133 protein-coding genes and 3 pseudogenes are annotated in these 164,186 nt (G+C 72.5%); 77 read left to right on the top strand and 59 right to left on the bottom strand.

The annotated features are described in order from the left end of the window. Positions 1–368 precede the first annotated feature (368 nt). The gene (locus AB0472_RS24425) at positions 369–866 is read left to right on the top strand and encodes a hypothetical protein (RefSeq protein WP_365340795.1); all 498 of its coding nucleotides are present in this window, start codon (positions 369–371) and stop codon (positions 864–866) included. A 6-nt stretch (positions 867–872) separates the two neighbouring features. Here the strand turns inward: AB0472_RS24425 and AB0472_RS24420 are convergent, their stop codons facing one another. Both AB0472_RS24420 and AB0472_RS24415 read right to left on the bottom strand, forming a co-directional pair. After that, positions 873–2,897: a peptidoglycan recognition family protein gene (locus AB0472_RS24420; RefSeq protein ID WP_366358915.1), complete on the bottom strand. Its 2,025-nt coding sequence runs from the start codon at positions 2,895–2,897 to the stop codon at positions 873–875. A gap of 277 nt (positions 2,898–3,174) precedes the next feature. Next, entirely contained in the window at positions 3,175–4,314 is a 1,140-nt protein-coding gene (locus AB0472_RS24415) for an aminoglycoside phosphotransferase family protein (RefSeq protein ID WP_366358913.1), read from the bottom strand. 266 nt (positions 4,315–4,580) lie between these two features. On the opposite strand from AB0472_RS24415, the gene AB0472_RS24410 reads away from it, so the two are divergent. Further along, positions 4,581–6,077, top strand: a complete 1,497-nt coding sequence (locus AB0472_RS24410) for a hypothetical protein (protein WP_366358911.1) — start codon at positions 4,581–4,583, stop codon at positions 6,075–6,077. A 78-nt stretch (positions 6,078–6,155) separates the two neighbouring features. Here the strand turns inward: AB0472_RS24410 and AB0472_RS24405 are convergent, their stop codons facing one another. Then, the gene (locus AB0472_RS24405) at positions 6,156–7,577 is read right to left on the bottom strand and encodes a SpoIIE family protein phosphatase (protein ID WP_366358909.1); all 1,422 of its coding nucleotides are present in this window, start codon (positions 7,575–7,577) and stop codon (positions 6,156–6,158) included. Between the two features lie 349 nt (positions 7,578–7,926). Here AB0472_RS24405 and AB0472_RS24400 point away from each other — a divergent pair, with 349 nt between their 5' ends. Together AB0472_RS24400 and AB0472_RS24395 are read left to right on the top strand one after the other, a co-directional pair. Next, on the top strand, positions 7,927–8,340 hold the full coding sequence (locus AB0472_RS24400; protein WP_366358907.1) for an SsgA family sporulation/cell division regulator: 414 nt from the start codon (positions 7,927–7,929) through the stop codon (positions 8,338–8,340). Between the two features lie 140 nt (positions 8,341–8,480). Then, entirely contained in the window at positions 8,481–10,514 is a 2,034-nt protein-coding gene (locus AB0472_RS24395; protein WP_366358905.1) for a phosphocholine-specific phospholipase C, read from the top strand. On the opposite strand, the gene AB0472_RS24390 is transcribed toward AB0472_RS24395, so the two are convergent. Together AB0472_RS24390 and AB0472_RS24385 are read right to left on the bottom strand one after the other, a co-directional pair. Beyond that, positions 10,504–11,529 (bottom strand): Gfo/Idh/MocA family oxidoreductase, encoded by a 1,026-nt coding sequence (locus AB0472_RS24390; RefSeq protein ID WP_366358903.1) that lies wholly within the window; start codon positions 11,527–11,529, stop codon positions 10,504–10,506. The two genes, AB0472_RS24395 and AB0472_RS24390, sit on opposite strands and share 11 nt — an antisense overlap. A 66-nt stretch (positions 11,530–11,595) precedes the next feature. After that, entirely contained in the window at positions 11,596–12,690 is a 1,095-nt protein-coding gene (locus AB0472_RS24385) for a chemotaxis protein (RefSeq protein ID WP_366358901.1), read from the bottom strand. Positions 12,691–12,859: 169 nt separating this feature from the next. On the opposite strand from AB0472_RS24385, the gene AB0472_RS24380 reads away from it, so the two are divergent. Beyond that, positions 12,860–13,639: an alpha/beta fold hydrolase gene (locus AB0472_RS24380; RefSeq protein WP_366358899.1), complete on the top strand. Its 780-nt coding sequence runs from the start codon at positions 12,860–12,862 to the stop codon at positions 13,637–13,639. A gap of 322 nt (positions 13,640–13,961) precedes the next feature. After that, on the top strand, positions 13,962–15,800 hold the full coding sequence (asnB, locus tag AB0472_RS24375) for an asparagine synthase (glutamine-hydrolyzing) (protein ID WP_366358897.1): 1,839 nt from the start codon (positions 13,962–13,964) through the stop codon (positions 15,798–15,800). Positions 15,801–15,860: 60 nt separating this feature from the next. Here the strand turns inward: asnB and AB0472_RS24370 are convergent, their stop codons facing one another. After that, positions 15,861–17,480 (bottom strand): alpha/beta hydrolase, encoded by a 1,620-nt coding sequence (locus AB0472_RS24370; RefSeq protein ID WP_366358895.1) that lies wholly within the window; start codon positions 17,478–17,480, stop codon positions 15,861–15,863. A 307-nt stretch (positions 17,481–17,787) separates the two neighbouring features. On the opposite strand from AB0472_RS24370, the gene AB0472_RS24365 reads away from it, so the two are divergent. The 3 genes from AB0472_RS24365 (at position 17,788) to AB0472_RS24355 (ending at position 20,391) form a co-directional block, all read left to right on the top strand. Beyond that, positions 17,788–18,465 (top strand): chaplin, encoded by a 678-nt coding sequence (locus AB0472_RS24365; protein ID WP_366358893.1) that lies wholly within the window; start codon positions 17,788–17,790, stop codon positions 18,463–18,465. Positions 18,466–18,680: 215 nt separating this feature from the next. Next, entirely contained in the window at positions 18,681–19,541 is an 861-nt protein-coding gene (locus AB0472_RS24360) for a GNAT family N-acetyltransferase (RefSeq protein ID WP_366358891.1), read from the top strand. A 73-nt stretch (positions 19,542–19,614) separates the two neighbouring features. Further along, entirely contained in the window at positions 19,615–20,391 is a 777-nt protein-coding gene (locus tag AB0472_RS24355) for a GNAT family N-acetyltransferase (RefSeq protein ID WP_366358889.1), read from the top strand. Positions 20,392–20,496: 105 nt separating this feature from the next. On the opposite strand, the gene AB0472_RS24350 is transcribed toward AB0472_RS24355, so the two are convergent. Further along, a complete protein-coding gene (locus AB0472_RS24350) occupies positions 20,497–20,760 on the bottom strand; it encodes a GlsB/YeaQ/YmgE family stress response membrane protein (protein ID WP_351502889.1) in 264 nt (87 codons plus the stop codon). A gap of 217 nt (positions 20,761–20,977) precedes the next feature. On the opposite strand from AB0472_RS24350, the gene AB0472_RS24345 reads away from it, so the two are divergent. Next, positions 20,978–22,411: a hydrolase gene (locus tag AB0472_RS24345; protein ID WP_366358887.1), complete on the top strand. Its 1,434-nt coding sequence runs from the start codon at positions 20,978–20,980 to the stop codon at positions 22,409–22,411. On the opposite strand, the gene AB0472_RS24340 is transcribed toward AB0472_RS24345, so the two are convergent. After that, positions 22,398–25,145 carry an exo-beta-D-glucosaminidase gene (locus tag AB0472_RS24340; RefSeq protein ID WP_366358885.1) on the bottom strand — a complete coding sequence of 916 codons (2,748 nt, stop codon included), beginning with the start codon at positions 25,143–25,145 and terminating at the stop codon, positions 22,398–22,400. The genes AB0472_RS24345 and AB0472_RS24340 overlap by 14 nt on opposite strands. Before the next feature lie 112 nt (positions 25,146–25,257). Beyond that, positions 25,258–26,445, bottom strand: a complete 1,188-nt coding sequence (locus AB0472_RS24335) for an ROK family transcriptional regulator (protein ID WP_366358883.1) — start codon at positions 26,443–26,445, stop codon at positions 25,258–25,260. Positions 26,446–26,584: 139 nt separating this feature from the next. Between AB0472_RS24335 and AB0472_RS24330 the strand changes: the two genes are divergently transcribed. Further along, a complete protein-coding gene (locus AB0472_RS24330) occupies positions 26,585–28,054 on the top strand; it encodes an APC family permease (RefSeq protein ID WP_366358881.1) in 1,470 nt (489 codons plus the stop codon). A 270-nt stretch (positions 28,055–28,324) separates the two neighbouring features. Next, positions 28,325–29,119 (top strand): metalloregulator ArsR/SmtB family transcription factor, encoded by a 795-nt coding sequence (locus AB0472_RS24325; RefSeq protein WP_366358879.1) that lies wholly within the window; start codon positions 28,325–28,327, stop codon positions 29,117–29,119. A gap of 77 nt (positions 29,120–29,196) precedes the next feature. Here the strand turns inward: AB0472_RS24325 and AB0472_RS24320 are convergent, their stop codons facing one another. The 3 genes and pseudogenes from AB0472_RS24320 to AB0472_RS24310 all read right to left on the bottom strand — a co-directional run. Continuing rightward, positions 29,197–29,637, bottom strand: a complete 441-nt coding sequence (locus tag AB0472_RS24320) for an SPW repeat protein (RefSeq protein ID WP_366358877.1) — start codon at positions 29,635–29,637, stop codon at positions 29,197–29,199. Between the two features lie 88 nt (positions 29,638–29,725). Then, positions 29,726–30,064, bottom strand: coding sequence for an FAD-binding domain-containing protein (locus AB0472_RS24315; protein ID WP_366358875.1), 339 nt, complete (start codon positions 30,062–30,064; stop codon positions 29,726–29,728). Positions 30,065–30,179: 115 nt separating this feature from the next. Then, positions 30,180–30,993 (bottom strand): annotated as a pseudogene (locus AB0472_RS24310) (deoxyribodipyrimidine photo-lyase); the annotation flags it as partial. 173 nt (positions 30,994–31,166) lie between these two features. Here AB0472_RS24310 and AB0472_RS24305 point away from each other — a divergent pair. Next, positions 31,167–31,367: a hypothetical protein gene (locus AB0472_RS24305; RefSeq protein WP_366358873.1), complete on the top strand. Its 201-nt coding sequence runs from the start codon at positions 31,167–31,169 to the stop codon at positions 31,365–31,367. Here the strand turns inward: AB0472_RS24305 and AB0472_RS24300 are convergent. After that, positions 31,356–33,788, bottom strand: coding sequence for a SpoIIE family protein phosphatase (locus AB0472_RS24300; RefSeq protein WP_366358872.1), 2,433 nt, complete (start codon positions 33,786–33,788; stop codon positions 31,356–31,358). The two genes, AB0472_RS24305 and AB0472_RS24300, sit on opposite strands and share 12 nt — an antisense overlap. 244 nt (positions 33,789–34,032) lie before the next feature. Between AB0472_RS24300 and AB0472_RS24295 the strand changes: the two genes are divergently transcribed. The 4 genes from AB0472_RS24295 (at position 34,033) to AB0472_RS24280 (ending at position 38,088) form a co-directional block, all read left to right on the top strand. After that, positions 34,033–35,118: an S-(hydroxymethyl)mycothiol dehydrogenase gene (locus AB0472_RS24295; protein ID WP_366358870.1), complete on the top strand. Its 1,086-nt coding sequence runs from the start codon at positions 34,033–34,035 to the stop codon at positions 35,116–35,118. A 261-nt stretch (positions 35,119–35,379) separates the two neighbouring features. Beyond that, positions 35,380–35,742 carry a bifunctional 3-phenylpropionate/cinnamic acid dioxygenase ferredoxin subunit gene (locus tag AB0472_RS24290; RefSeq protein ID WP_366358868.1) on the top strand — a complete coding sequence of 121 codons (363 nt, stop codon included), beginning with the start codon at positions 35,380–35,382 and terminating at the stop codon, positions 35,740–35,742. Beyond that, entirely contained in the window at positions 35,739–36,902 is a 1,164-nt protein-coding gene (locus AB0472_RS24285; protein ID WP_366358866.1) for an FAD-dependent oxidoreductase, read from the top strand. Before AB0472_RS24290 ends, AB0472_RS24285 begins: the two co-directional genes overlap by 4 nt. 52 nt (positions 36,903–36,954) lie before the next feature. Next, the gene (locus tag AB0472_RS24280; RefSeq protein ID WP_366358864.1) at positions 36,955–38,088 is read left to right on the top strand and encodes an aromatic ring-hydroxylating dioxygenase subunit alpha; all 1,134 of its coding nucleotides are present in this window, start codon (positions 36,955–36,957) and stop codon (positions 38,086–38,088) included. Between the two features lie 59 nt (positions 38,089–38,147). Here the strand turns inward: AB0472_RS24280 and AB0472_RS24275 are convergent, their stop codons facing one another. Then, entirely contained in the window at positions 38,148–38,945 is a 798-nt protein-coding gene (locus tag AB0472_RS24275; protein WP_366358862.1) for an IclR family transcriptional regulator, read from the bottom strand. A gap of 149 nt (positions 38,946–39,094) precedes the next feature. Between AB0472_RS24275 and betA the strand changes: the two genes are divergently transcribed. The 11 genes from betA to AB0472_RS24220 all read left to right on the top strand — a co-directional run bounded on the left by betA (position 39,095) and on the right by AB0472_RS24220 (position 56,528). Next, complete coding sequence (gene betA, locus AB0472_RS24270; protein WP_366358860.1) at positions 39,095–40,765, top strand: choline dehydrogenase; 1,671 nt, start codon at positions 39,095–39,097, stop codon at positions 40,763–40,765. 6 nt (positions 40,766–40,771) lie between these two features. Next, a complete protein-coding gene (locus AB0472_RS24265; protein WP_366358858.1) occupies positions 40,772–41,608 on the top strand; it encodes a 5,10-methylenetetrahydrofolate reductase in 837 nt (278 codons plus the stop codon). A gap of 142 nt (positions 41,609–41,750) precedes the next feature. Beyond that, entirely contained in the window at positions 41,751–43,220 is a 1,470-nt protein-coding gene (locus tag AB0472_RS24260; protein ID WP_366358856.1) for an aldehyde dehydrogenase family protein, read from the top strand. A 21-nt stretch (positions 43,221–43,241) separates the two neighbouring features. Next, the gene (locus AB0472_RS24255; protein ID WP_366358854.1) at positions 43,242–44,333 is read left to right on the top strand and encodes a glycine betaine/L-proline ABC transporter ATP-binding protein; all 1,092 of its coding nucleotides are present in this window, start codon (positions 43,242–43,244) and stop codon (positions 44,331–44,333) included. Then, a complete protein-coding gene (locus AB0472_RS24250; RefSeq protein ID WP_366358852.1) occupies positions 44,333–46,306 on the top strand; it encodes an ABC transporter permease subunit in 1,974 nt (657 codons plus the stop codon). The genes AB0472_RS24255 and AB0472_RS24250 overlap by 1 nt, the downstream gene beginning before the upstream one ends. Before the next feature lie 13 nt (positions 46,307–46,319). Next, on the top strand, positions 46,320–47,285 hold the full coding sequence (locus AB0472_RS24245) for an ABC transporter substrate-binding protein (protein WP_366358850.1): 966 nt from the start codon (positions 46,320–46,322) through the stop codon (positions 47,283–47,285). Between the two features lie 245 nt (positions 47,286–47,530). Then, complete coding sequence (locus AB0472_RS24240) at positions 47,531–49,969, top strand: FAD-dependent oxidoreductase (protein ID WP_366358848.1); 2,439 nt, start codon at positions 47,531–47,533, stop codon at positions 49,967–49,969. A 143-nt stretch (positions 49,970–50,112) separates the two neighbouring features. Next, on the top strand, positions 50,113–51,396 hold the full coding sequence (gene glyA, locus AB0472_RS24235; RefSeq protein ID WP_366358846.1) for a serine hydroxymethyltransferase: 1,284 nt from the start codon (positions 50,113–50,115) through the stop codon (positions 51,394–51,396). Next, complete coding sequence (locus tag AB0472_RS24230) at positions 51,393–52,658, top strand: sarcosine oxidase subunit beta family protein (RefSeq protein ID WP_366358844.1); 1,266 nt, start codon at positions 51,393–51,395, stop codon at positions 52,656–52,658. Before glyA ends, AB0472_RS24230 begins: the two co-directional genes overlap by 4 nt. Positions 52,659–52,669: 11 nt before the next feature. Next, positions 52,670–55,927 carry a sarcosine oxidase subunit delta family protein gene (locus AB0472_RS24225; protein WP_366358843.1) on the top strand — a complete coding sequence of 1,086 codons (3,258 nt, stop codon included), beginning with the start codon at positions 52,670–52,672 and terminating at the stop codon, positions 55,925–55,927. Next, entirely contained in the window at positions 55,920–56,528 is a 609-nt protein-coding gene (locus AB0472_RS24220) for a sarcosine oxidase subunit gamma family protein (RefSeq protein ID WP_366358841.1), read from the top strand. The genes AB0472_RS24225 and AB0472_RS24220 overlap by 8 nt, the downstream gene beginning before the upstream one ends. A 58-nt stretch (positions 56,529–56,586) precedes the next feature. Here the strand turns inward: AB0472_RS24220 and purU are convergent, their stop codons facing one another. Together purU and AB0472_RS24210 are read right to left on the bottom strand one after the other, a co-directional pair. Beyond that, positions 56,587–57,459: a formyltetrahydrofolate deformylase gene (gene purU, locus AB0472_RS24215; protein WP_366358839.1), complete on the bottom strand. Its 873-nt coding sequence runs from the start codon at positions 57,457–57,459 to the stop codon at positions 56,587–56,589. A 162-nt stretch (positions 57,460–57,621) separates the two neighbouring features. After that, on the bottom strand, positions 57,622–58,653 hold the full coding sequence (locus tag AB0472_RS24210; RefSeq protein ID WP_366358838.1) for an acyl-CoA dehydrogenase family protein: 1,032 nt from the start codon (positions 58,651–58,653) through the stop codon (positions 57,622–57,624). Positions 58,654–58,821: 168 nt separating this feature from the next. Between AB0472_RS24210 and AB0472_RS24205 the strand changes: the two genes are divergently transcribed. The 8 genes and pseudogenes from AB0472_RS24205 to AB0472_RS24170 all read left to right on the top strand — a co-directional run bounded on the left by AB0472_RS24205 (position 58,822) and on the right by AB0472_RS24170 (position 65,261). Next, positions 58,822–59,172, top strand: coding sequence for a YciI family protein (locus tag AB0472_RS24205; RefSeq protein WP_366358836.1), 351 nt, complete (start codon positions 58,822–58,824; stop codon positions 59,170–59,172). Continuing rightward, complete coding sequence (locus AB0472_RS24200; RefSeq protein ID WP_366358835.1) at positions 59,172–60,365, top strand: RNA polymerase sigma factor; 1,194 nt, start codon at positions 59,172–59,174, stop codon at positions 60,363–60,365. Before AB0472_RS24205 ends, AB0472_RS24200 begins: the two co-directional genes overlap by 1 nt. 138 nt (positions 60,366–60,503) lie before the next feature. Continuing rightward, on the top strand, positions 60,504–61,826 hold the full coding sequence (locus AB0472_RS24195) for an aldehyde dehydrogenase family protein (protein WP_366358833.1): 1,323 nt from the start codon (positions 60,504–60,506) through the stop codon (positions 61,824–61,826). Positions 61,827–61,971: 145 nt separating this feature from the next. Further along, positions 61,972–62,064 (top strand): annotated as a pseudogene (locus tag AB0472_RS24190) (chitinase); the annotation flags it as partial. A gap of 204 nt (positions 62,065–62,268) precedes the next feature. After that, positions 62,269–62,652, top strand: a complete 384-nt coding sequence (locus tag AB0472_RS24185; RefSeq protein WP_366358832.1) for a BlaI/MecI/CopY family transcriptional regulator — start codon at positions 62,269–62,271, stop codon at positions 62,650–62,652. Next, a complete protein-coding gene (locus tag AB0472_RS24180; protein WP_366358830.1) occupies positions 62,649–63,572 on the top strand; it encodes a M56 family metallopeptidase in 924 nt (307 codons plus the stop codon). Before AB0472_RS24185 ends, AB0472_RS24180 begins: the two co-directional genes overlap by 4 nt. A gap of 187 nt (positions 63,573–63,759) precedes the next feature. Continuing rightward, positions 63,760–64,152 (top strand): VOC family protein, encoded by a 393-nt coding sequence (locus tag AB0472_RS24175; protein ID WP_366358828.1) that lies wholly within the window; start codon positions 63,760–63,762, stop codon positions 64,150–64,152. Positions 64,153–64,190: 38 nt separating this feature from the next. Further along, positions 64,191–65,261: an adenosine deaminase gene (locus AB0472_RS24170; RefSeq protein WP_366358826.1), complete on the top strand. Its 1,071-nt coding sequence runs from the start codon at positions 64,191–64,193 to the stop codon at positions 65,259–65,261. Here the strand turns inward: AB0472_RS24170 and AB0472_RS24165 are convergent. The 3 genes from AB0472_RS24165 to AB0472_RS24155 all read right to left on the bottom strand — a co-directional run bounded on the left by AB0472_RS24165 (position 65,243) and on the right by AB0472_RS24155 (position 68,256). Beyond that, positions 65,243–65,758 (bottom strand): DinB family protein, encoded by a 516-nt coding sequence (locus tag AB0472_RS24165; protein WP_366358825.1) that lies wholly within the window; start codon positions 65,756–65,758, stop codon positions 65,243–65,245. The genes AB0472_RS24170 and AB0472_RS24165 overlap by 19 nt on opposite strands. A gap of 27 nt (positions 65,759–65,785) precedes the next feature. After that, positions 65,786–67,276, bottom strand: a complete 1,491-nt coding sequence (locus tag AB0472_RS24160) for a carotenoid oxygenase family protein (protein ID WP_366358823.1) — start codon at positions 67,274–67,276, stop codon at positions 65,786–65,788. Between the two features lie 65 nt (positions 67,277–67,341). Further along, positions 67,342–68,256, bottom strand: coding sequence for a LysR substrate-binding domain-containing protein (locus AB0472_RS24155; RefSeq protein WP_366358821.1), 915 nt, complete (start codon positions 68,254–68,256; stop codon positions 67,342–67,344). Positions 68,257–68,367: 111 nt separating this feature from the next. Between AB0472_RS24155 and mgrA the strand changes: the two genes are divergently transcribed. After that, positions 68,368–69,360: an L-glyceraldehyde 3-phosphate reductase gene (gene mgrA, locus AB0472_RS24150; protein ID WP_366358820.1), complete on the top strand. Its 993-nt coding sequence runs from the start codon at positions 68,368–68,370 to the stop codon at positions 69,358–69,360. Positions 69,361–69,493: 133 nt separating this feature from the next. Here the strand turns inward: mgrA and AB0472_RS24145 are convergent, their stop codons facing one another. After that, positions 69,494–69,880, bottom strand: a complete 387-nt coding sequence (locus AB0472_RS24145; protein ID WP_366358818.1) for a nuclear transport factor 2 family protein — start codon at positions 69,878–69,880, stop codon at positions 69,494–69,496. Between the two features lie 311 nt (positions 69,881–70,191). Between AB0472_RS24145 and AB0472_RS24140 the strand changes: the two genes are divergently transcribed. The 3 genes from AB0472_RS24140 (at position 70,192) to AB0472_RS24130 (ending at position 73,601) form a co-directional block, all read left to right on the top strand. Further along, positions 70,192–70,602, top strand: coding sequence for a hypothetical protein (locus AB0472_RS24140; protein ID WP_366358817.1), 411 nt, complete (start codon positions 70,192–70,194; stop codon positions 70,600–70,602). A 70-nt stretch (positions 70,603–70,672) separates the two neighbouring features. Next, positions 70,673–73,012, top strand: a complete 2,340-nt coding sequence (locus AB0472_RS24135) for an FHA domain-containing protein (RefSeq protein WP_366358815.1) — start codon at positions 70,673–70,675, stop codon at positions 73,010–73,012. Positions 73,013–73,019: 7 nt separating this feature from the next. Continuing rightward, positions 73,020–73,601, top strand: coding sequence for a hypothetical protein (locus tag AB0472_RS24130; RefSeq protein ID WP_366358813.1), 582 nt, complete (start codon positions 73,020–73,022; stop codon positions 73,599–73,601). 13 nt (positions 73,602–73,614) lie between these two features. Here the strand turns inward: AB0472_RS24130 and AB0472_RS24125 are convergent, their stop codons facing one another. Beyond that, complete coding sequence (locus AB0472_RS24125) at positions 73,615–74,904, bottom strand: streptophobe family protein (RefSeq protein ID WP_366358811.1); 1,290 nt, start codon at positions 74,902–74,904, stop codon at positions 73,615–73,617. A gap of 155 nt (positions 74,905–75,059) precedes the next feature. Here AB0472_RS24125 and AB0472_RS24120 point away from each other — a divergent pair, with 155 nt between their 5' ends. Both AB0472_RS24120 and AB0472_RS24115 read left to right on the top strand, forming a co-directional pair. Beyond that, positions 75,060–76,514 (top strand): DUF6777 domain-containing protein, encoded by a 1,455-nt coding sequence (locus tag AB0472_RS24120; protein ID WP_366358809.1) that lies wholly within the window; start codon positions 75,060–75,062, stop codon positions 76,512–76,514. Positions 76,515–76,685: 171 nt separating this feature from the next. After that, positions 76,686–77,138 carry an ATP-binding protein gene (locus AB0472_RS24115; RefSeq protein ID WP_366358807.1) on the top strand — a complete coding sequence of 151 codons (453 nt, stop codon included), beginning with the start codon at positions 76,686–76,688 and terminating at the stop codon, positions 77,136–77,138. A gap of 59 nt (positions 77,139–77,197) precedes the next feature. Here AB0472_RS24115 and AB0472_RS24110 read toward each other — a convergent pair whose 3' ends face one another. Further along, entirely contained in the window at positions 77,198–78,085 is an 888-nt protein-coding gene (locus tag AB0472_RS24110) for an RNA polymerase sigma factor SigF (protein WP_366358979.1), read from the bottom strand. 205 nt (positions 78,086–78,290) lie between these two features. Continuing rightward, the gene (locus AB0472_RS24105) at positions 78,291–79,103 is read right to left on the bottom strand and encodes a class I SAM-dependent methyltransferase (protein WP_366358805.1); all 813 of its coding nucleotides are present in this window, start codon (positions 79,101–79,103) and stop codon (positions 78,291–78,293) included. 163 nt (positions 79,104–79,266) lie between these two features. Between AB0472_RS24105 and AB0472_RS24100 the strand changes: the two genes are divergently transcribed. Continuing rightward, positions 79,267–79,749, top strand: a complete 483-nt coding sequence (locus AB0472_RS24100) for a VOC family protein (RefSeq protein ID WP_366358803.1) — start codon at positions 79,267–79,269, stop codon at positions 79,747–79,749. Positions 79,750–79,808: 59 nt separating this feature from the next. Here the strand turns inward: AB0472_RS24100 and AB0472_RS24095 are convergent, their stop codons facing one another. From AB0472_RS24095 to AB0472_RS24080, 4 genes are all read right to left on the bottom strand, one after another. After that, a complete protein-coding gene (locus AB0472_RS24095; RefSeq protein WP_366358802.1) occupies positions 79,809–80,693 on the bottom strand; it encodes a geranyl diphosphate 2-C-methyltransferase in 885 nt (294 codons plus the stop codon). 50 nt (positions 80,694–80,743) lie between these two features. Further along, positions 80,744–81,796, bottom strand: a complete 1,053-nt coding sequence (locus AB0472_RS24090; RefSeq protein ID WP_366358800.1) for a family 2 encapsulin nanocompartment cargo protein terpene cyclase — start codon at positions 81,794–81,796, stop codon at positions 80,744–80,746. 17 nt (positions 81,797–81,813) lie between these two features. Then, the gene (locus tag AB0472_RS24085) at positions 81,814–83,256 is read right to left on the bottom strand and encodes a family 2B encapsulin nanocompartment shell protein (protein WP_366358798.1); all 1,443 of its coding nucleotides are present in this window, start codon (positions 83,254–83,256) and stop codon (positions 81,814–81,816) included. A gap of 228 nt (positions 83,257–83,484) precedes the next feature. After that, positions 83,485–84,492, bottom strand: a complete 1,008-nt coding sequence (locus AB0472_RS24080) for a zinc-binding alcohol dehydrogenase family protein (RefSeq protein ID WP_366358977.1) — start codon at positions 84,490–84,492, stop codon at positions 83,485–83,487. 148 nt (positions 84,493–84,640) lie between these two features. On the opposite strand from AB0472_RS24080, the gene AB0472_RS24075 reads away from it, so the two are divergent. Continuing rightward, positions 84,641–85,435: a VOC family protein gene (locus tag AB0472_RS24075; RefSeq protein WP_366358795.1), complete on the top strand. Its 795-nt coding sequence runs from the start codon at positions 84,641–84,643 to the stop codon at positions 85,433–85,435. Between the two features lie 47 nt (positions 85,436–85,482). Then, positions 85,483–86,190, top strand: coding sequence for a ribonuclease H (locus AB0472_RS24070; protein ID WP_366358793.1), 708 nt, complete (start codon positions 85,483–85,485; stop codon positions 86,188–86,190). A gap of 13 nt (positions 86,191–86,203) precedes the next feature. Here AB0472_RS24070 and AB0472_RS24065 read toward each other — a convergent pair whose 3' ends face one another. Continuing rightward, positions 86,204–87,034 (bottom strand): tyrosinase family protein, encoded by an 831-nt coding sequence (locus AB0472_RS24065; protein WP_366358791.1) that lies wholly within the window; start codon positions 87,032–87,034, stop codon positions 86,204–86,206. Between the two features lie 36 nt (positions 87,035–87,070). Further along, positions 87,071–87,478 carry a tyrosinase cofactor gene (locus AB0472_RS24060; RefSeq protein ID WP_366358789.1) on the bottom strand — a complete coding sequence of 136 codons (408 nt, stop codon included), beginning with the start codon at positions 87,476–87,478 and terminating at the stop codon, positions 87,071–87,073. 349 nt (positions 87,479–87,827) lie between these two features. Between AB0472_RS24060 and AB0472_RS24055 the strand changes: the two genes are divergently transcribed. The 3 genes from AB0472_RS24055 (at position 87,828) to AB0472_RS24045 (ending at position 91,209) form a co-directional block, all read left to right on the top strand. Then, positions 87,828–89,012, top strand: a complete 1,185-nt coding sequence (locus AB0472_RS24055; protein WP_366358787.1) for an FAD-dependent monooxygenase — start codon at positions 87,828–87,830, stop codon at positions 89,010–89,012. Positions 89,013–89,110: 98 nt separating this feature from the next. Next, entirely contained in the window at positions 89,111–90,604 is a 1,494-nt protein-coding gene (locus tag AB0472_RS24050) for an MFS transporter (protein WP_366358785.1), read from the top strand. Continuing rightward, positions 90,601–91,209, top strand: coding sequence for a TetR family transcriptional regulator (locus AB0472_RS24045; RefSeq protein WP_366358784.1), 609 nt, complete (start codon positions 90,601–90,603; stop codon positions 91,207–91,209). Before AB0472_RS24050 ends, AB0472_RS24045 begins: the two co-directional genes overlap by 4 nt. Before the next feature lie 129 nt (positions 91,210–91,338). On the opposite strand, the gene AB0472_RS24040 is transcribed toward AB0472_RS24045, so the two are convergent. After that, entirely contained in the window at positions 91,339–92,244 is a 906-nt protein-coding gene (locus AB0472_RS24040; protein ID WP_366358783.1) for a LysR family transcriptional regulator, read from the bottom strand. A gap of 135 nt (positions 92,245–92,379) precedes the next feature. On the opposite strand from AB0472_RS24040, the gene AB0472_RS24035 reads away from it, so the two are divergent. The 3 genes from AB0472_RS24035 to AB0472_RS24025 all read left to right on the top strand — a co-directional run bounded on the left by AB0472_RS24035 (position 92,380) and on the right by AB0472_RS24025 (position 94,928). Then, positions 92,380–93,267, top strand: coding sequence for an SDR family oxidoreductase (locus AB0472_RS24035; RefSeq protein ID WP_366358782.1), 888 nt, complete (start codon positions 92,380–92,382; stop codon positions 93,265–93,267). A gap of 106 nt (positions 93,268–93,373) precedes the next feature. Beyond that, on the top strand, positions 93,374–94,357 hold the full coding sequence (locus tag AB0472_RS24030; RefSeq protein ID WP_366358781.1) for an aldo/keto reductase: 984 nt from the start codon (positions 93,374–93,376) through the stop codon (positions 94,355–94,357). 85 nt (positions 94,358–94,442) lie between these two features. Beyond that, entirely contained in the window at positions 94,443–94,928 is a 486-nt protein-coding gene (locus tag AB0472_RS24025; RefSeq protein ID WP_366358779.1) for a DUF6328 family protein, read from the top strand. Between the two features lie 41 nt (positions 94,929–94,969). Here AB0472_RS24025 and AB0472_RS24020 read toward each other — a convergent pair whose 3' ends face one another. From AB0472_RS24020 to AB0472_RS23985, 8 genes and pseudogenes are all read right to left on the bottom strand, one after another. Then, complete coding sequence (locus tag AB0472_RS24020; protein WP_366358777.1) at positions 94,970–95,395, bottom strand: SsgA family sporulation/cell division regulator; 426 nt, start codon at positions 95,393–95,395, stop codon at positions 94,970–94,972. Positions 95,396–95,458: 63 nt separating this feature from the next. After that, on the bottom strand, positions 95,459–96,544 hold the full coding sequence (locus AB0472_RS24015) for a hypothetical protein (RefSeq protein ID WP_366358776.1): 1,086 nt from the start codon (positions 96,542–96,544) through the stop codon (positions 95,459–95,461). Positions 96,545–96,665: 121 nt separating this feature from the next. Beyond that, positions 96,666–97,046, bottom strand: a pseudogene (locus AB0472_RS24010) (TIGR03557 family F420-dependent LLM class oxidoreductase); the annotation flags it as partial. Between the two features lie 37 nt (positions 97,047–97,083). Beyond that, positions 97,084–98,706, bottom strand: coding sequence for a serine/threonine-protein kinase (locus AB0472_RS24005; protein ID WP_366358774.1), 1,623 nt, complete (start codon positions 98,704–98,706; stop codon positions 97,084–97,086). Between the two features lie 200 nt (positions 98,707–98,906). Further along, positions 98,907–99,869, bottom strand: coding sequence for a threonine/serine dehydratase (locus tag AB0472_RS24000; protein ID WP_366358975.1), 963 nt, complete (start codon positions 99,867–99,869; stop codon positions 98,907–98,909). Positions 99,870–100,001: 132 nt separating this feature from the next. Next, positions 100,002–100,679, bottom strand: coding sequence for an AIM24 family protein (locus tag AB0472_RS23995; RefSeq protein WP_366358772.1), 678 nt, complete (start codon positions 100,677–100,679; stop codon positions 100,002–100,004). A 56-nt stretch (positions 100,680–100,735) separates the two neighbouring features. Next, entirely contained in the window at positions 100,736–102,079 is a 1,344-nt protein-coding gene (locus tag AB0472_RS23990; RefSeq protein WP_366358770.1) for a CAP domain-containing protein, read from the bottom strand. Between the two features lie 105 nt (positions 102,080–102,184). Continuing rightward, complete coding sequence (locus AB0472_RS23985; RefSeq protein ID WP_366358768.1) at positions 102,185–103,411, bottom strand: serine hydrolase domain-containing protein; 1,227 nt, start codon at positions 103,409–103,411, stop codon at positions 102,185–102,187. A 308-nt stretch (positions 103,412–103,719) separates the two neighbouring features. Between AB0472_RS23985 and AB0472_RS23980 the strand changes: the two genes are divergently transcribed. Further along, the gene (locus AB0472_RS23980) at positions 103,720–105,498 is read left to right on the top strand and encodes a M4 family metallopeptidase (RefSeq protein ID WP_366358766.1); all 1,779 of its coding nucleotides are present in this window, start codon (positions 103,720–103,722) and stop codon (positions 105,496–105,498) included. Positions 105,499–105,560: 62 nt separating this feature from the next. On the opposite strand, the gene AB0472_RS23975 is transcribed toward AB0472_RS23980, so the two are convergent. Continuing rightward, entirely contained in the window at positions 105,561–106,715 is a 1,155-nt protein-coding gene (locus tag AB0472_RS23975; RefSeq protein ID WP_366358764.1) for an ROK family transcriptional regulator, read from the bottom strand. Positions 106,716–107,081: 366 nt separating this feature from the next. Between AB0472_RS23975 and AB0472_RS23970 the strand changes: the two genes are divergently transcribed. The 11 genes from AB0472_RS23970 to AB0472_RS23920 all read left to right on the top strand — a co-directional run bounded on the left by AB0472_RS23970 (position 107,082) and on the right by AB0472_RS23920 (position 125,167). Continuing rightward, a complete protein-coding gene (locus AB0472_RS23970; protein WP_366358762.1) occupies positions 107,082–109,142 on the top strand; it encodes a fibronectin type III domain-containing protein in 2,061 nt (686 codons plus the stop codon). A gap of 73 nt (positions 109,143–109,215) precedes the next feature. After that, positions 109,216–110,241 (top strand): sugar ABC transporter permease, encoded by a 1,026-nt coding sequence (locus AB0472_RS23965; RefSeq protein ID WP_366358760.1) that lies wholly within the window; start codon positions 109,216–109,218, stop codon positions 110,239–110,241. 11 nt (positions 110,242–110,252) lie between these two features. Then, the gene (locus tag AB0472_RS23960) at positions 110,253–111,191 is read left to right on the top strand and encodes a carbohydrate ABC transporter permease (RefSeq protein ID WP_366358758.1); all 939 of its coding nucleotides are present in this window, start codon (positions 110,253–110,255) and stop codon (positions 111,189–111,191) included. Positions 111,192–111,223: 32 nt separating this feature from the next. Continuing rightward, positions 111,224–113,641, top strand: a complete 2,418-nt coding sequence (locus AB0472_RS23955) for a glycoside hydrolase N-terminal domain-containing protein (protein WP_366358756.1) — start codon at positions 111,224–111,226, stop codon at positions 113,639–113,641. Further along, the gene (locus AB0472_RS23950) at positions 113,635–114,672 is read left to right on the top strand and encodes an acetylxylan esterase (RefSeq protein ID WP_366358754.1); all 1,038 of its coding nucleotides are present in this window, start codon (positions 113,635–113,637) and stop codon (positions 114,670–114,672) included. Before AB0472_RS23955 ends, AB0472_RS23950 begins: the two co-directional genes overlap by 7 nt. Further along, complete coding sequence (locus AB0472_RS23945; protein WP_366358752.1) at positions 114,669–116,030, top strand: sugar ABC transporter substrate-binding protein; 1,362 nt, start codon at positions 114,669–114,671, stop codon at positions 116,028–116,030. Before AB0472_RS23950 ends, AB0472_RS23945 begins: the two co-directional genes overlap by 4 nt. A gap of 92 nt (positions 116,031–116,122) precedes the next feature. Then, the gene (locus tag AB0472_RS23940; RefSeq protein WP_366358750.1) at positions 116,123–118,309 is read left to right on the top strand and encodes an alpha-galactosidase; all 2,187 of its coding nucleotides are present in this window, start codon (positions 116,123–116,125) and stop codon (positions 118,307–118,309) included. A 123-nt stretch (positions 118,310–118,432) separates the two neighbouring features. After that, on the top strand, positions 118,433–119,611 hold the full coding sequence (locus tag AB0472_RS23935; protein WP_366358748.1) for an ROK family transcriptional regulator: 1,179 nt from the start codon (positions 118,433–118,435) through the stop codon (positions 119,609–119,611). A 35-nt stretch (positions 119,612–119,646) separates the two neighbouring features. Continuing rightward, on the top strand, positions 119,647–121,443 hold the full coding sequence (locus AB0472_RS23930; RefSeq protein WP_366358746.1) for a CBM35 domain-containing protein: 1,797 nt from the start codon (positions 119,647–119,649) through the stop codon (positions 121,441–121,443). Between the two features lie 125 nt (positions 121,444–121,568). Next, a complete protein-coding gene (locus AB0472_RS23925; RefSeq protein WP_366358744.1) occupies positions 121,569–123,914 on the top strand; it encodes a glycoside hydrolase N-terminal domain-containing protein in 2,346 nt (781 codons plus the stop codon). Then, complete coding sequence (locus AB0472_RS23920) at positions 123,911–125,167, top strand: SGNH/GDSL hydrolase family protein (protein ID WP_366358743.1); 1,257 nt, start codon at positions 123,911–123,913, stop codon at positions 125,165–125,167. Before AB0472_RS23925 ends, AB0472_RS23920 begins: the two co-directional genes overlap by 4 nt. A 67-nt stretch (positions 125,168–125,234) precedes the next feature. Here the strand turns inward: AB0472_RS23920 and AB0472_RS23915 are convergent, their stop codons facing one another. The 4 genes from AB0472_RS23915 to AB0472_RS23900 all read right to left on the bottom strand — a co-directional run bounded on the left by AB0472_RS23915 (position 125,235) and on the right by AB0472_RS23900 (position 131,777). Further along, a complete protein-coding gene (locus tag AB0472_RS23915) occupies positions 125,235–128,111 on the bottom strand; it encodes an AAA family ATPase (RefSeq protein ID WP_366358741.1) in 2,877 nt (958 codons plus the stop codon). 164 nt (positions 128,112–128,275) lie between these two features. After that, positions 128,276–128,629, bottom strand: a complete 354-nt coding sequence (locus AB0472_RS23910) for a UBP-type zinc finger domain-containing protein (protein WP_366358740.1) — start codon at positions 128,627–128,629, stop codon at positions 128,276–128,278. After that, positions 128,626–130,104 (bottom strand): ATP-binding protein, encoded by a 1,479-nt coding sequence (locus tag AB0472_RS23905; protein WP_366358738.1) that lies wholly within the window; start codon positions 130,102–130,104, stop codon positions 128,626–128,628. Before AB0472_RS23905 ends, AB0472_RS23910 begins: the two co-directional genes overlap by 4 nt. Next, a complete protein-coding gene (locus AB0472_RS23900; RefSeq protein WP_366358737.1) occupies positions 130,101–131,777 on the bottom strand; it encodes an FAD-dependent oxidoreductase in 1,677 nt (558 codons plus the stop codon). The genes AB0472_RS23905 and AB0472_RS23900 overlap by 4 nt, the downstream gene beginning before the upstream one ends. 191 nt (positions 131,778–131,968) lie before the next feature. On the opposite strand from AB0472_RS23900, the gene AB0472_RS23895 reads away from it, so the two are divergent. Beyond that, on the top strand, positions 131,969–132,838 hold the full coding sequence (locus AB0472_RS23895; protein ID WP_366358736.1) for a universal stress protein: 870 nt from the start codon (positions 131,969–131,971) through the stop codon (positions 132,836–132,838). 22 nt (positions 132,839–132,860) lie between these two features. Here AB0472_RS23895 and AB0472_RS23890 read toward each other — a convergent pair whose 3' ends face one another. From AB0472_RS23890 to AB0472_RS23880, 3 genes are all read right to left on the bottom strand, one after another. Beyond that, entirely contained in the window at positions 132,861–134,096 is a 1,236-nt protein-coding gene (locus tag AB0472_RS23890; protein WP_366358735.1) for a DUF4032 domain-containing protein, read from the bottom strand. 24 nt (positions 134,097–134,120) lie between these two features. Beyond that, entirely contained in the window at positions 134,121–134,870 is a 750-nt protein-coding gene (locus AB0472_RS23885; RefSeq protein ID WP_366358733.1) for an MBL fold metallo-hydrolase, read from the bottom strand. A gap of 85 nt (positions 134,871–134,955) precedes the next feature. Next, entirely contained in the window at positions 134,956–135,582 is a 627-nt protein-coding gene (locus AB0472_RS23880) for an alpha-ketoglutarate-dependent dioxygenase AlkB (protein WP_366358732.1), read from the bottom strand. Between the two features lie 165 nt (positions 135,583–135,747). Here AB0472_RS23880 and AB0472_RS23875 point away from each other — a divergent pair, with 165 nt between their 5' ends. Next, on the top strand, positions 135,748–136,404 hold the full coding sequence (locus AB0472_RS23875; protein WP_366358730.1) for a TetR/AcrR family transcriptional regulator: 657 nt from the start codon (positions 135,748–135,750) through the stop codon (positions 136,402–136,404). Between the two features lie 36 nt (positions 136,405–136,440). Continuing rightward, a complete protein-coding gene (locus AB0472_RS23870) occupies positions 136,441–138,114 on the top strand; it encodes an FAD-binding dehydrogenase (RefSeq protein ID WP_366358729.1) in 1,674 nt (557 codons plus the stop codon). Between the two features lie 113 nt (positions 138,115–138,227). Here the strand turns inward: AB0472_RS23870 and AB0472_RS23865 are convergent, their stop codons facing one another. Then, positions 138,228–138,575 carry a DUF488 family protein gene (locus tag AB0472_RS23865; RefSeq protein WP_366358727.1) on the bottom strand — a complete coding sequence of 116 codons (348 nt, stop codon included), beginning with the start codon at positions 138,573–138,575 and terminating at the stop codon, positions 138,228–138,230. A 167-nt stretch (positions 138,576–138,742) separates the two neighbouring features. Here AB0472_RS23865 and AB0472_RS23860 point away from each other — a divergent pair, with 167 nt between their 5' ends. From AB0472_RS23860 to AB0472_RS23845, 4 genes are all read left to right on the top strand, one after another. Next, complete coding sequence (locus tag AB0472_RS23860; protein ID WP_366358726.1) at positions 138,743–140,146, top strand: M1 family metallopeptidase; 1,404 nt, start codon at positions 138,743–138,745, stop codon at positions 140,144–140,146. A 151-nt stretch (positions 140,147–140,297) separates the two neighbouring features. After that, positions 140,298–141,041 carry a hypothetical protein gene (locus AB0472_RS23855; protein WP_366358724.1) on the top strand — a complete coding sequence of 248 codons (744 nt, stop codon included), beginning with the start codon at positions 140,298–140,300 and terminating at the stop codon, positions 141,039–141,041. Positions 141,042–141,060: 19 nt separating this feature from the next. Then, the gene (locus AB0472_RS23850) at positions 141,061–141,762 is read left to right on the top strand and encodes a response regulator transcription factor (protein ID WP_366358722.1); all 702 of its coding nucleotides are present in this window, start codon (positions 141,061–141,063) and stop codon (positions 141,760–141,762) included. Beyond that, positions 141,759–143,618: a HAMP domain-containing sensor histidine kinase gene (locus tag AB0472_RS23845; RefSeq protein WP_366358720.1), complete on the top strand. Its 1,860-nt coding sequence runs from the start codon at positions 141,759–141,761 to the stop codon at positions 143,616–143,618. The genes AB0472_RS23850 and AB0472_RS23845 overlap by 4 nt, the downstream gene beginning before the upstream one ends. On the opposite strand, the gene AB0472_RS23840 is transcribed toward AB0472_RS23845, so the two are convergent. Both AB0472_RS23840 and AB0472_RS23835 read right to left on the bottom strand, forming a co-directional pair. Continuing rightward, complete coding sequence (locus tag AB0472_RS23840) at positions 143,611–143,865, bottom strand: WhiB family transcriptional regulator (RefSeq protein ID WP_366358718.1); 255 nt, start codon at positions 143,863–143,865, stop codon at positions 143,611–143,613. The two genes, AB0472_RS23845 and AB0472_RS23840, sit on opposite strands and share 8 nt — an antisense overlap. 114 nt (positions 143,866–143,979) lie before the next feature. Continuing rightward, positions 143,980–145,194, bottom strand: coding sequence for a saccharopine dehydrogenase C-terminal domain-containing protein (locus tag AB0472_RS23835; protein ID WP_366358716.1), 1,215 nt, complete (start codon positions 145,192–145,194; stop codon positions 143,980–143,982). Between the two features lie 120 nt (positions 145,195–145,314). Between AB0472_RS23835 and AB0472_RS23830 the strand changes: the two genes are divergently transcribed. Continuing rightward, positions 145,315–146,070 carry a TetR/AcrR family transcriptional regulator gene (locus AB0472_RS23830; protein ID WP_366358714.1) on the top strand — a complete coding sequence of 252 codons (756 nt, stop codon included), beginning with the start codon at positions 145,315–145,317 and terminating at the stop codon, positions 146,068–146,070. Between the two features lie 4 nt (positions 146,071–146,074). Here the strand turns inward: AB0472_RS23830 and AB0472_RS23825 are convergent, their stop codons facing one another. Continuing rightward, complete coding sequence (locus tag AB0472_RS23825; RefSeq protein WP_366358712.1) at positions 146,075–146,959, bottom strand: LysR family transcriptional regulator ArgP; 885 nt, start codon at positions 146,957–146,959, stop codon at positions 146,075–146,077. Positions 146,960–147,131: 172 nt separating this feature from the next. Between AB0472_RS23825 and AB0472_RS23820 the strand changes: the two genes are divergently transcribed. Continuing rightward, complete coding sequence (locus AB0472_RS23820; protein WP_366358710.1) at positions 147,132–147,749, top strand: LysE family transporter; 618 nt, start codon at positions 147,132–147,134, stop codon at positions 147,747–147,749. 161 nt (positions 147,750–147,910) lie between these two features. Beyond that, positions 147,911–149,182, top strand: coding sequence for an MFS transporter (locus AB0472_RS23815; protein WP_366358973.1), 1,272 nt, complete (start codon positions 147,911–147,913; stop codon positions 149,180–149,182). Positions 149,183–149,186: 4 nt separating this feature from the next. Here the strand turns inward: AB0472_RS23815 and AB0472_RS23810 are convergent, their stop codons facing one another. After that, complete coding sequence (locus tag AB0472_RS23810; protein WP_366358708.1) at positions 149,187–149,636, bottom strand: cyclic nucleotide-binding domain-containing protein; 450 nt, start codon at positions 149,634–149,636, stop codon at positions 149,187–149,189. Positions 149,637–150,034: 398 nt separating this feature from the next. Here AB0472_RS23810 and AB0472_RS23805 point away from each other — a divergent pair, with 398 nt between their 5' ends. The 3 genes from AB0472_RS23805 to AB0472_RS23795 all read left to right on the top strand — a co-directional run bounded on the left by AB0472_RS23805 (position 150,035) and on the right by AB0472_RS23795 (position 151,915). Further along, a complete protein-coding gene (locus tag AB0472_RS23805; RefSeq protein ID WP_366358706.1) occupies positions 150,035–150,454 on the top strand; it encodes an ATP-binding protein in 420 nt (139 codons plus the stop codon). 239 nt (positions 150,455–150,693) lie between these two features. Then, entirely contained in the window at positions 150,694–151,539 is an 846-nt protein-coding gene (locus AB0472_RS23800; RefSeq protein ID WP_366358704.1) for a SigB/SigF/SigG family RNA polymerase sigma factor, read from the top strand. 55 nt (positions 151,540–151,594) lie between these two features. Beyond that, the gene (locus tag AB0472_RS23795; RefSeq protein ID WP_366358971.1) at positions 151,595–151,915 is read left to right on the top strand and encodes a DUF5133 domain-containing protein; all 321 of its coding nucleotides are present in this window, start codon (positions 151,595–151,597) and stop codon (positions 151,913–151,915) included. A 7-nt stretch (positions 151,916–151,922) separates the two neighbouring features. Here the strand turns inward: AB0472_RS23795 and AB0472_RS23790 are convergent, their stop codons facing one another. Then, the gene (locus AB0472_RS23790) at positions 151,923–154,175 is read right to left on the bottom strand and encodes an FUSC family protein (RefSeq protein WP_366358702.1); all 2,253 of its coding nucleotides are present in this window, start codon (positions 154,173–154,175) and stop codon (positions 151,923–151,925) included. 16 nt (positions 154,176–154,191) lie between these two features. Further along, the gene (locus AB0472_RS23785; protein WP_366358700.1) at positions 154,192–155,568 is read right to left on the bottom strand and encodes an NAD(P)/FAD-dependent oxidoreductase; all 1,377 of its coding nucleotides are present in this window, start codon (positions 155,566–155,568) and stop codon (positions 154,192–154,194) included. Between the two features lie 257 nt (positions 155,569–155,825). Between AB0472_RS23785 and AB0472_RS23780 the strand changes: the two genes are divergently transcribed. Beyond that, positions 155,826–156,635: a methyltransferase domain-containing protein gene (locus tag AB0472_RS23780; RefSeq protein WP_366358698.1), complete on the top strand. Its 810-nt coding sequence runs from the start codon at positions 155,826–155,828 to the stop codon at positions 156,633–156,635. A gap of 41 nt (positions 156,636–156,676) precedes the next feature. On the opposite strand, the gene AB0472_RS23775 is transcribed toward AB0472_RS23780, so the two are convergent. From AB0472_RS23775 to AB0472_RS23750, 6 genes are all read right to left on the bottom strand, one after another. Beyond that, on the bottom strand, positions 156,677–157,111 hold the full coding sequence (locus AB0472_RS23775; protein ID WP_366358696.1) for an ATP-binding protein: 435 nt from the start codon (positions 157,109–157,111) through the stop codon (positions 156,677–156,679). A 97-nt stretch (positions 157,112–157,208) separates the two neighbouring features. After that, the gene (locus tag AB0472_RS23770) at positions 157,209–159,122 is read right to left on the bottom strand and encodes an AMP-dependent synthetase/ligase (RefSeq protein WP_366358695.1); all 1,914 of its coding nucleotides are present in this window, start codon (positions 159,120–159,122) and stop codon (positions 157,209–157,211) included. Positions 159,123–159,263: 141 nt separating this feature from the next. Next, on the bottom strand, positions 159,264–160,352 hold the full coding sequence (locus tag AB0472_RS23765) for a glutamate--cysteine ligase (RefSeq protein WP_366358970.1): 1,089 nt from the start codon (positions 160,350–160,352) through the stop codon (positions 159,264–159,266). A 106-nt stretch (positions 160,353–160,458) separates the two neighbouring features. Then, on the bottom strand, positions 160,459–162,663 hold the full coding sequence (glgB, locus tag AB0472_RS23760; RefSeq protein WP_366358693.1) for a 1,4-alpha-glucan branching enzyme: 2,205 nt from the start codon (positions 162,661–162,663) through the stop codon (positions 160,459–160,461). 4 nt (positions 162,664–162,667) lie between these two features. Then, positions 162,668–164,023, bottom strand: coding sequence for a maltokinase (locus AB0472_RS23755; RefSeq protein WP_366358691.1), 1,356 nt, complete (start codon positions 164,021–164,023; stop codon positions 162,668–162,670). Positions 164,024–164,054: 31 nt separating this feature from the next. Then, positions 164,055–164,186, bottom strand: a 132-nt coding sequence (locus AB0472_RS23750; RefSeq protein WP_366358968.1) for an alpha-glucosidase C-terminal domain-containing protein, incomplete at its 5' end; no start/stop codon positions are given.

Raw genomic sequence — 164,186 nt, 5'->3', positions numbered from 1 at the left:
CACGGGTCCCTGGCGTTCGGGAGTGTCGGCGGAGCGGGAGTGCGGGCGGACAGTGGCTGCTGGACCGGCGGAGGTGCCGGCGGAGTGCGGGTGCCGGGCGCGGTGAGAGGTTTCGGCGCGGCACGGGTCCCTGGCGTTCGGGAGTGTCGGCGGAGCGGGAGTGCGGGCGGACAGTGGCTGCTGGACCGGCGGAGGTGCCGGCGGAGTGCGGGTGCCCGGCGGTCAGGAGTTTCGGCGTCGTAAGGATGGCGGCCGGTCAGCGGTGGCGGTGGCGGTGGCGTCGGCGTGCCGGACCCGTGCCGGCGTCGGGCGACCCGCGCTTGGAACTGATCCCCGCCCCACAACCCGGGCCCCGTACCATGGACCGCATGTCGTTCCTCCGTCGCCGCAGCGCCACGCCCGCCGGCCCCGAATTCGACGTTCTGGCCATGGACCCGGGTGACTGGCCCGGCAACCTCGGTGCCGGGCTGCTGCCCGCGCCCGACGGCACCTGCCAGGGCGTCTTCCTGCGCTACGACCTCTTCGGCGGCCGCGGCCCCGCGATGATCATCGGCAACCTCCCCGAGGGCTCTCCGGCCCGCGACGTGGAGGAGGGCGAGATCCCCTTCGAGGTCGGCCAGCTCCTTCTCGCGCTGGAGAACGACGAGGACGTCACCGTCGTCGGCACCGAGGACATGCCGGTGCTGCAGGGCGACAACCTGCTGATCGTGCGCCGTCTCAAGCTCTCCGAGAGCCGGATCTCCTGCGTGCAGTTCGACCGCAGCGACGGCGTCCTGGTGACCATCGCGGCCTGGGACCGCCCGATCACCGACGACCTGTACGCCCTGCTGAAGCCGCTCCCGGCGGAGCTTTTCCAGCAGGGCTGAGGCCCGCTACCTCCCGTGGCCGTGGCCGTGGTGCCGCCCGCTCCTCGCGGCCGGTACCACGTCGACGTCGGCCGCGCGGACGAACTCGATCCGGTGGCCGTACTGGATCTCGTAGTACAGGTCCTTGCCGACCACGACCTTGTGCGAGTCCGTGCTGAAGGTGACGGCGTAGTAGTACTCGCCGGGCACCTCGTCACCGGCCACGTACTTCTGGCCCGCCGGGATCGTGTACGGCAGCGGTGAGATCGACTGGGCCGGTACCCCGGAGGGGTACGCGGACGCCTCCGGATAGGCCCGGCCGTACACCGGGATGTCGGCCCGGCCCGCCTTCGGCGTGATCACGACCCCGGTCGACCCGACCGCCGCCGGCGCGCTCGCCGGGTTCTCGAACCACGCCTTCTGCCCGAGGTACCAGATCGCCGTCCAGTCCCCCCAGGTGTCCGCCACCGCGTACTGCTGGCCGGTGGAGGCCCGTGACGAGAGGTCGTTCACGTCGGTCGTCGGCGTCGTGCCCATGCCGATGTCCTTGATCAGGGCCGAGTTCTCGTCGTGGTCCGAGTACAACCGGACCTCGCTGGAGCCGTGCGCGGCGCACGGCTGGCCCTTGGTGACGCAGCCGGTGTACGCCGGCTGGTTCGTGGCGTAGTCCGGCAGGATCGTGACCACACCGCCCGTCACCACCCGGTGCTTCTTGCCCGCCCTGTGCTTGAAGGGGTGGTCCAGCAGCTCGAAGTAGTGCCGCCAGTCCCAGTAGGGGCCGGGATCGGTGTGCATCCCGGGGATCGAGGACGTGGTCGGGCCCGGCACGGTGTCGTGGCCGAGGATGTGCTGCCGGTCCAGCGGGATGCCGTACTGCTCGGCGAGGTACTTCACCAGCCGGGCCGAGGAGCGGTACATCGCCTCCGTGTACCAGGCGTCCGGCGAGGCGAGGAAGCCCTCGTGCTCGATGCCGACGGACTTCGCGTTGATGTACCAGTTGCCCGCGTGCCAGGCCACGTCCTTCGCCTTGACGTGCTGGGCGATCAGGCCGTCGGTGGAGCGGATGGTGTAGTTCCAGGACACATAGGTCGGGTCCTGGACCAGGTTGATGGTGGTGTCCCAGGAGCCCTCGGTGTCGTGGATGACGATGTACTTGATGCTCTGCGAGGCCGGCCGGTCGGCGAGGTCGTGGTTGCCGTAGTCGTTGTCCCCGAACTGCGCGTAGGGCGCGGGGATCCACTCGCACGACACCGTTGTCGGGCACTCCGTCCCGTCGTCGGCGGCCTTCGTGCGCAGCCCGGTCAGCTCCAGCTGCGCGGTGTCGGCCCGCAGCTCCGGCTGGGCGGCGAGGGCGACGAGCTGTCCCGCGTCGGTGGTGCGCTCCTCGCCCGTGTGGAGGACGTCGAACACGTCGTTGGCGTACGCTCCCGCGGTCGCCGTGTCGTCGGCGCCGGAGAAGCGGGCGATCGCGCCGTACCAGTCCGCAGGATCGGCACTGAGCGGCTGGTGCAGGTCCCGCTGGGCGGCCGCGAGCAGCGCGGCACCGCCGGCCACGTTCGCCGCCGCGTCGGTGCGCAGCCGCTCCGCCGGGATCCCGGTCAGCCCGGCGGCCTTCGGCAGGGTCTTCAGGCGCGCCGGGAGCGCGGCGTTCCGCGGTACCTGCACGCTGGGGTGGAGGACGGGACGGGCACTGTCGCCGCGGGCGTCCTCGGTGCCGTCGGCGAAGTGCTCGGTGGCCGTCACCAGCGCGGTGCGCGCGTCGGTGAGGTGCATCGGGCCGTAGCCGCCGGTCACACTGGGCGCGCCGCCGTGGGTGTCCCAGCGGGACTGGAGGTAGGAGACGGCGAGCAGCACGCTCTGCGGAACGTGGTACTCGGCGGCGGCGGACGCGAACGCCTGCTGCAGCAGTGCGGCGGACGGCTCGTTGGCGTCCGGTGGGGGCGCCGCGCCCAGCAGCGGCAGCAGCAGGGCCGCGGCGGCGACGGCTCCGGCCGTCCTGCGCGTACGTCTGCCAGTGCACGGGGGCGCGGGCTCGGTGACGGATCCTCGCAATGCAGCCTCCTGGGGCGATGGGGCGCGACGGGGCGTGCGGGGCTGAGCGTGGCTCAGTGGTACCGGCTTGCCGACGATCCGTCAATCATGCCCAGAGAGGCTCGAATTCCCATGTCATGCGATGATCGTGGGAGTTTCGCGGTGGCGGCCCGCAGGCCTGCGGGGCGTCAGTGGCGTACACCAGTGGTCGGGCGTGACGCCCGCGCGGCCCCCCCCGGGACATACGAGGATCCGCGGCGCGCAGTTGCCCTGAGCGCGCCGCGGATCCTCGTCCCCGTCAGCGAGTGCCGACCGCCGCGCGCACAGCCCGGCGGGCCAGCTGGCAGTCGTCGTGCAGCCGCCGGAGCAGCAGCCGCTGTTCCTCGCCGGTCGGCGCGGCGCCCGGGTGGGCCGTACCCGGTGCCGCCGGGGTCGCGTCGTGCATCGAACGCTGCACGGCGGTCTCGTAGGTCCGGATCTCCCGGGTGAGCACCAGCATCAGGTTCACCAGGAAGGCGTCCCGGGACGCCGGGCCGCCCGACTGGGCGATCTGGCTGATCTGCCGGCGCGCCACCGGGGCGTCGCCGAGGACCGACCAGAGCGTGGCCAGGTCGTACCCCGGCAGGTACCAACCCGCGTGCTCCCAGTCCACCAGCACCGGACCGGCCGGGGACAGCAGGATGTTCGAGAGCAGGGCGTCGCCGTGGCAGAACTGGCCCATCCCCTGGCGGCCCGCCGCGACCGCGATGCCGTGCAGCAGCTTCTGCAGGTCACCCATGTCCCGGTCGGTGAGCAGGCCCAGCTCGTGGTACCGGGCGATCCGGGCCGGGTAGTCCACCGGGGCGTCGAAGGTGCCCGCCGGGGGCCGCCACGCGTTCAGCCGGCAGATCGCGCCCAGCGCGGCCCGGATGTCCGCCCGGGGCGGGGCCTCCGCCGGGTGGCGCTGGACCGCCGCCACCCGGCCGGGCATCCGCTCGATCACCAGCGTGCAGTTGTCCGGGTCCGCCGCGATCAGCCTCGGCACCCGGATCGGCGGCCGGTGCCGGACGAACGAGCGGTATGCGGCTATTTCGTGGCGGGTCCGCTCCGCCCAGGCGGGGGATTGGTCCAGCAGACACTTCGCCACGGCCGTGCTGCGGCCCGTCGTCCCGACGAGGATCACCGACCGCCCGGTGCGGCGGAGCACCTGTACCGGAGCGAACTCCGGGCAGATCCGGTGCACCGACGCGATCGCGGTGCGCAGCTGCGCACCCTGGGGGCCGGACAGGTCGAGTCTGCCGCTGAGGGGCTGGGTGCCGAGTCCAGCGGGGCGCCGTTGCCGGCCCACGACCGGTACGGCGGCCCCCGGACGCGCGGGGTCGAGGTAGGGTCCGCCGCCCGCCGGGCGGGGACGCAGCGACCGGGGCGGAGCGGACACGGAGGACGATGCTGCGTACATGGGAGATACAGATCCCTTCGTGTGCCTGCGGTGCCTGCCTGAGAAGTCCTGTGAGGGGTTCTCGCGTCCAGCCCGTCCCGGCCGCCCGGGCACACCCTGGGGAGTGTGCCCGTGGTGTGGCGACCGGGTCGGGGTGGCGCGTTCCTACCTGACACCCGTTGCCCAGTGGCACACCATCTGGCGCACCCTGGCGAACCGTGGCGAATAGTCGCCCGGCAACCGGCACCGGGCTACTGTCAACTCAGCCGAGAACCTGGGGGCTTGACGTGACCGGAGAACCCAACACCCGCCTCTCGGACCTGTTCGGCCTGGCCGGCTGGTCCAAGGGCGAACTCGCGAGGCTGGTCAACCGGCAGGCGGCGGCCATGGGCCACCCCCAGCTGGCGACCGACACCTCCCGGGTGCGGCGGTGGATCGACACGGGAGAGATCCCGCGCGATCCGGTGCCGCGGGTGCTGGCGGCTCTGTTCACCGAGCGTCTCGGCCGTGTCGTGACCATCGAGGACCTCGGTCTGGTACGGCACGGGCGTACGGGAAAACGGCCGGACGGCGGGAACGTGGAACATCCCGACGGCATGCCGTGGGCGCCCGAACGAACCGCCGCGGTCCTCACCGAATTCACGGGAATGGACCTCATGCTCAACCGACGCGGCTTGGTGGGCGCGGGTGCCGCGCTCACCGCGGGATCCGTACTCAGCAGTGCCATGTACGAATGGCTGCACACCGACCCCACACTCAAGGCCGACGCGCCCGTCCTCGACGATCCTCTGCACGCCGACCCCGCCGGGTTCGACCGCTACGAGGCCGCCCCCATCGGGTCCGAGGAGATGGAGGAACTGGAGCGCTCCGTCGAGGTGTTCCGCGCCTGGGACGCGGCCCGCGGCGGCGGCCTCCAGCGCAAGGCCGTGGTGGGACAGCTCAACGAGGTGGGCGGCATGCTCGCCTACCGCCACCCCGAGCACCTCCAGCGGCGCCTGTGGGGCGTCGCCGCCAACCTCGCCGTCCTCGCGGGCTGGATGTCGCACGACGTCGGCCTGGAGCCCACGGCCCAGAAGTACTTCGTCATCGCCGCCCACGCGGCCCGTGAGGGCGGCGACCGGCCGCGTGCCGGGGAGGCGCTCTCCCGAGCGGCTCGCCAGATGGTGCACCTCGGCCGGCCCGACGACGCACTCGACCTGATGAAGCTCGCCAAGTCCGGTTCGGGCGACGAGGTGCTGCCGCGCACCCGGGCGATGCTCTACACCATCGAGGCCTGGGCACAGGCGTCGATGGGCAAGGGCCAGGCGATGCGCCGCACCCTCGGCCAGGCGGAGGACCTCTTCGTCTCCGACCGGGGCGACGTGCCGCCGCCGAGCTGGATGCAGATGTTCAAGGAAGAGGATCTGTACGGCATGCAGGCCCTCGCGTACCGCACGCTGGCCGAGCACGACCCGGCCGCGGCCGCGCACGCCCAGCACTACGCGGAGAGGGCACTGGCCCTGCGGGTCGACGGCAGGCAGCGGTCGAAGATCTTCGACTTCCTGTCCATGGCCTCCGCCTGCTTCATCGCGGACGACCCCGAGCAGGCGGACCGCTACGCCCGGCTGGCCCTGGTGTCGATGGGGTCGAACTCCTCCCACCGCACCTGGGACCGGCTGCGCCAGATGTACCGGCTCACCGCCGAGTACTCGAGCTATCCGAGGATCCAGGAACTGCGGGAGGAGATCAAGCTGGCCCTGCCCAAGGCCCGGAGCAAGGGGAGTCACCACAGCGCACAGGCGTAGCGGGCCGGTGCGCTCGACTCGAGCCGGCTGATCGCGTCAGGGCGGCACCCGCTGCCCCTTGCTCCGCGTTCTGCCCGCCTATTCACTCACCTTGGCGACGAGCACGCAGGCCTCGTCCGTGCGCCCGCTCTCGCCGAACTCCTCGACCACGGCCCTGACACAGTCGTGGGCGGTGCGCGCCGCCCCGAACCGGGGGGCCAGGCCGAGGAGCGCGTCCAGGGAGTCCGCTCCGCTGTGCCCGGGCACCACGCCGTCGGTGTGCAACAGGAGCAGGTCGCCCGGTTCCAGGGTCACTTCGGCCTGCCCGTAACCGGCTCCCGAGGTGACACCGAGCAGCACGCCGTCCGGCGCGCTGAGCGCGCACCCCGTCCCGCCGCGGAACAGCAGCGGGGCGGGGTGTCCTGCCTGCGCCCAGGTCAGGGTGCGGGTGGCGGGCCGGTAGCGGCAGCAGACCGCACTGCCCAGCGCGGGTTGCACGGTGGCGTCGAGCAGCTGGTTCAGCAGGGACATGAGGCGGCCGGGCCCGGTACCGGCCAGCGCCATCCCGCGTACGGCGCCCAGCAGCATCGTCATGCCCGAGGCGACGGCGACGCCGTGGCCGGTGAGGTCGCCGACGCTCAGCAGGGTGTCGCCGTCGGGCAGCTCCAGCGCGTCGTACCAGTCGCCGCCCAGCAGGGTTCCGGCTCCCGTGGGCAGGTGGCGGGCGGCGACGTCGAGCGTGCCCGGTCCCCGGCCCGGCAACCGCAGGGCACCGCGTCCGGGCGGCAGCACGGCCTCCTGGAGCTCGACGGCGAGCCGCTGCTCGGTCTCGGCGCGCCGGCGGTACCGCTGCATCGTGTCGCGGGTCTCGCGCACCGTCCGCTGGCTGAGCCGCAGTTCGCTGACGTCGCGCAGCACGGCCCACATCGAGGCGGTGCCGCCGTCGGCGTCGAGCACCGGTTCGCCCATCATGTGGACGGTCCGCTCGGTCCCGTCGGGCCGCAGGACGCGGAACTCGCCGTCGATCGGCTTGGCGTCGACCAGGCAGTCGGTGACCATCGTGGTCAGCCGGGGCCGGTCCTCGTCCAGGACCAGGGCGGGCAGTTCGTCGAGGGTGAGCGCCGATGCTGCCGGGTCGCGGCCGAGGATCTGGTAGAGCTCGCCCGACCAACTCGCCTCGTCCGTCAGGAGGTTCCACTCCGCGCTGCCGACCCTGCTGAGCAGCGAGCCCGGGGCGGGCGCGGAGCCGCCGGCGGGCGCCGCCTGCGCGCCGGCCGGCGGGGGCGCCGGTCCGTCCCGCAGCTGGGCCAAGTGCTCGTCCAGGTCGCTGAGCTGATGGAGTGCCAGGTCGTACAGGGCGCGCTGCCAGCGTTCCTCGGGCTCCGACCCGGAGCTCCTGGTGTCCCGCCGGACCGCGTCCACGTCACCCCTGAGCCGCCGCGTCTGCGATATCAACGCCTCGACGGAGCCGCGCCCGGGCGGCTGCGCTGCGGGGCGGTCCGCGGAGACATGGGACGGCATGACGCACTCCGATGCGGGGACTGAACGGCCAGGGCGGGCGGTGGGGACCGGTTACGACTGTTGCACAGCCTGCGACGCCCTGTAAGGGATTTGGCAACACACGATACGGTGGTGCTTCTGGCATATGCCAGAGTCTTTATGGGCTGGTCGAGACCCATGAAAGGTGTACGCGAATGGTGGCCCAAGTCGTAGTGGGGCTACGTGATTCGGCGGACTTCGCGAGCTCTTCGTGTCGCGCTCGGTCGGTTGTTCGACGCCTCTGTGTTCCCAGTGTCGCGGTCTCGGCCAACCGCGGCAACTCTGTCCGGATTTCGCGTCATGCAAGGGGCACTCCCGGAGTCCTACAGGCATGGACATCTCTTTCGAGCAAGCCGCCCGCGCCCGGCTGATCACCGCCGAGGACGAGGAGGTCCCGGTGCCCGCCACGCTCCGGTACACCTCCGGTGACCCGCTGGCCGTCTTCGTCGACTTCCCGGCCGAGGTCACCCTCGGCGGCGAGGAGGTCACCTGGACCTTCGCCCGCTCGCTCCTCGACCAGGGACTCAGCGCCCCGGCCGGGGGCGGGGACGTCCACATCTGGCCCTGCGGCCCGGGCCGTACGGCCGTGGAGTTCCACTCGCCGCACGGCCTCGCCCTGCTCCAGTTCGACACCCAGGCGCTGTTCCGGTTCCTGCAGCGCACCCACGAGGTGGTGGCCCCGGGGCGGGAGGACGTCGAGGCCGTCGTGGAGCGCGGCCTGAGTACGCTCTTCGGGGGCGTGTGAGGCGCACGGGGCGCTACCGACCCGTACTTTGACTTCTGTTCACTCCCGCCTCGCCGATCCGGTCCGGAGCCTGCCGACCGCCCCGTGCATCCTGGCGCGCGGTGTGCCGCACGGGCGCACCGGTGACGAGGACGGGGCGAATGACACCGATCAGCCGAAGAGGCTTCGTGGGACTGGGCGCTTCCGTTGCGGCGGGCATGACGGTGGGCACCGCCGGCCCACGGACCGCGGCAGCGGCCGTGGCCCGGAGCACGGCGGCCGGCACGATCTCGGACGTCAGGCACGTGGTGATCCTCATGCAGGAGAACCGCAGCTTCGACCACTACTTCGGGCGCCTCAAGGGCGTCCGCGGCTTCGCGGACCGCAGCGGCATCACCCTGAGCGGCGGCTACCCGGTCTTCAACCAGCCGAACGGCACGGGCCGCCAGTACCCGTGGAAGCTCAGCGCCACCCCGGACGCGGGCGGCAAGGACGGCGAGACCCTCGCCCAGTGCAACGGCGACCTCCCGCACTCCTGGTCCTCCCAGCACTCCGCCTGGAACAAGGGCCGTCTCGACAACTGGGTCGCGGGCGTCGGCAACGTACGGTCCCTCGGCTACCTGGACCGCGCCGACATCCCCTTCCACTACGCGCTCGCCGACAACTACACGATCTGCGACGCCTACTTCTGCTCCACCCTCAGCGCCACCGGCCCCAACCGGACCTACCTGTGGAGCGGCAAGGTCGACCCCGCCAGCTACGACGGCGGCGACGAGTCGGGCCTGACCTGGCAGAACTACGCCGAGGCCCTGCAGAGCGCCGGAGTGACCTGGAAGGTCTACCAGAACGCCCAGGACAACTACGGCGACAACGGCTGCGCCTACTTCAAGAACTTCGCGAACGCCGCGGCGGGCAACCCGCTCCACGACCGGGGCATGTCCTCCGTCCCCGCGGTGACCGGCTCCACCCCCGACGACATCGCCGCCGCGATCAAGGCCGACGTCGTCGCCGGCACCCTCCCGCAGGTCTCCTGGGTGGTCGCCAACCAGGCCTTCTCCGAGCACCCCTACGCGCCGCCCGGCGACGGCGCCCACTTCGTCAACCTCGTCTACCAGGCCCTCGCCGCGGACGCGGACGTCTTCGACTCCACCGTCCTGTTCCTCAACTACGACGAGAACGACGGCTACTTCGACCACGTCCCGCCCCCGGCCCCGCCCGCCGGCACGGCCGGCGAGTTCCTGAACGGCGTGCCGTACGGCTTCGGCTTCCGGGTCCCGATGATCGTCATCTCGCCCTGGACCCGCGGCGGCTGGGTCTCCTCCGAGGTCTTCGAGCACACCTCGGTGCTGCGTTTCCTGGAGACCTGGACGAGCGCCCTCGGCAAACCCGCGAAGTGCCCCAACATCAGCACCTGGCGGCGCGCCGTGAGCGGCGACCTGACCGGCGTCTTCGACTTCGCCAACCCGGTGTACGGCGCCGTCTCGCTGCCGGCGACCGGCGTCATCGGCTACTCCACCTGCGGCCCGCTGCCCAACCCGGTGCCCACCACCAACGCCCTGCCCTCCCAGGAGACCGGCACCCGGCCGGCCCGCGCGCTGCCCTACCAGCCGAACGGCTACCTGGACCACCTGGAGTTCGGGACCGGCGGCACGATCCGCGCCTGGTTCACCATGGCCAACCAGGGCACCCCGGCGACCCGGCCGGCCCACTTCTCCATCCACCCGAACGCCTACCGGGACACCACCCCCTGGCAGTACACGGTGGACGCCGGCGCCACCGCCTCCGACCACTTCGACATCGGCACCGGAAACGGCGCCGGCAAGTACGACCTCACCATGGCCGGCCCCAACCGCTTCCTGCGCCGCTTCCAGGGCGACGCCACCAAGGCCGGCAAGTCGGCCGAGGTCAGCACCCGTTACGCCGTGGAGCCCGGCACCGGCAAGCTCGCCGTCTGGTTCAGGATGGCCAACACCGGTTCCACGTCCGTGAAGTTCACCATCACCTCGAACAACTACCGCACCGACGGCCCCTGGACCTACACGGTCGCCGCCGGATCCGCCACCGAGGACTACTTCAACGCCGTGGCGTACCAGGGCGGCTGGTACGACTTCACCGTCACGGTGGACTCCGACGCGACCTGGTCGCGCCGGTTCACCGGCCATCTGGAGACGGGCACCGCCTCCGTCAGCGGCTGAGGTCCGCGTACAGGTCCGGGCGCGGGGCGAGTTCCACGGTCGTACGGCCGCCGCTCTCCAGTGCCCGGACCCCAGCCTCGGCGACCACGGAGGAGGCGTAGCCGTCCCAGGCGCTCGGTCCGGTGACCCGGCCCTGCCGGGTGGCGTCCACCCAGGCCCGCACCTCGCGGTCGTAGGCGTCGGCGAACCGCACCAGGTAGTCCTGGGCCACCTCCTCGCGGGCGCCGCCGGCCGCGGTGACCAGCATGGTGTGGTCCTCGCCGATCCGGGCGCTGCCCTGCTCGCACACCGCCTCGCAGCGCACCTGGTAGCCGAATCCGCAGTTCACGAAGACCTCGACGTCGACGAGGGCGCCCCCGTCGGTCTCGAAGATCACCAGCTGCGGGTCGAGCAGCCCCTCGGGCGCGCCCGCGGAGGGCCGCGGGCGCAGCACGGTCACCGCGGTCAGCTCCTGGCCGAGCAGCCAGCGGGCGGCGTCGATCTCGTGCGACACCGAGCTGTTGATCAGCATGGCACTGGTGAAGCCGGGGGGCGAGGACACGTTGCGGTGGGTGCAGTGCAGCATCAGCGGCCGGCCCAGGCCGCCGGTGTCCAGCAGCGACTTCAGACGCCCGTACTCGGCGTCGTAGCGGCGCATGAACCCGATCTGCGCCAGCCTGCGTCCGAGCCGCGCCTCGGCCTCCGCCACCCGCAGTGCGCCGGTGGAGTCCGGCACCATGGGCTTCTCGCACAGCACCGGGAGCCCGCGCTCGAAGCAGGCGAGCAGCGGTTCCTCGTGCGCCGGGCCCGGAGAGGCGATCAGCACGGCGTCGACACCGGGTGCGGCCAGCGCGGCCGACGGATCCGCGTGCACGGTGACGCCGTCCAGACCGGCCACCGCCTCCTCGGCGCGGCCGAGGTCGGGATCGGCCACCGCGACCACCCGCGCGCCGCTGACCACCTGGTCCAGGCGTCGTATGTGGTCGGCCCCCATGTGTCCGGCACCCAGCACCGCGACGCCCAGCAACTCAGCCACGCCCACACACTCCCTCTCGGCCGACGATCACGCTCCAGAGCCTACGTCGGCCGGGTGAGGGGCCCGTCAGTAGCGCAGCACGCCGGCGATGCCGTTCTCGTCCCCCAGCGTGCCGTCCGGGACGAAGCGGACGTCGGCCCCGGTCTCCAGGCACTGCTCGACGATCTCGTCCACGATGTCGTCGCGGGCGTCGAGGTCGCCGCTCGCGGCCGGTATCAGGTGGTCGCCGTCGTCGCGGACCGTGGCGCGGTAGTTCTCCTCGACGGCGAGCAGCCGGACACGGCCCTCGCGGGCGCTCTGCCAGACCTCGTCGACGCCGGCCGCGAACGTCTTGTGACCACGCGCGGAATCGAGCTCCCGGGTCACCGACGCGGTGCTCCGGCGGGACTCCGCCTGGAGAAGCGGGGTGATCGCCTGCCACACGGCCTCCGGGCCGGCGTGGGTGAGACCGCCGTGCCGGACGGGGACGCTGTGCCGGGCGACGTTGCCCAGTTCCTCCCACAGGGAGAGGGCGGCCTGCTCGCCGGTGACGTACAGCGGCCGCGGCTCGTCGCGCAGCAGCGCGGCCATCGCGGTGTTCGCGTCCCGCAGGAAGTGCTTGGTGTCCTCGTCGCGGAAGGTGCTGGGGGTGTCGCCGATCTGCTCCTGGCGCTCGGCGTCGAAGTTCTTCTGCGGGCGGGTCATCGGGAAACCGCCGGACCGGCTCTCGGTGACCCGGTCGATGCCGCCGTTCCACAGCGTGATGCGGTCCGCCGAGATCGACAGCACCCAGAACGGGCGCTCGGCGGCGTGCGCCGAGACCAGGTTGCGGGTCAGGAAGGTGTCCGAGAGCACCACGCGCTCGGGCACGCTGCGGGCCAGCGACCACACCTGGTGCTCACCCGGCGCGGCGAAGATCACCAGGCCGTCCTCGGTGTACGTCAGGTCCACCTCGGCGAGCGCCTGTTCGAGCTGGTCGACCACGTCCGAGCGCCGGTCCCGGGTGACCGCGGGATCCGCCTCCAGCTGCTTCTTCGCCTCGGCCACGACATTGCGCAACCGGACGGGGTCCTGGGCGTTGTCGGGCTCGCGGCGGTGGGTCGGGGTCAGCACCGAGACGGCCGGATAGGGGCGCGGGCGGCGCAGCTCGGCAAGGGTCGAAGGACTGAGTGCGTGCTCCATATCAGCACCATAGGACCGATTCGCCGTTGCGGCATTTGGGGTAATCCTCCGGCCCCTCCGGATCCGCGGTGCGCCGTAACCGTGTTGAGGCCCGGCGGCCGGTGACGGCAGGCCGGACGGCCGGTTACCGTACCCGGCAGTAACCGGATCACGCCCCCAGGAGGCCCGCATGCCGCAGCTCGAAGTCGACGGAGCGGCACTGACGTACGACGACGAGGGCCCCCGCGACGGCGGCGCCGCGCCACTGGTGTTCATCCACGGCTGGACCGCGAACCGGCACCGCTGGGACCACCAGGTCGCGCACTTCGCCGGAGACCGCCGGGTGATCCGGCTCGACCTGCGCGGCCACGGCGAGAGCACCGGGGCCGGTGTGAAGACGGTCGCCGAACTGGCCCGGGACGTGGTCGCGCTCCTCGACCACCTGGAGGTGGACCGTTTCGTCCCCGTCGGCCACTCCATGGGCGGCATGATCTCCCAGACCCTCGCCCTGGCCCACCCCGAGCGGGTCGAGCGGATGGTCCTGGTCAACTCCATCGGCCGGATGACGTACAGCCGCGGCCGCGGGCTGCTGATGGCGGCCTCGACCCTCGTGCCGTTCAGGCTGTTCGTCGCCGCCAACATCCAGCGCGCCTTCGCCCCCGGCTACCCGCGCGAGCAGATCCGGGAGTACGTCCGGGCCTCCGCCGGCACCCCGCGCGAGGTCGTCATGACGCTGTACGGCGCCATGCGGTCCTTCGACGTCCTCGACCGGGCCGGCGAGATCACCGCGCCGACCCTGATGGTGCACGGCTACCACGACATCCAGCTGCCGGTGGGACAGATGCTGCGGATGGCGAAGGCCTACCCGGACGCGGAGGTCCGGATCATCGACGCGGGCCACGAGCTGCCGGTGGAGCGGCCGGCCGAGCTGACGGCGGTGCTGGACCGGTTCCTGACCCCGGCCGCGTAGCGCGCCCCTCCGACCGCACCAGGTGACCGGCGCCCGGCGAAAGCCGCGGCGCCGACCTGTTTGGGGAACTTTTTGCGCTTGGCCTGTTCGCGGCGACGGAGCCCGCTGTGAGGGGGCTTTGCGGACCTCGCGCGGGCAAAATGCGTCCGAAAGTGGGGGTGGGGTACTCCGCTCGTGTTACGTCCAGGTTGACCGGCCAGGGTCCCCGGCGCACGCTCGTCATATAGGTGCTGAATACAAGTGGTTCGCTCGGGCAATTGCCTGCGCCGCAGAACCGCAGGTGGCGCGCATGGCCCGGCTGACCGGCAGCAGGAGGTAACGCATGTGTGGCATCACCGGCTGGGTCTCCTTCGACCGTGACCTCACCACCGAGAGGCGCGCATTGGATGCAATGACGGAGACCATGGCCTGCCGCGGCCCCGACGACCGGGGCACCTGGAGCGAGGGCCACGCCGCCCTGGGTCACCGCCGGCTCGCGATCATCGACCTGCCCGGCGGCCGCCAGCCGATGAGCGTCCGCACCCCGGGCGGCACCGTCGCGATGGTCTACTCGGGCGAGGCCTACAACTTCACCGAGCTGCGCCGTGAACTGATCGCCCGCGGCCACGGGTTCACCACCGACTCGGACACCGAGGTCGTGCTCCGCGGCTATGCGGAGTGGGGTGACGCCATCGCCGAGCGGCTCAACGGCATGTACGCCTTCGCCGTCTGGGACGGGCGCCACGACAAGCTCGTGATGATCCGCGACCGCATGGGCATCAAGCCCTTCTACATGTACCCGACCCCGGACGGCGTCCTGTTCGGCTCCGAGCCCAAGGCGATCCTGGCCAACCCGCTGGTCCGGCCCCGGGTCGGCCTGGACGGCCTGCGAGAGCTGTTCACGATGGTGAAGACACCCGGGCAGGCCGTGTGGGAGGGCATGCGCGAGGTCGAACCCGGCACCGTCGTCACCGTCGACCGCAACGGCCTGCGCACCAGGGCCTACTGGCGGCTGGAGACCCGGCCGCACCCCGACGACCGCGACACCACCGTCGCCACCGTCCGTGAACTCCTCGACGACATCGTGCGCCGCCAGCTGGTCGCCGACGTACCCCGCTGCACCCTGCTCTCCGGCGGCCTCGACTCCTCCGCCATGACCGCGCTCGCGGCCCGGCAGCTCGCCGTGCACGGCGAGAAGGTCCGCAGCTTCGCCGTCGACTTCGTCGGCCGGACCGACAACTTCGTCGCCGACGAACTGCGCACCACCCCCGACACGCCCTTCGTGCACGACGTGGCCCGCCTGGCCCGCACCGACCACCAGGACATCGTCCTCGACGTGGCCAGCCTCGCCGACCCCGCGGTCCGCGAGCGGGTGATCCGGGCCCGCGACCTGCCGGCCGGGTTCGGCGACATGGACACCTCGCTCCTGCTGCTGTTCCGGGCCGTCCGCGACCAGTCCACCGTCGCGCTGTCCGGCGAGTCCGCCGACGAGGTGTTCGGCGGCTACCTGCAGTTCTTCGACGAGGGGGCGCGGACCGCCGACACCTTCCCCTGGCTCTTCCAGTTCGCCCGGCACTTCGGCGACGACGCCGGCGTCCTGCGCACGGACCTCGCCAAGACCCTCGACCTGGAGCACTACGTCGCCGACGCCTACCACTCCGCCGTCACCGGCATCCGGCGCCTGGACGGCGAGAGCGACTTCGAGTACCGGATGCGGCGCATGAGCTACCTGCACCTCACCCGCTTCGTCCGGGCGCTGCTCGACCGCAAGGACCGGATGAGCATGGCCGTCGGCCTGGAGGTCCGGGTGCCGTTCTGCGACCACCGGCTCGTCGAGTACGTCTACAACGCGCCCTGGGCCCTCAAGTCCTTCGACGGCCGCGAGAAGACCCTGCTCCGTGAGGCCACCCGGGACGTCCTCCCGCAGTCCGTGTACGACCGGGTCAAGAGCCCCTACCCGTCCACCCAGGACCCCGAGTACGGCCGCGCCCTCCAGGAGCAGGTCAAGGAGCTGCTGGCCCGGCCCGACCACCGGGTCTTCGACCTCGTCGACCGGGAGAAGGCCGTCCGGGCGGCCCACCGCACCGAGCTGAGCACCCAGGCCGACCGGCGCGGCCTGGAACGCACCCTCGACCTCGCCCGGTGGATCGACCTCTACGACCCGGAACTCACCCTCTCCTGAGCCCTGAGCCCTGAGCCCTGAGCCCTGAGCCCTGAGCCCTGAGCCCTGAGCCCGGCGGCCTCACCCCGGCGAGCCGGTGACGGAGCCGCCGTCACCGTCCGCCGGACAGGAGCTGCCGTCGGGCGGCAGCGTGCCGTACAGCAGGAAGTCGTCGATCTTGCCGTGCACGCACCTGGACGACGTGTACCCGGTGTGCCCGTCACCCCGGTTGTCCAGCACCACGGCCGACGGGCCGAGCCGCTTCGCGGTCTCGACCGTCCAGCTGTACGGCGTCGCCGGGTCGCCGCGGGTGCCCACCAGCAGCATCGGCGCGGAGGGCACGTCCCTCACCTTGTCCCGGATGAAGTCCGTGCCGCGCGGCCGGCCGTAGCACAGCAGCACCTGCGTCAGCCGGAACCTGCCGAACACCGGGGACGCCTGCTGGTACTCCTGGTCCAGCCGGGCGAGGTCCCGGGTGAGCCGCGAGGCGCTCGGCCGGTCCGGGTCGTCGGCGCAGTTGATCGCCATCAGCGCGGCCGACAGGTTGTCCCCGGGGATCTCCGCACCGGCCACGAGCCCGCCACTGCGCCCGTGCCCGCGCCCGTGCGGCAGCGCGTAGCCGCCGGACGCGAGGTTCTGCACCCCCCGGGTGTCCCCGTCCTCGGTCAGGGAGGCCAGCGCCCGCTCCAGCAACGGCCACATGTCCTTGCCGTAGAGCCCCTGCCCGATGGCGTCCACCAGGTCCTGGCCGGTGAACGGGCCGCCGAAGTCGGAGGGCACCGGGTCCGCGTCGAGGGAGCGCACCAGCTTCAGGACCGCCTCCCCGGCCTTGCGCCGGTCCTGCCCGAACGGGCACCCGCGGCCGGTCACGCACCAGTCCAGGAAGTCGTCCAGCGCCGTCTGCTGCCCGCGGGCCCCGGCCACCCCCTGCTCGGCCAGCGACTCGGTCAGCGTGTCCACGCCGTCCAGCGCCATCCGGCCCACGTTGTGGGGAAACTGGGCCGCGTACACCGCGCCGAGCCTGGTGCCGTACGAGAAACCCAGGTAGTTCAGTTTCTTGTCGCCGAGCGCCTGGCGGATGACGTCCAGGTCCCGGGAGGCGTTCACGGTTCCTATGTGGGACAGCACCGGCCCGGAGTTTTTGGCGCACTGGAGCGTGAGCTGCTTCAGCGCCTTCATCAGGGCCTGCGGACGCGCGGCGTCGGGGGGCGCGTCGGCGCTGTCGCCGTTCGAGGGGTCGTCGGTGCCGTCGCCGCAGCTGACGGGGGAGGAGCGGCCGACCCCGCGCGGGTCGAACCCGACCACGTCGTAGCCGTTGGTCAGGCTCATGAACTTCTTGCCGTCCTGCCCGAGCTGGCTGACGCCCGAGCCGCCCGGGCCACCGAAGTTCAGCAGCACCGAGCCCCGCGACCGCCCGGTCGCCCGGTAGCGGGACAGCGCCAGATCGAGGGTGCCCGCGGCCGGCCGCGCGTAGTCGAGGGGGACGGTGACCCGGGCACACTGCATGTCCTTCGGCAGCTCCGCGTCCTTGCACGCGGCCCACCGGACCTTCTGCCGGTAGAACAGGGTCAGGTCGGGCTGCTCCCCGCCGGCCTCGGCCGCCGTCGTCGCGGGCAGGCCGCCGCCGAGCAGCGCCAGCGCTACGGCACCGGCGCCGGCGCAGCGCCGCAGGGCGGGCCGGGTACGGGGCACGGCAGGCATCGAGGGCCTCCAGGGACGCTCCGTGGCGGACCGGGTACAGGGCTTTCGCTCACCATAGGCGGGCTCCGCGGGGCCTGCCTCCCGGCGAGCGGGCCGGGGCGCCCTGCTCTCCGCCGCGCGCCTGCTGCCCGGCTCCGGCTCTCCGCGGGGCCGTTCCCTTCGATGCCCTTGCATACTTTTACTGCCGGTTCGAGTCGAGTGTCACCCGATGGGGTGAAATATGAATAAGCCATAACTCGCATGGTTCATCTGCGTTTTAACCGTTGCGGGCGAGCGCCCGCATTCATGTCTGGAAGGCAGGGAACCTATGAAACGGGTTACCCGAAACGGTGTGATCGCCGTCGCTGCCGCCTCCGGGGCGATGGCGGTGGCGGTTCCGGCCTGGGCCGACGCGGGCGCGGACGCCACCGCGGCCGGTTCGCCCGGAGTGATCTCCGGCAACGGCATCCAGTTGCCGGTGGACCTCCCGGTGAACGTGTGCGGGAACACCGTGAACGTGGTGGGGCTCCTGAACCCGGCGGCCGGCAACACCTGCGCGAACGAGGGCGGCGCCGCCGCCACCGGCGGCGCGTCCGGCAGCTCGGCCACGTCCGGCGGCGCGACCGCGCAGGGCGCAGAGGAGGGCTCGCCCGGGGTGATCTCCGGCAACGGCATCCAGTTGCCGGTCGACCTCCCGGTGAACATCAGCGGCAACAGCGTGAACGTGGTCGGCGCCCTGAACCCGGCCACCGGCAACACCTCGGTGAACACCTCCGGCGACCATCCGAGCCCGCCGAAGACCGCCACCCCAAAGCCGCCCACCGTCAAGCCGCCGGCCCCGCCGAAGACCCCCACGGAGCCCAAGGCGCCCGCCGCGCCGCCGGCCCCGGCCGCTCTCGCCCACACCGGGACGGACCTCACCGGTGCCGCCGCGGCGGGCAGCGCGGCGCTGCTGCTCGCCGGGACCGCCCTGCACCGGCGCTTCCGCCCCGGCCGGACGCGCTGACCGGCCGGCGTGATACCGGGGCGGCCTGACGCACCGCGCACCGACACGCCCCACCGGACCCGACCGGTGGGGCCTGCGCCGTGTCCGGAACCGCACGCAGCACAGCGACGGCTCGATCCCGTCGTGGCGCGGCGCCCGGTGATCGGGAAGGATGCTGCCGGCGCGCGGCGCGGGTCGCCGCACGATCGGAACCCGTCACACAAGGGAGCGCATCGATGACCTCTCCGGCCCCGGCCCCGCAGGACCTCGTCGTCACCCGGGCCACGCCCGACGACTGGCCCGTGATCGTCGGCTGGGCGGCGGACGAGGGCTGGAACCCCGGGCTGTCGGACACCGCCGCCTTCTTCGCCCAGGACCCCGACGGGTTCTTCGTCGGCCGGGTCGACGGCGAACCGGTGTCGGCCATCTCCGTCGTCAACCACGGCGCCGACTACGCGTTCCTGGGCTGGTACCTGGTCCGCCCCGACCTGCGCGGCCGCGGCCACGGCCTCACCACCTGGAAGACCGCACTCGCCCACGCCGGCAACCGCACCGTGGGCCTCGACGGCGTGGTGGCCCAGCAGGACAACTACCGCCAGTCCGGCTTCGAACTCGCCTACCGCACCGCCCGGTTCGTGGGCGAGGCCCGTGCCGCCGCGACCCCGGCCGGTGTCCGGCCCGCCCGCGCCGCCGACCTGGCCGCCGTCACGGCGTACGACAGCGCCTGCTGCCCGGCCGACCGGCCGCGCTTCGTGGCCGCGTGGCTGACCACCCCCGGGCACCGGGCGCTCGTGCGCCACGACGGCGACCGCCTCACCGGTTACGGCGTGATCCGCCCCGGCCGTGACACCCTGCGCATCGGCCCCCTCTTCGCCGACACCGCCGAGGACGCCCGCGCCCTGTTCACGGCCCTCACCGCCGAGGCTGCGGGCAGGCAGGTCGCCGTCGACGTACCCGGGACCAGCACGGCGGGGGTCGCCCTCGCCGAGGAGGCCGGGTTCACGCCCTCGTTCGAGACCGCCCGCATGTACACCGGCCCGGTCCGCGAGCACGCCCGCGAGCGGGTCTTCGGGGTCACGACGCTCGAACTGGGCTGACCTGCGGCCCCGGCACCCGACGGCCCGCGGAAAAGGTGTTGCCGCCGTCGCGCCCGGATGGTGGAGTGCTCGGATGGATCATCAAGCCGTGCTCGCCCTGTACGACCGTGACATGCGCGAGGGCGCCCGGCCCGACGGGCCCGGCGCCCGGATCGAACGCGTGGGCGCGGTGGTGCGCCAGGTGGCGGACGCCGACGACTGGAGCGGCGTCCTCTGGTCGGACCTGGACGCCGAAACCGCGGACCGCGCGATCGCGGCGCAGATCGACTTCTTCGCGGCCCGCGGGCGGGAGTTCGAGTGGAAGGTCTACGGCCACGACCTGCCGTCGGATCTCGGTGACCGGCTGGCCGCGGCCGGGTTCCGGCCGGAACCGCAGGAGACGCTGATGGTCGGCGAGGTCGCCCGGCTGAGCCTCGACACCGAACTGCCGGACGGCGTACGCGTGGTGCCCGCAACCGACCGGGCGGGCATCGAACTCGTGGTGGACGTGCACGAGAAGGCCTTCGGCGCCGACGGTTCACGGCTGCGCCACCAGCTGCTGACGCGGCTCGCCGAGCAGCCGGACACCATGGTCGCGCTGGTCGCGCTCGCCGGGGACGAGCCGGTCAGCGCCGCCCGGGTCGAGCTGGTGCCCGGGGCGAGGTTCGCCGGTCTGTGGGGCGGCGGCACCGTGGCGCAGTGGCGTGGACGCGGTGTGTACCGTGCCCTCGTCGCCCACCGGGCCCGGGTCGCCGCCGCCCACGGCTGCCGCTACCTCCAGGTGGACGCGCTGCCCACGAGCCGGCCGATCCTCGAACGGCTGGGCTTCCACGCCCTGACCACGACCACGCCGTACCTCTCCCCGCTGTAGGCGGCACCGGGCGTCGGCCGCCGCCCGACCGGGTGCCGGGCACACCCGTGCGGCGGGACCGCACCACTGCCGGTGCCGCCCCGCCGCGCCCGAGGTGCGGTCAGATCACCGGCGTGCCCTGCTGCGGTCCAGCGCCGCGATGCCCAGGGCCGCCAGGGCGATCTGGATGAACCACTCGATCCAGTCCGGGCCCTTGGTGTCGGCCACGCCGAAGCCCGCCGCGAGCGCCGAACCCAGCAGCGCCGCCACGATGCCGACGACGATGGTCCACAGGATGCCGATGTGCTGGCGACCGGGGACGACCAGGCGCCCCAGCACACCGATGACGAGTCCGATGATGATGGCGCTGATGATGCCCGAGATCTCCATGTCCGCCCCTCTGTGTCTGTACCCCGCTGCTGTCCAATCTGCCCGCTGAATCCGGCGGCAGTCCCGTCCGGTTGTTACAGCGGTTTTCTGTTCACCGGCTCGACATGCCATGTACCTTTCAATGAGTTGACGCGTGTAGAAATCTCAAGCACGTTCTACGCGCGCAGAGTTGGCGCCCCCACCGCCATTACCCCACCCCCTCACGGAGGTTCGCCGGATGCTTGGATCCAGCAGATCCCGCCACAGACTCACCACCGCCCTGGCCGGGTTCGGACTGCTCGTCACGGGAGCCGCCCTCCAGGTCGGCACCGCGGCCGCCCCCGCCCACGCGGCCACCACCTACCGCGTCCTGTTCGACGACGGCCACGCGGAGGAGGCCGGCAACGCGGACTGGATCATCTCCACCAGCAAGCCCGACCCGCTCGCCCAGGACTCCTCCCCGTCCTCGGAGACCGACTGGACCGGCGCGCTCTCCTCGTGGGGCGTGGCCCTCCAGAAGACCGGCAGCTACAGCATGAAGACGGCGACCAGCGCGCTCACCTACGGCGGTTCGTCGACGACCGACCTGTCGAAGTTCGACGCGCTGGTGCTGCCCGAGCCCAACACGCTGTTCACGACCGCCGAGAAGACGGCGATCATGAACTTCGTGAAGAACGGCGGCGGGCTGTTCATGATCTCGGACCACACCGGGGCCGACCGCAACAACGACGGTGAGGACGCCGTCGAGATCCTCAACGACCTGATGACGAACAACAGCGTCGACTCGACCGACCCGTTCGGGTTCTCCATCGACTCGCTCGACATCAGCTCCGGCTACCCGGCCGCCATCAGCGACAGCGGCAACGCCGTGCTGAACGGCTCCTTCGGCACGGTCACCAAGAGCCTGATCGCCGACGGGACGACCGCCACCCTCAAGCCCGCGGACAACTCCGCGGTCAAGGGCCTGGTGTACCGCAGCGGCTACTCGGGCAACACCGGCGCCTTCTTCGCCACCAGCACCTTCGGCAGCGGCCGGGTCGCGTTCTGGGGCGACAGCTCGCCCATCGACGACGGCACCGGCCAGTCCGGCAACACGCTGTACGACGGCTGGAACGACAGCGGCGCCACCAACGCCGCCCTCGCCCTCAACGCCACCGCCTGGCTCACCGGCGCGTCCAGCGGCAGCAGCGGAGGCGGCGGCGGGGGCGGCGGGGGCACCTGCACCTCCGCCCAGCTCCTCGGCAACCCCGGCTTCGAGTCCGGCAACACCACCTGGACCGCCAGCAGCGGCGTCATCACCAACTCCAGCAGCGAGGCGGCCCGCACCGGCTCCTACAAGGCCTGGCTCGACGGCTACGGGTCGGCCCACACCGACACGCTGTCCCAGTCGGTGACCATTCCGTCCGGCTGCTCCGCGACGCTCAGCTTCTACCTGCACGTGGACACCGCGGAGACCACCACCAGCACCGCCTACGACAAGCTGACGGTGACCGCCGGATCCACCACCCTGGCCACGTACTCCAACCTCGACGCGGCCTCCGGATACGTCCTCAAGAGCTTCGACGTCTCCTCCCTGGCCGGCACCACGGCCACCGTCAAGTTCTCCGGTGTCGAGGGCTCGACCCTCCAGACGTCCTTCGTCGTCGACGACACCGCGCTCAACGTGAGCTGAGCGGGACGGACGGTTCCGGCGCTCCCGCCGGAACCGTCCGCTCCACCGCGTTCCAGCCGGCGACCCGCACCCGGGGCGACGACCCGTGCAGGTCGGCGGTCCGGTAGGTGGCCGTCAGGGTCGCCGACTCGCCCGGCCACAGGCTGACCTCGTTGTCCGACCACCGGACCGGCAGCACCGGCTTGCCGTTCGCGTCGACCAGATGGACGTCCGTCAGCAGGGACGGGGTCTTCCCGCGACCCGCGTTGCGGACGGTGACCGTGGTGGTCGACGTGCCGTCGGCGTCCGTGGTCGAGGCCGTCGCCGTGACCGGGACCTGGGCCATCGAGGAGAGCCCGGTCAGGTCGGCGTAGCCCGTCGTCGGCGTGTGCCACCAGTCGGTCTTCGCCCAGTCGAGGGTGTCGGCCTTGGTGGAGAGCCAATAGACGTTGCGGCTCACCTCCTTGCCGTCCGCGTCGGTGAGCACCAGCCGTGCCAGGTACGTGGACGCCAGCCCGGACACCGACGCCGGCAGGGTGAGCGTGGTGCTGTGCGCGCCGTCGCCCTGGACCGAGACGCCGGTGACGGCCTTGTCGTACTTCTGGGTGCCGTCGGGGTTGAAGAGGGTGGCCCGCGCGGTGAGCCCGGAGACCGGTGTGTGCCGGTTGTTCACCACGGTCACCGAGCGGTCGTCGTACGCATACTGGACGTGCAGCGGCTCGTTGGCCTTCTTCGCGCCGAAGTAGGCGCCGCCCTGGTCGAGGTAACGGTCCATCAGCTGCCAGTGCAGGGACGTCCAGCCGCTGTTGAACATCCAGTAGACGACGCCGGTGGAGGGCTTCGAGGCGTCGGTCTGGTTGCGTTCGTACGCCTCGTACTGGGCGCGGACGTTCTCGTACTGGGCGAGCTGGGCCTTCTCGACGTAGTCGGCGAGGCTCTTCGGGGCGCCGTAGCGGCCGGTGAGGGCGGCGTCGTAGACCTTCAGGGTGCCGAAGGTCGCGGACGGCGAGCGGTGGTACTGCTTGGCGTCCGGGTTCTTCCAGAGGGTGTCGAGTTCGGCCGGGGTCATCATCCGGCGCAGGGTGTCGAGCGTGGGGATGTCCGGTCCTGCGCTGGTCTCCGAGTTGAAGCCGGTGGCGCCGCCCTCGCGCTTGGCGTACCAGTAGCCCGGCGGGACCCAGTCGTAGGGGCCGGTCATCTTCATGCCCGAACTGCCCAGCTGGGGAGCCGACTTGTCAGAGGCGGCGGGCACCACCGGGACGGCCCAGTCGGCGGCGGCCAGGGCGTCCAGATAGCCCTTCTCGATCGTCGCGTCGGGGGCGGCGTCGCTGCCGATCAGGAAGGAGACCACGCTCGGGTGGTCACGCAGCCGGGCGGCCTCGGCGGCCATGGACGCCCGGGCGACCGAGTAGTCGGCGGCGCTCCACTTCTCGCCGCTCTCGCCGGGGTTGGTCTGCCCCTCCCACTTGTCGCAGCACTCCCAGCCGGGCAGGGTGAGCACGCCGAGGCGGTCGGCGAGGTCGAAGAACTCGTCGGGCTCGATGTGGCCTTCCAGACGGATGGCGTTGAGGCCCAGGTCCACGGCGTACCTGAGGCGGTCCTCGACGTAGGTGCGGTCCCAGCGCAGGAACTCGTCCGGTGACCAGCCGCCGCCCTTGATCAGCAGCCGGCGGCCGTTGATCGAGTACTGGCGGGCGCCGTCGGAGTTCAGCGGGGCCCGGACGTCCCTGATCCCGAAGGTCTCGTGGGCGGTGTCCGAAGCCGTGCCGCCGGCGGACGCGGTGAGGTCGAGGTCGTACAGCGGCTGGCCGCCCATCCCCGCGGGCCACCACACCTTCGGGGCGGTCAGGTGCAGCCCCGGGGTGTCGGCGGGGGTGAAGGTGACGGTCCGGGTCTGGTGGGCCGCGAGCTCGACCGACCTGGCGAGGGCCACCCCGGCGACGGTGCCGGAGACCTCGGCGGTGACCGGCGTGTCCGAGTCGTTGCGTGCCTGCGCCTTCACCGTCAGGTCGGCCGTCGTGAGGGACGGCACCGCGAGCTCCGTCACCACGTGCGCGTCGCGCAGCGCGACCGGGCCGCCGCGCCGGACCAGGACGTCACGGACGATGCCCATGTTCTGGTCGGGCGGGGGCTGGAGCCAGTCGAGCCAGCCCATGGTGAGGTTCTTGTTGGGGTTGTTGGGCTGGATGCGGAAGGCGACCGTGTTCGTGCCGGCCTTCACGAGCGAGGTGACGTCCAGTTCGTGGCGGGTGTAGGCGCCGGTGACGTCGGCGGTGGTGGCGACCTGACGGCCGTTCACATACACGTCGGCAGCCGAGATCACCCCGCTGAAGTCCAGGTAGGTGCGGTGCGAGGGGTCGGTCACCGTGAAGTCGCTGCGGTACCACCAGGGGACCTGGAAGGGCGACTTGGGGATCTTCTGGAGGTTGGTGGAGACGAACGGGTCGTCGTAGGCCCCGTCGGCGAGCAGCGCGGCGAGGACCGTGGAGCGGGGGCCCGCCGGATACCAGCCCTTCACCGGATAGCCGGGGGAGGAGACCGCCGCCGCGGAGTCGCCCACGTCGGCCGTCGACCGGATCGCGAAGCCCGACAGCGGGGTCGCCGATCCGGCGGCGGACGGCACACGGGTGATCCGGGCGGAGCCGTGGGCCGGGTCGCGGGCCCCGGCCCAGGCGCTGGTGTTCAGTGAGCAGAGCAGTCCCAGGGCCACGGCGGCCGTGGCGAGGCGGTGTCCGGGGGCGCGGCGAGGGAACACGATGGTCTCCAGGCTCGTAAAGTTAGGAAACTTTACTAACCCGGCTCAAGCTAGGGTGCCGCGGAGACCGTGTCAATCACCGTGGCGCCCGGGCGAGTTGGCGGCGCGGTGCTCAGGAGGCGTCCGACCTGCGGTCGAACACCAGGTCACGGGCGGTGCCCAGGGCCGTGGCCACCGCACCGAGCAGCACCGCGTCCTCGCCGAGCCGGCTCGGTACGAGCTTCGGGCGCAGCGGCGTGAGGGCGCGCAGGTGCTCGCGCACCGGACGCAGCAGCAGGTCGACGCTGTGTCCGACGCCGCCGCCGAGCACCACCAGGTCGGGGTCGAGCACGGCCGCGGCCGCGGCCACCGTGTGAGCGATCCGCTCGGCCTCGAGACGTACCGCCTCGGCGGCGGCCGGATCGCCGAGGCGGGCCGCGTCGAACACGGACTTCGCGGTGAGCTGCCCGGTCATCCCCAGCCGTCGCGCGGTCTCGACCACGGCCACCCCGGACACGGCGTCCTCCAGCCGCTCCGGCCCCCGCTGCCGTCCCGGCCAGGGCAGGAAGCCGATCTCCCCGGCGAGCCCGTGCGCCCCGGTGAACAGGCGCCCCTCGCTGACCACGCCCATCCCGAGGCCGGTGCCGATCATGATGTACGCGAACAGCCGGCTGCCGGCCCCGACGCCGTACGTGTACTCGCCGAGGGCGGCCAGATTGGCGTCGTTGTGCACCTCCAACGGGATCCCCAGTTCCTCGCGCATCCGGTCGAAGAGGCCCGCGCGCCCCCAGCCCGGCAGATGCATCGCGTACCGCACCCGGCGCTGCCGCTCGTCGTACACACCCGGCGTACCCACCACCCCGTGCACCACGGCGGCCGGATCCACCCCGGAGTTGGCGACCACCTGCCGGGCGGTGGCGACCAGCAGGTCGGCCATCGCGCCCGAGCCCCGGGCCCGGTTGCGCACGTCCGAGCGGGCGACCAGGGTGCCGTCGAGGTCGGCGACCGCCGCCCGCAGCCAGCTCCGGCCCACGTCGATGCCGAGCGCGAACCCGGCCGCCGGGTCCGGCGCGTACAGGACGGCCGTGCGGCCGCGCTCCGGCACGTGGGTGCCGACCTCGTGGACCAGGCCCGCCGACTCCAGCGCGGCGAGCGCGCTGGACACCGTGGGCTTCGACAGGCCCGTCTCCCGGGCCAGTTGGGCGCGGGAGGCGGAACCGAGCAGGCGCAGCCGGTCAAGCAGCAGCCGCTCGTTGGCGCTGCGCAGGCGCTGCCGGCTCCAGGGCTGCTCCTGCTCCTCTACGACGTCGCTGGCGGCCATCGCACCATTCTCACCGATTCCCGACGCATACTTGACGCATCTAGTAAGGCTCCTTAACTTTATCGGCCATCCCGCCGAGTCGGTCCCCGCCCGTCGTACGCGCACCGCCCACCTCCCCGTGTCTCGTTCAGGAGCCCTCATGTCTGCAGGTCCCGGTAGTCCCGTCGTCCCCGGCAGTGCGCCGCCGGCCGGCGGTTTCGTCCGCCGCGTCGGCCTGTTCCAGGCCACCGCCATCAACATGAGCCAGATGTGCGGCATCGGTCCGTTCGTGACCATCCCGCTCATGGTCGCCGCGTTCGGCGGCCCGCAGGCCGTCATCGGCTTCGTCGCGGGCGCGGTGCTCGCGCTCTGCGACGGCCTCGTCTGGGCCGAACTCGGCGCCGCGATGCCCGGCTCCGGCGGCAGTTACGTCTATCTGCGCCAGGCCTTCCAGTACCGCACCGGACGCCTGATGCCGTTCCTGTTCGTGTGGACGGCGATGCTCTTCATCCCGCTGATCATGTCCACCGGCGTGGTCGGCTTCGTCCAGTACCTGGGCTACCTCGCCCCCGGTCTCGGCCAGACCTCCGGCGACCTGGTCGGGCTCGGCGTCATCGTCCTCGTGGTGCTCCTGCTCTGGCGGGGCATCGAGAACATCGCCAGGATCACCGCCGTCATGTGGGCGGTGATGATCGCCTCGGTACTGCTGGTGATCGTCGCCGCAGCCACCGACTTCAGCCCGCACCTGGCCTTCACCTATCCGGCCCACGCCTTCGATTTGACGAGCGACCACTTCTGGCTCGGCTTCGCCGCGGGCCTGACCATCGGCATCTACGACTACCTCGGCTACAACACGACCGCGTACATGGGTGCCGAGATCAAGGAACCCGGCCGCGTCCTGCCGCGCTCCATCCTCTTCTCGATCGTCGGCATCATGGCGATCTACCTGCTGCTCCAGATCGGCACGCTCGGCGTCGTCGACTGGCACCGCATGACGAACCCCGACGACATCGCGTCGACCTCCGTGGCCTCGGCGGTGCTCGAGAAGACCTGGGGCAAGGGCGCCGCCGACACCGTGACCGTGCTCATCCTGATCACGGCCTTCGCCTCGGTCTTCACCGGCCTGCTCGGCGGCTCCCGGGTGCCCTACGACGCCGCCCGTGACCGCGTCTTCTTCCGGCCCTACGAGAAGCTGCACCCCAAGCACCGCTTCCCGATGCTCGGGCTGGCCACCATGGGCGTCATCACCGCGATCGGCTTCCTGATCGGCCGGCACACCGACCTGGCGACCCTGATCCAGCTGCTCACCACCGTGATGGTGATCGTCCAGGCACTGGCCCAGATCGTGGCGCTCACGGTGCTGCGCCGCCGGCAGCCGACCCTGAAGCGGCCGTACCGCATGTGGCTCTACCCGCTGCCGAGCATCGTCGCCTTCGTCGGCTGGTGCGTGATCTACGGCTACGCCGACCGGAACTCCCCGGGCCGCCACCCCATCGAGTGGTCCCTGGCCTGGCTCGCCCTCGGCTGTGTGGCGTTCCTGGTCTGGGCCCGGCTGGAGAAGGTGTGGCCGTTCGGGGCGAAGGAGATCAGCGAGGAGTACCTGACGCCGGAGGAGTCGGCCGTGGTGTAGCCTCCCGGCCGCACGTCAGCCCCGCCCGGCGGTCGACTCCCGCCGGGCGAGGCTTTTTTCATCACCGCGCCCACGGCGACCGACGCCCGTCCGCCCCGCCGTGGGTGCAGGGTGCCCCGTCGCCGAGCCTCGACCGGCTCGTTCCGTGACGAGCGTGACGTGGGCGACGTGGGCGACGAGCCGTCGCGCACGTGCGGCACGACTCCCCGAACCGCGCCGTACCGGTGGTCCGGATTGACATGCAGGTAATTGCCTGCATAACTTTGAGTAGTGGGAGCAGAGGGCGACGACAGCAGGACGGACCAGGTCTTCAAGGCGCTGGCCGACGACACCCGCAGGCGGCTGCTGGACCGGCTGCACGAGCAGAACGGCCAGACGCTGGGCGAGCTGTGCGAGCGCATCGCGATGGCCCGGCAGTCGGTGACCCAGCACCTGGCCGTCCTGGAGGCCGCCAACCTGATCAGCACCGTGCGGCGGGGGCGGGAGAAGCTGCACTACCTCAATCCCGTGCCGCTCCACGAGATCCAGGAGCGGTGGATCGACAAGTTCGAGCGCCCGCGCCTGCGCGCGCTCGGCGACCTGAAGCGACGAGCCGAGGAAGCCATGAGCGACCAGCCCAGCTATGTCTACGTCACCTACATCGCAAGCACCCCCGAGAAGGTCTGGGACGCCCTCACGGACGCGGACCTGACCGCCGTCTACTGGGGGCACTCCAACGTCTCCGACTGGCGGCCCGGCTCGCGCTGGCAGCACGTCCGCACCGACGGCTCCGGCATCGCCGACGTGGTCGGCACCGTCGTCGAGAGCGACCGCCCGACCCGGCTGGTCGCCACCTGGGCCGCGCCCGCGGACGAGGGTGACCCCGCCCGGCACTCCCGGGTCACCTTCGACATCCGCCCGCACGCCGACATCGTCAAGCTCACCGTCACCCACGAGGACCTCAACGACGAGGGCGAACTGCAGGGCATCTCGGCCGGCTGGCCCGCCGTGCTCTCCAACCTGAAGTCCCTCATGGAGACCGGCAGCCCGCTCCCGCAGCAGCCCTGGCTGGTCCCCGGCCGCTGACCCGGCGCGCGGCGGGGCCGGTCCGCCGTCATCGGACCGGCCCCGCGTCCTCCCTTCCCAGGGGATGTCTGGGGTGCCTAGGTCATAGGCGTCCGCCTGGCCGCCGAAGCGGCGCACACCAGCCCGAGGCAGAGGGCCAGCGCGCCGATGATGACGTTGTTGATGATGACGCCCCTGTCCGGGCTGCTGCCGACCACCCAGGGCGCGATGATCATCCAGATGCCCAGTGCGCACATGGCCCAGCTCAGGCCGTACATGCGCTCCGGTGCCCTGGTGAAGCCCAGTGCCAGCAGGCCTATCGCTATGCCCATGATCAGGTTGTGGGTCACGAGGGCTGGCTGGCTGGCCGTGTAGTGGAGGATCCACGGGGACGCCGCGCAGTACAGACCGAGCAGGAACACCGGTCCGTCCACGAGCGCCACATCACGGCCGCCGAGCATGCGGGCGTAGCGCTCCCGCATCTCGGAGACATCGGGGTGGCTGGTTATGTCACTTCTGCCGTGCGAGACGTTGGCCATGACTCGTCTCCTTCTCGACTTGCAGGCCTGACCGCGTCTGGTGCGTGCGGTATGCGCCGCTATGGAGCATTCTGCTCTTATTTCGTCTTTATGTGTAGTTCTGGGCTCGGCCGCGCTCCCGGGCCTGCCGGAACCGGGCCAGTCCGTCGGCCAGGTCGACGATCGGCTCCGGGTAGCCGAGCGCCGCCGGGTCCGGACCGCCCGGCTTCCACGGCTCGTGCACCTTCGCCCCCGGCAGCCCCGCCAACTCCGGCACCCAGCGCCGTACGTACGCGCCGTCGGGGTCGTAACGCTTCGCCTGGATCAGCGGGTTGAGGACCCGGTTGGGGCGGGTGCCGGTGCCGGTGCCCGCCACCCACTGCCAGTTGAGCCGGTTGTTCGCCACGTCCCCGTCGACCAGCAGCTCCAGGAAGTGCCGGGCGCCCACCCGCCAGTCGACGTACGGCGTCTTGGCCAGGAAACTCGCCGCCAGCAGCCGCCCCCCGGTTGTGCATCCAGCCCTCGTGGCGCAGCTGGCGCATCGCCGCGTCGACGACCGGGTAGCCGGTGCGCCCGGCCCGCCACGCCTCGGCGTCCTCGTCCGCGGCGCGCCCGGTGCGCCAACGGTCGTGCTGCGTCCGGTAGCCGGCCGTGGCCACCGCCGGCCGCGCGGCCGGCACCTGTCGGTGGAAGTCCCGCCAGGCCGGCTGCCGTATGAACGCCTCGGCGCCCGGGCCGCCCTCCTTCCGGGCCCGGTGGACCAGCTCGACGGGGGAGAGCGTCCCGAAGTGGAGGTGCGGCGAGAGCCGGGAGGTCGCGCCCCCCGCCAGGTCGTCGTGCCGGTCCTCGTCCGACCCGATGCCCGCACGCAGCCAGGAGGCCCGCCGCCTGCGGCCCGCCGCCTCGCCACCGGCGGCCAGCCCCTCCGGCACGCCGGACGGCCGGTCACGGCGCGGCAGCGGCTTCGATCCGATCCCGTCCGGGACCGCGGCGGTCACCGCGTCGTGGACGTGCAGCCGCCGGCCGTCCGCCGCCAGGGCCCGGCGCAGCCGCTCCTCCCGGCGCTGCGCGTACCCGCTGGCGTCGGCCGCCAGATGCACCGTGGCGGGGTCCGCCTCGTCCGCCGCCTTGCCCACCTCCTCGACGAGGTCACCGGACCGCAGCGCCAGGCGGCCACCGCGCTCCCGCAGCCCGGCGTCCAGATCGCGCAGGCAGTCGGCGAGGACGCCGGCCGGTTGGGCACGGCGCGGCCCGGTCCACCGCGCGGTCCCGCACGAACAGCGGCACGACCTCGTCCGAGCCGTCCAGGGCCGCCCGCAGCGGCGGATGGTCGTGCAGGCGCAGGTCGGCGGTGAACAGGACGACCGAGACGTCCATGGGGCGGCTCCGGGGCGGGGCGACGGCAGGCTGCGACGGCCCCACGCTCCCACCTCCCCGGGCCCGCGTGACGGACCGGCGCCGGTGCTCCTGCGGCGTTTCCGGCATGCCCGCGTCGATCGCGGGCAGCCGCAGGGAAAGGCGAAGACCGACTCGGGAGGTGCAGGACCACTATGAGCGCGAGGGTGCTGGAGCGATTTCCCGCCGGGGCTCCCCGGGGTTCGTGGCCGGCCGAGGAGTACGCGGCGCGGTGCCGGGCCGAGGGCCGCCGGGCGACCGTGGTGATGGACCTCGGCTCGGACGCCTTCCTGGTCGTCGTGCCCGGCCCCGACGAGGACCGGCCACTCTCCGCGGCGCGCGCGTCAGCGGGGTAGTGACTGCTCGGCCCAGATGGTCTTGCCGCGCGCGTTGTACCGCGTCCCCCAGTTCTGGGCGAGCTGGGTGATGAGGTAGAGGCCGCGCCCGCCCTCGTCCGTGTCCCGGGCGTGCCGCACGTGCGGCGAGGTGCTGCTGCCGTCGGAGACCTCGCAGATCAGGCTCCGGTCCCGGATCAGCCGCAGCGCGATCGGCGCACCGCCGTACCGCAGCGCGTTCGTCACCAGCTCGCTCACGATGAGCTCGGTGGTGAACGACTCCTCCGCCAGCCCCCACCGGGCCAGCTGACGCGCGGTCAGTTCCCGGGCCCGGCCGACCAGCCGCTCCTGCGCCTCGATCGCCCAGGTGACATGGGAGTCCGGGGCCAGACCGCTCATCCGGGCCACCAGGACCGCCACGTCGTCCTGGTGGCCCGGCGGCAGCAGCTCACCGACCAGGGTGTCGCACACCTCCTGGGGGGTGGCCGAGGCAGGCGTGCGGGAGAGCGTGGCGCGCATCCGGCGCAGCCCGGTGTCGAAGTCCTGCGCACGCGATTCCAGCAGTCCGTCCGTGTACAGGACCAGGAGGTCCCCGTCGGCGAGGGCGATCTCGCGCTCCTCGAACACGACACCGCCGAGCCCGAGGGGCGGCCCGCCGGGCAGGTCCACGAAGTCCACGGCGCCGTCCGCCGAGACGACCGCCGGGGCCGGATGGCCGGCGCGCGCCAGCTGGCACCGCCGTGACACCGGGTCGTACACCGCGTACAGGCACGTCGCCCCCGTCACCAGGGACACCTCGTCGCCGCGCTCGTCGAGGAACCGGTTCATCTGGTCATCCAGGTGGGCGAGGAGCTCCGCGGGGGACAGGTCCAGATCCGCGAGGGTGCGGACGGCACCGCGCAGCCGGCCCATGGTCACCGCCGACTGCAGCCCGTGGCCGACCACGTCGCCCACCACGAGCGCCACCCGGGCCCCGGACAGCGGGATCACGTCGAACCAGTCCCCGCCCAGCCCGGTGTGCTCGCTGGCCGGCAGATACCGCGACGCGGTCCGCACCGCGGACGGCGACGGCAGCCGCTGCGGGAGCAGACTGCGCCGCAGGGTCCGCGCCGTCGTCCGCTCCCGGTGGTAGCGGCTGGCGTTGTCGACGCACACCGCGGTGCGGGTCACGATCTGCTCGGCGAGCAGCACGTCCTCGGGCTCGAACCGGCGGTGGCTGCGCGAGCGCATGAAGAGGGCGGTACCGAGGGCGACACCCCGGGCGAGCATGGGGACGAGCAGCCACGAGTGCACGTCCGGTCCGGCGCCCGGTGCCCGGCGGGGGTCCGCGGCGGCGGGGCGCAGCTCCTCGTCCGCGAGCAGGACGGACCCGCCCTCCGCCACGGCGTCGAGGAACGGCGAGCCGGGCGCCGTCGCCACCGTGTCGAGGTCGCCCACCCGGACCCCGCCGGCAGCTGGGTCCGCGGTGGCCACCCCGTCGGACGCGGCCCGGCGCAGCAGCGGGTGACGGGGCCGCGCGTCGTCGGCCGGCTCCCGGCCGTCCGCGTCGGTCCCGTCGGAGAAGACGGTGTCCAGCAGGTCGACGTGGCAGGTGTCGGCGAACCGCGGCACCGCCACCTCGGCCAGCTCCCGGGCCGTCTGCCACAGGTCCAGGGTGGTGCCGATCCGGGTGCCGGCCGCGTTGGCCAGGACCAGCCGCTCGCGCGAACGGACCCGGTGGGTCACGTCGGAGACCACGTGGGCCAGCGCGATCACCGTCCCGGACGGATCCCTGAGCGGCAGGATCGACTCCGACCACACGTAGTCGTCGGGCGAACCGGGTACCGGGTGACCGACGACCTCGGTGTCGAGCAGCGCCTCGCCGGTCTCCAGCACCCGTCGCTGCCGCTCCTCCAGCGCGTCGAGGTCGAGCAGGCCGGGCGGGGCCATCTCGCGCATCGTGTGCCCGGAGTACTCGGCGTCCCGGAACACCCCGGCGCGCCGCTGCGCCAGGTTCTGGGCGATGAACCGCTGCCGCGTGTCGAAGAGGTCGATGTGGAAGGGGATGTCGGTGAACAGCCCCTGCAACAGGGCCCGGCCGAACTCGAACGTGCGGTACGACTGCGCGCCGGCCGCCTGGACGAGCCACCGCTGCTCGCCGTCCGCGGTGGTCAGGGAGCGCACCCAGACCTGGACCTCGACCGGTTCCCCGCCGCGCCGCCGCAGCGTCAGCGGCCCCTCGCGGGCCCCCGCGTCCCACCGCCGGGCCAGCCGCGCGGCCTCGGCGGGGTCGTGCAGCAGGTCGCCCGCGCGCCGCCCGAGCACCTCCCGCGCCGGGTGACCGAGCAGCGTCTCGGCGCCCGGGCCCCAGGCCGCCACCCGGCCCCGTGCGTCCAGCAGTGCCTCCGCCTCGCCCCCGGGCTCCGGGAGCTCGTCGCGGTCGTCGAAGGTGATGTCGTGCATCCTCACCTCGGGCACATCCGTGCGGACTCGGTATATGTGGATTTGTGCCGTTTACCGAATAAATGATACCTGCGGGCGTGATGCCGTCCCCTGTGCGCGCCGGGAAGGCCTCGGCGTGCCCCGGGGGCGGGCCGCCGACGGATCCTTGACCCCCGGTTCGCCCTCCGCGATGCTGTGTTGCGAAACACGAGATGTGTGCCGTATTGGGCAACATCTCGCCACCTCTTTCAGTCGAGGAGTGGCCATGTCCCAGCAGGTCCGTGCCGTCGTCGCGCGGAGCAAGGGCGCCCCCGTCAGTCTGGAGACCATCGTCGTGCCCGACCCCGGTCCGGGGGAGGCGCTGGTCAGGATCGAGGCCTGCGGGGTCTGCCATACCGATCTGCACTACCGCGAGGGCGGCATCAGCGACGACTTCCCCTTCCTGCTGGGGCACGAGGCGGCGGGGGTCGTCGAGGCGGTCGGCGGCGACGTCACCGACGTGGCACCCGGTGACTTCGTGATCCTCAACTGGCGTGCCGTGTGCGGGGCTTGCCGGGCCTGTCGGCGCGGGCGGCCGTGGTACTGCTTCAACACCCACAACGCCGCGCAGAAGATGACCCTGACCGACGGGACGGAACTGTCGCCCGCCCTCGGCATCGGCGCCTTCGCCGAGAAGACGCTGGTGGCAGCAGGGCAGTGCACCAAGGTCGACCGGCGCGCCTCGGCGGCGGTCGCCGGGCTGCTGGGCTGCGGCGTGATGGCGGGCCTCGGTGCCGCACTCAACACCGGCAACGTCGGCCGCGGCGACACCGTCGCCGTGATCGGCTGCGGAGGCGTCGGCGCGGCGGCCGTCCTCGGAGCGGACCTGGCCGGCGCGGCCCGCGTCATCGCCGTGGACATCGACGACCGCAAACTGGACACCGCGCGCGGGCTCGGTGCCACCCACACGGTCAACTCCAGCCAGACCGACGCCGTCGCGGCGGTGCGCGAGCTGACCGGCGGCTTCGGCGCCGACGTCGTCATCGAGGCGGTCGGCCGCCCGGAGACCTACCGGCAGGCCTTCTACGCCCGCGACCTCGCCGGCACCGTCGTCCTGGTCGGCGTGCCCACCCCCGAGATGAAGCTGGAACTGCCGCTGCTGGACGTCTTCGGCCGCGGCGGGGCGCTCAAGTCGTCCTGGTACGGGGACTGTCTGCCCTCCCGCGACTTCCCGATGCTCATCGACCTGTACCTGCAGGGCCGCCTCGACCTGGACGCCTTCGTCACCGAGACCGTCCGGCTCGACGAGGTCGAGAAGGCCTTCGAGCGCATGCACCACGGTGACGTGCTGCGCTCGGTGGTGCTCCTGTGACGTGCGCCGGCGGTCTCTGACCGGCCGCCGACGAAGCGGCCCTGCCCCGGTGACGGCACCGGGGCAGGGCCGTACCCGCACCTCGCGCGGGGGCTGTTGGCCCTGCTCAGGTGTGCTTTGGAGGGCGCTTCGGCGGGCCCGGGGAGCCGCCGTCGTGACCCGTGCGAACCGGCGCGTGAACTTCTTGACAACGCTTCGCGGCCGCCCCCAGACTGGCGTTGCGCTAACCGCAATCCGTTTCGCTATACGCACCGAGGTGTCATGATGATTCCCGCGTGCCGTCTCGCGGATCTGCCGCGAGGCGAGGCCCACCGGCTCGACATCGACCCGCCGGTCTCGGTGTTCCACACCGAGGACGGCGAGCTCTTCGCCATCGACGACACCTGCACCCACCAGGACGCCTCGCTCGCCGACGGCTGGCTGGAGGGCTGCGAGGTGGAATGCCCCCTGCACGCCTCCACGTTCGACCTGCGCACCGGCGCCGTGGACGCTCCCCCGGCCAAGCGGCCGGTCCGCACCCACGAGGTCGTCGTGCAGGACGGCACGGTCTACGTCCGGCTCTCCGCCGACGCGCCCAACCTGCCGCCGTGCGTCACCGCCCGCCTCGCCGGGGGCGCGGCGTGAGGACCGTCGCCGTGGTGGGCGCCTCGCTGGCCGGACTGTCGGCCGCGCGCTCGCTGCGGCGGCGGGGGTACGACGGCCGGCTGGTCGTCGTCGGCGACGAGCCCCACCGGCCCTACGACAGGCCTCCGTTGTCCAAGGAGTTCCTGGCCGGCACGCTCGGCGAGGCGGACCTGTCCCTGGAGCGCGCCGACGACGACCTGCGAGCGGAGTGGCTGCTCGGCTCCCGGGCCGTCGGTCTTGACCGCGCCCGGCGGGCGGTCCGTCTCGCCGACGGCCGGGAGGTCCGCGCCGACGGCATGGTCATCGCGACCGGCGCCGCCGCCCGTACCCTGCCCGGCACCGAGGGCCTCGCCGGCGTCCACACGCTGCGCACCCTCGACGACGCCCGCGCGCTGCGGGCGGACCTCGCCCGGGGCGGCTCGCTGGTGGTGATCGGCGGCGGGTTCGTCGGCGCCGAGGTCGCCTCCACCGCCTGCGCCCTCGGCCTCGACGTCACCGTGATCGAGGCGGCCCCGACCCCGCTGGCCGGGCCGCTCGGCGAGGCCATGGGCGCCGTCGTCTCCGCGCTCCACGCCGACCACGGGGTACGGCTGCTGTGCGGGGTGGGGGTCAAGGGACTGAGCGGCGAGCGCCGGGTGACGGCGGTCCTCCTGGAGGACGGCCGCAGCGTGCCCGCCGACACCGTCGTCGTCGGCGTCGGGGCGCGTCCCTGCGTCGAGTGGCTGCGGGACTCCGGCATCGCCCTCGACAACGGCGTCAGGTGCGGCGCCGACGGCCGCACCAGCGTGGCCGCAGTGGTCGCCGTCGGCGACTGCGCCAGCTGGTACGACCCGCACGCCGGCACCCACCGCAGGATCGAGCACTGGACCGGCGCGCTGGAACGGCCGGACGCCGCCGTCGCCACGCTGCTCGCGCACGGCGCGCGGGAACCGGGAGTGCCCCGGCCGCCGTACTTCTGGTCCGACCAGTACGGCGTGAAGATCCAGTTCGTCGGCCACGCCGCCGGGGCCGACAGCGTGACGGTCGAGGAGGGCTCGACCGACGACCGCAGCTTCCTCGCCGTGTACCGGCGGGCGGGCCGGCCGGTCGCCGTGCTCGGGATGAACCAGCCGCGGCTGTTCACCCGGGCCCGCAAGCAGTTCGGCACCGCCGCGTCCTGACCCGGCGCCCGCGCCACCCCACCGATCCACGACGTCCTGCGAGGAGTGCACCGTGACATCGACCAGCCTGCCGGACAGCCTGATCGCCACCCTCCCCGGCTCCGCCTACACCGATCCCGGGATCTTCGCCCAGGAGCAGGAGCGCATCTTCGAGACGATGTGGTTCTGCGTGGCCCGCGCGGCCGACCTGCCGAAGCCCGGCGCGTTCCGCACCGTCGACGTGGGCCGCGAGTCCGTCCTCGTCACCCGGGCCAGGGACCGGTCGGTCCGCGCCTACTTCAACGTCTGCCGGCACCGCGGGGCCAAGCTCTGCACCGAGGAGACCGGCGAGGTCGCGCGCGCCTTCCAGTGCCCCTACCACGCCTGGACCTACGGCCTCGACGGCAAGCTCGTCGCCGCGCCCAACCTCACCAAGATGCCCGACGTGGGCCGGACCGAGTTCGGCCTGGTGAACGTGGCCGTCCGGGAGTGGCTCGGCTATGTGTGGGTGTGCCTGGCGGAGAACCCGCCGTCCTTCGAGGAGGACGTGATCGGGGCGGCCGTCGAGCGGCTGGGCGACGTCGAGTCGATCGAACGCTACGGCGTCGAGGACCTCTCCGTCGGCAGGCGGATCGTCTACGACGTCCGGGCGAACTGGAAGCTCATCATCGAGAACTTCATGGAGTGCTACCACTGCGCCACCATCCACCCCGAACTCACCGAGGTGCTGCCCGAGTTCGCCGACGGCTACGCGGCCCAGTACTACGTCGGCCACGGCGCCGAGTTCGGCACGGACGTCCAGGGCTTCACCGTCGACGGCTCCGAGGGACTCGACCGCATACCGGGGGTCTCGGCGGACCAGGACCGGCGGTACTACGCGATCACCGTGAAACCGCAGGTGTTCATCAACCTGGTGCCGGACCACGTGATCTTCCACCGGATGTACCCGGTGGCCGTCGACCGCACGATCGTCGAGTGCGACTGGCTCTACCTCCCGCACGTCGTCGAGAGCGGCAAGGACGTCAGCAGGTCCGTGGAGCTCTTCGACCGGGTCAACCGCCAGGACTTCGAGGCCTGCGAGCGCACGCAGCCCGGCATGAGCTCACGGCTGTACGCCAAGGGCGGGGTGCTGGTGCCCAGCGAGCACCACATCGGCGCCTTCCACGACTGGGTCCAGGAGAGGCTCGGCGCCCGGCAGCCGGAGTGACGCCGTGGCCGAAGCGGAAGGGGTGGACGCGGGCCCCACGGCGGTCGGCCCGCGGGCGCTCAGCCCAGGAAACCCATGCGGTGACTGATCTCCTCCGCACCCTGCACCAGCACCGGAGCCAGCTCGTGCATGCGTTCCTCGGTGAACCGGTAGGACGGCCCGGACGCGCTGATCGAGGCGATGACCTCGCCGTCCCGGTCCCGGATCGGCGCGGCCATCGCGTGCAGCCCGATCTCCAGCTCCTCCAGCGTCCAGGCGTAACCGCGCTCCCGGGCCTCGGCGAGGTTCTTCTCCAGCTTCGCCTTCGAGGAGATGGTGTGCGGGGTCAGCTTCTTCAGACCCCCGTCCGAGATCAGCGCGGCGCGCTCCTTGGCGGGCACGTGGGCCAGCATGATCTTGCCACTGGAGGTGGCGTGCAGCGGGGTCAGCTGGCCGACCCAGTTGTGCGCGCTGACGGCGGCGGCGCCGCGCACCTGGTAGAGGTTGATCGCGTAGTGCTCCTGCATCACCGCGATGTTGACCGTCTCGCCGATCTCCTCGGCCAGCCGCTCGCACACCGCCCGGCCCTGCTGGGTGACGTCGATGCGTCCCGTCACCGCGCCTGCCAGGCGTACGATGCCGAAGCCGAGCGAGTACTTGCCCCGCTCGCCCGACTGCTCCACGAGACCGCGTGCCTCCAGGGCGCCGAGCAGCCGGAACGCGGTCGACTTGTGCACATCGATCTCGGCGGCCACCTCGCTCACCCCCGCCTCGCCGCGCTGGGCCAGGATCTCCAGGACGCTGATGGCGCGGTCGACGGACTGCACGCCGCCGGACGATGAGCCGTTCGTTTCGGTATCCGGACTGAAGTTGCTCATAGCGAAACTATACGCGCAGTAAACAACGCACTCCAAGTAACGCGATGTGAACAAAGATCTTACAAGTTGCGTTGTTCGCAACCTAGTGCGTATAGCGATACCCGTACTAGCATGCCGCGCAATCGACGGCGCGAGCGAGACGAGGCACCATGGCTCCCTTGCAGTACGACTTCGTCATCGTCGGCGGCGGCTCGGCCGGCAGCGCACTGGCGAACCGGCTCTCGGCCGACCCCGGCAACCGGGTGCTCGTCCTGGAGGCAGGCCGCCCCGACTACCCGTGGGACGTCTTCATCCACATGCCCGCGGCGCTCACCTACCCCATCGGCAGCCGCTTCTACGACTGGAAGTACGAGTCCGAACCCGAGCCCCACATGGGCGGCCGCCGCATCTACCACGCCCGCGGCAAGGTGCTCGGCGGCTCCAGCAGCATCAACGGCATGATCTTCCAGCGCGGCAACCCCATGGACTACGAGCGCTGGGCCGCCGACCCCGGCATGGAGAGCTGGGACTACGCCCACTGCCTGCCGTACTTCCGCCGGATGGAGAACTGCCTCGCGGCCGACCCGGACGACGAGTTCCGCGGCCACGACGGGCCCCTGGTCCTGGAGCGCGGGCCGGCCACCAACCCGCTCTTCTCCGCCTTCCTCAAGGCCACCGAGGAGGCCGGGTACGCGCCCACCGACGACGTCAACGGCTACCGGCAGGAGGGCTTCGCCAAGTTCGACCGCAACGTCCACCGCGGCCGCCGCCTGTCCGCGTCGAAGGCGTACCTCAAGCCCGCCCGCAAGCGCCCCAACCTCACCGTGAAGACCCGCGCCCTCGTCACCCGCGTCCTCTTCGAGGGCAAGAAGGCGGTCGGCGTCGAGTACCGGCGCGGCAGGTCCGCTCTCCAGCAGGTCCGCGCGGAGGAGGTCATCCTCTGCGGCGGCGCGATCAACTCCCCGCAGCTGCTCCAGCTCTCCGGCATCGGCAACGCGAAGGAACTCACCGCCCTCGGCATCGACGTCGTCCACGACCTGCCCGGCGTCGGTGAGAACCTCCAGGACCACCTGGAGGTGTACATCCAGTACGCCTGCAAGCAGCCCGTCTCCGTCCAGCCGTACCTGGCGAAGTGGCGGGCCCCCTTCATCGGTCTGCAGTGGCTGTTCCGCAAGGGTCCGGCCGCGACGAACCACTTCGAGGCGGGCGGCTTCTGCCGCAGCAACGACGACGTCGACTACCCCAACCTGATGTTCCACTTCCTGCCCATAGCGGTCCGCTACGACGGCTCGGTGCCGGCCGGCGGCCACGGCTACCAGGTCCACGTCGGGCCCATGTACTCCGACGCCCTCGGCTCGGTGAAGATCAGGAGCAAGGACCCGCGCGAACACCCGGCACTGCGCTTCAACTACCTCTCCACCGAGCAGGACCGGCGTGAGTGGGTCGAGGCGGTCAGGGTGGCCCGCAACCTTCTCGACCAGCCCGCACTCGCCCCCTACAACGACGGGGAGATCTCACCCGGCCCGTCCGTGGCGACCGACGAGGAGATCCTCGACTGGGTCGCCAAGGACGGCGAGACCGCCCTGCACCCGTCCTGCACCTGCAGGATGGGCACCGACGAGATGTCCGTCGTCGACCCGGGCAGCTTGCGGGTGCACGGCGTGCAGGGACTGCGCGTGGTGGACGCCTCGGTGATGCCGTACGTCACCAACGGCAACATCTACGCCCCGGTGATGATGATCGCCGAGAAGGCGGCCGACCTCATCCTCGGCAAGGAGCCGCTGCCGCCGTCCAGGGCCGTGTACTACCGGCTCCGCGACGCCCAGAAGCAGGCCGGGTAGACCGCCATGGGCGCCGAGGCGCTGCGGGCGCTGCTCGCCCGCGTCCGCTACGAAGTGCTGCCGGCGCGGGCGACCGAGGAGAAGGTCCTCGCCCACGTACCCCGCGACGTCGTGGTCACGGTCACGGCCTCGCCGGTCAAGGGCCTGGAGCCGACCCTCGGCCTCACCGAGCGGCTCGCGGCGCACGGCTACCGGGTCGTCCCGCACGTCCCCGGGCGCCTGCTGCGCGGCGACCTGCATCTCAGGGACGTCACCGAGCGGCTGCGCGCGGCGGGCGTCGACGACCTCTTCGTCCCGGCGGGCGACGCCGATCCGCCCGCCGGGCCGTACGAGGGCGCCCTGCCGGTGCTGCGCCGACTGACCGAACTGGGCAGGCCCTTCAAGCAGACCGGGATCACCGGCTACCCGGAGAGTCACCCCCTCATCCACGACGACCTCACCATCCAGGCCATGTGGGACAAGCGGGCGCACGCCACCTACATCGTCGGCAACCTCTGCTTCGACCCGCGCGTGCTCGGCGACTGGATCACCCGGATCCGGTGCCGTGACGTCACCCTGCCCGTGTACCTGGGCGTCGCCGGGCCCGTCCAGCGGGCCAAGCTGCTCTCCACGGCGACGAGGATCGGGGTGGGGGAGTCGACCCGCTTCCTCACCAGGCACCCGTTCTGGTTCCTCCGCCTCGCCGCACCCGGCGGATACACCCCCGAGCGGCTGCTCGCCCGTGGCGCGGAGGCGTTCACCGCGCCGTCGGCGGGCGTGGCGGGCCTTCACCTGTTCACCTTCAACCAGGTTGCCGAGACCGAGCGGTGGCGCCGTGCGCTGCTGGACCGGCTGGGCGGCTGACCCGCCCCCGGGGGCGCCGTTTTCGCGGCCGAATCGGGATACGCGGAGACCTTGACGGGTGTCGGCACATTCGGTCAGGGTGTTCCACCAAAAGCAATCCAATGCACAATGCGCAACGAATTCGGGCTCGAAGGGCGCGGCCGTGGCAGATCTGTATGTGGATGGGAAATGGCGCGCGGCGGTGGCCGGCGGCCACCGCGAGATCCGCTGTCCGGCGGACGGCACCCTCGTCGCGACGGTCTCCGAGGCGACCCGCCCCGACACGGAGGCCGCGATCGCCGCCGCCCGGCGGGCGTTCGACGAAGGCCCCTGGCCGCAGACCCCCGAGCGGGAGCGCGGCGCCCTGCTCCTGCGCACCGCCGACATCATCGAGCGCGACGCCAAGGAGTTCGCCCGGGCCGAGTCCCTGGACACCGGCAAACGACTGGTGGAGAGCGAGTACGACATCGCCGACGTCGTCTCCTGCCTCCGCTACTACGGCGGCATCGCCGGCACCGGCGCGGGACGGGTGATCGACACCGGCCGCGACGACGCGCTCAGCCGCGTCAGCTACGAACCCGTCGGCGTCTGCGGACTGATCACCCCCTGGAACTACCCGCTGCTGCAGGCCAGTTGGAAGGTCGCGCCCGCCCTGGTCGCGGGCAACACGTTCGTCCTGAAGCCCAGCGAGCTGACCCCCTCCACCTCGGTCCTGCTGCTGAAGGCGCTGGAGGAGGCGGGACTCCCGCCCGGTGCCGGCAACCTGGTGCTGGGCGCGGGGCCCGAGGCCGGCGCCGCGCTCGCCGAGGACCCCGCCGTCGACATGGTGTCCTTCACCGGAGGCCTGGAGACCGGCAAGCGGATCATGGCCACCGCCGCCGCCACGGTGAAGAAGGTCGCCCTCGAACTCGGTGGCAAGAACCCCAACGTGGTGTTCGCGGACGCCGACTTCGACACGGCCGTCGACTTCGCGCTCACCGCCGTCTTCCTGCACTCCGGGCAGGTCTGCTCGGCCGGTGCCCGGCTGATCGTCGAGGACCCGCTCCACGACGCCTTCGTCGACGAGGTCGTGCGCCGGGCTCGGCTCATCCGCCTGGGCGGCCCCTTCGATCCCGGGGCCGACACCGGCGCGCTGATCTCCGCGCGCCACCGCGAGAAGGTCGAGGCGTACGTCGCCGCGGGTCTCGCGGAGGGCGCCGTACTGCGCTGCGGCGGCACGCGCCCCGACGACCCGGCGCTCGCGAACGGCTTCTACTACCCGCCCACCGTTCTCGACGAGTGCCGCCAGGACATGCGCGTGGTGCACGAGGAGTCCTTCGGACCCGTGCTCACCGTGGAGCGCTTCCGGGACGAGGACGACGCCGTCCGCATCGCCAACGACACGGAGTACGGCCTCGCGGGTGCCGTCTGGACACAGGACGCGGGCAAGGCCCAGCGGGTCGCCCGCCGGCTGCGTCACGGCACCGTGTGGATCAACGACTACCACCCCTATGTGCCGCAGGCGGAGTGGGGTGGCTTCGGGCACTCGGGCGTGGGCCGCGAGCTGGGACCGACCGGCCTGGACGAGTACCGAGAGCCCAAGCACGTCTGGCAGAACATCCAACCCCGGCCGCAGCACTGGTTCCGCGGCTGACGCCGAAGAGAGGTCCCCACCATGCCCCCAGCCCAGACCGAGGCGTCGCAGCGGCGCGACACGTCCGAGGAACCCCGGGACCGCACCCCGGTCATCTCCGTGCGCCGGCTGTGGAAGGTGTTCGGGCCCAAGGCCGACGAGGTGCCCGGCTCCGAGGAGCTGTGCGGCCTCACCCGCCGCGAACTGATGGACCGTACCGGCTGCACCGCCGCCGTGCGGGACGTCAGCTTCGAGGTGTCGCCCGGCGAGGTCTTCGTCGTCATGGGCCTGTCCGGGTCCGGCAAGTCCACCCTGGTGCGATGTCTGACCCGGCTGATCGAACCCACCGCCGGCGAGATCGTCTTCGAGGGCGAGGACATCCGGGACGCCGACGCCCGGCGGCTGCGGGAGCTGCGGCGCAGCAAGTTCTCCATGGTCTTCCAGCACTTCGGCCTGCTGCCGCACCGCAAGGTCGTGGACAACGTGGCGTTCGGGCTGGAGATCCGCGGCATGAGCAGGGCCGAACGCGTGAAACGCGCGATGGAGACCGTCGAACTGGTCGGCCTCGCAGGCTACGAGAACTCCTACCCCGACCAGCTCTCCGGCGGTATGCAGCAACGCGTGGGCCTGGCCAGGGCGCTGGCCGGCGACCCCGACGTGCTCCTCTTCGACGAACCGTTCTCCGCACTCGACCCGCTGATCCGCCGCGACATGCAGAGCGAGGTCATCAGGCTGCACCACGAGGTCGGCAAGACCATGGTCTTCATCACCCACGACCTCTCCGAGGCCCTCAAGCTCGGCGACCGCATCCTGATCATGCGGGACGGCAGGACGGTCCAGTGCGGCACCGGCGACGAACTGGTGGGCGCCCCGGCGGACGACTACGTGCGGGACTTCGTCAAGGACGTGCCGCGCGGCGACGTCCTCACCCTGCGCTGGATCATGCGCCCCGCCGAGCCCGACGACGCCCTCGACGGACCGGAGCTGGGCCCGGACGTCGTGGTCCGCGAGGCGACCCGCGCGGTGCTCGCCGCCGACAAGCCGGTCAAGGTCGTCGAGAACGGCAAGCTGCTCGGCATCGTCGGCGACGAGGAGATCCTCGCCGTCGTCGCCGGGCAGGACGGCGGCGCCTGATGGCCGCCGTCGCCGACGCGACCGCGCCGGCCGCGTCCCTGCGCGAGAGGGTCAGCCGACCGATGGTGGTGGCGGCGATCCTGGTCCTCTGGCTGGCGCTCTTCGCCGCCTTCCGGGGCCGCCAGACGCTGACCCTGGCCGCCGCCGACCTCACCGGCCTGCACCGCTGGCTGAACGACGTCAACGACAGCATCGGCGCCAACCGCAACTCCAACCCGGTCTTCCTGTACTTCTTCAACGAGATCCGGCTGGCCATCGACAACCTGGTCACCTTCGTCCAGTCGCTGATCTCCCAGCCCACCGGCGGCCGCCCGGTCCCGCAGATCGGCTGGCTCGGCGTCGTCGGCATCGCCGGCTACGTCTCCTGGGCCGTGGGCAACTGGCGGGTCGCCCTGCTGGCCGTCGCCGGGTTCACGTTCTTCGGGCTGCAGGGCCTGTGGCAGGAGAGCATGGACACCTTGGCGCTGACCCTGTCGGCGGTCCTGGTGGCCCTGCTCATCGGCATCCCGCTCGGCGTGTGGGCGGGGCTCTCCGACCGGGTCAACCGGATCATGACGCCCTTCCTGGACTTCATGCAGACGATGCCGACCTTCGTCTACCTCGCCCCGCTGACCCTGATCTTCCTGATCGGCGGCGCCTCCGCCGTCATCACCACCGTCATCTACGCGGCCCCGCCCGCCATCCGCATCACCGCGCACGCCATCCGCTCCGTGCCGGAGACGACGGTCGAGGCGGCCGACTCGCTGGGCACCACCCGCATCCAGCAACTGGTGAAGGTGCTGTTGCCGATGTCCAAGCGCACGGTCGTCATGGGCGTCAACCAGACCATCATGGCCGCCCTGGCCATGGTCACCATCGCCGCCCTGATCGACGCGCCCGGCCTCGGCAAGACCGTCGTCCAGGCGCTCCAGTCGCTCGACGTCGGCACCGCCTTCAACGCGGGACTCGCCATCGTCGTCATGGCGATCGTGCTGGACCGGGTCACCACGGCGGCCGCCGCCCGCACCGAGACCCGCCGCACGGACGGGCGGTTCGCCAGGTGGCGCCGTCCGCTGCTCGCGGCCGGCGGGATCGCGGCCGCCGTCCTCGCCTACCTCTCCCACACCTACGTCTGGGCGGCCGAGTTCCCCGGCGACGGCGCCGTCGGCAGCCACGTCGCGAGCGCCGCCGACACCGCGACCACCTGGCTGCAGGACCACCTCTCCGGCCTCACCAACGCCCTCCGGGACGCCCTCACCAACGGCCTGCTCAACCCCTTCCAGACCCTGCTCACCGACTCCCCGTGGTGGCTGGTCGGCGCCGTCCTGGTCGGGCTCGGCGCGGTCCTCGGCGGCTGGCGGGCCGGGGTGACCGCGGCCGCGTGCGTCGGTCTCCTGGTCGGCACCGGACTCTGGTCGGACAGCATGACCACCCTCGCCTCGACCGCCGTGGCCACCGTCCTGGTGATGCTGGTCGGCGTCGTCTTCGGGGTGTGGATGGGCCGCAGCACGCTGGTGGACCGGCTGATCAGGCCCACCCTGGACGCGGCACAGGTCATGCCGCCGTTCGTCTACCTCGTCCCGTTCCTGGCGCTGTTCGGCGCCACCCGCTTCACCGCGATCGTCGCGGCCGTCGTCTACGCGGCGCCGGTCGCCGTCAAGATCATCGCGGACGGGGTGCGGAACGTGTCCGCGCCCACCGTGGAGGCGGCCACCTCGGCCGGGTGCAACACCTGGCAGATCATCACCAAGGTCCAGCTGCCGATGGCACGCAGCGCCCTGACCCTCGCGACCAACCAGGGCCTGATCTACGTGCTGTCGATGGTTGTGGTGGGCGGCCTGGTGGGGGCCGGCGCCCTCGGCTACGACGTCGTGGCCGGTTTCTCGCAGGGCGAGCTGTACGGCAAGGGGCTGGCGGCAGGGCTCGCCATCGTACTGCTCGGAGTCATGTTCGACCGGATCACTCAGGCTGCGGCACGACGCACCAGGGCTTAAGGAGCTCGACACCATGGCACAACACTGGCGAGCCGGCGCGGCCGGCCTGGCCGTCCTCGGCCTCACCCTCACGGCCTGCGGCGGCGCGAAGGTCGGCGAGAGCAGCTCCGCCGGCTCGACGTCCTCCGGCGGCAAGTGCGGCACCTTCAACCTGGCCGTCAACCCCTGGGTGGGCTACGAGGCGGACGCGGCGGTCGTCGCGTACGTCGCGCAGCACGACCTCGGCTGCACGGTCGACAAGAAGGACCTCAAGGAGGAGATCGCCTGGCAGGGCTTCGGGACCGGCGAGGTCGACGCCGTCCTGGAGAACTGGGGCCACGACGATCTGAAGAAGAAGTACATCACCGGGCAGAAGACGGCCGTCGAGGCCGGCTCCACCGGCAACAAGGGCATCATCGGCTGGTACGTGCCGCCGTGGCTGGCCAAGGCGCACCCGGACATCACCGACTGGAAGAACCTGAACAAGTACGCCGCCGACTTCAAGACCTCCGAGTCCGGCGGCAAGGGCCAGCTCCTCGACGGCGACCCGTCGTACGTCACCAACGACGCCGCCCTGGTCAAGAACCTCAAGCTGAACTTCAAGGTGGTGTACGCGGGCAGTGAGACCGCGCTCATCCAGGCCTTCAGAACGGCCGAGAAGAACAAGCAGTGGCTGATCGGCTACTTCTACGAACCGCAGTGGTTCCTGTCCGAGGTGCCGCTGGTCAAGGTCAACCTGCCCAAGTACACGACCGGTTGCGACGCCGATGCGGCGAAGGTCGCCTGCGACTACCCCGTCTACGACCTCGACAAGATCGTCAGCGCGAGCTTCGCCAAGTCCGGCAGCCCGGCCTACGACCTGGTGAAGAAGTTCAACTGGACCAACGACGACCAGAACACGGTGGCCAAGTACATCGCCGTCGACAAGATGTCGGACGACGCGGCGGCGAAGAAGTGGGTCGACGCCAACCCCGACAAGGTGAAGGCCTGGCTGAAGTAGCGGAGGCCGCCGGACCAGCCGTTCCGGGACGCCCGGCGGGCGGTGCGCAGCTGTGCGCGCCGCCCGCCGGGCGTTGCCGTTCCCCGGCCGGCGCCGGGACCGTTCCGGAGGCCGCCGCGCGGGCCGTTCCGCCGGGTCGCCGCCCCCTTGACACCCCTCATCGGCGGCGGGCACATTGAGTTGCGCAACCTGAATCATGTTGCGTAAAAAGCAACTGCACCGGTCTCAAGTTCGGAGGTTGGGCGATGGCGGGACCCCGAGTGGTCATCATCGGAGCGGGCGTCGTGGGGGCGGCCCTCGCGGACGAGATCTCCGCACGCGGCTGGACCGAGGTGACCGTGGTCGACCAGGGCCCCCTCCCGGCCACCGGCGGCTCCTCCTCACACGCTCCGGGCCTGGTCTTCCAGACGAACCCCTCGAAGACCATGACGCAGCTGGCCCGCTACACCGTCGAGAAGTTCTGCTCCCTCGACGTCGACGGCAGCCCCTGCTTCCTCCAGGTCGGCGGCCTCGAAGTGGCCACCACCCCGGAGCGGCTCGCCGAACTCCACCGCCGGCACGGCTGGATCACCGCCTGGGGCGTCGAGGCGCGGATCCTCACCGCCGAGGACTGCGTCGAGCTGCACCCGCTGGTCGACCCCCACCGGGTCCTCGGCGGCCTCCACGTCCCCACCGACGGCCTCGCCAAGGCCGTCCTCGCCGTCGAGGCCCAGATCCGCCGGGCCACCGAACGCGGCGTCCGCTTCCTCGCCCGCCACGAGGTCCTCGACGTCCGGCGGAGCGAGGGCCGGGTCACCGGCGTGGTGACCGACCAGGGCGAACTCCCCGCCGACATCGTCGTCTGCTGCGCCGGCATCTGGGGTCCGCGGATCGCCCGCATGGTCGGCATGAACCTGCCCCTGACGCCGCTCGCCCACCAGCTCGCCTGGACCGGCCCGGTCCCCGCCCTGGCCGGCCAGACCGAGGAGGCGGTCCGCCCGATCCTGCGCCACCAGGACGCCGACCTCTACTACCGCGACCGTTTCGACACCCTCGGCATCGGCTACTACGGCCACCGCCCCATGCCGGTCTCCGCCGACGACATCCTCTCCGTCGACGAGGCCGACCAGATGCCGTCCGTCCTGAAGTTCACCGAGGAGGACTTCGAGGACGCCTGGACCGAGACCCGCTCCCTTCTTCCCGCGACCCGCGAGGCCAAGATCGAGCAGGGCATCAACGGCCTCTTCTCGTTCACCACCGACGGCTACCCGCTGCTCGGCGAGTCCCCGGACGTCAAGGGCTTCTGGGTCGCCGAGGCCGTCTGGGTCACCCACTCCGCGGGCGTCGGCCGGGCGGTCGCCGAATGGCTGGTCGACGGCCACTGCTCGTCCTTCGACCTGCACGAGTGCGACGTCAACCGCTTCGAGCCGCACCAGCTCGCCCCCGAGTACGTCCTCGCCCGCGACTGCCAGAACTTCGTCGAGGTCTACGACATCCTCCACCCCCTCCAGCCGTCCGGGAAGCCGCGCCCCCTCCGCACCAGCCCCTTCCACGCCCGCCAGCAGGAACACGGCGCGTTCTTCCTGGAGGCGAACGGCTGGGAGCGCCCCCAGTGGTACGAGGCGAACGCGGGCCTGCTCGCGGGCCGTTCGATCCCCACCCCCAACGACTGGGCCGCCCGCTACTGGTCGCCGATCGTCGGCGCCGAGGCCCAGGTCACCCGCGAGACCGTCGCGATGTACGACATGACCGCCCTCAAGCGCCTGGAGGTGAGCGGCCCCGGTGCCGCCGCCTTCCTGGAGGGCCTGGTCACCGGCAAGGTCGCCAAGTCCGTGGGCTCGGTGACGTACACCCTGCTCCTCGACCACGACGGCGGCATCCGCAGCGACATCACCGTGGCCCGCCTCGCCCCCGGCCTCTTCCAGGTCGGCGCCAACGGCAACCTCGACCTCGACTGGTTCACCCGTCACCTCCCGGCCGACGGGACCGTCCAGGTCCGGGACATCACCCCCGGCACCTGCTGCATCGGCCTGTGGGGCCCGCTCGCCCGCGAGGTCCTCCAGCCGCTCACCGACGCGGACTTCTCCAACGAGGGCCTCAAGTACTTCCGCGCCAAACGCGCCTACATCGGCTCCGTGCCGGTCACCGCGATGCGGCTGTCGTACGTCGGTGAACTCGGCTGGGAGCTGTACACCACCGCCGACCAGGGCCTGAAACTCTGGGACACCCTCCGGCAGGCGGCCGAGCCGCTCGGCGGGATCATCGCCGGCCGGGGCGCCTTCAACAGCCTCCGCCTGGAGAAGGGCTACCGCTCCTTCGGCACCGACATGACCTACGAGCACGACCCCTACGAGGCCGGCGTCGGCTTCGCCGTCAGGCTCGACAAGGGCGACTTCGTCGGGAAGACCGCGCTGGAGCGGCGCAAGGCGGACGTGCGGCGCCGGCTGAGCTGCCTCACGATCGAGGACCCGCGGGCCGTCGTGATGGGCAAGGAGCCGGTGTACGACGGTGGGCGAGCGGTGGGTCACGTGACCAGCGCGGCGTACGGCTACACCCTCGGCAAGGGGATCGCCTACGCGTGGCTGCCGGCGGAGCTGGCGGTGCCGGGGACCGCGGTGCAGATCGGGTACTTCGACGAGCGCGTGGAGGCTGTGGTGGCCGAGGAGCCGTTGTTCGACCCGGGGATGAGCCGGCTCCGTGGGTGACGGGTCCGGGTGGCGTCGTTGTTCGGCTGCGGACTCGTTCTGGCCGGTCGCGCAGTTCCTCCCCCCGGCCTTCGGCCGGGGGTACCCCCAGCGCCCCTGACGGGGCGCCTCGCCAAGGTCGTTGAAAGGATCGCGGAATCCGCATGAACGCGCTGAACACACCCCTGGCCGAGCTCGACCCCGAGGTCCATGCCGCGCTCCGTGCGGAGCTGAACCGGCAGCAGTCCACCCTGGAGATGATCGCCTCCGAGAACTTCGCGCCCGTCGCCGTGATGGAGGCGCAGGGGTCGGTCGCGACGAACAAGTACGCCGAGGGCTACCCCGGCCGCCGCTACTACGGCGGCTGCGAACACGTCGACGTCACCGAGCGGCTGGCGATCGAGCGGGTCAAGTCCCTCTTCGGGGCCGGGTTCGCCAACGTGCAGCCGCACTCGGGTGCCCAGGCCAACACCGCCGTCTTCTTCGCCCTGCTCCAGCCCGGCGACACGATCCTCGGCCTCGACCTCGCGCACGGCGGCCACCTCACCCACGGCATGCGCATCAACTACAGCGGCCGGATGTTCGACGTCGTGCCGTACCACGTGTCCGAGACCGACAACCTCGTGGACCTGGACGAGGTGGAACGGCTCGCCAAGGAACACCGGCCGAAGATGATCATCGCGGGCTGGTCGGCGTACCCCAGGCAACTGGACTTCGCGGCCTTCCGCCGGATCGCCGACGAGGTCGGTGCCCTGCTGATGGTGGACATGGCGCACTTCGCGGGCCTGGTGGCGGCGGGGCTGCACCCGAGCCCCGTCCCGCACGCCCACGTCGTCACCACGACCACGCACAAGACCCTCGGCGGACCGCGCGGCGGAGTCGTCCTCACCAACGACGCCGGCCTCGCCAAGAAGATCAACTCGGCGGTGTTCCCCGGCATGCAGGGCGGCCCGCTGGAGCATGTCATCGCCGCGAAGGCCGTCTCCTTCAAGGTCGCGGCCACCCCCGGGTTCGCCGAGCGCCAGGCCCGCACGCTGGCGGGCGCCCGCATCCTCGCGGAGCGCCTGACACAGCCCGACGCGGCCGCGGCCGGGGTGAAGGTGCTGACCGGCGGCACGGACGTCCACCTCGTCCTGGTCGACCTGCGGGAGTCCCCGCTGGACGGCAGGCAGGCGGAGGACCTCCTCCACACCATCGGCATCACCGTCAACCGCAACGCCGTCCCCTTCGACCCGCGTCCGCCCATGGTCACCTCCGGCCTGCGCATCGGCACGCCCGCACTGGCCACAAGGGGCTTCACGGCGGAGGACTTCGCCGAGGTGGCCGACGTGATCGCGCTCGCCCTCCAGCCCGAGCCGGACGTGCCCGCCCTGCGCGCCCGCACGGAGGCACTCGCGGCCGAGCACCCGCTCTACCCGCACCTCTCGCACGACGGAGACGCCCGATGAGCCCCCGCACCCGCCCCCCGCGCCCTGCTGGCGTGGGGGGACCCCCAGGCGCCGACCTCCCCGACCACCCGGAGTTCCTCTGGCGTACGCCCGAGCCCAGGCGGTCCTACGACGTCGTCATCGTCGGCGCCGGCGGGCACGGCCTGGCCACCGCCCACTACCTGGCCAGGAACCACGGCATCACCAACGTGGCCGTCCTGGAGAAGGGCTGGCTCGCGGGCGGCAACATGGCCCGCAACACCACGATCATCCGCTCCAACTACCTCTGGGACGAGAGCGCGGGCATCTACGAACACGCGCTGAAACTCTGGGAGGGCCTGGAGGAGGAGCTCGACTACCCGATCCTCTTCTCCCAGCGCGGCGTCCTGAACCTAGCCCACAGCCTCCAGGACGTCCGCGACAGCGTCCGCCGGGTCGAGGCCAACCGCCTCAACGGCGTCGACGCCGAATGGCTCGACGCGGACGGGGTCAAAGAGGTCTGCCCGATCGTCAACACCTCACCCGACGTGCGCTACCCGGTTCTCGGCGGCACCTACCAGCCCCGCGCGGGCATCGCCAAGCACGACTACGTCGCCTGGGGCTTCGCCCGCTCCGCCGACGCGGCCGGCATCGACATCATCCAGAACTGCGAGGTCACCGGGCTGGACGTGGTGGACGGCCGGGTCGTCGGCGTGCAGACCACCCTCGGGGCGATCGCGGCCGGCCAGGTGGCCCTGTGCTCGGCCGGCCACACCTCGGTGCTGGCCGCCATGGCGGGCATCGACCTCCCCCTCCAGAGCCACCCGCTCCAGGCCCTGGTCTCCGAGCTCCTGGAGCCCGTGCACCCCACCGTCGTCATGTCCAACGCGGTGCACGTCTACGTCAGCCAGGCGCACAAGGGCGAGTTGGTGATGGGCGCGGGCATCGACGCGTACAACTCCTACACCCAGCGCGGCGCGTTCCACATCATCGAGGAGCAGATGGCCGCGGCCCTCGAACTCTTCCCGGTCTTCGCCCGCGCCCACGTGCTGCGTACCTGGGGCGGCATCGTCGACGTCAGCCCCGACGCCTCACCGATCGTCGGCCTCACCCCGGTGGCCGGCCTCTACCTCAACTGCGGCTGGGGAACCGGCGGTTTCAAGGCCACCCCGGGCGTCGGCTGGGTCTACGCCCACACCATCGCCCACGACAGCCCCCACCACCTCAACGCCCCCTTCTCGCTCGACCGTTTCACCACCGGCGCGCTCGTCGACGAGCACGGCGCGGCCGCGGTGGCCCACTAGGGAGCCCCACCATGCTGCTCATCCCCTGCCCGTGGTGCGGGCCCCGCGACGAGACCGAGTTCCACTACGGCGGCCAGGCCCACGTGCCGTACCCCGAGGACGCGGCATCCCTCACCGACGAGGAGTGGGCGCGGTACCTCTTCTTCCGGGACAACCCCAAGGGCCCGTTCGCGGAGCGCTGGAGCCACGCGGCAGGCTGCCGGAGATGGTTCAACGCGGTCCGCGACACGGCGACGAACGAGATCCTGACGGTGTACCGGGCGGGCGAGCCGCGTCCGACGGCGCCGTCTCTTCCAGCCGGTCCGGCGGGACCTTCACGGCCGACGTCTCCCCTCTCAGCCCGTCCGGCGCTTGCGGACGAGGCCGTCCAGGCCGAAGCGGGGTCCGGGGGCGCGGCCCCCGGCGGGGCCGAAGGGGCGGCGCCCCTTCAGGACGGGACGGGTAGGGGCGGCGGGGGCGACCTTGCTCTCCGCACCCCCACCGGCGGCCGCATCGACCGCACCACCCCCCTCACCTTCACCTTCGACGGCACCGAATACCAGGGCTACCGAGGCGACACCCTCGCCTCCGCGCTCCTCGCCAACGGCGTCATCCGGGCCGCCACCAGCATCAGGCTCGGCCGCCCCCGCGGCATCTTCTCCGCCGGCGTCGAGGAGCCCAACGCGGTGGTCCAGATCGAGGCCCCCTTCCCCGAGCCGATGCTCCCCGCCACCACCGTCGAACTCCACGACGACCTGGTGGCGAGCAGCCTCCCCGGCCAGGGCCGCCTCGCCACCATCCCCGACCCGGCCCGCTACGACGCCGTACACGCCCACTGCGACCTGCTGATCGTCGGCGCCGGCCCGGCCGGTCTCGCGGCGGCGGCGGCCGCGGCCACCACCGGCGCCCGCGTCATCCTCGCCGACGACCAGCCCGAACCCGGCGGCAGCCTGCTCGGCACCGGCGAGCACCTCGACTGGGTCGCGGCCACCCGCGCCCGCCTCGAAGCCGCCGCCGAGGTACGCGTCCTGTCCCGCACCACCGTCTTCGGCCACTACGACGACAACCACCTCCTCGCCGTCGAGCGCCGCACCGCCCACCTCGGCGCCGACGCCCCACCGCACGTCTCGCGCGAACGCGTCTGGCGGATCCGCGCCCGGCACGTGGTCCTCGCCACCGGCGCCCACGAGCGGTCGATCGCGTTCGGCGACAACGACCGTCCCGGGGTGATGCTGGCGAGCTCCGCCCGCACCTACCTGAACCGGTACGCCGTGCTCCCCGGCCGCCAGGCCGTCGTCTTCACGACCAACGACAGCGCCTACGCCGCCGCCCTCGACCTCGCGGCGGCCGGGGTCGGCATCGCCGCGATCGTCGACACCCGCCCCGAGCCGGGGGAGTGGACCGAGCGCGCCCGGTCCGCCGGCATCGAGGTGCTGGCCGGCCACGCGGTCATCGGCACGGAAGGCACGGACCGTCTCACCGCCGTGACCGTCGCCCCGTACCAAGGCGCCGGCGCACAGCGGGAGTTCGTCGTCGACCTGCTCCTCGTCTCCGGCGGCTGGAACCCGGTCGCGCACCTGTTCAGCCAGGCGGGCGGCAGGCTCCGCCACGACGAGGTGCTCGGCACGTTCGTGCCCGACGGCTGCCGGCAGGCGGTGGCGGTCGCGGGCGCCGCGAACGGAGCGTTCGACCTCGCCACGGCCCTCGCCCAGGGCACGGCGGCCGGCACCCGCGCGGTGGCGGCGGAGGGCTACACAGCCCAGGCCCCCGCCCTGCCCGCCGTGGCCGCACAGCCCTGCACCCCGCCCATGCAGGTCTTCACCGTCCCCGGCGAGGCCCCCCGCTTCGTCGACCTCCAACGCGACGTCACCGTGGCCGACCTGACCCGCGCGACCGGCGCGGGCCTGCGCTCGGTGGAGCACACCAAGCGCTACACCACGGCCGGCACCGCCAACGACCAGGGCAAGACCGGCGGCCTCCTGGCGAGCGGCGTCGTCGCCGAACTCCTCGGCGTGGACGTCTCGGCGCTCGGCCTGCCGACCTTCCGGCCGCCGTACACCCCGGTCTCCTTCGCCGCCCTCGCCGGGCGCAACCGGGGCGCGCTGCTCGACCCGGTCCGCACCACGGCCCTGCACGACTGGCACACCGGGCACGGCGCGCTCTTCGAGAACGTCGGGCAGTGGCAGCGGCCCTGGTACTACCCGCGGGACGGCGAGGACATGGCGGCCGCCGTGCTCCGCGAGTGCCGCGCCGCCCGCGAGGGCGTGGCCTTCATGGACGCCTCCACGCTCGGCAAGATCGACGTCCAGGGCCCGGACGCGGCGCGCTTCCTGGACCTGCTCTACACGAACATGATCAGCACGCTGAAGGTCGGCATGATCCGCTACGGCGTGATGTGCCGTCCGGACGGGATGGTGTTCGACGACGGCACGGTCATCCGGCTCGCCCCCGACCGCTTCCTGGTCACCACCACGACCGGCAACGCGGCGGCCGTCCTGGACTGGATGGAGGAGTGGCTGCAGACCGAGTGGCCCGACCTGCGGGTGCACTGCACCTCGGTCACCGAGCACTGGGCCACCGTCGCCCTGGTCGGCCCCGACTCCCGCGCGGTCCTCGGCTCGCTGGCGCCCGGACTGGCCGTGTCCAACGACGACTTCCCGTTCATGGCCTGGCGGGAGACCACCGTCGCCGGCCTCGACGCCCGCGTGTGCCGGATCAGCTTCTCCGGCGAGCTCGCCTACGAGATCAACGTGTCGCCGTGGCACGCGGTGGCGCTCTGGGAGGCGCTGTACGAGGCGGGCGCCCCGTACGGCATCACGCCCTACGGCACCGAGACCATGCACGTGCTGCGTGCCGAGAAGGGCTACCCGATCGTCGGCCAGGACACCGACGGCACGGTCACCCCGCAGGACCTCGGCATGGGCTGGGCGGTCTCGAAGAAGAAGCCGGACTTCATCGGGAAGCGCTCCTACGCCCGCGCCGACGCCGCCCGCCCCGACCGCAAGCACCTGGTCGCCCTGCTGACGGACGACCCCGGCGCCTTCCTCCCGGAGGGCACCCACCTGGTCGCCGACGGCGAACTGCCCGCCCCGCCCGTGCCGATGCTCGGCCACGTCACCTCCAGCTACCGCAGCGCCGCGCTCGGCCGGACCTTCGCGCTCGCCCTGGTCAAGGGCGGCCGGGACCGCATCGGCGAGCGCCTCTACGCACCGGTCGGCGGACAGCTCCTGCCGGTGACCGTCGCAAGCCCCGTCCTCTACGACCCCGAGGGAGCCCGCCGCGATGGCTGACACCGCCCCGACCGCATCCCGGCGCAGCCCCCTGGCCGACGCCGCTCCCCGCCTGGCCGCGGTGACGCGTTCCTCCAGGGGCGCGCTCCGCCTCGCCGAACTCCCGTTCCTGGCCCAGGTGAACGTCCGCCTCGACGCCAAGAGCCCGGCGGCGGACGCCGTCGGGCTGGCCCTGGGACTCCATCTCCCCCTGGAACCCGACACCGTGGTGCACGCGGGGGAGGTGACCGCGGTCCGGCTCGGCCCCGACGAATGGCTGGTGGTGGGCCGGCCGGGCACCGAGCAGGACCTGGAGGGCCGGATCCGCGCGGCCGCCGGGGACGCACCGGGCGCCGTCGCCGTCACGGACGTCTCCGCCCAGCGCACCACCCTCCTGGTCGGCGGCCCGCGCGCCCGCGACCTGCTCGCCCACGGCTGCGCCCTGGACCTGCACCCCCGCGCCTTCGGCCCCGGCCGCTGCGCCCAGACCATGCTGGCCCGCGCCCAGGTCGTCCTGGTCGCGCGGGACGAGACCAGGGCCGGGTTCTGGGTGCTGGTGCGCTCGTCCTTCGCCGGGTACCTGGCGGACTGGCTGCTGGACGCGGCGGTGGAACACGCCTGAGGCAGCACTGGAGCGGGCCGTCACCTTCCCGGTGGCGGCCCGCTCTTCGTGGGCGGTGTCAGCGGAAGACCACCGTGCAGTGGCCGTTGACCAGCACCCGGCTCTCGCTGTGCCAGCGCACCGCACGGGCGAGCACCTGGGCCTCCACGTCACGGCCCAGCGCGACCAGCTCGTCCGGGGCGTGCGCATGGCTCACCCGGACGACGTCCTGCTCGATGATCGGGCCCTCGTCCAGGTCGGGCGTCACGTAGTGCGCGGTGGCACCCACCAGCTTGACGCCCCGCCGGTGCGCCTGGACGTAGGGCCGGGCCCCCTTGAAGCTCGGCAGGAACGAGTGGTGGATGTTGATGGCCCGGCCGTCGAGTCGCTTGCACAGGTCGTCGGAGAGGATCTGCATGTAGCGGGCGAGCACCACCAGGTCGACGTCCAGCTCGGCCACGAGCCGCAGCAGCCGGGCCTCCGCCTCCGCCTTGGTGTCGGGCGTCACCGGGATGTGGTGGAAGGGGATGCCGTACGTCCGGGCCAGCGGCTCGAAGTCGCGGTGGTTGGAGACGATCGCCGGGATCTCGATGTTGAGCGCACCCGTGGACCTGCGGAACAGCAGGTCGTTCAGGCAGTGGCCGAACTTCGACACCATGATGAGGGTGCGGATCGGGGTCGACGCGTCGGTCAGCCGCCAGGTGATGCGGTGCTCTTCGGCGACCGGGACGAAACCGGTGCGCAGCTCCTCCAGGGACACGGCGCAGTCCGGGACGTCGAAGTGCACCCGCATGAAGAAGCGGTCCTGGAGCCGGTCGTCGAACTGCTGGCTCTCCAGGATGTTGCCGCCGTACCCGACCAGGAACCCGGTGACGGCGTGGACCAGACCGGCCCGGTCGGGACAGGACAGGGTGAGGACGAACTCGCGGCCGGGCTGCGGTCGAGGAGACATGACACCCTCCTGGTGCGCATCGCGCAACGACGTGAGTGATGCGCAACATCGTCCAGCCAAGGGAGGCGACAGGTCAAGGGGTCGCGTTCTTTCTGGCGCATCACTCTCTGCTATGCGCAACAGCTGTGCGGGCTCGTCCCGCCAACGGCGGCCTGCGCGCCGTCACTTCGCGAGTGCTTGCAGATGCGCCGTGCGCGACTCGCTCGTCTGGCCCTGGACCAGCAGGAACAGGCCCTCCCTGGCGAGCCGTTGGGCACGCCGGTCCAGCGACATCGCCCGCCCGCCGCCCGCCACCACGGCCGCTGTCGTGGCCGCCCCCATCAGCGTGAACGCCTCCGCCCGCAGCGCCAGCCGCTCCTCCGCGTACTCGTAGGGCACCGGATGGTCCGCCAGCGCGTAGGCCCGGCGGCGGATCTCCGCCAGGCGGCCGCGCAGGCCGGCCGCGTACTCCTCCGCCACCAGGGCCAGCGCCGCCTCGGCGATCCCGAAGACCGCCGGACCGGCGTTGCGGGCCCTCGGCCGGTCCGTCGCCGCCCACTGCGCGAACGGCGTCCGGAGCGCGACCACCTCGTCCGGGACCCGCAGACCCTCCAGGTCCAGGGACACCGTCCGGGACGCGGTGAGCGCGGCCAGGCGCATCGGCTCCGACGGCCGCAGGCCCGGCTGCTCGCGTGCCTCGACGAAGGCGAACAGCACCTCGTCGTCCTCGGTGACCCCGGCCAGCAGCAGCACGTCGTTCAGGCCCCACCCGGTGTACCAGGGCACGGTGCCGGAGAACAGCCATCCGCCCGCCTCCCGACGTACCCGCACGGGAACGCGCGGGTACGACCGCAGATGCGCGTACGCCACCCCCGACAGCACCTCACCCCGCGCCAGCGGACCGAGCAGACGCTCCCGCACCGGCAGACCGGACCCGGCCAGGGTCAGCACCGGCGTGTGGTGCTGCGTCTGCACGAACCAGGTCGAGCAGCACGCCCCGGCCAGGATCTCCGCCGTCTCCCGCGCCACGGCCGCGGGCGCCGCCGAGCCCCCGTACGCCACCGGGGCGTTCAGCCCCAGCAGGCCCGAGCGCTTGACCGCCTCGATGTGGCCGGTGGGGACGCCCTCCTGGTCGACGCGCTCGGCGGCGGGGGAGAGGAGGCCGTCGGCGAGTTCCCGGGCGCGGGCGACGAGCGGATGCACGGCGATGGTCATGGAGAAGATTCTTTCGGTTCCGCGGTGCGAGGTGTCGATCCGGGGGCCTGCCGTTCGTGTAGAAGGCGAGAACACCCCGCGACGCGCACCGCACGACGCGCACCGCACGACGCACATTGCACGACGTACACCGCACGACGCAGACCTCATGACGACCTGGGAGAACCCATGAAGCACTACCTGCTCAGCGTGGTCCAGCCCGCCGGGGCCACCCCGCCCGCGCCCGACGCGCTCGCCGCGATCATGCGCGACGTCGAGGCCTTCAACGACGAACTGCGCGCGGCGGGCGCCTGGGTCTTCGCGGGCGGACTGCACGGCCCGGAGACCGCCACGACCCTGCGGCCCGAGGGCGGCGACGTACTGATCACCGACGGGCCCTACGCCGAGGGCAAGGAGTACCTGGGCGGCCTCTGTCTCATCCGCGCCGAGGACCTCGACGCCGCCCTGGAGTGGGGCCGCAGGGCAGCGCTCGCCACCACCCTCCCCATCGAGGTGCGGCCCTTCGTGGACCAGCACTGATGGCGGAGCCCGCCGACGTCGAGGCCGTCTTCCGTACCGAGTACGGGCGCGCGGTCTCGGTTCTCGTCCGCCTCCTCGGCGACATCGACCTCGCCGAGGAGGCGGTCCAGGACGCCTTCACCACCGCGCTGGACAGCTGGCCGCGCACCGGGGTGCCGCCGAGCCCGGCCGGCTGGATCATCACCACCGCCCGTAACCGCGCGATCGACCGGCTGCGTCGCGAGTCCTCCCGGGCCGCCCGGCACGCCGAGGCCGCCCGGCTGTACGCGCCCGACGCACCGGCCGAGGAGGGTCCCGTGCGGGACGAACGACTCCGGCTGATCTTCACCTGCTGCCACCCCGCCCTCGCCCTCCAGTCCCGGGTGGCCCTGACCCTGCGCCTGCTCTGCGGCCTCAGCACGGCCCGGATCGCCCGCGCCTTCCTGGTCCCCGAGCCCACCCTCGCCCAGCGCCTGGTGCGCGCCAAGGCCAAGATCCGCGACGCGGGCATCCCCTACCGGGTACCGAAGGACGCCGACCTCCCGGACCGGCTGAACGGGGTGCTGGCCGTCGTCTACCTCGTCTTCAACGAGGGCTACGGCGGCGATCCCGCGCTGTGCGCCGAGGCCGTACGCCTGGGACGGCTGCTGTACGAGCTGATGCCGGACGAGCCGGAGGTGGCCGGGCTGCTCGCGCTGATGCTGCTCGTCGAGGCCCGACGGCCCGCCAGGGAGCCGGTGGCCGGCGCACTGGTGCCGCTGCCCGAGCAGGACCGCCGCCGGTGGGACCGGGACCTGATCGGGGAGGGACAGGACCTCGTCCGGCGCTGCCTGCGCCGCAACCGGCCCGGGCCCTACCAGATCCAGGCGGCGATCAACGCCGTGCACAGTGACGCGGCCACCGCCGAGGCCACCGACTGGGGACAGATCCTGCGCCTGTACGACCAGCTCATGGCCGTCGCCGGCGGCCCGGTCGTCGCGCTGAACCGGGCGGTCGCGGTCGCCGAGGTCGCGGGCCCGGACGTGGCGCTGGACCTGGTCGACGCCCTCGACCTGCCCGAATACCACGTGCTGCACGCCGTCCGCGCCGACCTGCTGCGCCGGCTCGGCCGGGACCGCGAGGCGAGGGCGGAGTACGACGCCGCCATCGCGCTCACCGGCAGCCTGCCCGAACGGGCACATCTCGCACGGCGGCGGGCCGAACTCACCGGCTGACCTGGTGTGATCTTTGTCAAGCCGGTGGTTCCGGGGCACCGGAATGTACTTCGGAGCACGAATGGTTGCAAAGTACATCTGACCGTTCGAGACCGTGGTCGGGCCCCGAGGCCCGGGCGCACCACCAGCGAGGCATCCGTGAACCAGCCCACCCCCGAACAGCCCGCCGAGATCGTGGCGCGGCTGCGCGCCACCTTCCGCACCGGCCGGACCAAGCCCCTCGAGTGGCGCACCGGCCGGCTCCGCCGGCTGCGCGCCATGCTCACGGAGCGCGGCGACGAGATCGCCGCGGCCCTCCGCGCGGACCTGGGCAAGGGCACCCGCGAGGCCTACGGCACGGAGATCGACTTCACCGTCCGGGAGATCGACCACACCCTCGACCACCTGGCGGAGTGGCTCCGCCCCGAGCCCGCGCCGGTCCCGAAGCACCTGGGCGACGACGCGACCGCCTGGACGCAGTACGACCCTCTGGGTGTCGTCCTCGTCATCGCCCCGTGGAACTACCCGGCCCAGCTGCTGCTCGCCCCCGTGGCCGGGGCGCTCGCCGCCGGTAACGCGGTCGTCGCCAAACCCAGCGAGCTCGCGCCCGCGACCTCCGCGGTCCTGGCCCGGCTGCTCCCGGCCTACCTCGACACCGAGGCGGTCGCCGTCGTCGAGGGCGGCATCCCCGAGACCACGGCCCTGCTCGCCGAGCGCTTCGACCACATCTTCTACACCGGCAACGGCGCGGTCGGCCGTGTCGTCATGCGCGCCGCCGCCGAGCACCTCACGCCGGTGGCCCTCGAACTCGGCGGCAAGTCCCCGGCGTTCGTCGATCGCGGCACCGACCTCACCGTCGTCGCGCAGCGGCTGGCGCGCGGCAAGTTCCTCAACGCCGGGCAGACCTGCGTGGCCCCCGACTACGTCCTGACCGACCCGGAGACGGCCGCGGCTCTGGAACCCGCCCTGGCCGAGGCCGTCCAGGGCCTGTTCGGCAGCGAGCCCAAGGAGTCCGGCGAGTACGGCCGGATCGTCAACGAGCGCCACTTCGACCGGCTCAGCGCACTGCTCGGCTCGGGCCGGGTGGCCGTCGGCGGCGACACCGACCGGGCCGCCAGGTACATCGCGCCCACCGTGCTCGCCGACGTCGACCCGGCCTCCCCCGTGATGCAGGAGGAGATCTTCGGCCCGATCCTGCCCATCGTGACCGTCCCGGACCTCGACAGCGCGATCGGTTTCGTCAACGACCGCGACAAGCCCCTCGCGCTCTACGTGTTCAGCGAATCCGGCGCCACCCGGGAGCGGATCGCCGCCGAGACGTCCTCCGGCGCCCTCGGCCACGGCCTGCCGCTCGCCCATCTCACCATCTCCGACCTGCCGTTCGGCGGGGTGGGGGAGAGCGGCATGGGCAGCTACCACGGCCGCTACTCCATCGAGACGTTCAGCCACCGCAAGGCGGTCCTCGCCAAGCCCCTGAGCTGACCCCCGCCGCCCTCCCGGGGAGCGGCAGCGACGGTTGACTGGTCTACACCCTTGACTGGTACAGACCAAGGCAGTTGAGTGTGCCTCACACCCCCCACCGCGGCCGCACCCCCTTCGAGGGGCGCGGCCGTGCTCCGCAGCGGAGTCCCAGGAATGCGACGGCAGGAACCCGGCGCAGGTGCAGAGCCGGGTCGGCGCCTGCCAGAAGGTCACCCGGCTCCTCGGCGTCCCGGCCGGCCTTCGGGCTTCAACCGCCCGCGCTCGGTCCCGCACCGGACGCAGGCCGTGCGGCCCGCGCCTCCCGTGCCGGGCCCGCAGCCGGCACCTCTTCGGGACGGGGCTTCGCATAATGGGTTCACGGCTACAGGCCGCCGCCGGACTGACTACACTTCCGTAGACGGTCTGCTGGCCGAGGACGACGCAGAGGGGTGAGGAACCTTCCATGGCCGACGGGAAGGACGAACGCCGGCCCGCCGGCGAACTGGAGGCGAGTGTCATGGCGGCTCTCTGGGCCGCGGGCGCGCCCCAGACCCCCGGACAGATGCAGCGGAGCCTCGGCACCGAGCTGGCCCGCACGACGGTGACCACGATCCTGACCCGGCTGCACGACAAGGGCGTCGTCGAGCGGCACCGCCAGGGGCGCGGCTACGCCTACGTCCCCGTCCAGGACGCACAGGGCCTCACCGCGAAGCGGATGCACAGCGAACTCGACCGGGACAGCGACCGGGAGACCGTGCTCGCCCGGTTCGTCGCCCAGCTCAGCCCCGACGACGAACGCGTCCTGCGGACCCTCCTCGAATCCGGCGAACAACCCGGTCCGTCATGACCGCGCTGCTGCTCCTGCCCCTGCTGGTGCCGTTCGCGCTGCCGGCCCTGTCCCGGCGGGCCCTCGACCGGCTGGCGCCCGGCACCGCGCTCTGGGTGATCACCGCCTCGGCCGTCGCCCTCGCGGGCTGCTCCCTGGCCGCGCTCGGCGCGTTCTTCCTCGCCGGGCTCCTCAAGCTGCCGTTCTTCGCCGCGCTCGGTGACCTGGTCCGGCCCCTGCACACCGCCTCCGACCGGTTCGTGCTCCCGCTCGCGGCCCTCTCGGTCGGCGGCCTCGCCGTGTGTGCCTGGACCTCCGCGCGGTGGGCGCTCCGGCAGACCCGCGCCTTCCGCGCGGCCCGCACGGAGGCGGGCCGCCGGCCTGCCGCGGGCGACCTGTGCGTGGTCGACTCGCCGTGCCCGGACGCGTACGCGCTGCCCGGACGCCCGCACCGGATCGTCGTCACCACCGGGATGCTGCGCAGCCTCGACGGAGGCGAGCGGGAGGCGCTCTTCGCCCACGAACGGGCCCACAACACCGGCGGCCACCACTTCTTCCTCGCCGCGGCGGAGCTCGCCGCGCACTGCCACCCGGCCCTGCGGGGAGTCCGGGCCGTCGTCCGGCTGGCCGCGGAGCGCGCCGCCGACGAGTCCGCGGCGCGGGCGGTGGGGGACCGCCGGCTGACGGCTCGCGCCATCGCCAGGGCCGCGCTGGCGGGGCAGGGTGCCGTCGCCGAGCGGCCGGCTTTCGTGTCGGGCGCCGCGTCCGGGCCGGTGCCGCAGCGGGTCGAGGCGCTGCTGGCGCCGCGGGGGCGGCGGGCCGGGGGGTGGGTCGCGATGGTGCTGGTGGCCTGCGCCGCAGTGTCGTGTGTCGCCTCCGCGACCGGGGTGGTCGATTTCCATCATCGGGTGGAGGTCGCGCAGGGGGAGGCGGAGCGGTAGGGGGCGGCAGGGCCGCCCGTCGGGTGCGAGTGCGGGTGAGTGGTGGCTGGTCGCGCGGTTCCGCGCGCCCCCGTCGGGGCGCTCCGGCCGGCGCACTCCGAAGAACTGCTCGTGCGAACGGGCGGCTGGCGTCCCGGGCGTTTTACGTATAACCTCTCCCGCTAACCAGCCCCACCGAAAGGCCCCCATGCGACGCGTCGCCCTGGTCACCCTCGTCGTCGGCGACTACGACGAGGCCATCCGCTTCTACACCGAGGCCCTCGGCTTCCGGCTCGTCGAGGACGCGCCCCGCCCGGACGGTTCCCGCTGGGTCGTCGTGGCGCCCGGCGCGGAGGGCGACGGGACCGGGCTGCTGCTGGCCCGTGCCAAGGACGAGGGCCAGCGCGCCCGCGTCGGCGACCAGACGGGCGGCCGTGTCGGCTTCTTCCTGCACACCGACGACTTCGCCGGCGACCACGCCCGGATGACCGCCGCCGGCGTGACCTTCCTGGAGGAGCCGCGGCACGAGCCGTACGGCAGCGTCGCCGTCTTCCAGGACCTCTACGGGAACCGCTGGGACCTGCTCCAGCCCGCCGCCTGACCGACCACTCCGAACCACCTGCCGAGGACAGCTCCACCATGACCGCTACGCGCGTAGACGCAGACGTGATCCGCCGCCTCCCCAAGGCCGTCCTGCACGACCACCTCGACGGCGGCCTGCGCCCCGCCACCCTCGTCGAGCTCGCGGCCGAGGTCGGTCACACCCTGCCCACCACCGATCCCGACGAGCTGGCCGCCTGGTACGTCGAGGCCGCCGGCTCCGGCGACCTGGTCCGCTACATAGGCACCTTCGAGCACACCCTCGCCGTCATGCAGACCAGGGAGGGGCTGCGGCGGGTCGCCGAGGAGTACGTCCTGGACCTGGCCGCCGACGGTGTCGTCTACGGCGAGGTGCGCTACGCGCCGGAGCTGAACGTCCAGGGCGGCCTCACGCTGAACGAGGTGGTCGAGAGCGTGCAGGAGGGGCTCGCCGCCGGTATGGCGAAGGCCGCTGCCGCGGGCACGCCCGTCCGCGTGGGCACGCTGCTCTGCGGGATGCGGATGTTCGACCGGGTCCGTGAGGCCGCCGAAGCGGCCGTCGCCTACCGGGACGCCGGTGTCGTCGGCTTCGACATCGCCGGTGCCGAGGCCGGCTTCCCGGCCGCCGACCACCTGGACGCCTTCCGGTACCTGCGCGAGGAGAGCGTGCCCTTCACCATCCACGCAGGCGAGGCGTTCGGCCTGCCCAGCATCCACCAGGCGGTCCAGGCGTGCGGCGCCCAGCGCATCGGGCACGGCGTGCGCCTCACCGAGGACATCGTGGACGGCAAGCTCGGCCGCCTCGCCGGCTGGGTGCGCGACCGCCGGATCGCCCTGGAGATGTGCCCCACCTCCAACCTGCAGACCGGCTGCGCCGTCTCCATCGCCGAGCACCCGATCACCGAACTGAAGGAGCTGGGCTTCCGGGTCACCCTCAACACCGACAACCGGCTGGTCTCGGGGACGACGATGACCCGGGAGATGTCCCTGCTGGTCGAGGAGGCGGGCTGGACCGTCGAGGACCTGCGCACGGTCACGGTGAACGCCCTCAAGAGCGCGTTCATCCCGTTCGACGAGCGCAGGGCCCTCATCGAGGACGTCGTCCTGCCGGGCTACGCCTCCGTGCTCTGAAGCAGCCCCCGCAGATAGGCGGCCTGTCCGACGTGCTGGAGGTCGTCGGACAGGACGCTCACCAGCCGCACGCCCAACGTGACCGGCGGATCGAAGCGGGTGTCCACGATCCGCTCCAGGTCCTTGGCCGGGAGCTCGCGCAGCACGCCCAGGGTCTGCTCGTACACCGCGTCGTGGTAGCCGGTCAGCAGGTCGCCGGAGTCCACCCTGACCTTCGCGACCTCGGCCGGCGTATGGCCGTACCCGTGGTCACGGGGCGGCAGGCCGAGGCCGAAACGCTTCTCCCAGCCCTGGGCCAGCCACACCTGGTCGAGGTCGAAGGCGTCGGCGATGTGGTCGTCCTGGATCCGGGTGAGGTGCCAGACCAGCCAGGTGACGGAGTTGGCGTCGGGAGCGGGGAGCCTGTTGAGCAGGTCGGGGTCGGCGCCGTCGAGGGCGGCATGGACTTCTTCCTGGATGCGGCCGAAGCCGTCGATGAGGATGTCCCTTGCATGCATACGACCACGATCGCGCATCGCCGGTCGTCATGCGTCCGGAATCCAGCTTCCGTGGAAACCGAGCGGCACCCGGCCCGGCAGGTGCACCCGGGCCAGCGGCTCGCCGGTGAAGTCCTGCGCGGCGAGGATCAGCAGGTCGGCGGCGCCGCGGTCCGGGTTGTGGACGTAGGCGATCGCGTACCCGTCGTCCTCCCGGCGCCCGTGTGCGCGCGGCACGAACACCGCCTCGCCCGCCGCCGCGCCCCTCGGCAGCCGGTGCACCTCGGCCGTGCCCCGTGCGAGGTCGTGCTTGAAGAGGGCGTCGGAGAAGGCGCGGTCCGGCGGGTTGCCGTCGCCGGCCAGATAGGCGACGGACATCTCGGCGGCCGCCGCCGAGTAGCCGTAGCGGTGCCGGCGAGACACCAGCTCCTCGTTGACGCGCGGGAATTCCTGCGGCCGGTCGTCGAGGGTGCGCCTGCGCACCAGCCCGCGGCGCAGGTCGACGGTCCAGCGCTCCAGCCTCGCGGTGCCCACCGCGTGCGGACCGTCGGTGGTGCTGCTCGCGACGTCGAACGGCGCCGGGTACGTCGTCAGGTCGATCACCACGGACCCGCCCTCGTCGTAGGCGTTCAGGGTGTGCGAGTAGAAGACCGGGTCGATCCCGAACCACCGGACGGCGCCCCCGGAGCGGGGCATCACGCCCACCCGCGCCGGGTGTTCACGGTTCCAGACGTAGGGCACCGGTGCGCCCGCCCCGGCGGCCGCCGCGTCGAAGGTGACCGGGATGTCGAAGACGACCACGTACTTCCCGGTGAGTGCGAAGTCGTGCATCATCGGCGCGTCCGCGACGGGGATCCGGGTGGTGCGGGCGAGCCGGCCGCTCGGGCCCACGACCAAGTGCCGGACGTGGTCCCAGGTCGGGTAGTAGGCGATCGCGTGCAACTCGTCAGCGTGCGCGTCGTACTTGGTGTGCGCGGTGAAGGCGCCCTCCAGGGACCCCCGGAAGTCGTAGCTGCCCACCGTGTTGAGCTCGCCGTCGAGTTCGTACGGCAGCGGGCCGCTCTCCTGGAGTGCGAGGATCCGCCCCCGGTAGGGGACGACATGGGTGTTGCAGGCGAAGTCGTCCGGCGGGACCGGACCGGGGTAGGTCTCGCCCAGCTCCGCCGTCACCTGCGAGGACCGCACCCAGCGGTTGCGGTACCACTCGGCACGGCCGTCGCGCAGCCGCACCCCGTGCACCATGCCCGCGCCCAGCATCCAGTGGTGGGCGCGCGGATCCTCCAGGCCGAGCACGTTCGGGCCGTTGCGCAGGTAACGGCCGTTCAGGTCGCCCGGGATGCGGCCGGTGACCGGCAGGTCGAAGGACGTGAGCTCCTCGGTGACCGGGGCGAAGGCGCCCGTCAGGAAGGGAAAGCTGCGTTCCGCGGCGGCCGCCACGGCTGCCGCCCGCGCCGGACGGGCCGCCGCTCCCGTCAGCGCGCCCGCCACCGCCATGCCCGCCGCCCCGCGCAGCACCGTGCGCCGTGTGTGTTCCGCCATCTCCGTACTCCCCGTCGCGTCGTCGTCGTGGACATCCACGAGTCTGCGGCGGCGGGCGGTCCGGGTCAGGAGGGGCAGGGCCCGTCCTGGGGTGGTGCCAGGCCCCCTGTTTCCAGGAGGGTGATCAGCGCGCGGGCCGCGGGGCTGGTGGCCGTCTCCGGCGGCAGCAGGGCGACCGTCTCGTAGGCGGTCTCGTCCGTGTCCTTGAGCGCGAGCGCGGCCAGCGTGGGGCGCTTGTGGCGGAAGTGCCGGGGTACGACGGCGACGCCGAGGTTCTCGTCGACCAGGTCGAGGAGGCTGTGCACGTCGTTGACCTCCAGGGCGACCGTGCGCCGCACGCCCGCGTCGGCGAAGGCCGCGTCGGTGGAGCGGCGCGGGCCCCAGTCCGGGTGGAAGTCGACGAACACCTCCCCGCCGAGGTCCTCCGGGGTCACGGCCGCGCCGGCCGTCGCCAGCCGGTGGCTGGGATGGCACAGCACGGTCATCGGCTCGCAGGTCAGGGACACCGAGCGCAGCTGGTCGGTGTCGTCCTGGGTGCGGTAGGCGAAGGCCAGGTCGAGCCGGCCCGCCGCCACCTCCTCGGCGAGCGCCCCCGAGCCGGCCTGCCGCAGCCGGATCTCCACGTCCGGGTGACGGCGCCGGAACGCGGCGAGCAGCCCCGCCACGTGCACCCCGGCGATGCACTGCTCGGTGCCCAGCGCCAGCGTCCCGCGCAGCACGCCCTGCACCGCGGCCACCGCCTCGTGCGCGGAGCGCACCTGGGCGAGGATCCGCTCCGCCTCGCCGAGCAGCGCCCGGCCGGCCTCGGTCAGCGTCACCCGGCGGGTGGTGCGCACGAACAGCGGGGCCCGCAGCTCCCGCTCCAGGGCCCGGATCGACGCCGACAGACCGGACTGGGACACCATCAGCCGCTCGGCGGCCCGGGTGAAGTGCTGGTCCTCGGCGACCGCGACGAAGTGCTGGAGGTGGCGCAGTTCCATGATTGAGCAGCTTAGTCGCACAATTCCATCGGATTCTCCTGTTGGACCACTGTCCGCGGCTCGGGAAAGAGTGGCATCGGTAGTTCCTGTGCCCACCCCTCTGGAGTCGCGTTGTACACCGCACACCCCGACCGCTACGCCGACATGCCGTACCGCCGCAGCGGCCGCAGCGGCCTGAAGCTCCCCGCGCTGTCGCTCGGCCTGTGGCACAACTTCGGGCCCGACCGGCCCGTGACGACCCAGCGCGCGGTCCTGCGCCGCGCCTTCGACCTCGGCGTCACCCACTTCGACCTCGCCAACAACTACGGCCCGCCGCCCGGCGCCGCCGAGTCCGCGTTCGGCGAGGCCCTCCGGGCGGACTTCGCGAGCCACCGCGACGAGCTGGTCATCTCCACCAAGGCCGGCTACCTGATGTGGCCCGGTCCGTACGGCGAGTGGGGTTCGCGCAAGTACCTGCTCTCCTCGCTCGACCAGTCCCTGACCCGGATGGGCCTGGACTACGTCGACATCTTCTACTCGCACCGCCCGGACCCGGAGACTCCCCTGGAGGAGACGATGGGTGCCCTGCACTCGGCGGTCCAGCAGGGCAAGGCGCTGTACGTCGGCATCTCCAACTACTCGGCGGAGCAGACCCGCGAGGCGGCCCGGATCCTCGGCGAGCTCGGCACGCCGCTCCTGATCCACCAGCCGCGCTACTCGATGCTCGACCGCCGCCCGGAGACCGAGGGCGTCCTGGACGCCCTCGACGAGCTCCAGGTCGGCTCCATCGTCTTCTCCCCGCTGGAGCAGGGCCTGCTCACCGGCCGCTACCTCGACGGCATCCCGGAGGGGTCGCGGGCCGCGAGCGACAGCCCGTTCCTGAACTCGGACGCGGTCACCGCGGACCTGGTCGCCCAGCTGCGCGACCTCGACGAGGTGGCCAAGGGCCGCGGCCAGAGCCTGGCCCAGCTCGCCCTGTCCTGGGTGCTGCGCGGCGGCCGGGTGACCTCCGCGCTGATCGGTGCCAGCAGCCCGCAGCAGGTCGAGGACTGCGTCGGCGCCATCGGGAACCTCGACTTCGACGCGGAGGAGCTGGTGCGGATCGACGCGATCATCAACCGGTGAGCCGGCCGGCCGCCGCCCGGTGATCGACCCGAATCGTCACCCGGTGGCCAAGCGGTTTCGTCGCCGGGCGGTCGACCCGAATCGTCGCCCGGCGACCGGCACGAGCCCTCACCCGGTCATCGCGGGCACGCGCTCACGCCCCGGCCGGAACCCGGTCCAGGAAGCCGAGTACCCGGACGATCCGGCCGTCCTCACTGAGCGTGACCACGTCGAAACCGGCCACCGGCGCCGAGCCTTCCCCGGCCTCGTTCACCAGCTCCCAGCCGAAGCGGGCCGTGTCGTGGTGGCCGTCGACGGTCCCGAGCGGCCGGAAGACGAAACCGGGGAACTGCTCGTGCGCCGCCGCGATCACGGCCGTGATCTGCGCATGTCCGGCGACGTCCGCGAGCGGGTCGGTGTAAGCGCCCTCCGGGACCCAGGCCTCGGCGACCGCCTTCGTCAGCGCCTCCGGCTCGGTGGCGTTCCAGGCCTCGAAGTAGCGGGCGGCCGCGGTCTGGTAACGGTCGGTGTTCACGGACATGGTGAATCAGCCTCCATCGAGGTCGTCACTGCTGGTCAGGGGCTGGATCGCGGCGTGTGGCGATCCGTTGGCACCACCATGCCCCCGGTCCGCGTGACGGGTCGATTACCCCTCGGGTAATGAAGGCCCGCCGGTGCAGCCCACACATTTCGGCCAATTCGCAGGCGGAATATGCCAAGAGACTGGCCGGAAAGATGTGGTGACAGTGTTTCGAAAGTGAACATACTCGAATGTCAGGAGCACTTCACCGCACAGGAGCCGCACGGAAACCCGGCCGCGACGGCACACCGGCGAGCTACGGGGGAGTGATCGTGCACGACGAATTCCTGTGCCATGTCACGGCATACGGCACGTGCGGCGGGCAGCGCATCGGCGTTCCGCTCGGCACCTACCGTGCGCCGACCCTGGCGCTGGCGCTGTGGTGGTTACGGGACCGGGCCTCCTGGATCGCGGAACGCCTCGACCCCTTACCCGAGAACCCCAGGTTCCCGCACGGGTCACTGGTCCCGGTCGCCGGGACCGTCTCCGACGTGCCCGGCCTGCTGCGCGCCTGGTGCGCCGACGCGGCCCGGCAGGAACTGGTCGCCGACGAACTGGCCGACGGGCGGCTGGTGCGGATCGCTCTCCAGGACGACACCACGGAGTACGAACTGCTCGCCGAGTCCATCGACGCCCTCCGGATGCAGCGCACCATCCCGGCCCTCGTCGTCCCCGTCGCCTGACCCCTGACAAGCGGCGGCCCGGGCAGCCCTGACCAGGCACAGAAGCGGGCGGATCGGTAGAATTCCGACCATGGCGGAGTGGCCGGTCGCCTCGACGGCGCCCGAGCTCGTCCTGGAGACGGACACGGGATCCACGGTGATGAGCCCGGGCCGCGACTACCACGTCGGGCGGGACCCGTTGAGCGACATCGTCATCGACGACGCCCGGGTCTCGTGGCACCACGCGGTGCTGCGGCCCGACGACGGCCACTGGACGCTGGAGGACGAGCAGAGCACCAACGGCACCTACGCCGACGGCCGCCGCATCCGCGAGTGGGAGGTCGGACCGGGCACGGTGATCCGCTTCGGCAGCCCCACCGACGGGCCGTCCGCCGTCCTGAGCGGCCGCCCCGCACCCGCCGCGGACCGACCATCCGTCGTCTCCATGCCCGCCCGGACGGGCACCTTCCGCCGGCCCTCCTCGGTACGGCGGCTCCCGGCCCGCACGGTCCGCATCGGCCGCGCCACCGGCAACGACATCGTCGTCGACGACCTGACCGTCTCCCGCCACCACGCCGAACTGCGCAGCCACCCCGACGGCAGCCACGAGATCGTCGACCTCGACAGCCACAACGGCACCTACCTCAACGGCCGCGCCGTCACCCGGGCCCCGCTCGGCCCCCGCGACGTCGTCGGCATCGGCCACTCCGCCTTCTGCCTTGTCGACGGCGAGCTGCAGGAGTACGTCGACACCGGCGAGGTCTCCCTCGACGTCCAGGAACTGACCGTCGCCGTCGACCACGGCCGCAGGATCCTGCTGGACCACGTCTCCTTCCCGGTCGGCGAGAAGTGCCTGCTGGCGGTGGTCGGACCGAGCGGCGCCGGCAAGTCCACCCTGCTCGGGGCCCTCACCGGCCAGCGCCCCGCCGAGCACGGCACCGTCCTCTACGACGGCCGCGACCTCTACCGCGACTACGCCGAGCTGCGCCAGCGCATCGGCCTGGTCCCGCAGGACGACATCCTGCACGTCCAGCTGACCGTGCGCAGCGCCCTCACCTACGCCGCCGAGCTGCGCTTCCCCGAGGACACCGCGAAGGCCGAGCGCCGGCAGCGGGTGGACGAGGTCATCCGGGAACTGGGCCTCGAACAGCGCGCCGAGCAGCCCGTGCACAGCCTCTCCGGCGGGCAGCGCAAGCGGGTCAGCGTCGCCCTGGAACTGCTGACGAAACCGTCCCTGCTCTTCCTGGACGAGCCGACCTCCGGACTCGACCCCGGGATGGACCGCTCGGTGATGAACATGCTGCGCGGACTCGCCGACGACGGCCGGACCGTCATCGTCGTCACCCACAGCGTGCTCAGTCTCGACACCTGCGACCGCCTGCTCGTCCTCGCGCCGGGCGGCCGGACCGCCTACTTCGGGCCGCCCGGCGACGCCCTCGGCTTCTTCGGGTTCGACGAGTGGCCCGAGGCCTTCGAGGCGTTCGAGCGGGACACCGCTCGGGACTGGGCGGGGGAGTACCGCGCCTCGTCGTACCACCGCAAGTACATCGTGAACTCCAGTGCGCAGCCGGTGGTGCCGCGCTCCGGGCCGGTGACCGCGGCCCCGCCGCCCAGGCCGCGCAGCTGGGGGGCCCAGTTCTCGACGCTGGTGCGCCGCTACACGGCCGCGCTCGCCGCCGACCGGACCTTCCTCGCCATCATGATCGGGCTGCCGTTCGTGATGGGGGCCATGGCCCGGGCCGTCGCCGGGAACAAGCTCACCTTCGACACCGCGACCAACGCCCTGCTCACCCTGTGCGTCGGCGGGGTGCTGACCGGCGCGGCCAACGCCGTGCGCGAGCTGGTCAAGGAGCGGGTCATCTACCAGCGCGAGAGAGCCGTGGGCCTGCCCAGATCGGCGTACGTGATGTCGAAGGTCGTCGTCCTCGGGGCCGTCACCGTGCTCCAGGCGGTCGTGCTCACCCAGGTCGGCCTGGCCGGGGTCGACCTCGACGCGCCCGGCGGCGACGGGGTGCTGATGCCGCCGCTGCTGGAGATCACCGTCGCCGTGGCCGTGCTCTCCTTCACCGCGATGATGCTCGGCCTGCTCATCTCCGCGCTGGTCCGCAAGGAGGAGGTGACGATGCCGCTGCTGGTGCTGCTCACCGTCGTCCAGGTCGTCTTCTGCGGGACCCTGCTGAAGCTGGACGGCGTGCCCGGACTCGAACAGGTCGCCTGGCTGGTGCCCTCGCGCTGGGCGCTCGGCGCCATGGCCGGCACCGTCGAACTGCACCGGATCGTGCCCGGATCCTTCACCGCCGACCCCCTCTTCCGGCACTCGGCGGGCGTCTGGCTGCGGAACATGCTCATGCTGGTGGTGCTGGCGGTCGTCTTCGGCTGTGTGCTGTCCCGGCTGCTGCGCCGCCATGAACCGGCCGTGATGCGGAAGTAGGCGACCGATGGCGACGACGCCAGGATTCCGGCCCACCCACGTCGTCCCCGGCGACGGCATGCCCGCCTGGGAGGCGCCCGACCCGGCCCGGCCCACCGTGCCCCTGGACCCGCTGCTGCCCGTCCAGCTCGTCGAACGGCACGGCGACTGGGCGCACATCAGCTGCGCCAACGGCTGGTCCGCCTGGGTCGACGGCCGTTACCTCGTCGCCGTGCCCCAGGACCCGCCGGTCACCGGCGGCCCGCCCACCGAGACGACCGACCCGCGCCCCCTCCTGGCCCGCGCCGCCGAGGCGCTCACCGGCTACCGGGCCGCCGTCGAGGAACTGGCCGCCGGCGGCCTCGACGGGGAGTCCTTCCGGGGCCGTACGCACGGGCTGCGCATCGGTGTGGTGGTCGACGGGGAGTCGATGTGGCTGTACGACCCGGCGGAGGGACGCTGGCTGTACGGCGACGGGCGGCGGCTGTCCACGTACGTCACCGACCGCGCAGGTCCGGGGCGCGGCGGTCCCGGCCGTGATCCGACCCGGGTGGTCGCACCCGACGGCCGTGATCCGACCCGGGTGGTCGCACCCGACGGTGACCGCTGACGGCGGGGTGTGCTCAGGCCGCCACCTCGCCCCGCCGGCGCACGGGACGGGCCAGCAACGCGCCCAGGAACCCGGCGACCAGTCCCCACAGCGCGCCCAGGCCCACCGCGGACCACAGCACGGGCTCCAGCAGCAGTTCACCGGACAGGTTGCCGCCCAGGTCGCCGACGCCGAGCAGGGAGAGGCCGTAGTGGGTGGAGATCCGGCCGGTCAGACACAGCGTCAGCACGGTCGGTGCGAGGGCCGCCGCCAGGTGCAGGGCGTGCTGCCAGGCGCGGACCCGGGCCGGGGAACGGGCCGCCATCAGGACCGCGGCCGCCAGCACCAGCACCGCGGCAACCCCGGCCAGCCACCACCAACGGCCGTCGTGGGCGGTGACCGTGCGCAGGTTCAGCGTCGAGACGTCCGGTGTGCGCAGCACCTCGGCGAGCACCTTCGGCACCGGCAGCCCGAACGGCCCGTCGACCCTGCCCCTCCAGGTGGCGCCCAGACCGAGCGTGAGGGCCGGCCAGGCCAGGTTGGGCAGCCCGAGCAGGATCACCGCGAGGGTCTCCCTGGCGTGCCCGCGGGTCACCATCGTGACCAGGGCGATCACCAGCGCCAGCACGACGTACGCCAGCAGGAGCACGACCATCGCGTACGCCGCCGGGCGCACCGAGGCCTGGAAGCGCAGCAGGCGCCCCGGCAGCGGCGCCCCGCGCGACACCAGCAGCGCCAGCAGCAGGACGCCGGCCAGCCAGAGCAGCCCGAACCCGGCCGTCTGCGGCACATCGGTCGTGAAGCCGGCCTCGGGTGCGGCGCCGAGCGCGCCGGTGAGATCGCTGAGGGTGCCGCTGCCCACGTCCACCGCGAAGGTGTGCCGGGCCCCGGTCGCGAGCCCGGTCAGCGCGAGCAGCCACAGCACGGCGATCCGCGTCGCCCACCCGGCCAGCTCCCCGGCCCCGGCCACCGCACGGTGCCGCAGCGGCCGCAGGAAGCCCCCGGCGGCGACCAGCGCCCCGACCAGCGTCACCGACAGCGGTAGGACCGTGAGCCCGGCGTTCGTGCGGGCCAGTTCGCCCGCGTTCCCCGACAGTTCGACGGCGCCGCCGACCGCGGCCACCACGGTCGCGAGAACCACCGGCAGGAACGCGCCCCTCGGCAGGTCCGTCGCGCCCGCCGCCCACAGCCCCGCCGCGGCCACCACGAGCATCGCGACCGACGCGGCCAGCACCACGGCCAGGGCCGGCGGCCAGCCGTGCCGGGGCACGGGCCGGTCGGCCGGCGCGGCCACCGGCCGCTCGGAGGCGATGGGGGGACGCACGCTGTCACGCTAGGCACCCCCCGCCCCCGGCGCCCGCCGGGTGGTCCGTCCGCGTCGGCTTGCGGACGGTGCAGGACCGGCGCACATTTGCCACGACATGCCCCAAATGAGGCATTTTTCATGGATGCCGTTTACCGCACCGGGGAGATGAGTGCGTGAGCGTCGAACCGCCGTCGTCCGGCCGCCCCACAGGACCTCCCTCCGGCCCGTTGTCCGGGCCCTCCGGGCCACCTCCCGGACCCCCCGCGCAGCCGCCCGGCGGCGGTGACGGGCAGGGTGGCGAGCCGCACCGGCCGTGGTGGAGGTCGGCCCCCCGGGTCGCGACGCTCACCACCGCCGTGGTGGTGGCCGCGGCCCTGGCCGTGGTCCTCACCCGTTCGGGCGAAAGTTCCGGCCGGCGCGGCGAGGTCTTCCTGCAGGCCGCCAACAGCTCCGGCCAGGACCCGTTCACCGAGTCGACCGCCAGGAAGAGCACCGCCGCAGAGGTGTCCGCCGCCCCGGTCGGGTCCGGCGCGTCGGTGAACGAGGTGCGCGGGGTGAGCGGCGGGGCGCCCGGCCTCTACAGCGGCACGAAGAACAGCACCAGCTGCGACGTCGAACAGCAGATCAGGTATCTCCAGGCCGCCCCGTCCCGCAACAGGGCGTTCGCCCAGCAGGTCGGCGTCCGGCCCGCGGGCGTCCCCGCCTACCTGCGCTCCCTCACCCCCGTACAGCTGCGCGCGGACACCCGGGTCACCGCGCACGGCTACCGCGACGGCGGGGCGACCACCTACCAGTCCGTCCTCCAGGCGGGCACCGCCGTCATGGTCGACGGGCACGGCGTGCCCCGGCTGCGGTGTGCCTGCGGCAACCCGCTCGCCCCGCCGGTCGCGCAGCGGTCCACCCCGAGGACGGTCGGCACCGCCTGGACCGCCTACCGGCCCGGGAACGTGGTCGTCGTCGCACCCGCCGCGCAGATCGTCAAGGTGTTCGTCGTCTTCGACCACGAGCACCACGACTGGTTCGGCCGCCACCGCGGCGACCACACCGGCCACGACGACCGTCCGGCCAGGCCCCCGGCCGACCCGGACCCCATGAACCCGCCGCCCCACCACGGCTGCCCGCCCGCGTCCGGCAGACCCGGGTCGGCCGGCACCACCCCGTGCCCGCCGGCCTCGTCCGGCCCGTCGACACCGACGAGCCCGGGGAACGGCTCCAGGCCCCCGTCGACGAACCCGCCGTCACGGAACTCCCTGTCCCCGAACTCCCCGTCCGCGCAGTCGCCGGCGTCGAAGCCGCCCTCGTCCGCAGCGCCGTCCCCGTCCGCACCGCCGTCCTCGAAGCCGCCGTCCTCCGAACCGCCGTCGTCGGCGCCTGCGAGGAGCGAGTCACCGAAGACCGAGTCGCCGAAGACGCAGTCCCCGCAGACCCAGAGCCAGTCCCCTCGTACCGAGTCCCCGAAGAACGAGTCGCCGGCGTCGCAGCCGCCGAAGTCGCGAGGACCGCTGTCCGAGCCGCCGTCCTCCGCGCAGCCGCTCGCCCCGCAGTCCGCGCAGTCCGCGCAGTCCGCGGCGTCGCCGCCGTCGCACGGCCCCGGGTCCGCGGTGTCGTCCGCCGCCCCGGCGTCCTAGGCCCGGCAGGTACCGCCCGGCTCGGCCGCCCCCCGGTTCGCCGGGACTGTGACCAGCGCGACGTGAGATGTGCGCGATCGGCGAACACCCCCGGGGAGTGTCGCCGCGCACTCGGGGTACGAGCATGGATGCAACAGCGACGGGCCGGGTCGGCCTCCTGGAGAGACACGCATGATCGAAAACCTGGGCGGGGCAGTGATACCGACTGGCTTCGACGTACCCGTGGAGCCGCTGCGACGCGCGGCGCACTACACCGGCGAGCCCGGCTGCATCGCCGAGGCGCGGGACTTCGCGGCCGGTTTCCTGGAGCAGCTCAGGACCGAGTGGTGCGCCGCGATCGATCCCAGGGCCGACGGTGAGCTGCTGCTCGTGGTGAGCGAGCTGGTGACCAACGCGGACCGGCACAGCAACGGCCCGTACATCCTCGAACTGGAGGGCACCGACAGCGCGGTCCTGGTCTCGGTGTACGACAGCAGCGTCGCCCTGCCCCGGCGTTTCCCCAAGGACCCCGAGCGGGTCGGCCATCACGGGCTGGAGATCGTCCATGCCCTGTCCGCGGAAGTGATCGCCGAACGGGTACCGGTCGGCAAGCGGGTACGCGCGCTGGTGCGCTTCCCCCGGTGACCGTCACCACGGGCGCCGCCCCACGCACCGGTGCGGGGCGGCGCCCGTGGATCTCGCGGTCAGGCGCAGCCGAGCTCGCCCAGCATCCCCTGACGCAGCCGCATGATGATCCGCTTGATCAGGCGGGAGACATGCATCTGGGAGCAGCCGAGCCGCTCACCGATCTCCGCCTGGGTGGCCTCCTCCACGAACCGCAGATGGATGATCTCCCGGTCCCGTTCGCTCAGCTCGGCCATGAGCGGGGCCAGCGACTGGAAGTCCTCCACGAGGCGCAGGCCTTCCTCCTCGACCCCGATGAAGTCGGCCAGCACCGCCTCGCCGTCCTCCGGGCCGTCCCCGGTCAGCGCTGCGTCCAGGGAGGAGGAGTTGTAGCCGTTGGCGGCCAGCTGGCCCTCGACCACCTCGTCCTCGGACAGGTTCATCAACGTGGCCAGCTCGGCGACCGTGGGATCCCGGTCCAGGCGGCTGGAGAGCTCCTCGCGCGCCTTGGCCAGCTCCACCCGCAGCTCCTGGAGCCGGCGCGGCACGTGCACCGCCCAGGTGGTGTCCCGGAAGAACCGCTTGATCTCGCCCACGATGTACGGCAGCGCGAAGGAGGTGAACTCGACCTCGCGCGACAGCTCGAACCGGTCGATGGCCTTGATCAGGCCGATCATCCCGGTCTGGACGATGTCCTCCATGTCGTCCCCGCGGTTGCGGAACCGTCCGGCCGCGAACCGGACCAGCGACATGTTCATCTCGATCAGCGTGTTACGGGCGTACTGGTACTCGTGGGTGCCTTCCTCCAGCTCCGTGATCCGCTGGAAGAACTGCCGGGACAGCTCGCGTGCGTCGCGCGGGGCTACGGTCTTCGGGTCCTCGATTCCTGGCAGTGCCCCCTCCGTCGTCCACGCTTCGACGGGGTGAGCGGTGTTCACTGCTTCCGACCGGATCCCGGCGGTGTTCATGTCCTCTCCCAGGTCACTCACGTTGCGGCGGCTGCCTCTTCGGCCGGTGTCGTCCCGGCCCTTCACAGGTGGTGCCCAGCCCCGGGTACCCGGAACCGGACGCCTTATGCGTGCCTCGAAGCTCGGGTACCCGGGGTGACGCGACGCATGCGCCCCGTCTTCAGCCCTGGCGGAAAACCGCCGGTGGCGGAGAGTGGACCGCCGACTACGTCCCGACCCGAACGGCGGTGACCAGCTCGTGCCAGTACCGCTTGGTGACGACACCGCCGTACCGGGTGTCGATCAGCTCACGGACGCTCGCGAGCAGGCCGTTCCGGGCCGTCTCCGGGAGCGCGCGGTGGTTCGAGTAGGTGAGCAGCACGTCCAGGTACTGGCCGGTGGTGTACGTGATCTCCTGGGCGTGGCCCTGCACGGCGACGCCGGTGAAGTACGGGGACCCGGTGAACTCGGTCGTGTCGGTCGCGAGATCCGCCTCCCGAGTCTGGCGCAGGCCCGGCGGGGTGGCCGGATCCCATCGCTCGTAGCACGCCTGGACCTCGGCGAAGAAGTCCTCGGTGCCGCCCGCCACGTGGTGGGTGGAGACGATGCCGAGGAGTCCGCCGGGGCGCAGTGCCCGGGCCGCCTTCGGCAGCCGGACCGCCGGGTCGAGCCAGTGGAAGGCGGTCGCGCAGGCCACCGCGTCGAACGGCGCCGGCGGCGGCTCCCACTGTTCGAAGGCGGACACCACCACCTCCACCTGCGGGAACGGCGCCAGCTGCCGGCGGGCCACGGCGGCCATGCCCGGGCCGATCTCCACGGCCGTGATCGAGCAACCGGACCGCGCCAGGTCGGCGGTGAGCTTGCCGGTGCCCGGGGCGATCTCCAGCACCCGGACGTCCGGCCCGGCCCCCGTGACCCGGACCAGCTCCTCGACCAGCGCGGCGGGGTAGCGCGGCCGGGCTCGTTCGTACCGCTCGGCGTCCTGGTCGAAGATGTTCCGCAGCCCGCGGTCCTGCACCCTGAATTCCAGCGCGTCCACAGTGGGCAGGATGCCGCTGCCTCCGCCTCGGGGCCGGCGTTTTTCGGCGGCGCCACGAGTCCGGGGTGTCGGCCCGCTGCCCGGTGCCGGCCCCGACCGATGAGTTTCCTGGCGAGGACCGGTCGGTACACATGACCGCGTTCCCCGCTCCCAGGAGGTGTCCATGACCGCCGACGGATTCACCACGTGCCTCTGGTTCGACGGGCAGGCCGAGGAGGCCGCCCACTACTACGTGTCGATCTTCAAGAACTCCAGCATCGGGAAGGTCGGCCGGTACAACGAGGCCGGGCCGGGGGAGCCGGGGTCGGTGCTGGCCGTCGACTTCACGGCCAACGGGCAGAAGTTCGTCGCCATCAACGGCGGCCCGCAGTTCAGGTTCACCGAGGCGATCTCCTTCCAGATCTACTGCGACGGTCAGGAGGAGGTCGACCACTACTGGGCGAAGCTCACCGAGAACGGCGGCGAGCCGGGTCCCTGCGGCTGGCTCAAGGACAGGTACGGCATGTCCTGGCAGGTCATCCCGGACGGGCTGATCGAGATGATCGGCGACGCCGACCCGGAGAAGGCCGCGCGCACCACCCGGGCCATGTACGCGATGGGCAAGCTGGACATCGCCGCGCTGCGGAAGGCGTACGCGGGGGAGTGAGCCGTACGGGGACGGGGGCGGTGTCCGCGGACACCGCCCCCTCGTGCACAGCCGGCCGGTCAGACCCGGTCGGCCACGATCAGCAGGTACTGGAAGCTGCCGTTCTTGTACGCGGTGAGGAACGCGTCCTCGATCCCCGTCACCAGGTGGTCGGCCTGCTTGCGCAGCTCCCAGTACGGGATCGTGGCCGCGGTGAGGTCCTCCACGTGGACCGGCACCAGGCGGTTGGCGGCCATCGCCCGGAAGTACTCCGACCGTGGGTGGATGTCGCAGATGTAGTGGGCGTTGATCAGGGACACCTCGCGGGAGGCCTGCCCGTAGGCGTTGTTGTAGCAGCCGGTGATCGTCACGTAGCGGCCGCCGCGGCGCAACAGCCGGGCGTGCTCGGCGAACAGCAGCTCCAACTCGACGTACATCGTGGACTCGTTGTTCCAGGAGGCCGCGTAGCCGCCGGTCTCGAAGCCGGTGTCCAGCATGTTCCGGTGGTGGTAGCGGACCTTGTCGCCGACCTCCCGCTTGCGGGCCATCTCGTTCGCGAAGTCGGCCTGCTTGGCGGAGATGGTCACCCCGTCGGCCTGGCAGCCGTAGCGCAGGTTCGCCACGATGCTGCCGCCGCCACGGCCGCAGCCCGCGTCGAAGACCCGGTCGGCCGGCGTGAGGGCGCCGAGGTGCGAGGCGAGCAGCTCGGCCTGGGCGTGCTCCAGGCGGTGCAGCTCGGTGGTGACGCGTTCCCTGCGCAGGTCGGCGTCGGTCTCGTCGAGCACCGACCAGTCGGCCTCACCGATGCCGTAGTGATGGTGGTAGAGGTCGTCGATCTTTCCGAGTTCGAGGTTGACCGGGTTCTCCTCGGCGTTCCAGTACTCCGCGACGCTGTTCTGGTACCTGGACTGGGTCGGCACCGGGGCTGACGTGGTGGTCTTCCGAGCGACAGGGGCGGTCGTCAACAGGTTCTCCTCGAAGTGTTTCTGACGGTGTTTCGGATGTGGCTCGATCGCTACCAGTAGTCGGGCAGGTGGTAGCGGCTGGTGTTGGTGGCGTGCCACTCGTGGTTCCCGGAGACCCAGGCGGCGAGGCTCTCGGCGTAGCGTGCGACCAGCGGGGAGGTGGCGGACAGGGCGGCCGACTCCTCCTCGAAGGCGTCCATGACCCGGTTGTGGATGTCGACGGACTTCAGATAGGCCGCCTTCAGCCCGCGCCGGTCGTTGGCGGCCACCACCTGGGGCAGGTTCAGGTGGTCCGGGTCGCTCGCCAGCTCCTTGGTGAAGGAGTACAGGTCGTTGACGATGGTGGTGGCGTTGCAGGCCAGGGCCGTGATCCGCTGGATCTCCGGCCGGGCGTAGAGCGGCTCGGGCAGTTCGTAGCCGTCCACCGCGTCGACGATCGACAGACAGGGCCGGAAGTTGTTGAACTGCCGCATCACCAGGTACTCCCAGACCCGCGGCACGTACCCGGTCTCCATCCAGGCGGCCTCGCCGAGGTAGCCCATGTGCAGCCGGGCCATGTCGTGCACGAACCGGTCGGTCTGGCTCGGCGTGGCGAAGGCCGCGAAGTCCGCGAGGGCGAAGTGGTACGACCGCAGGGGCCCGGTGGCCCGGATGCCCTCGCGCCATTCCTCCTCCAGCTCAGGGATGCCGTGGTACGGGTCGAGCGCCGACTGGGCGATGATCAACGGGCCGCCGAGGCCCCGCCGGGATCCGCCCCGCCCCTCGTCCTCCTCGCAGTAGCAGGAGTCCACGATGTTCTCGGCGAGCAGGAGTTTGCCGGCCGCGGTGAGCCGGTCCAGGTCCAGGCCGCCCGGATGCTGGAGGGCGACGGCCCGGCCGAACTGGAAGTCGGAGAAGTCCCCCTTCCAGGCGGCGGGGAACAGGTCGAGTTCGCGGGCCCAGGCCTCCAGCCTGCGGTCGAGTTCGGCGGCCTTCTCCGGGTCGGCGGGCACGGCCGGCCGGTAGTGCAGTCCGGGGACCGCCCCGGTCCGCTTGGCCGGGCGCAGCCGCTCCGCGATGTTCGGCGGTCCCGGCAGGGCGTAGGCGCTGGTCGTTGTGCTCATGGATGTGCTCCAGGCCGTCAGTCGGCGGTGCGGCCGAGCTGGACGTTCTCCAGGATCCCGGCCGCGTCGGGGACCAGGACGGCGAGCGAGTAGTAGGCGGTGACCAGGTAGTTGATGACGGCCTGCTCGTTGATGCCCATGAAGCGGACGTTCAGGCCGGGCTGGAACTCCTCGGGGATGCCGGTCTGGTGGAGGCCGATGACCCCCTGGTCGGCCTCGCCGGTGCGCAGCGCGATGATGCTGCTGGTGTGGTCGTCGCTGATCGGGATCTTGCTGCACGGGTAGATCGGGACCCCGCGCCAGGCCGGGATCTCGTGCCCGTCGATGTTGGCGGACGGGGGTACTAGGCCGCGCCGGTTGCACTGCCGGAAGAAGGCCGCGATCGCCTTGGGGTGCGCCAGGATGACCTTGGTCTTGCGGCGCATGGAGATCAGCTCGTCCATGTCGTCCGGGGTCGGCGGACCGGTGAACGAGCTGATCCGCTGCCCGTAGTCGATGTTGTGCAGGAGCCCGAACTCCCGGTTGTTGACCAGCTCCCACTCCTGGCGCTCGCGGATCTCCTCGACCGTGAGCCGTAGCTGCTGCTGGGTCTGGTCCATCGGGTGGTTGTAGAGGTCGGCGACCCGCGAGTGCACCCGCAGCACGGTCTGGGTGAGCGACAACTCGTACTCGCGCGGCGCGAGTTCGTAGTCCACGAAGCCGCCCTGCAGGGTCGGCTCACCGGTGTGGCCGGCCTGCACCGGCACCTCGGCCTCGCCCTTGCGGTTCATCGGCAGCCGCTGCCGGTCGACGTAGGCCTGGAGGTGGGCGCCGAGCGACGGCACCCGGTCCATGATCTCCTCGGCCACCGCCCACGGCAGCGCCAGGACCACACCCGCCGTCTCCGCGCGCACCGAGGTGAGCCAGAGCGGATCGGTCTGGCCGACCGCCTCGTCGCCCATCTGGTCGCCGTCGGTGACGACCCCGACGACCTCCTCCTCGCCGTACTTGCCGGCCGCGTACCGGATGAACCGGCCGTGCACCACCAGATAGGTCTCGGTGACCGGCTGCCCGGCCTCGAACAGCACCTGCCCGGCGCGCACCTCGCGGGGCTGGAACCGGCCGGCGAGCTGGTTCAGCGCGTCCTGGTCGTCGTAGCCGCGCAGGATCGGCAGCTCGGTCAGGGTCCGCGGGATGACCCGGATGTCGTCCCCGCCGTTGTGCTCGAAGCTCACCCGGCCCCGCCCGGTGCGCAGTTGGAGGCGCCGGTTGACCCGGTAGGTGCCGCCCTTGACGTCCACCCACGGCAGTGTCTTCAGCAGCCACCGGGAGGTGATGGCCTGCATCTGCGGTTCGGACTTGGTGGTCGTGGCGAGCTGACGTGCCGCCCTGGTGCTCAGGCTGGTGAGCTGCCCGTCGGCGGTCGGATCCGGCTCGGGCTCGTCGACGGCGGAACCGATGACGCTGTCCGGTGTGGACACATTCCCTCCAGCAGAGAGGTGAACAACGGTGACCCGGAGGGTCGGTGGTGTGCGAGGTGGTGGTGCGCACGGACAAGCCAAACAGCCCTGGTGATCTACGGGTACGGCGCGAAAGGGGCGGTTGCATGCCTTAGGTGCGCAAACCTGGTGTTCGGGGTGGAAAAGGTTGTGTTCCCCGATCGTGCGCCGCCGTCCCGCTTCAGCGCCCGGGGCGCCCGGGGATTGGGCTCAGGAAAGATCGTTCACCAGCACCGCGGCCCCGTCGAAGCGCCCGGCCTTCAGGTCCCGCAGGGCCCGCGGGGCCTCCGACAGCGGATACGGATGGGTGGTCGCGTGCACGCCGTGCCGTTCGGCGAGGGCGAGGAACTTCCGCCCGTCGGCACGGGTGTTGGAGGTGACGCTGCGCAGCTCCCGCTCGTAGAACAGCTCACGCTCGTAGTTCAGCGACGGCACGTCGCTGAGGTGGATGCCCGCGACCGCCAGCACCCCGCCCCGGTCCAGGGCGCGCAGCGCGACCGGCACCAGGTCCCCGACCGGCGCGAACAGGATCGCGCTGTCCAGCGGCTCGGGCGGCGCCGCGGAGGCGTCCCGCGCCGAGGCCGCGCCCAGCTCCACGGCCAGCCGCCGAGCCTCGGCGCCCCGGGTGAGCACGTGCACCCGCGCGCCCTCGGCGAGCGCCACCTGCGCACACAGGTGGGCGCTGCCACCGAAGCCGTAGAGACCGAGCCGGCCGCCCGCCGGGAGCGACGCCCGGCGCAGCGCGCGGTAGCCGATGATCCCGGCGCACAGCAGCGGCGCGAGCGCCACGTCGTCGAGACGGCCGGGCAGCCGGTAGGCGAACGCGGCCGGCACGGTCGTGTACTCCGCGTAGCCCCCGTCGGCGTCCCAGCCGGTGTACTCCGAGCGCGGGCACAGGTTCTCGGAGCCCCGCAGGCAGTACGCGCACACGCCGTCCGTGCGACGCAGCCAGGCGGCCCCGACCCGGTCGCCGACCGCGAAGTCCGCCACCTCGTCGCCCACGGCCGCGACCGTGCCGACCACCTCGTGGCCCGGCGTCACCCCGGTCCGGTGCACCGGCAGATCCCCCTCGGTGACATGCAGGTCGGTGCGGCACACCCCGCAGGCCCGCACCCGCAGCAGCAGCTCGTCCGCCCCGGGCACCGGCACCGGCCGCTCGACCAGCCGGAGCGGGTCCGCCTCGACCGGCCCGGGCCGCTCCACCGACCACGCCCGCATCACGTCCGCCATACCGCGCCCCGTCCGCCGAAGGCCGCCGACTCCCTTCCCAGTGTCCGCCGGAGTCCGGCGTTCGGCGCGCGGGCGGTCGGCCCGGTGGCTAGCGTGAGGAACCGGGAGAACCCGCTCGATCGGAAGGGCCGCGGCGATGGCGGTACGACCTGAAGGAACCCCCTGTTGGGCCGACGCGATGTTCGGCGACCTGGAGGGGGCCAAGAGCTTCTACGGCGAGGTCCTCGGCTGGACCTTCGGCGAGTCGTCCTCGGAGTACGGCAACTACACCCAGGCCTACGTGGACGGCAAGGCCGTCGCCGCCGTGGTACCGCCCATGTCAGGTCAGGAGGGGCACTCGCAGTGGTGCCTGTACTTCGCCTCGCCGGACGCCGCGGCCGCCGCCGGACGGATCCGCGCGCACGGCGGCGAGGTGCTGATGGAGCCGATGCAGGTCGGCGAGTTCGGCACGATGTGCCTGGCCCGTGAGCCCAGCGGCGCGGTGTTCGGGATCTGGCAGGGCGGCGTCCACGAGGGCTTCGAGGCCACCGCCGTGCCCGGCGCCTACTGCTGGGCGGAGGTCTTCACCCGCGAGCCCGAGAAGGCCGACCCCTTCCTCGCGGCCCTGTTCCCGTACACCGTCCGGCAGATCGAGGACAGCAACGTCGACTTCCGCACGTTCAGCCTCCGCGAACAGCCCGTCCTCGGCCGGATGCGGATGACCGACGACTTCCCGCCCGAGGTGCCCTCGTACGTGAACGTGTACTTCGCCGTCGCCGACTGCGACGAGGCGGTCGCCAAGGCGACGAAGCTCGGCGCGGTGCTCCGGTTCGGGCCGATGACCAGTCCCTTCGGACGCATGGCGGCGCTCACCGACCCGCAGGGCGCGAACTTCTCGGTGATCGACGTCACGACCACCGAAGGCGGGATGCCGTCCAGCACAGAGGTCTGACCAGGGCGGATCCCGGGCCACGGCCGGGCGCCACGCCCGGCCGTGGCATGATCGGGGCCATGCGTGAACGAGTGGTGGCCGCGTGCGACGGGGCTTCTAAGGGAAACCCGGGACCGGCCGGCTGGGCCTGGGTGGTGTCCGACGACGCGGCGACTCCCGCCCGCTGGGAGGCCGGGCCGCTGGGCAGGGCCACCAACAACGTGGCCGAACTGACCGCCCTGGAACAGCTGCTGGCGGCCACCGACCCGGACGTGCCGCTGGAAGTGCGGATGGACTCGCAGTACGCGATGAAGGCCGTCACCACCTGGCTGCCCGGCTGGAAGCGCAACGGCTGGAAGACCTCCGCGGGCAAGCCGGTCGCCAACCAGGACCTGGTCGTCCGCATCGACGAGCTCCTCGACGGCCGCACGGTCGACTTCCGGTACGTCCCCGCCCACCAGGTCGACGGCGACCCGCTGAACGACTTCGCCGACCGCGCGGCCAGCCAGGCGGCCACGGTCCAGGAGGCCGCGGGCAGCGCCCTCGGCTCCCCGGTACCGCCGCCGTCGCAGGCGCCCGCCGCCTCCACCGGGGCCCCGCGCCGCAAGGCGGCGCCGCGCAAGAACGCGGCCGGCCCCGGCTCCTCGTCCCGGACCATCAAGGCGAAGTTCCCCGGCCGCTGCCTGTGCGGGCGTTCCTACGCGGCCGGCGAGCAGATCGCCAAGAACCCGCAGGGCTGGGGCCACCCGGAGTGCCGTACGGCGGCCGAGGCCTGATGCGGGGACCCGGTCAGGCCTCCAGGGTGTCGAACGTGTAGAACCTCGTGTGGTCGAGCAGGTCCGCCGGCCGCACGTCGTTCCACGGCTTCATCGTCTCGCCCAGGTCCACCACGTCCGGCGTGCCGCCGCCCGGCACGTAGGCGGCCTCCGGGTGGCGGCGCTGCCAGCGGGCCCACAGCTTGTCGACGAAGGCGTGGTGCAGCCAGAACACCGGGTCGTTGGGGGAGACCCCGGTGGCCATCTGCCCGCCGACCCAGACGTGGACCCTGTTGTGCAGGTTGACCCCGCGCCAGCCCTCCAGATGGTTCCGGAAGCCGTCCGAGGCGCTGTTCCAGGGCGCCATGTCGTACGTCGCCATGGACAGGACCGAGTCGACCTCGGCCCGGGTCGGCAGCTCGCGCACGCCCGTCCCGAGCGACCTGCGCAGATAAGTACGACCGTCCACACGGACGTTGACCGGCCAGTTCCCGCCGCCGCCGGCGAACGGCCCGTCCGTCACCCGGCCGTCCGAGCTGCGCCCGGTACCGCCGAGGAAGTCCGGTGCCCACAGTGAGGAACGGACGGTCCGGTCGGTGCTCCAGTCCCAGTAGGGCAGCGCGACGGAGGCGTCCACGGACTGCAGGGCCTGCTCGAAGTCGAGCAGGAATCTGCGATGCCAGGGCAGGAACGACGGAGAACGGTGGCCGGTGCGCTCCGAGTCGTCGGTGTCGGACATGATGAAGGCGTTGTGCGTGCGCACGAAGTCGTCGTAACGCCCGCTGTGCTTCAGCTCGATGACGGCGGCGACGAACCGCCGCTTCTCGTCGGCGCTCAGTGCGGCCTGGTTCCTGCGTACGGTCATGTGCGAAAAGCTCCTTGAACGGGGCGGTAGGGGCGGTCAGTTGGCGGGGAACGGCAGCAGCGCCGCGCCCTGTAGTTCGTCGACCGCGGCGCGGGCGGCGGCGCGCGGGCCGGCGACCGGGGCGTAGTGGCTGACCACGCTGATCCAGCTGCCGTCGGCGTTCCGCATCACGTGCAGTTCGACCCCGTCGACGGACACCGCGTATCCGGCGCCGTGTCCGTGGTGGTGACCGCCGCCCGTTCCCCGCATGCCGCCCATGGGGTCCGTGCCGGTCGGCCGGCCCTGTATTCGGCGGCCCTTGTAGACCTCGTCGAAGGGTTCGAGCGATCCCTCGTGCGAGTGGCCGGCGGCCGAGGCGCCGGGCGCGAGGAGGGACTGGGTGCCGGCCGCGGCGGCGAGGGCGGCCGCCGCGGTGAGGGCGCGACGGCGGGTGGGTCCGGGCATGCGGATGCTCCTGTGACGGGTGCGGGTGATGACTCCGCATGCCTATCCGCCGAGCCCGGAGCGGGAGAAATCACCCGGACCGGGTTGGCTGCGATCAGGACAATTAGTTACATGTCATACAAGATTGAACAAAGATGATCTTGCTGTGGCGGTGGCTCCGCCGGACCCGGAACGGGCAATTCCTTGCGCGGGCGCACGGCTTGCCGGTGATCCTTCGCCGCGGTCCGCCGTCCGGGTGGTGTGGCTCACGGTGTCGATCTGGCGCGATTCGAGAACCCGGCCGGGTGTCCCCGCGCTGCTACCCTCCGGTGCCAATTGACCACATTCGGTGAGACCCAGGGGTGTGTGAGTGAAGGTCGTCTGCGTCGGAGGCGGGCCCGCCGGTCTGTACCTCGCGATCCTGCTCAAGCGGCAGAATCCGTCCCACGACATCGCCGTCCACGAACGCAACCCCGAGGGCTCCACCTACGGGTGGGGTGTCACCTACTGGCGCGCCCTGCTCGACCGGCTGCACGCCTGTGACCCCGAGTCGGCCCGCGCCATCGAGGCCGACTCGGTGCGCTGGACCCAGGGTGTCGCCCACGTCCGCGGGCAGGTGGCCCGGCAGCCCGGCGACGCCGGTCACGGCATCGGCCGTCACCGCCTCCTGGAGATCCTCGCCGGGCGTGCCCGGGAACTCGGCGTCCGGCTGGAGTTCGAGGACGAGATCACCCCCGGGAGCCTCCCCGAGGCCGACCTGGTCGTCGCCGCGGACGGCATCCACAGCGCGCTGCGCACCCGGCACGCCGCCCACTTCGGCACCGAGGCCGCCGAGGGCCGCAATCACTACGTGTGGCTCGGCACCACCCGGGTCTTCGACTCCTTCACCTTCGCCTTCGCCGAGACCGCGCACGGCTGGGTCTGGTGCTACGGCTACCCGTACGACGACGGGCACAGCACCTGTGTCATCGAGTGCGCCCCGGACACCCTCACCGGCCTCGGCCTCGACGCGCTGGACGAGGCCGGCCAACTGGCCGTGCTGGAGGAGTTGTTCGCCGGCATCCTCGAAGGGCACCCGCTGATCGGCGGCTCCTCGGCGGCCTGGCCGGCCTTCCGTACCGTCACCAACCGCGCCTGGCACCACGGCAACCTGGTCCTGCTCGGCGACGCCGCCCACACCACCCACTACTCCATCGGCGCCGGCACCACCCTCGCCCTGGAGGACGCGATGTGCCTGGCCGAGGCCCTGCGCGAGCACGCCGTCCTGCCCGAGGCCCTCGCCGTCTACGAACGGCGGCGCAGGGCCGAACTGGTCTCGGCCCAGAGCGCCGCCCGCCTCAGCGCCCAGTGGTACGAGAACCTGCCCCGCTACATCGGCCTGCCTCCGCACCGCATGTTCGCTCTGCTCGGCCAGCGGCACTCGCCCCTGCTGCCGTACGTCCCGCCGCAGCTCTACTACGGCCTCGACAAGGCCGCCGGGCGGCTGGAGGTGCTGCGCAGGTTCAAGCGGTGGCTCGGGCCGCGGGCGGCGCGCGCCCTGCACGCCCGGTCTTAGCACCCTGCGGCCACGGAACGGTTTGAGTGAATACTCATTCACCCGATAGGGTGAATGAGTATTCACTTCATTTTTTCGTGCCGCCCGCAGGAGTGTTGATGGACCAGCCCGCCCCGACAGCCGGTCGCCCGGGACCGCCCGCCGCCCAGCTCCCGCTGCGGCAGCGGCTGACCATCCCGGTGCTGGCCTTCGGCGGGATCCTCATGGCCGTCATGCAGACGGTCGTCGTCCCCCTCCTGCCGGACCTGCCCCGGCTCACCCACTCCTCGGCCGGCGCCGTCTCCTGGACGGTCACCGCGACCCTGCTCGCCGGAGCCGTCCTCACCCCGGTGCTCGGCCGGGCCGGTGACATGTACGGCAAGCGCCGGGTGCTCACCGGGGCCCTCGCGCTGATGACCGTGGGCTCCGTGATGTGCGCCCTGTCCTCGGACATCACCGTGCTCATCGTCGCCCGTGCCCTGCAGGGCGCCGCCGCCTCCGTCGTACCGCTCTCGATCAGCATCCTGCGTGACGAACTCCCGCCCGAGCGCCGGGGATCGGCGGTGGCGCTGATGAGCTCCACCGTCGGTATCGGCGCCGCGCTGGGCCTGCCGCTGGCCGCGCTGGTCGTGCAGTACTACGACTGGCACACCATGTTCTGGCTGACCAGCCTCCTCGGAGCGGTGGGCGTCGCGGGCGTCTGGTGGGCGGTCCGGGAGTCGCCGGTGCGCGAGAGCGGCCGGTTCGACGTCCTCGGGGCGCTCGGGCTGGCCGCCGGCCTGACCTGTCTGCTGCTCGGTGTCTCGCAGGGCGGCGAGTGGGGCTGGGGCAGCGCGCGCGTCCTCGGGCTCTTCGGCGCCGCCGTCCTGGTGCTGGCCCTGTGGTGGTGGCAGCAGCTGCGGACCGAGCGGCCCCTGGTCGACCTGCACCTCGTGACCCGGCCCCGGGTCGGCCTCTCGCACGTGGCCGCCCTGCTCACCGGATTCGCCTTCTACGCCAACTCCCTCGTCACCGCCCAGCTGGTGCAGGCGCCCAAGGCCACCGGATACGGTCTCGGCCTGTCGATCGTGGCCACCGGCCTGTGCCTGCTCCCCGGCGGCGTCACCATGCTGCTCTTCTCGCCGCTCTCCGCCCGGATCTCCGCCGCCCGCGGACCGCGCATCACCCTGGCCCTGGGCGCCGCGGTCATCGCCTGCGGATACGTGGTCCGCATCGCCGACAGCCGCGACCTGTGGATGATCATCCTGGGCGCCACCGTCGTCGCCACCGGCACCACCCTCGCCTACTCCGCGCTGCCCACACTGATCCTGCGGGCCGTACCCGCGAACCAGACCGCCTCCGCCAACGGCGTCAACGTCCTCATGCGCACCATCGGCCAGGCCACCTCCAGCGCCGCCGTGGCCGCCGTCCTCACCCACCACACCAGCCTCGTCGGCGGCGCCCCGATCGCCACGCTCCACGGCTACCTGCTGGCCTTCACGATGGCCGGCGCCGTCGCCCTCGTGGCCGGTGCCGCCGCCCTGTCCATCCCCGGCGACAAGGCGCCCGGCGACACGCCGCTCGCCGGGAGCCGGACCGGGAGTGCGCGGGACGACGCGCTGGAGGGAGCATGAGAGCCGTGAACACCAGCCCCGGCACCCCCGCCGCGCCCGCCCCGGCACCCGCCCGCCGGGACGCCGAGGCCACCAAGGCCGTCATCCTCAGGGCCGCCCGGTACCTCCTGGCCCGGCACGCGCACGCCGACATCACCCTCAAGGACGTCGCCGAACGCGCCGGGGTCAGCGCGCCGCTGATCCTCAAGTACTTCGGCAACAAGGACAGTCTGTTCGCCCGGGTCATGTCCTTCGACACCGACGCGGCCGCCCTGCTGGACGCACCCCTGGAGGACCTCGGCCGGCACATGGTGCGGCACGTCCTGGAGAGCCAGCGCGACCGCGGCACCGACCCGCTGCTGCGCATCGCCTTCGCACCCCTGCACGGCGACCACGGCGAGGTGCTGCGCGCCAACTTCCGCGCCCACGTCGTCGACGTCCTCGCCGCCCGGCTCACCGGACCCGACCCCGGCCTGCGCGCCGAACTCGCCGTCGCCCAGCTCATCGGCCTGGGCGTGATGTACGGCATCGCCCGCGGCCCGCGGCTGCGCGACTCCGCGGCCGCCGACATCGACGACATCGCCGACCGCTACGGTCCCGCCGTCCAGGAGCAGTTGACGCCGTAGGCGCTACCGCTTGCCGCTGGAAGCGCCGCGATGTGCCGTCGCTCGACTGCGGCGCCGTCGTGGCCGCTCGCGCAGTTCCTTCCCGGCCCTCGGGCCCGGGGGTACCCCCAGTGCCCCGAAGGGGCGCCGTCAAGCGGCGGGGGACCCGGTCGGCCCCCTCAACAGCGCCTCGGCCGACCTGCGAAAGGCAGCCGTCAGCCGGTGGCCGTCACCGGCACGGGTCGCCAGCACCACGTGGCTCGGCTCGACACCGTGCAGCGGGACCGTGGTGAGGTCGGGGCGGACGGTCGCGCCGGGTACCAGGGGCACGATCGCCACGGCCTGCCCGGCGGCGACGTGCTCGAACTTGTCCTCCACCGCGCCGATCAGCGGCCCGTCGGGCGCCGGGCTGCCGTCCGGCCGGGGATCGACGCGCCAGAACGCGTTCCAGAGCGGATCCCGGCCGCGGGGCAACGGCTCGTCGGCGATGTCGTCGAGCGTGACCGACTCCTTCCCGGCCAGCCGGTGGTCCAGCGGGACGACCAGGACGCGCGGCTCGTCGTAGAGCACCGTCACCCGCAAGCCGTCCGTGACCAGCGGCAGCCGGGTTACCACCGCGTCCACCCGTCCCGTCAGCAGGGCTTCGCGCGGCTCGCCCCAGTCGAGGTGCAGGGTCCGCACGTCGGCGTCCGGGAAGCGGCGGCGCAGATCGCGTACGGCGGAGGTGACGAAGATCCCGTTGATGTACCCGACGGTGATCCTGCTCGGCTCGGCGGCGGCCCGGGTGGCGGCGGCCGCCTCGCCCGCGGCCCGCAGCAACCCCTCGGCCCGCGCCAGGAACACCTCGCCGGCCTCGGTGAGCCGGGCGCCCTGCGGGGTGCGGTCGAACAGGCGCGCCCCCAGCACCTGCTCCAGTCGCTGGATCTGTCTGCTCAGCGCGGGCTGCGTGATGTGCAGGGCGCCCGCGGCCCGCCCGAAGTGCCGCCGGCCGGCGACGACGGTGAAGTACCGGACGAGCCGCAGATCGAGGTCGGGCGCGGAAGCGGGATCGGCCATGCCTCCAGAGTACGCCCGGTGACCTGCACTCATGCCTGAAACGCATTGCGTCTTGCGAAAGAGGCTTTGGACGCCCGCCACCCGCCGGCCGAACGATGGAAGCCCGACCCCCCCTCCCTCGAAGGAGCATCCACCATGCGGGTATTCGTCACCGGCGGCAGTGGCTTCATCGGCTCGGCCGTCATCCCCGAACTCCTCGGCGCGGGCCACCGGGTCCTCGCCCTCGCCCGCTCCGAGAAGTCGGCCGAGGCCCTGCGGCTGGCGGGCGCCGACGTGCACCGCGGCAGCCTCGACGACCCCGCGGACCTGGCCCGCGCGGCGGCCGGCACCGACGGCGTGATCCACCTGGCCTTCAACCACGACGCCTTCCCGGACTTCACCCGTGCGGCCGAGGGCGACCTGCGGGTGATCGAGGCGGTCGGCGCCGCGCTGGAGGGCTCGGACCGGCCCTTCGTGGTCACCTCGGGAACCATGATGCTCGCCTCGGTCGACGGGGTGGCGACGGAGGAGGACACCCCGGTGCCGGGCACCTACCGCGCCGCCCCCGACCTCGCCGCGCTCGCCCTCGCCGGGCGCGGCGTGCGCAGCGCGGTGGTCCGCCTCGCCCCCTCGGTGCACGGCCGCGGCGACCAGGGCTTCCTGCCCCGGCTGATCGACGTGGCCCGGGAGAAGGGCGTCGCCGCGTACGTCGGCGACGGCACCAACCGCTGGCCGGCCGTCCACCGCCTGGACGCGGCCCGCCTGTTCCGCCTGGCCCTGGAGTCGGCGCCGGCCGGCACCGGCCTGCACGGCGCGGCCGACGAGGGCGTCCCCTTCAAGGACATCGCGGCGGCCGTGGGCAGCGGCCTCGACGTCCCGGTGCGCAGCATCCCGGCGGACGAGGCCGAGGCCCACTTCGGCTGGCTGGGCACGGCGGCGGCCGTCGACAACGCGACGTCGAGCGAGCGCACCAGGAACCTCCTTGGCTGGAAGCCGGAGCAGCCGGGCCTGATCGCCGACCTGGAAGAGGGCCACTACTTCTGAACGCCGGGCCCGCAGCCGGCACCGGCCCACGGGCACCCCGTCCCAGGCAGCCGGGGGTGCACCGGCCCATGACACCGTTGTCGGCGGCGGATGACACACTGGCGCCATGGACGAACGCGTAATCGGCAGGTCGGGGCAGCGGGCATCGGTCGTCGGCCTCGGCACATGGCAGCTCGGCGCCGACTGGGGCGAGGTGGACGAGAAGGAGGCGCTCGCCGTCCTGGAGACGGCGGCGGAGTCGGGGGTGACCTTCTTCGACACCGCCGACGTGTACGGCGACGGGCGCAGCGAGCAGACCATCGCCGCCTTCCTGCGCGGCAGGCCGGACCTGGACGTGCTGGTGGCCACCAAGATGGGCCGCCGGGCCGAGCAGGTCCCGGAGAACTACGTGCTGGACAACTTCCGCGCGTGGAACGACCGGTCGCGCCGCAACCTCGGCGTGGACCGCCTGGACCTGGTGCAGCTGCACTGCCCGCCGACCCCGGTCTACTCCTCGGACGCGGTCTACGACGCCCTGGACACCCTGGTCGAGGAGGAGCGCATCGCCGCCTACGGCGTCAGCGTCGAGACCAGCGCGGAGGCCCTCACCGCGATCGCCCGCCCGGGCGTGGCCAGCGTGCAGATCATCCTCAACCCGTTCCGCATGAAGCCGCTGTACGAGGTGCTCCCGGCCGCCCGGGAGGCCGGCGTCGGCATCATCGCGCGCGTGCCGCTCGCCTCCGGGCTGCTGTCCGGCAAGTACACCAAGGACACCGTCTTCGCGGCCGACGACCACCGCACCTACAACCGGCACGGCGAGGCCTTCGACCAGGGCGAGACCTTCTCCGGCGTGGACTACGCGACCGGTGTGGAGGCCGCCGCCGAGTTCGCCGCCCTCGCTCCCGAGGGGTACACCCCGGCCCAGCTCGCCCTGCGCTGGATCATCGACCAGCCCGGCGTGACGACGGTGATCCCGGGCGCCCGCAACCCGGAGCAGGCCCGCGCCAACGCGGCCGCGGCCGGACTCCCGCAGCTGTCCGGGGAGACGGTCGCCGCGATCCGCGAGCTGTACGACCGCCGCATCAAGGAGCAGGTGGAGAGCCGCTGGTAGTGCCGGCGGGGGCCGGGAGCGGCGGCGCCCCGCCGCTGCCGGCCCGTACCGTTTGGGGGACGGGCCCGGCGGTTACCCGTAGTCCATGACCGACCAGGGGCCGCGGACCGGGCGCGACGAGACGGAGGAGGAGCGCGCCGACCGGATGTGGAGCGAGCTCATCCAGGAGGTGCGCGTCGCCCAGACCGGGGTGCAGATCCTGTTCGGGTTCCTGCTCACCGTGGTCTTCCAGCAGAAGTACGCCCAGCTGTCCGACGTGGACAGGACGATCTACATCGTGACGGTCGTGCTGGGCGCGTCCGCCACGGGCGCCCTCATCGGCCCGGTGTCGCTGCACCGGCTTGTCGCCGGCCGCAGGGTGAAGGCGCAGGCGGTGCGGATGGCGTCCCGGCTCACCTCGATCGGCCTCTTCCTGCTCCTGGCCACGATGACCGCCTCCCTGGTGCTGATCCTCCGGGTGGCCACCGCCGGCAGCCACGTGACCTGGGTGGTGGCGGCCGTCGTCGTCTGGTATCTGGTGTGCTGGTACGGCCTGCCGCTGTGGTCCAGGCACCGCCACACGACCCGCTGAGCCGAGCACCCGAGCCGCGGACCGGAGCCGGGCACGGCCGCTCAGCCGGTGGCGAGGATCTCCGCGAGGAGGTCGTCCACCGGGACCTCCTCGCGGCCGGGGGGCACGGCCATGTAGGTGTCGCTCAGGAAGGAGGCCAGTGCCGGTGCCCACGCGAACACCACCGCGTGGTGGCGGCTGCCGCCGGGCAACGGGTCGCCGAGGAAATCCATCCGCACTTCCCTCCAGCGCCCCTGCCGTACCGGACGCAGCCGCACGTCCCCGACCCCGACCGGCTCTCTCAGGCCGTCGTTCAGCATCTCGCGGTCCAGCCGCCACCGGGCGAGTACGCGGCCGTCCAGGGTGAACAGCGCGGTGACGGCGAACGGGTCACCCGGGTCGTACGACAGGTGGGCGAGGACGGGACAGCGGCCCGTCCCGTCCGTGCGGAGCTGTACGACCAGGGTCCTGTGCACGATGGGGTTCACGCGAGTGGCCTCCGAGAACGATCGGCTTGGTGCCCTCTAGTACCCCTCTCACCGGAAAAACGCTCAATCCCGAGCGGAATTGCCCTCCGGGTCCTGCGGGTCCTGCGGTCCCTGCGGGGCCTGTGCGCCCTTCGTGCCGCGCAATGCCGCCAGGCAGGAGCCGATGGCCTGCTGGAGGTCCTCCAGGCGCTGGACCATGTCGTCCTCGTAGAAGTCCTGGGCGTCGTCGAAGGTCAGCTCCTCGAACGCCTTGGTCGCCTTCTGGAGGCTGCTGTAGAACTTGGTGCGCTGCTCCTGGACCCGCAGCTCGGGGTCGGCCTCCACCGCCTCCACGACGAGGTTCTTCATGGTGTCGTAGGCCTCGGTCGCCCACTCGCCGGTGTCCTCGTCCTCGTCGAGTTCGTCGAGGAGCGAGAGATGGCGCTCCGCCTCCTGCCGCAGCTCGGCCGGGGCGTCGACGGTCTGCCCCGCCGGGGTCTTGATCTGGCCGGACTCGGCGATCTGCCGGACGTAGCCGATCCGGTCGGCCGAGCGGCTCTCGGTGGCGACGGCCTTCTTCAGGTCGGCGGTGCGGACCACGTCCCGGGCGAGCACGGTCTGCAGGTCCGGGTCCTCCTTGATGCGGTCCAGCAGCGCCGAGCGGGCGGCGCGGGCGGTGGACGGGTCGGCGAGGATCGCGGCGCGCAGGGCGGTGGGGTTCTCGGCGACCTCAAGGGCCTTGGTGGGCCGGATGCCCTCGGCCTCGGCGGCCTCCGCGATGGCCGTGCCGCGCTCGGAGCCGGCGCTGGTACGAGAGACGTAGTAGTCCAACCAGACGTCCGAGTCGGGGAGTTGCACCTCCTGGCCGGGTGCGAGGGCCTCGAAGTGCGGGACCAGACCGTCGTCGGCGGCCCTGTCCCAGGCCTTGTAGTAGCGCATGACACGCTCCGCGGAGCAGCCGGCCAGTCCGGCGAACTCCTTCGCCGACACCTTCGGCGTCTCCTGCGCGCCCTGTCCTCCCGGCCGCACGCTCCGGGCCACCATCAGCCCGAACGCCCAGCCCCCGGTCCGCACGTACGCGCCGAACTCGCGGGCGTCCCGCGCCACCAGGTCGGAGAGGGGTACCGGGGACGCGCTGGACGTCTCGGACGGGTCGATCGCTAGGGTCACGGAGGACACTCCTGAGGGCTGCCGAACTGCATGGGTACCGACGGGCAGCCTATATCGACCCATTGGCCGGGGTTTGCCGGACCGTCGAAGATCGGCCGAGGGCGTCGCGCAGCGCCGCCGGCATCTCGTGCCGCACGTCCACCGACGGCCGGCCGCCGCCCACCACGTGCTCGTTGAGGTTCTCGCCCGCGCCGAGGCCGAGCCGGAACCGGCCCCCGGACGGCAGTTGCACGGTCGCCGCCTTCCGGGCCACGACCGCCGGGTGGTAGCGGAACGTCGGGCAGGTCACGTACGTCATCAGCGGGATCCGCTCGGTGGCCTGGGCGGCGGCGCCGGGCACGCTCCACACGTACGGCGCGTGGCCCTGCGCACGCAGCCACGGGAAGCAGTGGTCCGAGGCGACCGAGAAGTCGGAACCCGCCTCCTCGGCCTCCGTCAGATGGTCCACGAGATCACGTGGACCGGCCTGCTCGGTCATCATCGTGTATCCGATTCGCACCATGGACGCCGGGTCCCTGGCCGGTCGGCCGGAGAACGGATCAGTTCGCCCGGCCGCGGAACGTCGCCAGGAAGGTCTTCAGGGCGAGCTGATCGGAGGCGTCGTCCCAGGCGGCGGCGGGTGCCGTGACGCGCAGCGAGAAGCTGCGGCCGCCGCCGAGCAGGAAGCCGCGGCCGAAGGTGTGCACCCGGTCGGCGCCCGTGCCGGACAGCCACTCCATGTCCGCGGCCTTGTGGCCCTGGTAGGTGGTCGCCTCGATCTCGCCGATCCGCTGGTAGCCGTCCAGCTTCTCCAGTCCCGGCTCCACGTCGTCCCGCCAGATCGCGACCGGGTCCGGCCCCGCCTGGGTGCTGTAGGTGACTGCCAGCGTGCGCAGGTCGCCGCCGCCCGGGCCGAAGGTGACGCGGTAGGCGACGTCGTCCCGGGCGGTGTCGAGACGCTTCCAGCCCTGCGGGAGAGCCACGGAGAACCCCTCCGGGGCGGTGTAGCGGCGGAAACCGGCCGGCAGGGCACTCGCCGAGGCCGAGGCCGAGGCGGACGGGGAGGCCGAAGCGGTGGCCGACGGGGTGGGGGAGGCGGACGCCGTCCGCGAGGGGGAGGGGCTGGGGGCGTTGCCGTCCGTGCGGTTGGCCGGGCCGCCGGCCGTGGCGGAGGCGCTCGGGGCCGAGCCCGCCGAGGAGGCGCCGGGCAGGCCCTGGGTCGCGGCCAGTACCGCGAACGACACGGTGACCACGGCGAGCGCGGTCCCGCCGATCATGGTGGTCCTGCTCCAGCCCGAGGACCGGGCCGCCACATAGGCGCCGCGCAGCCGGGAGGCGGGCGCGGGCTGCGCGACCGTGTCGGGGTCCTCCTCCAGGACACGTGTCAGTGCCTGACGCACCGCCACCCGGCCGAGCCGCTCCCGTGAGCTCTTCCGCAGCAGCCCCTGCACCACCTGGGTCAGCGGGCCGGCCCGCAGCGGGGTGCGCAACGGCAGCCGGTCCACGCCCTTGAGGGTGGCCTCCGCCTTGCCCCGGTCCCGGAACGGCGGCCGCCCCTCGACCATCGTGTAGAGGATCGCGCCGAGCGCCCACAGGTCGGCAGCGGGGCCGATGCGCTCGTCGCGGGCCTGCTCCGGCGATGCGTACGACGGTGCGGTGACCCGGGGTGACAGGGTCGCGCCGGCCAGTCCGAACCCGGTGACGACCACCGGGCCCCGGTCACGGACGAGGATCTGGCCGGGGCTGAGCTCGCCGTGCGTGTAGCCGTCGGCGTGTGCGGCCTCCAGCACGTCGAGGACCTCCAGACCGATGCGTGCGGCCCGCACGTAGTTGAACGTGGACTGCTGGGCGAGCAGTTCACTGAGCGGCGCACCGTCGATCACCTCCGTCACCGTCCACAGCGCGCCCGCCTCCTCGAAGGCGTCGATCACCATGGCCACCCGGCCCGGCCGCAGCGCGCTCATCACCTCCGAGGAACGCAGGATGCGGGCGGTGGCCCGGCGCACGGTGTCCTCGGTGGGCGCCTCGGGAAGCGCGATCTCGGTCACCAGCCGCGGCCGCTCGGCCTGCACGTCCTCCGCGTACCAGCTGACGCGGTTCGGCTCGCGGTCGGCGACCTCGAGGAGCCGGTACCTTCCGGCGACCAACTCTTGTGCGGAGACATGCGCCTTGACCATCGTCATCCCTCGCTGAAACCCCTGCCTCGTCATTAACCAGAGGTACGCGGGACCGGCCCGGGTTTGTTCAAAGAATCTGCAACTCGGGACCCGTTCTTGCCTTTTATTCAACTGGCCGCATTGGCTGGGCACTTGCGGAAAACAGCGAATGGCCGGGCTTCGACCTGTGGGTAACCGACGGTAGAAGACCGGCTGCGATGCGCTGGTCAGTCCAGTCCGAACCGCTCGGTCCACTCCGAGATCTCCTGGTGTGTCACATTGCCCCCGCACACCACGAGCCCGATCCGCGCTCCGGCGCCGACCCGGTCGAGCACCTGCCGGGCGGCGGGCAGCAGACAGCCGGCGGCCGGCTCGGTCCACACCTTGGCGTGCTCGGCGAACTCCAGGCTGCCCCGCACCGCCTCCCGGTCCGGCACCACCAGCACCTCCTCCACCAGCGCCGCCGCATGCTCGTACGTCAGCCGGGACACGGACGGCGCACTGAGCGTCGTCACGATCGACGACACCGCGACCGGCAGCGGACCGCCCGCCGCGAGCGCCTCGGACATCGCCTGCGCGCCCGCCGTCTCCACACCCCACACCCGCACCCCGGGGCGGCGGGCGCGCAGGGCCGCCGCGACGCCCGCGATCAGCCCGCCGCCGCCGATGCTGACGATCACGTCGGTGAGGTCGCCGTCCGCGTCCTCGGCGAGTTCCAGACCCACCGTGCCCTGCCCGGCGATCACCACCGGGTCGTCGAAGGGGTGGACCAGGGTGAGCCCCTCGTCCCGCAGCCGCGGCACCAGTTCGAAGGCCGAGTCCATGCCGTCGGTGAGCCGCACCGACGCCCCGGCCGCCTCCGCGAGCCGGATCGACCGCGCGGGTGCCGTCCGCGGCATCACCACGGTGGCTTTCACGTCGAGGGCCGCCGCCATCACCGCGAGGGCGATGCCGTGGTTGCCGCCGCTGACCGCCACCACGCCGGCCGCCCGCTCGGCCTCGCTCAGCGAGAGCAGCTTCGCGGCGGCACCGCGCGCCTTGAAGGATCCGGTGCGCTGGAGGAGTTCGAGCTTGGCGGTGACCGGGACGCCGAGCAGCTCCGACAGGCCGGGGCTGGGCACGGTGGGGGTGCGTACGACGTGTCCTTCGACGAGCCGGGCCGCGGCTTCGATGTCCGCGATGCCGATGATGCCGTTCAAGGCGGTTCACCCTTCCGGCGCGGGGCGACGGTCCGCGCCGTTCGCACCCTCACCCGGCCGGGCCGCCCTGGTCAACCCGGACCGGCCGCCGCGGCCGGCCCCTCGGACCAGGGCACCCCGGGATCAGTGCTGCTGGGCCTTCTGCGGGGTCGCCTCGCTCGGCCGGACGACGACGTGGCCCTCGCCCTGGAGCATCAGCTGGACCGCTTCGCCGGAACCGCCGCGCAGCATCGAACCGATGGACTGCGAGCGGTGCAGCGAGGTCTGCAGGTGCGCGGTCCAGCCCACCACCGCGTCCGTGTCGACGTACACCGGGGCCTGCGGCGAGACCGGGATCACCAGCGGGTTGCCGTCGCAGATCAGGCCCAGCTTGCCGTATCCGGAGAACACGCTGTTGAACAGGCCGCCGCCCGCGATGCCGGACCCCTTCACCGTCCTGATCTCGTACGACAGCGTGGCGTCGAAGCAGAGCACGTTGCGGCCGTTCACCGTGAACTGGTCGCCCTGCTCGATCTCCACGACGAAGCAGTTCTGCGCCTCGTGCGCGAACCAGGCCTCGCCCCGGCCCTGCACGGACATCAACGGCAGCCCCTCGCCGGTGACCGCGCGCTTGAGCATTCCGCCCACGCCCTGGCCCTTGCGCTCGAACTTCAGGCCGCCGCGGTGCGCGATCATCGCGCCCTGGCGGGCGTACATCTCGCCGTCGACCGTGTACCGGAGGCACTTCGCGTTCTCGACCGTCATGCCCGGACCGGTCGCCGGCGCCACCATGTGCTGACTTGAAAAGAGATCACCCTTCATGCCGGGCATGGTGTCCCGGACGGACCCGTTCCGCCAAGATCACGGACGGTACCGGTTCAGGCACCGAACAGCTGGGTCCAGTAGGTGCCGGCCCGGCCGCCCCCGGCGAAGCCGATGCCTATGTGTGTGAAGTCCGGTTTGAGGATGTTGGCCCGGTGGCCCGGGCTGTTCATCCAGCCCTCCACCACCTCGGCGGCGGAACGCTGGCCGCAGGCGATGTTCTCGCCGATGGTGCGCCGCCGGGAGCCCGCGGCGGCGGCCCGGTCCCAGGGCTGGGTGCCCTCCGGGGAGGTGTGCGAGTAGAAGTCGCGGGTCGCCATGTCCGTGCTGTACGCCTGCGCGGCCGCTGCCAGCTGCGGATCCGCCGCGAGCGGCCGCAGCCCGGCCCGGGTGCGCTCCCGGTTGGTGAGGTCGGCGACCTCGGCGCGGGTGCGGCTCAGTTCGGCCTGGGTGAGGGGTCTGGCCCACAGCGCGGTCCAGTAGGTGTCCCCGTCCCGCGGGCCGCGGGCGTGGGCGAGGCCCGCGTGGGTGAACGCCGGGTCGAGCAGGGTCCGCCGGGCGTCCTCGGTGCGCAGGCAGTAGTCGACGAACTCGGCCGGGGTGCGGGGGCCGGAGACCAGGTGTTCGCCGACCGTGACATAGGCGAATCCGCTGCGGCTGATGCGCTGGTGGACCGAGACGCCGTCGGGGCCCTCGCCGGCCAGCCGGCCGGCGCCGGCCATCGCCGTGGCGTGGGCGAGGGCGGCCGAGGCCAGCCGGGCGTCCGGGGCCACCGGAGGGCGGCCGGCCCGGGCGCGGGCGGAGTTGACCAGGCCCAGCAGGCCGTCCGGATCGGGGAGCGCGGCCGCGGAGGGGCGTGCCGGCGAGGCGGCCGTGCGCTGGGCCGGGATGGTGGCGCGGGAGCCGGGGGAGGGCTGCCGGTCCTCGACCACCTCGACCCCGAAGTCCCGGGCGATCCCGGCCAGTCCGTCCGCGTACCCCTGGCCGATCGCGCGCAGCTTCCAGCCGGTGCCCCGCCGGTATATCTCGGAGAGCAGCAACAGGGTCTCCGTCTGCGGGCGCGGCGGTGCGAAGCGGGCCACCGTGCGGCCGAGGCGGTCGGTCACGTACAGGGTGGCGGCGGGCAGCCGGCCGAGCGGGGTGCCGGGCTCGGCGGCGGTGACCGTGAGGGTGACGCGCTGCGCGCCGGCCCGCAGCAGGACCGGCTCGACGGTCAGCGTGTCACCGCGCAGCCGGACGCCGGGCGCGTCCGGCTGGTTGTAGAAGACGAAGTCGGCGTCCCCGCCGACCCTGCCGCTCTCGTCGGTGATCAGCGCCGACACGTCGAAGGGGCCGGGCACCCGCAGCGTCAGCGCGCCGCCCGGAAGGGGCAGATTGCCCCCGGGGACCAGCTCGCTCATCGCGCCGCCTCTGTGGTGGGTGCGGGGGCCGAACGTCGCGCCCGGTGGGGGAGTCGCCGGTTGAACGTCCGGTCCGGGCGCGAGGTTCCCCGGCGTGCCTGGGGGCTACTGCTCCCGGGGCACGGCCGGTGCCACGTCCTCGTGCTCCAGCGGCACGGCCGCGCTCCGCGGCGACTTCTGCTTGCCGCAGAACGCCGGTTCCAGCGTGGCCGCCAGCGCGTTGAGCACGTCGGAGCTGTTGGAGGCGTTGGCCAGCGCGGTGACGCTGCGCTTGCCGTCCTTGCTGGTGAAGGCGTACGTGTAGTAGCCCTGTACGGCGCCCGTGTGGCCGTACACCGAGACCCCGCAGGACAGGTCGCGGCGGCGCAGCCCGAGGCCGTAGGAGGTGTTGGAGTTGACGCGGGTGAAGCGCTCCATCTCCGCGAGCCGGGCGGCCGAGGTCAGCCTGCCGCGCACCAGCGCCGAGTAGAACGTGTCGAGGTCGCGTGCGCTGGAGATGATGGCGCCCGCGCTCTGCGCCCAGGAGACCGTCTGGTCCGTGGCGTCGACGGGCGCGGCGCCCGCCCGGTCCGCGCTGAGGTAGCCGTTGGCGTGCTGCCCGGGGATCTTCGTGTCGGGGTGGACGTAGAAGGTGTCGTTCAGCTTCAGGGGCTTGAAGATGCGGTTCTCGTACTCCGTGCGCACGCTGTGCCCGGTGAGCTTCTCGATCAGCATGCCGGCGACCACGAAGTTGGTGTTGGAGTACGAGTAGGCGGCGCCCGGCGCGTTGGTGCGCGCCTTCTTCAGTGACAGGTTCACCAGCTGGCGGTAGGTGAAGACCTTGTCGCGCACGGCCTCGAAGCCGGACACGCTGTCGGCGAACATGTCGTTGGTGTAGTCGTACAGGCCGCTGCGGTGGCTCAGCACGTGCCGCACGGTGATGCGGTCGTCCGGCAGCAGCCCCGGCAGGTAGCGGTTGACCGGGGCGTCCAGGGCGAGCCTGCCCTCGTCCACCAGTTGCAGCAGGACCACCGTCGAGAACGTCTTGGTGACGCTGCCCACCCGGAAGCGGTCGGTGGTGGTGAGGGCCCGTCGGCTCGCGCGGTCGGCGATGCCCTGGGCGGACCGGTAGACCTGGGTGCCGTCGTCGATGCGGGCCATCGCGCCGGGCGCGCCCTTCGCCACCACCGAGCGCAGCACCGCGGCCAGACCCGCCGTGTCGGGCGCCGGGAGCGTGGCGGCCGCCCGGGCCTTCGCCGCCGTCCTCTGGGTTGCCGCCTGGGCCGGGACCGCGAGCAGCGACAGCGTCACCGCCCCCAGCACCGCACTTCTGCACACCACTGACGAGACCATTCGGACCTGTTCCTCTCTGAGCCGTCTTCGATGCGAGATGAGTCACACACGGGTCGGGGAACCCTCTCGCATCCCGTCACATCTCCACAGCCGACGCACAGTTGGTCATTCGCTGATCACCGTGCGGTGCGGGCTCGCCAAGTATTGCCATGAAAAGCAAGAAAAGCGACGAATTGCGCTTTACATGGACATGATTCGTCCGGAAGGGTTGCTGCCCGGGGCCCGACCAGCCCCCTCGGCGCCCAACGGCGCTTTGCCGCAAGGCGGTTGATGACCACGACCGCCTTCGAACGAAGGAACCCTGATCAGTGCGTAGCACGCACATACGCAGCGTGGCGGTCGCCGTCGCGGTGACGACGGCCGCCACGGGCCTGGCCGGTACGGCCTTCGCCGGCCCGGCGACGGGGGAACGACAGCCGGCCGCGACGGCCTCCGCCACGACGGCCGCGCAGGTGGTGGCGGCGGCCCGGACCGCGGCCTTCGCCCATGCCGCGGCGACCGGCGTCGGCGCGGGCGACGAGCTCCGCCCGCAGGACGTGATGATCGACCCCGAGGGGGCACGCCATGTCCGCTTCGTCCGCACCCACCAGGGGATGCCGGTGCTCGGCGGCGACCTCGTCGTCCATCTTTCCCGCCGGTTGGCCTACACCGGTGTCACCCGGGCGGCCGACCACAGCGTCAGGCCCGCCGCCACCGAGGCGAAGCTGACCGCCCGCCAGGCCGAGGAGAAGGCCGCCGCGGCCGCCGACGGCGACGCCGGCCCGGCCCGGCTGGTGGTGGACGCCCGCGACGGCGCCGCCACCCTCGCCTACCAGGTGTCCGTCGACGGCGCGAACGGCTCCAGCACGGTCGTCGTCGACGCCCTCACCGGCAGGGTGCGCAGCAACACGCCGGACAGCGACGAGTTCCTCTCGCCCAGGCTGCTGGACACCCTCCGCCGCCACGGCGAGACCCTCGACCCGGCCACCGGCACCGGCGCCCGGGCCCTGGCCGGCGCGTCCGTCACCGCCGCCACCCGGTACCCGGTGACCGCCCACGGCTCCGGCAGGTCCCTCTTCGTCGGCAAGGTCCCGCTCACCACCACGCAGACAGCCCGCAAGAACTTCCTGCTCAAGGACCCCACCCGCTACGGCACCGAGACCCGGGACGCCAAGGGCAGGGAGACCGAGAGCTTCGGCCAGGGCGCCGAATTCACCAGCACCACCGACAGTTGGGGCAACGGCACCACCAGCAGCCGGGGCAGCGCCGCCGCCGACGCCCAGTACGGCATCACCGAGACCCTGGACTTCTACCGGAAAACCTTCGGCCGCAAGGGCATGGCCAACAACTCCAAGCCCGCCCGCGCCATGGTCCACTGGGGCAAGAAAGTCGGCAACGCCTTCTGGGACTCCACCTGCGGCTGCATGCTGTACGGCGACGGGGACGGCGACGAGATCAAGAAGCCGCTGGTCGTCCTCGACGTCACCGGCCACGAGCTGACCCACGGCGTGGTGGACGCCACCGCCAAGCTGGAGCCGACCTACGTCGACAACGACGGCAACCAGTTCGGCGAGCCGGGCGCGCTCAACGAGTCGCTGGCCGACATTTTCGGCTCCGGCGTGGAGTTCTTCGCGAACAACCCGAAGAACCCGCCGAACTATCTGCTGGGCGAGAAGCTGGGCCTGCGCCAGAAGTTCCTGCGCCGCCTCGACCACCCCTCGCTCGACCGCCTCGAAGGCACCGTCGACTACTGGTCGCCCGAGGTGGCGGACGCCGAGGTGCACGCCGGCTCCGGCGTCTCCTCGCACGCCTTCTACCTGCTCGCCGAGGGCAGCGGCCGCAAGAAGATCGGTGCCACCACCTACGACTCGCCGACCTACGACGGGTCCACGGTCACCGGCATCGGGCGCGCCAAGGCCACGGCGATCTTCTACCGTGCCCTGACCCGGTACATGGTCTCCTCGACCGACTTCCACGACGCGCGTATCGCGACGCTGAAGGCGGCCAAGGACCTCTACGGCGCGAGCGGCGTCGAGTACCGCACCGTCGACCAGGCCTGGGCCGCGGTCGACGTCACCGAGGCCGACACGCCGGGCGCCCGTCACTGACGCGCGCGACACGCCGTCGGGTCCGGGTGCCCTGCCGGGGGGCTGGACACCCGGACCCGCCTCTATCTGGTGGGAGCGAACACGCGCTGCGCCGCGACCGCGGCGCCGCCGCGCGCCCACTCCTCGAAGGGCAGCGGGCGGACCAGGAGATCGCAGTCCACCGCGGCGCCGAACGCGTGGTCCACGAACGCCTGCCGGATGTGGTCCGCGAACAGGTCGTAGGAGGCCACGCCCTCGCCGGAGATGATGATGCGTTCCGGTCCGATGAGGTTGGCGACGCAGGCCAGGGCCAGGCCCACGGCGTGGCCGGCTCGGGCGAAGACCGCGCGGACGGTGGGGTCCCCGGCGTGCGCGAGGCGCACCGCGTCGTCCATGGTCAGCTTCGGGTCCCCGGTGGCCTGCCGGGCCTGCTCGGCGATGGCGTGGGTGGAGGCGACCGCCTCGACACAGCCGGTGTTGCCGCAGGTGCAGATCCGTTCGACGCCGGTCACCGGCAGATGCCCGATCTCGCCCGCCACGCCGTGCGCGCCGGAGACCACCCGGCCGCCGATGGAGAGTCCGGCGCCGATGCCCGCGCCGACCGTGACCAGGGCGAAGATCGACACGCCGACACCGGCACCGAACCACTGCTCGGCCACGGTCAGGGCACGCACGTCGTTCTCTATGACCGTGGGCGTGCCGGTGGCCTCCTCGACCAGCTGGGCCAGCGGCACCCGGCGCCAGTTGAGGAAGGGCGAGTACTGGACGGTCCCCAGCCGGCTGTCCACGTCACCGGAGATGGTGACTCCGATGCCGTGCAGGACGTCCTCGGCCGCCAGGTCCGCCGCCACCCGGAGCCGGTCCACCAGCCGGGCGACGGCCAGCACGACGGTGCCCACGTCCCGCGAGTCCAGCGCGACCCGGTGGGAGGCCAGCGGCCTCGCGGTCAGGTCGGCCAGCACGCCGATGAGTTCCTCCCCGGTGACCTTCACCCCGGCGAACAGCGCGCGTTCGGCCCGCACCTCGACCAGCGTCGCCGGGCGGCCGTTCGTGCGCTCCGTGGCGGGCCGGCCGCCTTCGGTGATCCAGGCGTCGGCCATCAGCGAGGCGGCCGCCTTGGTGACGGCGCCCGGCGTCAGTCCGGTCCGCCGCCCGAGCTCGGCGCGACTCAGCGGACCGTGCTGGAGCAGGGTCTGGAAGACGAGTGCGGCCGCGGGTGGCTGGTCGGCGAGGGTCATGGGACGACATTACCTTTCCTTAGGAAAGTAATTCAAGAGCCAAACATCCGCTCTCTGGGCTGGAAACCCGCAGGTCATGTGTGGGTGGCTGGCGGAAACCCCTAGGTCGTTTCTCCAAAGGTCGGAGTTCTCCGGCCCGCCGACTATGTTGACGTTGGAAGGAAACTGCGCCTACATTCGCCGCACTCCTCGTCGGGGCGGACGGGACGGTCAGGCACCGGTGAGGAGCGTGGCCCCCACCCACGTGCCCGTTGGTCCCAGCGAACCCTCCGGTGAAGTCCCGGGACGACCGCACCGAGAGGCTCCCCGCACCACCACACCTCAGGCGGAAGCCCGCCTGCAGCCGCGCCCAGACGGAGTACATCCATGGCTCGTCCAGCTCTGCCCACACGTCTGAGAACCCTCACCTGCCTCTCCGCGCTCCTGGCGGCACTCGTCGTGCCCGCCTCGGCCCGGGCCGCGACCACCGCCGACGCCCCGGGGGCCCCGGCGACCGGCGCCGCGGCCTCGCCCGTCGTGGCCGCCAAGCCGTACATGGGCTACAGCACCTGGAGCGTCGAATCCACCAACTTCGGCGGCTACGGCGGTGACTGGCTCACCGAGTCGCACGTCCTCCAGCAGGCCGGCGTGCTCTCCTCGAAGCTGAAGTCCCACGGCTACGACCACGTCAACGTCGACGCCGGCTGGAACGACCCCAAGGGCGACGCCTACGCCCGGCCGACCCCGAACCTGACCAAGTTCCCGCACGGCATGAAGTACCTCGGCAACCAACTCCACGCCAAGGGACTGAAGTTCGGCCTCTACCTGGCGGTCGGCCTCTACCAGCAGGCGTACAACGACGGCAAGACGCCCATCTACAACGCCCCCGGCTGCACCACCAAGGACATCGTCTACCCGGACCTGCGCAAGACCAGCGGCTGGGACGACGTCTCCTACCAGCTGAACTTCGCCAGCCCCTGCACCACCAAGTACATCCAGTCCGAGGCCGACCAACTGGCGTCCTGGGGCGTGGACTTCCTCAAGATCGACGGAGTCGGCCCGGGCTCCAACCAGGGCGACGACGCGCACAACAACGTCCCCGACATCCAGGCGTGGCACACCGCGCTGAAGAACACCGGCCGCCCCATCGAGTTCGTGCTGTCCTGGTCGCTCAGCCACAACAAGGCCGACGTCTGGAAGGCCAACTCCAACGGCTGGCGCGTCGACACGGACGTCGAGTGCTACTGCGACACGCTGGTCACGTGGAACAACTCCGTCAAGGCGCGCTGGAACGACGTCGTGCCGTGGATCGACGACGCGGGCCCCGGCCACTGGAACAACCTCGACTCGCTCGACGTCGGCTCCGACGTCATGGACGGCATCAACCTCACCGAGCGCCAGAGCTACATGACGCTGTGGGCCATCGAGTCGGCGCCGCTGTACATCGGTGACGACCTCACCAAGCTCGACAAGTACGGCCTGAAGCTGCTCACCAACGACGAGGTCATCGCCGTCGACCAGGCCGGCAACCCCGCCAGGCCGGTCAGCCAGAAGACCCCCCAGCAGGTCTGGTACGCCCGCAACGCCGACGGCAGCTACACCGTCGCCCTGTTCAACCTGGGCAAGGGCTACTCCGACGTGACCGCCGACTTCAGCGACCTCGGCATCACCGGCAAGGCCAAGGTCCGCGACCTGTGGAGCCACAAGAACCTCGGCTCGGCCGGCGGCAGGTTCACCGCCGACCTCGCCCCGCACGGCTCGCGCCTGCTGCGCATCACGCCCGCCGCCACCGGCACCCACCCCGGCGTCCCGCTGAACGTGCACGGCACCGCGTCCACCGCCGACAGCGTCTCGCTCGCCTGGAGCAAGGTGAACACCGGTACGAAGACCACCGGTTACGACGTCTACGCGAACGGCACGAAGGCGGCCACCGTCACCGGCACCGCCGCCACCGTCAGCGGCCTGAAGGCCGGCACCGGCTACTCCTTCACCGTGGTCGCCCACGACGCCAAGGGCCGCAGGTCCCCGGCGAGCAAGGCGGTCCCCGTCACCACCCCGGCGGCCGGCGGGCCCGTCGGCTACGAGGCCGAGGCCACCGCGAACACCCTCACCGGCAACGCCTCCGTCAACGACTGCTCCGAGTGCTCGGGCGGCAAGAAGGTCGGCAACCTCGGCGGCACCGGAACCGTGGCGATCAACCACGTCACCGCGCCCCGCGACGGCACCTACCTGATGCGGCTCGACTACACCGACGGCTCCACCGGCCGCACGATGATCGTCAGCACCGGTGGCACCTCCTTCCAGCAGTTCCTGCCCGGCAGCAACGACAACAACTGGGGCCGGCCGGCGTCGATCACCGTGCCCGTCCAGCTGAAGGCCGGCGACAACACGATCACCTTCGGCAACGCCTCGGACTACGCCTCCGACGTGGACCGGATCGTCCTCTGACGCTCCGCCCGACGCCGACGCCGACCCTGCCCCCGATCGACGTTCCATCTGCCTGACATCCGAGGAGAGTGCCGTGGTGGTCACATCACAGGGCAAGCCCGAGCGGCCGGCCATACCGCCGTCAGCCGCGGTGACCACCACGGCCACCGCCTCCGGCCCGGCCCCGCACACCCCGAAGACCCGTACGCCCCGCAGGCCGGGCCGCTCCACACCGACCAGGTCCGCGGCGGCCCGCCGCCGCGACCTGCCGGTCGCGCTCCTGCTGATCATTCCCTCCGTCGTGGGGTTCGCGGTCTTCTACGCCTATCCGACCCTGCGTGGCATCTACCTCAGCTTCACCGACTTCCACGTCCTGACCCCGCCGAACTGGGTGGGACTGGCCAACTTCCACGAGATGTTCGGCGACGACGTCTTCTGGCACTCCCTGCTCGTCACCGTCTACTTCGTGATCCTGGCCGTCGTCTTCGGCACCCTGGCCTCGCTGGTGACGGCCGTGGTGCTGCACCGGGTGACCAGGTCGTCGGCGCTGCGCGGCGTCATCCTGCTGCCGTTCCTGATCTCCAACGTCATCGCCGCCCTGGTCTGGCAGTGGATGCTCGACCCGTCCCTCGGCGTCATCAGCCTCGTCCTCCAGCACCTGACGGGCCACTCCATCCTCTTCTTCGGCAGCAGCGGCTGGGCCATCCCGTCCCTCGCCGCGATCAGCATCTGGAAGTGGATGGGCTACTACGCCCTGCTGATCTTCGCCGGACTGCAGACCATCCCGGCCACCATCTACGAGGCCGGCCGTGTCGACGGCGCCGGCGAAGTGCAGATGTTCCGCCGGCTGACCGTGCCGCTGCTGCGGCCCATCCTGGTCATGGTCGTCGTCCTCACGGTGATCAACTCCTTCCAGGTGTTCGACATCGTGCAGGTCACCACCCAGGGCGGCCCGGCCAACGCCTCGAACGTCCTGCAGATGTACATCTACAGCAAGGCGTTCCGGCAGTTCGACTTCGGCTACGCCGCGACCCTCTCGCTGGCCCTGTTCGCCCTGCTCGTCACGGTCACCTTCACCCAGCTGCGGCTCGCCCGCGCGAGCGAATCCGACCTGAGCTGAAGGAGCCCGACATGGCAGTCACCCTCGCCCCCGGCCGGACGGCCACCGCACGGCCCCGGCCCCCGAAAAACCCGCGGCGCCTGTCGCCCGGCCGGATCGTCGCCTGGACCTACCTCGGCGTCGTCGTCCTCATCACGCTCTTCCCGTTCTACTGGATCCTGCGCACCGCGCTGTCCAACAACTACGAACTGGCGACGCACCCCTCCTCGCCGCTGCCGGTCGGCTTCACCTGGGGTGCCTTCGAACGCGTCCTCGGCATCGCCTCCACCGCCGAGGCACAGGCCCAGGGCGGCTCCGGTGCCGCCATCGACATCGCGCTCTACCTGCGCAACTCGCTGATCTACGCGTCCGTGCAGACGGTGCTGATCGTGCTGTTCTCCGCGGCCGGCGCCTACGCGTTCTCCCGGCTGCACTGGCGCGGGCGCAACCTGGTCTTCAACATCCTCATCACCGCGCTGATGGTGCCCGGCGTGTTCACGCTGCTGCCCAACTTCGTTTTCGTCAAAGACCTCGGACTGACCAACACCTTCGCCGGACTGATTCTGCCCGGAGCGCTCTTCCAGGCGTTCACGCTGTTCTTCCTGCGGCAGTTCATGCTGGGCCTGAGCACCGAGGTCGAGGAGGCCGCCATCCTCGACGGCGCGGGACCGCTGCGGATCTTCTTCAAGATCATCCTGCCGATGTCGTCGGCGCCCATCGCGACCGTCTCGCTGCTGATGTTCGTCAACGCCTGGAACGACTACTTCTGGCCGCTGCTGATCACCAACAGCCAGGACGTGCAGCCCCTGACCCTCGCGCTCGGCGTCTTCAAGCAGTCCTCGCCGCAGGCCGCCCCCGACTGGGCGGGCCTGATGGCCGCCGCCCTGGTCGCGGCGCTGCCGATGCTGCTGCTGTTCGTCGCCTTCGGCAAGCGCATCGTCAACTCCATCGGCTTCTCCGGCCTCAAGTGACCGCCCGCACACCTCGATTGGACGACATCGTCATGCACTCCAGCGACCTGGTGCTGAGCTGGCCCGCGCCCGCGGCCGACTGGACCGAGGCCGCTCCCGTCGGCAACGGCAGGATCGGCGCGATGGTCTTCGGCGGCGCCGCCCGGTCCCGGATCCAGATCAACGACTCCACCGTGTGGTCCGGCACCCCAGGCGGACCGGCCGCCGCCCTCGCCGCGCTCCGCGCCCAGGGGGCCGGCCCGGAGCGGCTCGAAGAGGTCCGCGCCGCGCTCCGCGCCGGGGACCAGGACACGGCCGAGTCCCTGCTCATGACCTTCGAGGGGCCCTACACCCAGGAGTACCTCCCCTACGCCGACCTGTACCTGACGGTGCCGGGCGGCGAGCGGGCCACGTACCACGGCAGGACGCTCGACCTGGACACCGCGGTGGCCGAGGACGGCTTCGACCTCGACGGCACCACCGTCCGGCGCCGGGTCTGGGCCGACGCCGTCACCGGCGCCCTGTGCACGACACTGGACGCGGCCGGCGGCACCGTGGACCTGTCCGTCGAGCTGTCCACCCCGCTGCGCGAGGTGCTGCGCACGGTCGCCGTCGACGGCATCACGCTCGGCATCGAGATACCCGTGGACGGCGCCCCCGCCCACGAGCCCGAGGTCGCCGAGCCGCTCTCCTACGCGGACGGTCCCGTCGACGGCTACGACCCCTTCGGCGCCCTCGCGCTCACCCTGCGCACCGACGGCACCACGGCCCGGGACGACGAGGGCGGCCTGCTCGTCACCGGCGCCACCCACGTCCTGCTCACCCTCGCCGGCTCCACCGCCGCCGACCGGCACTGGCGCGGGACCGCGGCCGTCGACCGCGCCACCCACCTGGCCGGGGCCGCAGCCGCAGCCGCCCGGGCCGCCGCCCAGGGCGCCGACCGCCTCCTCACGGACCACGAGGCCGACGTACGCGGCCTGCTCGGATCGACCAGCCTGCGCATCGGGCCGCGCCGCTCCGGCACCTACGACGTCGCCCGCGACATCCTCGACGGCGGCGACGAACTCCTCACCGCCACCGTGCTGTTCCAGCTCGGCCGGCACCTGCTGGCCGCCGCCTCCCGTCCGGACACCGGCCCGCCGGCCAACCTCCAGGGCATCTGGAACGCCGACCTGCGCCCCGCCTGGTCCTCCAACTACACGATCAACATCAACACCCAGATGAACTACTGGGGCGCCGAGGCGGTCGGCCTCAGCGCCTGCCACGAGCCCCTGTTCGACCTGCTCGACCGGATGGCCGCCCAGGGCACGCAGGTGGCACGGCAGCTGTACGGCGCGCGGGGCTGGGTCGCACACCACAACACCGACCCGTGGGGGTGGGCGCTGCCGGTCGGCATGGGACACGGCAATCCCTCCTGGGCGCTGTGGATGATGGGCGGCGCCTGGCTGTCCCAGCACCTGTGGGACCACTACGACTTCACCCGCGACCCGGACTTCCTGCGCGAGCGGGCCTGGCCGCTGCTCAGCGGATGCGCCGAGTTCCTCCTCGACTGGCTCGTCGACGACGGCACCGGCCACCTGGACACCCTGCCGTCCACCTCCCCGGAGAACCTCTTCCTGGCCGACGGCACCCCGAGGTCCCTGACCCGGTCCGCCGCCATGGACCTGGCGCTGATCCGGGCCACCTTCCAGCGGACCGTCGAGGCGGCGGGGCTGCTGGACCTGGACACCCCGCTGACCGGCGAGATACGCGCCGCGCTGCCCCGGCTGCGTCCGCTGCCGGTCTCGGCCGAGGGCCGGCTCCAGGAGTGGGCCGAGGACCACACCGAGGCCGACCCGCACCACCGTCACCTCTCGCACCTGATCGCCGTCCACCCGCTCGGCCTCGTCGACCCCGACACCTCCCCCGAACTCGCCGCCGCGGCCCGCAGGTCGATGGACCGCCGCGGATCCGGCGCGATGGGCTGGTCGTGGTCCTGGAAGATCGCCCTGCGCGCCTGGCTGCGCGACGCCGCGACCGCCCGCTCGCTGTTCCTCGAAGCCGCCCGCCCGCTCGACGGCGACGTCACGGTGGACGCCCCCGTGGACGGCTCCCGCTGGGGCGGCCTGCTGCCCAACCTCTTCTCCACCCACCCGCCGTTCCAGATCGACGGCAACTACGGACTCATGGCCGCCATCGCCGAGATGGTGCTGCAGAGCCACACCGGCACCCTCCACCTGCTGCCCGCCCTGCCCGCGCAGTGGGCCGACGGCGAGGCCCGGGACCTGCGCTGCCGCGGCGGCCTCGCCGTCGACTTCGCCTGGAGCGGGGGCCGGCTGACCGGCGCCACCGTGCGCAGGCTCACCGGCGACGCGACCGGGACCGTACGGATCCGGCACCGGGACGACGCCACCGAACTACTGCTCCCGGCCGGTCACCAGGTCGCGCTGGACGCCCGGCTGCGCCCCCGAGGGGAGCCGGTACCGTGCTGAGCGAACAGGACGTCCCCGACCTCTTCGGCTACCGCAGCGCCTACCGGGAACCCGAGGACTTCGACACCTTCTGGAAGGACACCCTCGCCGGGACCCGCGCCGAGCGGGAGCCCGTCCTGGAACTCACCGGGGTCCCCACCGGCCTGGAGACGGTCGACGTCTTCGACGCCGTCCTGCCCGGCTTCGGCGGCCACCCCGTGCACGCCTGGCTCCGGATGCCCCGCCGCCGCCGCGGACCGCTGCCCGCGGTCGTCCAGTTCCACGGCTACGGCAGCGGGCGCGGCAACCCCCTGGACGACCTGCTGTGGGCGTCCGCCGGGTACGCCCACCTGCTGGTCGACGCCCGCGGCCAGGGCGGCGCCTGGGCCGGCGGGGGAGCCACCCCCGACCCGGTCGGCAGCGGCCCCGCCCACCCCGGCTTCCTCACCCGCGGCATCGAGGACAAGGACACCTACGTCTACCGCCGGGTGTTCACCGACGCCGTCCGCGCCGTCGACGCCCTGCGCGCCCGCACCGACCTCGTCGACCCGGACCGGGTCGCCCTCCTCGGCCCCAGCCAGGGCGGCGGCATCGCCCTCGCGGTGGCCGGACTCGTGCCCGGACTCGCCGCCGCCCACTTCCAGGCGCCGTTCCTCTGCGACATCCGGCAGGCCACCCGGCTCACCTCAGCCGAGCCCTACGCCGAGATCATCGGCTACCTGGCCGCCCGCCGGGACCGGGTGGAGCAGACCTTCGCCACCCTCGGCTACTTCGACGGCCTCGCCTTCGCCCGCCGCGCGAGCGCCCCGGCCTGGTTCTCCGCCGGACTGCGCGACGAGGTGTGCCCGCCGGTCACCGCCGTCGCCGCCTACCACGCCTACGCCGGCCCCAAGGAGCTGCGGCTGTGGGAGTTCAACGGCCACGACGCCGGCGGACCCGACGACCTGGCCGTCGCCCTCGGCGCGTTCGGCGCGCTCCTCAAGACGTCGTCCCACCCCGCGGTGCTGCCGTCCCCAGCACCCACCGCGTCCTCCCGAAAGAAGGAACGATGAGAAGAAACACCAGAGTTCGCAAGACGGTCGCGCTGGGCGCCACGCTCACCCTGGCCGCCGTGCTCTCCGCATGCTCGGGCGGCTCGTCGTCCGCCGGCGGTTCCAAGACCGTCAACTGGTGGACCTGGGACGACAAGCAGGCCGCCGCGTACAAGGTGTGCGCCACGGACTTCGAGAAGGCCAACCCGGGCACCACGGTGAAGATCACGCAGTACAACGTCAACGACTACTTCACCAAGCTGACCGCCGGGTTCGTGGCCGGCACCGCGCCCGACGCCTTCCAGAACAGCGTCCAGTTCTTCCAGGCGTACGCCTCCCAGCACCAGTTGCTCGCGATGGACGACCACATCGCCAAGGACAAGTTCGACCTGTCCCGGTTCTCGGTCGGCGTGGACGCGTGGAAGTACACCGACGGCAAGCAGTACGCGCTGCCGCTGGACTGGGCGGCGTCCGGCGTCTACTTCAACGAGGACGCCGTCAAGAAGGCCGGGTACACCGACCAGGACGTCAGGTCGCTGAACTGGAACCCCGACGACGGCGGCACACTGGGCAAGATGATCGCCCACCTGACCGTCGACACCAAGGGACACCGCGGCGACGAGAAGGGCTTCGACAAGTCCCACATCAGGACCTACGGCTACGGCGAGGTCGCGTCGAAGGACTTCATCGGCCAGTTCACCTGGAACCCGCTGGTCAGCACCACGGGCTGGCGGCTGGGCGACAAGACCACCTGGCCGACGGTGTTCAACTACGCCGACCCGCGGTTCGTGAAGACGATGGACTGGATCCGCTCCCTGACCGACAAGGGTTACGCGCCCAGGATCGGGCAGTTCAGCGACAGCGTCAGCGACGTCGACCTGCTCTCCTCCGGCAAGGTCGCCATGGAGACCGGCGGTTCGTGGGAGGCCTCGACCTTCGTGAAGATCCCCGGCGTCAAGGTCGGCATCGCGCCCACGCCCTACGGCCCCGACGGCAAGACCCGGTCCGTGCTCAGCAACTCCAACGGCAACAACATCTGGGCCGGCACCAAGAACCCCGACCTGGCCTGGAAGTGGGTCTCGTACATGGGAAGCGAGGCCTGCCAGTCCAAGGCCTCCCTGACCGGCACCTTCTTCCCGTCGATCCCGGCGTCCATGGACGCCTCGGCCAAGGCGCTGGCGAAGACAGGCGTGGACCTGTCCGTCTTCACGGACATGATCAAGGACAAGGTCCTCTACCCGTCCCCGGTCTACGGCAACGGCGCGGCCCTCCAGGACGCGCTCCAGCCGCTGTTCCAGGCCTACTTCGCCGGCCAGAAGAACGACTCCGTCTTCACGGACATGCAGAACCAGAGCAAGCAACTGCTCGCCAAGAAGTGACCCAGCCCCCGCCCAGCCACCGTCCGGCCGCCGGACGGGCCCCTCTGCACCGGGCCCGTCCGGCGGGGCCGGGCGACCCGAAAGGACTCTGCATGTCGGACAGCACGGCGCGGATCCACATCCTGCGCGCGGCGGGCACCGCCCTCGTCGTGGAGCTCACGGAACCGGTGCCCAGGGTCCTGCACTGGGGGGCCGACCTCGGCGACCTGTCGCAGGACGCCCTGGCCGCGCTCGCCCTGACCGGTGAACCCGCCGTGCTCAACAACTCCATCGACATCCCCCGCCGGTTCACCGTCTGGCCCACCGAGGCCGACGGCTGGTCCGGCACCCCGGCCCACGAGGGCCATCTCGCCGGCGCCTTCACCGCGCCCCGGCTGACCCTGGCCGGCAGCTCCCACCACCCGGGCCCGGCGGGCGGCGAACTGGCTCTGCACCTCACCGACCCCGGCGCCGGACTCGACGCCACCGTCACCTACCGGCTGGAGCCCTCGGGCGTGCTCGGGGTGCGCACCACCCTCACCCGCCGTCCGGACGCCGACCCGGAGCCGTACGACCTGGCGCAGGTCACGGCCCTGCTGCCGCTGCCCCGGCGGGCCGCGGAGATCCTCGACTTCACCGGCAAGTGGAGCCGGGAGCGCTCCCCCCAGCGGCGGCCGCTGGGCTTCGGCACGCACAGCAGGGAGGTCCGGCGCGGCAAACCCGGCCTGGACTCGCCCTACCTCCTGACGGTCGGCGTGCCCGGGTTCGGCTTCGGCGCCGGGGAGGTCTGGGCCGTCCACGTGGCCTGGAGCGGCGACCAGCGGTACCTGGCCGAGCAGCTGCCGGAGGGCGCGGGCACCCACGCCGGGGTGCTCGGCGGCGGCGAACTCCTGCGGGCGGGGGAGATCCGGCTCGCCCCCGGCGACACGTACACCGCCCCGGTCTGTCACTTCGCCTGGTCCGGCCAGGGGCTGGACGGACTCGCCGACCGCTTCCACACCCTGCTGCGGGCCCGCCCCGCCCATCCGCGCGCGCCCCGCCCGGTGATCCTCAACAGCTGGGAGGCGGTGTACTTCGACCACGACCTGGACCGGCTGCTGCGGCTGGCCGACAAGGCCGCCGAGGTCGGCGTCGAACGGTTCGTGCTGGACGACGGCTGGTTCCGGGGCCGCCGTTCCGACGACGCCGGGCTCGGCGACTGGACGGTCGACCCCGTGGTGTGGCCCGAGGGGCTGACCCCGCTGGCGGACCATGTGCGCTCGCTCGGCATGGAGTTCGGGCTGTGGGTGGAGCCGGAGATGGTCAACCTCGACTCCGACCTGGCCCGCGAGCACCCCGGGTGGGTGCTCGGCCCGGCCCGCGGGGTCGGCCCGTCCGCCCGTCACCAGCACGTACTGGACCTGTCCGACCCCGACGCCTGGCAGTACCTGCTCGACTCGCTGGACGCCCTGGTGGAGAAGTACGACATCGCCTACCTCAAGTGGGACCACAACCGCGAACTCCACGAGAGCGTGCACGGCACCGCCGAGCGTCCCGTGGCCCACGCCCAGGTGACGGCCCTCTACCGGCTGGTCGACGCCCTCCGGGAGCGGCACCCCGCGCTGGAGATCGAGAGCTGCGCCGCCGGTGGCGGCCGGATCGACCTCGGCATTCTGGAGCGGACCGACCGGGTCTGGGCCTCGGACTGCAACGACCCCGTGGAACGCCAGGCCATCCAGCGCTGGACCGGGCAGCTGCTGCCCCCCGAACTCGTCGGCACCCACGTCGGCCCGCGCACCAGCCACACCACCGGACGGGTCGGCTCCGACCCGCTGCGGCTGGCCACCGCGCTGTTCGGGCACGCCGGCATCGAACAGGACCTGACCCGCTGCGCACCGGAGGAACTCGCCCGCCTCACCGCCTGGACCGCGCTCCACCGTGAGCTGCGCCCGCTGCTGCACGGCGGCCGCACGGTCCGCGCCGACCTCACCGACGACTCGACGCTGCTGCACGGTGTCGTGGCGCACGACGGTTCGGCCGCCCTCTACTGCTGGGCGCGGCTCGCCACCTCACCCGAGGGCCAGTACGGGCGGGTGCCGCTGCCCGGCCTCGCACCGGGGGAGACCTACCGGGTGCGGGTGCGCACCGAGCTGGGCCTGCCGTCCTTCCACGAGGTGGCGGGGGCCGCCTGGCTGGCCGCGGCCCTCGACGACCGGCTGACCCTGCCCGGTTCCGTCCTCACCCTCGCGGGGCTGCCGCTGCCGAACCTCAACCCCGGGCAGGCCCTGCTGCTCGACCTCGCCCGGGTCACGCCCGCGTGATCCGGTGGCAACGGCCGTGCCCCGCCCCGTCATTCGAAGGTCTCAACAACCTCACAGAGAATCTTCAGGTGATTCCTGTTTCTTTTATTGACAGCGGAAAATAAGGGTCATAGGTTCCCGGCCATGCGCTCGACCACCCGTGGCGAAACGTTTCCGGTGTCCACGCCGGCCGCCTCCCAGATCTTCACCACGGTCCTCTCCCACGGTCCCCTGACCCGGCTGGAGGCGGCCCGCCGGGCCGGGCTGTCCCCGGCCGCCGTGACCAGGGCGGTCCGGCCGCTGCTCGCGGCCGGATACCTGGCCGAGGACGCCGGCGACGGGGGCAGGCCCGCGCTCGGGCGGCCCGCGAACCTGGTGCGGGTCGACGGCGGGCGGGCCCTGTTCATCGGGGTCAAGGTGACCGGCGACGCGGTCATCGCCGTCCTCACCGACCTGTGCTGCCGGATCCGGCTGGCCCGGCGGCTGCCGGTCACCGACCGCGCACCGAAGACCGTGCTCGCCTCGATCGCCGAACTCACCCACGAACTGCGCGTCGAGGCCCAGGACTTCGGCGCCCCGGTCCTCGGCCTCGGGATCGCGGTCTCCGGAGACGTGGACCGGGCCGAAGGGGTCGCCCGCTACTCGCCGTTCCTGGACTGGCGAGGCGTCCCCCTCGCCGACCTCGCCGCCATGACCACGGGGCTGCCGGTCGTCGTCGAGAACGACGTGCGGGCCCTGACCGTCGCCGAGCAGTGGTTCGGCGCCGGCGTCGGGCTCTCCGACTTCGCCGTGGTCACCGTCGGGGCGGGCATCGGCTGCGGACTGGTGGTCCACGGCCGGCTGGTGGCCGGTGCCCACGGCGTCGCCGGCGAGATCGGCCACGTGGCCATCGACCCGGCCGGACCGCTCTGCCACTGCGGCAACCGCGGCTGCGTGGAGGCGATCGCGGGGGACGCCGCGATCGCCGCCCGGATCAGGCGGGTGACGGGACGCCGCGTCGACGGCCCGGCCGAGGCCGCGGCCCTCGCCCACGCGGGCGTCGCCGGGGCCCGGGAGGCGTACGCCCTCGCCGGCGACGCCATCGGCCGGGGCATCGCGACCGTGGCCAACCTGTTCGGCCCCGAGCGCGTGATCATCTCCGGCGAGGGCCTGGCCGCCCACGAGCTGTTCGCCGGGCACATCCGTGACGCCTTCACGGCGGCCGCCTTCGGCTCCGCCGCGCGGTGCGACGTCCAGACCCGCCCGCTCCCCTTCGAGGAGTGGGCCCGCGGGGCCGCGGCCACCGCGATCCATTCCTTCATCACCCCCACTCCCCAGGGCTGAGCCGCCCACGACCCCCAACCCAGGAAGCAGGGCCCATGAGGTCACCGTCGTACCCCCACCTGCCCGCACGCGGTCTGAGAGCCGTCCTCGTACTGGCGCTCACCGCCGCCTTCGCCGCCGCCGTGCCCGCCGCCGAAGCCCAGACCCCCGCCCCGATCGCCGCCAAGCCCTACATGGGCTGGTCCAGTTGGAGCATGCAGTCGTCCAAGTACCCCGGCCTCAACGACCAGGGCGACTACAGCTACCTCACCGAGGCGAACGTCCTCAAGCAGACCGACGCCCTGGCGAGCAAGCTGAAGAAGTACGGCTACGACTACGTCAACATCGACGCCGGCTGGTGGATGGACTGGAACTGGAAGCAGGGCTACGACCAGTACGGCCGCCAGCAGGCCGACCCCGCCCGCTTCCCCAGCGGCATGAAGGCCGTCGCCGACCACATCCACGCCAAGGGCCTCAAGGCCGGCATCTACCTCCCGGTCGGCCTGGAGAAGGGCGCGTACGGCGACGGGAAGACGCCGATCTGGAACGCCGGGAGCTGCACCACCGCCGACATCGTCTACGACGACCTGCGCACCACCAACGGCTGGGACAGCTCCTACAAGCTCGACTTCGACAAACCGTGCGCGCAGAAGTACATAGACTCCCAGGCCCAGCTGATCGCCGGCTGGGGCTACGACTTCCTCAAGCTCGACGGCGTCGGCCCCGGCTCCGGCAAGAGCGGCGACCAGTACGACAACGTCGCCGACGTGGCCGCCTGGCACCAGGCCATCGCCGCCACCGGCCGCCCGATCCACCTGGAGGGCTCCTGGTCCCTGGACTACGGGCACGCCGCCGACTGGCAGAAGTACACCAACGGCTGGCGCATCGACACCGACGTCGAGTGCTACTGCAACACCCTGGTCAGCTGGGAGAACTCCGTCGACGACCGCTGGGACGACACCCCGGCCTGGACCGGGAAGGCGGGCCCCGGCGGCTGGAACGACCTCGACTCCCTCGACGTCGGCAACGGCGCGATGGACGGCCTCACCAACGCCGAACGGCAGAGCTACGCCACGCTCTGGGCCATCGCCAAGTCGCCCCTGTTCACCGGCGACGACCTCACCAAGCTCGACGACTACGGCCTCTCCCTGCTGACCAACCGCGAGGTCATCGGCGTCGACCAGAGCGACAACCCGCCGGCCCGCCCGGTCACGCCGTCCGACCCGCAGCAGGTCTGGGCCGTGAAGAACGCCGACGGCACGTACACGGTGGCCCTCTTCAACCTGGCGGCCTCGCCCGCGGCGGTGACGGCCGACTGGACGGCACTGGGCTTCACCGGCAAGGCGTCGGTACGGGACCTGTGGAACCACGAGGACCTCGGCAGCTTCCAGAACAAGATCACCGAGGCGCTTCCCGCGCACGGCTCGCGCCTGTTCACCGTGGTGCCGAAGGGCAGCGCGCTGACGTCCACCGGGTACGAGGCCGAGGCGAGCGGCAACACGCTGAGCGGCAACGCCTCTGTCGCCGGGTGCGACGCGTGCTCCGGCGCCAGGAAGGTCGGCAACCTCTACCTCGGCGGCAAGCTCACCTTCAACAACGTCGTCGTCGACAAGGCCGGTACCTACCTGGTGAAGGTCGCCTACGTCAGCGGTGACTCCCGGTCGGCCACCGTCTCGGCCAACGCCGGGGGCGGGACCAGCCACAAGTTCCCGTCCACCGGGGACTGGGGGACCGTGGCGACGGTGAGTGTGCCGGTGACGCTGAAGGCCGGGGCGAACACCGTCAGCTTCGACAGCGGGTCGGGATACGCGCCGGACATCGACCGGATCGACGTTCCCAAGTCCCCTCGATAACCGCGTTGTTCGGGAACTGCGGGCCGGTGGGGGCTGGTCGCGCAGTTCCTCCCCCCAGCCTTCGGCCGGGGGACCCCCAGCGCCCCTTGCGCGGCGCTTCTCCTCGGACGTCGGATTGGAACCCCATGGACAACCACCCCAGCCGCCGCAGCTTCCTCGCCCTCGCCGCCGCCACGGGTGCCCTCGCCGGGCTCCCCGCCTTCACCGCTTCCGCCGCTCCGGTGCGGTCCACCGCGCCGCTCGCCGCTCCCCGGCACCAGCTCTGGTGGCAGGCGCCCGCCGACGACGGTTCGATGATCACGCAGGGCCTTCCCGTCGGAAACGGCCGGCTCGGTGCTCTCGCGAGCAACGACCCCGGCCGGGAACTCCTCCTCGTCACCGACGCCACGCTGTGGACCGGCGGGCTCAACGACACCCTCGACTCCGACGGCCAGTTCCCCTACGGCCGCGCCGACTTCGGGTCCCTCACCCTCCTCGCCCGGCTCACCGTCGAGATACCCGACCACGACCTGGGCGCCGTCTCCGGCTACCGCCGCACCCTCGACCTCGACAACGGCGTGGTGACGGCCTCGTACGTCCGCTCCGGCGTGACATACCGGCGGCAGGTCTTCGCCAGCCGCCCGGACGACGTGATCGTGCTGCACTTCGGCCAGGACGGCGGCGGGCGCTACACCGGAACCGTCACGCTGGAAGGCACCCACGGGGAGACCGGCGGCACGGCCGGGTCGTTCGCCGGGTCCTTCGCCAACGGACTGACGTACGGGGCCGCCGTCAAGGCGTACGGCAGCGGCGGCAGCGTCCGGGTGACCGGCTCGCACATCGCCTTCACCGACTGCCGCGAGCTGACCGTCGTCCTCAGCGGCGGCACCGACTACGCACCGGACGCCGCCGCCCACTATCGCGACCCCTCCGTGAACCCGGTGGCGCTCGCCCGCACCAAGGTCGCCGCGGCCGCCCGGCACCCGGCGGACTCGCTGCTGCGCACCCACGCCGCCGACCACCGGGCGCTGTTCGGGCAGTTCGACCTCTCGCTCGGCACCTCGACGGCCGAGCAGCGCGAACTGGACACCTGGGCGCGCATCCAGTCGCGCGCCGACACCGGCGACCCCGACCCGGAACTGGAGGCCGCCTACGCCCAGTTCGGCCGCTACCTGATGATCGCCGGATCGCGCGACAGCCTGCCGATGGGGCTCCAGGGCATCTGGCTGGACGGCAACGACCCGGACTGGATGGGCGATTACCACACCGACATCAACATCCAGATGAACTACTGGATGTCCGACCGGCTGGGCCTGTCCCAGTGCTTCGACGCCTTCACCGACTACTGCGTCGACCAGCTCCCGTCCTGGCGGGACCTCACCCAGCGGCTCTTCCAGGACTCCCGCAACCGCTACCGCAACTCCAGCGGCAAGGTCGCCGGCTGGACCGTCGCCATCTCCACCAACCCCTTCGGCGGAGGCGGCTGGTGGTGGCACCCCGCGGGCAACGCCTGGCTGTGCCAGAACCTCTGGGAGCACTACGAGTTCACCCGGTCCCGCGCCCACCTGGAGAAGATCTACCCGCTCCTCAAGGGTGCCTGCGAGTTCTGGGAGGCGCGGCTGCTCACCACTACCCTGGACGACGGGAAGGAGGTGCTGATCGCCGACAGCGACTGGTCACCGGAGCAGGGACCGTTGGACGCCAAGGGCATCACCTACGCTCAGGAACAGGTGTGGATGCTGTTCGGCAACTTCCGGACTGCGGCCGCCGAGCTGAAGAGGGATGCTGGGTACGCGGGCACCATCGGCAAGCTCCGCGACCGCCTCTACCTGCCGGTGGTCAGCCCCAGGACCGGCTGGCTGGAGGAGTGGATGTCCCCGGACAACCTCGGCGAGACCACCCACCGGCACCTCTCGCCGCTGATCAACCTCTTCCCGGGCGACCGGATCCGCCCCGACGGCTCGACGCCCGCCGACATCGTCGAGGGCGCCACCGCACTGCTCACCGCACGTGGCATGGACAGCTTCGGCTGGGCCAACGCCTGGCGCGCGCTGTGCTGGTCCCGGCTGAAGGACGCGGACAAGGCCTACCAGCTCGTCGTGCGCAACCTCCGGCCCTCCGACAACGGCAGCAACGGCACGTCACCGAACCTCTTCGACATCTACCAGGTCGACGAGGGCCGGGGCATCTTCCAGATCGACGCCAACTTCGGTACGCCGGCCGCCATCGCCGAGATGCTGCTGTACTCGCGGCCGGGGCACCTGGAACTGCTGCCCGCCCTGCCCGACGCCTGGGCGGCCGCCGGTTCGATCACCGGAGCGGGCGCCCGCGGCGGCTTCGTGGTGGACCTGGACTGGCGGGACGGCAAGCCGACCCGGGCCCGGATCCGCAGCGTCGGCGGCCGCACCACGACGGTCGCCTACCGCGGGACGTCCCGGACGGTGACGCTCGAACCCGGCCGGTCCGTCACGCTGAGGGACCTGGTGCGGTGACCGGCGGGCCGGCCCGGGCCGGTGGCCGGCTGGCGGCCCTCCTGATGATCGGGGCCTTCTGCCAGACCGGGTCCGCCGGTGCCTCCGCCACCGGCCCCGACCCGGCCGTGCCCGCCCAGGGGGCCGCCGTCCAGGCGGCCCCCGCCCGGCCGGACGTCGTCACCTGGGGGGCGAGCGCCGACCGGATGGGACAGGGCACCCCCGACCGCGGCTACCGGCTGGTCGTGCACACCAGCGTCGCCGGCACCGACCCGCGGGTGCGCCTCTCCAACGCCTTCGGCGACCGGCCGCTGACCCTGGACAGCGTCTACGCCGGGATCCAGCGCGAGGGAGCCGCCCTCCGGCCGGGCAGCAACAGGCGGCTGACCTTCGACGGCGCCCGCACGGTCACCGTGCCGGCCGGCGCCACCGCGTGGAGCGACCCGATGCCCGGCACCCTGCCCGCCGGCAGCAACCTGGTCGTCAGCCTGCACAGCCCGGACGCGGCCAGCCCCGCCACCGGGCACGGCATGGCCATGCAGACCTCGTACGTCGCCCAGGGCGACCACACCGCGGAGGAGAGCGCCGCCGGCTGGACCGACACCACCGGCTCCTGGTGGTACCTGGACTCGGTCGCGGTACGGCCGAAGAGCCGCGGCACCGGGGCGGTGGCGGCGCTCGGCGACTCCATCACCGACGGCTGGGCGTCCACCGGCGACCAGAACCGGCGCTGGCCCGACTACCTCGCCCGCCGTCTCCGGACGGCCGGCACCGAGGTCCAGGGCGTGGCCGACGAGGGGATCTCCGGCAACATGGTGCTCGCCGACGGCGCCGGGCAGTCGGCGCTGAACCGGCTGGACCGCGACGTCCTCAGCCAGCCGGGCCTCCGTACCGTCTTCCTCTTCGAGGGGGTCAACGACATCAAGGCCCACACCGGGGTCACCGCGGCCGGCCTGATCGCCGGGTACCGGGAGATCGTCCGGCGGGCGCACGCGGCCGGGAAGTGCGTGGTCGCCTCGACCGTCGGGCCGTTCGAGGGCTGGCCGGAGTGGGACCAGGCGGGCGACGCCGTGCGCCGGCAGGTCAACCGGTACATCCGCACCGGCGGCGAGTTCGACGGGATCGCCGACTTCGACCGGATCCTGCGCAGCCCCCACGACCAGGCGCGGCTGCTGCCGGCCCTGGACAGCGGCGACCACCTCCACCCCGACGACAAGGGCATGCAGGCCATGGCCGACTCCGTCGACCTGGCGAGCCTCGACTGCGACCGCTGACCCTTCGGACCGTCCCGCCCGACCACCCGCCGTCCGACCACCCGCCGTCCGACCACCCGCCGTCCGATCACCCCCGGGCCGTCGGCTCCGGAGTGATCAGGTGTTCCCGGTAGGCGATCGCCACCGCCTCCGTACGGCTCGCCGCGCCCAGCTTGGCGAGGATGTTGGAGACGTGCACGCTGGCCGTCTTGCCGGTGATGAACAGCTCCTCGCCGATCTGCCGGTTGCTGCGGCCGAGCGCCAGCAGCCGCAGCACGTCCTGCTCGCGAGCGGTCAGCGGCGAGGGCAGGGTGTCCGCCGGCGCCGACCGGCCCAGCAGCGCGTCCGAGCGCGCCAGCAACGGCCCGGCGCCCAGCGCCACCGCCGTCTCCCGGGCCGCCCGTGCCTGCTCCGCGGCCTGCGCACGCCGCCCGTCGGCCGCCAGGGCCTCGGCGTACCGCAACCGCACCCGGGCCGCCTCGTACACGTCGCCGTACCCGAACGCGGCCACCGCCCGCTCCCAGGCCGCCACCTCCGGCCCGGACACGGCACGGGCCCACTCGGCCTCGGCCCGCGCCAGCCAGGCCTGCCCCTCCGGGCCCTGCCGCACGGCCGCGGCCCGGGCCAGCTCCACCAGTTCACCTGCGACGCCCGTCCAGCCGTCCGCACCCCCGTCGCCGCGCGCGGAGACCGTGCGGTCCGCCACCGCCGCCAGCGCGAGCGCGGCGAGCCGGACCGTCACGTCCGGCGCCCGCCCCGACTCGTCGGTGAGCGCCGCGACCGCCTCCCGCGCCCGCGCCACCGCCTCCTGCGGATCGCCCCGCAGCGCGGCCTCGTCGGTCAGCACGATCCCCCCGACGAGCCGGCCCATCCAGTCGAACGGCTCCCCGAGCAGCGCCCTGGCCCGCGCCACGACGTCCGGCTCGCCGCGGGCCAGGGCGACGTACAGGACGGGCCCCGTGGTGAAGCCGGGCGCCGGTTCCTCCGCGCCTGCCACCCGCACGCACTCGTCCCAGCGGCCCAGCGTGCACAGCACCAGCAGCCGCAGATACCGCATCTCCAGCGCGTACGGCGACGACAGCAGCCCCGACCGCCGGGCCCGGTCGAGCCCCTCGGCCAGCCACGGCAGGCTCTCCGGCAGCTCGCCCGACTCGTAGCAGCCGATGGCCAGGCTGAACAGCGCCCGCATCTCCACCGGCGTGTCCCCGGCCGACCGGGCCAGCTCCCGCGCCTTCCGGAGCCGCTCCCGCCCCTCCGGGGCGCTGCGCCCGCCGCCCTCCAGCCGGGCCAGGGAGATCAGCAGATCGGCGCGGGCGGCGGTGGCACCGATCCGCTCGGCGACCTCCAGGGCCTGCCGCGCGACCCGCAGCGCGGTCGCGTCGTCCCCGACCTGCCGGGCCGCCAGGACGTGCGTGGCCGCCGCCCACACCCAGGTCCTGGACGGAGGTTCGGCGGGGATCATGGCCAGCGCCTCGCTGCTGTAGGCGAACGCGGCGGCGAGGTTGTCGACGGTGATGAGGTTCCCGGCCAGCGTGTAGCGCACCCGGGCGGCGAGTTCGGGATCCGCGTCCTGCCCGGCCCCGGCCAGCGCGGCCCGGGTCAGCGACACGGCCCGGTGCGCGTCCCCGGAGTGCGCGGCCGCCGCCGACGCGCGCAGCGTCAGGCTCACCGGGTCCAGCCCCTCGCCCGCGGGCCGCGCCTCGCACGGCACGGCCGGCCACAGGTCCAGGGCCGCCTCCAGATGCCGCAGCTCCTCGGCCGGGGCACCCATCCGCCGCGCGTGACCAGCGGCCTCCACGGACGCGGCCAGCGCCTCGGGCAGATCGTGGCTCTCCCGGTAGTGGTGCGCCCGCTCGGCCGCCGTCGCGGCCCCGCCGCCGCGGGCGGCCAGCAGCCTGGCGTACGTGCCGTGCAGCCGGGCCCGTTGCCCCGGCAGCAGGTCTCCGTAGACGGCCTCGCGCGCGAGGGCGTGCCGGAAGGCGTACGTGTCCCCGTCCCCGGCGACGAGCAACTGCCGTCCCACCGCCTCCCGCAGGGCGGTCTCCAGCTCCTCCTCCGGGAGTCCGGCCGCGTCCCGCAGCAGATCGTGGCCGACCCGGCGCCCGGCCACCGCGGCCGTCCGCAGCACCTGCTGGGCCGTCTCCGGCAGCTGCTCGACCCGGATCAGCAGCAGGTCGGCGAGCCCGGTCGGCATCCCGTCCGCGTCGGCGGCGGCCACCAGCTCCTCGGTGTAGAAGGCGTTGCCCTCGGCCCGCTCCACGATGTCCCGCACGGTCGCCTCGGGCAGCGGCCGCGCCTCCAGCGCCCGTACCAGCCGCGCTGTTTCCCCGTCCGGCAGCGGCCGCACCTCCAGCCGCTCCACCCCGGGCAGCCGCACCAGTTCGGCGAGCAGCGGCCGCAGCGGATGCCGCCGGTGCAGGTCGTCGGCACGGTAGGAGGCCAGCACCGCGAGCCGCCGGGGCAGCACACCCCGGCCGAGCAGGAACCGCAGCAGATCCCGCGACGACTGGTCGGCCCAGTGCAGATCCTCCAGGACCAGCAGCAGCGGAGTGGCGGCCGCCAGTTGACCGAACAGCCCGGCGACCCCTTCGAGGAGCCGCAGCCGCGCGTCGCCGTCGCGGGGGGAATCCGGCCCGGCACCGAGCAACCGCTCCACGACGGGATGCGCGGCGAGAACCTCCCCGAACCGCGTGTCCGCCGCCAGCACCCCGAGAATCTCGGTGAACGGCAGATACGGCAGCCCCACGTCCCCGAGATCGACACAGTGCCCGGTGACGACGGTGGCGCCCGCGCCGGCCGCCCGAGCCGCGACCTCGTCCAACAGCCGCGTCTTCCCGACCCCCGCGTCCCCGGCGACCAGCACGGCCTGCCCACTGCCGTTCCGGGCGCGCTCCAGCACCGAGGCGAGGCGGCCCAGTTCGTCGTCCCGCCCGATCAGCGGGCTGCCGAAAGATCTCTGCGACACGCCCTCATCCTCGCAGGAACGCGAGGCGAACCCCGCCCGGGGCGCTGCGGCTCCCCCCGGCCGAAGGCTGGGGGAGGAACTCCGCGACCGGCCACGATGCACCCGCTGCCGCCGTCACCACAGAGCCCCCCACCCCCGTAGGCACCCACCCCCGTAAGCAATCCTCAACCCCGCAGCACCCGCGCCCAGTCCTCCGGCACCCGGTCCGCCGGCCCCGGCACGGACTGCTCCGCAGGATGACTCACCGGCGGTGCCAACTCCGGCCCGGCCTCGTACAACTCCTCCGTCTCGAAGTTCCAGAACCAGCCCTCGCCCGGCTCGTAGCTACGGATCACCGGATGCCCGGACTCGTGGAAGTGCGCCGTCGCGTGCTTCGCGGGCGAGTCGTCGCAGCACCCGATGTGCCCGCACTGGGCGCACCGCCGCAGATGGAACCACCAGCCCCCCGCCGCCTCGCACTCCACACACCCGGCGCCGCTCGGCGGAACGACCGGGTCTATGGCGGTGTCGCCACTCATACTGCCTCCACAGGTGTCTCGGATTCCTCGGGCGTCTCGGCGGTCAGCGGGAGCAGCACCTGGAACCGGGTGTCGCCGGGTTCCGACTCCACCCGCATGGTGCCGTGGTGCTTGTTCACGACGATCCGCCAGGAGATGTCCAGACCGAGCCCGGTGCCCTGCCCCACGGGCTTGGTCGTGAAGAAGGGGTCGAAGATGCGGTCCTTGATCTCCGGCGCGATCCCGCTCCCGGTGTCCCGGAACTCGACCAGCAACTGTTCGTGGTCGAGCGCCGTGCGCACGGTCAGCGTGCCGTGCCCGCCACCCTCGCCGGCCCCGTCCTTCATCGCGCAGACCGCGTTGTCGACGAGATTGGTCCACACCTGGTTGAGCTCGGCGGGGTAGGCGGGCACCGGCGGGACCGTACGGTCGTACTCCTTGACCACCCGGATGTCCTGCCCGATCTTCCCGGACAGCATCAGCAGGGTGCTGTCGAGGAGTTCGTGCACGTCTACCACCCGGTACGGCGCCCGGTCCAGCTGGCTGTACTGCTTGGCCGCGTCGACAAGGTGCGAGATGCGGGTGGTCGAGTCCTCGATCTCGTTCATCAGCAGCTCGGTCTCGATGGTGTAGTTGAGCCAGCCGATCGAGTTCGGCAGTATCTCCTCGTCCACGGCCACCGCGACCTGGTCCAGCCAGTCGATGTCGAGACCGGCCTGGACGAAGGTCGGCGCGATCTGCCAGGCGTTGTCGCAGCCGTGGTCCTCCAGCCAGTCGGTGACCAGGTCCTCGCGGTCGGCGGCCTCCAGCGGACTGAGCGCCGGCGCCTTGGCGACCCGCTCGGCGGTGCGCTCCTGGATCTCGATCAGCTCGGCCAACTGCTCCCGCGAGAAGGGACTCTCGGTGATGATCGCGAGCTTGCGCCGCATCTTCGCCACCCGCTCGCGCAGCGCCGACGTGGCCCGCACGGCCGCCGCGGCCGGGTTGTTCAGCTCGTGGGTGAGCCCGGCGGACAACGAGCCGAGCGCCAGCAGCCGTTCGCGCTGCCCGATCGCCGCCTGGGTGTTCTTCGAACCGAAGAACAGGCCTTCCAGCAGGTGCACGGCCATCGGGAACCACTCGCGCATGATGTCCGCGAACGTGTCGGCCGGCAGCACGAAGAACCGGGTCGGCTCGGTCACCCGCATCGAGTTGTTGTACGCCTGCCGCACCCGGTCCCCGAGGTAGGCCTGCATGGCGCCCGCGTACACGCCGGACTGCGAGGTCCGGGTGACCTCGACGTCGTCCCCGCCGACCTGCCGGGAGAGCACCACGGTGCCCTCGACCATCACGTAGAAACAGGTGGCCGGCTCACCCTCGGTGTAGACCGGTCCGGGCTGGAACAGCTCCACCCGGCCCGCCGCGCACAGCCGCCCGAGCTGCTCCGGCTCCAGCTTCTCGAACAGGAACAGCGCACCGATCTCCTTCGCGCTGCACGGCATCGGCTGCCCGCTCATGACTGCTCCAGGTACCGGTGGACGAGCATCACTGCCATGGCTCCTTCTCCGACGGCGGACGCGACACGCTTGGCGGACTCGGCGCGTGCGTCGCCCGCCACGAACACGCCGGGAATGCTGGTCTCCAGGTGGTACGGCGGCCGGTCCAGCTCCCAGCCCGCCGGCGCCCGTCCGCCGACGGTCAGGTCCGGCCCGGCCAGGATGAACCCGCGTTCGTCCCGCAGCACCGTGTCGCCGAGCCAGTCGGTGAGCGGCGCCGCCCCGATAAACACGAACATCCACTGGGCGTCCACCTGTTCCCGGTCCCCGCTCTGCACATGGCGCAGGGTGAGCTGCTCCAGCCGTTCGACGCCGTGCGCGGCGTCCACCACGGTGTGACTGCGCACGGCGATGTTGGGGGCCTCGTTGATCTGCTGGATCAGGTAGTACGACATCGAGGCCGACAGGTCGGCGCCGCGGACCAGCAGGGTCACCGACTTGGCGAACCGGGACAGGTACATCGCCGCCTGGCCGGCCGAGTTGGCGCCGCCGACGATGTACACGTCCTGGCCCTGGCAGGAGGTCGCCTCGGTGAGCGCGGAGCCGTAGAACACCCCGCAGCCGGTCAGGTCGATGCAGCCCTCGGCCTCCAGCTGCCGGTACTGCACCCCGGTCGCCAGGATCACGCTGTGCGCCGCGACCGCGGAGCCGTCCGCGAACCGCACCACCCGCGCGGCCCCGTTGATCTCCAGCCCCGTGACCTCCCGGGCGGTCAGGATCTCCGCACCGAACTTGGCGGCCTGACGGCGGGCCCGGTCGGTGAGCTGGGCGCCCGAGACGCCGTCCGGGAAGCCCAAATAGTTCTCGATCCGCGAGCTCTGCCCGGCCTGGCCGCCGGTCGCCGACCGCTCCACGAGCACGGTCCGCAGCCCCTCCGACGCCCCGTACACGGCCGAGCCGAGCCCGGCCGGGCCGCCGCCGATCACCACCAGGTCGTAGAAGTCCGCCGTCGGGGTCGTCGCCAGGCCCACGTGCGCGGCCAGCTCCGGCGCCTCCGGCTCCACCAGGGGCGTGCCGTCCGGCGTGATCACCAGCGGCAGCCGGGCCCCGTCGGTCTCCGCCGCGGCCAGCAGCCGCTGCCCCTCCGGCTCCTCCACCGAGTACCAGCGGTACGGCACCTGGTTGCGGGCCAGGAACTCCCGCACGTCCGACGACCGGGCCGACCACCGGTGCCCGACGACCTTGGTGGCCGGTACCGGCTTGTAGTCGCTGGCCCGCCAGGCGTCGATAAGATCGTCGAGGACCGGGTAGAGCTTCTCCTCCGGGGGGTCCCAGGGCTTGAGCAGATAGTGGTCCAGATCGACGACGTTGATCGCGTCGATCGCCGCGTTGGTGTCCGCGTACGCGGTCAGCAGCACCCGGCGGGCGCCCGGGTACACGTCCAGGGCCTGCTCCAGGAACTCGATGCCGTTCATCTGCGGCATCCGGTAGTCGGCCAGGATCACCGCCACCAGGTCGCCGCGCAGCTTCAGCTCCCGCAGCGCGTCCAGCGCCGACTCCCCGGACTCCGCGCGCACGATCCGGTACGACGCGCCGTAGCGGCGCCGCAGGTCCCGCGCGACGGCACGGGAGACCCCCGGGTCGTCGTCCACGGTCATGATGACGGTCCGTGCTGCGTCGGCAGCCTGTGCCATACGTCTCCCACCCCGAGCCGTTGGTTCACGGGACGGCGACGCTCTCCGCGCGGAGGGACGACCGCCGTACCGGTTCCCGCCCATCGTATGTTCGATCGCCCGCCTTCGCTCTGGTACGAGGGTGCACAGCGGGCACCCGTCAGTGCGGAAGACTGATCACGCAGAAGCGGAACCGACGAGGAGGCCGGTGCATGACGCGCCCGATCACGGCAGGGGTCGACGGTACGGAGGAGAGCCTCGCCGCTCTCGACTGGGCGGCCCGGGAAGCGGTACGCCGAGGGCTGCCGCTGCGGGTGGTGCACGCCTGGCGCCACGAGGAGCACGAGGCGCTCCGCGGTGACCGGGAGGCCCAGCGCGGGTGGGTGTCCGACGGGGTCGCCGAATCGGTGCGGACCGTCACCGGGCGGTATCCGCAGCTCGCGGTGAGCGTCGACGTGCCGGAGGGCGGCCCGGTCGAGGTGCTCACGGACGCGGCCGCCGGGGCCGGGCTGCTGGCGCTGGGCTCGCGCGGGCACGGCCGGGTCGTCGGGTTCCTGCTGGGCTCCGTCGGGCAGCAGGTGATCGCCGGGGCCGCGTGCCCGGTGGTCCTGGTGCGCACCGGAGACCGGCCCACCGGCGAGGCCGCGGGGCGGGAGGTCGTCGTGGGCCAGCAGGGCGGGCCGCAGGACAGCGCGGCCGCGCTGGAGTTCGCGTTCGAGACGGCCGCGGCCCGCGGTGCGACGGTCCGGGTGGTGCGGGCCTGGACCCTACCGCCGGTCTTCGCCTACAGCCCCGGCTCGCTGAAACTGCTGGACGAGTCCGGCGGCATGGAGCCCTACGAGAAGAAGGCGCTGGCCGAGGCGGTACGGCCGCTGCGCGAGCGGTTCCCGGACGTGCCGGTCGCCGAGCACGTGGAGATGGGCAGCGCCGCCCAGGTGCTGCTCTCGCTGGCCGGACGCGCCCAGCTGATGGTCGTCGGGCGCCGCGCCCACCCCACCGCGGTCGGTGCCCGCATCGGCTCGGTGGCGCACGGGGTGCTGCACCACGCCGACTGCCCGGTGGCCGTCGTACCGCACGAGTGACCGTGATCCGGCCCGGGCGGGGTCACTCCGGGGTGACCGGCTCCAGGGTCTCCCGTGCCTTCGGCAGCACGTTCTCGATGTAGTCCTCGACCGCGTTGTCCAGGCCTATGTCGTGCTGCGCACGCTCCGACAGGTACCAGCGGTGTTCCAGCAGCTCGTGGTAGATCTCGGCCGGGTCCATCGAGCCGCGCAGCTCCGGCGGCACGGCCCGCACGGTGGGGCGGAAGACGTCCCGCACCCACCGGTGGGCCAGCACCTCGGGGCGGGCGGCGAGGGGGTCGCCGGGGGCGTAGTCGTCCTGGGTGGCCATCCAGCTCTCCAGGTCGTTCAGCAGCCGCCGCGCCTGGTTCTCCTCGGCGTCCAGGCCGGTCAGCCGCAGCAGCTGGCGCTGGTGGTGGCCGGCGTCGACGACCTTGGGCACGAAGGTGACGCTGTCGCCGTTGGAGGAGTGCTCGATCTGCATCTCGGCCACGTCGAAGCCCAGCTCGTTGAGGCGCCGGATCCGGCGCTCGATGTAGTGGTACTTGCCCGCCGGGTACACCGAGGTGCGGGTCAGCTCCTCCCACAGCTCGCCGTACCGGGTGCAGATCTCGAACCCGAACTCGATGGGGTCCAGCGACGGGTGCAGCGCCCCCGAGGCCTCCAGGTCGAGCAGTTCCCCGCTGATGTTCACCCGGGCCAGGTCGAGGTCGTACTCCCGCTGCCCGTTGCTCAGCTGCGGGTGCAGGTCGCCGGTCTCGGCGTCCACCAGGTAGGCCGCGTAGGCGCCCGCGTCCCGCCGGAACAGGGTGTTGGACAGCGAGCAGTCGCCCCAGGCGAACCCGGCCAGGTGCAGGCGGACCAGCAGCACCGCCAGGGCGTCCATGAGGCGGTGCATGGTGGCCGGGCGCATGGTCGTCTCGAACATCGAGCGGTACGGCATCGAGCCGCCCAGGTGCCGGGTGACCAGCACCGACTCCAGCGGCTCGCCCGCGGGGTCGGTGCGGCCGGTGATCACCGCGAGCGGGTCGACCGCGGGGATGGTGAGCCGGTCCAGGTCGCGCAGCAGCTCGTACTCGCGCAGCGCCGGGCGCTCCGCGAGCTCCTTCACCGCGATCACCTCGCTGCCGGCCCGGGCGTAGCGCACCACGTGCCGCGAGATGCCCCGGGGGAGCGGCACGAGGTAGTCCTCGGGCCACTCCTCCAGCGGGACGTCCCAGGGGAGTTCGAGCAGGAGCGCCGGGTGCTCCGGGTTGGTGGCGTTGATCTGCAAGGCCATGGGGTGAACCTTACGGCCGGTGGGTCACGAGGCCAGCTCCCGGGCCCGGTCGGCGGCCGCCCGGACCGAGCCGCGGTGCAGCGGGCCGTGCCCCGGCAGCAGGGCATCGCCGTCGAGGGCGCCGATCAGCTCCAGCGAGGCGACGGCCCGGGCCCGCTCGTGGTGGAACATGCCGGGCAGCAGTTGCGGCCCCTGGACCCGCGAGGTGCGGTGGCCGCTGACCAGCGCGTCCCCGGAGATCACCAGACCGGCCTCGGGCAGGTGGTAGACGGTGTGCCCGTCGGTGTGACCGGGGGTGTGCACCGGGACCGGGCGGCCCGGCAGGTCGAGGGGGCCGTCGGCGACCGGGAACGCCTCGGGCGCCTTGACCGGGTGCTGCTCGGTGCCGCCGACCCGCAGCACGTGCACCAGCCACGGCACCACACCCGGCCGCCAGGCGTTCTTCACCACCTCGCCCACCGACACCTGCTGGAGGAAGTCCCGCCGGGCGTGCGGGACTTCGGCCTCGTGCAGATAGACCGGGGTGCCGTGGGTCCCGCGCAGGTACTCGGCCGAGCCGAGGTGGTCGTTGTGCGCGTGCGTGATCAGCACGGCCGCCACCGCCTCCGGTGAGCTGCCGACCTCGGCGAGGGAGCCGAGCAGGCCCTCCCGGTCGCCGGGGTAGCCGGTGTCCACCAGGGTGACGGCGTCCCCGTCCTTGAGGATCACCCAGTTGGTGTGCCCGCCGTGCACCAGATAGGCGCCCTTGCCGACTTCGTGTACCTCTGCCCGCATGATCACTCCGGCTTGCCCGTTCGTGCCGATCGAAACGTGGGACAGCCAACCACACGCGGCGGGCCACCCGTTGCGGAGGCCCTGGTCACCGCACGCCCGGTGGCCGGAACTGGATGCTGATCCGCGGTCCGGCCGCCCGCGCCGTCTTCGGTACGCAGTGCTCCCAGGTCCGCTGGCAGGAGCCGCCCATCACGATCAGGTCGCCGTGGCCCAGCGGGCGCCGGATCGAGGGGCCGCCGCGCAGCGGGCGCAGCAGCAGATCGCGGGGTGCGCCCACGGAGAGGATCGCGACCATGGTGTCCTCCCGCGCACCCCGGCCGAGCCGGTCGCCGTGCCAGGCCACGCTGTCCCGGCCGTCGCGGTAGTAACAGAGCCCGGCCGTGGTGAACGGCTCGCCCAGCTCCTCGGCGTAGTGCCGGGTGAGCGCCTCGCGGGCCTCGGCGAGGACGGGGTGGGGGAGCGGGTCGCCGGCGCCGTAGAACGCGAGCAGGCGCGGTACGTCCACGACGTTGTCGTACATCTGCCGCCGCTCGGCGTGCCAGGCGACGTCCGTCGCCAGCTCTTCGAACAGCGCGTCGGCGCCGCTCAGCCAGCCGGGCAGCACGTCGATCCAGGCGCCGGAACCGAGCACGGTCCGGCCGATGCCGTCGAGGGTGCCGAGGCGCAGGTCGTCGGTCTGGTCGAACAGGGAGCCCTGGAGGTGCGTGGCCATGAGGCCAGCGTACTCCGTAATCGAAAATCTGTTCCTATTTGATCTCCGGTGGCTCGCGTGTGCCCACGCAGGCCCGCGCGGGCCCTCGGTGCGGATGGAGGGCGGCGGCCCCTTTCGATACATCCATGTATTCGATACATTCATGTATCGAACGGAGGTCGGCACATGACCGTGGACGGCGGTGCGCACCGGCGCGTGACCCGGCGGCGGGTGCAGACCCGCGCCCGGCTGCTCGACGCCGCGTTCACGGTGTTCGCCGCCAAGGGCTTCGGGCGGGTCTCCATCGAGGAGGTCTGCGAGGCCGCCGGGTTCAGCCGGGGCGCCTTCTACTCGAACTTCGCCACCCTCGACGAGCTGTTCTTCGCCCTCTACCGGGAGCGCGCCGACCTCATCGCCCAGCAGGTCGCCGACGCGCTCGCCGGCGACGGACCCGACCTGGACGTTCCGGCCGCCGTGGACCGGGTCACCGACGTCCTGCTCCTCGACGTGGACTGGCTGCTGGTGAAGACCGACTTCCTGGTGCACGCCGCCCGGGACCCGGCCGTCGCCGGACTCCTCCTCGACCACCGCGCCCGGCTCCGCGAGGCCGTCGCCGACCGGCTGCTGCGGGCCCGCGGCCACACCCCGATCCCCACCGTGCTCGGCGACGTCGAGGGCGCGGCCCACGCCGTGGTCGCCGCCTACGACGGGGTCACCGTCCAGCTGCTGCTCGACAAGGACGTGGACCGGGCCCGTACCTGGCTCGGGCAACTGCTCACCGCGCTGCTGACCGACGGCCGGACCCGACCCGGACAGGACAGCGGCAGCACTCTGCTCGGATAAGACACCGGACAACACTCGGACAAGAAAGGCGTCGCCATGGACGCTGACGTCATCGTCGTCGGAGCCGGCCTGGCCGGCCTGGTCGCGGCGCACGAACTCACCAGCAGGGGCAGGCGCGTCGCCCTGGTCGACCAGGAGAACGCCGCCAACCTCGGCGGCCAGGCGTTCTGGTCCTTCGGCGGGCTCTTCCTCGTCGACTCCCCCGAACAGCGCCGCCTCGGCATCAAGGACTCCCTCGACCTGGCCTGGAACGACTGGCGGGGCAGCGCCCAGTTCGACCGCGAGGACGACGAGGACTCCTGGGCGGTGCGCTGGGCGCGTGCCTACGTCGAGTTCGCGGCGGGGGAGAAGCGGCCCTGGCTGCAGAGCCACGGCATCAGCCTGCTGCCGACCGTCGGCTGGGCCGAGCGCGGCGACCTGCGCGCCCACGGCCACGGGAACTCCGTCCCCCGCTTCCACGTGGCCTGGGGCACCGGCACCGGCGTGGTCGAGCCCTTCGTCCGGTATGCGAGGCAGGCCGCCCGCGACGGACTGCTCACCTTCCACCACCGCCACCAGGTCGACGAACTCGTCATCGAGGACGGCGAGGCGCGCGGCGTCCGCGGCACCGTCCTCGCCGCCGACGACTCACCGCGCGGCGTCGCCTCCAACCGCGACCGAGTCGGCGACTTCGAACTCACCGCCCAGGCCGTCGTCGTCACCACCGGCGGCATCGGCGCCAACCACGACATCGTCCGCCGCTACTGGCCCGAACGCCTCGGCACACCCCCCGCCGAGATGGTCACCGGCGTCCCCGCCTACGTCGACGGCCGCATGCTCGACATCAGCGCCGGGGCCGGCGTCCGCCTGGTCAACCGCGACCGCATGTGGCACTACACCGAGGGCATCCAGAACTGGAACCCGATCTGGCCCGGCCACGGCATCCGCATCCTGCCCGGCCCGTCCTCCATCTGGCTCGACGCCCTCGGCCGCCGCCTGCCCGACCCGTGCCTGCCGGGCTACGACACCCTCAGCACCCTTCGGCACCTGCGCACCACCGAGGACATCGCCGGCTACGACCACTCCTGGTTCGTCCTCACCCGCAAGATCGTCGAGAAGGAGTTCGCGCTCTCCGGTTCCGAGCAGAACCCCGACATCACTGCCAAGGACCGCAAGGCCGTACTGCGTGACCGGCTGCTCGGCAAGGGCGCCCCCGGCCCGGTCCAGGCCTTCCTCGACCACGGCGCGGACTTCGTGACCGCGAGCTCCCTGGACCAGCTCGTCGAGAAGATGAACGGCCTCACCGACAAGGCGCTCCTCGACGCGGCCGAGGTGCGCCGCCAGATCGTCGCCCGCGATCTGCAGATCGGCAACTCCTACAGCAAGGACTCCCAGGTCCAGGGCATCCACAACGCCCGCCGCTACATCGGCGACCGCCTCGGCCGGGTCGCCGCCCCGCACCGCATCCTCGACCCGGCCGCCGGACCGCTGATCGGCGTCAAGCTGCACGTCCTCACCCGCAAGACCCTCGGCGGCATCCAGACCGACCTGGACTCCCGCGCCCTCGGCGCCGACGGACAGCCGATCGGCGGGCTCTACGCGGCCGGCGAGGTGGCCGGCTTCGGCGGCGGCGGCGTGCACGGCTACAACGCGCTGGAGGGCACGTTCCTCGGCGGCTGCCTGTTCTCGGGCCGGGCGGCGGGGCGCGCGGCGGCGAAGCAGACCGGGTGAGGGCAGTGGTGGGCCGGTGGTCGTCTGCGGCGCCGTCGTGGCCGGTCGCGCAGGCGCTCCCCCAGCCTTCGGCCGGGGGTACCCCCAGCGCCCTTCGGGAGCGCTCGGCCGGCTCAGTCGGCCAGGAGCCGCGCCAGCACGGTGGCGTGGCTCTCGGCCGGGGTTTTCGACGCGGTGAGCAGGGTCACCGGACCCTCGCGCACCGACTCCCGCAGGCCGTCGAGGAGTTCGGCGGCCTCGGGAGCGGCCAGCTCCGCCTCGTAGCGGTGCACGAACTCCTCGTACGACCCGCCCGCGTGCAGCCAGCGGCGCAGTTCGTCCGAGGGCGTCACCCCCTTCGGCCACTCGTCCACGTGCGCCACCTCCTTGGACATGCCGCGCGGCCAGAGCCTGTCCACCAGGACGCGCACCCCGTCCGCCGGCTCGGGCGGCTCATAGATCCTGCGCACGCGCACGCTCACGGTCGATGCACCCTTCGGCTCGCTGACGGTGCCGCGAGCGTAAGCGGCGGCCCCGGCCCACGGGCTGCCGACGCGGCGCAGCTTGACCAGAATGAGGGGGAAACACGGACCCCCGCGCGCCTAGTCTGTGGGCCATTGATCATCTACCAACCCCCCAGGGAGTCCATGTGCAGGGCGCAAGCAGACGTACCGCAGTCCTCCGCCGGGAGGCCGTCCTCGGCACCGTCCCGGTCGCCGTCGCGGCCCTGCTCGCCGCCGCCGGCACGGCCTCGGCGAGCACGATCGGCGCTGCGGGCGCGGGCGACCCCTACTTCCCGCTCAGCGGCAACGGCGGCTACCACGTCGGCCACTACGACCTGACGCTCCGCTACGACACCTCCTCCCGGCACCTCGACGGCAAGGCGGTCCTCACCGCCCGCGCCACCGAGCGGCTGACCCGCTTCGACCTCGACCTGAGCGGCCTGAAGGTCACCCGGGTGACCGTCGACGGCCGGACCGCCCGGTTCAGCCGCAGCGGACAGGAACTCGTCGTCACGCCGGCGCGGGCGCTGGCCAAGGGCCACGACTTCCGCGTCACCGTGGCGTACAACGGCACGCCCAGGCAGGTCACCGACCCCGACGGCTCGGCCGACGGCTGGATCCGCACCGACGACGGCGCGTTCGTCGCCGGCGAGCCGCAGGGCGCGATGACCTGGTTCCCTGCCAACAGCCACCCCAGGGACAAGTCGTCGTACGACTTCACGATCACCGTCCCCAAGGGGCGCACCGCCGTCGCCAACGGCGTCCTTCTCGGACAGCACACCTCCGGCGGCCGCACGACCTTCCGGTGGCGGCAGACCGAGCCGATGGCCGCGTACCTGGCGACCGCCACCGTGGGCACGTTCAAGGTGCAGCAGTACACCACCCGGGACGGGATCAAGGTGTACAACGCTGTCGACCCGCGCGAGGCGAGCGCGTCGGCGGCCGTGCTGAAGAAGCTGCCGTCGGTCCTGGAATGGGAGAGCAAGCTGTTCGGGCCGTACCCGTTCCGGTCCGCCGGATCGATAGTCGACCACGCGCCGAACGTCGGATACGCGCTGGAGACGCAGGGCCGGCCGATCTACGACTCGGCACCGGACCTGAGCACGCTCGTGCACGAGAACGCCCACCAGTGGTTCGGCGACTCCGTCTCCCTCACCGCCTGGAAGGACATCTGGCTCAACGAGGGCTTCGCCACGTATGCCGAGTGGCTGTACAGCGAGCAGCACGGGGGCGACAGCGCGCAGAAGAACTTCGACGCGCTGTACGCGAAGCCCGCGGGCGACGAGCTGTGGGCGTATCCGCCGGGGGATCCGGGGAGCGGGAAGAACATCTTCGGTGAGCCGGTGTACGCGCGGGGCGCGATGGCCCTGCACGAGCTGCGGAAGGCGGTCGGGGACCCGGTGTTCTTCCGGATTCTGCGGGCGTGGGCTTCGGAGCACCGGTACGGGCACGGGACGACCGCGGAGTTCGTGAAGCTGGCCGAGGGGGAGTCGGGGAAGGACCTCGGTCCCTTGTTCCAGACGTGGTTGTACAAGAAGGGCAAGCCGTAGCGGTCCGGGTGCCGGCCGGTGGGGGTTGCTCGCGCAGGTCCCCCCCAGCCTTCGGCCGGGGGCACCCCCGGCGCCCCTGAAGCGGCGTGCTGCTGCTCACGGGCGTCAAAAGCTGACGAGTTTCTTACATTCGTCGGCCAAGGTCGGTCTCATGATCCATCGCAGAACCGCCGTTGCCCTCCTCTCCGCCTCCCCCCTCCTGCTCGCCGGGTGCGGGGGAGGCGCCGAGGCCGCGCCGAGCCGGTCGGACGACGACCCGCCGGCGGAGGCGGCGGCTTCCCCCACACCCGAGAGCAGCAGCCCGCGGCCGAGCGGCATACCGGGGCTCGGGCCCCGGACGACGGCTGCGATACCCGGGCGGGCGGAGCAGGTCGTGGTCGCCTCGGGACGCGGCAAGGACTCCCCGCTCTCCAGCGTCGTCCTGTACGAGCGGGACGACGACGTGTGGCGGCCCGGTGCGCGCTGGCCCGCGCACAACGGCAAAGACGGCTGGAGCGAGCACCACATCGCCGGGGACCTGCGCTCGCCCGTCGGCGTGTACGGGCTCACCGACGCGGGGGGCCTGCTCGGCGACCCGGGGAGCAGGCTGCCGTACCACCACTCCTACGGCTTCACCTCGCCCGGCACCGGGTTCGAGGGCGAGCCGCTGGAAGGCTCCTTCGACTACGTGGTCGCCATCAACTACAACCGTGAGCCGGGCACTTCACCGCTCGACTGGACCCGGCCGATGGGTGCGAAGCGGGGCGGCGGCGTCTGGCTGCACGTCGACCACGGCGGCCCCACGCACGCGTGTGTCAGTGTCGCCAAGGCCCACATGAAGGAGTTGCTGCGCACCCTCGACCCGGCACGGCATCCGGTGGTCGCCATGGGGCACGCGGACTGGCTCGCACAGTAGAGAGCTAGGGTTCGAACTTGTGTGTGCGCATGTGCTGGTCGCCGAGGACGACGAGATGCAGGCCGAGCTGATCCGGAGATCGCTGCTCGCCGAGGGGCACAGCGCGACCGTGGTCCACGACGGGGCCGCCGCGCTGGACGCGGCCCGGCGGCTCGGCCCCGACCTGGTCGTCCTCGACCTCATGCTGCCGGTGATCGACGGCTTCGGCGTCTGCCGGGTGCTGCGCGGCGGCGACCCGGAGATCCCGGTACTGATGCTCACCGCCCGCTCCGACGAGGACGACGTGCTGCTCGGCCTGGAGCTGGGCGCCGACGACTACATGACCAAGCCGTACAGCCCGCGCGAGCTGATGGCCCGGATCCGGACGATCCTGCGGCGCAGCGGGCGGGCCGCCCCCGTCCGGGACGAGGAGCCCGTCGTGGCCGCCGCCGGGATCAGCGTCGATCCCGTACGGCACCAGGTGCGCTGCGACGGGGAGCCGGTGGAGGTGACCCCGGCCGAGTTCCAGATCCTGCTCGCCATGGCCGGGGAACCCGACCGGGTCTTCACCCGCCGGCAGTTGCTGCAGTGCACCCGCGGTTTCGACCGGTCCTCCACCGAACGGGCCGTCGACGTCCATGTGATGAACCTGCGCCGGAAGATCGAGGCCGATCCCCGGCGGCCGGTGCGGCTGGTCACCGTCTTCGGCGTCGGCTACAAGCTGAGCGGCGGGCGGCCATGAAGCCCCGGATACCGTGGCGCAAACGGCTGCTGGTCCGGCTGCTGTTCACCTCGGTGCTGATCGCCGTCTGCTCCGTCGCCGCGACCGCCTGGCTCGCCGTGACGACCACCACCAGCGCGCTGGAGGAGGAGCAGGGGCAGGACCTGGCCGCGGACAACGAGATCCTCGCCCAGCTCAGCGGGTACGCGGCCGACCACCCCGACTGGAGCGGGGTCCAGGGCACGGTCCGCGCGCTGGCGGCGAGGACCGGCCGCCGGATCGCGCTGACCACCGCCGACCGCACGCTGATCGCCGACTCGGCGGCCCACGACACCCCGCTGCCCCCGCGGCCCGCGGCCGCCGTGGACCCGCTGCACACCGACACCTACACCCAGTTCGGCGCCCAGCTCAGCGGCATCGACCCGCGCGCGGTCGGCCCGTTCCGGCTCACTGCCGCCGAACGCAGGAAGATGGACCTGATAGCGGAGAAGCAGATGTCGTGCTTCGACCGGTTCAGCGCCGGCACAAGCGTCGCCCACACCCCGAGCGGGCGGCCCTACCTCGTCGTCGAGGACGGCACGGACACCTCCTACTACTACAAGTACGGCTGCGGCGACCTCGCCCTGACCGGGACCACCGGCCGGAACTCGGCGCTCGACTTCCCGACCTCCACCGAGACGAAGGCCCTCACCGCGCTGTCCGGCCTGGCCCGTCCCTGCCTCCGGGCCAAGGACATGGACCTGGGCGGCAAGCTCTTCCTCACCTACGACACCACCGGGCGCACCCCGGTCTCCGGCGGCTTCCTCTTCACCAGGAAGGACCCCGCACGGTCGATGGACCAGCTCGCGAAGAACTGTGTTCTCAACGCCCGCCGCACCCAGCTCGAACCGTATGTCGCCCCGGCCGCCGAACTCTTCCTCGGCATCGGCGACCAGACCGCGCCCCGCTTCGACATGTCCCGCGCCAACAAGGCGAAGATCGTCGGCGCCGCCGGTCTGGTCCTCGCCGTCACGGTCGCCGTCACCGCCGTCGTCGCCATGCGCCTGGTACGGCCGCTGCGCGCGCTGACCGTCGCCGCGCAGCAGCCGCCCGAACTGCACGCCCGGGCGCCGGTGCGCACCCGGGACGAGACCGGGCTGCTGGCCGAGGCGTTCAACGACCTCACCGAGCGCCGGGAACGCCTCGAGGAGCAGCGCAAGGCGATGGTCAGCGACATCGCCCACGAACTGCGCAGCCCCCTCACCAACATCCGCGGCTGGCTGGAGGTCACCCGGGACGGCCTCGTCGACCCCGACCCGGCGCTGCTGGGTTCCCTGCACGAGGAGGCGCTGGTCCTGCAGCGGATCATCGACGACCTCCAGGACCTGGCCGCCGCCGACGCCGGCACCCTGCGCGTGCACCGCGAACCGGTGCGCGCCGCCGACCTGGTCGACCAGGCCGCCGCCGCCCACCGCGTCGCCGCCGACGCGGCCGGGGTCACCCTGCTGACCGACACCGACAACGGCGCCTGGCTCGACGCCGACCCGGTGCGGATGCGCCAGGCCCTCGGCAACCTGGTCTCCAACGCCATCCGGCACACCCCGGCCGAGGGCACGGTGACCCTGTCCGCCCGCCGGGCCGGCGACGACGTCGTCCTCACCGTCACCGACACCGGCCCGGGCATCGGCGTCGAGGATCTCCCGCACGTCTTCGAGCGGTTCTGGCGCGCGGAGAAGTCCCGCAGCCGCCGTACCGGCGGCAGCGGTCTCGGCCTGCCGATCGTGCGCCATCTGCTGGCCGCCCACGGCGGCACCGCCGAGGCGCGCAGCGAGCCCGGCAAGGGCGCCGAGTTCACCCTGCGGCTGCCGGCCGCACCGGCCCCCGCCGACGTCAGCTGAACCTGCGTTCCGCCCGCTGCCGGCGCCGGGCCAGCAGCCGGCGCTCCGCCTCCGTGGTGCCGCCCCAGATGCCGACGGCCTGCCCGGTCTCCATCGCCCAGCGCAGGCAGGGGTCCTGCACCGGACAGCGCTCGCACACCGCCTTCGCGCGCCGCGCCTGGTGCAGCGACGGGCCGGTGGTCCCGATCGGGAAGAAGAGGTCGGGGTCCTCGTAGCGGCACTCGGCGTGGTCTCGCCACTCGTCCATCGAAGTCACCTGCGATCCAAGTCGACTCTGCCGTGTCGTGTGCGTGTTGCTCGGGTCCGGGTCACCGGTCCGGGCGCGGCTGAAACGGCCAAGTCCCGCAGGATTCGCGGGCGGTCACTGCTCGCGCAGGCCCCAGGGGGAGCCGTATTCGGTCAGCAGGTCGAGGAACGGGCGGGCCGGGAACGCCTCCGGGCCGAGGACGCCCGAGCCCGACCACGCGCCGGTGGCCAGGAGTTCGAGGGCGACGACCGGGTTGAGGGCCGTCTGCCACACCACGGCCTGACAACCGTACTCCGCCATGGACCACTCGTTGTCGACAACGTGGTAGAGATACACCTCCCGCGGCCGCCCGTCCTTGACCCCGCGCACCCAGGTGCCCGCGCAGGTCTTGCCGCGCATGCGCTCGCCCAGCGTCGCCGGGTCCGGCAGCGACGCGGCGACCACGTCCCGGGGCGAGACCGCGACCGGACCGTCGGCGCCGGACACCGTCACCGGGGTGGTGCGGTCCAGCCCCAGCAGATGCAGTGTCTTCAGCGTCTCGATGAACTCGTTTCCCAGCCCGTACTTGAAGGTGACCCGCCGCGCGTCCACCCAGCGCGGCACCAGCAGCACCTCCTCGTGCTCGACGTTCACGCACTCGACCGGCCCGATCCCGTCCGGGAAGTCGAACACCTCGGGCTCGCTGAACGGCGCGGTGGTGAACCAGCCGCGGTCCCGCTCGTACACCACGGGCGGGTTGAGGCACTCCTCGATGGTGGTCCAGATGCTGAAGGAGGGCGCGAAGTCGTAGCCGTCCACCGTCAGGTTCGCACCGTCGCGGATACCCACCTCCTCGATCTCGTCGAAGAGCTCGTCGGCCGCGTGCCGGGCGAACACGTCCGACAGCCCGGGCTCCACGCCCATGCCGACCAGCGCAAGCGCGCCCGCCTGCTCCCACTCCGCGGCCAGTGCGAACTGCTCGTCGCCGAGCTTGACCCCGCACTGCGCGTACGGCAGTTCGGGATGCGGCCGGGACAGCGACATCGCCATGTCGAGGTAGTCCGCGCCGGCCTTGCGGGCGGCCCGGAACAGGGGCATGACGAAGCGCGGGTCGGTGGCGTTGAGCAGCACGTCGCAGCCGTGCCGGGCCAGCAGGGCGGCGACGGCCGCCTCGTCACCGGCGTCGACGCGCTCGGCGCGCAACCGGCCGTCGCCGGCGGCCGCCACCGCCGCCTCGGCGCGGGCCCGGTCGTAGTCGGCGACCACCATCAGGTCGAAGAACGGCCGCCGGGCGGCGATCCGGGTGACGGCGGTGCCCACACCACCGGCTCCCACGAGCAGTACACGCATGCCGGAATCTCCTTCTGGGACAGAGAGCGAGGTCGGGTTCGGGGCGCCTTGGCCGGAATGAAACGCCGGGCCGTCGCGTAAGGTCAATGGCGTTGGCATAAGAACGGTGGAGAGCGTGCGATGCCCAAACCGGTCATACCAGAGGAAAAGCGGCGTCGGCGTCGCCCCACGCGCAGCGGTACGGTGCTCTCCGAGCGGCTGATCGTGGAGACCGCGCTGCGCCTGCTCCGGGAGCACGGCAGCGCCGGCCTGACCGCCCGCCGCCTCGGCCTCGCCCTCGACTGCGACCCCAGCACCCTGTACCGCTACTTCCGGGGCATGGACGACCTGACCCTGGCGATCGGCGACGCCCTCGTCGGTCAGGCGCTGGCCGGCTGGTCGCCGACGGGGGAGTGGCGGGCGGACCTGCGGGCCATCGGCCTGCGCATCCACGCGGAGTACGTCGCCCACCCTCAGGCGGCGCTGCTGACGACGAACCGCGTCACGGGCCGGGCGCACGAACTCGCCGCCGACGAGGCGGTCCTGGACGTCCTGCGCACCGCGGGCTTCGCACTCCCCGACACCGTGCGCATCTACCACGCCTTCATCGACCAGACCCTGGCCTTCGCCGCCCTCGACGCGGCCTCCCTCACCCTCCCCCAGGACTCCCAGCGCGCCGACGAGGACAAATGGCGCTCCACCTACGCCCACCTCCCGTCCACGACCCACCCACGCATCGCGGAGGCCGCGCCGCTCCTGGCGAAACGCATGGTGACCAGCGCCTATCCGACGGCACTAGACATGCTCCTGGACAGCGCGGCGCCCCACCAGGGGCGCGGGGAACCGCGCGACCAGACCCCACCCACCCGCACCCGCACCCGCACGCGCGCGAAGTGACTCCCTACGGCCGGCGCAACGCACCCTCGGCCGTACTCGCCACCGCCTCCGCCACCGCCCTCAGAGCCGGCGAATCCAGCTTCCACTGCTGCCAGTACAACGGCACGTCGACCCACAGCTCCCGCCCCCCGACCCGCACCAACCGCCCCTCCCGCAGCCGCGGCACCGCCTGCGACTCCGGAACCATCCCCCACCCCAGCCCCTCGGTCACCGCGTCCACGAATCCCTCGGACGTCGGCACGTAGTGCCGCAGCGCACTCGCCCCCGCACCGCCCAGCCGCCGTACGAACCCGTCCTGGAAGTCGTCGACCCGGTCGAACACGACCACCGGCGCCCCGGCCAGCGCGTCCGGCAGTGGCCCGGCCAGACGCGTCGCCGCGAACTCCGGGGCCGCCACCGGCAGGTACCGCATCCGCCCGATAGCCCGTACCGAACACCCCGGCACCGGATCCGGCGACGACGTCACCGCCGCCATCACCAGCCCCTCCCGCAGCAGCGCGGCCGTGTGGTCCTCGTCCTCCCGCCGCAGTTCCACATAGACGTGCGGCAGCCCGGTCAGCGCCCGCAGGAACCACGTCGCCAGCGAGTCCGCGTTCACCGCGACCGACACCCGGGTCGGCTCCCCGGCGCCGCTCATGCCCAGCTCGCCGCGCGCGTCCCGCTCCAGCCGCGCCAGCTGCCGGGCGAACCGGACCAGCACCTCGCCCGACTCCGTCGGCCGTACCGGTTTGGTCCGTTGCAGCAGCACCCGGCCCGTGCGCTGCTCCAGCGCCTTCACCCGCTGGCTGACCGCCGACGGCGTCACGTGCAGGGCCGCGGCGGCCGCGTCGAACGTGCCCTCGTCCACCACCGCAAGCAGCGTCCGCACCTGGTCGGGCGGCAGCTCCACCCTCTTGCTCCCGTCTCCCGGTCTCGGCCTCGTGCGCTCTTGCTCTGTTGCTCTGTGTGCTGCTCTGTGTGTTGCTCTCGCTGTCTCCCTTCAGCTCTCTCTTCAGCTGCGCTAAGGGTACGTAAAAAACTTTAGCTGTACCTACGGTGATCGCCTCCGTAGCGTCGAGGACATGTCCAGCTCTCTCGCCGCCGCTGCCGCGGGCTTCGGCAGCGGCCTCTCGCTCATCGTCGCCATCGGCGCCCAGAACGCCTTCGTGCTGCGCCAGGGCATCCGCCGTGACGCGGTCCTCCTGGTCGTCGGCATCTGCGCGCTCTCCGACGCCGTCCTCATCTCGCTCGGCGTCGGCGGGGTGGGCGCGATCGTCGTGGCCTGGCCGGGCGCGGTACGGGCGGTCGGGCTGATCGGCGGCGCCTTCCTGCTCTGCTACGGCGCCCTGGCCGCCCGCCGGGTGCTGCGGCCCGGCACCGGCGGGCTGCGCACCGACGGCGAGGCGGCCGGGTCCCGGCGGCGGGCCGTGCTCACCTGCCTCGCCATGACCTGGCTCAACCCGCACGTGTACCTGGACACCGTGTTCCTGCTCGGCTCCCTCGCCGCCGACCGGGGCGACCTGCGCTGGACCTTCGGCCTGGGCGCGGCCCTCGCCAGCCTCTGCTGGTTCACCGCCCTCGGCTTCGGCGCCCGGCTGCTCGGCCGCCACCTCGCCGGGCCGGCCGCCTGGCGGGTGCTGGACGGGCTGGTGGCGCTGACCATGATCGGACTCGGCCTGATGCTGGTGGCGGGCTCCTGAGGCGCCCGGAACGTCGCGGGGCCACATCCTGGGACAAGCGGTTCGGCAGCCGCGGAAGTTGCTGCGATAGTGAACCTGCAACCGAAAGATGTAGCGGGCATCGAGAAGAGCAGGACACCAGGAACTCCGTGGACACCAGCGAGAGCGGCACCCAGTCCGGCATACAGACCCCCGACGGCACCACGGCCGCCCCGCCCCGGAGCGGCTGGCGGCGCTGGGCGATGGACACCCGCCCCCTGCGCATCCCGGCGTACCGCAGGCTTTGGACGTCGACCATCGTCACCTCGGTCGGCAGCCAGCTGACCGCCGTCGCCGTGCCCAAGCAGATCTTCGACATCACCGGGTCGTCCGCCTGGGTCGGCGCGGCCAGCCTCGCCGGGCTGCTGCCGCTGATCGTGTTCGCGTTGTGGGGCGGCGCGGTGGCCGACACCATGGACCGCCGCAGGCTCCTGCTGATCACCAACATCGGTATCGGCGTGACCTCGCTGCTGTTCTTCGTCCAGGCGGCCACCGGGATGAAGTCCGTGGCCGCGCTGATGGTGCTGCTCGCGATGCAACAGGCGTTCTGGGGGCTGAACGCGCCCGCCCGTACGGCGTCCATCGCGCGGCTGGTCCCCGAGGCCCAGCTGCCCGCCGCCAACGCGCTCGGATCGACGGTCATGCAGACCGGACAGGTGGTGGGGCCGCTGCTCGCGGGCGCCCTGATCCCCGTCATCGGGCTGCCCGAGCTGTACCTGATCGACGCGCTGGCGCTGTGCGTGACGGTGTGGGCGGTCTACCGGCTGCCCGCGCTGCCGCCGCTCGCGAGCGCGACGGCGCGGCGGGCCGGGGTGCGCGAGATCGTGGCGGGATTCCGGTACATCTCCATGCACAAGGTGCTCCTGCTGTCGTTCCTCGCCGACATCATCGCGATGGTCTTCGGCATGCCCCGCGCCCTGTTCCCGCAGCTCGCCGCGGAGACCTACGCCTCCTACGGCGAGGGGCTCGCGCTCGGCCTGCTGTTCGCCGCGATCCCGGTCGGCGCGGTCCTCGGCGGGCTGTTCTCCGGTACCTTCTCGCGGGCTCGGCGGCACGGCCTGATGGTGATCGGGGCGGTGGTCGGCTGGGGCGCTGCCGTCGCCGGGTTCGGGCTGAGCCGCAACCTCTGGGTCGCCGTGGCCTTCCTGGCCGCCGCCGGGGTCGCCGACATGGTCTCGATGGTCTTCCGCGGCGCGATCCTGCTGTCCGCCGCGACCGACGAGATGCGGGGCCGGATGCAGGGCGTGTTCACCGTGGTGGTCGCGGGCGGGCCGCGGCTGGCCGACGTGCTGCACGGCACCGCCGGCTCGGTCTTCGGGCCGCGGGCGGCGGTCGCGGGCGGCGGGCTGCTGGTGGTCGCCGTGATGCTGGCCCTGGCGGCCGCCGTCCCGGCCCTGCGCCGCTACCGCGTCTGACCGGCTAGGCGGGCCGTCGCCCGACGTAGGCGTCGAGCAGCTTGCCCCGGGTGACCTCCAGCCGCCTGGCGAGGATCTCGGCCACGGTCCGCACCAGCGACAGGCCGAGCAACGGGTCCTCCACGCACAGCGCGAGCACGGCCGAGGCGTCGTACTCGTAGGCCCGCACCTGGCTGAAGGCCACCGCCCCGAAGTCCCAGGTGTACGGCGGGAACAGCCAGGACCAGCCGAGCAGGTCGCCGGCGCCCAGCGTGGCGACGGTGACCCGCTTGCGGGGCGTCACCTCCTGGTCCAGGTTGACCGCGCCCGAGCGGATCACCCAGAACCGGTCGGCGGTGCCGCCGGCCTCGAAGATCCTGGAGTCCTCGGGGAAGGACACCTCGTGAGCCAGTTCCATGAGGCGCTCGCGCTGGGCCTGGGGCAGGGCGGTGAGCAGTTTGATGGCTTTGGTCATGGCACGGGGCTCCTCGCCGGCGAGGGTACGGGGTGCTTCCCCTACGCCCATTTCAGCCGCTGCCGCCCCACCGGGCACCTCGAAGAAGGTGAGAATCGCCGTCGGGAGCCGGTCCGGACATGAAAAAGCCCTGGCTGGACGGGGGAGGCCAGCCAGGGCCGTCAGAGGTGGCGCGGGAGGACCTGCTGTCAACTCCTCGACCACTTATGGGTGAACGGTAAACCATCCAGAGCTATTTCGCGTAGCCATGAACAGGGTACGTGACCCGTTTCACTTTGGGGAGCCCCTGGTCGCCCCGAACGGGTTTGGCCGCGCCCCGACCGGTGAGCCGAAGAGAAGAGCCCCGTACGGAACGGGACCGAGCCAACCCACCGGTCCACCACCCAGGGAGCGAAGGGATGTACGACAAGTACCGGACCGAGTCGACCATGGCACCATCCGAGTCCCGGCGGCCGCCGCTGCGGCCGGCCGACGCCCGCAGAGCGGTACGCGGCGCCGTCGCCCGGCAGGCCCTGCCGTGCCCCGCCGGAGCCCTCGACGACGCCCTGCTCGTCACCTCGGAGCTGACCACCAACGCGATCCTGCACGGCGGCGGGATCACCGGCTTCGCCGTCGACGTCGAGGGATGCGCGCTACGGGTGTCGGTCAGCGACCGCAGCGACGAGATACCCGTGGCCGAACGGGCCGTCGACGACCGCCACCGGTGGCGGCCCGGCGGCCGGGGCTGGCCCATCGTCTGCCGGCTGGCCAGGGACGTCGAGGTCGCCGGACTGCCCTGCGGAGGCAAGCGGATCACCGCGGTCGTGCCCCTGGGCTGAGCCCGCGGACAGGCTTCGTGCCGGGAGCGGTGTTTGGGCCCGGATCGAAGGGGCAGGCGGAGTGTCGTGCTTCGGACCGGAGGCGCGCGCCAGTGGGAGTGGTCGTACGACGACAGCCCCCGGGCCGGCAGAGCGGTCCGGGCGGCACTTCCGCGGCGACCCTGACATCGCAGTTCGGGCCGAGTCCCGGAACCACGTTCCGGTGACGCCCTGAAACCCAAGTTCAGGAGCCAATCCGCATGCCCACCGACTTGCCGACCAGCCGTTCCCACACGCCCGACCACACCATCCGCACGGCTGCCCGCACCGCGTCCCGGCGGACCCATGACGACGCCCCCGACACGGCGGCCGTCTTCGCCCGCCTCGCCGTGCTGGACGACGGCCCCGAACGGGACGCCCTGCGCGACGAACTGGTCGCCGCCTGGCTGCCGATGGCCCACCGGATCGCCGGCCGTTTCCGTGACCGCGGCGAGTCCGTCGAGGACCTGCGCCAGGTCGCGGCCCTGGGCCTGGTCAAGGCCGTCGACCGCTACGACCCCGCACGCGGCGCGTTCGAGAGCTACGCGGTACCCACCATCACCGGCGAGGTCAAACGGCACTTCCGCGACCGGATGTGGGCGCTGCGCGTCCCGCGCCGGGTCCAGGAACTGCGCAACCGGGTACGCGTGGCCCGCCGCGAACTCACCCAGAACCCGGGCTCCGCCGAACCCACCGTCGCCGAACTCGCCGCCCACACCGGACTGACCGAGGACGAGGTCGGCGCCGGCATGGAGGCCCTGGAAAGCTTCAGCACCCTGTCCCTGGACGCCGAACTCTCCGCCGGCGAGGACGGCCACAGCCTCGCCGACACCCTCGGCGACGCCGACGCCTCCTACGACGTCGTCGTGGACCGCGAAGCCGCCAAGGAAGGACTGCGCCGGCTCCCCGAACGCGAACGCGCCATCCTCTACATGCGCTTCTTCGAGGACATGACCCAAAGCCGCATCGCCGACCAACTGGGCATCTCCCAGATGCACGTCTCCCGGCTCATCAGCCGCAGCTGCGCCCGCGTCCGCGCCGAAGCGCTGGGCCGGAACGCCGAATGACCCCCACCGCCGCCGTGGAACCACTTCCGACCGACCCTGGAGCGAAACCGTGCTGATGCCCCACCCCGCCACGCTGCGCCGGCTCGTCGACGACTACGAGCGGGCGCGCGCCGCGGTGCCGGCGCCGGAACCCGGAGCCGGCGACCTGGCCTACACGCTGTGTGTGATCACCGGAACGCGTGAGATCGCCGCGGCCCTGAGGAAGGCCCGCCACCTCCTGGCGGCCGACGTGACGGCCGGCCTGCCACCCGTCACCATCCCTGCTGTCCCCACCATCCCGACCATTCCTGGCACGCCCGCCGGTGCGGCACCGGGCACGGCGGTCCCCGGGGGCGTGCGCGACCGCGCAGCCGCCCCCCTCGCGGTGGCGGAGTGAGCGGGCGTCAGGGGGCGGGCCGCCGGACCGGGACGCCCAGCGGGCGGGCCAGGCCCGTCACCGACTCGTCCAGGCGCTGGAGGTGGCGCAGCACGCGGTCGGTCACCCTGCCGTAGCGCGGGGCGCGGAGCGTGCCCGGTTCCAGCATCGAGGCGATGCTGGGGCCGGTCTCGATTTCCGCCTGCGACCCGTCGTCGACGACATGCGCGGTGATCGCCTCGATGTTGTGCACGATCCGGCGTCCCGCCCCGCGCAGCCGGGGATCCGCCGCGATGGCCGGATGGGTGGGCAGCAACTCCGCCGTGGCCGCCAGCGAGCGGGCGTGGTAGGCGCAGGTCTCCAGGAGCGCCACCACATAGCGGGCGGTGTCCCGGCGGGAGCGCAACGGGGTGATCGGATGGGTCAGCGGCTGGAGGGCCGTGGCCAGATCGGCCAGCGCCTGGTCCAGGTCGCGGGCCTTCTCCACCAGGTCGACCGGCGGCGCCCCGGCCAGTTGGTCGGCGGCGGCCCGGGTCACGTCGGCCAGCCGGTCCAGCGTTTTCACCAGCAGGTCGTCGGTACGGCGGTCGGTGTGCACCGGCAGCACCACCGCGGCCGCGATCACCCCGCACACCGCACCGAGCGCAGTCTCCGCCACCCGCAGCACCAGGACGTCCAGGCTGTAGGTGTTGAGCAGCGTGTACAGCAGACCCAGCATCGCCGTCACGAAGAACGACATCAGGGTGTACGAGACCGGCGCCGAGTAGAACATCGCGAAGATGAAGAGGAGCACCAGCCCGAACGCCGTCCAGGTGTGGTGCCCGACCAGCCCCGCGAGCAGGATGCCCGCCACCACGCCGAGTACCGTACCGAGCAGCCGCCGGTAGCCCTTCACCAGGATCTCGCCGGTGGACGCGGTGTTGAGGAAGACGATCCAGCAGGTCAGCACCGCCCAGTACCAGCGCTGGGCGGAGAGGAACTCGCCGCCCACGACGGCCAGCGACGAGCCGACCGCCACCTGCACGGCCGCCCGTGTGGTGGGCCGGCGCAGCCCGGTCGGCTCGGGCGCCTTCTCCCGTTCGCCCTCCTCGACGCCCTCGATGGCCGCGTCCTCGGCGTCCAGTTCCTCCCGGGACCGGGAGGTGGCCGGGGTGTCGTCGGACTCGTCCTGCGGTCCGTCCAGGGCGATCCGCAGCCCCAGCACCGCCCGCCCGGCCTCGCCGATGCCCCGGAAGACGTCCTGGACGGCCGGGGAGGCGGCCGGCAGGTTCTCCCCCTCGCGGTAGCCGAGCAGCCGGTTGCGGAGCCGGGCCAGCGCGGTCCCCTTCCCCGGGCCGCCCGGCCGCAGCACCAGCAGCCGCAGCGCCTCCAGGTCGAGCCGCAGCCGCTCCATCGCCTCGTCCCGCACCGGCTCCCCGACGGCCGGCGGCAGCCGGGCACCCGGCAGATGGAGGGTGAGCGTGTCCGCCCGCTCGGTGCTGCGCGCGGTGAGCAGCAGCAGCCCGAGCCGCTCGGCGGCGATCTCCGCGTCGGCGATCCGGCGCTGTACCAGCCTCGCCACCGCCTCGTCGGAGGTGCCGTCCGTGAGCCGCCCCTGGATCAACAGGGCCGTCTCGTGCAACCGGGCGGTCCTGACCCGGACCTCCTCCACCGCCCTGTCCAGCTCGTCCGGTCCGGCGTCGAGCAACTCGGCCTGCGCGGACACCAGTCGGGCGAGCCGGGCGCGGAAGGCCCGGCGCAACCGGTCCAGAATGCCCGCGGCGGTCTCCCGTACGAGCACGAAGCGCGCCACGGCGGCGCAGCCGAACGCCACCGTGATCGTGAGGTACAGGCCCGGCAGCGCGGCCACGGTCGCGTGCACGAACAGCGAGGCGAAGTAGATCTGGAAGCCGATCAGCCCGAGCGCCGTGCCCCGGTCGCCGAAGCGGCGGCTGTAGACCGCGCAGAAGATGAGCGCCACGAAGAAGAGGTCGCCCATGACCACCCGCGCGTTGAGCAACGCGCCCAGCGACATCGAGGCGAGCGCCACCGGCAGGCCCAGCGCGAGGGTGACGGCCTGCTCCGGCCGGCCCTTCTCCCGGATCGCGAAGGTGGCCACCATCGCCGCGATGGCCCCGGCGACCAGATGGGTCACGCCGGTCCGCAGCGCCGCCAGCACGGCGAGCGTGAGCGCGATCGACGTGACCGTGCGCAGACCGGCGGTGAACCGGAGCAGGCCGGGGTCGGCCGCCGAGAACCGTCCCCGGAGCTCCGCCCACGCCGACCGCCCCGCCGTGCTCACTTTGCCGCGCTCTGCGTCACGCCGGCGAACTGCCGGGGTCCTCGGGTCCCTCGGCGCGCGCCCGCACCTGCTCCGGCGTCAGGTACGTGTCCGTGTACTCGAAGTCCTTGAGCCGGGCCGGCTTGCGGGACTGGAAACCCGTGCGCACGAAATCGTCGCCGGCCACCGCGTTCAGCAGCCAGTTGGTGGCGACCCGGGTCTTGGCCACGTTGGTGCGCAGCGCCGACCAGTGGTAGCCGCGGGCCACCGCCTGGGCGGGCAGTCCGCGCAGCTCGATGCCGAGCGGCTTGGAGACCGCGTCCTTGCCGCCGAGGTCCACCACAAGGCCCAGGTCCTTGTGCACGTACGGGCGGAGCGCCTGGCCCCGCAGCGCCGCGATGACGTTGTCGGCGACCACCTTGCCCTGCCGCATGGCGTGCTGCGCGGTCGGCGGGCAGACCGCGCCCGGCTCGTCCTTGGCCTTGTCCGGTACGGCCGCCGCGTCGCCGAGCGCGAACACCCCGTCGTGGCCGGGCAGGGTCATCTCGGCGTTGACCGCGAGCCGTCCGCGGACCGTCTCCGCGCCCATGGTGGCGATCAGCGGGCTGGCGACCACTCCGGCCGTCCAGATCAGCGTGTGGGTCGGCACCACCCGGCCGTCGGTGAAGGTGACCTCCTCGGCACCCGCCTTCTCGATGGACACCCCGAGCGAGACGTCCACCCCGCGGCGGCGCAGTACCTCCTGCGCGCTGCGGCCGAGCTTGTCGCCGAGCTCCGGCATCAGCTTCGGGGCGATGTCGATCAGGTGCCACCTGATCAGCTTCGGGTCCAGGTTCGGGTAGCGGTGCAGCGCCGCGTGCGTGAGCTTCTGCAGGCAGGCCGCGGTCTCGGTGCCCGCGTAGCCGCCGCCGACCACCACGAACTGCAGCCGTGCCGCGCGCTCGGCCGGGTCGTCGCTGGCGTCCGCGAGGTCGAGCTGGGCGATGACGTGGTCGCGGATGTAGGCGGCCTCGGCAAGGGTCTTCATACCGAACGCGTGCTCGGTCAGGCCGGGGATGTCGAAGGTGCGGGTGACGCTGCCCGGGGCCAGCACGATGTAGTCGTACCGCTCGTTGACGAGCTGGTCGGTTATGGTGCGGACGACGCACACCTTGGACTTCAGGTCCACGCCGATCGCGCCGCCCGGGATGATCCGGGTGCGGTACCTCCTGCTGCGGCGCAGCGAGACGGCGATCGACTGGGGTGTCAGCACACCCGAGGCGACCTGTGGCAGCAGGGGCAGATAGAGCTGGTAGGAGGTCGGCGAGACCAGGGTGACGTCGGCCTCGTCGGGGGAGAGTTTCCGCTCCAGGCGGCGCACGCACCCCACTCCGGCGAAGCCTGCGCCCACCACCAGGATCCTGGGTCGTGTCACGGTGTTTCCCTTTCCGCTGCTCCAGGCCGTTCGGCTCGACGCCGTCCGCGTGCCCAGGAACGCTTGCTTCGCACCACATCGATCCCACCGTGCCCGGCGCCGTTCCGCCAGCCGGGCGGAGCAGGCAGACGAACGCGTGGGCTCCAGCATGCCCGTGGATCACCGGGAGAAACCGGCTGTCGCACAGATATGCGTCGGACCTGCGTCCGCTCGAAGGCCGTTCCACGGCGATCACAGACGCCAGTAGAGTGCCCGCCATGGCGCAGACCCAGCCCGGAACGGGCTTCCAGAAGCGGCACATCGACCCCGACCGCGTCACCCCGCTGGTGGCCGCCCTGGACTCCCAGGACGCCAACCCGGGCGTACGGCGGCTGCGCGTGTGGGCCGAGGAGGCACTGGCGGTGCGGCCCGGCGAGCGGCTCCTCGACGTCGGGTCCGGCACCGGCTCGCAGACCCGGGCCCTGGCCGCCGCCCTCGGCCCGGACGGTGTCGCCGTCGGCGTGGAGGTCAACCCGAGTCTGCGTGCGGTCGCCGAAGAGCGGTCCGCCGGCAGCAGGGCCCGCTTCCTGCAGGGCGAGGCGGAGGCACTGCCGGTGCCGGACGGCTCGATGGACGTCGTGTGGTGCGAGCGGGTCCTGCAGCACCTGCACGAACCCGACCGGGCGATCGCCGAGATGGCCCGGGTGTTGCGGCCCGGCGGGCGGGTGGCCGTGCTCGACACCGACTGGGGAACCACCCTCCTGCACCCCGGCGACCCGGCGGTGGTCCGCGCCCTGACCTCGGCCGCACTCAACGGCGCCAACCCCTACTCCGGGCGCCGCCTGGTCGGCCAGCTGAGCGCGGCCGGGTTCGTGGTGGACGACCGCGGCTCGCAGGCCCTGCTCCAGGACCACGACTCGGTCGCCTGGCCGTTGATCCGCATGCTCGCCGAGTCCGCCGTGCGCATCGGCGCCGTCACCGAGGAACAGCGGGACACCCTGTACGCCGATCTCGCCGAGGCGGCCGAGCGGGGCGCGGTGCACATGTCGGTGACGATGTTCGGGGTGGTCGCGCACCGGCCCGGGTGACCGCACCCGCCGCCACCGGGCCGCCCCCCACCGGCCCGCCCTCACCAGGGCAGGAAGGCGTGGACGTCCTTGCCGTCCGCGGTGACCACCACGCTGACCTGGTCGCACAGCGTGTGCATCAGATGCCAGCCGACCCCGCCCCCGCCCCCGTCCGGGTGGAAGGGCCGCGGCTCGGGCCGGACCTGGCTCGAGTCGTGCACCGTGACGTGGACCCCGTCGTACGTGCGGCGCATCCGCAGCTCGAAGGGGCCCGGCGCGTACTGGACGACGTTGGCGGCCAGCTCCGTCACGACCAGCAGGATGTCGTTCCAGCAGTCCGGATGCGTGGGCGGCGAGGTCCGCGCCAGACCGGCCAGGTAACCGTCGGCGGCCAGTCTGGCACCGGTCACATCGCTCAGCCGACCCGGGAAGGGGACCGTGCATGCTTCGGTCTCCTGTGCGGATCGTCTGTCGTCCCGCCGTGGTCCGGTCCCCATCTCGTCTCTTTCAGTCCCGAAAGGGTGCCCTCGTCGCGCTGGTCTCTTCGTCTTTTGCGGCGGGTTCCCACCATGGCACCGGATACGCGTGATCCGCTCACCGGAACACGTTGTCCGAGTCGTCCCAGTCGGCCGGTTCCGGCTGACCCGGGCGGCCCGGCCGGCGTGCCGCCTGCGAGCGTGCCTGGTACATGGCGTCGATCTCGGCGGCATAGTGGCGCGCTATGGCGTCCCGGCGCAGCTTCATCGACGGCGTGAGCATGCCGTTGCCCGGGGCGAAGGGTTCCTGGAGCACCCGGTAGACCCGGATCGACTCGGCACGGGACACCACGCTGTTGGCGGACGCGATGGCGCGCGTGATCTCCTCGCGCAGCGCGTTCTCCTCGCGCGCCTCCCGGCCGGGCGAGTCGCCCGGCACCGCCAGCGCCCCCCGCCAGTGCGCGAGGAAGTCCGGGTCCAGGGTGATCAGCGCGCCCACACAGGGCCGGTCGTCCCCGACGACCACCGCCTGGTGCACCAGCGGGTGCATCCGCAGGCGCTGCTCCAGCGGGGCCGGGGCCACGCTCTTGCCGCTGCTCGTGATGATGATGTCCTTCTTGCGGCCCGTGATGGTCAGATAGCCCTCGGGGTCCAGCCGCCCGATGTCCCCGGTGGCCAGCCAGCCGCCGCGCAGCGCGGCCCGGGTCGCGTAGTCGTCCCCGACGTACCCCTGGAACACCGAGGGACCGCGCACCAGGATCTCGCCGTCCTCGGCCACCTGGATCTGGGTGCCCGGCAGGGCCTGGCCGACCGTGCCCGACTTCTCCCGGCCCAGCGGCTGCATGGTGATCCCGCCGCTCGACTCGGTGAGGCCGTAGCCGTCATGGACGTAGATGCCGATGCCCTCGTAGAACAGGGTGAGTTCGCGGCTGAGCGAGGAGCCGCCGGACGTGGCGCGCAGCACCCGGCCGCCGAGAGCCCCCCGCAGTTTGCGGTACACCGTCCGCTCGTACAGGGCGTGCTGCAGCCGCAGGTCGAGGCCCGGGCCCGCCCCGGTGCCCAGCCGCTGCCGCTCCGTGGCCGCGGCGAAGTCCCGCGCGGTCTCCGCGGCCCGCTCGAACAGGGCGCCCCGGCCGTGCTGCTGGGAGGTGCGCAGGAACGTCTTGTACAGCTTCTCCAGCACCGACGGCACGGCGTACAGATAGGTCGGCCGGAACGTGCCCAGCGCGGTGGCCAGCGCGGCCTCGGTCATCTCCGGCTCGTGGCCCATCAGGATCCCGCCGCGCAGACAGATCACCATGATCATCAGGCCGTACACGTGCGAGAACGGCAGGAAGGCCAGGACGGAGGCCTGCTCGCCGGGGCGTGCCGCGGTGTGCCCCCAGCCCGCCAGCAGGGTGTCGCACGGGTGGGCGAGCCCGCGGTGGCTCAGCGCGCAGCCCAGCGGACGGCCCGAGGTGCCCGAGGTGTAGGTGATGGCCGCCGTCGAGTCGGGCATCACGATGCGGCGCAGCGACTCCACCGTGGTCAGCGGGACGAACGTGCCCTTCTGCACCAGCTCGGGCAGCGCCCCCGCGTCCAGCTGCCACACGTGCTTGAGCCCGGGCAGCCCCTCGCACACCGTGCCGACGGTCATCACCGCCTGCTCGTCCTCGACCACCACGGCCACACAGCGGGCGTCCCGCAGGATCCACTCGACCTGGTCCCGGGAGGACGTCGGGTGGATCGGGACGACCTCCGCCCCCACCGACCACAGCGCGAGGCCCAGCACCGTCCACTCGTAGCGCGTCCGCGCCATCACGGCCACCCGCTGCCCGGGCGAGATCCCCGACGCGATCAGCCCCTTGGCCAGGTCGACCACCTCGTCCCGCAGTTCGACCGCGGTGATCTCCTCCCAGCCCGTGGCGGCGCCCTCGGGCCGGCGCGCCAGCACCGGCAGGGTGGGGTTCCGCTCCGCCGTCTCGTAGACGCTGTCGGCGAGCCCGCCGGTCAGGGTCGAAGCGGTCGTCGGAGCGAGGGCGTAGTCGCGCATGCGCTGCTCCTGGATGTACGGAGGGTGACCCTCCCGATCGGTACTGTTGTCGACGCGGGTCGAATCTAGCCCAGGGGAGTGCGGCTCGTGTCGGGAACGGTCAACTCGTTTCCACCGGATGACAAGGCTCAGCCCGCGGGTTCAGCCCTGGGTGCGGCGCACGCACTCCACGACGACGGCCCGCAGACTCCCGGTGCGCTCCAGGAACGACCGCTGCTCGCGGGCGCCGGTACCCCTGTGCAGCAACTGTGCGACCGCCTCCTCGACGCCGACCGTGTCACCGCTGTCGGCGAGCGCCTGCGCGGTGTGCGCGAGCAGCGCACGCACCACCTCGACGGCGGGCCGCGGCCGCATGGTCACCGGATCGAGGAGATCCTGCTCCAGGCCGAGGCGGGCGGCCTGCCAGGAGGCCAGCCGCAGCACGCTCACACTGGGGTCGAGCGGCGGCCGTCCGGCCCGCCAGTCACGCGCGGCCGTCTCCACCAGCGCGCGGATCAGTGTGGCGACGAGGACCGTGGTGTCGGCCCGCAGGCACACGTCGGCGACCCTGATCTCCACCGTCGGGTAGCGCGTGGACAGGCGGGCGTCGAAGTACACCATCCCCGTGTCGAGGATGACCCCGCTGGCCACCATGTCCGCGACCCGCCGCCGGTATTCCTCGGGCGTGCCGAACCGCTCGGTCGGCCCCGCCGACGGGCCGCGCGCCCACAGCCGGCTGCGGTAGCTGGCGTAACCGGAGTCCCGGCCCTGCCAGAACGGCGAGTTGACGCTGAGCGCGCGCAGCACCGGAAGCCAGGGCCGGATCCGGTCGAGGACGGCGACGCCCTCCTCGTCGGACTCCACCGAGACGTGCACATGGCAGCCGCAGACGAACCAGTCCAGCATGGCGGCGCCGTACCGCCCGGCCATCCAGTGGTAGCGCTCGTGCCGGGTGAGCGCCGGGTCGACCGGCAGCGGGCAGGTGGCGAGCGCCGCGACCGCGCAGCCGAACTCGCCGGCCAGCCGGCCCGCCTCCTTGCGGCAGCCGACGACCTCCGCGCCGAGCTCCGCCATGTCCCGGTGCGGACTGGTCGCGAGCTCCAGCATCTGTCCGAACAGCTCGGTCTGGAACACGGCCTGCCCGGGATCGTCCAGGGCGGCCCGGTCGACGACGGCGGCCGACCGGGGCATCGGCTCCCCGCTGTCCGGGTGGACCAGCAGAAGTTCTTCCTCCACTCCGACGGTACGCAGCACGGGGAACCGCCCTCCAGCCGGGCCGCGACCGGGCGCGGCGGGGTCTTTCATCCCGGACTGCCCGGACCCGGCCGTGGGAACACGTGCCGCCGCCCTCGGTGGGCTACGGGGCGACAGGCTCCAGCCACACCGTGCCGAGCGGGGGCAGCGTCAGCCGCAGCACCCCGTCGTCGGCGAGCAGCGGCCCCCGGCTGACGACGTCCCCGCCGCCGTACCGGGCGCTGTCCGTGTTGAGGATCTCCTGCCAGACCGGCGCCCCCTTGGGCACGCCGAGCCGGTAGCCGGGGCGGACCACGGGGGAGAGGTTGGAGACCGCCAGCAGCGGCCGGGCCTCGGCATCGAACCTCAGGAAGGCGAAGACGTTGTCCTCGGCCGCGTCCCCCACGACCCACTGGAAGCCCGCGGGATCGGTGTCCCGCTGCCACAGCGCGGGGTGCGCGCGGTACCCGGAGTTGAGATCGCGGACCAGATCCCGGACACCGCGGTGGTCGGCCGCGGCCCCGTACTCGGGGTCGAGCAGCCACCAGTCCGGGCCGTCGGCGTGGGACCACTCGCCGCCCTGGGCGAACTCCTGCCCCATGAACAGCAGTTGCTTGCCCGGATGGGCCCACATGAAGGCCAGATACGCGCGGTGGTTGGCGCGCTGCTGCCACCAGTCGCCGGGCATCTTCGAGACCAGCGAGCGCTTGCCGTGCACGACCTCGTCGTGGGAGATGGGCAGGACGTAGTTCTCGCTGTACGCGTAGACCATCGAGAAGGTCATCTCGTGGTGGTGGTACTTGCGGTGCACCGGCTCGTGCTCGATGTACTGCAGCGAGTCGTGCATCCAGCCCATGTTCCACTTCAGGCCGAAACCCAGCCCGCCGCTGTCGGTCGGCCGGGTCACGCCGCCCCACGCGGTGGACTCCTCGGCGATGGTCACCACCCCGGGCGCCCGGCGGTAGACGGTCGCGTTCATCTCCTGGAGGAACGCCACCGCGTCCAGGTCCTCGCGCCCGCCGAACACGTTCGGCGTCCACTGCCCGGAGTCCCGCGAGTAGTCGAGGTAGAGCATCGAGGCGACCGCGTCCACCCGCAGCCCGTCGACGTGGAACTCCTCGCACCAGTACACGGCGTTCGCCACCAGGAAGTTGCGCACCTCCACCCGGCCGAGGTCGAACTCGTAGGTGCCCCAGTCCGGATGCTCGGCCCGCCGTTCGTCCCCGGGCTCGTACAGCGGGTCGCCGTCGAAGCGGGCCAGTGCCCAGTCGTCCTTCGGGAAGTGCGCGGGCACCCAGTCCATGATCACGCCGATGCCGGCCCGGTGCAGGGCGTCGACCAGGTGCCTGAAGTCGTCGGGGGTGCCGAGCCGGGAGGTCGGTGCGTAGAAGCCGGTGACCTGGTAGCCCCAGGAGCCGCCGAAGGGGTGCTCGGCGACCGGCATGAACTCGACGTGCGTGAAGCCCAGGTCGCCGACGTAGGCGGGCAGCTCCTCGGCCAGCTGACGGTAGGTCCGACCCGGCCGCCAGGACGGCAGGTGCACCTCGTACACCGAGAACGGCGCCTCGTGGACCGGGGTGTCGCCGCGGTGCGCCATCCACTCGGCGTCGGTCCACTCGTACCGGGACACGGTCACGATCGACGCGGTCGCGGGCGGCACCTCCGTCCGCCGGGCCATCGGGTCCGCCTTGAGGAAGCGGTCGCCGTACCGGGAGGTGATCTCGAACTTGTACCTGGCGCCCTCGCCCACCCCCGGCAGGAACAGCTCCCACACCCCGGCCGCGCCCAGCGAACGCATCGGGAACTGCGTGCCGTCCCAGCACGTGAAGTCCCCGGCCACCCGCACCCCCTGGGCGTTCGGTGCCCACACCGTGAACCGGGTGCCGGCCACCCCGTCATGGGTCATCGGCTCGGCGCCGAGCGCCTTCCACAGCTGCTCGTGCCGCCCCTCCCGGATCAGATGCAGGTCGAACTCGCCGAGCGCGGGCAGGAACCGGTACGGGTCGTGGACCTCGTGCTCCCCGTCCTCGTACTCGACGAGCAGGGTGTACGAGGGGACCTCGGCGTAGGGCAGCACGGCCGCGAAGAGGCCGTCGTCCTCCGCCGCCAGGGCGCTGCGCACCCCGTCGGCCAGCACGCTCACGGCGACGGCGTGCGGGCGCAGGGCGCGGAAGAGGGTGCCGCCGTCCACCGGGCGGGCGCCGAGCAGGGCGTGCGGATCGTGGTGGGTGCCCGCGAGCAGGCGCCCGCGGTCGGCGGCGTCCAGGGGCGGGGCCGTGGAGCGGGAGGGGCCGGAGGGCTCCGGGAGCGAGGAGTCGCGCAGTGCCATGACGTCAGCCTCTCCAGCGGGCGAGCCGCTCGATCGCGGCCATCGGAACCGGAAGCCAGGCCGGCCGGTGCCGGGCTTCGTACACCACCTCGTACACCGCGCGGTCCGTCTCGTGGGCGCGCAGCAGTGCGTGCTTCTTGCGCGGGTCCCAGCCGGCCCGGGCAGCGTAACCCGCGCAGTAGGCCTCCCGGCAGCGGCGGGCCCACTCCGGGCGCCAGGGGCGGCGCTGGCGGGCCGCGTAGTCGAAGGAGCGCAGCATCCCGGCGACGTCCCGCACCGGCGACTGGGTGCTGCGCCGCTCGGCGAGGGGCCGGGACGGCTCGCCCTCGAAGTCGATGACGAACCATTCGTGGTCCGCCCGCAGCACCTGCCCGAGATGGAGATCGCCGTGGATCCGCTGGGTGAGCGGTCCCGCGTCGCAGGTGGCGAGCGCCTCGAAGGCGCCGCGCAGCCCGGGGACGAACGGCCGCAGTACCGGCACGGCGTCCGCGGCCTCGGCCAGCCGCGCCGACATCGCCTCGGCCGTGCGGCCGTGTTCGTCGTGGACGGCGGACGGGAAGGCGGCGGCGAGCGCGAGATGCACGTCCGCGGTGGCCCGCCCCAGCTCGTGCGCCTCGGTGGTGAAGTCGTCCCCGGCCGCGAGCGCGCGCAGAGCCAGGGTCCAGCCGTCCGCCGCGCCCGGCAGGAAGGGCTGCAGCACCCCGAGGGTCGCCGGGCTCGGCTCGGTGGTGCGGAACCAGGCCAGCGGCGCCGGCACCCGCGCACAGCCCTGCGCGGCCAGTGCGCCGGGGACCTCCAGGTCCGGGTTGACGCCGGGCTGTATCCGCCGGAACACCTTCAGGATGTAGGAGTCGCCGTACACCAGGGAGGAGTTGGACTGCTCGGCGTCCAGCAACCGCGGCGCGAGTCCGCCGGGTATCCGGGCCTGCGGGGCGGTCTCGAAGCGCAGCGGGCCGGCCGTGCCGGGTATCCGCAGCCGCTCCAGGAGCAGTTCGGCGGCGCGCGGGTCGTACAGGGCGTCGTAGACCGCGAGTCCGGCCAGCGGGCCCTCCTCGGCCCGGCCTATGTAGGCCCGTTCCAGTCGGGGCGCGCGGTGTTCGCGCACGCCGAGCAGGAGCTGGTAGCAGTCACCGGACGGGGTGGTGCCGCCGTGGGGGGAGTGGTCGGCGTGGACCAGCAGGTGCAGGCAGCCGGGGAAGAGTTCGGTCATGGACAGCACGGACAGCTCGGTGACGGGCCGGTCCTTGCCCGCGAACCAGCGCTGCCGCGGGAGCCAGTCGCGCAGCAGGCCGCCCAGCGAGACCAGTGGCCGGTCGAGTCCGGCCGTCGTGCTCCGTGGCAGCTCAACGGTCTTCGTCATCGTGACGCGTCCTTTCCTCGGCTCCGCACGCTCAGCGCCGACGGCCGATGCGGGAGGCGACTCGGGAGAGCCGGAACCAGTAGAAGCCGTGCCCCGCCAGGGTGAGCAGGTACGGCAGTTCGCCGATGGCGGGGAACCGCACCCCGCCGATCAGCTCGACGGG

This window comes from Streptomyces sp. NPDC086777 (genome assembly GCF_040702065.1).
In the GTDB taxonomy this organism is placed as follows: domain Bacteria; phylum Actinomycetota; class Actinomycetes; order Streptomycetales; family Streptomycetaceae; genus Streptomyces.
Note: the sequence above shows the minus strand (reverse complement) of the source record. Positions and strands in the feature narration are given on the sequence as shown.

Bases quoted from the DNA above. Each gene is read 5' to 3' on its own strand.
- AB0472_RS23970 (WP_366358762.1), top strand. From the start codon at position 107,082: ATGGCTCGTCCAGCTCTGCCCACACGTCTGAGAACCCTCACCTGCCTC.
- AB0472_RS24255 (WP_366358854.1), top strand. From the start codon at position 43,242: ATGCCCCCAGCCCAGACCGAGGCGTCGCAGCGGCGCGACACGTCCGAG.
- AB0472_RS24175 (WP_366358828.1), top strand. From the start codon at position 63,760: ATGCGACGCGTCGCCCTGGTCACCCTCGTCGTCGGCGACTACGACGAG.
- AB0472_RS24330 (WP_366358881.1), top strand. From the start codon at position 26,585: ATGTCTGCAGGTCCCGGTAGTCCCGTCGTCCCCGGCAGTGCGCCGCCG.
- AB0472_RS24300 (WP_366358872.1), bottom strand. From the start codon at position 33,788: ATGCACGACATCACCTTCGACGACCGCGACGAGCTCCCGGAGCCCGGG.
- AB0472_RS23845 (WP_366358720.1), top strand. From the start codon at position 141,759: ATGAAGCCCCGGATACCGTGGCGCAAACGGCTGCTGGTCCGGCTGCTG.
- AB0472_RS24050 (WP_366358785.1), top strand. From the start codon at position 89,111: ATGGACCAGCCCGCCCCGACAGCCGGTCGCCCGGGACCGCCCGCCGCC.
- AB0472_RS24425 (WP_365340795.1), top strand. From the start codon at position 369: ATGTCGTTCCTCCGTCGCCGCAGCGCCACGCCCGCCGGCCCCGAATTC.
- AB0472_RS24365 (WP_366358893.1), top strand. From the start codon at position 17,788: ATGAAACGGGTTACCCGAAACGGTGTGATCGCCGTCGCTGCCGCCTCC.
- AB0472_RS23810 (WP_366358708.1), bottom strand. From the start codon at position 149,636: ATGACCAAAGCCATCAAACTGCTCACCGCCCTGCCCCAGGCCCAGCGC.
- AB0472_RS24210 (WP_366358838.1), bottom strand. From the start codon at position 58,653: ATGACCATCGCCGTGCATCCGCTCGTCGCCCGCGCCCGGGAACTCGCC.
- AB0472_RS24065 (WP_366358791.1), bottom strand. From the start codon at position 87,034: ATGACCGTACGCAGGAACCAGGCCGCACTGAGCGCCGACGAGAAGCGG.
- AB0472_RS23775 (WP_366358696.1), bottom strand. From the start codon at position 157,111: ATGGGGACCGGACCACGGCGGGACGACAGACGATCCGCACAGGAGACC.
- AB0472_RS24115 (WP_366358807.1), top strand. From the start codon at position 76,686: ATGATCGAAAACCTGGGCGGGGCAGTGATACCGACTGGCTTCGACGTA.
- AB0472_RS24240 (WP_366358848.1), top strand. From the start codon at position 47,531: ATGGCGGGACCCCGAGTGGTCATCATCGGAGCGGGCGTCGTGGGGGCG.
- AB0472_RS24155 (WP_366358821.1), bottom strand. From the start codon at position 68,256: ATGGAACTGCGCCACCTCCAGCACTTCGTCGCGGTCGCCGAGGACCAG.
- AB0472_RS24415 (WP_366358913.1), bottom strand. From the start codon at position 4,314: ATGTACGCAGCATCGTCCTCCGTGTCCGCTCCGCCCCGGTCGCTGCGT.
- AB0472_RS23885 (WP_366358733.1), bottom strand. From the start codon at position 134,870: ATGCGGGCAGAGGTACACGAAGTCGGCAAGGGCGCCTATCTGGTGCAC.
- AB0472_RS24185 (WP_366358832.1), top strand. From the start codon at position 62,269: ATGGCCGACGGGAAGGACGAACGCCGGCCCGCCGGCGAACTGGAGGCG.
- AB0472_RS24370 (WP_366358895.1), bottom strand. From the start codon at position 17,480: ATGCCTGCCGTGCCCCGTACCCGGCCCGCCCTGCGGCGCTGCGCCGGC.
- AB0472_RS24100 (WP_366358803.1), top strand. From the start codon at position 79,267: ATGACCGCCGACGGATTCACCACGTGCCTCTGGTTCGACGGGCAGGCC.
- glgB (WP_366358693.1), bottom strand. From the start codon at position 162,663: ATGGCACTGCGCGACTCCTCGCTCCCGGAGCCCTCCGGCCCCTCCCGC.
- AB0472_RS24355 (WP_366358889.1), top strand. From the start codon at position 19,615: ATGGATCATCAAGCCGTGCTCGCCCTGTACGACCGTGACATGCGCGAG.
- AB0472_RS24350 (WP_351502889.1), bottom strand. From the start codon at position 20,760: ATGGAGATCTCGGGCATCATCAGCGCCATCATCATCGGACTCGTCATC.
- AB0472_RS24070 (WP_366358793.1), top strand. From the start codon at position 85,483: ATGATCGGGGCCATGCGTGAACGAGTGGTGGCCGCGTGCGACGGGGCT.
- AB0472_RS23960 (WP_366358758.1), top strand. From the start codon at position 110,253: ATGGCAGTCACCCTCGCCCCCGGCCGGACGGCCACCGCACGGCCCCGG.
- AB0472_RS23870 (WP_366358729.1), top strand. From the start codon at position 136,441: ATGGACGCTGACGTCATCGTCGTCGGAGCCGGCCTGGCCGGCCTGGTC.
- AB0472_RS23780 (WP_366358698.1), top strand. From the start codon at position 155,826: ATGGCGCAGACCCAGCCCGGAACGGGCTTCCAGAAGCGGCACATCGAC.
- AB0472_RS23995 (WP_366358772.1), bottom strand. From the start codon at position 100,679: ATGAAGGGTGATCTCTTTTCAAGTCAGCACATGGTGGCGCCGGCGACC.
- AB0472_RS23945 (WP_366358752.1), top strand. From the start codon at position 114,669: ATGAGAAGAAACACCAGAGTTCGCAAGACGGTCGCGCTGGGCGCCACG.
- AB0472_RS23990 (WP_366358770.1), bottom strand. From the start codon at position 102,079: ATGAGCGAGCTGGTCCCCGGGGGCAATCTGCCCCTTCCGGGCGGCGCG.
- AB0472_RS23800 (WP_366358704.1), top strand. From the start codon at position 150,694: ATGCCCACCGACTTGCCGACCAGCCGTTCCCACACGCCCGACCACACC.
- AB0472_RS23930 (WP_366358746.1), top strand. From the start codon at position 119,647: ATGAGGTCACCGTCGTACCCCCACCTGCCCGCACGCGGTCTGAGAGCC.
- AB0472_RS24180 (WP_366358830.1), top strand. From the start codon at position 62,649: ATGACCGCGCTGCTGCTCCTGCCCCTGCTGGTGCCGTTCGCGCTGCCG.
- AB0472_RS23770 (WP_366358695.1), bottom strand. From the start codon at position 159,122: ATGCGCGACTACGCCCTCGCTCCGACGACCGCTTCGACCCTGACCGGC.
- AB0472_RS24220 (WP_366358841.1), top strand. From the start codon at position 55,920: ATGGCTGACACCGCCCCGACCGCATCCCGGCGCAGCCCCCTGGCCGAC.
- AB0472_RS24170 (WP_366358826.1), top strand. From the start codon at position 64,191: ATGACCGCTACGCGCGTAGACGCAGACGTGATCCGCCGCCTCCCCAAG.
- AB0472_RS24250 (WP_366358852.1), top strand. From the start codon at position 44,333: ATGGCCGCCGTCGCCGACGCGACCGCGCCGGCCGCGTCCCTGCGCGAG.
- AB0472_RS23755 (WP_366358691.1), bottom strand. From the start codon at position 164,023: ATGACGAAGACCGTTGAGCTGCCACGGAGCACGACGGCCGGACTCGAC.
- betA (WP_366358860.1), top strand. From the start codon at position 39,095: ATGGCTCCCTTGCAGTACGACTTCGTCATCGTCGGCGGCGGCTCGGCC.
- AB0472_RS24305 (WP_366358873.1), top strand. From the start codon at position 31,167: ATGAGCGCGAGGGTGCTGGAGCGATTTCCCGCCGGGGCTCCCCGGGGT.
- AB0472_RS24320 (WP_366358877.1), bottom strand. From the start codon at position 29,637: ATGGCCAACGTCTCGCACGGCAGAAGTGACATAACCAGCCACCCCGAT.
- AB0472_RS24275 (WP_366358862.1), bottom strand. From the start codon at position 38,945: ATGAGCAACTTCAGTCCGGATACCGAAACGAACGGCTCATCGTCCGGC.
- AB0472_RS23900 (WP_366358737.1), bottom strand. From the start codon at position 131,777: ATGGCACAGGCTGCCGACGCAGCACGGACCGTCATCATGACCGTGGAC.
- AB0472_RS23955 (WP_366358756.1), top strand. From the start codon at position 111,224: ATGCACTCCAGCGACCTGGTGCTGAGCTGGCCCGCGCCCGCGGCCGAC.
- AB0472_RS23795 (WP_366358971.1), top strand. From the start codon at position 151,595: ATGCCCCACCCCGCCACGCTGCGCCGGCTCGTCGACGACTACGAGCGG.
- AB0472_RS24200 (WP_366358835.1), top strand. From the start codon at position 59,172: ATGGCGGAGCCCGCCGACGTCGAGGCCGTCTTCCGTACCGAGTACGGG.
- AB0472_RS23905 (WP_366358738.1), bottom strand. From the start codon at position 130,104: ATGAGCGGGCAGCCGATGCCGTGCAGCGCGAAGGAGATCGGTGCGCTG.
- AB0472_RS24075 (WP_366358795.1), top strand. From the start codon at position 84,641: ATGGCGGTACGACCTGAAGGAACCCCCTGTTGGGCCGACGCGATGTTC.
- AB0472_RS24110 (WP_366358979.1), bottom strand. From the start codon at position 78,085: ATGAACACCGCCGGGATCCGGTCGGAAGCAGTGAACACCGCTCACCCC.
- AB0472_RS24360 (WP_366358891.1), top strand. From the start codon at position 18,681: ATGACCTCTCCGGCCCCGGCCCCGCAGGACCTCGTCGTCACCCGGGCC.
- AB0472_RS24145 (WP_366358818.1), bottom strand. From the start codon at position 69,880: ATGTCCGTGAACACCGACCGTTACCAGACCGCGGCCGCCCGCTACTTC.
- AB0472_RS24060 (WP_366358789.1), bottom strand. From the start codon at position 87,478: ATGCCCGGACCCACCCGCCGTCGCGCCCTCACCGCGGCGGCCGCCCTC.
- AB0472_RS24080 (WP_366358977.1), bottom strand. From the start codon at position 84,492: ATGCGGGCGTGGTCGGTGGAGCGGCCCGGGCCGGTCGAGGCGGACCCG.
- AB0472_RS24230 (WP_366358844.1), top strand. From the start codon at position 51,393: ATGAGCCCCCGCACCCGCCCCCCGCGCCCTGCTGGCGTGGGGGGACCC.
- AB0472_RS24295 (WP_366358870.1), top strand. From the start codon at position 34,033: ATGTCCCAGCAGGTCCGTGCCGTCGTCGCGCGGAGCAAGGGCGCCCCC.
- AB0472_RS23935 (WP_366358748.1), top strand. From the start codon at position 118,433: ATGCGCTCGACCACCCGTGGCGAAACGTTTCCGGTGTCCACGCCGGCC.
- AB0472_RS24245 (WP_366358850.1), top strand. From the start codon at position 46,320: ATGGCACAACACTGGCGAGCCGGCGCGGCCGGCCTGGCCGTCCTCGGC.
- AB0472_RS23985 (WP_366358768.1), bottom strand. From the start codon at position 103,411: ATGGTCTCGTCAGTGGTGTGCAGAAGTGCGGTGCTGGGGGCGGTGACG.
- AB0472_RS24225 (WP_366358843.1), top strand. From the start codon at position 52,670: ATGCTGCTCATCCCCTGCCCGTGGTGCGGGCCCCGCGACGAGACCGAG.
- AB0472_RS24165 (WP_366358825.1), bottom strand. From the start codon at position 65,758: ATGCATGCAAGGGACATCCTCATCGACGGCTTCGGCCGCATCCAGGAA.
- AB0472_RS23875 (WP_366358730.1), top strand. From the start codon at position 135,748: ATGACCGTGGACGGCGGTGCGCACCGGCGCGTGACCCGGCGGCGGGTG.
- AB0472_RS24040 (WP_366358783.1), bottom strand. From the start codon at position 92,244: ATGGCCGATCCCGCTTCCGCGCCCGACCTCGATCTGCGGCTCGTCCGG.
- AB0472_RS24005 (WP_366358774.1), bottom strand. From the start codon at position 98,706: ATGACGATGGTCAAGGCGCATGTCTCCGCACAAGAGTTGGTCGCCGGA.
- AB0472_RS24345 (WP_366358887.1), top strand. From the start codon at position 20,978: ATGCTTGGATCCAGCAGATCCCGCCACAGACTCACCACCGCCCTGGCC.
- AB0472_RS24035 (WP_366358782.1), top strand. From the start codon at position 92,380: ATGCGGGTATTCGTCACCGGCGGCAGTGGCTTCATCGGCTCGGCCGTC.
- AB0472_RS23890 (WP_366358735.1), bottom strand. From the start codon at position 134,096: ATGGCCTTGCAGATCAACGCCACCAACCCGGAGCACCCGGCGCTCCTG.
- AB0472_RS24335 (WP_366358883.1), bottom strand. From the start codon at position 26,445: ATGGCCGCCAGCGACGTCGTAGAGGAGCAGGAGCAGCCCTGGAGCCGG.
- AB0472_RS24135 (WP_366358815.1), top strand. From the start codon at position 70,673: ATGGCGGAGTGGCCGGTCGCCTCGACGGCGCCCGAGCTCGTCCTGGAG.
- AB0472_RS23855 (WP_366358724.1), top strand. From the start codon at position 140,298: ATGATCCATCGCAGAACCGCCGTTGCCCTCCTCTCCGCCTCCCCCCTC.
- AB0472_RS24290 (WP_366358868.1), top strand. From the start codon at position 35,380: ATGATGATTCCCGCGTGCCGTCTCGCGGATCTGCCGCGAGGCGAGGCC.
- AB0472_RS24385 (WP_366358901.1), bottom strand. From the start codon at position 12,690: ATGGAGCACGCACTCAGTCCTTCGACCCTTGCCGAGCTGCGCCGCCCG.
- glyA (WP_366358846.1), top strand. From the start codon at position 50,113: ATGAACGCGCTGAACACACCCCTGGCCGAGCTCGACCCCGAGGTCCAT.
- AB0472_RS24395 (WP_366358905.1), top strand. From the start codon at position 8,481: ATGACACCGATCAGCCGAAGAGGCTTCGTGGGACTGGGCGCTTCCGTT.
- AB0472_RS24090 (WP_366358800.1), bottom strand. From the start codon at position 81,796: ATGAGCACAACGACCAGCGCCTACGCCCTGCCGGGACCGCCGAACATC.
- AB0472_RS23820 (WP_366358710.1), top strand. From the start codon at position 147,132: ATGTCCAGCTCTCTCGCCGCCGCTGCCGCGGGCTTCGGCAGCGGCCTC.
- AB0472_RS24160 (WP_366358823.1), bottom strand. From the start codon at position 67,276: ATGGCGGAACACACACGGCGCACGGTGCTGCGCGGGGCGGCGGGCATG.
- AB0472_RS23805 (WP_366358706.1), top strand. From the start codon at position 150,035: ATGTACGACAAGTACCGGACCGAGTCGACCATGGCACCATCCGAGTCC.
- AB0472_RS24205 (WP_366358836.1), top strand. From the start codon at position 58,822: ATGAAGCACTACCTGCTCAGCGTGGTCCAGCCCGCCGGGGCCACCCCG.
- AB0472_RS23880 (WP_366358732.1), bottom strand. From the start codon at position 135,582: ATGGCCACGCACCTCCAGGGCTCCCTGTTCGACCAGACCGACGACCTG.
- asnB (WP_366358897.1), top strand. From the start codon at position 13,962: ATGTGTGGCATCACCGGCTGGGTCTCCTTCGACCGTGACCTCACCACC.
- AB0472_RS24400 (WP_366358907.1), top strand. From the start codon at position 7,927: ATGGACATCTCTTTCGAGCAAGCCGCCCGCGCCCGGCTGATCACCGCC.
- AB0472_RS23835 (WP_366358716.1), bottom strand. From the start codon at position 145,194: ATGCGTGTACTGCTCGTGGGAGCCGGTGGTGTGGGCACCGCCGTCACC.
- AB0472_RS23830 (WP_366358714.1), top strand. From the start codon at position 145,315: ATGCCCAAACCGGTCATACCAGAGGAAAAGCGGCGTCGGCGTCGCCCC.
- AB0472_RS23975 (WP_366358764.1), bottom strand. From the start codon at position 106,715: ATGACCCTCGCCGACCAGCCACCCGCGGCCGCACTCGTCTTCCAGACC.
- AB0472_RS23940 (WP_366358750.1), top strand. From the start codon at position 116,123: ATGTCGGACAGCACGGCGCGGATCCACATCCTGCGCGCGGCGGGCACC.
- AB0472_RS24030 (WP_366358781.1), top strand. From the start codon at position 93,374: ATGGACGAACGCGTAATCGGCAGGTCGGGGCAGCGGGCATCGGTCGTC.
- AB0472_RS24130 (WP_366358813.1), top strand. From the start codon at position 73,020: ATGGCGACGACGCCAGGATTCCGGCCCACCCACGTCGTCCCCGGCGAC.
- AB0472_RS24265 (WP_366358858.1), top strand. From the start codon at position 40,772: ATGGGCGCCGAGGCGCTGCGGGCGCTGCTCGCCCGCGTCCGCTACGAA.
- AB0472_RS24405 (WP_366358909.1), bottom strand. From the start codon at position 7,577: ATGCCGTCCCATGTCTCCGCGGACCGCCCCGCAGCGCAGCCGCCCGGG.
- purU (WP_366358839.1), bottom strand. From the start codon at position 57,459: ATGTCTCCTCGACCGCAGCCCGGCCGCGAGTTCGTCCTCACCCTGTCC.
- AB0472_RS24045 (WP_366358784.1), top strand. From the start codon at position 90,601: ATGAGAGCCGTGAACACCAGCCCCGGCACCCCCGCCGCGCCCGCCCCG.
- AB0472_RS23840 (WP_366358718.1), bottom strand. From the start codon at position 143,865: ATGGACGAGTGGCGAGACCACGCCGAGTGCCGCTACGAGGACCCCGAC.
- AB0472_RS24380 (WP_366358899.1), top strand. From the start codon at position 12,860: ATGCCGCAGCTCGAAGTCGACGGAGCGGCACTGACGTACGACGACGAG.
- AB0472_RS23895 (WP_366358736.1), top strand. From the start codon at position 131,969: ATGACGCGCCCGATCACGGCAGGGGTCGACGGTACGGAGGAGAGCCTC.
- AB0472_RS23910 (WP_366358740.1), bottom strand. From the start codon at position 128,629: ATGAGTGGCGACACCGCCATAGACCCGGTCGTTCCGCCGAGCGGCGCC.
- AB0472_RS24025 (WP_366358779.1), top strand. From the start codon at position 94,443: ATGACCGACCAGGGGCCGCGGACCGGGCGCGACGAGACGGAGGAGGAG.
- AB0472_RS23925 (WP_366358744.1), top strand. From the start codon at position 121,569: ATGGACAACCACCCCAGCCGCCGCAGCTTCCTCGCCCTCGCCGCCGCC.